Origin of the sequence: Rhizobium sp. L43, from assembly GCF_002531725.1 — a bacterium.
Lineage (GTDB): Bacteria > Pseudomonadota > Alphaproteobacteria > Rhizobiales > Rhizobiaceae > Rhizobium.
On the sequence record NZ_NWSQ01000002.1, the window covers coordinates 277085 to 463459 of the forward strand.

General features: G+C 61.8%; 170 protein-coding genes, 2 tRNA genes, 1 other RNA gene and 2 pseudogenes (1 of these 175 running past the window's edge). 96 read left to right on the forward strand and 79 right to left on the reverse strand.

Annotation, left to right across the window (positions count from 1 at the left end; genetic code table 11):
* The 8 genes from CO667_RS03920 to CO667_RS03955 form a co-directional block, all read left to right on the forward strand.
* Nucleotides 1-140, forward strand: the end of a protein-coding gene (locus CO667_RS03920) for an aminotransferase (protein ID WP_097617152.1). The gene continues 2788 nt to the left of window position 1, outside the view; the window shows 140 of its 2928 coding nt (coding positions 2789-2928); the start codon falls outside the window, past its left edge; it ends in the stop codon at nt 138-140.
* Between the two features lie 523 nt (nt 141-663).
* Nucleotides 664-858, forward strand: a complete 195-nt coding sequence (locus CO667_RS03925) for a hypothetical protein (RefSeq protein ID WP_008525170.1) — start codon at nt 664-666, stop codon at nt 856-858.
* 129 nt (nt 859-987) lie between these two features.
* The gene (locus CO667_RS03930) at nt 988-1983 is read left to right on the forward strand and encodes a P1 family peptidase (RefSeq protein WP_097617153.1); all 996 of its coding nucleotides are present in this window, start codon (nt 988-990) and stop codon (nt 1981-1983) included.
* Nucleotides 1984-2039: 56 nt separating this feature from the next.
* Complete coding sequence (locus CO667_RS03935; protein WP_097617154.1) at nt 2040-2960, forward strand: LysR family transcriptional regulator; 921 nt, start codon at nt 2040-2042, stop codon at nt 2958-2960.
* A 147-nt stretch (nt 2961-3107) separates the two neighbouring features.
* Nucleotides 3108-4628, forward strand: a complete 1521-nt coding sequence (locus tag CO667_RS03940) for an ABC transporter substrate-binding protein (protein ID WP_179874051.1) — start codon at nt 3108-3110, stop codon at nt 4626-4628.
* Nucleotides 4629-5021: 393 nt separating this feature from the next.
* Nucleotides 5022-5969, forward strand: a complete 948-nt coding sequence (locus CO667_RS03945; protein ID WP_097617156.1) for an ABC transporter permease — start codon at nt 5022-5024, stop codon at nt 5967-5969.
* A 3-nt stretch (nt 5970-5972) separates the two neighbouring features.
* Nucleotides 5973-6836 (forward strand): ABC transporter permease, encoded by an 864-nt coding sequence (locus tag CO667_RS03950; RefSeq protein WP_097617157.1) that lies wholly within the window; start codon nt 5973-5975, stop codon nt 6834-6836.
* A 30-nt stretch (nt 6837-6866) separates the two neighbouring features.
* A complete protein-coding gene (locus tag CO667_RS03955) occupies nt 6867-8291 on the forward strand; it encodes an amidase (RefSeq protein WP_097617158.1) in 1425 nt (474 codons plus the stop codon).
* 60 nt (nt 8292-8351) lie between these two features.
* Here CO667_RS03955 and CO667_RS03960 read toward each other — a convergent pair whose 3' ends face one another.
* The 3 genes from CO667_RS03960 to CO667_RS03970 form a co-directional block, all read right to left on the reverse strand.
* Nucleotides 8352-9212 carry an NlpC/P60 family protein gene (locus CO667_RS03960; RefSeq protein ID WP_097617159.1) on the reverse strand — a complete coding sequence of 287 codons (861 nt, stop codon included), beginning with the start codon at nt 9210-9212 and terminating at the stop codon, nt 8352-8354.
* A gap of 23 nt (nt 9213-9235) precedes the next feature.
* Complete coding sequence (locus CO667_RS03965; RefSeq protein ID WP_097612428.1) at nt 9236-9586, reverse strand: MarR family winged helix-turn-helix transcriptional regulator; 351 nt, start codon at nt 9584-9586, stop codon at nt 9236-9238.
* Between the two features lie 167 nt (nt 9587-9753).
* Nucleotides 9754-11145, reverse strand: coding sequence for a M17 family metallopeptidase (locus CO667_RS03970; protein WP_097617160.1), 1392 nt, complete (start codon nt 11143-11145; stop codon nt 9754-9756).
* Between the two features lie 144 nt (nt 11146-11289).
* On the opposite strand from CO667_RS03970, the gene CO667_RS03975 reads away from it, so the two are divergent.
* The gene (locus tag CO667_RS03975) at nt 11290-12126 is read left to right on the forward strand and encodes a tetratricopeptide repeat protein (protein WP_097617161.1); all 837 of its coding nucleotides are present in this window, start codon (nt 11290-11292) and stop codon (nt 12124-12126) included.
* 67 nt (nt 12127-12193) lie between these two features.
* On the opposite strand, the gene CO667_RS03980 is transcribed toward CO667_RS03975, so the two are convergent.
* The 10 genes from CO667_RS03980 to CO667_RS04025 all read right to left on the reverse strand — a co-directional run bounded on the left by CO667_RS03980 (nt 12194) and on the right by CO667_RS04025 (nt 21811).
* Nucleotides 12194-12826, reverse strand: coding sequence for a LysE family translocator (locus tag CO667_RS03980; RefSeq protein WP_097617162.1), 633 nt, complete (start codon nt 12824-12826; stop codon nt 12194-12196).
* A gap of 74 nt (nt 12827-12900) precedes the next feature.
* Nucleotides 12901-13887 (reverse strand): type II secretion system F family protein, encoded by a 987-nt coding sequence (locus CO667_RS03985; RefSeq protein ID WP_097617163.1) that lies wholly within the window; start codon nt 13885-13887, stop codon nt 12901-12903.
* A 15-nt stretch (nt 13888-13902) separates the two neighbouring features.
* Entirely contained in the window at nt 13903-14910 is a 1008-nt protein-coding gene (locus CO667_RS03990) for a type II secretion system F family protein (protein ID WP_097617164.1), read from the reverse strand.
* Nucleotides 14911-14915: 5 nt separating this feature from the next.
* Nucleotides 14916-16391 (reverse strand): CpaF family protein, encoded by a 1476-nt coding sequence (locus tag CO667_RS03995; protein ID WP_097617165.1) that lies wholly within the window; start codon nt 16389-16391, stop codon nt 14916-14918.
* Nucleotides 16392-16500: 109 nt separating this feature from the next.
* Entirely contained in the window at nt 16501-17778 is a 1278-nt protein-coding gene (locus CO667_RS04000) for a CpaE family protein (RefSeq protein ID WP_097617166.1), read from the reverse strand.
* Nucleotides 17779-17792: 14 nt separating this feature from the next.
* Entirely contained in the window at nt 17793-18551 is a 759-nt protein-coding gene (locus CO667_RS04005) for a CpaD family pilus assembly protein (protein ID WP_097617167.1), read from the reverse strand.
* Nucleotides 18548-20047, reverse strand: a complete 1500-nt coding sequence (locus CO667_RS04010; protein WP_097617168.1) for a type II and III secretion system protein family protein — start codon at nt 20045-20047, stop codon at nt 18548-18550. Before CO667_RS04010 ends, CO667_RS04005 begins: the two co-directional genes overlap by 4 nt.
* A gap of 12 nt (nt 20048-20059) precedes the next feature.
* Nucleotides 20060-20875, reverse strand: a complete 816-nt coding sequence (cpaB, locus tag CO667_RS04015) for a Flp pilus assembly protein CpaB (protein WP_097617169.1) — start codon at nt 20873-20875, stop codon at nt 20060-20062.
* 110 nt (nt 20876-20985) lie between these two features.
* Complete coding sequence (locus tag CO667_RS04020; protein WP_097617170.1) at nt 20986-21498, reverse strand: prepilin peptidase; 513 nt, start codon at nt 21496-21498, stop codon at nt 20986-20988.
* Nucleotides 21499-21622: 124 nt separating this feature from the next.
* A complete protein-coding gene (locus CO667_RS04025) occupies nt 21623-21811 on the reverse strand; it encodes a Flp family type IVb pilin (protein ID WP_097617171.1) in 189 nt (62 codons plus the stop codon).
* 378 nt (nt 21812-22189) lie between these two features.
* Between CO667_RS04025 and CO667_RS04030 the strand changes: the two genes are divergently transcribed.
* From CO667_RS04030 to CO667_RS04060, 7 genes are all read left to right on the forward strand, one after another.
* Nucleotides 22190-22600, forward strand: coding sequence for a pilus assembly protein N-terminal domain-containing protein (locus CO667_RS04030; protein ID WP_097617172.1), 411 nt, complete (start codon nt 22190-22192; stop codon nt 22598-22600).
* A 114-nt stretch (nt 22601-22714) separates the two neighbouring features.
* Entirely contained in the window at nt 22715-23350 is a 636-nt protein-coding gene (locus CO667_RS04035; RefSeq protein ID WP_097617173.1) for a TadE/TadG family type IV pilus assembly protein, read from the forward strand.
* A complete protein-coding gene (locus CO667_RS04040) occupies nt 23350-23931 on the forward strand; it encodes a TadE/TadG family type IV pilus assembly protein (protein WP_097617308.1) in 582 nt (193 codons plus the stop codon). The genes CO667_RS04035 and CO667_RS04040 overlap by 1 nt, the downstream gene beginning before the upstream one ends.
* Nucleotides 23932-24043: 112 nt before the next feature.
* Nucleotides 24044-25264 carry a phosphopentomutase gene (locus tag CO667_RS04045; RefSeq protein ID WP_097617174.1) on the forward strand — a complete coding sequence of 407 codons (1221 nt, stop codon included), beginning with the start codon at nt 24044-24046 and terminating at the stop codon, nt 25262-25264.
* Nucleotides 25261-26229, forward strand: a complete 969-nt coding sequence (locus CO667_RS04050; protein ID WP_097617175.1) for an adenosine deaminase — start codon at nt 25261-25263, stop codon at nt 26227-26229. The genes CO667_RS04045 and CO667_RS04050 overlap by 4 nt, the downstream gene beginning before the upstream one ends.
* 93 nt (nt 26230-26322) lie before the next feature.
* Complete coding sequence (upp, locus tag CO667_RS04055) at nt 26323-26952, forward strand: uracil phosphoribosyltransferase (RefSeq protein ID WP_012759721.1); 630 nt, start codon at nt 26323-26325, stop codon at nt 26950-26952.
* A gap of 163 nt (nt 26953-27115) precedes the next feature.
* Nucleotides 27116-27649 (forward strand): TIGR02281 family clan AA aspartic protease, encoded by a 534-nt coding sequence (locus CO667_RS04060; protein WP_097617309.1) that lies wholly within the window; start codon nt 27116-27118, stop codon nt 27647-27649.
* Between the two features lie 3 nt (nt 27650-27652).
* On the opposite strand, the gene deoA is transcribed toward CO667_RS04060, so the two are convergent.
* The 9 genes from deoA to CO667_RS04105 all read right to left on the reverse strand — a co-directional run bounded on the left by deoA (nt 27653) and on the right by CO667_RS04105 (nt 36374).
* A complete protein-coding gene (deoA, locus tag CO667_RS04065) occupies nt 27653-28960 on the reverse strand; it encodes a thymidine phosphorylase (RefSeq protein WP_097617176.1) in 1308 nt (435 codons plus the stop codon).
* Between the two features lies 1 nt (nt 28961).
* Nucleotides 28962-29738: a deoxyribose-phosphate aldolase gene (deoC, locus tag CO667_RS04070; RefSeq protein WP_097617177.1), complete on the reverse strand. Its 777-nt coding sequence runs from the start codon at nt 29736-29738 to the stop codon at nt 28962-28964.
* A 110-nt stretch (nt 29739-29848) separates the two neighbouring features.
* On the reverse strand, nt 29849-30649 hold the full coding sequence (locus tag CO667_RS04075) for a purine-nucleoside phosphorylase (protein ID WP_097617178.1): 801 nt from the start codon (nt 30647-30649) through the stop codon (nt 29849-29851).
* A complete protein-coding gene (locus tag CO667_RS04080) occupies nt 30646-31035 on the reverse strand; it encodes a cytidine deaminase (RefSeq protein ID WP_003571096.1) in 390 nt (129 codons plus the stop codon). The genes CO667_RS04075 and CO667_RS04080 overlap by 4 nt, the downstream gene beginning before the upstream one ends.
* Nucleotide 31036: 1 nt before the next feature.
* Entirely contained in the window at nt 31037-32008 is a 972-nt protein-coding gene (locus tag CO667_RS04085) for an ABC transporter permease (RefSeq protein WP_097617179.1), read from the reverse strand.
* A gap of 10 nt (nt 32009-32018) precedes the next feature.
* Complete coding sequence (locus CO667_RS04090; protein WP_097617180.1) at nt 32019-33122, reverse strand: ABC transporter permease; 1104 nt, start codon at nt 33120-33122, stop codon at nt 32019-32021.
* A 7-nt stretch (nt 33123-33129) separates the two neighbouring features.
* Nucleotides 33130-34641: an ABC transporter ATP-binding protein gene (locus CO667_RS04095; protein ID WP_097617310.1), complete on the reverse strand. Its 1512-nt coding sequence runs from the start codon at nt 34639-34641 to the stop codon at nt 33130-33132.
* Between the two features lie 88 nt (nt 34642-34729).
* Nucleotides 34730-35722, reverse strand: coding sequence for a BMP family ABC transporter substrate-binding protein (locus tag CO667_RS04100; protein ID WP_003571100.1), 993 nt, complete (start codon nt 35720-35722; stop codon nt 34730-34732).
* Nucleotides 35723-36056: 334 nt separating this feature from the next.
* Nucleotides 36057-36374, reverse strand: a complete 318-nt coding sequence (locus CO667_RS04105) for a hypothetical protein (RefSeq protein WP_097617311.1) — start codon at nt 36372-36374, stop codon at nt 36057-36059.
* A gap of 228 nt (nt 36375-36602) precedes the next feature.
* On the opposite strand from CO667_RS04105, the gene CO667_RS04110 reads away from it, so the two are divergent.
* From CO667_RS04110 to CO667_RS04120, 3 genes are all read left to right on the forward strand, one after another.
* Nucleotides 36603-36692: transfer RNA gene (locus CO667_RS04110), tRNA-Ser, on the forward strand.
* 256 nt (nt 36693-36948) lie between these two features.
* Complete coding sequence (locus tag CO667_RS04115) at nt 36949-37236, forward strand: DUF1778 domain-containing protein (RefSeq protein ID WP_097617181.1); 288 nt, start codon at nt 36949-36951, stop codon at nt 37234-37236.
* Nucleotides 37233-37733, forward strand: coding sequence for a GNAT family N-acetyltransferase (locus CO667_RS04120; protein WP_097617182.1), 501 nt, complete (start codon nt 37233-37235; stop codon nt 37731-37733). The genes CO667_RS04115 and CO667_RS04120 overlap by 4 nt, the downstream gene beginning before the upstream one ends.
* On the opposite strand, the pseudogene CO667_RS34670 reads toward CO667_RS04120, so the two are convergent.
* Nucleotides 37666-37857, reverse strand: a pseudogene (locus CO667_RS34670) (hypothetical protein); the annotation flags it as partial. The gene CO667_RS04120 and the pseudogene CO667_RS34670 overlap by 68 nt on opposite strands.
* Before the next feature lie 197 nt (nt 37858-38054).
* Here CO667_RS34670 and CO667_RS04125 point away from each other — a divergent pair.
* Nucleotides 38055-40493, forward strand: coding sequence for a DEAD/DEAH box helicase (locus tag CO667_RS04125; protein ID WP_245433058.1), 2439 nt, complete (start codon nt 38055-38057; stop codon nt 40491-40493).
* A 227-nt stretch (nt 40494-40720) separates the two neighbouring features.
* Here CO667_RS04125 and CO667_RS04130 read toward each other — a convergent pair whose 3' ends face one another.
* Entirely contained in the window at nt 40721-41470 is a 750-nt protein-coding gene (locus tag CO667_RS04130; RefSeq protein ID WP_097617184.1) for a hypothetical protein, read from the reverse strand.
* Between the two features lie 217 nt (nt 41471-41687).
* Between CO667_RS04130 and CO667_RS04135 the strand changes: the two genes are divergently transcribed.
* On the forward strand, nt 41688-41897 hold the full coding sequence (locus tag CO667_RS04135; RefSeq protein ID WP_097617185.1) for a KTSC domain-containing protein: 210 nt from the start codon (nt 41688-41690) through the stop codon (nt 41895-41897).
* A 431-nt stretch (nt 41898-42328) separates the two neighbouring features.
* Nucleotides 42329-42568 (forward strand): CrpP-related protein, encoded by a 240-nt coding sequence (locus tag CO667_RS04140; protein ID WP_097617186.1) that lies wholly within the window; start codon nt 42329-42331, stop codon nt 42566-42568.
* Here CO667_RS04140 and pncB read toward each other — a convergent pair.
* The 7 genes from pncB to CO667_RS04185 form a co-directional block, all read right to left on the reverse strand.
* Nucleotides 42550-43854, reverse strand: a complete 1305-nt coding sequence (gene pncB, locus CO667_RS04145; protein ID WP_097617187.1) for a nicotinate phosphoribosyltransferase — start codon at nt 43852-43854, stop codon at nt 42550-42552. The genes CO667_RS04140 and pncB overlap by 19 nt on opposite strands.
* A 199-nt stretch (nt 43855-44053) precedes the next feature.
* The gene (locus CO667_RS04150) at nt 44054-44419 is read right to left on the reverse strand and encodes a hypothetical protein (protein WP_179874052.1); all 366 of its coding nucleotides are present in this window, start codon (nt 44417-44419) and stop codon (nt 44054-44056) included.
* A 378-nt stretch (nt 44420-44797) separates the two neighbouring features.
* Entirely contained in the window at nt 44798-45757 is a 960-nt protein-coding gene (locus CO667_RS04165; protein WP_097617313.1) for a glyoxylate/hydroxypyruvate reductase A, read from the reverse strand.
* Between the two features lie 8 nt (nt 45758-45765).
* Nucleotides 45766-47403 (reverse strand): ABC transporter ATP-binding protein, encoded by a 1638-nt coding sequence (locus CO667_RS04170; protein ID WP_097617188.1) that lies wholly within the window; start codon nt 47401-47403, stop codon nt 45766-45768.
* Nucleotides 47400-48548 (reverse strand): ABC transporter permease, encoded by a 1149-nt coding sequence (locus CO667_RS04175; RefSeq protein ID WP_097617189.1) that lies wholly within the window; start codon nt 48546-48548, stop codon nt 47400-47402. Before CO667_RS04175 ends, CO667_RS04170 begins: the two co-directional genes overlap by 4 nt.
* The gene (locus CO667_RS04180; protein WP_097617190.1) at nt 48548-49636 is read right to left on the reverse strand and encodes a microcin C ABC transporter permease YejB; all 1089 of its coding nucleotides are present in this window, start codon (nt 49634-49636) and stop codon (nt 48548-48550) included. The genes CO667_RS04175 and CO667_RS04180 overlap by 1 nt, the downstream gene beginning before the upstream one ends.
* Nucleotides 49637-49786: 150 nt before the next feature.
* Nucleotides 49787-51619 (reverse strand): extracellular solute-binding protein, encoded by a 1833-nt coding sequence (locus CO667_RS04185; RefSeq protein WP_097617191.1) that lies wholly within the window; start codon nt 51617-51619, stop codon nt 49787-49789.
* Nucleotides 51620-51895: 276 nt separating this feature from the next.
* Here CO667_RS04185 and mepA point away from each other — a divergent pair, with 276 nt between their 5' ends.
* The 6 genes from mepA to CO667_RS04215 all read left to right on the forward strand — a co-directional run bounded on the left by mepA (nt 51896) and on the right by CO667_RS04215 (nt 57916).
* The gene (gene mepA, locus CO667_RS04190) at nt 51896-52972 is read left to right on the forward strand and encodes a penicillin-insensitive murein endopeptidase (protein ID WP_097617192.1); all 1077 of its coding nucleotides are present in this window, start codon (nt 51896-51898) and stop codon (nt 52970-52972) included.
* An 85-nt stretch (nt 52973-53057) separates the two neighbouring features.
* Entirely contained in the window at nt 53058-53438 is a 381-nt protein-coding gene (locus tag CO667_RS04195) for a methylglyoxal synthase (RefSeq protein ID WP_097617193.1), read from the forward strand.
* Between the two features lie 17 nt (nt 53439-53455).
* The gene (locus tag CO667_RS04200; RefSeq protein ID WP_097617194.1) at nt 53456-54481 is read left to right on the forward strand and encodes a glucokinase; all 1026 of its coding nucleotides are present in this window, start codon (nt 53456-53458) and stop codon (nt 54479-54481) included.
* Nucleotides 54482-54631: 150 nt separating this feature from the next.
* Nucleotides 54632-56419 (forward strand): ABC transporter ATP-binding protein, encoded by a 1788-nt coding sequence (locus tag CO667_RS04205; protein ID WP_097617195.1) that lies wholly within the window; start codon nt 54632-54634, stop codon nt 56417-56419.
* Between the two features lie 15 nt (nt 56420-56434).
* Complete coding sequence (gene dapB, locus CO667_RS04210) at nt 56435-57259, forward strand: 4-hydroxy-tetrahydrodipicolinate reductase (protein WP_097617196.1); 825 nt, start codon at nt 56435-56437, stop codon at nt 57257-57259.
* A 21-nt stretch (nt 57260-57280) separates the two neighbouring features.
* Nucleotides 57281-57916 carry a 2,3-bisphosphoglycerate-dependent phosphoglycerate mutase gene (locus CO667_RS04215; RefSeq protein ID WP_097617197.1) on the forward strand — a complete coding sequence of 212 codons (636 nt, stop codon included), beginning with the start codon at nt 57281-57283 and terminating at the stop codon, nt 57914-57916.
* Between the two features lie 53 nt (nt 57917-57969).
* Here CO667_RS04215 and phnF read toward each other — a convergent pair whose 3' ends face one another.
* On the reverse strand, nt 57970-58707 hold the full coding sequence (gene phnF, locus CO667_RS04220) for a phosphonate metabolism transcriptional regulator PhnF (RefSeq protein ID WP_097617198.1): 738 nt from the start codon (nt 58705-58707) through the stop codon (nt 57970-57972).
* Nucleotides 58708-58824: 117 nt separating this feature from the next.
* Here phnF and phnG point away from each other — a divergent pair, with 117 nt between their 5' ends.
* The 15 genes from phnG (at nt 58825) to CO667_RS04295 (ending at nt 71449) form a co-directional block, all read left to right on the forward strand.
* Nucleotides 58825-59301 carry a phosphonate C-P lyase system protein PhnG gene (gene phnG / locus CO667_RS04225; protein WP_097617199.1) on the forward strand — a complete coding sequence of 159 codons (477 nt, stop codon included), beginning with the start codon at nt 58825-58827 and terminating at the stop codon, nt 59299-59301.
* The gene (gene phnH, locus CO667_RS04230) at nt 59301-59909 is read left to right on the forward strand and encodes a phosphonate C-P lyase system protein PhnH (RefSeq protein ID WP_097617200.1); all 609 of its coding nucleotides are present in this window, start codon (nt 59301-59303) and stop codon (nt 59907-59909) included. Before phnG ends, phnH begins: the two co-directional genes overlap by 1 nt.
* A 4-nt stretch (nt 59910-59913) precedes the next feature.
* Nucleotides 59914-61020 (forward strand): carbon-phosphorus lyase complex subunit PhnI, encoded by a 1107-nt coding sequence (locus CO667_RS04235; RefSeq protein WP_097617201.1) that lies wholly within the window; start codon nt 59914-59916, stop codon nt 61018-61020.
* Nucleotides 61017-61892: an alpha-D-ribose 1-methylphosphonate 5-phosphate C-P-lyase PhnJ gene (locus tag CO667_RS04240; RefSeq protein ID WP_097617202.1), complete on the forward strand. Its 876-nt coding sequence runs from the start codon at nt 61017-61019 to the stop codon at nt 61890-61892. Before CO667_RS04235 ends, CO667_RS04240 begins: the two co-directional genes overlap by 4 nt.
* Entirely contained in the window at nt 61889-62665 is a 777-nt protein-coding gene (phnK, locus tag CO667_RS04245; RefSeq protein ID WP_097617203.1) for a phosphonate C-P lyase system protein PhnK, read from the forward strand. Before CO667_RS04240 ends, phnK begins: the two co-directional genes overlap by 4 nt.
* Nucleotides 62666-62690: 25 nt before the next feature.
* Nucleotides 62691-63398 carry a phosphonate C-P lyase system protein PhnL gene (gene phnL, locus CO667_RS04250; protein WP_097617204.1) on the forward strand — a complete coding sequence of 236 codons (708 nt, stop codon included), beginning with the start codon at nt 62691-62693 and terminating at the stop codon, nt 63396-63398.
* Nucleotides 63395-64012 carry a DapH/DapD/GlmU-related protein gene (locus CO667_RS04255; protein ID WP_097617205.1) on the forward strand — a complete coding sequence of 206 codons (618 nt, stop codon included), beginning with the start codon at nt 63395-63397 and terminating at the stop codon, nt 64010-64012. Before phnL ends, CO667_RS04255 begins: the two co-directional genes overlap by 4 nt.
* A 118-nt stretch (nt 64013-64130) precedes the next feature.
* Complete coding sequence (gene phnC / locus CO667_RS04260) at nt 64131-64976, forward strand: phosphonate ABC transporter ATP-binding protein (RefSeq protein WP_097617206.1); 846 nt, start codon at nt 64131-64133, stop codon at nt 64974-64976.
* Nucleotides 64977-65059: 83 nt separating this feature from the next.
* Complete coding sequence (gene phnD, locus CO667_RS04265) at nt 65060-65965, forward strand: phosphonate ABC transporter substrate-binding protein (protein ID WP_097617207.1); 906 nt, start codon at nt 65060-65062, stop codon at nt 65963-65965.
* A 67-nt stretch (nt 65966-66032) separates the two neighbouring features.
* A complete protein-coding gene (gene phnE / locus CO667_RS04270; RefSeq protein WP_097617208.1) occupies nt 66033-66992 on the forward strand; it encodes a phosphonate ABC transporter, permease protein PhnE in 960 nt (319 codons plus the stop codon).
* Between the two features lie 7 nt (nt 66993-66999).
* Complete coding sequence (gene phnE, locus CO667_RS04275) at nt 67000-68343, forward strand: phosphonate ABC transporter, permease protein PhnE (RefSeq protein ID WP_097617209.1); 1344 nt, start codon at nt 67000-67002, stop codon at nt 68341-68343.
* Between the two features lie 141 nt (nt 68344-68484).
* Nucleotides 68485-69180: a DUF1045 domain-containing protein gene (locus CO667_RS04280; RefSeq protein WP_097617210.1), complete on the forward strand. Its 696-nt coding sequence runs from the start codon at nt 68485-68487 to the stop codon at nt 69178-69180.
* Nucleotides 69181-69193: 13 nt separating this feature from the next.
* Nucleotides 69194-70333, forward strand: coding sequence for an alpha-D-ribose 1-methylphosphonate 5-triphosphate diphosphatase (locus tag CO667_RS04285; protein WP_097617211.1), 1140 nt, complete (start codon nt 69194-69196; stop codon nt 70331-70333).
* Nucleotides 70330-70926 carry a phosphonate metabolism protein/1,5-bisphosphokinase (PRPP-forming) PhnN gene (gene phnN, locus CO667_RS04290; protein ID WP_097617212.1) on the forward strand — a complete coding sequence of 199 codons (597 nt, stop codon included), beginning with the start codon at nt 70330-70332 and terminating at the stop codon, nt 70924-70926. The genes CO667_RS04285 and phnN overlap by 4 nt, the downstream gene beginning before the upstream one ends.
* A gap of 19 nt (nt 70927-70945) precedes the next feature.
* Nucleotides 70946-71449 carry a GrpB family protein gene (locus CO667_RS04295; protein WP_097617213.1) on the forward strand — a complete coding sequence of 168 codons (504 nt, stop codon included), beginning with the start codon at nt 70946-70948 and terminating at the stop codon, nt 71447-71449.
* A gap of 31 nt (nt 71450-71480) precedes the next feature.
* On the opposite strand, the gene CO667_RS04300 is transcribed toward CO667_RS04295, so the two are convergent.
* A complete protein-coding gene (locus CO667_RS04300; RefSeq protein ID WP_097617214.1) occupies nt 71481-73817 on the reverse strand; it encodes a DNA translocase FtsK in 2337 nt (778 codons plus the stop codon).
* A 171-nt stretch (nt 73818-73988) separates the two neighbouring features.
* Nucleotides 73989-76988 carry a DNA polymerase I gene (gene polA, locus CO667_RS04305; RefSeq protein WP_097617314.1) on the reverse strand — a complete coding sequence of 1000 codons (3000 nt, stop codon included), beginning with the start codon at nt 76986-76988 and terminating at the stop codon, nt 73989-73991.
* A gap of 544 nt (nt 76989-77532) precedes the next feature.
* Between polA and CO667_RS04315 the strand changes: the two genes are divergently transcribed.
* Nucleotides 77533-77949: a MarR family transcriptional regulator gene (locus CO667_RS04315; protein WP_097617215.1), complete on the forward strand. Its 417-nt coding sequence runs from the start codon at nt 77533-77535 to the stop codon at nt 77947-77949.
* A gap of 109 nt (nt 77950-78058) precedes the next feature.
* Here CO667_RS04315 and CO667_RS04320 read toward each other — a convergent pair whose 3' ends face one another.
* Complete coding sequence (locus tag CO667_RS04320; RefSeq protein WP_097617216.1) at nt 78059-80443, reverse strand: EAL domain-containing protein; 2385 nt, start codon at nt 80441-80443, stop codon at nt 78059-78061.
* 215 nt (nt 80444-80658) lie between these two features.
* Here CO667_RS04320 and CO667_RS04325 point away from each other — a divergent pair, with 215 nt between their 5' ends.
* From CO667_RS04325 to CO667_RS04355, 7 genes are all read left to right on the forward strand, one after another.
* Complete coding sequence (locus CO667_RS04325) at nt 80659-82047, forward strand: M20/M25/M40 family metallo-hydrolase (protein ID WP_097617217.1); 1389 nt, start codon at nt 80659-80661, stop codon at nt 82045-82047.
* A gap of 402 nt (nt 82048-82449) precedes the next feature.
* A complete protein-coding gene (locus CO667_RS04330; protein WP_097617218.1) occupies nt 82450-83127 on the forward strand; it encodes an SH3 domain-containing protein in 678 nt (225 codons plus the stop codon).
* A gap of 565 nt (nt 83128-83692) precedes the next feature.
* Nucleotides 83693-83914, forward strand: a complete 222-nt coding sequence (locus CO667_RS04335) for a hypothetical protein (protein WP_097617219.1) — start codon at nt 83693-83695, stop codon at nt 83912-83914.
* A 167-nt stretch (nt 83915-84081) separates the two neighbouring features.
* Nucleotides 84082-86421, forward strand: coding sequence for a transglycosylase domain-containing protein (locus CO667_RS04340; RefSeq protein WP_097617220.1), 2340 nt, complete (start codon nt 84082-84084; stop codon nt 86419-86421).
* A 384-nt stretch (nt 86422-86805) separates the two neighbouring features.
* Nucleotides 86806-88722: a molecular chaperone DnaK gene (dnaK, locus tag CO667_RS04345; protein WP_097617221.1), complete on the forward strand. Its 1917-nt coding sequence runs from the start codon at nt 86806-86808 to the stop codon at nt 88720-88722.
* Nucleotides 88723-88807: 85 nt separating this feature from the next.
* A complete protein-coding gene (dnaJ, locus tag CO667_RS04350; RefSeq protein WP_097617222.1) occupies nt 88808-89938 on the forward strand; it encodes a molecular chaperone DnaJ in 1131 nt (376 codons plus the stop codon).
* Between the two features lie 260 nt (nt 89939-90198).
* A complete protein-coding gene (locus CO667_RS04355; RefSeq protein WP_097617223.1) occupies nt 90199-90399 on the forward strand; it encodes a hypothetical protein in 201 nt (66 codons plus the stop codon).
* Between the two features lie 156 nt (nt 90400-90555).
* On the opposite strand, the gene CO667_RS04360 is transcribed toward CO667_RS04355, so the two are convergent.
* Nucleotides 90556-90915: a helix-turn-helix transcriptional regulator gene (locus tag CO667_RS04360; protein WP_097617224.1), complete on the reverse strand. Its 360-nt coding sequence runs from the start codon at nt 90913-90915 to the stop codon at nt 90556-90558.
* A gap of 420 nt (nt 90916-91335) precedes the next feature.
* Here CO667_RS04360 and recF point away from each other — a divergent pair, with 420 nt between their 5' ends.
* From recF to CO667_RS04375, 3 genes are read left to right on the forward strand one after another with little or no spacing between them, the layout of a single operon-like run.
* Complete coding sequence (gene recF, locus CO667_RS04365) at nt 91336-92460, forward strand: DNA replication/repair protein RecF (protein ID WP_097617225.1); 1125 nt, start codon at nt 91336-91338, stop codon at nt 92458-92460.
* On the forward strand, nt 92457-93281 hold the full coding sequence (locus CO667_RS04370; RefSeq protein ID WP_097617226.1) for a molybdopterin-synthase adenylyltransferase MoeB: 825 nt from the start codon (nt 92457-92459) through the stop codon (nt 93279-93281). Before recF ends, CO667_RS04370 begins: the two co-directional genes overlap by 4 nt.
* Entirely contained in the window at nt 93278-93766 is a 489-nt protein-coding gene (locus CO667_RS04375) for a GNAT family N-acetyltransferase (RefSeq protein ID WP_097617227.1), read from the forward strand. Before CO667_RS04370 ends, CO667_RS04375 begins: the two co-directional genes overlap by 4 nt.
* A gap of 15 nt (nt 93767-93781) precedes the next feature.
* On the opposite strand, the gene CO667_RS04380 is transcribed toward CO667_RS04375, so the two are convergent.
* Nucleotides 93782-94783 carry a D-glycerate dehydrogenase gene (locus tag CO667_RS04380; protein WP_097617228.1) on the reverse strand — a complete coding sequence of 334 codons (1002 nt, stop codon included), beginning with the start codon at nt 94781-94783 and terminating at the stop codon, nt 93782-93784.
* A gap of 187 nt (nt 94784-94970) precedes the next feature.
* Here CO667_RS04380 and CO667_RS04385 point away from each other — a divergent pair, with 187 nt between their 5' ends.
* On the forward strand, nt 94971-95510 hold the full coding sequence (locus CO667_RS04385) for an SH3 domain-containing protein (protein ID WP_097617229.1): 540 nt from the start codon (nt 94971-94973) through the stop codon (nt 95508-95510).
* Here the strand turns inward: CO667_RS04385 and CO667_RS04390 are convergent.
* From CO667_RS04390 to CO667_RS04405, 4 genes are all read right to left on the reverse strand, one after another.
* A complete protein-coding gene (locus tag CO667_RS04390; protein ID WP_097617315.1) occupies nt 95503-96495 on the reverse strand; it encodes an adenosine kinase in 993 nt (330 codons plus the stop codon). The genes CO667_RS04385 and CO667_RS04390 overlap by 8 nt on opposite strands.
* Before the next feature lie 517 nt (nt 96496-97012).
* Nucleotides 97013-97624: an ATP-dependent Clp protease proteolytic subunit gene (locus tag CO667_RS04395; protein ID WP_097617230.1), complete on the reverse strand. Its 612-nt coding sequence runs from the start codon at nt 97622-97624 to the stop codon at nt 97013-97015.
* 45 nt (nt 97625-97669) lie between these two features.
* The gene (locus CO667_RS04400) at nt 97670-98029 is read right to left on the reverse strand and encodes an SRPBCC domain-containing protein (protein WP_097617231.1); all 360 of its coding nucleotides are present in this window, start codon (nt 98027-98029) and stop codon (nt 97670-97672) included.
* Nucleotides 98026-98340: a metalloregulator ArsR/SmtB family transcription factor gene (locus CO667_RS04405; protein WP_007628095.1), complete on the reverse strand. Its 315-nt coding sequence runs from the start codon at nt 98338-98340 to the stop codon at nt 98026-98028. Before CO667_RS04405 ends, CO667_RS04400 begins: the two co-directional genes overlap by 4 nt.
* A 387-nt stretch (nt 98341-98727) precedes the next feature.
* Here CO667_RS04405 and CO667_RS04410 point away from each other — a divergent pair, with 387 nt between their 5' ends.
* The gene (locus CO667_RS04410; RefSeq protein WP_097617232.1) at nt 98728-99675 is read left to right on the forward strand and encodes an AEC family transporter; all 948 of its coding nucleotides are present in this window, start codon (nt 98728-98730) and stop codon (nt 99673-99675) included.
* Nucleotides 99676-99742: 67 nt separating this feature from the next.
* Here CO667_RS04410 and CO667_RS04415 read toward each other — a convergent pair whose 3' ends face one another.
* A complete protein-coding gene (locus CO667_RS04415; protein WP_097617233.1) occupies nt 99743-100309 on the reverse strand; it encodes a cytochrome c family protein in 567 nt (188 codons plus the stop codon).
* Between the two features lie 154 nt (nt 100310-100463).
* Here CO667_RS04415 and CO667_RS04420 point away from each other — a divergent pair, with 154 nt between their 5' ends.
* Together CO667_RS04420 and CO667_RS04425 are read left to right on the forward strand one after the other, a co-directional pair.
* Nucleotides 100464-101219, forward strand: coding sequence for a 3-deoxy-manno-octulosonate cytidylyltransferase (locus CO667_RS04420; RefSeq protein WP_097617234.1), 756 nt, complete (start codon nt 100464-100466; stop codon nt 101217-101219).
* 10 nt (nt 101220-101229) lie between these two features.
* Entirely contained in the window at nt 101230-102084 is an 855-nt protein-coding gene (locus CO667_RS04425) for a prephenate dehydratase (RefSeq protein ID WP_097617235.1), read from the forward strand.
* 21 nt (nt 102085-102105) lie between these two features.
* On the opposite strand, the gene CO667_RS04430 is transcribed toward CO667_RS04425, so the two are convergent.
* From CO667_RS04430 to CO667_RS04450, 5 genes are all read right to left on the reverse strand, one after another.
* Entirely contained in the window at nt 102106-102474 is a 369-nt protein-coding gene (locus CO667_RS04430) for a VOC family protein (protein ID WP_097617236.1), read from the reverse strand.
* A gap of 135 nt (nt 102475-102609) precedes the next feature.
* Nucleotides 102610-102870, reverse strand: coding sequence for a hypothetical protein (locus tag CO667_RS04435; protein ID WP_097617237.1), 261 nt, complete (start codon nt 102868-102870; stop codon nt 102610-102612).
* 70 nt (nt 102871-102940) lie between these two features.
* Nucleotides 102941-103636, reverse strand: a complete 696-nt coding sequence (locus tag CO667_RS04440; RefSeq protein ID WP_028755668.1) for a YafY family protein — start codon at nt 103634-103636, stop codon at nt 102941-102943.
* 4 nt (nt 103637-103640) lie between these two features.
* Entirely contained in the window at nt 103641-104600 is a 960-nt protein-coding gene (nudC, locus tag CO667_RS04445) for an NAD(+) diphosphatase (protein WP_097617238.1), read from the reverse strand.
* Nucleotides 104597-105007, reverse strand: a complete 411-nt coding sequence (locus CO667_RS04450; RefSeq protein ID WP_097617239.1) for an HIT family protein — start codon at nt 105005-105007, stop codon at nt 104597-104599. The genes nudC and CO667_RS04450 overlap by 4 nt, the downstream gene beginning before the upstream one ends.
* An 89-nt stretch (nt 105008-105096) precedes the next feature.
* Between CO667_RS04450 and ffs the strand changes: the two genes are divergently transcribed.
* The 3 genes from ffs to CO667_RS04465 all read left to right on the forward strand — a co-directional run bounded on the left by ffs (nt 105097) and on the right by CO667_RS04465 (nt 107460).
* Nucleotides 105097-105193: signal recognition particle sRNA small type (gene ffs, locus CO667_RS04455), an RNA gene on the forward strand.
* 45 nt (nt 105194-105238) lie between these two features.
* Nucleotides 105239-107113, forward strand: a complete 1875-nt coding sequence (locus CO667_RS04460; protein WP_097617240.1) for a DNA polymerase III subunit gamma/tau — start codon at nt 105239-105241, stop codon at nt 107111-107113.
* 23 nt (nt 107114-107136) lie between these two features.
* On the forward strand, nt 107137-107460 hold the full coding sequence (locus tag CO667_RS04465) for a YbaB/EbfC family nucleoid-associated protein (protein WP_004676719.1): 324 nt from the start codon (nt 107137-107139) through the stop codon (nt 107458-107460).
* A gap of 43 nt (nt 107461-107503) precedes the next feature.
* Here CO667_RS04465 and CO667_RS04470 read toward each other — a convergent pair whose 3' ends face one another.
* A complete protein-coding gene (locus CO667_RS04470) occupies nt 107504-108121 on the reverse strand; it encodes an MOSC domain-containing protein (RefSeq protein WP_179874053.1) in 618 nt (205 codons plus the stop codon).
* A gap of 57 nt (nt 108122-108178) precedes the next feature.
* Here CO667_RS04470 and recR point away from each other — a divergent pair, with 57 nt between their 5' ends.
* Both recR and CO667_RS04480 read left to right on the forward strand, forming a co-directional pair.
* Nucleotides 108179-108784 (forward strand): recombination mediator RecR, encoded by a 606-nt coding sequence (gene recR / locus CO667_RS04475; RefSeq protein ID WP_003589338.1) that lies wholly within the window; start codon nt 108179-108181, stop codon nt 108782-108784.
* A gap of 218 nt (nt 108785-109002) precedes the next feature.
* The gene (locus CO667_RS04480; RefSeq protein WP_097617316.1) at nt 109003-110274 is read left to right on the forward strand and encodes a lytic murein transglycosylase; all 1272 of its coding nucleotides are present in this window, start codon (nt 109003-109005) and stop codon (nt 110272-110274) included.
* Nucleotides 110275-110279: 5 nt separating this feature from the next.
* Here CO667_RS04480 and CO667_RS04485 read toward each other — a convergent pair whose 3' ends face one another.
* Together CO667_RS04485 and CO667_RS04490 are read right to left on the reverse strand one after the other, a co-directional pair.
* Nucleotides 110280-110735: a GNAT family N-acetyltransferase gene (locus CO667_RS04485; protein WP_097617242.1), complete on the reverse strand. Its 456-nt coding sequence runs from the start codon at nt 110733-110735 to the stop codon at nt 110280-110282.
* A 23-nt stretch (nt 110736-110758) separates the two neighbouring features.
* Complete coding sequence (locus tag CO667_RS04490; RefSeq protein WP_097617243.1) at nt 110759-112390, reverse strand: MFS transporter; 1632 nt, start codon at nt 112388-112390, stop codon at nt 110759-110761.
* Nucleotides 112391-112634: 244 nt separating this feature from the next.
* Between CO667_RS04490 and rimP the strand changes: the two genes are divergently transcribed.
* The 10 genes from rimP (at nt 112635) to CO667_RS04540 (ending at nt 124944) form a co-directional block, all read left to right on the forward strand.
* A complete protein-coding gene (gene rimP / locus CO667_RS04495; protein WP_097617244.1) occupies nt 112635-113240 on the forward strand; it encodes a ribosome maturation factor RimP in 606 nt (201 codons plus the stop codon).
* 59 nt (nt 113241-113299) lie between these two features.
* The gene (gene nusA / locus CO667_RS04500) at nt 113300-114907 is read left to right on the forward strand and encodes a transcription termination factor NusA (protein ID WP_097617245.1); all 1608 of its coding nucleotides are present in this window, start codon (nt 113300-113302) and stop codon (nt 114905-114907) included.
* Complete coding sequence (locus CO667_RS04505) at nt 114904-115599, forward strand: RNA-binding protein (RefSeq protein ID WP_179874055.1); 696 nt, start codon at nt 114904-114906, stop codon at nt 115597-115599. The genes nusA and CO667_RS04505 overlap by 4 nt, the downstream gene beginning before the upstream one ends.
* A gap of 102 nt (nt 115600-115701) precedes the next feature.
* Nucleotides 115702-118458, forward strand: a complete 2757-nt coding sequence (infB, locus tag CO667_RS04510) for a translation initiation factor IF-2 (RefSeq protein ID WP_097617246.1) — start codon at nt 115702-115704, stop codon at nt 118456-118458.
* Nucleotides 118459-118612: 154 nt separating this feature from the next.
* Nucleotides 118613-119017, forward strand: coding sequence for a 30S ribosome-binding factor RbfA (gene rbfA / locus CO667_RS04515; protein WP_012559487.1), 405 nt, complete (start codon nt 118613-118615; stop codon nt 119015-119017).
* Between the two features lie 13 nt (nt 119018-119030).
* A complete protein-coding gene (gene truB, locus CO667_RS04520) occupies nt 119031-119963 on the forward strand; it encodes a tRNA pseudouridine(55) synthase TruB (protein WP_097617247.1) in 933 nt (310 codons plus the stop codon).
* Nucleotides 119964-120065: 102 nt separating this feature from the next.
* A complete protein-coding gene (locus tag CO667_RS04525) occupies nt 120066-120917 on the forward strand; it encodes an alpha/beta hydrolase (protein ID WP_097617248.1) in 852 nt (283 codons plus the stop codon).
* Nucleotides 120918-121068: 151 nt separating this feature from the next.
* Nucleotides 121069-121338: a 30S ribosomal protein S15 gene (gene rpsO, locus CO667_RS04530; protein ID WP_003544317.1), complete on the forward strand. Its 270-nt coding sequence runs from the start codon at nt 121069-121071 to the stop codon at nt 121336-121338.
* 374 nt (nt 121339-121712) lie between these two features.
* A complete protein-coding gene (pnp, locus tag CO667_RS04535; RefSeq protein WP_097617249.1) occupies nt 121713-123851 on the forward strand; it encodes a polyribonucleotide nucleotidyltransferase in 2139 nt (712 codons plus the stop codon).
* Nucleotides 123852-123927: 76 nt separating this feature from the next.
* Complete coding sequence (locus CO667_RS04540) at nt 123928-124944, forward strand: class I SAM-dependent methyltransferase (protein WP_097617250.1); 1017 nt, start codon at nt 123928-123930, stop codon at nt 124942-124944.
* A gap of 100 nt (nt 124945-125044) precedes the next feature.
* Here CO667_RS04540 and fabI read toward each other — a convergent pair whose 3' ends face one another.
* Genes fabI through fabA form a run of 3 tightly spaced genes read right to left on the reverse strand, consistent with a single transcriptional unit; the run spans nt 125045 to nt 127648 of the window.
* Complete coding sequence (gene fabI / locus CO667_RS04545) at nt 125045-125851, reverse strand: enoyl-ACP reductase FabI (RefSeq protein ID WP_097617251.1); 807 nt, start codon at nt 125849-125851, stop codon at nt 125045-125047.
* 4 nt (nt 125852-125855) lie between these two features.
* On the reverse strand, nt 125856-127088 hold the full coding sequence (gene fabB / locus CO667_RS04550; RefSeq protein ID WP_097617252.1) for a beta-ketoacyl-ACP synthase I: 1233 nt from the start codon (nt 127086-127088) through the stop codon (nt 125856-125858).
* A gap of 44 nt (nt 127089-127132) precedes the next feature.
* On the reverse strand, nt 127133-127648 hold the full coding sequence (gene fabA / locus CO667_RS04555) for a 3-hydroxyacyl-[acyl-carrier-protein] dehydratase FabA (protein ID WP_097617253.1): 516 nt from the start codon (nt 127646-127648) through the stop codon (nt 127133-127135).
* 301 nt (nt 127649-127949) lie between these two features.
* On the opposite strand from fabA, the gene irrA reads away from it, so the two are divergent.
* Nucleotides 127950-128369, forward strand: a complete 420-nt coding sequence (gene irrA, locus CO667_RS04560; RefSeq protein ID WP_097617318.1) for an iron response transcriptional regulator IrrA — start codon at nt 127950-127952, stop codon at nt 128367-128369.
* Between the two features lie 24 nt (nt 128370-128393).
* Here irrA and CO667_RS04565 read toward each other — a convergent pair whose 3' ends face one another.
* Nucleotides 128394-129029: a trimeric intracellular cation channel family protein gene (locus tag CO667_RS04565; protein ID WP_097617254.1), complete on the reverse strand. Its 636-nt coding sequence runs from the start codon at nt 129027-129029 to the stop codon at nt 128394-128396.
* 172 nt (nt 129030-129201) lie between these two features.
* On the opposite strand from CO667_RS04565, the gene CO667_RS04570 reads away from it, so the two are divergent.
* Entirely contained in the window at nt 129202-129675 is a 474-nt protein-coding gene (locus CO667_RS04570) for a hypothetical protein (RefSeq protein WP_097617255.1), read from the forward strand.
* 61 nt (nt 129676-129736) lie between these two features.
* Here the strand turns inward: CO667_RS04570 and CO667_RS04575 are convergent, their stop codons facing one another.
* On the reverse strand, nt 129737-130525 hold the full coding sequence (locus tag CO667_RS04575; protein WP_097617256.1) for a YdcF family protein: 789 nt from the start codon (nt 130523-130525) through the stop codon (nt 129737-129739).
* A 68-nt stretch (nt 130526-130593) separates the two neighbouring features.
* A complete protein-coding gene (locus CO667_RS04580) occupies nt 130594-131316 on the reverse strand; it encodes a YoaK family protein (RefSeq protein ID WP_097617257.1) in 723 nt (240 codons plus the stop codon).
* Nucleotides 131317-131551: 235 nt separating this feature from the next.
* Here CO667_RS04580 and CO667_RS04585 point away from each other — a divergent pair, with 235 nt between their 5' ends.
* Nucleotides 131552-131788 carry a DUF2798 domain-containing protein gene (locus CO667_RS04585; protein WP_097617258.1) on the forward strand — a complete coding sequence of 79 codons (237 nt, stop codon included), beginning with the start codon at nt 131552-131554 and terminating at the stop codon, nt 131786-131788.
* A gap of 65 nt (nt 131789-131853) precedes the next feature.
* On the opposite strand, the gene CO667_RS04590 is transcribed toward CO667_RS04585, so the two are convergent.
* The 3 genes from CO667_RS04590 to CO667_RS04600 all read right to left on the reverse strand — a co-directional run bounded on the left by CO667_RS04590 (nt 131854) and on the right by CO667_RS04600 (nt 132864).
* Nucleotides 131854-132153 (reverse strand): GIY-YIG nuclease family protein, encoded by a 300-nt coding sequence (locus CO667_RS04590; RefSeq protein ID WP_097617259.1) that lies wholly within the window; start codon nt 132151-132153, stop codon nt 131854-131856.
* Between the two features lie 101 nt (nt 132154-132254).
* A tRNA-Ala gene (locus CO667_RS04595) sits at nt 132255-132330 on the reverse strand.
* Between the two features lie 150 nt (nt 132331-132480).
* On the reverse strand, nt 132481-132864 hold the full coding sequence (locus CO667_RS04600; RefSeq protein WP_003589408.1) for a TIGR02300 family protein: 384 nt from the start codon (nt 132862-132864) through the stop codon (nt 132481-132483).
* A 337-nt stretch (nt 132865-133201) separates the two neighbouring features.
* On the opposite strand from CO667_RS04600, the gene cmk reads away from it, so the two are divergent.
* Both cmk and rpsA read left to right on the forward strand, forming a co-directional pair.
* A complete protein-coding gene (gene cmk / locus CO667_RS04605) occupies nt 133202-133849 on the forward strand; it encodes a (d)CMP kinase (protein ID WP_097617319.1) in 648 nt (215 codons plus the stop codon).
* Between the two features lie 176 nt (nt 133850-134025).
* Nucleotides 134026-135729, forward strand: a complete 1704-nt coding sequence (rpsA, locus tag CO667_RS04610) for a 30S ribosomal protein S1 (RefSeq protein WP_003571265.1) — start codon at nt 134026-134028, stop codon at nt 135727-135729.
* A 77-nt stretch (nt 135730-135806) separates the two neighbouring features.
* On the opposite strand, the gene CO667_RS04615 is transcribed toward rpsA, so the two are convergent.
* From CO667_RS04615 to CO667_RS04625, 3 genes are all read right to left on the reverse strand, one after another.
* On the reverse strand, nt 135807-137360 hold the full coding sequence (locus CO667_RS04615) for a hypothetical protein (RefSeq protein WP_097617260.1): 1554 nt from the start codon (nt 137358-137360) through the stop codon (nt 135807-135809).
* Between the two features lie 216 nt (nt 137361-137576).
* A complete protein-coding gene (locus CO667_RS04620; RefSeq protein WP_097617261.1) occupies nt 137577-138203 on the reverse strand; it encodes a ribonuclease D in 627 nt (208 codons plus the stop codon).
* A gap of 185 nt (nt 138204-138388) precedes the next feature.
* Nucleotides 138389-139198, reverse strand: coding sequence for a MerR family transcriptional regulator (locus CO667_RS04625; protein WP_097617262.1), 810 nt, complete (start codon nt 139196-139198; stop codon nt 138389-138391).
* Nucleotides 139199-139362: 164 nt separating this feature from the next.
* Between CO667_RS04625 and CO667_RS04630 the strand changes: the two genes are divergently transcribed.
* Together CO667_RS04630 and CO667_RS04635 are read left to right on the forward strand one after the other, a co-directional pair.
* Complete coding sequence (locus tag CO667_RS04630) at nt 139363-140643, forward strand: 4-aminobutyrate--2-oxoglutarate transaminase (protein ID WP_097617263.1); 1281 nt, start codon at nt 139363-139365, stop codon at nt 140641-140643.
* A gap of 65 nt (nt 140644-140708) precedes the next feature.
* Entirely contained in the window at nt 140709-142190 is a 1482-nt protein-coding gene (locus CO667_RS04635) for an NAD-dependent succinate-semialdehyde dehydrogenase (RefSeq protein WP_097617264.1), read from the forward strand.
* 68 nt (nt 142191-142258) lie between these two features.
* Here CO667_RS04635 and CO667_RS04640 read toward each other — a convergent pair whose 3' ends face one another.
* Nucleotides 142259-142468 carry a SlyX family protein gene (locus tag CO667_RS04640; protein ID WP_077977694.1) on the reverse strand — a complete coding sequence of 70 codons (210 nt, stop codon included), beginning with the start codon at nt 142466-142468 and terminating at the stop codon, nt 142259-142261.
* A 180-nt stretch (nt 142469-142648) separates the two neighbouring features.
* Between CO667_RS04640 and uxaC the strand changes: the two genes are divergently transcribed.
* Both uxaC and CO667_RS04650 read left to right on the forward strand, forming a co-directional pair.
* Nucleotides 142649-144064, forward strand: coding sequence for a glucuronate isomerase (gene uxaC, locus CO667_RS04645; RefSeq protein ID WP_097617265.1), 1416 nt, complete (start codon nt 142649-142651; stop codon nt 144062-144064).
* A complete protein-coding gene (locus CO667_RS04650; RefSeq protein WP_097617266.1) occupies nt 144061-145518 on the forward strand; it encodes a mannitol dehydrogenase family protein in 1458 nt (485 codons plus the stop codon). The genes uxaC and CO667_RS04650 overlap by 4 nt, the downstream gene beginning before the upstream one ends.
* Before the next feature lie 257 nt (nt 145519-145775).
* On the opposite strand, the gene CO667_RS04660 is transcribed toward CO667_RS04650, so the two are convergent.
* From CO667_RS04660 to CO667_RS04690, 7 genes are all read right to left on the reverse strand, one after another.
* Nucleotides 145776-148226: an FAD-dependent oxidoreductase gene (locus CO667_RS04660; RefSeq protein WP_097617267.1), complete on the reverse strand. Its 2451-nt coding sequence runs from the start codon at nt 148224-148226 to the stop codon at nt 145776-145778.
* Nucleotides 148227-149102, reverse strand: coding sequence for a phosphotransferase (locus tag CO667_RS04665; RefSeq protein WP_097617268.1), 876 nt, complete (start codon nt 149100-149102; stop codon nt 148227-148229).
* A 64-nt stretch (nt 149103-149166) separates the two neighbouring features.
* Entirely contained in the window at nt 149167-150243 is a 1077-nt protein-coding gene (ugpC, locus tag CO667_RS04670) for a sn-glycerol-3-phosphate ABC transporter ATP-binding protein UgpC (protein WP_097617269.1), read from the reverse strand.
* Between the two features lie 25 nt (nt 150244-150268).
* A complete protein-coding gene (locus CO667_RS04675) occupies nt 150269-151342 on the reverse strand; it encodes a Gfo/Idh/MocA family oxidoreductase (protein ID WP_097617270.1) in 1074 nt (357 codons plus the stop codon).
* Nucleotides 151343-151365: 23 nt separating this feature from the next.
* Nucleotides 151366-152244: a carbohydrate ABC transporter permease gene (locus CO667_RS04680; RefSeq protein WP_179874058.1), complete on the reverse strand. Its 879-nt coding sequence runs from the start codon at nt 152242-152244 to the stop codon at nt 151366-151368.
* A gap of 1 nt (nt 152245) precedes the next feature.
* Entirely contained in the window at nt 152246-153205 is a 960-nt protein-coding gene (locus CO667_RS04685) for a sugar ABC transporter permease (RefSeq protein ID WP_179874056.1), read from the reverse strand.
* Nucleotides 153206-153211: 6 nt separating this feature from the next.
* Complete coding sequence (locus CO667_RS04690; protein ID WP_097617272.1) at nt 153212-154498, reverse strand: ABC transporter substrate-binding protein; 1287 nt, start codon at nt 154496-154498, stop codon at nt 153212-153214.
* Nucleotides 154499-154763: 265 nt separating this feature from the next.
* Between CO667_RS04690 and CO667_RS04695 the strand changes: the two genes are divergently transcribed.
* The 5 genes from CO667_RS04695 to CO667_RS04715 all read left to right on the forward strand — a co-directional run bounded on the left by CO667_RS04695 (nt 154764) and on the right by CO667_RS04715 (nt 160104).
* Complete coding sequence (locus tag CO667_RS04695) at nt 154764-155441, forward strand: TetR/AcrR family transcriptional regulator (protein ID WP_097617321.1); 678 nt, start codon at nt 154764-154766, stop codon at nt 155439-155441.
* A gap of 170 nt (nt 155442-155611) precedes the next feature.
* Nucleotides 155612-156760: a Gfo/Idh/MocA family oxidoreductase gene (locus tag CO667_RS04700; protein WP_097617273.1), complete on the forward strand. Its 1149-nt coding sequence runs from the start codon at nt 155612-155614 to the stop codon at nt 156758-156760.
* Nucleotides 156761-156763: 3 nt separating this feature from the next.
* On the forward strand, nt 156764-157927 hold the full coding sequence (locus CO667_RS04705; protein ID WP_097617274.1) for a dihydrodipicolinate synthase family protein: 1164 nt from the start codon (nt 156764-156766) through the stop codon (nt 157925-157927).
* Between the two features lie 30 nt (nt 157928-157957).
* Nucleotides 157958-158788 (forward strand): sugar phosphate isomerase/epimerase family protein, encoded by an 831-nt coding sequence (locus CO667_RS04710; RefSeq protein ID WP_097617275.1) that lies wholly within the window; start codon nt 157958-157960, stop codon nt 158786-158788.
* A gap of 38 nt (nt 158789-158826) precedes the next feature.
* Complete coding sequence (locus CO667_RS04715) at nt 158827-160104, forward strand: Gfo/Idh/MocA family oxidoreductase (protein ID WP_097617276.1); 1278 nt, start codon at nt 158827-158829, stop codon at nt 160102-160104.
* Nucleotides 160105-160141: 37 nt separating this feature from the next.
* Here the strand turns inward: CO667_RS04715 and CO667_RS04720 are convergent, their stop codons facing one another.
* From CO667_RS04720 to CO667_RS04730, 3 genes are read right to left on the reverse strand one after another with little or no spacing between them, the layout of a single operon-like run.
* Nucleotides 160142-161155 carry a hydroxyacid dehydrogenase gene (locus CO667_RS04720; RefSeq protein WP_097617277.1) on the reverse strand — a complete coding sequence of 338 codons (1014 nt, stop codon included), beginning with the start codon at nt 161153-161155 and terminating at the stop codon, nt 160142-160144.
* Entirely contained in the window at nt 161152-163008 is a 1857-nt protein-coding gene (locus CO667_RS04725) for a DUF2264 domain-containing protein (protein ID WP_097617322.1), read from the reverse strand. Before CO667_RS04725 ends, CO667_RS04720 begins: the two co-directional genes overlap by 4 nt.
* 5 nt (nt 163009-163013) lie before the next feature.
* On the reverse strand, nt 163014-164045 hold the full coding sequence (locus tag CO667_RS04730) for a LacI family DNA-binding transcriptional regulator (RefSeq protein ID WP_097617278.1): 1032 nt from the start codon (nt 164043-164045) through the stop codon (nt 163014-163016).
* 143 nt (nt 164046-164188) lie between these two features.
* On the opposite strand from CO667_RS04730, the gene CO667_RS04735 reads away from it, so the two are divergent.
* Nucleotides 164189-165475, forward strand: a complete 1287-nt coding sequence (locus tag CO667_RS04735) for an ABC transporter substrate-binding protein (protein ID WP_097617323.1) — start codon at nt 164189-164191, stop codon at nt 165473-165475.
* Between the two features lie 65 nt (nt 165476-165540).
* Here CO667_RS04735 and CO667_RS04740 read toward each other — a convergent pair whose 3' ends face one another.
* Genes CO667_RS04740 through CO667_RS04760 form a run of 5 tightly spaced genes read right to left on the reverse strand, consistent with a single transcriptional unit; the run spans nt 165541 to nt 170941 of the window.
* Complete coding sequence (locus tag CO667_RS04740; RefSeq protein WP_097617279.1) at nt 165541-166509, reverse strand: glycosyl hydrolase; 969 nt, start codon at nt 166507-166509, stop codon at nt 165541-165543.
* A 3-nt stretch (nt 166510-166512) separates the two neighbouring features.
* A complete protein-coding gene (locus CO667_RS04745; protein WP_097617280.1) occupies nt 166513-167034 on the reverse strand; it encodes a DUF995 domain-containing protein in 522 nt (173 codons plus the stop codon).
* Nucleotides 167035-167071: 37 nt separating this feature from the next.
* Nucleotides 167072-168937: a glycosyltransferase family 2 protein gene (locus CO667_RS04750; protein WP_097617281.1), complete on the reverse strand. Its 1866-nt coding sequence runs from the start codon at nt 168935-168937 to the stop codon at nt 167072-167074.
* Nucleotides 168934-169917: a UDP-glucose 4-epimerase GalE gene (gene galE, locus CO667_RS04755; RefSeq protein WP_097617282.1), complete on the reverse strand. Its 984-nt coding sequence runs from the start codon at nt 169915-169917 to the stop codon at nt 168934-168936. Before galE ends, CO667_RS04750 begins: the two co-directional genes overlap by 4 nt.
* Before the next feature lies 1 nt (nt 169918).
* The gene (locus CO667_RS04760) at nt 169919-170941 is read right to left on the reverse strand and encodes a UDP-glucuronic acid decarboxylase family protein (RefSeq protein WP_097617283.1); all 1023 of its coding nucleotides are present in this window, start codon (nt 170939-170941) and stop codon (nt 169919-169921) included.
* Nucleotides 170942-171328: 387 nt separating this feature from the next.
* Between CO667_RS04760 and CO667_RS04765 the strand changes: the two genes are divergently transcribed.
* Nucleotides 171329-171649 (forward strand): hypothetical protein, encoded by a 321-nt coding sequence (locus tag CO667_RS04765; RefSeq protein WP_097617284.1) that lies wholly within the window; start codon nt 171329-171331, stop codon nt 171647-171649.
* Nucleotides 171650-171763: 114 nt separating this feature from the next.
* On the opposite strand, the gene CO667_RS04770 is transcribed toward CO667_RS04765, so the two are convergent.
* A complete protein-coding gene (locus tag CO667_RS04770; RefSeq protein WP_097617285.1) occupies nt 171764-172546 on the reverse strand; it encodes a response regulator transcription factor in 783 nt (260 codons plus the stop codon).
* Between the two features lie 836 nt (nt 172547-173382).
* On the opposite strand from CO667_RS04770, the gene CO667_RS04780 reads away from it, so the two are divergent.
* The 7 genes and pseudogenes from CO667_RS04780 (at nt 173383) to CO667_RS04810 (ending at nt 186208) form a co-directional block, all read left to right on the forward strand.
* On the forward strand, nt 173383-174264 hold the full coding sequence (locus tag CO667_RS04780) for a fibrinogen-binding protein (RefSeq protein ID WP_097617286.1): 882 nt from the start codon (nt 173383-173385) through the stop codon (nt 174262-174264).
* Nucleotides 174265-174405: 141 nt separating this feature from the next.
* A complete protein-coding gene (locus tag CO667_RS04785) occupies nt 174406-176484 on the forward strand; it encodes a hypothetical protein (RefSeq protein ID WP_097617287.1) in 2079 nt (692 codons plus the stop codon).
* A 25-nt stretch (nt 176485-176509) separates the two neighbouring features.
* Complete coding sequence (locus tag CO667_RS04790; protein WP_097617288.1) at nt 176510-178828, forward strand: type I secretion system permease/ATPase; 2319 nt, start codon at nt 176510-176512, stop codon at nt 178826-178828.
* Between the two features lie 5 nt (nt 178829-178833).
* Nucleotides 178834-180183: an HlyD family type I secretion periplasmic adaptor subunit gene (locus CO667_RS04795; RefSeq protein WP_097617289.1), complete on the forward strand. Its 1350-nt coding sequence runs from the start codon at nt 178834-178836 to the stop codon at nt 180181-180183.
* Nucleotides 180184-180293: 110 nt separating this feature from the next.
* Entirely contained in the window at nt 180294-180785 is a 492-nt protein-coding gene (locus CO667_RS04800) for a hypothetical protein (RefSeq protein WP_097617290.1), read from the forward strand.
* Nucleotides 180786-181058: 273 nt separating this feature from the next.
* A complete protein-coding gene (locus CO667_RS04805; RefSeq protein WP_097617291.1) occupies nt 181059-182711 on the forward strand; it encodes a GNAT family N-acetyltransferase in 1653 nt (550 codons plus the stop codon).
* A gap of 133 nt (nt 182712-182844) precedes the next feature.
* A pseudogene (locus tag CO667_RS04810) lies at nt 182845-186208 on the forward strand (DEAD/DEAH box helicase).
* The last annotated feature ends 167 nt before the right edge of the window (nt 186209-186375 follow it).

A 186375-nucleotide genomic window follows, 5' to 3' on the forward strand; every position in this document is an offset into this window, starting at 1 on the left:
TTCTCGAACTCGGCGTGATCATGCAGCCGACCGGCGATCACCAAAACGTGCTGAAGATCAAACCGCCGCTCTGCCTCAGCATCGAAAGCGCCGATTTCTTCGCCGACATGCTGGAAAAGGTGCTTGATGAAGGCTGGTGACACAGGGCCTTCCTGAATTAACCAAATCGGTCATTTCGAGGCGTTTCGACTTTTAATGAAACCGGCCATTGCCTGAGACGGCGAGGCTTCCTATGTCTGCCGCGGTGATCGATGAAACTTTGATTCTGTCATGCGAATTTTACGAAGAGCTGATATGTTTCTTTCTGTAAGGTCGGGCTACGGCGGAATGAATTTTTTCGGATCGTCGATATTTTGACACGTTTCGGAATATGTTTCTGACAGGCTATCGGGTAATCTCTACCAAGTTAGTAGATTACCAAAGGCAGCCATCACCGGCCCCGGGCTCTTCCGGGACCATTCAAGCGCAACGCCAACGCAAGGAACGAGACATGATAGACTTCGATATTCTCGCCGATCTGCTTGGGCGACCTGTGCTTGGCAATGACCGTCCGGGCGCCCTCTCCCGCCCGAACTGTCGAATGTGACGTTCGTCCTCCTTTCAACGGTACCAGACAAGTCAATTCGCCATGGCTGCGCATGTCGCGCGGCAGGAGTTCTATTTATGAAGAAGCAAGTTATCGAATATGCAGGCGTTCCCGTCGGGATCGTCATTCCCGACGAAGACCGGCTGAAATTCATCGCCGTGAAATTCCATGTCCACGACCTCGACGAGCAGCGTTTCCGCTCGCCGGATGAGGTGCGGCTGGCCATCCACGACCTGATGACCCGCCGTCATCCGAAGCCGCTTCATGCCTGACGGCATGCGGCCGCGATCGGCATTCACGGCTTTCACCGATGTCCGACCGGTCCCGCCAAATGGGGCCGGTCTTGTTTTTTGAGGGCAATTGCAGTCCTATCGGCGGCCTTTCCGTATAAGGACGCGCCCTTGCCCGATCTTCTCAACCTCATCACCGATATTGAAGGTGTTTCCGTCGGCCATGCGGCCGACCTCGCGCTCGGTTCCGGCGTCACCGTCATCGTCTTCGACGAACCGGCCGTCGCCTCCGGCACGGTGCTCGGCGGGGCGCCGGGCGGGCGCGACACCGGCCTGCTCGACCCGTCGATGACCGTCAGCACCGTGGATGCCTTCGTGCTGTCCGGCGGCTCTGCCTTCGGACTCGATGCCGCCGGCGGTGTGCAGGCGGGCCTGCGCGAACTCGGCCGCGGCTTTGCCGTCGGGCCGGTGCGCATACCGATCGTGCCACAGGCGATCCTGATGGACCTGCTGAATGGCGGCGACAAGGATTGGGGCCTGCATTCGCCCTATCGTGACATGGGTTATCAAGCATTGAAAGCGGCCGCCAAGGGCGCATTCGCGCTCGGCACCATAGGCGCCGGCACCGGGGCGACGACAGCCACCTTCAAGGGCGGGCTAGGCTCGGCCAGTGCCGTCAGCAGCGCCGGGCATCGCGTCGCGGCTGTTGTCGCGGTCAATGCGCTGGGCTCGGCAACGATCGGCGACGGGCCGCATTTCTGGGCGGCACCTTTCGAGCAAGAGGGCGAATTCGGCGGGCTCGGCATGCCTGGTGTGGCCGACCACCGGATGCGGCTCAAGGGCATGAATACGCCTGCGACGACGATCGGCGCCGTCGTCACCGACGCGCAGTTGACCAAGGCCGAGGCGCACCGGCTTTCGCTGGCCGGCCATGACGGCTTTGCCCGGGCGCTGCTGCCGGCGCATCTGCCGCTCGACGGCGATACCGTCTTTGCCGCATCGACGGCGAAGCATCGAAGAGACGACATGGCGAGCCTGATGGAGCTTTGCCACCTCGCCACCATCGTCATGGCGCGGGCAATCGCCCGTGGCGTCCACGCGGCAACCGCTTTGCCGGTCGAGGGCGCGCAAATGGCCTGGCGCGACCGCTACCCGAACGCCGATTGATTGGATAGGGTCAAAACCCGGACAGATCGAATATGCCGAATGGCGGAGAGACGTAAATGCAGATCCGGGCGCTGATGTATTTCGACGAGCTGGTCAGGACCAATTCCATGCGCCAGGCGGCCGAGAACCTCAATGTCGCGCCGACGGCGATCAGCCGGCAGATCGAGAACCTCGAATATCATTTCGGGGCGCCGCTGGTCGAACGCAGCGCCCGCGGCGTCAAGCTGACGGCGGCCGGCGAGCTGCTCGCTGCCCGCGCCGGCCGGACGCTGCGCGAGCTCGATCACGTACAGCAGCTGATCGAAGACCTGAAGGGCCTGCAGCGCGGCCGTGTCAGCATCTATGCCAACGGCGCCACCGTCGCCAATCTCTTGGCGCCGGCGCTTGCCGAATTCAGCCTGAAATATCCGCAGCTGCGTTTCACCGTGACGATCACCAGCGCGCGGCAGGCGGTCGATGCCGTCAACAGCGCCGAGGCGGATATTGCGGTAACGCTGTTTGCGCCGGTCATATCAGGCACCAAGGTGCGGCTGCGCTCAGAGATCGCCTATGATCTCATCGTCACGCCGCAGCATCCGGCGGCCGCCCTTGCCGAGATCCCCATCCGGAAACTCGCCGACTACCCATTGGCACTGCCGGATCAATCCTTCGGTTTCCGTCAGGCCTTCGACGCGCTGTTCGAGAAAGAGGGGCTGAGCCTCGATCCGGTCTTCGTCACCAGTTCGCTCGAAATGCTGAAGGAACTCGTGCTCAGCGGCGCTGCGGCGACGCTGCTGCCGGCGCTGACAGTCCGCCGCGAGATCGAAGCGGGGCAGCTCCTTGCCATTCCGCTTGCCGGCAAGACCGGCATCCGCACCCACGTCGATCTCTGCGTCGCCCCCGACCGGCAGCTGTCCTTCGCCGCGACGAAACTGCTCGACTTCATCGAGAGGTTCATGCGCGAGCGCGCGCACCGCCGGGGCGAGACGAAAGACTGATGCCTCCGGCTTGCATTGCCCGCGAATTTGAGGTGTAGCTTTTTCGGCTACACTGGGCACACAAAATCGTCATTGTGTGTGCACCGGTATGGTGTCACTTTATCCGCAAAAGGCCTTCGTCATCGACGCGGCCAGACAGGGAACATGATGAACAAGCTTTCGTTTGCACCTTTCGTCCGGCGGCTTTCCCTCGGCGCCGCGCTTTCGGCCGGCCTGGTGATGACGGCGATGACACCGGCGGAAGCAGCGAAGACCACCCTCAATCTCGGCATGAGCGTCGAGCCGACCGGCCTCGATCCGACGATCGCAGCACCGGTCGCGATCGGCCAGGTGACCTGGCAGAATGTGTTCGAGGGGCTGGTGACGATCGACCAGGCCGGCAAGATCCAGCCGCAGCTGGCAAAAAGCTGGGAGATTTCGCCCGATGGCTTAACCTATACGTTCAAGCTGCAGACCGGTGTCAAATTCCATGACGGCGAGGCCTTCGATGCCGCGAGCGCCAAGTTTTCGCTCGACCGCGCCCGCGGCGCGGCTTCGGTCAATCCGCAGAAGCGGTTCTTCGCCTCGATCGCCTCGATCGATACACCCGATGCCGAAACGCTCGTGCTGCATCTCTCGGCGCCGACCGGCAGCCTGATCTACTGGCTCGGCTGGCCGGCCTCGGTGATGATCGCCCCGAAGTCGGCCGCCGACGACAAGACGACGCCAGTGGGCACCGGCCCCTTCAAATTCGCCGGCTGGGCGAAAGGCGACAAGGTCGAACTCGCCAGGAATGCCGATTACTGGAACAAGGATGCGGCTGCCAAGCTCGACAAGGTGACCTTCCGCTTCATCGCCGATCCGCAGGCGCAGGCGGCGGCACTCAAATCCGGCGACCTCGATGCCTTTCCGGAATTTGCCGCACCCGAGTTGATGAGTTCCTTCGACGGCGATGCGAGGCTCGTCACCCGGATCGGCAATACCGAGCTCAAGGTCGTTGCCGGCATGAACAATGCCAAGAAGCCGTTCGACGACAAACGCGTGCGCCAGGCGCTGATGATGGCGATCGACCGCAAGACGGTGATTGACGGCGCATGGTCCGGTCTCGGCACACCGATCGGCAGCCACTATACGCCGAACGATCCGGGTTATCAGGACATGACAGGCGTGCTGCCCTATGACGTCGAAAAGGCGAAGGCGCTGCTTACCGAGGCCGGCTATCCGAACGGCTTCACCTTCACGATCAAATCGCCGCAAATGGCCTATGCGCCGCGCAGCGCTGAGGTGATGCAGGCGATGTTTGCCGAGATCGGCGTGACGATGAATATCGAGCCGACGGAATTTCCGGCGAAATGGGTCCAGGACATCATGAAGGACCGCAACTTCGACATGACGATCGTCGCCCATGCCGAACCGCTCGACATCGACATCTATGCCCGCGATCCCTATTATTTCAATTATAAGAACCCCGCTTTCAACGCGCTGATGAAGAAGGTCCAAGAGACGACCGATCCCACCGCGCAGAATGCGATCTACGGCGAAGCGCAGAAGATCCTCGCCGAGGACGTGCCGGCGCTCTACCTCTTCGTCATGCCGAAACTCGGCGTCTGGGACAGGAAGCTGAAGGGCCTGTGGGAGAACGAGCCGATCCCATCGAATGTGCTGTCGGGAGTCTCCTGGGAAGAGTGAGCGGTAGGCCGGGGCGGGATGTGATGAGGTGATGGCCTTGGAGAGATCCGACATGTATTTGGCCGATATGGCACGCAGCCCTCTCCCTCCCTCACCAGGTCAGCTCAGTCCGGGCCGACATTATTTGGTTTTGTTGGCGTATGGCATTCCTGACGCAAGCGCCTGCGCCATGAATGGTTCCTCGCGCCACCCCCACACTCCGTCATGCTCGGCCTTGAGCCGAGCATCCACACCGCATCCAGCAACAGCAGTGGCATGGATCCCAGGCTCAAGGCCTGGGATGACGGAGAGTGGGGTTGGCGTTCTCGCCAAACTCGCCGCCGGCGCGTCGGGTGCTCCGCGTGAGGGCAAAGAGGGTGTGCCGCGTTCGGTTGCCGCGGTGCTCGACCCGATATGATCACCCTCCTCACCCGCCGCTTCGCCGGTCTCATCGTCACGCTTCTCATTGTCTCGCTGCTGATCTTCGCCGTCATGGATCTTCTGCCCGGCGACCCGGCCTCGATCATGCTCGGCACCTCGGCGACGCCGGAAACGCTGGCGGCGCTGCGCCACGATCTCGGGCTCGACCAACCGCTGCTGCTGCGTTACGGGCACTGGCTGACCGGCGTGTTCTCCGGCGATCTCGGCAATTCTCTGACCTACGGCGTCCCGGTGGCCGGTTTGATCGTCGAGCGGCTGGCGGTGACGCTGCCGCTGGCGCTGATGGCGATCGGGCTTTCGGTGGCGATTGCCTTGCCGCTCGGTGTGCTGGCCGCCTCGCGCCGCGGCGGTGTCTTCGATATCATCGCCACGCTGTTTTCGCAGATCAGCGTCGCCGTGCCCGCCTTCTGGGTGGCGCTGCTGTTGATCATCCTGTTTTCGACGATGCTCGGACTGATGCCGGCCGGCGGTTTTCCGGGCTGGAGCGCCGGTATTCTGCCGGCATTGCAGGCACTTCTTATGCCCGCCGTCGCACTGGCGATGCCGCAGGCGGGCGTGCTGACGCGGGTGGCGCGCTCAGCAGTGCTCGACACAATGCATGAGGATTTTGCCCGCACGGCCGTGGCCAAAGGGCTCTCTCGTAGTGCGGTGCTGTGGCGGCATATCGTGCCGAACGCGCTGATCCCGATCCTCACGATGATCGGGCTGCAATTCACTTTTCTTGTCGCCGGCGCGGTGCTGGTGGAAAACGTCTTCAGCCTGCCCGGCCTCGGGCGGCTTGCCGTTCAGGCGCTCGCGCAGCGCGACATCATCGTCATGCAGGATGTCGTGCTGTTCTTCGCAGGCCTGGTCATCGTGGTGAATTTTATCGTCGACCTCTCCTATCTCGTCATCGATCCTCGGATGAGAAAGGCGGCCTGAGCCATGGCACCGATCGTTTCCACCGCCATCGCCAACCGCCGCCGGGTCTTTAGACTTAGCCGGCGAATGAACCTGATCTGCGGGGCTGTCATCATCGGTCTGCTGGTTAGCGTGGCACTGCTGTCGCTCGTCTGGACGCCGCTGCCGCCGGCGAAAATGCAGATCATCCACAAACTGCAGCCACCGCTTGCCTTCGGCCTGCTCGGCACCGACCAGTTGGGCCGCGACGTGCTGTCGATGCTGATGGCCGGGTGCTGGAATTCGCTGTCGATCGCCATCACCGCGGTTGCGATCGGCGGGACGCTGGGTTCGATATCAGGCATTTCGGCGGCGGCGATCCGCGGCCCCTTCGAAGCGCTGCTGATGCGCATCTGCGACGTCATCTTCGCGCTTCCGCCGATCCTGTCGGCCATGGTGCTCGGCGCTTTTCTCGGGCCGGGACGGTTCACCGCAATCACCGCGATCGCCGTCTTCATGATCCCGGTCTTTGCCCGGGTGACGCTTGCGACCTCGCTGCAGGCCTGGAGCCGCGACTACGTGACGGCTGCCCGCGCGATCGGCAATACGCGCCTGACCATTTCGCTGCGCCACGTGCTGCCGAATATCGTCAGTCAGATCATCGTCCATGGCGCCATCCAGCTGGGGCTGGCGATCCTGACCGAAGCGGGTCTCAGCTTCCTCGGGCTCGGCATGGCGCCGCCGGCGCCCACCTGGGGCCGGATGCTTGCCGATGCGCAGACCTATCTGGCGCTTGCCCCCTGGCTGGCGATCCTGCCGGGCCTTGCCATCGCGCTCACCGTCTTCGGCTTCAACATGCTCGGCGACGGTTTGCGCGATCTGCTCGACCCGCGCGAGGCTAGCCGCTGATGTCCTCCCAAGACGAAAGCCCGAAAGACCATGACCGAAACCAACCTCACCATCCGCGAACTCAGGCAGCACTTCGCCGATAAAAGCCTCTCCCCTCTGGAATACTGGCTTTCCCTCGAAGACTATATCGCCGCCTGGGAGCCTTCGATTGCGGCGCTCTACCTCTATGACCCGGAAGCGGCGCGCGCGCAGGCGAAGGCTTCGACGGAGCGCTGGGCCAAGGGAAAAACACTCGGCGCCCTCGACGGCATCCCGGCGACGCTGAAGGAACTGATCGCCACGAAGGGCCAGCCGGTACCATCAGGCACGAAGGCGATGAGCCTGATCCCGGCGGATGCCGACGCGCCGGCCGCCGCCCGGCTGCGGGAAGATGGCGCGGTGATCTTCGCCAAGACCACTTGCCCGGATTACGGCATGCTGTCCTCCGGGCTGTCGAGCTTTCATCCTCTCAGCCGCAATCCCTGGGACATCACACAGAACCCCGGCGGATCGAGTGCCGGGGCTGCGGCAGCGGCGGCGGCCGGTTACGGGCCGCTGCATATCGGCACCGATATCGGCGGCTCGGTGCGTCTTCCCGCCGGCTGGACCGGCATCTTCGGCTTCAAGCCGAGCCATGGGCGCATTCCGGCCGACCCCTATTATATCGGGCGCTGCGTCGGGCCGATGGTACGCACGGTCGAGGATGCGGCCTTTTCGATGGCGACGCTGTCACGGCCGGACTGGCGCGACGGCACCAGCTTGCCGCCGAATGATTTCAACTGGATGGATCTCGACATCGACATGTCGGGCATGAGGATCGGTCTGATGCTCGATGCCGGTTGCGGGCTTGCCGTGGAGGACGAGATCAGGGTCGCGGTCGAATCGGCGGCGAAACATTTCGAGAGGGCCGGCGCAACAATCGTATCCGTCCAGCCGGTGCTGACACGCGCGATGCTGGATGGCCTCGACACTTTCTGGCGATGCCGGCTCTGGGGCGATATCGCCGAGCTCGACGACAGCAGGCGCGATACCATCCTGCCCTATATCGGGGATTGGGCGAAGGGCGGCGCCGACATCCCAGGCGTCGATGCGGTCAGGGGCTTCAACCAGACGATCGAGATGCGCAAGAGCTGCGGACGGCTGTTCACCGAGATCGACGCCCTGCTGTCGCCGACCAATCCGATCGTCTCCTATCCGGCCGAATGGGCATCGCCGACCAACGATCCGGCTCTGCCGTTCGAGCATATCGGCTTCACGGTGCCGTGGAACATGTCGGAGCAGCCGGCCGCCTCGATCAATTGCGGCTTCTCCCGATCGGGCATGCCCATCGGCCTGCAAATCGTCGGGCCGCGCTTCGACGACATGCGGGTTCTGAGACTATCGAAAGCCTTCGAGGACTGGACGGGCGGGGTGAGATCCTGGCCGCGGCCGGTTACGGCGCCGCGCGTCTTTTCAGACGCGCAAAGGACGCTGTAAGGCTTTAAATTGCTGCATAATTTTATCCTTAAATCGATTCCGATTTAAGGAATTATGCAGTCAGCTGATCATCGGGCGGCGATAGCCTGTGGGCTGCTCGTAGAGCCAACCGATGCGCTTGACGGCGGCCTCGAAATTCTCGCGCGCCACCGTCATGCTGTGGCCGTTGGCGTGCAGAATGGTTTCCGGATCTTCGAAGACGGCGACATGGCCCTTCCAGAACACCAGGTCGCCGCGGCGGATGTCGGAGCGGTCGATCGGCTCACCGAGGCCGGCTGCCTGCATGTCGGTATCGCGGGGCGCAGCTCTGCCGGTCATCAGCATCGCCAGCTGGACGAGACCGGAGCAATCGATGCCGAGGCCGGAACGTCCGCCCCAGAGATAGGGCGTCTCCAGAAAACGGCCTGCGATGTCGACGTAATCAGCGCCATCCAGCGCGCCGATCGGCTGGACGTGCCTGGCGAAGATCGCCGTGCCGTCCTCGAGCACGACATAGCGATTGCCGCGCGCTTCCGCCTCGCCGGCGACATGGACGCGGCTTCCCATCGACAGGATGGCCTGGTGGGGCTTGCGCAGTTCCGGTTCCGGATAGAGAAAACTGCGCTGAACGGTGACGATATGGGTCGGCGCCGGCCTGCCCTCCAAGAGCGCGTCTGTAGGGACATAACCGACATAACCGTCCGAGGCGGCCTTCACCCAGCACCAGCCGTCGGCGCGATCGAAAACCGTCACATCCTCGCCGAGAAGCAGTTCGGTATCGATGCCGCGGGCAAGCTCCGGTTCGGGGCGGAGCGCCACAACCGGAACGGCGACTCGCGCCGCCGCACCTTCGACGAAGCGCAAAGCCTCGACCTTGCCTTCGAGCCCCGCTTCCGCGAGATCGGGCCGATAGGCATGCAGGCGGCGGTCAAGCATCGTCATTGGCATTCCTTTCAGATCGCCCTTCAGATCGGTAGCCGGCGGCCTTGATCGCGGACGAGATCGCCGAGTTTTTCCAGGTAAAGCGCACCGTCGACGGTGCGCTTGATAAGCACGTTGCGCCGGTCGGCCTCGTCGCGCACCCGGTCGACCAGGCCCATCTCGCCCATCGTGTCCAAGGCCCGGGTGATGACCGGCTTGGTGACTTCAAGTGTCGCGGCAAGCCCGCGCACCGTATGCGGCGGCGGCACCAGATAAATATGCAGCAGGATCGCCATCTGGCGCAACGTCAAATCGCGGTCGTCGTGGCGGACCTGATCGAGCGCCACGCCATGCCAGAGCCCCAGCGCCTGCGAGGCGGTCAGTTCGATCGGCACGGCCCCTCCGGAAGATCGTTACGCTAGCGTTCCATTTTCCGGCAGTTGCCATGGACATGCAAGGGCCGCGGGGAACTGCCGTCCGGCAAGGTGAATAAAATTTTAACGATCGGCAGCGAGGCGCAGCGCGTGAACACGCAACGCCTCAACACCTTTTGCGCATGGCCTCAGCGCAGGCTCTCGCGGATATGATGGAAGAGCGCGCGGATCGCCTGCGCCTCGCCACCGCCCGGCGAATGCGGCCGTTCGGACTGGGCCCAGCCGTAAATGTCGAAATGCGCCCAGCTCTTCGTCTTGCTGACGAAACGCTTGAGGAAGAGGGCCGCGGTGATCGCCCCCGCCATGCCGCCGGCCGGCGCGTTGGTGAGGTCGGCGAACTTGGTGCGGATATCCTTTTCATAGCCGGAATAAAGCGGCAGGCGCCAGATCGGATCGTCGGTTTCCAGGCTCGCTTCGGTCAGGTCATGCGCCAGATTGCCGTCATCGGTGAAGAAAGGCGGCAGATCCGGACCCAACGCCACGCGGGCTGCACCGGTCAGCGTCGCCATGTCGATCAACAGCTCGGGTTCTTCCTCGTCGGCATAGGCCAGCGCATCGGCCAGGATCAGGCGGCCTTCGGCGTCGGTATTGTCGATCTGCACGGTCAGGCCCTTGCGGCTGCGGTAGATGTCGCCGGGGCGGAAGGCATTGGACGAGATGGCGTTTTCGACAACGGGGACGATGACGCGCAGATCGACCTTCAGCTTGGCGTCCATGATCATCAGGGCAAGCCCCATGACATTCGCCGCGCCGCCCATATCCTTCTTCATCAGCAGCATCGAGGCGGCAGGCTTGATGTCGAGGCCACCGGTATCGAAGCAGACGCCCTTGCCGACCAGCGTCACCTTGCGATGGCCCTTCTTGCCCCAGCGCAGTTCGAGAAGCCGCGGCGCATCGGCACTGGCGCGGCCGACGGTGTGGACCAGCGGAAAGTTCTGCGTGAGCAGGTCGTCGCCCGAGATAACCGACACCTCCGCCTTGTAATGTGCGGCAAGGCCACGGAAAACGGCCTCGAGCTGGTTCGGCCCCATGTCGTTCGTCGGCGTATTGATGAGGTCGCGGGCGAGAAAGACGCCGGCGAGCTGGCGCTTGATATCGGCGGCGTCGGCATCGCGGGGGATCATCAGCGTCGCCGCCGGCGATTTTTCCGATTTGTAACGGTCGAAACGGTAGCTGCCGAGCCCGAAGCCGAGGGCAAGGCGATTGGCCGTCAGCGGCGCCGTCTCGATGTGCCAGTCGCCGGCCGGCAGCGCACGGGCGAGCCTGCCGGTGATGTAAGGCTGCTCGGATGGATTGGTGCCAAGGCCGAAAAGCGCACCGCCGAGATGGCCTTCGGCCGTCGGGATCAACAGCAGCGACCCGCTTTCGGCCTTGTAGCCCGCCCTTTGCGCCCAATCGAGCGCGATCGGATCGATCGTGCCGGTCTCGATATGGGCAGGCGTGACGGCAAAGATCGGCAGCGTCGAACCGCCCTTCGTGTTGAAAGGGGTCGGTCTCTCGATGAATTGATAGGGGGCCATGATTGTCCTTCGGCGGTCGTAAGGAATCGTTCCTTAACGGTCTGTTAGGGTTAACAGACTATTGCTGGAGCGAAGATTGCGTCAAACCTTTCCCTGTTCCGCGTTCGAGGTCAGGCGCCGACTTTCTGAATCCAGGAACGCGCCATGCCTGCCTTGCTCACCACCACATTCACCCATCGTATCCTGCAGAGTGCCGCGGCATCGCTGATCGTGCTCGCACTTGCCGGTTGCTCGACGACCAAGGACCGGATGACGACAGGCTCGGTGCCGAAGCTCACCAAGCCGGTTGAAGAGATGGACGCGACCGAGCTGCGCGCGGCGACGGACCGGCTCGGCCAGGCCTATGAAAAGAACCCGCGCGATCCCGTCAACGGCGTCAACTATGCCAATCTGCTGCGCATGAACGGGCGCGACGCGCAGGCGCTCGCCGTCATGCAGCAGGTGGCGATCTCCAACCCCAGCGACCGCAACGTGCTGGCCGCCTACGGCAAGGCGCAGGCGGCGGCCGGCCAATTCCAGCAGGCGCTCGACACGATCGGCCGCGCCCAGACACCGGACCGTCCGGACTGGAAGCTGATCTCGGCCCAGGGTGCGATCCTCGACCAAATGGGCAAGGCAAGCGATGCCAGGCAGCGCTACCGCGACGCGCTCGACATCCAGCCGAACGAGCCCTCCATCCTTTCCAACCTCGGCATGTCCTATGTGCTGACCGGCGATCTGCGCACGGCCGAAACCTATCTGCGTTCCGCCGCCGGCCAACCCACCGCCGACAGCCGGGTCAGGCAGAATCTTGCCCTCGTCGTCGGTCTGCAGGGACGCTTTCCGGAGGCCGAGCAGATCGCGCGGCGCGAATTGTCGCCACAGCAGGCCGACGCCAATGTCGCCTATCTCAGAAGCATGCTCTCGCAGCAGAATTCCTGGCAGAAACTCGCCGCCAAGGACAAGACGCCGGGAGCGACGGACGGCAGCAATACCAACTGACCGAATGATCCGGATTGTGTCGTCAACAGTCCGCCTTCTTACCGGGCACTCACTTAACGAGCACTCACTAACGAGCGCTCAGGCCCGAAAGAATAAGACGCAGGCCAAGGCCGCCCATGACGGCACCGGCGGCCCGGTCTATCCAGCTCTTCGCTGCGAGATAGAGCCGCCGCGGGTGGCGGGCCGAAAAGGCGAACGCCACGATCGAATACCACCCGGCTTCCACCGCAAAGACGCCGAGCGGCAGCGCAATCATCAGATCAAGCGGTACCGTCCTTGGCAGAAGCGCGGCAAAGAGGCTGGCATAGACGATGATCGTCTTCGGGTTGCTGAGCTGGGTCAGCAGCGCGGTCGTGAAGCTGCGCATCGGCGCGCGGTGACTATGGACGGCGTCGGAAACCTCGAGCGGCTGCGCGGCACCTCTCCAGATGTTGACGGCGATGTAGATGAGATAGGCACCGCCTGCGACCTTCAGCAAGATATAGAGCCATTCGAACTGTGACAGCAGTGCCGTCAGACCGGCGAGCGCCAGCACGGCAAAAACCACACCGCCGGCGCCCATGCCGAGTGCGGCCGCAAGCCCGTCCAGCCGTGACCGCGAAATGGCAATTCTGGAGACGACGACGAAGCTCGGGCCGGGGCTCATGGCACCGACCGCCAGGGCTGCCATGATGCTGATGAAAACGCCTGCAGAAGACATTGAGGAACCCTCGTTTACGATCGAAGGCTACTGCATAATTGCTTAAATCGGAATCGATTTAACGACGGCAAGCCTCAGAACTTGTCGGCCACCTGGATGCCGGCCGGACCGAGAATGACGGCGATCAGCACCGGCAGGAAGAACAGGATCATCGGCACCGTCAGTTTCGGCGGCAGGGCGGCTGCCTTCTTTTCCGCTTCGTTCATGCGCTCGTCACGCCCTTCCTGAGCGAGAACGCGCAGCGCCTGGGCGACCGGCGTGCCGTAACGATCGGCCTGGATCAGCGCCTGGGTCACCGAGCGCACCAGCTCGATCTGGGTGCGGGTGGCAAGATTTTCGAGCGCGACGCGGCGGTCCGGCAGGAAGGAGAGCTCGGCCGTGGTCAGCACCATTTCTTCGGCCAGCGCCGGCGACTGCTCGCCGAGTTCTTCCGACACGCGACGCATCGCGGCCTCGATCGAGATGCCGGATTCGACGCAGATCAGCATCAGATCCAGCGCATCCGGCCAGGTGCGCTTGATCGAGTGTTGACGCTTGCCCATGCGGTTCGAGATATAGATGTTCGGCGCGTAAAAGCCGAGATAACCGATGCCGATGACGGCAAAGAGGCGGATGGGCGTGCCCCTTTCGGCGAGATTGCCGAGGCCGAAGACCCAGAAACCGGCGAGCGCCAGGAAGAGAAAAGGCAGCAGGAAACGCGCGACAAGGAAGGTATTCAGCGCATTCTCCGAGCGGAAACCGGCGGCACGCAGCTTGTTGACGGTATTCTCGTCGACGAGCGCCTTGCGCAGGTTGAAGCGCTCGACGATCTGGCGGACCGAGCGGTTGTTCTGGCTCCTGAGCGAGGCCTTGCCGCTGCCGGGTTCGGTGTTCATGCGGGCGCGTTCGCGAGCGCGGATCTGCTCGCGCTCGGTCGAAACGGCCTTCATACGCTTGTTGAGATCGCCACGCTCGAAGAAGGGAATGGCGATCGTGTAAAACGTGGCGAAGACGGCGATCGCGACGAAGAGGGCGATCAGCGTGCTCGGATTGGTCAGGGTTGCGGCAAGATCCTGCGACATGGTGCTTCCTTCCCGCTAGATGTCAAAATTGACCATGTTGCGCATGACGAAGATGCCGATCGACATCCAGATCGCCGAGACGCCCATGATGAAATGGCCGCGCGGATCGGTGAAAAGGATCATCATGTAGTTCGGTGAGGTGAGATAGACGAGGGTCGCGACGATGAAGGGCAGGGCGCCGATGATGACGGCCGACGCCTTGGCTTCCATCGAAAGCGCCGAAACCTTCGCTTTCATCTTCCTGCGCTCGCGCAGCACCTTGGAGAGGTTGCCGATCGCTTCCGACAAATTGCCGCCGGCCTGCGACTGGATGGCGATGACGATAGCGAAGAAATTGACTTCCTGAAGCGGCATATGGAGCGTCATTCGGGCGCAGGCGTCGGGAATGCTGAGCCCCACCTGCTGCGCCTCGATCACGCGCCGGAACTCGCTTTTGACAGGCTCGGTGCCTTCGGTTGCGATCAGACGGATCGCATCGTTGAGCGGCAGACCCGATTTGATCGAGCGGGTGATGACGTCGAGCGCATTGGGGAGCTCGTTGAGGAACTTGTTCTGGCGGCGCTTGATCAGGAAGCCGACGACCCAGCGCGGCAGGCCGAGACCGGCGACGACGGCGACACCGATCATCACCATCAGAGATGCACCGACGACGAAGGCCATGAGCAGCACGACGCAGGCGAAAACGGCGCTGAAGAGATAGAATTTCCCCACCGTGATCGTCAGGCCGGCCTGCACCAGCCGGGATTTCAGCGACAGGGTCTTCTTGGTCTTTTCGTGCTGGCGCTTTTCCAGGTCCTTCAGATTGTCCTGCACCGATTTGCGGCGCTTCGACAGTTCCTGCACCCGGTCGCGCGCAACCTTGACTTTGACCCGGTCGCTTTCGGCCGATTTGACGCGGTTGATGCGGCTTGCCGATTTCTTGTCGGCCTCGATCCGTGAAAACATCAAGGCATAGGCAACCGCCGCCGCGGAGATGGCGGCGAGGACGACGATTGCCAGCACTATCGGATCGAACCCGAACATCTCGCCTATTCCTTCGTTTTCGCTTCCATCGCGTCGAGGGCAGCGGCAAGACGTTTTTCCTCGTTGAAGTAACGGGCGCGATCCCAGAAATGCGGCTTGCCGACGCCGGTCGACATGTGCCGGCCGATCAGGCGACCGCCCGCATCCTCGCCTTCGATCTCGTAACGCATCAGGTCCTGGGTGATGATGACGTCGCCTTCCATCCCGATCACCTCGGTGATCTGGGTGATGCGGCGCGAACCGTCGCGAAGACGCGCCGCCTGGATGATCACGTCCACCGAGCTGGAGATGATCTCACGCACCGTCTTTGCCGGCAGGGTGAAACCGCCCATGGCGATCATCGATTCGATACGGCTCAGGCATTCACGCGGCGTATTGGCGTGGATTGTGCCCATCGAGCCGTCGTGACCGGTGTTCATCGCCTGCAGCAGGTCGAAAACCTCCGGTCCGCGCACTTCGCCGACGATGATGCGCTCGGGACGCATACGCAGGCAGTTCTTGACGAGATCGCGCATGGTGATCTCGCCCTCGCCTTCGATATTCGGCGGGCGTGTTTCCAAACGCACGACATGCGGCTGCTGCAGCTGCAGTTCGGCCGTATCCTCACAGGTGATGACGCGTTCATCCCTGTCGATATAGTTGGTGAGGCAGTTCAGCAGCGTCGTCTTGCCCGAGCCGGTGCCGCCCGAGATGACGACGTTGCAGCGCACGCGCCCGATGACCTGCAGCACGGTCGCGCCTTCCGGGGTGATCGCGCCGAAACGGACGAGCTGATCGAGCGTCAGCTTGTCCTTCTTGAATTTGCGGATGGTGAGTGCCGGCCCATCGATCGACAGCGGCGGCGCGATGACGTTGACGCGCGAACCGTCCGGCAGGCGGGCGTCGCAGATCGGGCTCGATTCGTCGACACGGCGGCCGACCTGGCTGACGATGCGCTGGCAGATCGACAGAAGCTGCGCATTGTCGCGGAAGCGAATCTCGGATTCGATCGTCTTGCCGCCGACTTCGATGAAAGTCTGGCCGGCGCCGTTGACCATGATGTCGGCGATATCGTCGCGCGCCAGCAACGGCTCCAGCGGACCGTAGCCGAGAACGTCGTTGCAGATATCCTCGAGCAGCTCTTCCTGCTCGGAGATCGACATCGCAAAGTTCTTGATGGTGATGATGTCGTTGACGATATCGCGGATTTCCTCGCGGGCGCTTTCGCCGTCGAGCTTGGAAAGCTGCGAGAGATCGATCGTATCGATCAGCGCGGAAAAGACCTGCGCCTTGGTGTCGTAATATTCATCGGTGCGAACAGGGCGCTTGCGCTGCGGCGTCTGCATCGGCGGCGGCGTCACCTGCTGGCGTTCGGAGTCGCGCGAAGGTTCGACCAGAATGGAGGGTGGCGAGGCCGCAGGGGCAGCGGCCGGAGCCGGCGGCGGGGGAGCAATCGCCCCTCCGGCCTTTCCGGAACCTTCATTTCCGCGTTTTCCAAACATGCCGCTTAATCCAATCTGCTCTATCTTTTTGTTTTCACGCTTCCGGCAAAAGCGTTTCACGCTTTGCCTGGCAAAACCGCTGCACAGTTTTGCTGGAATTGCTCATCGTCTACTTACGCTTCAGGAGGCCCAGCAGGCCGCCCTTCTTCGCCTTCTTGATCGCGACACGGCCGGTAACGATGTGCGATATCTGCGAAAAGGTTTCCGCCGTCGGCGACTTCGGGTCGACTTCCGAGATCATCCGGCCGCTATTGGCGGCGTTGCCGAAAAGATTGATGTCGAAGGGAATGATCGCGATCGGATCGATCTCCAGCGGCTCGCAGAAATCCGACGGTGAAATCTCCGGGCGTTTCGGCATGCCGACCTGATTGAGGATGAGATGCGGCGGCCTGTCGTTCGGCCGCATCTTGCGCAGCGCATCCAGCATGTTCTTGGCATTGCGCAGGTTGGCGAGGTCGGGAACCGCCGTGATGACCACTTCGTCGACGCTCGACAGCACCGAGCGCGTCCATTCGGACCATGCGTGCGGAACATCGAGCACGGTAACGGGCGCACTGCGCTGCAGGACATCGAGCACCGGCTGGAAAGCCTGGCCGTCGAAATCATAGGCGCGGTCGAGCAGCGAGGGGGCCGCAAGCAGGGAAAGATGCTCGGAGCATTTCGTCAGCAGGCGGTCGAGGAAGACCTCGTCGAGACGATCGGGCGCGAAGACCGCCTCGGCGATGCCCATGGCCGGATCCTGGTCGAAGTCGATATTCGCCGTGCCATAGGGCAGGTCGAGATCGGCCAGGATCGTCTCGGTGGAGAAGAGATTGGAAATACCGAAGGCGCAATTGTGCGCGATGGTCGAAGCGCCGGTGCCGCCCTTCGAGCCGATGAAGGCGATGCTGCGGCCGAGCGGCTCGGCTTCCGGATCGACGAAGATCGATGCCATCGACGCCAGGATATCGGGCATGGCGACGGGCTGGACCATATATTCGGAAATGCCGTTGCGGATGAGCTCGCGATACAGCCCGATATCGTTGTAGTAACCGATAATGACGACCTTGGTCGTCGGATCGCAGACCGCGGCGAGCGGCGCGAGTTCGCCGAGGAGGTTTGCGGCATTCGCCTTGGTCTCAAGGATGATGAGGTTCGGCGTCGGGGCGCCGGAAAACATATTGGCGGCAGCGGCGATGCCGCCGCTGGTGATGCGCATGCTGACCTTCGCCACGCGCCGATCGTTGGCGCAGCGTTCCATCACCTGCTGCAGGGTCTCGCTCTCGCAGAAGGCGTGGACGGAGATCCGCGGCAGCGGCCGCATGTTTTCCAGATCCGCCATGCGCACCGCCTCTTCGGCGTGGCGAAGCTCGCTGGGATTCTTGATTTCGTATTCGATCGCGCTCATCGTCCCGTTCCGCCTCAGAAGCTGCTGTCGCTGCCGGCGACGTCTTCGATCGTCGACGTCGTCGTCCGGTATTCCTGGATCGCATTGTTGCGCCGCTGCGCGTCGATCGGGGTCATGCCGCGGGGCGCCACCAGATCCTCCGGATTGGCGATCTGGGCGGCAAGGTTGTTCTGCGAGGCGCAGCCGAAATTATAGTAGTTCTGATTGGTGAAGTCGTTCGAGATGTCTTTCGGCCACTGACCGCATTGCGTCGTGATCGCGGTGGTGCCGGTAAAGCTCAACCGGATCGGCGCCGCATCGCCGGGGCCGATCGCGGCATAGGACGTGTTGACGATTTTCGAGCTTGCGATCCCTCTCGACGCCAGCTCGGCACGGACCTGATTGCGCAGCTGGTAGGCTGCCGCCGAATTGGGCGAACCTTGCGGCGACAGCACGTATACAGGACCCGAGGCGCGCGCGATGTAATTTGCGGCAAAACCGCGGATGAGGTCGCGCTGAGCGATGGTCAGGCGGCGATCGGTGGAGGCGACGGGTATATCCACCGTCTGCTCCGCTTCGGTCACGATGATCGGGTGGCGGGCGCGGTAGTCATCCGGAATACCGCCTGTCGTCAGCTGGTCGTGCGGGCCGGCGCATCCGGAAAGGAGCACCACCGAAACGCCGGCTGCGGCCATGAGCGCCTTCGAGATTCGGAGGCGGGGTGTCGTCGATTTCATATGGGCCATCGCCTGATCTCTGTTCTCGTCCATTGCTGCCGATCCTGCCCCGCTCATTTGTAGATGAACCCGATCGAGCCGTGGAACTGCGCATCGGCGACGGGCGCCTCGCGGCGGCCATAGACCTTGTTGACACGGTTGAGGAAGAAGGTTGCGCCGTCATTCTCGGGGCTGAAATTATCGTCCGGCCGGTTGAGCTGATTGCGTGCCACCGGACGCACCAGATAGGGGGTCGCGATGATGACGAGTTCAGTTTCCTGGCGCTCGAACCCCTTCTGGCGGAAGAGGGTGCCGAGCAGCGGGATCTTCGAAACGCCGGGTGTGCCTCCCATCGTCTGGGAAACGGTGTCGCGGATCAGGCCGGCCAGTGCGATCGAGCCACCCGAGGGCAGTTCTACCGAGGTCTCCGCCGAACGGCGCTGAAAAGTGGCGCCGTTGCTGCCGGCCACCGGTTCGGAGACATTGGTCTTGATCTCCAGGCTGATGCGTCCCGATGACAGCACCACCGGCTTGAAGGCGAGATTGATACCGAAGTTGAAAGGCACGACGGTGACGTTGCCGTTGCTGTCGGTCGTCGAAAAAAGCTGCTGACCGCCGGAATTGAAGGTCGCGGCCTGGCCCGATATCGCCGTCAACGTCGGCTCGGCGAGCGTCTTGACGACCTTGGCCTGTTCCAGCGCGTTGAGGTAGGTCGAAATGTCGTATTTGCCGATCGAGCTCTTGAAGAGCGCCGCCAGGCCGCCGCCGACCGTGGATGTGGCGCTGTCAGCACTGGGGCTGCCGAGTTGGGCGACCGTCATGCCGGAAGAATTGGAAACCAGATTGTCGAAGCCGAGCTGCTTTAACACCTCGCGGCGGACCTCAGCGATCGTCACCTTCAGGGTGACCTGGTCCTCACCCTCGATCTGCAGGAGGTTGACGACCTGCGAGGACTGGCGGCCTTCGGCAAAGAGCGCCACCGAGCTGTCGCCGCCGGTGCCGGACGCGGTCTCGGTTCTGGTCGTCGCCTCGCCGCCCTTCAGGAAGACCTGCGCCAGATCGGCGGCCTGTGTGGCATCCTGCGGGGTGCGCACGGTGCCGGTCAGCACGATGTTGTCGGAGACGATTTCGACGTTGATGCTGGAGTCGGGAATGAAGCGGCGGAGATTGACTTCGAGTCCGGAAACGTCGCGCTCGATTTCGATGTCGAGATTGACGATCTCCTGCCCGCCGGCACCGAAGACGAAGATGTTCGTCTGCCCCACCTTCTTGCCGAACAGGTAGATGCGCCGCGAGGTGCGGGTCACGGCATCGGCCATGGTCGGATCGGAGACGAGGATATCATGCGCATCCTCCGGCAGATCGACGACGACCGCCTTGTTCAGCCCGAGCTTCAGCCGGCGGTGGGCATCACGGCCGGTCTGTGAGATGCGGATTAGATTGTCGGAATCGGCGCGCGCCTCGCTTGACCCTAGAAGCGGTGCGAAAGAGGCCGGCACCATACCGGACACGCCGACTGCCAGCGAGAGGCAAGCTGTCAGGAGAAGCCCGGCGCGCCGCTTTGAATTGCCCATTTGCACGTCCTCTTACTCCGCCTTCGGCGCTGCGCCGGCATCCGTAACGATGGCGCCCGATTTGATGACCTGGATGATCGCACTGCCGTTATCGCCGCTCAGCAGATAGTCGGCGGCACTGGTATCCTGCTCCTGCGCATCGGCAACCGAGCGCAGCGCCAGGGACAGCCGGTCCGCCATCTGCTGGGCGACAGCGAGAACCTTCGTTTGATCGGGCGTGAGCTCGAGCGTCGCGGTCGTGCCGACCACCGACTTCGAGCCGTCGTCCTTTTCCTGGATCTGCTGGTCGATGGCGAGGACACGGACATTGCTCAGCACGGTTTCGGTGATGAGCTTATTGGCCTCGGTGCCCTTGCGGACCATGATGACGTCGACGCGGTCGTTTGGCAGGATGAAACCGCCGGCACCTGTCGCCACCGATATCTCGGTCGCGACGGCGCGCTTGCCGGCCGGCAAGAGCGAGGAAAGGATGCGGCTGTTGGAATCGGCGATCTTTTCCGGCCGGATCGGTTCGCCTTCGAAGATCGGCAGACGCACCACGGCGCCCTGCAGATCCTTGATCGCATCCGGCTTGTCGGTTTCGGTGATGAGGCCCGGGACGACGCCGCCCTGCGGCCAGGCCATCCAATGCACCGTCTTTTCGTCCAGTCTTTCGCCGACCGCCAGATTGCCGGCGGAGACGAGGACGTTGACGGTCGGCTCCTTCTCGATCACCGACTGAACCTGGGTGACGACACCGCCACTGCCTGCCATTTGCATCGCCAGCAGGCCGGCGAGGCCGGCTGCCGTCACGGCGACAGCTAGGATTATAAGGCGGGCCGGTTTCATCGATCATTCCTCAGGGCACGATATGTTCGCCCCGCAGAATGCTCAGCAATTGGTATAATTATGGTTAATGGAACGCTTAGATTTTAAGTTAACGGGCATTTAAAATGCCGTTATTTCAGGCTTTCCAGCGCGGCGAGGAACAGCGGCGAGGAAGGGAAGGCCATGAAGCCGCCGATGGCGATGGCGATACCGTAGGGGATTTTCTTGGCCAGCAGGACCGAGTTCGGCACCGGCAGACCGATGGCGAGGATGGTGTTCGATTGCGCTCTGACCAGCAGGATCAGCAAGGTGATCAGGCCGCCGATCATAGCAACGTCGGTCATCAGGAAAACAAGGGATTCGTTCAGGCCGAACCAGAGCGCGGTGGCACTCAACAGCTTGGCATCACCGCCGCCCATCACATTGAATGCAAAGAGAGCAAAGCAGGTGCTGAAGACGATGGCGGCGCCGGCAAGATGCATGCCGATCATTTCCAGTCCCAAGCCAGAGAACGGGGCGAGGACGAGGAAAGACGCGATCAGGATCACGGAAATGCGGTTCGGGATCGTCATGGTAAACAGATCCGAGAACGCCGCCATGGCGAGGCAGAGTGGCAGTATCAGGAAAACTGCAGCTGCGATCATGCGTATATCCGATCAAGACATGATGCGAAAAGGCTCACGGCTGTTCAGCCTGTGAGCCCGCTCGGATAGTTCGGCCGGAGAAAATCCGGCCGGCATATGCGAATGCCGTCAGGCAGCAGCGATCTTAGCCGCCGCTCGCGGTGACCGAGGTGTCCATCTTGTTGCTCAAGCCGGTAAACACGTTGCCGATCTTGCCGCCAAGGCTCGTTGCGCCGGTGATGAGCGCCACGGAAATGAGGGCGGCGATCAGGCCGTATTCGATTGCGGTCGCGCCGGATTCGTCCTTCAGAAAACGGCTAAAAAGCTTGGTCATGGTAACTCCTAACTCCAGTTGATGTTCAGCACGTCCGCCAACTGTTGCCGTTGATCGGATGACTGCAACCTAGCGAATGGCCGTTTCCATCGGCTTAAGGAAAAGAGTTAACGAGATCTGAACCGAACAATAGGCCCTTGTACAGTAAGTATTTTCTTACATGCTTGCTTCAATATTTAACGATATTCCTGATATAACCGCCGCATTCATCCGAAAATAGCACAAAACTCGTTTCCAACCGATGCGTGCGCTGCCCGAGGCCGTACCAAATCGGATCATCACGCCTCATTCCGGAACACGGTATCGTGCTTAAGGCTTCATTCACCATTTTTTTCCATTCTATGCGGATATTGCGCTGTGATCGTGAAAGAGGACCAAATGTCATCGAGCGGCAAAACCATTTTCTTTGCCGGCATGATCGCCGTTTTCGGTGTTTCGGGAATTTCCGCGGCCGCAGACGATGACATGCTGCGCGTCTATATGGATCACGCGCGCGTATTGAAGCTCGACCGCCCGGTCAGCAAGGTCATCGTCGGCAATGCCAAGGTCGCCGATGCGACCGTCGCCGACGCCAAGACCATCGTGCTGACCGGACGCAGCTTCGGCACCACCAATCTGGTGCTGCTCGATGCCGATGGCAATGCGATCCTCGATGAGCGCATCCTGGTGTCGATCGACGAGGGTAACACGGTGCGGGTCTACCGGCAGACCGAACGCTCCGTGCTGTCCTGCACGCCGAACTGCGAGCAGCATGCGCAGCAGGCGGCCACCGCTGCCGCCTCGCCCTGATTGGCTTGCCTCAGTTCTTCGGCCATTCGTTAAAATCGTCGTGTCAGACTGAAACGGAAAATCAACGAACGGACCCTAGTGTGACGGACAGAGAATGTCGCTCGGGTCCAGGCTATGACGGTAATTGATCAGAAGACGGATAAGGCGCACTCCCTAGAGCATTTCCGTTTTCTACGGTTTCGCGCTCTCGCCCGCTCGCGGGATGGTGCTGCGGCGATCGAATTCGCCTTGCTCGCCATTCCCTATTTCCTGGTGATTTTCGCAATCCTCGAAACCTTCGTCGCCTTTGCTGCCGAGGAACTCGTCTCTAACGCCGTCGATACGATGAGCCGCAAGATGCGAACCGGGCAAATTACCTATAATCTCGGCCGCACGACCGATATGAACCAGGCGCAATTCCGCCAGGCTTTCTGCGACGAGATCTCGATCCTGATCCGCTGCTCGGCGAGCGAAGTCGCCACGCCGAGCAAACTCTACCTGGATGTGCAGACCTTCAGCAGCTTTTCGGCCATTCCAACGACAATCCCCAAACTTTCCACCGACAGATATGCCGACATCAACACGGCAGCCTTCAAATATGCACCGGGCGGTGCCGGCACCGTCAACATGGTCCGCGCCTATTACCGCTGGGAAATCACCGCGGACCTGGTCCGGCCTTATATCACGACGATACGTCCCTCCGACGGCTCGATGCCGAGGCAGTATCTGATCGTCGCGACCGCGGCCTTCCAGAACGAGCAGTATCCATGATGGCCTTGCGCAACCCGTTCACCAGACTGGCATTGTCGGCGCGGCGGCTCATCCGAGACCGCAAGGGCGCCGGGGCGATCGAATTCGCGATCCTCTTTCCCGTGCTCGTCATGCTCTATATCGGCGCTTTCGAGATCACCGTCGGCCTCAGCGTCAGCAAGCGCGTAACACGCGCCGCAGGTTCGATCGCCGACCTCGTCACCCAGCAGCAATCCGTCACCAAGAGCGCGCTTGCGCAGATGCCCTCGGTGGCAACCGCGATCTTCGTGCCCTACAACGCGACGTCGCTGACATTGAAGATCACCGGCATTACCGTCGACGCCGGCGCCAATGCGAAGGTGCTGTGGTCCTGGGCACAGGACGGCACGGCGCCCTATGCCAAGAACACCGCCGTGTCCGACGTGCCGTCCGATATGAAGACGGCAAACAGCTTCCTGGTTCGCACCGAGCTCAGCATCCCCTATACGATGTTCCTGTTTGCGCCGAACTTCATGCCGGATGGCATGCGCACGATCACCATCAGCCGCAGTTACTTCTACCGCCAGCGGCAGGGCGACTCGATCCCCTGCGGCGACTGCTGACAGCCCTTTCCTCTCTCCCTCGAATTTGCCAAGCCGGCCGCAGCATTATATGCCTGAGCGCCAGCTGCTTCCGATGTCCCGGAGGCCGACGATCGACTCTTTCGGGTGTTAAATGGCGCGTGTCTTTCTTTTCGTTCTGGATTCTTTCGGCGTCGGCGGAGCGCCGGATGCGGCGGCCTACGGCGACGAGGGCGCCGATACGCTCGGCCATATCGCCGAGTTCTGCGCAGCCGGCGCCGCAGACCGCGCCGGATTGCGTGAGGGGCCGCTTTCCCTGCCCAACCTGTCGGAACTCGGGCTGATGCAGATCGCGCGATCGGCCTCCGGGCGGTTTCCGGCCGGCATGCCGGTTCCCGAGAAGGTCTACGGTATTTATGGCGCCGCCAGCGAAATCTCCCGCGGCAAGGATACGCCGTCAGGCCATTGGGAGATCGCGGGAACACCCGTCAGTTTCGATTGGGGTTATTTCCCGACAGAGGGTGACGCCTTTCCGCCGGAACTGCTGGAAGCGCTGTGCAAAGAGGCCGGCGTGCCCGGCATTCTCGGCAACTGCCATGCCTCGGGAACCGAGATCATCGCTCGGCTCGGCGAGGAGCATATCCGCACCGGCAAGCCGATCTGCTACACCTCATCGGATTCGGTCTTCCAGGTCGCGGCGCACGAAGTGCATTTCGGCCTCGATCGTCTGCTCGCCTTCTGCCGTTTGGCCCGAGGGATGCTCGATCGCTACAATATCGGCCGCGTCATCGCCCGGCCCTTCGTCGGTCAGTCCGCCTCTACCTTCCAGCGCACCGGAAACCGTCGCGACTTCTCCGTGCTGCCGCCGGAGCCGACGCTGCTCGACCGGCTTATCGAAAACGGCCGGCATGTGCATGCTGTGGGAAAGATCGGCGACATCTTCGCGCATCAGGGCATATCAAGGGTCATCAAAGCGAACGGCAACGAGGCGCTGATGGATGCGACGCTTTCCACCATCGACGAGGCTGCGGACGGCGATCTCGTCTTCACCAATTTCGTCGATTTCGACATGATGTACGGCCATCGCCGCGACGTGCCGGGATATGCCGCCGCACTCGAAGCCTTCGACGCACGCCTGGGCGAAGTCCACAAGAAACTGAAGCCGGGCGATCTCGTCGTGCTCACCGCCGACCACGGCTGCGACCCGACCTGGCGCGGCACGGACCATACGCGCGAGCGTGTGCCTGTCATCGCTTATGGCCCCGGCATCCGGTCGCGTTCCATCGGCGTGCGCCGCAGCTATGCCGATATCGGCGAAAGCGTCGCGCGCCATCTCGGCATTCCGGCCGGGTCGCATGGAAGGAGTTTTCTGTGACATCGCATCTGAAGAAGGTCGAACTGCACTGCCATCTGGAGGGTGCGGCACCTCCCGCTCTGACCGAGGCGCAGGCGCGCAAATACGGCGTCGACATCAGCGGTGAGCTTCGCGGCGGCGCCTATGTCTGGCGTGATTTCGCAAGCTTCCTCGAATGTTACGACAAGGTTTCCGAGGTCTACCGGACCGAGGAGGACTATGCGCTTCTGACCGAAACCTATCTCGACGAACTCGCCGGCATCAATACGATCTACAGCGAACTGATCGTTTCGCCCGACCACGGCAAACGCATCGGGCTCGGTGCCGACGCCTATATATCAGGCGTCTGCGAGGGCATCCGGCGGGCCAGGGAAAAGAGCGGCATCGAGGCCCGGCTGATCGTCACCGGCGAGCGGCACTTCGGTCCGGAGAGTGTGATCGGCGCCGCCGAATACGCGGCCAGGGCCGGCAATCCTCTGATAACAGGCTTCAACCTTGCCGGCGAGGAGCGTATGGGTCGCGTCGCCGACTATGCGCGCGCCTTCGATATCGCCCGCGATGCCGGCCTGGGGCTGACGATCCATGCCGGCGAGGTCTGCGGCGCCTTCAGCGTTACCGATGCGCTCGATGCCGTGCGTCCCTCGCGCATCGGCCATGGCGTGCGCGCCGTCGAGGATCGCGATCTGGTGAAGCGGCTTGCCGATCTCGGCACCGTGCTCGAGGTCTGCCCGGGCTCCAATATCGCGCTCGGGGTCTTTGCCGATTTCGCCTCCCATCCGCTGCGCCGGCTGAAGGAAGCGGGCGTCAGGGTGACGATCAGCTCGGACGATCCGCCTTTCTTTCATACCTCGCTGGAGCGGGAATACGAACTTGCCGCCGGGGCTTTCGGCTTCAGCGACGCCGAGATCGATGCCATGACGCGCACGGCGATCGAGGCGGCCTTCGTCGACGAAGAGACACGCAAGACCCTGCTTGCCCGGATTTAAGGGCGAGAGGCTGGGGAAGATTGGCCTCTACTCTTGCAGTCGGGCCGATTTCCGTGAAAGAAACATTCGATAGAAAGAATGAAAGGCTTCCCCATGGACGGCGTCACGGTCATCGATCACCCGCTGGTGCAGCACAAACTCACCATCATGCGGCGCAAGGAGACATCGACGGGAAGTTTCCGGCGGCTGCTGCGCGAAATCTCCACGCTTCTCTGTTACGAGGTGACCCGCGATCTCGAACTGACGATGGAAACGATCGAGACGCCGCTGCAGACGATGGAATCGCCGATCCTCGAGGGCAAGAAGCTGGTCTTCGCCTCGATCCTGCGCGCCGGCAACGGGCTGCTCGAAGGCATGCTCGATCTCGTGCCCTCCGCCCGCGTCTCCCATATCGGCGTCTACCGCGACCACGAGACGCTGCAGCCGGTCGAATATTACTTCAAGGCGCCGGAGGATGTGGCCGAGCGCCTGATCATCGTCGTCGACCCGATGCTGGCGACCGGCAATTCGTCGATCGCGGCGATCGACAAGCTCAAGGAACGCGGCGCTCACAATATCCGCTTCCTCTGCCTGCTCGCCGCCCCGGAAGGCATCCGCAACTTCCGCGCTGCCCATCCCGATGTTCCCGTTTTCACCGCATCGATCGACAGCCATCTCAATGAGAAGGGCTATATCGTGCCCGGCCTCGGCGATGCCGGCGACCGCATGTACGGCACCAAATAGCTTCAGCCTTCCTTTACCAAATCGAAAGAGTTTAAAAGGCCCGGATGCTTCGTTCCGGGCCTTTTTGTATGGATATTAGCAACTTATCAGGATTTGAGGTTTAGCAAGCTTGAAGCATGAGGCCCTGCATGAAGCCGGGTTTAACAGGAAGGATTTCTGTTTCATGCTCGTGCGTACCGTCATATTCGCCAGCATCGCCGCGGTGCTGGCCGCACAGGCGCCTTCCTTCTTCGGAAGCACCGGCCAGCAGCCCGCCGACGCTCTTTCCGCCAATTACGTATCGCCTGAAAGCAACAAGCCCGCCGCACCCGCGCCGGTTTCCGGCAGCAACGCGATCCGTCTACAGGCGGATGCGCAGGGCCACTATACCGGCAGCTTCAAGATCAACGGCAAAACGGTGCAAGGCCTGATCGATACCGGCGCCACCTATGTGGCGCTCAACGAGACGCTTGCCCGCCGGCTCGGCTACACGGCCAACCAGCTCGATTTCCGCTATGGCGTGAACACCGCTAACGGTCAGACGAAGGCGGCGCATGTGATGCTCGACCGGGTCGAGATCGGCGGTATCCGCGTGCGCGAGGTCGAAGCCTTCGTCCTCAAGGACGATGCGCTGACGACGACGCTTGTCGGCATGAGCTTCCTGCGGAAACTCGCCTCCTATTCCGTCGCCGACGGTTCGCTCAGCCTCAAGCAGTAGGTGTCAGATAAGGCCTGTAATCACCGGTGTCGGCTCCGGCCGGTCCTCAGTGATGTGGTAATGCCCGGCAAGGGCAGCCGCCGCCTTCTCCGCCGCTGCTTCGTCGGCGGCATGAACCAGCGCGATCGGGTCGCCCGCACTGACGCGCGTGCCAAGCGGCAGGAGTTCGGAGAAGCCGACGCGGTGGTCGATCCGGTCTTTGGGATGGCGCCTGCCGCCGCCGAGATCGATGACGCTGACGCCGATGCCGCGGGCATCGCAGGCGGCAAGCCAGCCGGACCGAGCGGCCGGGATAGATTTTTCCACTGGCGCTCTGGCCAGATATCGGTCGGGGTTTTCGATGAGGTCGGGCGGGCCGCCGAGCATGGAGACCATGCGCGCGAAGACTTCAGCCGCCCTCCCCGATGACAAGGCCTGACGCGCCATCCCGTCAGCTTCCTCAGACGAGGCGGCAATGGCTGATTTCACCAGCATTTCGGCGGCGAAGGCAAGAACGACGGTCGCAAGCCGTGTATCCGCCTTCCCACCCGCCAGGAAATCCAGACAGTTGCGCATTTCGACAGCGTTGCCGGCACTATCGGCGAGCGGCTGGTTCATGTCGGTGATCAGCGCCGAGGTCTTTACGCCTGCTCCATTGGCCACTTCGACCAGCGACCGTGCCAGGATCTCGGCCTGGGCGCGGTCGGCCATAAAGGCGCCGTTGCCGACCTTGACGTCGAGCACCAGCGTCTGAAGCCCGGCCGCGAGTTTCTTCGAGAGGATGGAAGCAGTGATGAGGGGAATGGAATCGACGGTGGCGGTCACATCCCGCACGGCATAAAGCCTGCCGTCGGCAGGCGCCAAGGTGCCGGTCTGGCCGATGATGGCGCATCCCGCCTCTTTTACGACCTTGTGGAACAGATCGGCATCCGGGGTAATCATATAGCCTGGAATGGATTCGAGCTTATCCAGCGTTCCGCCGGTATGGCCGAGGCCGCGCCCCGATATCATCGGCACGGCGAGGCCGCAGGCGGCAGCGATCGGCGCCAGCATCAGCGAAACATTGTCGCCGACGCCGCCTGTCGAATGTTTGTCGGCGATCGGGCGGTCGATGTCAGCCCATTGCAGCCGATCGCCGGAGTCGGCCATGGCAAGCGTCAAGGCGACGGTTTCCTGGCGCGACATGCCCTTGAACCAGACGGCCATGGCGAATGCGCCGATCTGGCCCTCCGACAATTGGCCGGCAGCGAGTGCCGCGATGAAAGAGTTGATATCGGCGGGGCCTAGTTCCTCCCCATCGCGTTTACGCCGGATGATCTCCTGCGGAATCATCTCAATAGCTCGACGCCGCAGCAGATGCCGGCTGCGCTCCGCCGAGAACCGCCAGGATATCGTCGAGCAGGCCGGAGGCGCCGAAACGGAAGGTCGACGGCATCGCCCAGTCAGGCGCCATGATGGTTTCGGCAAGGCTCAGATAAAGTGCGGCATCAGCCACCGAGCCGATGCCGCCGGCCGGCTTGAAGCCGACCTTGCGTCCACTTTCGCGAATGGCGCGGATCATGATGTCGGCGGCTTCGAGCGTGGCGTTGACGGCGACCTTGCCGGTGGAGGTCTTGATGAAATCCGCGCCTGCCTCGATGGCGAGTTCGGAGGCGCGGCGGATCAACGCCGCATCCTTCAACTCGCCGGTCTCGATGATGACCTTCAGCAGGACCGGGCCGGTGCATTCGGCGCGCACCGCCCTGACCATGTCGGTCACCGCCTTCTCATTGCCTGATATGAGCTTGCGGTAAGGGATGACCAGATCGATGTCGTCGGCGCCGTCGGCAATCGCCTCGCGCGTTTCGGCGGCAACATCGGCCACTTCCATATCGCCGGAGGGGAAGTTGACGACGGTGGCGATGCGCACGGCATGGCCGGTGCCGAGGATATTGCGGGCCTGAGCGACGAAGCGCGGCCAGATGCAGATCGCAGCGCTGTTGCCGTAGGGCGTCTGTGCACGGGCGCAGAGCGCCTCGATCTGCGCCTCGGTGCAATCATCCTTCAAATTGGTGAGGTCGAGAAGGGAAAGGGCGACAGCTGCCGTCTCCCGGATGGAATGGCTATTCATCTTCGTTTCCTCTGGAGCATGATGCCGAAAAGTGTGAGCGGTTTTCAGCATCATGCTCTAACTATATAATTTAGAACAGGATTCAGATTTTAGGCCGACCCGGCCTAAAATCATCCTGTTCCAGCCGCAATCATCTCTTTCAATATGGCGGCGAGACGGGCGCCGCCGATAGGCGCCATGTCCTTGGTTTCATCATGGCTGAGCTCATTGCCGGTCATGCCTGCGCCATAGTTGGTGATAACCGAGGCGGCGGCAACCCTCAGGCCCAGCATTCTTGCGATGATGACCTCGGGCACCGTCGACATGCCGACGGCATCGGCGCCAAGGATGCGCGCCATGCGGATTTCGGCCGGCGTTTCAAAGCTCGGACCGGAGAACCACATATAGACGCCCTGCGCCAGCTCGATCTTGAGCTTCGCCGCCGCCCTCTGCATCGCCGCGGCGAGGCCGGCATCATAGGCATTGGTCATACCAACGAAACGGTGGTCGCTTTCCTCGCCGATCAGCGGGTTCATGCCGGAATAGTTGATGTGATCGGCAATCCGCATCACCGAACCGGGCGGCAGGTCGTCGCGCAGCGATCCGGCCGAATTGGTCAGGATCAGCGCTTCGACGCCGAGCGCCTTCAACACCTCGATCGGCAGGCGCATGGCGTTGGCATCGCCCTTTTCGTAATAATGCACCCGGCCGGAGAGCATCGCCACGGGTTCGCCGCCGAGACGGCCGGCGACAACTTCGCCCGCATGGCCGGAAACGGCACTGACGGGAAAGCCCGGCAGATCCTTGTAGGGAACACGGACGGCGCCTTCCAGCTCTCCGACGAGCGAGCCGAGGCCGGAGCCGAGCACGATGCCGTGGCGCGGCTTGATGCCGCCGAGCAGTGCGGCGAGCAGGCTGACCGTCGCCTTCATCCGAGTTCCGTCTCGAAGCTGAAGGGAAGGAGCTCTTCCATCGTCATGGTCTTCTTTACGCCCGCCTCATCGCAGAGGTAGATCTTCGTGTCCTTGGAAGCGAATTCGGAGATCTTCTGGCGGCAGCCGCCGCAGGGCGGGCAGAGCGGCAGTTTCTCCGCAATGACGGCCATTTCGACGATCTTCCTGGCGCCGCCCATGATCATGGCGCTGATCGCCGTCGGCTCGGCGCACCATCCTTGCGGAAAGGAAAGGTTCTCGATGTTGGCGCCGGTATAGACCCTGCCGTCCTCGGCGCGGATCGCCGCGCCGACGGGGAATTTCGAATAGGGCGCATGGGCAAAGGCCATGGCGCCGCGTGCGGCCTCGAACAGATCGTGAGACATATCAACGCTCCTTCGTATAGGGCACGCCGCCGGCCTTCGGCGGGATCGCGACGCCGATGAAGCCGGCAAGCAGGATGCAGGTGAGGATATAGGGCAGCGCCTGGAAGACCTGAACCGGCACTTCGCCGATCAGCGGCACTTGCTTGCCCTGCATGAAGTTCGCCAGCGCATCGAGGAAGCCGAAGAGCAGGCAGGCAAACATCACAGGCACCGGCTTCCACTTGGCGAAGACGAGGGCGGCGAGCGCGATATAACCCTTGCCGGCCGACATGTCCTTGATGAAGGCAGCGGACTGGGCGATTGCCAGATAGGTACCGGCAAAGCCGCAGAGGATACCGGCGCACATGACGGCACGGTAGCGCAGCCAGGCGACCGAAATGCCGGCCGTATCGACCGCGCCCGGATTTTCGCCGACAGCGCGCAGCCTGAGGCCGAAGCGCGTGCGGTACAGAACCCACCAGGAGAAGGGCACGGCGAGGAAGGCGAGATAGGTGAGGATATTGTTGCCCGATATGACGTTGGCGTAGAGCGGGCCGACGATCGGTATGTCGCGGGCGACATCGGCGCCCGGCAGGATGATCGGTGCGAAGCGCGCATCCGCCGGCAGCTGCGGCGAGCGCCCGCCCTGGCCGAACCAGGCCTGACCGAGCACGATGGTGATGCCGGCGATGAAGAAATTGATCGCCACACCCGAGATGATCTGGTTGCCGCGATTGGTGATCGAGGCAAAGCCATGCACGAGGCTGAGCGCCACGGAGCAGACCACGCCGGCGCCAAGGCCTGCCCAGGCCGAGCCCGTGAGATAGGCCACACAGGCGGCGGCGAAGGCCGAGCCAAGCATCTTGCCTTCGAGACCGATATCGAAGATGCCGGCGCGTTCGGAAAACAGGCCGGCAAGTGCGGTGAAGATCAGCGGAATGGAGAGCCGGATCGTCGAGCTCAGAACGCTGATGAAAATTTCATAATATTCCATCGTCCGCTCCTCAGGCTCGCTTGAACTGCTGGTAGATGTGCACCATTGCCGGGCGGAACATATATTCAAGCGCGCCGGCAAACAGAATCACCAGCCCCTGAATGACGAGGATCATCTCGCGGGTGATGTTGGGCATTTCGAAGGAGATCCAGTCACCGCCCTGATAGAGGACGCCGAAAAGGATCGCAGCGAAGATAATGCCGAGCGGATGGTTTCGTCCCATCAGCGACACGGCGATGCCGACGAAGCCCGCGCCACCGACGAACTCCACCTGCAGACGGGCCGACGAGCCCATGACCGGATTGAGCGCCATCATGCCGGCGAGCGCGCCAGAGAGCAGCATGGCGATGATGATGGTGCGCGCATGGGGCGTGCCGGCATAGTCGGCGGCTGTCGGGCTCATGCCCAGCGTGCGCATATCAAAGCCGAGCTTGCTGCGCCACACCAGCACCCAGACGAACCAGGCGGCGAACAGCGCGATGATGAAGGAGACGTTGAACGGGGCAGCGCCCAGTTTGGCTCCGAACATCGTCATGACCCAGCCGAGCTTCGGAAGCTGTCCGCCTTCGAGGAAGGTGCGGGTTTCCGGCGCCATTTTGCCCGGCACGATCAGCACATGCACCAGCAGATAGACCATGAGGGCAGCTGCGATGTAATTGAACATGATCGTCGTGATGACGATATGGCTGCCGCGCTTGGCCTGCAGGAACGCAGGAATGAAGGCCCAGGCGGCACCGAACAGGCCGGCGCCGATAACGGCGATCGGCATCGTCACGTACCACGGCACGTAACGATCGAGCGCCAGCGCCACCAGCGCACAGCCAAGCCCGCCAATATAGGCCTGACCTTCCGAGCCGATGTTGAAGAGGCCGGCATGGATGGCGACGGCGACAGACAGGCCGGTGAAGATGAAACTGGTCGCGTAATAGAGCGTGAAGCCTATGCCTTCGCCGCTGCCGAAGGCGCCTTCGATCAGCAGCGAGAGGGCGGCAAGCGGGCTTTCGCCGATCAGCCAGACGACGAAGCCCGAGATCAGGAAAGCGACGACCAAGTTCAAAAGCGGGATCAGACCGTAATTGATCCAGTTTGGTAGCGGAACGGAAGCAGTGCTCATAAAGGCCTCACGCGGCAATGCCGGCCATCATCAGGCCGAGGGTCTGTTCACCGGCATCGGGCGTCTTCTCGCCGACGACGTGGCCGGCGAACATGACAAGGATACGGTCTGAAAGGGAGCGGATTTCATCGAGTTCCACGGAGACGAGCAGGATCGCCTTGCCGGCGTCGCGCATTTCGATGATCCGGCGGTGGATGAATTCGATGGCGCCGATATCGACGCCGCGGGTCGGCTGGCCGATGATCAGCATCTTCGGATCGCGTTCGATTTCGCGGGCGACAACGATCTTCTGCTGGTTGCCGCCGGAGAAATTCGCCGTTTTCAGCCGCGGGTTCGGCGGGCGGATGTCGTATTTTTCGATCTTCTCCATCGCATCCTTGCGGATCGCTTCAAGATCGAGCAACGGGCCGCGGCTGTAGCCCGGGCGGCGATGGTAGCCGAGCACCGAATTTTCATATTCCTCGAACTTCAGAACCAGCCCCATATGGTGGCGGTCCTCGGGAATATGGGCAAGGCCGAGTTCGCGCAGGCGGGCGGGATCTGCCTTGTCGATCGTCTGGCCGTCGAGAAGGATTTCGCCGGAGGCGGGCTTGCGGATGCCGGCAATCGCCTCCAGCAATTCGGACTGGCCGTTGCCGGCGACACCGGCAATGCCGACGATCTCGCCGGCGCGCACGTCGAAGGAGACATTGTCGACCATGGTGACGCCGCGATTGTCCTTGACGGTGAGATTGCGGACGGAGAGCACCGCGGCGCCCGGGTTGGCTTCACCCTTCTGCACGCGCAGCAGCACCCGGCGGCCGACCATTAGCTCGGCAAGCTCCTCCACCGTCGTTTCCGCCGTCTTGCGGGTCGCGACCATTTCGCCGCGGCGCATGACCGATACCGTGTCGGTGATCGCCATGATCTCGCGCAGCTTGTGGGTGATGAGGATGATCGTCTTGCCCTGGTCACGCAGCACCTTGAGGATGCGGAAAAGGTGATCGGCTTCAGCAGGCGTCAACACGCCTGTGGGCTCGTCGAGGATCAGGATCTCGGCGCCGCGATACATGGCTTTCAGAATTTCGACGCGCTGCTGCAGGCCGACCGGAAGCTCTTCGATCAGCGCGTCCGGATCGACCTCGAGGCCGTATTCCGTTTCCAGCCGCTTGAGTTCGGCACGGGCCGAGGCCACGCCTCTCGCCAGCAGCATGCCGCCTTCGGCGCCGAGCATGATGTTCTCGAGCACGGTGAAATTATCGACCAGCATGAAATGCTGGTGCACCATGCCGATGCCGGTGGCGATCGCCGCCTGGCTGTCACGGATGGTGACCGGATTGCCGTTGACGCGGATCTCGCCGCTGTCGGCATGGTAAAAACCATAGATGATCGACATCAGCGTCGATTTGCCGGCGCCGTTTTCGCCGATGATGCCGTGGATCGTCCCCTTGGCAACGGTAAGGTTGATGTCCTTGTTGGCATGGACGGCACCGAATTTCTTATCGATGCCGACAAGCTCGATAGCGGGCTTATCTGTCACGGCAGGCTCCAAATAAGAAAAGGGCGTATGGCGAAAATCCCCTCCGCCATACGCCCGATCTCAATCGTCGATTACATCAGGGCGCGGATCACTTCGGGCAAGCATTGTCCGAGGTGTAATCGTGAACCTTGATGGTTCCTGCGATGATGTCGGCCTTGGCCTTGTCGACGGCGGCCTGCATTTCCGGCGTGATCAGCGACTTGTTGTTGTCGTCGATCGCAGCACCGACACCATCTTCCTTGACGCCGAGCGCCTGGACGCCACCGGTGAACTTGTCGTTCTTGGTGTCGCTATAGGCGTTGTAGACGGCGAGGTCGACGCGCTTGACCATCGAGGTCAGGACCGAACCCGGATGCAGATGGTTCTGGTTGGAATCGACGCCGATCGACAGCTTCTTGTTGTCGGCGGCGGTCTGCAGAACGCCGAGGCCGGTGGCGCCGGCTGCCGCGTAAATGACGTCGGCGCCCTGGTCGATCTGGTTCTTGGTGAGTTCGCCGCCGCGAACCGGGTCATTCCAGGCTGCACCCGTGGTGCCGGTCATGTTCTGGAAAACTTCGACATCGGCCTTGGCAGCGCGCGCACCCTGCTCGTAACCGCATTCGAACTTGCGGATCAGCGGAATATCCATGCCGCCGACGAAGCCGACCTTACCGGTCTTGGATGCCATGCCGGCGAGAATGCCGACGAGGTAGGAGCCTTCTTCTTCCTTGTAGACCACCGAGCGGACGTTCGGCTTGTCGACGACGGAGTCGACGATGATGAACTTGGTATCCGGGAATTCGGCCGCGACCTTCTCGATCGCCGAAGTCCAGGCGAAGGATACGGCAACCACCGGATTGAAACCGCGGCTTGCGAAGTTGCGGATGGCCTGTTCGCCCTGTGTGTCGCCCGTCGGCTCGAAGTCGCGATAGGCGATGCCGGTCTCGGCCTTGAATTTTTCGGCGCCGTTATAGGCCGCTTCGTTGAAAGACTTATCGAACTTCCCGCCGGTGCCGTAAACCAGCGCCGGCTTGACATCGGCGGCAAGCGCCGTCGTCGACATGGCAGCCACGGCAAGGAGAGTGAGAAGGGATTTTTTCATTGTGCAGCCCTGTTGTTGCTATTCGTTAGGGGTCCTCCCGCAAGCCCTTTTCGGACATGTCTGCGGAACCACCGACCTCCCCCCGGAGGCCTGGCTGCGCGCATCCTTGCATGGCTCACGGAAAAATTCACCAGAAATTTTTCAGGCGGTAAAGATTTGCAGGGATTGCCGAAAATCCATTCCCCGGGGCTGATTTTTAGACATTTCCGCCGCCGGGATGCAAAATTTCCAGCCAATCCGACGGCCTGTCGGGCTTATGGAAACACCGGCGGCCGATCGGATCCCGGCCGGGCCGCGGCGGCAAAACCCGCTTCCCTATGCGATAAAGCGACCCCTATGCCGTGAAACGACCGGCCACCGGCGGCTTCTTATAGCCGATCATCCAGAGAAGCAGCGCGATCACCAGGAAAACCGCAAAGGCCGGCTGGAGCATCAGCCATTGGAAGATGAAGGTGTAGAAACGTGGATGGATATAATAGGAAAGGGAGGATTGCAGCGAGGTCAGGGTTGTCGGGCTGACATCCTGCCAGGCATCGGAGATCGGCGTCATCACCACGGCGGAGGCCGCAACCGATTGGATCGAATCGATGGTCCCGGCAATAACGGCCGCCGCAAGCGCGACAAGACTCGCCAGACGCAACAGGAAACGCATCAATTCCTCCGACGCTTCGATATGCCGGACAATCCCGGCCGGCCGCGCCATTCTCCACCCTGAGAATTACATAGTCATCGCTGAGGTGAAGCACAATGGACGGGCGGAGGCGAGTTTTATCGGAAGAAGTCAAAAAACTGTTAGATTTCGGTTGATCGACAAAAATTCATCGGTATATATCGCGCCGTTCCGACGATTTGCTCCTCTCCGGGCGCGAACGCCAAAAAAGGACAGGTGGCCGAGTGGTTTAAGGCGCACGCCTGGAACGCGTGTGTACGTGAAAGCGTACCGTGGGTTCGAATCCCACCCTGTCCGCCATGATGCATTTTCGCATCACATGTCTCCTCACGATCCGAAGTCGTTTGGCAAAGCCGTTTCGCATCGAAATGCGAACGTCAATTTCCGCATCCATGCGATCGATTGGGAGAAGCCGTTCCTCTCCGGCACTGGCCGGCGCAGCCTTGTGGGCATCCGTGCCATCTTATGCCGGGAACGAAGGCCGCAACGAACGACACCGTGGTTTATCCTTGCTTGTCCGGTATTTTACCGTACAATTAAACAAGGAGACAAAATTATGCCACAGCAAACTACCCGCACGACCCGACTGGAAGCGCGCATCAGTCCCGAAGCATTGGCAATCGTCAAGCGCGCCGCCGAGATGGAGGGCCGCAGCCTGAGCGATTTCGTCGTCTCGGCGGCACAGGATGCGGCGCGGCGAACGATCGAGGAAACCCAGCTTATCCGTCTGTCGATCGAAGGCCAGGCGCGTTTTGTCGATATGCTGCTCGACCCGCCGGAGCCGACCGATGCCCTGAAACGCGCCAGGGCGGCCCATGACGCCTTGATCTTGAAGGCGCGGTGACGGTGCAATTTACGATCGAAGCCTTGAACTCCGGTCATGACCGCAGGAATTTCGCCTGCGGTATTTTCGTGCTGGACCGGTATTTGAGGGAACAGGCGGGGCAGGATATCAAACGCCGCGCGGCGCTTTGCTACGTCGCCTGTCCGGAAGGTTCCGCCCGTATCGCCGGATATTATACAATTTCGGCCGGGGACGTGGCGTTGAAAGATATTCCAGACGACAAGGCCCGCCGCCTTCCGCCTTATCCGGTCATCCCCGTTGCCCGTGTCGGACGGCTGGCGATCGACAAGGACTTTCAAGGCCGAAGGCTCGGCGCAGCCCTGCTATGGGACGCGGCCAGTCGTGCCCTGCGTTCGGAATTGGGCGTTTTTGCGCTGGCCGTTGATGCGAAAGACGAACAAGCCGCCGCATTCTATCGCCATTTCGGATTCATCGCTTTCGAAGCGAAACCGTTGCAGCTTTTCCTTCCGCTGGCGACTGTGGCGAAATCGCTCTGACTTTCATCAGGCTGGTGCTGTAGCGGCGTTGGTCGCCGTTGCGACGAGAGGAGCTGCGATCGTCCAGCTTGATCGAGAGATATTTGCGCTGCGCCTCGCGGACGATTTTCTTCCAGGCCGCGCCGAACTCGACATTCTGTAGAGAGCGGGATTAATGCAACGTCGCTCAGCAGGGTTTGGTTTCCGCTGGTTTTTGGCGGGTTCTGCGGCGCTTAATTCCGGACGGCTTCAGGACATCGTGATGCATAGTCCGTCTTAAAATGGGTGTGTCTTTGGCCTATGCTGACCTGCACGAACATTTAGGCGAAAGCTGCAAAGTCGGTGGACAAGGATGATGCTCCGGGGGAAATCGCGCGCATTCGGCGACGATTAACCGATCTGAATGAAGAACGGATGGAGCTTGAGCGCGAGTTAGAAGCCCTTGAGCAACAGCTGATCTCCGATAGTTCCGCCGAAGTCCAGAGGCAGTCTTTTGCCGATGCCCCTGTTACCAGCAGTTCGCCGTCGGCGGACAAAATTGACCTGTTCCGGCGTCTGTTCGCTGGGCGTCCCGATGTCTTTCCGGTTCGATGGGAAAACAAAAAGGATGGACGCTCCGGGTATTCGCCGGCCTGTTCCAACGAGTGGACGAAAGGGATCTGCGGCAAGCCGAAAGTCAAATGTGGGGAATGCCTGCATCAGGCTTTCATCTCCCCTTCCGCAGACATTATCGAAAAGCATCTTCGCGGCGGCAACGCCCACTCGGGCGACTTTGTTGCCGGGGTGTATCCCTTGCTGCAGGACGAAACATGCTGGTTCCTCGCGGCTGACTTCGACAAGGAGAGCTGGGCGGATGACACCAGAGCATTGCTGGCCACCTGTCGTGTCAAAGGAATTCCGGCAGCCCTTGAACGGTCGAGATCGGGGAACGGCGGCCATGTCTGGATATTCTTCTCTGAGCCTGTTCCGGCCAGGATCGCCCGGCAACTCGGCGCGGCCCTGATCACCGAGACGATGGAGAACCGTCCCGAGATCGGCTTCACGTCTTATGATCGTTTCTTTCCCAATCAGGACACGATGCCGCTTGGCGGCTTCGGTAATCTGATCGCGCTCCCCTTACAAAGGAAAGCTCGCGAGAACGGCAACAGCGTTTTTGTCGACGACGACTTGCGACCCTACGATGACCAGTGGGCATACCTGTCGTCTTTGCCCAGGCTATCAGCGGACACAGTCTTCAGAATCGCCGACGAAGCTGAATTGTCGGGACGGGTCTTGGGCGTCCGGATGCCGGTCGATGACGAACATGCTGACGAGCCGTGGAAGATGTTGCCGTCACGCCGCAGCGAGACCCCGCGAATAGGCGCGACGATACCGCAAAGCATAAGCGTCGTGGTCGCGGATCAGATGTACATTGACAGGACGGCGCTTCCGCCGGCCCTGATAGCGCAGTTCGTGCGTCTGGCGGCATTCCAGAACCCGGAATTCTATCGCGCGCAGGCCATGCGCCTGCCGACATTCGGCAAGCCGCGAATCATCTCATGTGCCGAGCTTCATTCGCAGCATATCGCATTGCCGCGAGGTTGTTTCAACGAGGCAATTGAACTCATCAAGGACCACGGCGCGACCGCCAATTTGGAGGATCATCGCGAAAATGGAAGCGCTCTACCTGCCGACGTTTCGTGCCGAGGGGAATTGCGCCTGCCGCAATCGCGGGCCTTTGACGCTCTTGTCGCCCATGACAATGGTGTGCTCGCAGCGACGACAGCCTTTGGCAAGACCGTCGTCGCAGCCGCCCTCATTGCCCATAGGAATCGCAACGCGTTGATTCTCGTTCATCGCCGGGAACTCCTTACGCAATGGGTGGAGCGCCTGAGTTCCTTTCTGACCATTGACCCAAAACAGATCGGCATTATCGGGGGTGGAAAAAGAAGGCCGACGGGCGTTATCGATGTCGCGCTGATCCAGAGTTTGGTCCGCAATGGAGAGGTCGCCGATATCGTCGGCGATTACGGCCATCTGATTGTCGATGAATGTCACCATCTGTCCGCTGCAAGCTTTGAGCTTGTCGCTCGGCGATCCAAAGCCCGATACGTCGTTGGCTTGTCTGCGACCGTTGCCCGAAAGGACGGGCATCATCCCATCATCTTCATGCAATGCGGCCCCGTTCGCCATCGGGTGGATGCAAGAGTTCAAGCTGCCGAGCGCGGCATTCGTCATCGTGCCCGCGACCGTTCGACAAAGTTTGAGTTGCCGGCGTCTCTGGCCTCGATCGAACGACCGTCAATGCCCGCAATCTATGCGGCCCTTGCTCAGGACCACGGCCGAAATGGCCTTATATTCGACGACGTACTGAAAGCGCTTGAAGCTAAGCGTTCGCCCATCGTCCTCACAGAGCGGAAGGACCACCTCGATTATCTTCACGATAGATTCTCGCCTTTCGTGAAAAATCTCGTGGTGCTACGTGGCGGCATGTCGGCGAAAGACCGCAAGCAAGCCCAGACGGCATTGAATGTCCCTGACGATGTAGAACGCCTGATCCTTGCGACGGGCCGCTATATCGGTGAAGGATTCGACGATGCTCGGCTCGACACATTGTTCTTGACGATGCCGATCGCCTGGAAGGGGACTTTGGCGCAGTATGTCGGCCGTCTTCATCGCCAGCACGATGGCAAGAGAGACGTCCTGGTCGTTGATTATGTCGATAACGCTGTTCCCGTTCTGGCCCGGATGGCCGCGAAGCGGCGAGTGGGTTATCGCGCGCTGGGCTACGTGATCGAATAGAGGCGCCCGCCGGAAGCGGAGCGCCCTTGGCCTGATCAGCGGGACCAGGAGAGCTTGTGCTCGCCTTTGTCGCCCTGGACGAGGGAGACGCGGTGCGATCGAAGCCCCAGGAAAGAAACTATAAGGCTCCAACTTGCGGGACAGAACCCGAAACTTTTTCTAACGGGGCCGCCCGGCTGCTGAATTGCCTGCCAAGAACGATCCAACGTGATCACCGTTATGGATAGCTATCGGAATATTTCCGAGATCTCGTTTGTCGCTGAGACGGCACCCCCTCGGAGCCCGCCTTCGGAAATCTGGAATTTGCGAGCCAGAACAATCGAAACATAGCATATTCCAAATGTCGACGCGGATTGAGAAATCACCATCACCACCAAAGCGATCAGGTTTAGTTTTCCACCCTGAAAGACACTATCGGCTTCGTATGACATCGATGCCGCTGCCGTTATCAATATGAAGGCAGCAACGAAGGGAAGAACAAGACCGGCAAACAGGCGCAGAAAGGTCGGAACTAAACCATATCGTCCCCTGCTCAAAGCATCGGCAAGCCCGCTCTTCGAACCCGCAATTCCGGCAGTGGGCCAAGTTCCGACAAGGGCAAGGAGCAGCGGATAGACGATTGCAATCACCGCAAGGCATAGGAGCAGGAATACGTCCCTCGAAAAGGACGCGGCACCCAATGCGATGGGGAGGCCGACCCCGACTCCCATCACGGCGAGCATGATGAGCAGGTTTTTCCAGATGTAGCCACCGATGCCGCCCATGCCTCCGCTGTTGAGGCCTAATACTTTCCCGTCTCCATTTAATATTGCACTCTGAACGCAATATCCAAAATAGAGAACAATAAAATACCGCGTCGAACTACTGCCGCCTCGACCGCTGTAATCCTCAAAAGCGACGACCGCGCAACCGATTGCAACAAAAACACACGCAAAAGACAGATTACGTCTTATAAAGGAAATCGTTTCACCTAGCATTGCACCCCTGCCATCCCTCGCCTCTGGATCGAAGATATCGTCATTAAAAGATCACGCTGTCAAACGCCCGAGTCTATTCCACCAAGTTTGTGCAGGGAAGGCGAACCCGTAAGGTGACGACTCTCGCAAGATTCCTGATTTTTTACCATGCGGCTTCACCGTGTCTTTGCACGTTTGGGTTTAGGTTCTGCCAAACCAAAAAACAGAGGTAAAACAGATGGAAGAACTTTCGGTAAAGTCGAAGATCATCAAATCCGTCTATTTCAGCCAGGACGACGGGCGGCTCAGGATTTGTTTCAAGAATGGCGAGGAGCGTCTGTTTGCGGGCGTTCCCTCCTCGGAAGTCCATGCGATGACGGCAGCGCCGTCTCCCGGCCACTATTACCTCGACCGGATCAGAACCCGGTTTCGCAGACTGGCGGCCTGAAAAGCCGAGGGATGCAGCCGGCCGACGATGCAGGATGCACTGGATCGGAACAGGTCCGGTGGATATTAACCGGCCGTTAGCCATCGATGACATCTTGGTTGGATCGCACCGGCCGGAACGCGGCAACGTGTCGGCGCTGCCGGCTTGTTCAAGGTCGGCCAGCCGGGAGGCTTGGCGGCGGACCCCAGCCAGGAAGCCGAGCCTCCCCGTCACAAGGTGTTTGTGGAGCATGATGCCGAAACGCCCGAGCGGCTTTCAGGCGCCAGCAAGCTCCCTTGTCTGACCGACATGGGATGGTACCGGGGCCGGTCACCCCTGAATTAGCGCATTGGGGCTAATCCTGTGAAAAACCCGAATTATCGAATCCGGACTCGACAATGCTTTATTAGCATGCTTGCATAAAGCTATCGGATAGGACCCGGGGGGTGATAATGTTCGAGAATCTGCTGGAGATGCAGGAGCGTGGCGTGCGGGACCGCGCGCGCGGCCGCAGCCTGGACGACAATCCGATGTCGAAACCGGATGTCCTGCCGATTGCCGATTTCCAGGAATGGTACTCGATGTTCGACGCCTGGCGATTCGGCTGGTCGATCGAGGATGCGATGGCGGGACATGGCAATGCGCCACGGGAGGGCGGCGCCTCGTCGCGGACCTACACCAGAACGGTCTGATCGATCCTGTCTTCGGCGCCGAAGAATTTCAGATAGCGCTCGACCTCTGCCGGTTCGCCGGTCGCCTTCTGCGGATTGTCGGAGAGCTTCACCGCCGGGCGGCCGTTGGCGTCGCTGACCTTGCAGACGATGGAGATCGGGTTGAGGCCGGAAATTTCGGTCGGCGCGCAGCCGGAAAAATCGTTGGTCAGGTTGGTGCCCCAGCCGAAGCTCATGCGCACGCGGCCTTCGAAATGCCGGTAGGTATCGATGATGGCGTCGACATCGAGGCCGTCGGAGAAAATCAGCAGCTTCTGGCGCGGATCGCGACCCATCTTCTTCCACCAATCGATAATCTTTTCACCGCCTTCGATCGGCGGGGCACTGTCCGGACGGAAGCCGGTCCAGTCGGCGACCCATTCCGGCGCGTCGCGCAGGAAAGCAGCAGTACCGAAAGCATCCGGCAGGACGATCAGCAGGTTGCCGCCATAGAGCTTGTTCCAGTCGCGCAGGATCTTGTAGGGCGCATTGCGCAGCTGCTCGTCGGTTTGCGCAAGGGCGGCAGCCACCATCGGCAGCTCGTGGGCATTGGTGCCGACGGCTTCGAGATCGGAATCCATCGCCAGCAATACGTTGCTGGTGCCGGTAAAGGCCGGGCCGATGCCTTCCTTCAGCGCCTCGACGCACCAGCGCTGCCAGAGGAAACTGTGACGGCGGCGGGTGCCGAAATCGGAGATGCGCAAGCCCGGCAGTTCCTTCAGCCGTTCGACCTTCGACCACATCTTCGCCTTGGCGCGGGCATAGAGCACATCGAGGGTGAAGGGACCGAGCGCCTTCATCGCCGAGCGCGACCTGAGCTCGTTGACGATGGCAAGCGCCGGGATCTCCCACATGGTGGTTTCCTTCCACGGCCCGTGGAAATCCAGTACATATTGCCCGTCCTTCTTCGACAGCTCGTATTCGGGAAGCTGGAAGTTGGAAAGCCAGGCGAGGAATTCCGGCTCGAAGATCTGGGCGCGGCCGTAGAAGCTGTTACCCGCCAGCCAGATCATCTCCTTCTTGGAGAGTTTCAGCGTGCGGGCGTGATCGAGCTGTTCGCGCAATTCGCCTTCGTCGATCTCATCGGCGAGGCGCACGCGCTTGGTGCGGTTGATGAGGGTAAAGGACGCGTTCACGTCGGGATAGAGCTTCCAGATCATCTGCAGCATCAGCAGCTTGTAGAAGTCGGTATCGATCAGGCTGCGGACGATCGGATCGAGCTTCCAAGCGTGATTGTAGACGCGTCTTGCGATATCGGTCCTGGCCATGAGATTCCTGCCCCTGTCCACTCCGGTCAGGTGCTGCCAAGTTCCCGAGTGCTGCCAAGTGCGGGGCCGGCACACGAAACCGGCTCGTGCGCCTTCTTATCGAAAAATCGGCAGAGAAAGTCCAGACAAATCAATAAACATCCCGCCGCGGTACGGCGGCGGGATGCGGGAAATCATCTGCCGACGCTCATTCCGACGCTCATTGCGCCGGCGCGGCAGGTTGAGCCGGGGTTGCAGGCGTGACGCCGGAGGCGGCCGGGGCGGTATTCTCAGTCTCTGTGGGAACCGCAGTGCCGTTCTGGAGCGTTGGCGCAGGCGCCGCATCAGGCCGCTGCGACTGTAGCTGCTGGCCGGGCTGCTGTGGCGCCACCTCATTTGCTTCGCGCTTACCCCAGATCTCAACCGGTATCCAGACCACGAAAGCGAGCACCAGTGCGGCAAGCAGCACCAGCAGGACGCGATAACCCGTCCGCCCCTGCCTTGCCTTCACCGGCGGGATCTGCTCTTCGCGATGAAGCTTGCCGTCGGACTTTTCCCAGCGTGTTTCCGTCTGATGCGCCATCATCGTCTCCTTCCGCTGCCTTGACGGGCCGATCCGGCCCCAAAGAATTCCGCAGAAGAAACGGGTGGGTGTCGGGAAGGTTCCCCCGGGGTTTTGGAGCCTTTCCGGATTAGATTGCAGCATTCTGTTGGCTCAAACGGAGTCGGATGGTCGACCGGCCGGCGCGCGTCGTAGCCCAGCTCTACGGCCAAGCCGGCCGGTCGATCAGCCGGCCCGTTTCAGCCAACCCTCCCGCAGATTTGCCTGGCAAATCTGCAAGACTTAAAATCGCCGGACGCGCTAGTCGCTTCGCATGGCGAAGCGGTGCGGCCGGTGGGCCGGGCATCTTTGCGTCAGGGCAAAGATGCCCGGCAGAATGCTTCAATCTAACCCGGAAAGGCTCTAGTAGCCGACGGCGCGGTCGACCACGAATTGCAGCGGCTCGCCGCGCTCGAAACGGGCGATCTGCGCCTCGACATGACGGAATAGCGCGTTTTCTTCAGAGACTGCCGCGTCGTGCGGCGTGATGAAGACGTTCTCCAATTCCCACAACGGGTTGTCGGGACCAAGCGGCTCCACCTCGAAGACATCGAGGGAAGCACCGCCCAGCGTACCGCTGCGGATGGCGGAAACGATATCGGCCTCGACCTGGCTCTTGCCGCGGCCGGCATTGATGAAGACCGGCATTCCGAGCGCGCCGTTGCTGCGGAGCTTTTTGAATAGCCCGCTATCATAGAATCCCGTCGTCTCCGGCGTCAGCGGCAGCAGGCCGACGAGGATGTCGGTCTTGCCGAGGAAGCTGTCCAACCCGCCGGCATCGAAGGTTTCGACGCCGTCGATGTCTTTGCGGGTGCGCGACCAGCCGATGACGTTGAAACCCATTACCTTCAGCTTGGCGACCGCATCCAGCCCGAGAACACCGAGACCCATGACGCCGACCGTGACCTCCGCCGCTTCCGGCGCGGTCAGCTTGGCCCACTCACGCCGCCGCTGATGGCTGTCATGGGCATATTGCCCGCGCAGATGCAGCAGGCATTGCATGACCACCCATTCGCTCATGCGGGTCGTCAGGCTGCGGTCGACGAAACGCACGATCGGGATCTCGGGCAGGCCGTCCATGCCGATAATATGGTCGACGCCGGCGCCGCCCGAGAAAATCGCCTTGAGGTTCGGCGCCCGCGCGAAAAGGTCGGCGTCCGGCTTCCAGACAAGCGCGTATTCGAGACGGCTGAGATCACGCTTCCCGTTGGCGGGATCGGCGAGATTGACGCTGCCGCGATCGGCAAAGGCCGTCTTCAAAACGCGGGCGACGCCTTCGGGATTGAACTTGATATCGACGAGAACGGGAGGAGGTGTGGGCATGATCAACTTTACTGCTGCACGGCGGGCGTCGGCACCGCCTCGATGTTGAAGGCGGCGGCCATCAGCGCCCTGGTGTAATCGTCCTTCGGCGCACGGAAGATTTCCGCGGACGGTCCTTGTTCCACCACCTTGCCGAAACGCATGACGATGACGTCGTTGGCGAGCGCCTTCACCACCTTCAGGTCGTGGCTGATAAAGAGATAAGCGAGATCGTGCTTCTGCTGCAGATCGCGCAGCAGATCGACCACCTGGGCCTGCACGCTCATATCAAGCGCGGAGGTCGGCTCGTCGAGCATGACGAAGCGCGGCTTCAGCACCATGGCCCGGGCAATGGCGATGCGCTGGCGCTGGCCGCCGGAGAACTCGTGCGGATAACGCCAGCGGGTCATGGGATCGAGACCCACCTCCTCCAGCGCCCAGCAGACGCGCTGGTCGCGCTGTTCCGATGTCAGTGCGCGCTCATGCACCTTCAACCCTTCGGCGACGATATCGCCGACCGACATGCGCGGACTGAGCGATCCATAAGGATCCTGGAAGACCACCTGCAGCTGGTTGCGCAGCGGCCGCATCTCGCTGAACGAATAGCCGGCTATATCCTTGCCGACAAAGGCGATCCGCCCTTGCGAAGAGATCAGCCGGGTGAGCGCCAGGCCGAGCGTGGTCTTGCCGGAACCGGATTCGCCGACGACGCCGAGCGTCTGGCCGGCGCGCAGCGAAAGATCGATGCCGTCGACCGCCTTGACGTGATCGACGACTCGACGCATCAGCCCAGCCTTGATCGGGAACCAGACGCGAATGTCAGAACCTTCCATCACCACCGGCTTCGACGGATCGGCAAGCGGCGGCTCGCCGCGCGGTTCGGAGGCGAGGAGGTGGCGGGTGTATTCGTGCTTCGGGTTGGCGAAGACGTCCTCGACCGTTCCGGTTTCGACGATCCTGCCCTTGGTCATGACGCAGACGCGATCGGCGAATTTGCGCACGATGCCGAGATCATGGGTGATGAACAGCATCGACATGCCGTGTACGGCCTTCAACTGCCGCAGCAATTCGAGGATCTGCGCCTGCACGGTGACGTCGAGTGCGGTGGTCGGCTCGTCGGCGATCAGCAGTTCCGGCCGGTTGGCGAGCGCCATGGCGATCATGACGCGCTGGCGCTGGCCGCCGGAGAGTTCGTGCGGATAGGCCTTCAACCGCTTTCCCGGTTCGCGGATGCCGACCTGATTCAGCAATTCCAGCACACGCTGACGCGCCGGCTCACCGGTGAGGCCCTGGTGCAGGGCCAGGATCTCGGCGATCTGCTTCTCGATCGTATGAAGCGGATTGAGCGAGGTCATCGGCTCCTGGAAGATCATGGTGATGTCGTTGCCGCGCACCTCGCGCAACGCCCGCTCCGACGCCTTCAACAGGTCCTTGCCCTTGAACAGGATTTCGCCGGAGGGATGGCTTGCCGAGGGATAAGGCAGAAGCCGCAGGATCGAATTGGCTGAGACCGATTTGCCGGAGCCGGACTCGCCGACAAGCGCCACGACCTCGCCCTTGGCGATATCGAAGGAGATATGATCGACGGCCAGCGAGGTGGCGCCGCCCTGGTGAAAGGCCACCGAGAGATCGCGAACGGAGAGCAGCGTTTCTGTCATGTCACTCATTGAAACGTCTTCCTCGGATCGAAGGCATCACGCACGGCTTCGCCGATGAAGATCAGCAGCGACAGCATGATCGACATGGCGAAGAAGGCCGTCAGGCCCAGCCATGGCGCCTGCAGGTTGCTCTTGCCCTGGGCGATCATCTCGCCGAGCGAAGGGGAGCCCGGCGGCATGCCGAAGCCCAAGAAATCGAGCGAGGTCAGCGTGGTGATCGAGCCGGAGAGGATGAAGGGCAGGAAGGTGAGCGTCGCGACCATGGCATTCGGCAGCAGGTGGCGCCACATGATAGTGCGGTTGTTGACCCCGAGTGCGCGGGCGGCGCGGACATATTCGAAATTGCGGGCGCGCAGGAATTCGGCGCGCACGACGCCGACGAAGCCGACCCAGGAGAAGAGCAGCATGATGCCGAGCAGCACGAAGAAGCCGGGCGGCAGCAGTGCGGCGATGATCAGCAGGATGTAAAGCACCGGCATCGACGACCAGATCTCGATGAAGCGCTGCAACAGCAGATCGGTCCAGCCGCCGAAATAGCCCTGCACCGCGCCTGCCGTCACACCGATGATTGCCGAGCAGATGGTCAGCACCAGGCCGAAGAGCACGGATATGCGGAAACCGTAGATGACGCGGGCCAGCACGTCGCGCGCCTGGTCGTCGGTGCCGAGCCAGTTGAGATTGCCGAGGGTGCAATCCGGATCATTCACGCCTTGCGGATAACCGGCGCAGCGCTCCTCCTTCGACATCAGCCAGAAGGGGGCGGTGGGGGCCGAATGCGGAATGTTGGAATTGACCGAGCGGTAGGAATAGCGGATCGGCGGCCAGATCATCCAGCCATTGGCATTGATCTCGTCTGCTATCACCGAGGAACGGTAGTCGGTCTCGGCCAGGAAGCCGCCAAACTTATCCTCGGGATAGTCGACAAGGACAGGAAATAGGATCTCGCCCTTGTAGGAGGCGACGATCGGCCGGTCGTTGGCGAGAAACTCGGCAAACAGGCTGAGGACGAACAACAGCAGGAACAGCCACAGCGCCCAGTAACCGCGGCCGTTCGCCCGGAAATTCTGCCAGCGGCGGATGTTGGTCGGCGACAGCAGGCCCTTGCGGGGCGGCTTGACGGGTGTTGCGACAGCAGGATCTGCGGAGGCGTCCATCAGACATCCCTCCGCTCGAAATCGATGCGCGGATCGATCCAGGTGTAGATCAGGTCGGAAACCAGGCTGACGACGAGGCCGAGCAGCGAGAAGATGTAGAGCGTGGCGAAGACGATCGGATAATCCCGGTTGATGACCGAGAGATAGCCGAGACGACCGAGGCCATCCAGCGAGAAGATGTTTTCGATCAGCAGCGAGCCGGTGAAGAAAGCGGAAATGAAGGCGCCGGGAAAACCGGCGATGATGATCAGCATGGCGTTGCGGAAGACATGACCGTAGAGGACCTGCCGCTGGTTGAGGCCCTTGGCGCGGGCGGTGACGACATATTGCTTCTTGATCTCCTCGATGAAGGAGTTCTTGGTCAAAAGCGTCGTCGTCGCGAAGGCGGAGAGCGAAAGCGAGATCAGCGGCAAGGTGAGGTGCCAGAAATAGTCGAGCGGCTTCTGCCACCAGGCCAGCTGGTCGAAATTGTCCGAAACCAGGCCGCGCAGCGGAAACCAGTCGTAGAAGGAGCCGCCGGCGAAAAGCACGATCAGGAGAATGCCGAAGAGGAAGCTCGGGACGGCGTAGCCGACGACGATGACGCCCGACGTCCAGACATCGAAGGTCGATCCATCCTTGACCGCCTTGCGGATGCCGAGCGGGATGGAAATGGCATAGGAGAAGATCAGGATCCAGATGCCGAGCGAGATCGACACCGGCAGCTTCTCCTTGACGAGTTCGAGCACGGAGGTGTTGCGGAAGAAGCTCTCGCCGAAATCGAAGCGGATGTAATTCCACATCATCTCGCCAAAACGGGTCAGTGGCGGCTTGTCGAAGCCGAATTGCTTTTCGAGCTTGGCGATCAGTTCCGGATCGAGCCCCTGGGCACCGCGATATCTGGAGCCTTCGTCGCTGCTGCCGCCGCCGAGAAGATCACCACCGCCGGACAGGCGCTGGTCGGCACTGTCGGCCTGGCCGGTCAATTGGGCGATCACCTGCTCGACGGGGCCGCCGGGGGCGAACTGAATGACAGTGAAGGAAATCGCCATGATGCCGACGATGGTCGGGATCATCAAAAGCAGGCGGCGAAGGATATAAGCGCCCATCAGCCTTCAGCCTCCGGGAATGTTTTTCTCGTGTGCCCGCCGTCCAGTCCAATGCCGCTCAATCCGCCAGCCTTTCCTTGCCGGCGCTGCCGGCTTGTGGTGATTCGCTTGTGCCATTTGGAGCCGAGGGCTCCTCTATTGCAAGCCCGCTCATTTTGCCGAGGTGGACCACCATGCATCGGGGAAGCCAAGGCTGTAGGCCGGAAACTCGGCCGGATGCGTGACCGTGTTCCAGTAGGCGATGTTATAGGTATTACGGTAGAACAGCGGGATGACGTAGTGATTTGCTAGCAATACGCGGTCCATGGCTTTGATTGCTGCAACCTGTTCATCACGGTTCGGCGCGAAGATAATCATGCGAATGAGCTCATCGACGGCCGGGTTGGCAATGCCAGCGTAATTGCGAGAGCCCTGTTGATTGACAGAGCCGGATCCCCAATAGTCGGCTTGCTCGTTGCCCGGATTCATGGTCTCCGCCCAGACATTCCAGATCATATCATAGTCGAAGCTGCGTTCGCGGTTGACAGCTTGCGAGGCATCGACCGTCCGAACCCGCGCATCTATGCCGATTTTCTTGAGATTGCTGGCATAGGGCACCGCCCAGCGCTCCAACATCGGGCTCGACAACAGGATCTCGAAACTCATCGGCTGGCCGGTCTTGCTGTTGACCATGCGATTGCCCTTCAGCTCCCAGCCAGCGTCTTTCAGCAGCGCGATCGCCTTGCGGAGGTTGTCACGGCTCTTCTGCGGATCGCCGCCGACCGGATTGGTATAGGGTGTGGTGAAAATTTCTGCCGGCACCTTGTCCTTCATGCCCTGCAGAATTTCCAGTTCTCTCCCCTGCGGCAAGCCGGAAGAGGCAAGTTCCGTATTCCAGAAATAGCTGTCGATGCGTTTGTAGCTGTTGAAAGCAACGGTGCGGTTCAGTTCCTCGAAGTCGAACCCGTAGTTTAGGGCCTCGCGGACCCTGATATCCTTGAACAGGTCACGCCGCATGTTGGGCACGAGCGCTTGCAGGATGCCGGTGGAACGCAGCGGGTTGGCCACCTCCTCCTTCTTGACCCGTCCTTCCTTCACCGCGGGAAAATCATATCCCGTCGCCCAGCGGGCAGCGGTAGTTTCCTGCCAGTAGTCGCTACTGCCGGCGCGAAAGGCTTCGAACTCGACGTCCCGATCGCCGAAATAGGTGTAGATGACGTTGCGGAAATTGTTCTGGCCGACATTCACATTGAGGTCCTTGCCCCAATAGTCGTCACGCAGTTCATAACGGATTGTGGCGCCGGGCGAGAAGGAAGCGATCTTGTAAGGTCCGGACCCCATCACGGGCTCCAGCGTCGTCCTGGTAATGTCGCGCGGCTTGCCGTCCGGTCCCGGCGCTTCCCACCAATGTTTCGGGACGACCATCAACTGGCCGAGAATGTTCGGCAGTTCGCGATTGTTCTTCTCATCGAAGGTGAAGGTGACGTCGCGCTCGCCGGTCTTTTCCGCTTTGACGACATGCGTGTAATAGTTGCCGGCAAGCGGGTTCAATTCCTTGGTCTTGTCCAGACTGAAGATGACATCTTCAGGGGTTACCGGCTGACCATCGGCCCATTTCGCTTCCTTCCGCAGCCGAAAGGTCGCGCTCGATACGTCATCGGGAACGGAGAGCCCTTCGGCAAGCAGGCCGTAGGAGACGAGAAGTTCGTCATCTGCCGGCTTCAGCAACGTGTCGTAAACAAGCGACAGACCGACCGCTGTCTGGCCTTTCGCAAGCAGAGGATTGAAAGTGTCGAAGGCGCCGCTAGCGGAAAGACGGAGATCTCCACTTTTCGGGGCATCGGGATTGACGTAGTCGAAATGCGCAAAGCCCGGCTTGTACTTCATCTCGCTGACGACCGAGCTTCCGATCTGAAAAGGCTGATCCTGCGCCGTTGCCGTCAATGGCGCCAGAGCAGCAGCAAGCGATAGAACCAAACCGAACTTCGACCACAATCCCGCCATTCACGCTTTCCCTTTATAATTGACGGTTCGACAATACGAAAAATACGGGCGAAAAACAGGAGAGAGTTTGGTTTTTGCCGGGCTCGCGAAATTTTGAACCATCGGCTCGCTTGAAGGCGTCGCCTCTTCGAGCCGCCTTCGCAACATGCGGCGCAACTCTGCGGCGATCCGTCACCGCCGCCTCCGATCCCCACCGGCCAAAACATCGATTCACCAAATTCGCTTTTCACGATAGGTTCGACGCAAATCACTTCGGCAGCGGTTCAAGGGAATAGTATGGCTTTCGGCTTCGCTCAGGCTTTCAGGACATTCGGCAAACTGACGCTTGCCGGCGCAATCGGTGCAAGCCTTGCCGCCGGCGACGTCGGCGCTCAGCAGAAGACGCCGAGCCCCGGCAGTGCCAAGGGGCAGTTCGGCGCCGTCAGCCTGCCGACGCAGGGACCGGCGCAGCCGATCGGTTTTTACGCAAAGGGCTGTATGAAGGGCGCGGTGGCGCTGCCGACCGATGGGCCGACCTGGGAGGCGATGCGGCTTTCGCGCAATCGCCGCTGGGGCAATCCGGCGATGATCGCGCTGCTCGAACGTCTTTCTGAGGATGGGGCCAAATATGCCGGCTGGCCGGGCCTGCTCGTCGGCGACATCGCGCAGCCGCGTGGCGGGCCGATGTTGAACGGTCACGCCTCGCACCAGATCGGCCTCGACGCCGACGTCTGGTTCACGCCGATGCCGGCGCGCCGCATGACGGCGCAGGAGCGCGAGGATCTGCCCTTCACCTCGATGCTGCAGAAGGACAAGTTCCTGACCGTCGACCCCAAGGTGTGGACGCCATCGCGGGCGCGGCTGTTGATGCTGGCGGCAAGCTATCCCGAGGTGGAGCGTATCTTCGTCAATCCGGCGATCAAGAAGAAGATGTGCGATACTTGGACGGGCGACCGCACCAATCTCGGCAAGCTCCGGCCGGAATACGGCCATGACTCGCATTTCCACATCCGCATCAAATGCCCGGCCGGCGCGGCCGGATGCACACCGCAGCCCCCTGTTGCCGCCGGCGACGGCTGCGACAAGTCGCTCGCCTGGTGGTTCACGCCGGCGCCCTGGGCGCCGCCGAAACCGCCGAAGCCCGGCGCCAAGCCGCCGAAGCCGCCGCGCGAGATGATGGTCTCCGACCTGCCGAAGGCCTGCGCCGCCGTGCTCGATGCCGCTTCCGTAGCCTCGATGCAGGCCGCCACCTATGGCGGGCCTTCGGCCGCAAGCGCCCTCACCGCCGCTCCGGCAGCGGAGCCCGCTGCCGATGCCGACGGAGAACTGCCCGATGTCGGCCCGGTTCCGAACGACAAGCCGGCGATCCAATAAGGAGCACCGGCGCCTTGTCTTTCAAATCGCAAATTCTTGGTATAGAAGCGGTCAAATCGATTGAATTGCTTGGGCGGAGGGGTTGATGGCCGGCGGTAAATGCCTTGCATTGATTGCGCATGACCAGAAGAAGGACGACATGGCGGACTTCGCCCGCGCCAACCGGGACATTCTCTCCCGCTGGAAGATCGTCGCCACCGGCACGACCGGCGGGCGGGTGCTCGACGCCGCCCCTGATCTCGACGTCACGAGGCTGAAAAGCGGACCGCTCGGCGGCGACCAGCAGATCGGCGCGCTGATTTCGACCGGCGAGGTCGGCGCCCTGATCTTCTTCGTCGACCCCTTGACGCCGATGCCGCACGATGTTGACGTCAAGGCGCTGATGCGTCTGGCGATCGTCTACGATATTCCGATGGCGCTCAACCACGCGACCGCTATAAAACTTCTTCCCACACTCGAAGCCTGATCAGCACGGAACCGGCCATGCCAAAACCGAACAACAGCACCGCTCCGCTGCCTTTCCCGATCCTGATCGGCGATATCGGCGGCACCAATGCCCGCTTCTCCATCCTGACCGATGCCTATGCCGAGCCGAAGCAGTTTCCGAACGTGCGCACGGCTGACTTCGCCACGATCGACGAAGCGATCCAGCAAGGCGTGCTCGACAAAACGGCCGTGCAGCCGCGCTCGGCGATCCTTGCCGTCGCCGGTCCGATCAACGACGACGAGATCCCGCTGACCAATTGCGACTGGGTGGTGCGGCCAAAGACGATGATCGAGGGCCTCGGCATGGAGGACGTGCTCGTCGTCAACGATTTCGAGGCGCAGGCGCTGGCCGTCGCCGCCCTTTCGGATGAGAACCGCGAACGCATCGGCGACGCCACCGGCGACATGATCGCGTCCCGCGTCGTGCTCGGACCGGGCACCGGGCTCGGCGTCGGCGGGCTGGTGCATGCCCAGCACAGCTGGATCCCGGTTCCCGGCGAAGGCGGCCATATCGATCTCGGGCCGCGCAGCAAACGCGACTATGAGATCTTCCCGCATATCGAGACGATCGAAGGCCGTGTCTCGGCCGAGCAGATCCTTTGCGGGCGCGGCCTCGTCAATCTCTACAATGCCATCTGCATCGTCGACGGCATCCCGCCGACGATGAAGGATCCGGCCGACATCACCTCGCACGCGCTTGCCGGCAGCGACAAGGCGGCGGTCGAGACCGTCTCGCTGTTTGCCACCTATCTCGGCCGCGTGGCGGGCGACATGGCGATGGTGTTCATGGCGCGCGGCGGCGTTTATCTCTCCGGCGGCATCTCGCAGAAGATCCTCCCGGCGCTGAAGAAGCCGGAATTCCGCCTCGCCTTCGAGGACAAGGCGCCGCATACGGCCCTGCTTCGCACCATTCCGACCTATGTAGTGACCCATCCCTTGGCAGCGCTGGCCGGGCTTTCCTCCTATGCCCGCATGCCGGCCAATTTCGGTGTCTCGACGGAGGGTCGCCGCTGGCGGCGTTAGGCTCGGCGCGCACGGCAAATGGAGCGTCCCCGATGCGTCCTATCCGGACGCTTGGCCGCTCTAGCCAAACCCGTCCCAACTCTTTATAGACCCCGGCAAAAGTGCGCCTCGCCTTCGCGGGCGCTTGGTCCGAGACAGGAAACCTCATTTTTGGAAGCGGCGGAAAGCAGAACGCAGAGCGTCAGCAGCGATACCGTAACCGGCATCCTGAAGCGCATCATCGCTGAAAACGGCCGCGACCATCTCTGGGGCTATGTCTTTGCGATTGTCTGCCTCATCGTGGTGGCGCTTTCGACGGCGTTTACCGCCTGGATCATGCGGGCGATCATCGACGAGGCCTTCGCCAACCGCCGCGCCGACGTCGTCTGGATCATCTGTCTTTCGATCTTCATCGCCTTCGTGCTGCGTGGTTTTGCGAGCTACGGCCAGGCGGTGGCGCTTTCCAAGGTCGGCAACAATATCGTCGCGCGGTACCAGCGCCGGCTTTATTCGCATCTGATGACGCTTTCGGTCGGCTTCTTCAGCGAGGCGCGCTCTGCCCATATCGCCGCGCAGGTGAGTCAGAATGTCAGCGGCATCCGCGACGTGCTCAACCTGACGATCACTTCGACCGTGCGCGACCTCTTGACCTTCATCTCGCTGCTCGGCGTGATGATCCTCCAGGATCCGCTGCTCAGCCTTGCCGTGTTCATCATGGCGCCGCCGCTGCTTTATGCGCTGCGCTATGTTTCCAAGCGGCTGCGCTCGGCGACCCGCGAGGCGGTGCATTTGAACAGCCATGTGCTCGGCGCCATGCAGGAGACCATCCAGGGCATCGCCATCGTCAAAGCCTTCACGATGGAAGAGGAGCTGGAGCGCAAGGTCAACAAACTCATCACCGGCGCCGAAAACCGGGCGAACCGGATTGCCCGGCTTTCCGAACGCACGTCTCCGCTGACGGAAAGTTTCGCAGGCTTTGCCGTCGCCAGCGTGCTTGCCTATGCCGCCTACCGCTCGATCTACTACAATGTGCCGCCGGGCGCCTTCTTCTCCTTTGTGACCGCCTTGCTGCTGGCCTATGATCCGGCCCGCCGGCTTGCCCGCCTGCAGGTGCAGATGGAGCGTGCCGTCGTCAATGCGCGGATGATCTACGAACTGCTCGACATGGAACCGCGCCAGCGCGACCTGCCGGATGCAAAGCCGTTGGCGGTGACGCAGGCGAGGATCGAATTCCGCAATGTGTCCTTCGCTTACGGCAATGAGAGCGTGCTCAGCGGCGTGAGCTTCATCGCCGAGGGCGGGGCCACCACCGCGCTGGTGGGTCCCTCGGGCGCCGGCAAATCCACCGTCATCAGCCTCATTCCGCGCTTCTACGATCCGCGCGAAGGCGAAATCCTGATCGACGGGCAGGATATCGCCCACATCACCAAGAAGTCGCTGCGCCAGCAGCTCGCCTATGTCTCGCAGCAGCCCTATCTGTTCGAGGGCACGATCCGCGACAATATCCGCTACGGCCGGCCGGAAGCGACCGATGCCGAGGTGGAAGAGGCGGCCCGGCTTGCCTATGCGCATGACTTCATCTCGGCACAGCCGCAGGGTTACGAGACGGCCGTCGGCGAAAACGGCGTGACGCTTTCGGGCGGCCAGCGCCAGCGGCTGTCGATTGCGCGTGCCCTGGTGCGCAATGCGCCGATCCTGCTTCTCGACGAGGCGACCTCGGCCCTCGACACCGAATCCGAGGCGGCGGTGCAGAAGGCGCTGGACGAGGCGATGACCGGACGCACCGTCGTCGTCATCGCCCACCGGCTTTCGACCGTGGTGCGCGCCGACAAGATCGTCGTCATGCAGCAGGGCCGCGTCGTCGAACAAGGCAATCACGAGACGCTTGCGAAGGTCAGCGACGGTCTTTACGCTCGCCTCAACAATCTGCAGAGGCCTTCGGCCTCCGATTCACACTGAGCTGGTGAGACTGAGATGAGCGATGCTGCGATGAAACTGGTGGTGGTCGGCGCAGCAGGGCGCATGGGGCAGACGCTGATCCGGCTCATCCATTCGATCGACGGTGTGACGCTGCATGCCGCAGTCGAGCGCGCCGGCTCGCCCTTTATCGGCAAGGATGCCGGCGAGATCGCCGGTCTCGGCCCGACCGGCGTCATTATCGGCGACGATCCGCTCAACGCCTTTCTCGATGCCGAAGGCGTGCTCGACTTCACCTCGCCTGCCGCAACCGTGGAATTCTCAGGCCTCGCCGCGCAGGCGCGCATCGTACATGTGATCGGCACGACCGGCTGTTCGGCAGAGGACAACGCGAAGATCGCCGCCGCCGCCCGCCACGCCCGCGTCGTCAAGTCGGGCAATATGAGCCTCGGGGTCAATCTGCTCAGCGTGCTCGCCGAGCAGGCGGCACGTGCGCTCGAACCTGTTGACTGGGATATCGAGATCCTGGAAATGCACCACAAGCACAAGGTGGATGCGCCTTCCGGCACCGCCCTTCTGTTCGGCGAGGCGGCAGCAAAGGGGCGCGGCATCGATCTCGCCTCGAAATCGGTCAGGGTGCGCGACGGCCATACCGGCGCCCGCGAGGCGGGCACGATCGGCTTTGCCACGCTGCGCGGCGGTTCCGTCATTGGCGAGCATTCGGTGCTTTTTGCCGGAGAAGGCGAAATCGTCACGCTGTCGCATAGTGCGGCCGACCGCTCGATCTTTGCGCGCGGCGCCATCAAGGCGGCGCTTTGGGCGCGCGACAAGAAGCCGGGTCTCTATTCCATGCTCGACGTGCTCGGGCTTTCTTCCCAATAACGATACTACGGAGGCATATTCATGAGCGGTACCCTCGTCCTCGTTCGCCACGGCCAGAGTGACTGGAACCTGAAGAATCTCTTCACCGGCTGGAAGGATCCCGATCTGACCGAACTCGGAATTCAGGAAGCCAAGGCCGGGGGTGAGGCGCTGGCCGAATACGGGATCAAATTCGACGTCGCTTACACCTCGGCGCTGGTGCGCGCGCAGCACACCTTGAAACTCGTCCTCGACAAGGTCGGCCAGCCCGACCTCCAGACGATCCGCGACCAGGCGCTGAACGAACGCGACTATGGCGATCTCTCCGGCCTCAACAAGGACGATGCGCGCGCCAAATGGGGCGAGGAACAGGTGCATGTCTGGCGCCGTTCCTATGACGTACCGCCTCCGGGCGGCGAAAGCCTGCGCGACACCGGCGCCCGCGTCTGGCCCTATTACCTCACCGAAATCCTGCCGCGCGTGCTGCGCGGTGAGAAGGTGCTGGTTGCCGCACACGGCAATTCGCTGCGCTCGCTTGTCATGGTGCTCGACAAGCTGAGCAAAGAAGGCGTGCTCGCCCTCAACCTCGCGACCGGTGTGCCGATGGTCTACAAGCTGAAGGCGGATTCCACCGTCGCCTCCAAGGAAGTGCTCGGCGACATGTCTGGCGCACACTGAATTCGGTACGGCGTGCCACTGGAATCGGCTGGCACGCCTTCCAATTGTCGGCCTCAATTCTCGATCGTGAACTGCACCCGGTCGGCAGCAAAGCGGCTGATCGAATATTGCACCGGCACGCCGTCAAGATCGGTGTTCATCGCCTTGGTGATCAACAGGATCGCGCCTGGGGTGAGTTCGAGGTCGGCCATGTCGGCGGCACTCGCATGAGCGGCCGTCACCTCGGTGGTCGCTCTGATATAGTCCGACAGGCCGAGTTCGGCGAAAGCCTTGGTGATCGATTCATGCTTCCGGTAGGCTTGACCGATCCCGGCGAAGCGGATGGCGGGAAACCAGCTCGTCGCCTTTGAAACCGGCCGCCTGTCGGCATGGCGCAGGGTTTCCAGACGGATCACCTCTTCTCCCGGCTTCAGGCCCAGCCAGCGGGCGATCTCAGCACTCGCTTCCTCCTTCGCCTCATCGAGCAGAAGGCCGCGCATCTCACGCGCCTGATCGCCGATGCCGGCGCTGAAGCGCGTACGCTTTGTGATCGGGAAATTCAGCCGCTCCTTGCGCTCGATCAGCGTGCCGCGACCTTGTACCGCGCGCACGATTCCCTCCTGCGCCAGCGCCGCCAGAGCGCTGCGGACCGTATGCCGGTTGACGCCGAATTGCTGCGCCAGGATCGTTTCCGGCGGCACCATGCCGGTTTCGTCATAGATGCCGCTGCTGATCGCCTCGCGAATCCGGTCGGCGATCTGGCGCCAGAGCGCCACGCCGGTCTGCCTTTGCACCTGTTTCAATCCCGCCATTCGCCCTGTCCTGCCATTTCAAACCGGCGACGTCACACGCTTGTCACGACATCGATTTAAGCGTAGTTGTATCTTGTATGGTTGTCTATATCAATAGACATTTTAGAGGAAGCGGCGATGATCTCAGCGGACAGGAAAGACGCTGCGTCACAGACGGCATCCGGGCGCAAACGCGCCGCCGATCTGCTGGCGCGCGCGGAACGCAGCGAACTCCAGGCGGTCTGGGATGCGTTGCCGCAAAAGCCTGCGGCGCATCCGGTGCGCGGGCCGGAGACCGGGCTGGTGATGGTGCGTGGGCGCATCGGCGGCGGCGGCGCGCCCTTCAATCTTGGCGAAGTGACGGTGACACGGGCGACCGTCCGGCTTGATTCCGGCGCGGTCGGCCATGCCCAGGCGCTCGGCACCGACCGCGAGAAGGCCCGGCTTGCGGCGGTCTTCGACGCGCTCTGGCAGGAGGAGGCGACGAAGGATTTCGTCGAACAGGCGCTGCTTTTGCCGATCGCCGGGCGGATCGCCGATGCCGAACGCCGCAAGGCCGACGAAACGGCGGCGACCCGCGTCGATTTCTTCACCATGGTGCGGGGAGACAACTGATGGGCCTGAAGACAGAAGCGCTGACCGGCGGCTTTGCCGAACCGGTTTTCCACGCCCAGAGCGTCTTCAAGATGCTGATGGACGGCATGGCCCGCCCCGGCACGATCCAGACCGTTCAGCCCGATGCCGCGCCGCCGGCGCCGCTCGGCATCGCCGCCGGCGCGATCGCGCTGACGCTTTGCGACCACGACACATCAGTCTGGCTTTCCCAGGGACTGGCGAAATCGGCCGTCCCGGAGTGGCTCGGCTTCCACACCGGTGCGCCGTTGACCACCGAAAAGGCCGAGGCACGCTTTGCCTTCACCGAGGCCGGCACCGCCCTTTCCTCCTTCAGCCTGTTTGCATCGGGCACGCAGGAATATCCCGACCGCTCGACGACCGTCGTCATCGAGCTCACCGATCTCGAGGGCGGCCGCAGGCTGGCGCTGATGGGTCCGGGCATCCAGAGCGTGACGGAGATCGCCCCCGTCGGCCTGCCGGAAACTTTCCTCAGGCTCTGGACCGAGAACCGCGCGCTCTTTCCGCGCGGCATCGACATCGTGCTGACGGTGGGCAAACATTTCCTCTGCCTGCCGCGCACCACCAAGATCACAGCAACGGAGATCTGAGCTCATGTATGTTGCCGTCAAAGGGGGCGAGGCCGCCATCGCCAATGCCCACCGGCTGCTGGCCGACCGCCGCCGCGGCGACCGATCGCTGCCGGCAATCGGCATCGACCAGATCGTGGCGCAGCTGGCGCTCGCCGTCGACCGCGTCATGGCCGAGGCTTCGCTTTTCGACCGCACGCTCGCAGCGCTTGCCGTGCGCCAATCGCGCGGCGATATGATCGAAGCGATCTTCCTGCTGCGCGCCTATCGCACGACGCTGCCGCGTTTCGGCTACTCCAAGCCGCTCGACACGGCTGATATGACGATCGAGCGCCGCATCTCGGCGACCTACAAGGATCTGCCGGGCGGACAGCTTCTCGGGCCGACCTTCGACTATACCCACCGCCTGCTCGACCCCTCGCTGCTTCAGGACGAGGCGGTCGATGAGCCCGCGCTGCGCCCAGCTGAAACCGGCCGCGTCATGCGCGTCTCCGAGATCCTCGGCGAGGAGGGCCTGATCGAAGCCGACGGCGATATGCCGGAAGATCATGAGATCGGCGACCTGACCCGTGAGCCGATGGAATTCCCGATGACGCGGGATCTGCGCTTGCAGGCGCTCGCCCGCGGCGACGAGGGTTTCCTGCTGGCGCTCGGTTATTCCACCCAGCGCGGCTATGGCCGCAACCACCCCTTCACCGGCGAAATCCGCATCGGCGAGGTCGAGGTCGAATTCGACGTGCCGGAACTCGGCTTCGCCGTCTCGCTCGGCGCAATCCAGATCACCGAATGCCAGATGGTCAACCAGTTCAAGGGTTCGGCCAAGGCGCCGCCGCAGTTTACCCGCGGCTACGGCCTGGTATTCGGCCAGAGCGAGCGCAAGGCGATGGCAATGTCGCTGGTTGATCGCGCGCTTCGCGCCGAAGAGCTCGGCGAGGATATCACCGCGCCGGCCCAGGACGAGGAATTCGTCATCTCGCATTCCGACAACGTCCAGGCGACGGGCTTCGTCGAGCACCTGAAGCTTCCGCATTATGTGGACTTCCAGGCCGAACTCGATCTCGTCCGTCGCATGCGCCGCGAATTCGAAGCCGCCCGCAACGGTGGCGAAGACATGAAGGAAGCCGCCGAATGAGCGATCTGGCCAGCTACAACTTCGCCTATCTCGACGAACAGACCAAGCGGATGATCCGCCGCGCCATCCTGAAGGCGATCGCCATTCCGGGCTACCAGGTGCCTTTCGCCTCGCGCGAAATGCCGATGCCCTATGGCTGGGGCACCGGCGGGGTGCAGGTGACGGCCTCGATCATCGGACCGGATGACGTGCTCAAGGTCATCGACCAGGGCGCCGACGACACGACCAATGCCGTGTCCATCCGCGCCTTCTTCCAGAAGGTCGCCAATGTCGCGGTGACGACGCACACCAGCGAGGCGACGATCATCCAGACACGCCACCGCATCCCCGAGGAAAAGCTCGGTGCCGGCCAGGTGCTCGTCTATCAGGTGCCGATCCCGGAACCGCTGCGCTTCCTCGAACCGCGCGAGACCGAGACGCGCAAGATGCATGCGCTCGAGGAATACGGCCTCATGCATGTGAAGCTCTACGAGGATATCGCCCGAAACGGCCGCATCTCCACGACCTATGCCTATCCCGTCAAGGTGCATGGCCGCTACGTCATGGATCCCTCGCCGACACCGAAATTCGATAATCCGAAGATGCACAGGTCGGAAGCGCTGCAGCTTTTCGGCGCCGGCCGCGAAAAGCGCATCTATGCGGTGCCGCCCTATACCGATGTCGTCAGCCTGGACTTTGAAGACCATCCCTTCGAAATCCAGCGCTTCGGCAAACCCTGCGCCCTTTGCGGCGCAGAAGAGGTCTACCTCGATGAGGTCATTCTCGACGACAAGGGCGGGCGCATGTTCGTCTGCTCCGATACCGACCATTGCGAAGACCGCCGCGCACAGGAGCATGCCGGCGAAATGCTGGCCCGGGAGGCTGCAGAATGACCGACACACCGCTTCTCAAAGTCCATGACGTTTCGAAATTCTACGGCAACCGCATCGGCTGCCGGAACATCTCCTTCGAGCTCTGGCCCGGCGAAGTGCTGGCCATCGTCGGCGAGTCCGGCTCCGGCAAGACGACGCTGCTGAACTGCCTCTCCACCCGGCTGATGCCGACGACCGGCAGCGTCGAATACCACATGCGCGACGGCAGCTACCGCGATCTCTACCGCATGAACGAGGCCGAGCGGCGCTTCCTGATGCGCACTGACTGGGGTTTCGTGCACCAGAACCCGGCCGACGGCCTGCGCATGGCGGTCTCGGCCGGCGCCAATGTCGGTGAACGGCTGATGGCGATCGGCGACCGGCACTACGACAAGATCCGCGCCTCGGCGATCGACTGGCTCGAGCGCGTCGAGATCGATGCCGACCGCATCGACGACCAGCCGCGCACCTTTTCCGGCGGCATGCGCCAACGCCTGCAGATCGCCCGCAACCTCGTCACCGGCCCGCGCCTCGTCTTCATGGATGAACCCACAGGCGGCCTCGACGTCTCGGTGCAGGCGCGCCTGCTCGATCTCGTGCGCGGCCTCGTCAACGATCTCGGCCTCTCCGCCATCATCGTCACCCACGATCTCGCCGTCGCCCGCCTGCTCTCGCATCGGATGATGGTGATGAAGGACGGCTACGTCATCGAACACGGCCTCACCGACCGGGTGCTCGACGATCCCAGAGAACCTTATACGCAGTTGCTCGTCTCCTCGATCCTGCAGGTTTGAGGCCCGAAACAAGGAAGAAGACATCATGCCAACGCCCCTCGTCGTTTCCGAAGTCTCGAAGAGCTTCACCATGCATCTGCGCGACGGCATCAAACTGCCCGTCGTCTCCGATGTCGCCTTTTCGGTCGCAGCGGGCGAATGCGTCGTGCTCGGCGGCCCCTCGGGCATCGGCAAGAGCTCGCTGCTGAAGATGATCTACGGCAATTATGCCGTCGACACCGGCCAGATCCTTATCCGCCACGACGAGCGCATCGTCGATCTGGCCTCCGCTGATCCGCGCACCGTGCTCAACGTGCGGCGCCATACGCTCGGCTATGTCAGCCAGTTCCTGCGCACCGTGCCGCGCGTGGCGGCGATCGACGTGGTCGCCGAACCGCTGGTGGCGCGCGGCGAAGAAGCCGCCACGGCACGGGAAAAGGCGGGCGCCCTGCTGGCCCGGCTCAATCTGCCGGAAACACTCTGGCAGCTTCCGCCCGCCACCTTCTCCGGCGGCGAGCAGCAGCGCGTCAACATCGCCCGCGGCTTCATCACCGAGCACACGATCCTGCTTCTCGACGAACCAACAGCCTCGCTCGACGCGAAAAACCGCGCCGTCGTCGTCGGCATGATCGCGGAAAAGAAGCAGGCGGGTGTCGCCCTTCTCGGCATCTTCCACGACGAGGAGGTGCGCGAGGCGGTCGCCGACCGCATCCTCGACGTCCAGCAGTTCTCACCTGGAAAGATCGCCGCATGAGCCGCAAGCTGGGTGTCGAGCCCTATATTCACGAAACAGCCGCCGTCAGCGATTCCACCTTCGGGCGCTATACGGAGGTCTCCGAACGCTGCCGCATCAGCGAAGCCACCTTCGGCGATTATTCCTACATCATGCAGGACGGCTCGGTCTGGTGCGCGACGATCGGCAAGTTCGTCAATATCGCCGCCGCCGTGCGCATCAACGCCACCAACCATCCGACCTGGCGGGCGACGCTGCATCATTTCACCTATCGCGCCGCCGACTACTGGCCGGACGGCGACATGGAGGAGGACTTCTTCGCCTGGCGGCGCGCAAACCGGGTGACAATCGGCAACGACGTCTGGATCGGCCATGGGGCGACCATCCTGCCCGGCGTCAGCGTCGGCAACGGCGCGGTCATCGGGGCCGGCGCCGTCGTTTCGAAGGACGTCGCGCCCTATGCGATCGTCGGCGGTGTGCCGGCTAAATTGATCCGCGAGCGCTTTCCCAAAGAGGTCGGCGAGCGCATGGACAGGCTCGCCTGGTGGGACTGGGAACATGACCGTCTGCGCCTGGCGCTACAGGATTTCCGCAACCTGAGCGCGGAAGATTTTCTGTCGCGCTACGAGGGCTAGATACTGCCGCCACGGCGCCGGGATTTGTGACACGACTTACACAAATATGACATTGGAGGTTCATCAAGCGGGACTAATGCGATGCTGACAAAGGCCTGGATCGCAAGGGAAGAGCATGATGTTCGAGCTGAAGAATGTCACACGTCGGTTCGGAAAAAAGCTCGCCGTCGATGCCGTCACGCTCGACATTCCCCAGGGCCAGATGGTCGGCATCATCGGCCGCTCCGGCGCCGGCAAGTCGACGTTGCTGCGCATGATCAACCGCCTGCAGGAGCCGAGTTCCGGCTCCATTCATTTTTCCGGCATCGAGGTCTCCGGGCTTCGCGGCCGGGCGCTGCGCAACTGGCAGCGCGATTGCGCGATGATCTTCCAGCAGTTCAACCTGGTGCCGCGCCTCGATGTTCTCACCAATGTCATGCTCGGCCGCCTCAACCACCGTTCGACGCTGATGAGCCTGCTCAACATCTTCACCCGCGAGGAACGCGTGCATGCGATTGCGGCGCTGGAGCGCCTCGGCATCGAGCAGACGGCGCTGCAGGCAGCCGGCACGCTTTCCGGCGGCCAGCAGCAGCGCGTGGCGATCGCCCGCGCGCTGATGCAGAACCCGAAGATGGTGCTCGCCGACGAGCCGATCGCCTCGCTCGACCCGCTGAACGCCAAGATCGTCATGGATGCGCTGCGCGATATCAACGAACGCGAGGGCATCACCGTCATCACCAACCTCCACACGCTCGATACGGCCCGCAACTATTGTGAGCGCATCGTCGGCATGGCCGGCGGCCGCGTCGTCTTCGACGGCAAGCCCTCGGAGCTCACCGCCGAAGCGGTGAAGGCGATCTACGGGACGGATAAGGACGGCGCCGGCATCGACGAAACGATGACCTCGACCTCCATCAATATCGCTTCCGAGCGGGCAGACAATCAATCCGCCGGCATCCAACCGCTGGCGCTGGCCGGTCTTTAGAGACGGCCGCGATCGAGCGCCCGCGTCAAGGGCACACTTCTTCGTAACGGGAGACCGGAGACACCGGTCAATAGGAGAGACACATGTTGAAGAAAGCACTCTTTGCGGCAACGGCGCTCTTCGCGCTCGCCGGCGCCGGCCATGCTGCAGATCTCAAGGAATTCCGCATCGGCATCCTCGGCGGCGAAAACGAAACCGACCGCCTGCGCAATTATGCCTGCCTTGCCGACCACCTGAAGCAGGAATTCGGCTTCGAGAAGGTCTCGCTGTTCCCCGCCGCCGATTATGACGGCGTGATCCAGGGCCTGCTCGGCGGCACGCTCGACTTCGCCGAACTCGGCGCTTCCGGCTACGCAGCCGTCTACATCAAGGATCCGAAGGCTGTCACGCCGATCCTGACGACGCAGCAGAAAGACGGCTCGACGGGCTACTACTCGATCGGCCTCGCGCTGAAATCCTCCGGCATCAAGTCCATCAAGGACGCCAAGGGCAAGAAGCTCGGCTACGCCGACCCGGATTCCACCTCCGGCTACCTCGTTCCGCTGACGCAGATCCCGAAGGACACGGGCATGCCGAACGACAAGTTCTTCGCCTCGACCCAGTTCAACGGCGGCCACGAGAACAACCTGCTTGCCGCCTATGACGGCAAGGTCGATATCGCCGTCGACGATAGCTCCGGCCTCGGCGATTTCAAAGACGGCTACACCTCCGGCACCTTCCGCAAGGAAGTCGACAAGGGCGCCGTCGACCCGAACAAGCTGGTCGAAGTCTGGCGTTCGCCGCTGATTCCGAACGGCCCGCTCGTCGTTCGCAACGCTCTCGGCCAGGACTGGCAGACGAAGCTCGCAGCCTTCTTCACGGCACTGCCGGAGAAGGATCACAAGTGCTTCGCGGCTGTCGAAGGCGGCGACTACAAGGGCTACTCGCCCGTCAAGCACGACTTCTACAACGCCGTCGTTGAAGTCCGCAAAGCTGCCATCGGCGGCTGATCGGCATCGTGAATGCTTGGGCGGCCGGAAACGGTCGCCCTTTCTTTTGTAACCAGGCGAGGCGTTGATGACTGTTGCCGATACACAGCCGCACATGCAGAGCACGCAGGAGATCGGCACCGCCTGGGACCGGATGGTCGCCAAGCGCCGCTTCTACACCATCCTCGGCCTGATCATCCTCATTGCGGCTTTCGTCAATTCCGTCCGCTTCGCCGACGAGAGCAATGCCGGCCATTTCTTCGATCGCCTGCCGCATCTCTTCGACTTCCTGAGCTGGCTTATCCCCAAGGACTGGAACGACGTCTGGCGCGCGCTGTTCGACATAGCGAGCGTGAACGACAGAGGCGGCGAGGAATTCAATTTCGACAAGGGCCGCGTCTACGTCTGGGGCGCCTTCTACATTCCCGAATATTTCGAGCTGATGATCGTCACCATCAACGTGGCGCTGATCTCGACGATCATCGCCTTCATCTTTGCCGTTCCCTTGAGCTTCTTTGCCGCCCGCAACCTGACGAGTTCATGGCCGCTGCGCATCTTCACCAAGCGGCTGATGGAATTCCTGCGCGCCTTCCCCGAGATCGTCATCGCCGGTCTGTTTTCGGCGATCCTGTCGATCGGACCGGTCGCCGCCATCATTGCCATCACGCTGCATACGATCGGCGCGCTCGGTAAACTTTTCTATGAAGTGGCCGAGAATATCGACATGAAGCCCGATGAGGGCATGAAAGCCGTCGGCGCCAACTGGTGGGAGCGCGTGCGCTTCGCCGCCCTGCCGCAGGTGCTGCCGAATTTCACCTCCTACGCGCTGCTGCGCCTGGAGATCAACGTGCGCGCCTCGACCATCATCGGCGCTGTGGGCGGCGGCGGCATCGGCGAGGAACTGAAGCTTTCGATCTCGCGCGGCTTCGGCGCCAAGACGATGGCGCTCGTTCTGCTGCTGTTCGTGACGATCGTCGCCGTCGACCAGTTCTCCGCATGGCTGCGCCGCCGGCTGGTCGGCGATCATGCCTTCCTCCTGCAACATTGAGGCCGCCATGACGGTGATCGACGCCAACCGCATGCATGAGATAGAAACACGCTATCCGGAATATTTCCACCGGTCGTTCCGCCAGCGTTTCGGCGGGCTGATCATCGTCATCGCGACGCTGCTCTACAGTCTCTATGCCGTCTGGTTCTTCGACCTGCCCAAGCTTTTTGCCGAGGCCCATTGGGAGCGCGTCGGCATCTATCTCAGCCAATGGGTGAGCTACGACGTGCAGCCGGAATTCCGCATTGGGGATGACGGCTCGATCGACATCCGCTATCCGCGTTTCTCGCCGCTCGGCGACAATCCGCACCCGGACTGGCTCGTCAACAATCCCGACGGCAGTATCACCGTTTCGATCAGCGGCACCAGCCGCACCGTCACCGTCTCGAAGAGCGAGACGATCGTGACCGCGCATGGCGTCAGCGTCCCGGTCGAGCTTTCCGGCGGTGCGCCGAAAGTCGTCGGGCCGGTGCCCGGCTGGATGACGGTTTATGACGACAATGTGCTCGCCGATCTCGGCTTTGCCGGCAATGTCAGCATATCAGTCGACCGGGTGAAAATCCGCAAACGTTTCATCGGCTGGGCGAATTTCATCTTCGACACGCAATCGTCCTTCTTCGACAAGCCGGTTGGCGAGGCTATCAGCCTCATCGTCTCCGGTCCGCGCATCAAGCCCGACCAGTCCAACCTGTCGCTCGCCTTCGACGACATCTGGAACAACAGCGAATGGCAGCATGGCGACGTCTGGACCAAGCTTTTCCAGACGATCGTCATGGCGTTCCTCGGAACGCTGCTCGGCGCGCTTACCGCCTTCCCGCTCGCCTTCATGGCGGCGCGCAACATCACGCCGAACCGCTTCCTGAACCAGGTGCTGAAGCGCTTCTTCGATTTCCTGCGCTCGGTCGACATGCTGATCTGGGCGCTGTTCCTGACGCGTGCCTTCGGTCCCGGCCCGCTTGCCGGCAGCGGCGCGATCTTCCTCACCGAGATGGGCACACTCGGCAAGCTTTATTCCGAAGGGCTCGAAAACATCGACAACAAGCCACGCGAAGGCGTCAAATCGACCGGCGCTGAGACCGTGCTCGTCCATCGTTACGGCATTATGCCGCAGATCGTTCCCGTCATCGTCAGCCAGACGCTCTATCAATGGGAATCCAACGTGCGCGGCGCGACCATCATCGGGGCCGTCGGTGCGGGCGGCATCGGCCTCAAACTCTGGGAGGCCATGCGCACCAATGCCAACTGGGAAAACGTCGCTTACATGGTCATTCTGATCCTGATCGTCGTCTTCCTTTTCGACGCCGCCTCGAACGCGCTGCGCCATCGGCTGATGGGCACGAAAGCGCACTGATCCGCCGGTCAAAAGGCGATGGCGGCGCTGCCGTCATCATCATTCTGTCACGGAAATCTTTTAGCCGGGACCTGCTTGCGGTTCGCCGCCAAATCACTGCACATTGCGCTCCCCGTTTCGACGATCCCCAGGATAAAAGCCTTGCGCTACGCTCTCTATTTCTCGCCGCCGAAGGATGATCCCCTGACCGGCGCGGCCTCGCTCTGGCTCGGCCGCGATGCGTTCAGCGGTGAGACCTATACCGCGCCGGACCATGAGCGGCTCGGCCAGGCAGAGCAGTTCGAGCTGACCGCCGATCCGCGCCGCTACGGCTTTCATGCAACGATCAAGGCGCCGTTTTCGCTCGCCGCTTCGGTCACCGAGAAGGACCTCCTGACGGTTGTCGAGGAGTTTGCCGCGCGCACCCCCGCCTTCGAGATTCCCGAGTTGGTGCTCGGCCAGCTCGGCCGTTTTTTTGCCCTCGTTCCCTCTTCTCTTCATCAACCTCTTCAGGATTTCGCCGCGAAGGTGGTAAGGTCCTTCGAGCCGTTCCGCGCAGCGCTTTCTCCGGCCGATGTCGCGCGGCGCAACCCGGAGAAGCTCAGCGACAGCCAGCGCGCCAATCTGCAGCGCTGGGGTTATCCTTACGTCATGGAGGATTTCGGCTTCCACATGACGCTGAGCGGGCAAGTGCCCGAGACACGCGCCGAGGTGATGAAAGCGATTCTGACCGAGCGTTTTGCCGATTTCACCGGCCGGCCGCTTTCGATTTCCGGCCTTGCCGTCTTCGTCGAGGAGACGCGCGGCGCGCCGTTCAAAGTTCATTCCTGGCTGCCGCTTTCCGGCGCCAAAAGCTGAAAGACCTGACGAGATGAGCAAAGAGACCGTGTTTTCCAACGCCCGCATCGTTCTCGAGGATGACATCCTCGCAGGCTCGATTCTCATTCGCGACGGCAAGATCGCCGATATTTCCGAGGGGAGTTCGGTAGCCGGCGAAGATTTCGAAGGCGACTACATCATTCCCGGCCTCGTCGAGTTGCATACCGACCATCTCGAAGGCCATTACCAGCCGCGTCCCGGCATTCGCTGGAACAAGACCGCCGCAGTCCAGGCGCATGACGCCCAGATCGTCACATCGGGCATTACCACGGTGTTCGACTGCCTGCGCATGGGTGCGGACGAGGACGGCGGCTTCGAACATGGGGAAATGCGCGAGATGGCCGACGCGATCCAGTCGGCGGAGAAGGAAGGCCGACTGCGCGCCGAGCACCTGCTGCACCTGCGCTGCGAGGTCTCGGCCGACAATGTGCTCGAACATTTCGCCGATTTCGAAAATGACCACCATGTGCGGCTGGTCTCGCTGATGGATCATGCGCCCGGCCAGCGGCAGTTCCAGACGATGGATCAATATATCTTCTATTACCAGAAGAAGCGGGGGCTGAGCGACGAGGTCTTTGCCCGTTTCGTCGCCAAGCGCCAGGCGGAATCGGCGCGCAATTCGACGCCGCACCGCAACGCCATCGCCAAGGTCTGCGCCGAGCGCGGCATCACCGTGGCAAGCCATGACGATGCGACCCTCTCCCATGTCGACGAGGCGATCGACAACGGCGTGCGGCTTGCCGAATTCCCGACCAGCTTTGATGCCGCGCGGGCGTCGCACGAACACGGCATGAGCGTGCTGATGGGCGCACCGAACATCGTGCGCGGCAAATCCCACTCCGGCAACATCGCCGCCCGCGACCTTGCCGAGATGGGCGTGCTCGACGTGCTTTCCTCCGATTACGTACCGCTCAGCCTGCTGCATGCGCCGTTCATCCTCGCCGATGAAGTCGAGAGCATTACGCTGCCGAAGGCGATCGCCATGGTGACGTCGACGCCCGCCCGCACCGTCAGCCTCGACGATCGCGGCCGGATCGCCACCGGGCTGCGCGCCGATCTCGTCCGCGTTCACCGCTCGCATGGCGTGCCGGTGACACGCTCCGTCTGGCGCCAGGGACGCCGTGTCGCATGACCCCGCGCGAACCCCATGCCGCAGCCGGCGCCGAGCGCGGCGTCATGGTCGTCGTCGTCGGGCCGAGCGGCGCCGGCAAGGATACGCTGATGAACCTCGCGGCCAAGCGTTTTGCTGGCCGCGACACCGTGCACTTCGTCCGCCGCGTGATCACCCGTCACCGTGACGCCGGCGGCGAAGACCATCTTTCCGTCTCCCTCGAAGGGTTTGCCGCCATGGAGCAGTCGGGCTCCTTCGCCGTCTGGTGGGAAGCGCACGGTTTGAAATATGGCATTCCGGCCGAGGTCTCGGTGGCGCTGTCGCGCGGCCATGTCGTCGTCGCCAACGGCTCGCGCTCAGCGCTGCACCGCTTCCAGGCCGCCTTCCCGCGGCTGAAGGTCATCAACGTCACCGCCCGCCCCGAGGTGCTGGCCGGACGGCTGGAAGCGCGCGGCCGCGAAACGCATGAGGGTATCATGGCCCGCCTCGCCCGCGGGCCGCTGACGGTGCGTGGCGAATATGACGTGACGGAACTCGACAATAGCGGCTCGCTCGAAGAGGCCGAGCAGAAGATGATCGCGATCCTCGACGGGTTGCTGGCAGAGACGCACTGACCACGATCGAGAGGCAGGCATGCGCGCCGTCAAAGTGGTCGATTACGATCCGTCTTGGCCGCTGCTCTTTGCCGACATCCGCGCCGAGATCTCCACCCTGCTCGGCAACCTCGTGCTGTCCATCGATCACATCGGCAGCATGGCGGTACCCGGCCTGACCGCTAAGCCGAAGATCGACCTCGGCGTCGTCACGATCTCCGACGAGGTTCTGCCGACGGCGATCGATGCGGTGCGCGCTACAGATTTCGTCTTCCACGGCGATATTGGCGAGAAACGCTGGGCCTTCACCCGAGATCACGAAGGTTATGGATTCAGGCTCTATCTTTGCGGCCCCGACAACCATGCGCATCGGGAGCGCATCCTGTTCCGCGACTATCTCCGGGATCACCCGGAAAGAGCCCAGGCCTATGCCGACCTGAAACGCCGCCTGGCGGTGGAAGCAGGCGGCGATTGGGATTTCTACACCGGGGGAAAGACCGAGTTCGTCAGCGAGACGCTGCAGTTGGCAAGCTTGAGAACATGAAGCGGAGTGCGCAGCCGCACTCCGCGCCCGATTAATCGCCGTCGCCCCGCCCGGAAACGATCTCGCGCTTGCCGACGTGGTTGGCCGGGCCGACGAGGCCTTCCTTCTCCATGCGTTCCACCAGTGAGGCGGCCCGGTTGTAACCGATGCCGAGGCGGCGCTGGATGTAGGAAGTCGAGCACTTCTTGTCGCGCATGACGACCTTGACCGCCTGCTCATAGAGCTCGTTGCCATCCTCGGAGGCGATAGCGCCCTTGTCGAAGACGGCGCCGGCTTCTTCCTCTTCCGTCTCGTCCTCTTCATCGGCAGTGACGGTGTCGAGATATTCGGGGCGGCCCTGGGTTTTCAGATGGGCGACGACCTTTTCGACCTCCAAGTCCGAAACGAAGGGACCGTGGACGCGGGAAATCCGCCCGCCGCCCTGCATGTGCAGCATGTCGCCCTGGCCGAGCAGCTGCTCGGCGCCCTGTTCGCCGAGAATGGTGCGGCTGTCGATTTTCGAGGTCACCTGGAAGGAGATGCGGGTCGGGAAATTCGCCTTGATCGTGCCGGTGATGACGTCGACCGACGGGCGCTGGGTCGCCATGATCAGATGAATGCCGGCGGCACGCGCCATCTGCGCCAGACGCTGGATCGCACCTTCAATCTCCTTGCCGGCGACCATCATCAGGTCGGCCATCTCGTCGACGATGACGACGATATAGGGCATCGGCGCGAGATCCAGCTCCTGGCTTTCCTCGACCGGCGCACCGGTTCCCTTCTCGAAGCCGGTCTGGACCATGATGTGGATGGTCTCGCCCTTGTCGCGCGCCTGCGCCACGCGCTCGTTGTAACCGTCGATATTGCGCACGCCGAGGCGCGACATCTTGCGGTAACGCTCCTCCATCTCACGCACGGCCCATTTCAGCGCCATCACCGCCTTCTTCGGATCGGTGACGACGGGCGTTAGGAGATGCGGGATGCCGTCATAGACGGAAAGTTCGAGCATCTTCGGGTCGACCATGATCAGCCGGCACTGTTCCGGCGTCATACGATAGAGCAGCGACAGGATCATCGTGTTGATGGCGACCGATTTGCCCGAACCGGTGGTGCCGGCAACGAGCAGATGCGGCATCTTGGCAAGCTCGGCGATGACGGGCTCGCCGCCGATGGTCTTGCCGAGACCGAGCGCCAGCTTGTAGCTGCTCTTGTCGAAATCCTGGCTTTCGATCATCTCGCGGAAATAGACGGTTTCACGCGTGACATTCGGCAACTCGATGCCGATGACGTTGCGGCCTGGCACGACCGCGACGCGGGCCGAAAGCGCCGACATCGAGCGGGCGATATCGTCGGCAAGGCCGATGACGCGGGACGACTTCACGCCCGGGGCCGGCTCGAATTCATAGAGGGTGACGACGGGGCCTGGACGGACATGGATGATCTCGCCCTTGATGCCGAAATCTTCGAGCACGCTTTCCAGAAGCCCGGCATTCTGCTCCAGCGTCTCCTGCGACATGATCTCGCCGAGACGTTCTGGCGGCTCCTGCAACAGGGCGCGCGGTGGAAACTCATAGCCTGAAGCGTCGATCCTTTCGGGCCTCACTGCCAGGCGCGGCGACGGCAGAACCGCGGCGACCGGCGGCGTGCGCTGCGGCGGCGAGACCTGGGGAGCCGAGGCAATCTGGGGGGCTGGCGCGATCGGAGGCGCCTGTATTGCCTGAGGTGCCGGCACGACCGGTGCCTCGACAGCAATGCGCCTGGGTTTTTCCAGGGAAGGGCCGACCGGAGGACGTATGGCGACCTTTGCGGAGACCGCCGGCGGCGGAGCCGGGCGGGAGACGACGGGGGCGGGAGCCGGCCGGCCGGGGCGCCATTCCATGATGCGGAACAGCGACGTGATCGATTCGGGCGCGGTCTCAGCCTTCGGGAACGAGATCAGGGGCGGCGCGCGAACCGGCTCGGCCTCTTCGAAGGCCATGACTTCCCAGAAGGCGAAATCCGAAATGGAGGAAAGCTCGGCGGTGGCGCGGAAGGCCGGCGCGACGGCCTCGTCAGCCAAGGGGGGCGGCTGCAGTTCGACCATGGGTGCTGCGGAAATTTCTTCCGGCTCCGGCAGATAGATATCGAACGGCACGTCGACGGCGACCGGCTCTATCCGTATCGCCTGCTGTCCAATCTGCGAATCATCGCGAACAGGCTCATTCGGCCCGCGGCGCTTGCTGATCAGCGTTTCCGGCGTGCGGGTGAAACGGACATTCGGCGCGAGGGAAAAATTGCTCTGCCAGATCGGTGCTGCCGGCTTTTCTCCTGGATTCACCTCCGGAAGCTCCGTTTCAATCCCGCTGGAAAAGTCACCGGCGTCCGTCAAATTGGTTCTGGGAAAACGCATGCGTCCGCTACTCACTCATGCCTGACAAATTACGACCCTACCGGGATAGAAAAGGAAGGTTAATAAGTTCCTTCCCGCCGCATCGTTCCGATACGGGTCTCGGAGGTAATTTGCTGCCATTTCAACGATTTGCGCGAGGCAGAAAAATCTTTGCCCTTTTAAGGAACGCTGTTAGTGCGCCTCGTCCCAATTGCTGGCGGCGCGCGCATCGACCCTGAGCGGCACGCGCATTTCGAGCGCCGGCATGGTGGCGTTTTCCATGACCGAGACGATTGTTGGCATCGCCTTTTCGACATCCTCGTCCTCGACCTCGAAGATGAGTTCGTCATGCACCTGCAGCAGCATGCGGACGCGATCGGCAAGGCCGACGTCAACAAGCGCCGGCTCTATCTTGATCATCGCCCGGCGGATGACGTCGGCAGCCGAGCCCTGGATCGGCGCGTTGATCGCCGCACGCTCGTTAAAGGCGCGCACGGAGGGATTGGACGAGCGGATTTCGGGATAGTTGATGCGGCGACCGAAGATCGTCTCGACATAACCCTTGTCGCGCGCCATGGCCTTTCGGCTTTCCATATAGTCGCGGATGCCGGGGAAACGCTCGAAATACTTCTTGATGTAGTCGCCGGCTTCCGAACGCTCGATCGAAAGCTGATTGGCGAGGCCGAAGGCCGAGATGCCGTAGATGATGCCGAAATTGATCGCCTTGGCGCGGCGGCGCACCTCACCCGGCATGCCTTCCACCGGCACGCCGAAAATTTCCGACGCCGTCATGGCGTGGATGTCGACGCCATCTTCGAAAGCCTTGGTCAGCTGCGGGATCTCGGCGACATGGGCAAGCACGCGCAGTTCGATCTGGCTGTAGTCGGCGGAGATCAGCTTGTGGCCAGGCGTCGAGATGAAGGCGGTGCGGATCTTGCGGCCTTCTGCGGTGCGCACCGGAATGTTCTGCAGGTTCGGCTCGGAAGAGGACAGGCGCCCCGTGGTCGTCGATGCCAGCGAGTAGGAGGTGTGGACCCGCTTTGTCTCGGGGTGAACGTAACCCGGAAGCGCGTCGGTATAGGTGGATTTCAGCTTGGTGACCTGGCGCCAGTCGACGATCTTGCGCGGCAATTCGAAACCGGCGGCGGCCAGATCCTCGAGCACCTGAGCGGAGGTGGACCATTGGCCGGTCTTCGTCTTGCTGCCGCCGGCAAGGCCCATCTTGCCGAACAGGATATCGCCCAGCTGCTTCGGCGAGCCTATGTTGAAGCGCTCACCGGCCAGCACGTAGATCTCGTCCTCGAGCCTTGCTGCACCCTGGGCCAGTTCGCCGGAGAGGCGCGACAGGATCTGCCGGTCGACGGTGATGCCGCGCGCTTCCATGCGCGCCAGTACCGGCAATAGCGGCCGCTCCAGCCGTTCATAGACGCTGGTCAGCCCTGCCGCCGCCAGGCGGGGCTTCAGCACCAGCCAGAGGCGCAGTGTCACGTCGGCATCTTCGGCGGCATAGTGGGTGGCGCGGTCGATATCGACCAGATCGAAGGTGACGTTCGCCTTGCCGCTGCCCGCCACGTCCTTGTAGGGGATGGGCGTATGGCCGAGGAATTTTTCCGAGAGCGGGTCCATGCCGTGCGCGCCGGTGCCGGCGTCGAGCACGTAGGAGATCAGCATCGTGTCGTCGAAACTCCTCGTCTCGATGCCGTAGCGCTTCAACAGCAGGTAATCGTATTTCAGGTTCTGGGCGACCTTGAGAACCGATTCGTCCTCCAGCAATGCCTTCAGCCGCGGCAGGGCATCGCGCATGGGAATCTGGTTGTCGGCAAGGCCGCCGCCGAGCAGATCGCCGACGCCGTTCTTATGGACGAGCGGCACATAGGCGGCACGGATCTTCGTGCCGGTGGGATGGGCCGTATTGTCGGCGATCGCCAGCGAAAAGCCGACCAGTTCGGCCTGCATCGCATCCAGCGACGTGGTCTCGGTATCGAAAGCAACGAGGCCGGTAGCGCGCGCATCGGCGATCCAGCGGTCGAGCGTCGCCAGATCGCGGATCGTGACATAGGCCGAATGATCGAAGGGCAGCGTCGCGAAGGCCTCGGCCCGCGCCTTGGCAAGATCGGCGGGCGAAAAGGCGCCTTCGACGGCGGTCTTCGCCTTGGCACGCGGCGGCACCGGCACGGATTCGCCCGAGACGTCGGGGATGCCGCCGGCAACGGGCTCGGGTTCGGCCGCATCGAGATCCGGGCCGCGCGCCGTCTCACCCCATTCGATGCGGACGATCGCCGGTTCGATAGCGCCGGCATCGCAATCGCAGGCTTCGGCGACGCGGCGCGTCAGCGTGGTGAATTCCATCGTCTTCAGGAAGCCGATCAGCTTCGGGCCGTTCTGCGGTTCCAGCACCAGCGCGTCGAGATCGAGATCGAGTGGCACGTCGGTGCGCAGCCGCACGAGGTCGCGCGAGAGCCTGGCCATGTCGATATTGGCGAGGATCGTCTCGCGGCGCTTGACCTGCTTGATCTCGGTGGCGCGTTCGAGCAGCGTATCAAGATCGCCGTATTCCTCGAGAAGCTGGGCGGCGGTTTTCGGGCCGATGCCGGGAATGCCGGGAACATTGTCGACCGAATCGCCGGTCATTGCCTGCAGGTCGATCATCTTTTCCGGCGGCACGCCCCATTTCTCGACGACATCGGGAATGCCGATCTGCTTGTCCTTCATGCTGTCATACATATGGACATTGGGGCTGACGAGCTGCATCAGATCCTTGTCGGAGGAGACGATGGTGACATCGGCGCCAGTCGCTTCGGCCTGGCGGGCATAGGTGGCGATGATGTCGTCGGCCTCGAAGCCTTCGGTTTCGATGCAGGGCAGATTGAAGGCGCGGGTCGCCTCTCTTATGAGGCCGAATTGCGGGATGAGCTCTTCCGGCGGAGCGGAACGGTTCGCCTTATAGGCGTCGTAGAGATCCTTGCGAAACGTCTTGGCGGAATAATCGAAGATGACGGCGAGATGTGTCGGCGTCACGCCGACATCGGTGTTGCGCGCATCTCTCAACAATTTCCACAGCATGTTGCAGAAACCGGACACGGCGCCGATCGGCAGGCCGTCGGTCTTGCGGGTCAGCGGCGGCAATGCATGAAACGCCCGGAAGATGAATCCGGAACCATCGACTAGGAAGAGGTGATCGCCTTTTTTCATGCGTGCATGGATAGCGCGGGCATGGGACGAGGTCCATATGGAGTTCGGCATAAAATTCGGCGCGCGAAAAGGATTATGGCGTTCGGAGCGTCACACAGCGCCGCACGTCTTTTCGGCCGCGCAAAGGACGCTGAGCACTTGGCGTTGCTGCATAATTTTATCCTTCCATCGATTCCGATCTCAGGAATTGTGCGGCAGGGATTCCGGCTCACCAAACTGTTACCGATTTGTAACGATTGTCCTCCCTTGAAAAACCACATTCTGAGCCACAAATCGATGTCACCGGCGCTTGATTGCGTCGCGGGTCTGATTACCGGCTTGTCCCCCGCCGCATCAGGCTTGGACAAAGGCCTTATCCCCCTCTCCGGGCCTTTGTCCCCACTTTAAAGTCGCCATGGCCAACCTCCAGGCCATGGCGACTTTTGTTTTACCAGGCACTCGAAATTATCATCACGGCTCGCATGTTTAGGAGCATCGTATGCGATTTGCTGCATTGTCTCCGGCATGGTTTTGAGCCTAACTTGCAATCATGGGATTTAACCGCATGGATTCGGGAGCCTACCTTGCCAGCCAGCTGGCGAAGGGCTTTGCCCGCTCGCTGCACCAGCGCGCGGCCGGTCTCGGCTTTTCTCCGGGCCAGTTCCCCATTCTGCTGGAACTCTGGGCCGAGGACGGACTGACCCAGAAACAGCTTCTCGAGCGGGTCGATATCGAGCAGGCGACCATGGCCAATACGCTTTCGCGTATGGTCCGCGACGGGCTGATCGAACGCCGGCCGCATCCCTCCGACAAGCGGGCGCAACTGCTCTTCCTGACGCCGAAGGCCCGCGCCATGGAGGCCGAGGCGATCGAGACCGCGCGCGAGGCCGACCTTGCGCTGTTCAAAGGCTTCAGGGTTTTCGAGCGCGAGCTGACGCTCGAATATATCCGACGGCTTCTCGAAAACGCCAAGGCGCTCTGATTATTGCATAAGTCCTTAAATCGGAATCGATTTAAGGATAAAATTATGCAGCAATTCAACGTGTTACAGCGACCTTTGCGCGTCTGAAAAGACGCGCGGCGCTGTAAGATCACTCGCCGGCACGGAGTGCGTGTCGTAGTGAGGACATCCCGGTTTCGACCTTCGCGGTCAGAGCGTTTTCGTGGGCGGCAAGCTTGACGCTCGGCTCGACATCCGGCTTGCCGAGCAAATGGCCCTGCACTTGCGCGCAGCCTTCCTCGACGACGATCCGGCGCTGCATTTCGGTTTCCACGCCTTCCGTCACGACGGGCATGCCGAGGCTATGGCCAAGGCCGATGATGGCGCGCACGATCGAGCGCGCCGCCGCATCGTGTTCCAGCACGCCGGTGAAACTGCGATCGACCTTGATCTTGTCGAAAGGGAATGACCGCAGGTTGGAGAGCGAAGAGAAACCCGTGCCGAAATCATCCATGACGATGTGCACGCCGAGCTTGCGCAGCCGCAGCAGCGTCGTCATCACCCGGTCGCGATCGCGAATGAGGGCCGTCTCGGTGATCTCGAGCTCCAGCCGGTCGGGCGCAAGCCCGGTCTCGGTGAGGATCGCCTCGATCCGCTCACAGAGGTTCGGCAGCATGAATTGCACCGGCGAAAGATTGACGGCGATCATTAACGGCAGCGGCCAGCGCACGGCCTCCCTGCAGGCCTGCTGCAACACCCATTCGCCGAGCTGGACAATCGAACCGCTTTCCTCGGCAATTGGAATGAAGATATCGGGCTCGGTCAAGCCGTGGCCTGGCCGGTTCCAGCGCATCAAGGCCTCGTAACCGCCGATCTCGCCGCTCAGCGCATCGAGGATCGGCTGATAGTTGACATGGATCTGGTTGCGGGTGATCGCATGGCGCAGTTCGCTTTCGATCTGGCGGCGGTTGCGTGCGGCCTTGTCCATTTCCGCATCGAAGAAACAGACCTTGCCGCGCCCGTCATGCTTGACGCGGTAGAGCGCCGTATCGGCATTGTTGCAGAGTTCTTCGGCCGTAGCCCCATCGGCGGGATAGAGTGCAATGCCGACGCTGACGCCGACGGCGGTGGGATCGCGCGCCGTGTCCATCTCGGCCGCGAACTCGTCGAGGATCGCGGCGGCAAGCTTTTGCGCCGCCGCCGGCTGCTGGCCGGCGGGCTGGATGATGGCGAATTCGTCGCCGCCGAGGCGGGCGATCGTATCGCTTTCGTCGGCCACGCGGCGCAGGATCGAGGCGACCTTGCCGAGAATGCGGTCGCCTTCGGCATGACCGAAGATATCGTTGACGGCCTTGAAGCGATCGAGGTCGAGATAGAAGAGGGCAACCTCGCTGTTCTTGCGTTCGGCCATCTGCAGCGCCTGCCGGATGCGGGTATCGAACAGCGACCTGTTCGGCAGGTCGGTGAGCACATCGTGGTGGGCGAGATGCTCGATCATCTCCTCGGCCTGCCTACGCTCGGTGAGGTCGCGTATCGCCAGCACCTCGCAATTATGCCCCCGATAGACGATCCTGCTCGCCGTCACCTCGACGGCGATCTCCCTGCCGTTTCTGGTATTGAGCAGCGTCTCGCCGGGCCGGTTCTGCCCTGTGCCCTGAATAGCGCTCAAAACAGCCGATGGCGCCTTGCCGGCAAGATCGGCGAGCTTCCAGCCGGAAAGCCCCTGGAAGCGTTCATTGGCATCGATGATCCGGCCGGCGCGCAGGATCAACAGCCCTTCCTGCGAAGCATTCGCAAGCCCCCGCAGATCCGTCAGGTGGCTTTCGATAAAGACCACCGCGAGCGCAATCAGAATGAGCGCCGTCGCCGCCACCACGACGATCGCAGCAAGCAGGCTGGCGTCGAGCACCGTTGCCGGAACTTGCTTGCCGGGATCCGGCACGAGGGTGATGCTGGCCATCGAGATGAAGTGGAGAGCGCAGATCGCGAGAACGAAGGTGATTGACGAGGCGAGGAGCCGCTTCAGTCCCTTCAATCGGAAAAAGGCGTGAAAGGCAGCACTCGACAGCAGCGCGCCCGCAAGAACCGCGCTCAGCGTCATGACGGGGTCATAAACGATTAACGCCTGCGTTTCGATCGCCTGCATGCCGGTCAGGTGCATGGAGGCGATGCCGAACGCCATAAGCACGCCGCCGCGGATGTGCGAAAACCTGCCGCGGCTTTGCGAAGCGACGACGATCGCCGCCCACGAGACGACAACCGACAGCAGGAAGGAAAGCGCCGTCAGGCCGAGCTGGTAGCCGATCGGCATGCCGCCGTCATAGGCCAGCATCGCGATGAAATGCGTTGCCCATACGCCGGTGCCGAAAGCGAAAGCCGAGGCGCCGATCCAAAGCCTGCGCCGTCCGGCATCGCATTCCTGAGCGCGGGACAGCGGCAGCATCGCCGCCATCGCGCCGACCAGGCAGACCGCGGCCGCCACAAGCACCAATCGCCAATCGTGATCGTCCCTAATACATGCAATGACCGAAAACATCTGTCCCTCCCACAGCTGAATTCGGTCAGGTTATTTAGGTTATGCTAAATAACTGTAAATTGAATTAGAGTTCTCTTCTATATTATCCAGCAAATCTTCTGATATTTGATCTTTGCCCGGCCGGCCTTTGGCGCCGCCGATTTTTTGTTTTTCCGCCTCGCCTGCCTTTCTGGTTTGGTCTATCGTCCGGCCGAATTTCAAGAAAGGAGTCGAAAATGACCGATATCAATCAGGTGCTTGCGCGCGCGGACCAGAACCTTCCCTCGAGCCTCGACACGCTGTTCGAACTTCTGCGCATCCAGTCGATTTCCACCGATCCCGCCTACAAGGCCGAATGCCGAAAGGCTGCGGAATGGCTCGTCGCCTATCTTGAAGGGCTCGGCTTTACGGCCTCGGTGCGCGACACCCCCGGCCATCCGATGGTGGTCGCCCACCATGCCGGCGCTTCCGCCGATGCGCCGCACGTTCTCTTCTACGGCCATTACGACGTTCAGCCGGTCGATCCGATCGAGCTCTGGGACAACGATCCCTTCGAGCCGTCGATCAAGGATGTCGGCGAGGGCCGCAAGATCCTGACCGGACGCGGCACCTCCGACGATAAGGGCCAGCTGATGACCTTCGTGGAGGCTTGCCGCGCCTATAAGGAGATCAACGGCGCGCTTCCCTGCCGCGTCACCATTCTTTTCGAGGGCGAGGAGGAATCCGGCTCGCCATCCCTGAAGCCCTTCCTTGAAGCCAATGCTGCCGAGCTCAAGGCCGATTATGCGCTGGTCTGCGATACCGGCATGTGGGACCGCGACACGCCGGCGATCGCCGCAGCGCTGCGCGGCCTCGTCGGCGAGGAGGTGGTCGTCACCGCCGCCGACCGCGATCTGCATTCCGGTCTGTTCGGGGGGGCGGCGGCCAATCCGATCCATATTCTCGTCGAGGCTCTCGCCGGCCTGCATGACGAGACGGGCCGGATCACGCTTGACGGTTTCTATAACGGCGTCGAGGAAACGCCCGACAACATCAAGGCGTCCTGGGAGACGCTGGGGAAGACCGCCGAAAGCTTCCTCGGCGAAGTCGGCCTTTCCATTCCATCCGGCGAAAAGGGTCGCTCGGTGCTGGAACTGACCTGGGCGCGGCCGACCGCCGAGGTCAACGGTATCTCGGGCGGATATACCGGCGAAGGCTTCAAGACAGTCATCGCCGCCAAGGCCTCGGCCAAGGTTTCGTTCCGGCTTGTCGGCACGCAGGATCCGGCCGCCATTCGAGAGGCTTTCCGCGCCTATATCAGGTCGAAGATTCCCGCCGATTGCTCGGTCGAATTCCATGCGCATGGCGGCTCGCCGGCGATCCATCTCTCCTATGATTCACCTGTTCTGACCAAGGCGAAGACGGCGCTTTCCGACGAATGGCCGAAACCCGCCATCGTCATCGGCATGGGCGGATCGATCCCGATCGTCGGGGATTTCCAGAAGATGCTCGGCATGGAATCGCTGCTCGTCGGCTTCGGCCTCAGCGATGACCGCATCCACTCGCCGAACGAGAAATACGAGCTTGTCTCCTACCACAAGGGCATCCGCTCCTGGGTGCGGATTCTTCAGGCGCTCGCCGCCTGAGGCAAACGGCGCGTCCTCAGCCAAGACGCGCGATGCAAGCGCAACAACAAAAAGGCCGGTTCAAACCGGCCTTTCGTCGTCCGCTCGCCTCAGTGCCAGTTCATCCGTGGTCAAGGAGAAAGCGGTATGGCAGTGAGACTGGCCGTGAAAGGTTAACGGGCCGTTAACGACGGCGGCGTTCAAGTCCGACGTATTTGCGATTTCATGCGGCACATCGCATCACAAAATCCCCCTCGTTCAAGCTGCGTTCATCGCGGCCGAAGTATAAGCCATTGAAAGACAAGGAAAATGGTGACGCCCTAACAAATGCGGGCGATCGCTCTATGTTATCTTCCAGATGGCATACGCCAAGAAAAAGCAGCTAAGCGCTGCCGGAAAACACGCCAACGAGGAGTGAGAAGCGTGAAAAATCTCATTGTTAAAATCGCCGCAGCCGGCCTGTTTGTGCTGGCTCCGGCTATGGCGCAAGCTGCCGAGGGCTACTCGACAACGAACGTCAACATGCGTGCGGGTCCAAGCACCCGATACCCCGCTGTCGCCGTCGTGCCTGCCGGTTCTCCCGTCGAAATCCGTGGATGCCTTTCCAACGTCAACTGGTGCGACGTCGAATTCTATGGCGGCCGCGGCTGGGTTTCCGGCCAATATGTGCAGGTCGCCTACCAGCAACGCCGTGTCTATGTCGGTCCGCAATATTACCGCCCGCTCGGCATTCCGATGATCGGCTTCAGTGTCGGTAACTATTGGGACCGCAACTACCGCGACCGCGATTTCTATCGCGACCGCGACCGCTGGAGCCGCGGCCCCGACTATTACTACCGCAACCGGGATCGGGATCGCGACTATGGGGATCGCAACCGGGATCGCGACCGGGACTGGCGCGACGACAACCGAAGGGACGACCGCAGAGACGATAATCGCAGGTCGGACCGTCGTCGGGATAATGACACCAGAGGCAACACCAGGAGCTCGGATTTCCGTGACCTGCCGCAGTTCAGGGGCGGGAAAGCCGACACCTACAACCGCCCCGACCCCCGGGCTTCGCCCTTCGTCTGCCGCCCAGGCGACCCGTCCTGTGACTGAAATATAGGAGGCGGCAGCAATGCCGCCTCTCTTCTCAAGGCCGGCTGCAAGAAAAAGCCCGGCGCTCCCATGAGGGATGCACCGGGCCTGATGTCGATCGGCGCGTGTTGAGGGGAGACGGCCGATCATGCGCGGGACGTGAGGGGTTGTCCCGCTTGTTCTTAAACAATCGCGGAGCCTATTGGTTCCGCCGATCTGACAGAAGATATTCGGCGGAGTGCCGAAAGCAGCGCGCACATGTCTGCGCGGCGCCCGTAAATCACCTTCCGCCGGCTTTCCTCCATCCTGTCGGGCCGGCAGCCGCTTTATCCAATTTTGTCGAAGCGATCATTGATACCTGCCCGGATGCCGGGCCTGTCGCAGCGCGGGCGAGCGCAAGCCGGCGCGATGCATGCATATTTATGACCGTCGCAATGAATGGCATTTATGCCGGCAAGAGGTCCCAGAAATTTCGATGTGAGGCAATTTGATGTGAGGGCAGCGTGATGCCCTTGTCTTGCGGGATTCTTTGTTGCAATTTTGTGGCGTTGCGGATCGATCTCGATCCGCTCGAGGCTGGATCATAATGACGCAAGACTACCTGGCTTTCCCAAGGCTTTTCGGCGCTCGGGCAGCCGCCACAGATGTGACCGTTTGGCACAAACACAACCCGATCCTTCCTGTCCGCCTTACCGACGGAGCGAGCCTCAACCCTTCCGGCCAGATCTGGCGGCGCTTTCATCTGGGCGAGTGGGAGTATAAGCAGGACCCGGAAACGCTCGACGATTACGAGGCCCGCCAGTTCTGAAGGCCAATGCATGTGGCCGCTTTAGCGGCGCGATCTGCTTTGCTTTCCATTATTAATACCCCGTTAAATCGCCGCAATTACAGTTCAGTCGGATGATCACGTCGCCTAAGCGCGCCGTTGTGCGAAGCCAAGCTTCGCGATCGAACATGGGGTGTGACCGGTCGGCGATGGCAGGCAGAGGCAGATCAGGCGACAGAATCGAACCGTCTTTCAGCGGCCGCCCGGCACGCGACGATGATGAGTTTTCGCTCGATGCCGACGATCGCATCGCCGGAAGCCGATCCCAGCGCCGCGGCGGCTCAAAACCGCCGCAGCAGCGTGCCGCCCCGCGGAAGCGGCGCGAGCCGCGAGAGCGCGAAGGCGGCGTTTTCGGCTTCCTGCGCCGGGCGATCTACTGGTGCGTCGTACTGTTTATCTGGGCCGGCATCGGCGTTGCCGGGCTGGTGGTCTATTATGGCTCGCGCATGCCGAGCGCCAGCACCTGGGCGATCCCGGAACGGCCGCCGAACGTCAAGATTACCGCCGTCGACGGCAGTGTCATCGCCAATCGCGGCGCCACCGGCGGCGAGGCGCTGTCGCTCGAAAACATGTCGCCCTATATTCCGGAAGCCGTCATCGCCATCGAGGATCGGCGGTTCTATTCGCATTTCGGCGTCGATCCGCTCGGCCTCGGCCGGGCTGTCGTGACCAACTTCACGGCCGGCCACATGGTGCAGGGCGGCTCGACGCTGACGCAGCAGCTTGCCAAGAACCTGTTCCTCTCCCCTGAGAGGACGCTGGAACGCAAGGTGCAGGAGGTGCTGCTGTCGCTCTGGCTGGAGCAGAAATACACCAAGGACCAGATCCTTGCGATGTATCTCAACCGGGTGTTCTTCGGATCGAACGCCTATGGCGTCGAGGCGGCCTCACGCCGATACTTTAACAAATCGGCGCGAGACGTGAACCTCGGTGAGGCCGCGGTGCTGGCCGGCCTGCTCAAGGCGCCGTCGCGGCTTTCACCGGCGCGCGACCCGGAAGCGGCCAATGCGCGCGCCCAGCTCGTGCTTGCGGCCATGCGCGAGCAGGGCTTCATCACCGATTCCGAGGTCAAGACGGCGATGTCGCAGACCCCGGCCTCGGCCAAGAGCTATTGGTCAGGGGCCGGGCACTACGTCGCCGACATGGTGATGGACGAGCTGCCGGGCCTGATCGGCGAGGTCAAGGAAGACGTCATCGTCGATACCACAATCGACAAGTCGCTGGAAAAGAAGGCCGAGCAATCGCTGGTCGACGTGCTCGACAAGGAGGGCGGCAAGCTCGACGCCTCGCAGGCGGCCCTCGTCTCGATCGACGGCACCGGTGCGATCCGGGCGCTGGTCGGCGGCAGGGACTATGCGACGAGCCAGTTCAACCGCGCCGTCAAGGCCAAACGCCAGCCGGGTTCCTCGTTCAAGCCCTTCGTCTATGCCGCCGCCCTCGAAAAAGGGCTGACGCCCTTTTCGGTGTTCAACGACGCGCCGATCCGCATCGGCGACTGGACGCCCGAGAATTACGAGAAGAAATACAATGGCGAGGTGACGCTGGCGACGGCGCTCGCCAAATCGCTGAACACGGTGGCCGCCCAGCTGGTGATGTATGATGGGCCGGATCAGGTGATCAAGCTTGCCCACCGGCTCGGCATCGAAAGCGAGCTGCAGCCGAACGCCTCGATCGCGCTCGGCACCTCGGAAGTGTCGCTGATGGAACTCACCGCCTCCTATGCCGCCTTCATGAACGGCGGCTACAAGGCGACGCCGCACGTCATCCGAAGGGTGACGACCGCCGAGGGCAAGGTTCTCTACGAAAATACCTATGACAGCCCGCCGCGAGTACTCTCCGAGCAGATCGTCACGCAGATGGATGCGATGATGATGGGCGTCATCGACAACGGCACCGGCAAGAGCGCCAAGATCCCCGGCTGGCAGGCGGCCGGAAAGACAGGCACCACGCAGAATTCCCGCGACGCACTGTTCGTCGGCTTCACCAGCAACCTCACCACTGGGGTCTGGTTCGGCAACGACGACGGCAAGCCGATGAAGAAGGTGACCGGCGGCGGCCTGCCGGCCAAGGCCTGGAAGGAATTCATGATCGCCGCCCATAAGGGTCTTTCGCCGGCGCCGCTCTTCGGCAACGGTCAGCTGATCGCCGACCCCAACAATGGCCAGCCGATGGCGCAGGCGGTCCCTGGTGATGGACAAGCGGGTAATGGACAGGCGGGCAGCGGGCAACCGATGACGGCCGAAGCGCCGCCGTCGACGATCGGCGGTATCATTTCCGGCGTCTTCGGCGGCAACGACAATGCAAACCGCTATCCGCAGGCGCCTGCCCGGCAGCAGCCGGCAACCTCCGGCAACGGTCCTGTTCCACCGGCAGACATTGCCGAAGGCAGCGAGAGCATGGTTCCGCCGGGCGATCTCGGGTCGTCGCAGACGACCTCGTCCGTCCAGCCGCGGCGCACGACGCTGCTCGATCTGATTATGGGCCAGTGAGATCTTTGCTGCATGGCCGGCGCCAGCGCGATGCCGTGAAACGCGGTCGCCCGGATTTGATTGAGCGACGCCCTTTCGCCCTGGGTTTGGATGGATGTCGTTATCTTGGAACCGCGGCACGTTTCCGGGCGACATGCATGAGAAATCGGCTGCTTTCCGGCGATGAGGCGAGCTCTTTCCCGGTGACTGTAAAAATTGAATGCAACACATTCGTTTTGCTGGATTCCGAGCCATATCTCGCCTTGCAGTCCAGAAAACCGCTCCTTATATACGCCGCATCACCGCAATCACGATTGCGTAATCTTAAGTAGACCCATCCCGTAAGGGGCTGTCAGGGAAATGCCTTCTCGGGGTTCCGACAGCTTGCTTCAAGGAGAGAATGACATGGCAAAAGTAATTGGTATCGACCTTGGAACGACGAATTCCTGCGTCGCAGTCATGGACGGCAAGGACGCGAAGGTTATCGAGAATGCGGAAGGTGCGCGTACGACCCCTTCCATGGTGGCCTTTTCCGATGATGGCGAACGCCTCGTCGGCCAGCCGGCCAAGCGCCAGGCCGTCACCAACCCGACGAACACGCTCTTTGCGGTGAAGCGCCTGATCGGCCGCCGCTACGAAGATCCGACCGTCGAGAAGGACAAGCACCTCGTTCCCTTCACCATCGTCAAGGGCGACAATGGCGACGCCTGGGTCGAAGCCAATGGCAAGGGCTACTCGCCCGCACAGATTTCCGCGATGATCCTTCAGAAGATGAAGGAAACCGCCGAATCCTATCTCGGCGAAAAGGTCGAGAAGGCCGTCATCACCGTTCCCGCCTACTTCAACGACGCGCAGCGCCAGGCAACCAAGGATGCCGGCCGTATTGCTGGTCTTGAAGTGCTGCGCATCATCAACGAGCCGACCGCTGCCGCACTCGCCTATGGCCTCGACAAGAAGGAAGGCAAGACGATTGCCGTCTACGACCTTGGCGGCGGTACCTTCGATATCTCGATCCTCGAGATCGGCGACGGTGTTTTCGAAGTGAAGTCCACCAACGGCGATACTTTCCTCGGCGGTGAAGACTTCGACATGCGTCTCGTCGAATATCTCGTCGGCGAGTTCAAGCGGGACAACGGCATCGACCTGAAGAACGACAAGCTTGCCCTGCAGCGCCTCAAGGAAGCTGCGGAGAAGGCAAAGATCGAACTTTCGTCCTCGCAGCAGACCGAAATCAACCTGCCGTTCATCACCGCCGATGCCTCCGGCCCGAAGCATCTGACGCTGAAGCTGACCCGCGCCAAGCTCGAGAGCCTGGTCGACGATCTCGTTCAGCGCACGATCGCACCGTGCAAGGCAGCCCTCAAGGATGCCGGCGTCACCGCGGCCGAAATCGACGAGGTGGTTCTCGTCGGCGGCATGAGCCGCATGCCGAAGGTCCAGGAAGTCGTCAAGCAGCTGTTCGGCAAGGAGCCGCACAAGGGCGTCAACCCGGATGAAGTCGTCGCGCTCGGCGCCGCCATCCAGGCCGGCGTTCTGCAGGGCGACGTCAAGGACGTTCTGCTGCTCGACGTGACGCCGCTGTCGCTCGGCATCGAGACGCTCGGTGGCGTCTTCACCCGCCTGATCGAACGCAACACGACGATCCCGACGAAGAAGAGCCAGACCTTCTCGACCGCCGAAGACAACCAGCAGGCCGTCACCATCCGCGTTTCCCAGGGCGAGCGTGAAATGGCTGCCGACAACAAGCTGCTCGGCCAGTTCGACCTCGTCGGTCTGCCGCCGTCGCCGCGCGGCATGCCGCAGATCGAAGTCACCTTCGACATCGACGCCAACGGCATCGTGCAGGTTTCGGCCAAGGACAAGGGCACCGGCAAGGAACAGCAGATCCGCATCCAGGCTTCCGGCGGTCTTTCCGACGCCGACATCGAAAAGATGGTCAAGGATGCCGAAGCCCATGCCACCGAGGACAAGAAGCGCCGCGAAGCCGTCGAAGCCCGGAACCAGGCCGAGAGCCTGATCCATTCGACGGAAAAGTCGCTGAAGGATTACGGCGACAAGGTTTCCGAGGCCGACCGCACCGCGATCTCGGATGCGATCGCCGCGCTGAAGACCGCTTCGGAAGCGACCGAGCCGGATGCCGACGACATCAAGGCGAAGACCCAGACGCTGATGGAAGTGTCGATGAAGCTCGGCCAGGCGATCTATGAAGCGCAGCAGGCCGAAGGCGGCGCTGCCGGCGATGCCTCCGCGGAAGGCGGCGACAATGTCGTCGATGCCGACTACGAGGAAATCAAGGACGACGACCGCAAGAAGTCCGCGTAATCCGCGACGGCGTGGTTATGCTTCAACACCTGATCCGGCTGCTCACCATGGCAGCCGGAAATCCATTTCCGGGGTTTAATCCTTAATGGCAAAAGCGGACTTTTACGAAACTCTGGGTGTAGCCAAGTCGGCGGACGAGAAAGAGCTGAAAAGCGCCTTCCGCAAACTGGCAATGAAATACCATCCGGACAAGAACCCGGATGACAAGGACGCCGAACGCAAGTTCAAGGAAATCAACGAAGCCTACGAGATGCTCAAGGACCCGCAGAAGCGGGCGGCCTATGATCGCTACGGCCATGCGGCCTTCGAGCATGGCGGCATGGGCGGCGGCGGTGGCGGCGGATTTGCCGGCGGCGGTTTCTCCGACATCTTCGAGGATATTTTCGGCGAGATGATGGGTGGCGGACGCGCGCGCCAGCGCTCGTCGGGCGGCCGCGAGCGCGGCGCCGATCTTCGCTACAATATGGAAATTACGCTGGAAGAATCTTTCTCCGGCAAGACGGCGCAGATCCGCGTTCCGACATCGATTACCTGCGACGTCTGTTCGGGTTCCGGCGCCAAGCCTGGCACACAGCCGAAGAACTGCGGCACCTGCCAGGGAACGGGGCGCGTGCGCGCGGCGCAGGGCTTCTTCTCGATCGAGCGGACCTGCCCGACCTGCCACGGCCGCGGCCAGATCATTCCCGATCCCTGCCCGAAGTGCCACGGCCAGGGCCGGGTGACGGAAGAGCGTTCGCTGTCGGTCAATATTCCCGCCGGCATCGAGGATGGTACGCGCATCCGCCTGCAGGGCGAAGGCGAAGCCGGCGCCCGTGGCGGACCGGCGGGCGACCTCTATATCTTCCTGTCGGTCAAACCGCATGAATTCTACCAGCGCGACGGAGCCGATCTCTATTGCGCCGTGCCGATCTCGATGACGACGGCCGCTCTCGGCGGAACCTTCGACGTGGCGACGCTCGACGGCACCAAGTCGCGCGTCAGCGTGCCCGAGGGCACGCAGGCCGGCAAACAGTTCCGCCTGAAGAGCAAGGGCATGCCGGTGCTGCGTTCGGCGCAGACGGGCGACCTCTACATCCAGATCCAGATCGAGACTCCGCAAAAGCTCACCAAGCGCCAGCGCGAGCTGCTGCAGGAATTCGAGCAGCTTTCCTCCAAGGAGAACAATCCCGAATCGACGGGCTTCTTTGCCCGCATGAAGGAATTCTTCGAAGGCTGATGCGATCGATCGATCCATCTCAAAAGCCGGGGACGGAAACGTCTCCGGCTTTTTTGCTTTGCCGTGTTCTCCTGGCGCTTTTGCAATTGCCCCAATTTGCGACATTCGCCGTTCGCGCCGGGCAAATTGTCCCGGATCGGCACGGTGACGGGGCGGAACATGTCTTGCGTTAACGCAGCCATATGATGCCGCTTGCAAGTTTTCCAAATGAATTCAGTCTCTGCCGTCAGTCGGGAACAACAAAACCAAGGGTATCTGCCATGGCGCCAGCCTTTTCCTCTCAGTCCGAAGATGTCGACGTTCTCGCCGGCGCCCTCTACACATGGTGCGCCGAGCGCAACATCAAGCTTCGCAGCCAGCAGGGCCTTTCCATCGCCAGCATCGCGATCGACCTCTATCATGCCGGCCACCAGACGCAGGACGATCTGCTGATGGCGCTGCACGAATGCGAGATTCATTAAAGCGCGTCGCGATCTTTCAGATTCGCTCCTTGCGCTTAACTCTTTGTTTTAACGGATGCGTCCGGTCTTGTCTTGATGTCCCCCAATTGCCGCACGGCCGCAGGTGTCCGGATATCACCCGGACCCAGCTCATGCTCTGCGTAAGGCGCGGTGGAATCAGGCGGCGGTTTCGGCCGTTTCGCCAACCATGAGGGTGAGGATGGTCTTGACCGCTTCCTTGCCCGCTGTTGAGCTCAGTCTGTCGTAGCTCAGGGCAAGCGCATAGGCATCGGCGCTGAGTTCGACCCGGCTGCCGAATTGCGATACGCCCTCGAAAAGCGCAGAGATCTCGACATCGAGAAAAACCGCGATCTGATGCAGCTTGCTGGCGGAAACGCGGTTCGCGCCTTTTTCGTATTTCTGGATCTGCTGGAAAGTCAGTCCGAGTGCTTCGCCAAGCTCGAGCTGCGAAACACGGCGAAGGGCGCGAAACTGTCTTACGTTGCGACCGACGATAATATCAACCGGATCTGGCACTTCATCGCTCTCTAATACCTAAACAGTTCGTTTACCATATCGTTTTCATCGGATAACTCAACCCTGCAGTTGCAAAATTCAACCGACTTTTTTTGGGCCTTACGTTACGTCAGCGACCTCAGGGGAATGCGGCAAAAGCCCGAATATCCGGCGCTTGGAGATGTTGATCGTGACCGCCGACGATCTCGGCCCAGCGCTGTCGGGCCATCCGCTCACAGGTTGTATTTTTAGCCGATTGGAGCGTGGCTAGGCCGCCCTTTACATCGAGAGGGTGTCGGACGCCAGGACCTCGGTCACAGGATCCGCTGGAAATACCACCCCGGTCCGACACAGGAACACGATCCCCGGCAGTCAAGCTGCCAGCCTTGCTATCAACGCCGCTTAGGCTTAGCAGTCACGCATCACGATTCCGGACATTCGATGCCGCACAAGGTTTCTCTTTCCCGTCTGAAGCTGACAGACTTCCGTAACTATGCGTCGGCGGCCCTTGCCCTTGACGGCCGGCACGCCGTGCTGACGGGAGACAACGGTGCCGGCAAGACCAATCTCATGGAGGCCGTCTCGCTGCTTTCGCCCGGCCGCGGCCTGCGCCGCGCCGCCTATGGCGACATTACCCGGGTCGGCGCATCAGGCGGTTTTTCGATCTTCGCCGCCCTCGACGGCATGGAAGGCGACGTCGAGATCGGCACCGGCATCGAAAGGGGCGAGGAAACCACCGCCCGCAGGCTGCGGATCAACGGTACAACAGCCAAAACCGCGGACGAACTGACCGAGCATCTGCGTCTTCTCTGGCTGACGCCGGCGATGGACGGCCTGTTTACCGGCGCCTCCTCCGACCGGCGCCGCTTTCTCGACCGTCTGGTGCTGTCGCTCGATCCCGCCCACGGCCGCCGCGCCAGCGATTTCGAGCGCGCCATGCGCAGCCGCAACAAATTGCTGGATGAAGGCCGCTTCGACCCCTCCTGGCTGGCCGGCATTGAGGAACAGATGGCAAGCCTCGGCATCGCCATGGCGCTCGCCCGGCAGGAAATGCTCGGCCTGCTGAGCCGGCTGATCGAGGAGACCCGCGAGAACTCGCCCTTCCCTTCGGCATCGCTGCAGCTCTCGGGCTTCATGGACGGTCAATTTTCGCGCCCCTCGGTCGACCTCGAGGATGATTACGCGGCGATGCTGGCGGAGAGCCGCTACCGCGATGCCGGCGCAGGGCGTACGCTCGAAGGGCCGCACCGGGCCGACCTCATCGTGCACCACCGCGAAAAGGCGATGGAGGCGGAGCGCTGCTCCACCGGCGAGCAGAAAGCCCTGCTTGTCGGCCTGGTGCTTGCGCATGCGCGCCTCGTCGGCAACCTCACCGGCCACGCGCCGATCCTGTTGCTCGACGAGATCGCGGCCCACCTCGACGAGGGACGTCGGGCCGCGCTGTTCGACCTCATCGATGGGCTCGGCGGCCAGGCCTTCATGACCGGGACGGATCGCGTCATGTTTTCGGCGCTGGGTGACAGGGCGCAGTTCTTTACAGTTGCCGACGGAAGAGTGTTTGAATGACGGAAGCGGCTTTTCCCGGCCTCCAGCGCCATGATAACGTCGGCGCCATGGAACCGCTCAGCCCCGACGAAATCGCCCGCTATCACCGCCACATCCTGCTTCCCGAGATCGGTGGCGCCGGTCAGCAGAGGTTGAAAGCCGCCCGGGCGTTGGTGATCGGCGCCGGCGGCCTCGGTGCGCCGGTTCTGCAATATCTGGCCGCAGCCGGGATCGGCACGCTCGGTATCGTCGATGACGACCGGGTGTCGCTGTCGAACCTGCAGCGCCAGGTGATCCATGATTCCGGTACGATCGGCGAATTGAAAACCGAGAGTGCCGCCCTCGCCATCGCCCGGCTCAATCCGCATGTCCGGCTGATGCGCTTCGAGGAACGCTTTTCCCCGGAGACCGCCCGCCGGCAATTGTCCGGCTTCGATCTCCTGATCGACGGCTCCGACAATTTCGTCACGCGGTACGCTGCCGCCGATGCGGCGGAGGAAGCACGCATTCCGCTCGTCAGCGGCGCCGTCGGGCGCTTCGATGGCTCGCTGACGGTTCTCAAACCCTATGAGAGCGCCGAGGACGGAACACCCAACCCAAGATATCGCGACCTGTTTCCGGAAGCGCCGCCCGCGGGGCTCATTCCCGCCTGCGCCGAGGCCGGCATCATCGGCGCGCTCACCGGCGTCATCGGTACGATGATGGCGATGGAGGCGATCAAACTCGTTACCGGCACCGGCGAACCGCTGATCGGACGGCTGCTGCTCTACGACGCGCTTGCGGCCCGCTTCGACACGGTCCGCTACAAAAGGCGCCGCACGCGGGAGGGGCAGACCGGATGACGATCCTCCGCCTCGACCAGAGCTTCACGCGCTGGGACGAACTGCTCGCACTGATCCTCGCCGCCTTCGCCTCGATGGATGGCAGGATCGACCCGCCATCCTCGGCGCTCAAGCTGACGGCGGTATCACTGGCGGAAAAGGCCGAGGCCGAGATCGGCCATGTCGTCATCGACGGCGAAAAGCTGATCGGCTGCCTGTTTCTGCGGCCGGAGGCCGATTGTCTCTATGTCGGCAAGCTCGCCGTTCTGCCGGAGGTGCAGGGCAAGGGTCTCGGCAAGCGGCTGCTGGCGACCGCGGAGGAAACGGCCGCAGCGCTCGGCCTTCCCGCTTTACGGCTGGAAACGCGCATCGAACTCACCGATAATCACGCCGTGTTTGCCGCCTGGGGATTTTCCAGAACCGCCGAAAAGGCACATCCCGGCTTTGCCAGGACGACCTTCGTCGAGATGCGCAAGGTCCTTGCACCGCCGGTCCGCACCGCCTGAATCAGCGCACAGCCTTCAACGGCCCGGCAGCACCCGATTCGGCGGCCTGTGGCCGTCGATGAAGGTGCGGATATTGATGATCACCTTGTCGCCCATGTCGATGCGGCCTTCGATCGTCGCCGAACTCATATGCGGCAGCAGCACGACCTTGCCCTCATTGGCAAGCTTGACGAGCTTCGGGTTGACGGCGGGCTCGTTTTCGAAAACGTCTAGCCCGGCACCGGCAATCCGGCCCTCCCTCAGAGACTTGATCAGCGCAGCTTCATCGACCACGTCCCCGCGCGCGGTGTTGACGAGATAGGCCGTCGGCTGCAGCAGCGCCAGACGACGCGCCGAGATCAGGTGGAAAGTCGCCGGCGTCGACGGGCAATTGACTGAAACGATGTCGACGCGGGCGAGCATCTGGTCGAGGCTTTCCCAATAGGTCGCCTCCAGCTCGTCCTCGACGGCCGGATTGACGCGCTTGCGGTTGTGGTAGTGGATCGACAGGCCGAACGCCTTGGCGCGGCGGGCGACCGCCGTGCCGATGCGGCCCATGCCGACGATGCCGATGCGCTTGCCATGAATGCGCCGGCCGAGCATCCAGGTGGGAGACCAGCCGGCCCATTCGCCCGGCTTGTCGGTCAGCACCCGCGCACCTTCGCCAAGCCTTCTCGGAACCGCGAGAATGAGAGCCATCGTCATGTCGGCGGTGTCCTCGGTCAGCACGTTCGGCGTGTTGGTGACGGTGATTCCCTTGCGCGCCGCCGCCTCGACATCGATGTGGTCCGTACCGTTGGAGAAGCTCGCAATCAGCTTCATCTGCGGCCCCGCCTGGTCGATCAGCGCCGCGTCGATACGATCGGTGACGGTCGGCACCAGCACCTCGGCGGTCCTGACGGCGGCGACAAGCTCGGGAACCGAACGCGGCGCGTCGTCGATGTTCAGCTCGGCGTCGAAGAGTTCCCGCATGCGGGTTTCGACGGCATCCGGCAATTTGCGGGTGATGTAGACCTTCGGTTTTTTCTTCGCTGTCATGGCTGGCTGTGGTGCCTTGTTCAGAGGTCTTTAACCAAGAAAGGGGATAACTTTTCCATTCCGGGCATTTTCTACCAGACCCGCACGCGAAGACAAACAAAACTCGTGGTGCAGCCGGGGAATGTCAATGCCCGGACAGCGAGCAGGCTGGGTCTCGCCCGCGAATTCGAGCAAACGGAAGTTTTCCATGCGCAGCAAAGTCCTGAAGTCCTGCCTCGCCGTCGCGATCGCTCTGACCACATCCCTGGCCACCCTGGAACTTGCCCATGCGCAGGCGGCCAAGGGACCGAGCGGACTGCCTTTGCCGCGTTTCGTCACGCTGAAATCCAAACGCGTCAACCTGCGCATCGGCCCGGGAACGGATTACGCGGTTTCATGGATGTACCTGAAATCCGGCCTGCCGGTGGAGATCATCCAGGAATACGACAATTGGCGCCGCATCCGCGATGCCGACGGCACCGAAGGCTGGGTCAACCAGTCGCTGCTGTCAGGCCAGCGCGCGGCGATCGCCGCTCCGTGGATGAAGACCAAGGGCAAGGGTATCTTCGTCAATCTGCGCCGCGAGGCGCAGCCCTCCGCCTCGATCGTCGCCAAGCTGGAACCCGGCGTGATGGTGACGATCGGCGAATGCAACGGCGACTGGTGCCGCGCCGAAACCGACGGCGCCTCGGGCTGGGTGGCGCAGTCGGAAATCTGGGGCGCCTATCCCGGCGAAGCCTTCAAATAAGCCCGGCCTGTTTGGCGGCCTCGGAAAGCGAGGTCATCGGGCGCGGGCCGATCTGCTGGATGACGATGCCGGCGGCGAGGCAACCGAGCTTGCCGCAATCCTCGAGAGACCGTCCCTGCGTGTAGCCATAGAGGAAGCCGGAGGCGAAGAGATCGCCGGCCCCCGTCGTATCGACGACCTCCCTAATCTTGATCGCATCGACGTAATAACGCTCGCGGCCCTTCAGAATGACGGCGCCGTTCTCGCTCATGGTCACGGCGGCGATCTTGCAATCGGTGGCGATCCTGTTCAGCGCCTCCTCGAAATCGTCGGTTTCGTAGAGCGACAGTGCTTCCTGGCGATTGGCGAAGACGATATCGACCTTGCCGGAGCGCATCAGATCGAGGAATTCGCCGCGATAGCGGCCGACGCAGAAGCTGTCGGACAGCGTCATCGACATTTCGCGGCCGTTTTCATGGGCGATGCGGGCACACTCGAGGATCGCTTCCTTGGCGCGCGGCGGATCCCAGAGATAACCTTCGAAATAGGTGACCTTGGCGTCGGCCACGACGTCGGTCTCGACATCCTCGGGACCGAGCTCGACGCAGGCGCCGAGATAGGTGTTCATCGAACGCTCGCCATCCTCGGTGACGAAGATCATCGAGCGCGCCGTCGGCGGGAAGGTGCCCTTGGGCCGGGTCTGGTAGTGAACGCCCTGGGCACGGATATCGTGCGTGAAGATGTCGCCGAGCTGATCTGCGGCGACATTGCCGAAATAGGCAGCTTTGCCGCCGAGGTTGGCCACACCAGCCGCCGTGTTGCCGGCGCTGCCGCCGGAGGCTTCGAGCGCCGGCCCCATGCGCGAATACAAGAGTTCGGCGCGCTCGGCATCGATGAGGTTCATCGCTGCCTTGGTGATCTGGTTGTCAATGAGGAACTGGTCGTCGCAACGGGCAATGATATCCACGATTGCGTTGCCGACTGTCAGAACATCGAATCTTGTCATGAAAAGGGAGGTCCCGGATTTGTGATAGCCGGGGTTCGGTCTTAGCGAAATTTCCGCGGTTTGGAAGGATAAATGGGACGGCGCTTCCATTTCTTCGCAAAAGTGCCGCCTATTCGTCATGTCCCTGTCATTTTCGAAATCTAGAAATAGTCGCAAGAAGACCGGCATGAGCAGCTTTCAGTTGCAGTCGGGCATACGAGGGATGACCCTTCCATCTTTCCGGCGCGATGCTGACCACGGATGAACTGGCAGCTTCGCGATCCGGATATCCGGCAGGGCCGGAGCGGAAAAGCGGGCTATGCCCGCTTTTTTTGTTTTCGGATGGCGCTGCTGCCGAAGCGGCCGGCGACTGCTTTTTACGGAACTATGGGGCAAATGCCGCCAACCGATAACGATGCGGCGTTGGCAGCTTTGCGCCAGAAGCGGTCATTGTGGCTGCTGCGAAACTTCTTATTCTGTGACATCGCAGAAGTTGGAAAAACAACTGTAGCCTTAATGGGGATTTTTGCGGCAAGGCTTATAGGCTGCTCGCGTCCTCCCGAACCTTCAGAATACGGTCGATAAGACCCCATTCAAGCGCTTCCTCCGCCGTCATGAAGCGGTCGCGATCCATCCCGTGCTCAAAGTCTTCGTAGGAACGTCCGCAATGCTCTGCGTAGAGCCGCGTCATGCGTTGCTTGGTCTTTAAAATTTCCTCGGCATGAATCAGCATGTCGGAAGCCTGCCCTTGAAAGCCGCCGGAGGGCTGGTGAATGAGGATACTGGCATTGGGCAATGCGGCTCTTCCGCCGGGTTCGCCTGCCATCAGCAGGAACGATCCCATTGAACGGGCCGTCCCCATGCAAAGTGTATGAACCGGCGCACGGATGAAGCGCATGGTGTCGTACATGGCCAGGCCGCTGGTCACGACGCCGCCCGGCGAATTGATATAGAGGCTGATGGGCTTTTTCGGGTTTTCCGCTTCCAGAAACAGCAGTTGCGCACAGACGAGCGCCGAAACGGTGTCGTTGACCTCGCCATTGAGGAAGATAATCCGCTCGCGCAGAAGCCGGGAATAAATATCAAAGGATCGCTCCCCCCGGCTGGACTGTTCTATGACCATAGGCACGAGTTGCATCGCTTCGCGCATCGACGACCTCCAGACTTTCAGAATTTAAGGGGGAGGCTCGCCGTGTCAGGCGGCGAGCATGAGGGGCGGGCTGTTGCTGTTTGCCGGCGCTCTTGCCATTCCATCGAATCTTGCGTCCGTCAGTTCGTGGACGATCCGAAGGCAAGTGCCGCCAGTGGCATTCGGGGTGACCGTGAACGTCACGGTGCTTTCAAGGAAAGGCGGGTTATCGTCACGCAGCTTGTAGCGAACTTCCTGGCCGGGGGTGACGGTGATCGCATCGGGATCAGCCAATGCTTCCTTCGGCAGCCACCTTTCCCGAAGTTCGGGAATGGTGACAGCACGCCAGACCTTTTGCGGCGGATCGCCCAAGTCAAACTCCAACTCGACGCCGCTATCCCAATCCTTGGTCTTCCCTTCGTTCATTGATCCATGTCCTTCAGCAAGACTTTGAGTGCTGCGATACGCTCCGGCCAATAGGCGCGGTATTTTGCGAGCCACTGGGCGATGAGAGCCAACCCATCGGGATCGACTTCGTAATTCACGAAACGCCCCTGTCGCTCTTCCCTCACGAGCTTTGCACTGCGCAGAACCGCGAGGTGCTGCGACATCGCCGGCTGGCTAATCTCCATGCCCTCGCGCAAGGCACTAGCGTTCATGCTCCCTGCCGCCAGCTTCTCAAAGATCGCACGGCGGGTCGGGTCTGCCAAAGCTCGGAAGAAGTCATTCTCGATCATGCGAACACATAAGCACGTACTTATGCGATTCGCAAGCTATTTCGAGGCAGCTTTCTGTTGCTGCGGAAATCCTAAGTTCAACGACTGACCTCTCAGCATCAAAAAATGAGAGGAATTCCTCTCGCAAAACCCTTTTGTAAGCGACCGAGTTTTGCAATCGTCTGATGTCCGCATGGGGCCGAAAGCGGTCGGCGGTGGCATTTGCTACATGATTCCGCTTCTTTTATTCCAAGCAGTTTGCGGCTGCAGCGCCGCGCGGCTTTTCAGAAACGCAGGGAACGCTGCAGCGCTTTGAGGTGCTGCGTAATTTTCTCCCCAAATCGATTCCGATTTAGAGAATTATGCAGTAGAGGTTGAATACTCCCCCCGCGCAGAGCAACCTCCCTCATGTCAGCCATCATTCTCGACGTCCTTCCCATCTTCCTCCTGATTCTCATCGGCTGGGTGATCGTCCGCAGCGGCTTGATGACATCGAATGTCGGCGATGCGCTCGGCGAATTCGTCTTCAAGATCGCAGTGCCGCTGCTGCTTTTCCGCACCATCGCCGAGGCGGATTTTCATGGCGCCTCGCCCTTCCGGCTGTGGATCGTCTATTTCTCAGGCGTCGCCATCACCTGGACGGCCGGCCATCTCGCCGCCACGCGGCTCTTTAACCGCGACGAACGGATCGGCGTGCTGGCCGGGGTTTCCTCAGCCTTCGCCAACAATGTCTTCATCGGACTGCCGCTGGTCGAGCGCACCATCGGCGATGAGGGGCTGGTGGCGCTGTCGATCCTGCTTGCCGTGCACCTGCCGGTCATGATGGTCGCCGGCACGGTGTTGATGGAGCATGCCGAACGCAAGATCGCCGGCAAAAGCGACCGCAGCATGGTGTTCGTGCTGCGCCAGATCGCCATCAATCTCGTGCGCAACCCGCTGGTGATCGGGCTTGCGGCCGGCATGGCCGTGCATCTTTCCGGTCTCACCATGCCGACGGCGGTGGCATCGGTCGTCGGGCAGATTGCCGGCATTGCCGGTCCGGCGGCGCTGATCTCGCTCGGCATGGCGCTGGAGAAATACGGCGTCTCCGGTAATGTCGGCATCGCCAGCGTCACCTCGATATGCAAGCTGCTGCTGCTGCCCGGCTGCGTGTGGGCGGCGAGCCATCTCCTAGGCCTCAGCCCCGAATGGACGGCAGCGATCGTGCTGACCTCCTCGGTACCGACGGGCGTCAACGCCTGGCTGATCGCCAACCGCTTCGGCGTCGGCCACAGCCTCGCCGCCTCGACGATCACGGTGACGACGGCGCTCGGCGCCATCACGGTTTCGCTCTGGGCCTATTTCCTCGGCGCCTGAAAGGCTCTCCGGACAATAAAAAGCCCGGCTTGCGGCCGGGCTTTTGTAATGCGTTTGTGCTGGCGCGTTACTGCGTCGCGGTCTTCGGGTCCGGCAATGGCACCGGCGAATCGGCCAGCGTGTGCAGATAGAGGATCACGTTGGCGCGATCCTGATCCTTCGCCAGACCGGCGAAGCCCATGGCAGTGCCGGGAACATCCTTCTTCGGCGCCAACAAGAACTTGTTGAGGAATTCGAAGGTCCACTTCTCGCTGCTGCCCTTGGAGAAATCCTTCATGGCAGCGGAATAGGCGAAGCCCTCATGCGAGGCGATCGGGCGATCTACGACACCAAAGAGGTTTGGACCGACCTTGTTCGGTCCCCCTTTGGTGCCGTCATGACAGGCCTGACACTTCTTGAAGACCGTTTCACCGGCCTTGGCATCGGCAGAAGCGAGCAATTGCGCGATCGGAACGGCAACAGCGGCAGGCGCAGCCTCACCACCGGCGGCCGGCGCCTCTTCGGCAACGATCGCGAAACCTTCCTTTTCCGGCGCTTCGGAATGGAAGATCCCCTCGGACGCGATGGAGACCGACATCAGAACGAAAATCGTTCCGAGCAGCGCCCCCACGGCCGTATTGACGTATGAATTCATCTGCAATGCTCCCCTTGCAGCCGGCAGACCATAAACCGGACCATCTTGAAATCGCGCGGAACCTATGTCTTTTGGTTGATCGTTGCAACTGTCTAAATGGTCTTGTGCGTGAGACTTTTTGACACTTTTCAGCCCGGAATAGAAGGCCCGAACAATGAGTGATTCAAATTTAGACGGCGCGCTCGTGCTGATCCCGGCGCGCATGGCCTCAACCCGGCTTCCGGGCAAGCCGCTCGCCGATATTTGCGGTCTGCCGATGATCGTCCAGGTGGCGATGCGCGCCAGGGAGGCAGCCATCGGCCGCGTCGTCGTCGCCGTCGACGACACCAGAGTGTTCGATGCCGTTTCTGCCGCCGGCTTCGAAGTCGTCATGACCAGCAGCGATCATCAGTCGGGTTCCGATCGGATCTTCGAAGCGCTGACGAAAGTCGATCCGGACGGGAAGGCCAAATTCATCGTCAACGTCCAGGGCGATCTGCCGACGATCGAACCGGAAACCGTGCGGGCAGCGTTGCGCCCTCTGGAAAACGAGGCGGTCGATATCGGCACGCTGACGACCGCAATCGACAATGAAGCTGATAAAACCGCGCCGCACATCGTCAAGATTGTCGGCTCGCCCATTTCCGACACCCGTCTGCACGCGCTCTACTTCACGCGCGCGACAGCCCCTTACGGCGCGGGGCCGCTCTACCACCATATCGGCCTTTATGCCTATCGGCGCACAGCACTGGAACGCTTCGTCTCGCTCGGGCCTTCGACGCTCGAACGGCGCGAATCGCTGGAGCAGCTCAGAGCGCTGGAGGCCGGCATGCGCATCGACGCCGAGATCGTTGACACGGTTCCGCTCGGTGTCGATACTCGGGCCGACCTCGAAAAAGCGCGGCGCATCCTCTCCGCAAAGTCGAACTGACGGAACCATCATGAACATCAAGACCAACAGGATCGCCTTCCAGGGCGAATTCGGCGCCAATTCAGACATGGCCAGCCGCGACATGTTTCCGACCATGGAGCCGCTGCCCTGCCAGACCTTCGAGGATGCGTTCACGGCGGTCGACAACGGCGACGCCGATATCGCGATGATCCCGATCGAGAACACGATCGCCGGGCGCGTCGCCGACATCCACCATCTGCTGCCGGACTCGCGGCTGCACATCATCGGCGAATATTTCATGCCGATCCGCTTCCAGCTGATGGTGCTGCCGGGGGTGACCAAGGACGAGATCCGCACGGTTCACAGCCATATCCACGCGCTCGGCCAGTGCCGCAAGATCGTTCGCGCCAATGGCTGGAAGCCTGTCATCGCCGGCGATACGGCAGGCGCGGCAAAGCTGGTGAAGGAAACCGGCGACCGCTCGATGGCCGCCTTGGCGCCGCGTCTTGCCGCCGATCTCTACGGGCTCGAGATCATCGCCGAAAATGTCGAGGATACCGAAAACAACGTCACCCGCTTCGTGGTGCTTTCCCGCGACGAGGAATGGGCGCAGCGGAATTCGGCGGAAGAAAAGGTCGTCACCACCTTCGTCTTCAATGTCCGCAACATTCCGGCCGCGCTCTACAAGGCGCTCGGCGGGTTCGCAACCAACAACATCAACATGACGAAGCTGGAAAGCTATCAGCTCGGCGGAAAATTCGTGGCGACGCAGTTCTACGCCGATATCGAAGGCCATCCGAACGATCCGAACGTGCGCCGGGCTTTGGAGGAACTGCGGTTCTTCTCCGAGAAAGTCCGCATCCTCGGTGTCTACAAGGGGCATGCGATGCGAGGCCTGCTTTAAGCGGGCCTTTTCATTCAGCCATTATTTATCCGGCTCACAGACGCGAAGGCGATGACCATCGGGATCGAGCACGACGAAGGTCGGGCCGAAATCCAGCTCGGTCAGCTCCTGGGCGATCGGCAAGCCGCGCTGGCGCCAGTCCTCATAGTGGTTGGCAACAGCATTTTCTCCCGCGACCATGAAGGCCACCTCGCCGCGATTACCGATGGCCGACGGCTGCGGCTCGACCTTGCTGCGCCGCCAAAGGCCGAGCGTGAAGCCGCCATCGAGCGGGAAGGCGACGAAATTCGGCGCTTCCACGGCCGGCTCGCGGTTCAGGAGGTTGCGGTAGAAACCGGCGCTTTCGGCCGGGTCCTTGACGTACAGAATGATGAGATTGGGGCTGGTCATTTCGGTTCTCCCGTTGCTGTAAAATGGGGCCGCGAGAGATCGTCTGCTGCCAATTAATGGCAGCAGAACGTGGAGGGGCGTTGCGATCGCAACGCCCGGGTTCTCGTCGGACGGAATGTCGGTAAGGATGGGCGACTAAAGCGGGAAACGGTCCTCGCACAGCGGATCGCGCCCATCGATGAAGCCGAGATCGCGTTTGCGGCAATCCGGCAGTGCCTCAAGGTCGAGGCTGGTGCGGTTTCCACTGGAAAACCGGAAAATATTCATGACCAGACACAGCAGGCCGGAGCGCGCCGACTGGCGGACATCGGCAAACGTTTCGGCCGAAATGACATCGGCAAAGGACTCGGCGGTAAAACGGTCGTTGATCAGATGAATGGTTGGAGGCGTTACCATGATCAGTACTCCTTCCTGGTGGACTGACACGGATAATAACTCCGCCTGCTGACAGTTTCTGGCAGCAGTGTTAGTTCTCGACCGGCACGTCCTGCGTCTCGCGCCATTCCTTGAGCAGCACGGTGCGGCGGCGGGGATAGCGCACCTCATGCAGCGCCATGTCGATGATGCGGTCGGTGCGGAAATGGCGGAAATCCTGGCGCAGTTCGCACCAGGCCATGAGGACGCGAACATGCTCGAAATAACCGAGCGCGAAAGGCCAGACGCGGCGCCGCGAGATGCGGCCCTGCTCGTCGCCATAATGCAATTCGAGGATACGCTCGAGGCGGATCGCCTTGCGGATCGCCGAAACGTCAGCCTTGTCCTCGTCCCGGCGTTTGGGGCCGACAAAAAGGGCTGCCGAATCGATCATCTCCCGCATATCGGCCGGCAGCACGGCGGCAATCTTGGCCAGCGCATCGGCGCCGGCGCCGGCAAGCCGCGGCTCGGCGGCGCGCGCCACCCAGCGCGAACCGAGCACCAGCGCCTCCAGCTCTTCTTCGGAAAACATCATCGGCGGCAGCATGAAGCCCGGCTTCAGCACGTAGCCGATGCCGGCTTCGCCTTCGATCATCGCGCCCTGGGCCTGCAGGCTGGCAATATCGCGATAGAGCGTGCGCAGGCTGACGCCGGTCTCCTCGGCAAGCACCGTGCCGGTCACCGGCCGCCGGTAACGCCGAAGCGTCTGAAGCAGCGTCAGCAGCCGTTCCGAGCGGGCGACCGGCATGGCGTTACTGCTTCCACTCCACCCAGTCGCGCATCAGGCGGTGGGCGATCGCCCCTTTCGGCGGCGAGGCCTTGCCTGTCGCGCTCGGACGTTCCAGCATTTCGATGGTTTCCTCGCGGGTGAACCAGCGGCAATCCTCCAGTTCCGTCTCGTCGCGGGTAATTTCGGTGGATTTGGCTTCGGCGTAACAGCCGATCATCAGCGAATGCGGCATCGGCCAGGGCTGCGAGGCGTGATAGCGGATGCGGCCGGTGCGGATGCCGGATTCCTCCAGCGTTTCTCGGCGTACGGCATTCTCGATGGTCTCGCCGGGCTCAACGAAGCCGGCAAGGCAGGAATACATGCCCGGCGCAAAATGCGGGCTGCGGCCAAGCAGGCAGAGGTCGCGGCTCTCGTCGATCGTCAGCATGATGACGACAGGGTCGGTGCGGGGGAAGATCATGTGTTCGCAGGCGGCGCAGACACGTTTGTAGCCGCCGATATGGATCTCCATCGCCGAGCCGCAGCGGCCGCAGAAGCGGTTGTCGCCATTCCACCGGATGAGGCTTGCGGCCTGGGCGAATTCGCCGAGCAGCACCTCGTCGATCAGCATTTCGCGAAACAGCGTGCGACCGTCGGAAGGCTTGTATTGGCTGGTGAGATCGTCGACGCCGATGCCGACGGGAACGGCAAGGCGCGGCTCGCCGGATTTGCGGTAACCGAGAAGCACCGTCTCGTCCCAATCCGGCTGCAATTCCTTGAGCTCGTAACGGGCAAAGAGTGGATCGAGCACCTGGCCATCATGCTTCAGCACCAGCTTATCCCCGGCGAAGGCAAAGATATGGGTGCCGTCCTTGGCCAGCGCCTTTTCGACGGAGCGTTCGTCGCGATGCTCGGAATCGCGATTGAGGTCGTTGGCGGCAAAGGCCGTGAGATTGCTGGGTTCGGGATGCGGCACATCCGAATCGAAAAGCGAATGACTCATGATGAAAGGGCTTCCCGCAGCTTCGCTATGAATTCGTCTCTTTTTCCGTCTTCGTAGGGCTCCGCACGGCCGAAGCCCCAGACGGGACCCGGCCAGTTAGCATCGCCTTCGAAGCGGGCAATGATATGAACATGAAGCTGGCGGACGACATTGCCAAGAGCCCCGACATTGATTTTTGTCGCGCCGGTGATCTCCTTCAGCGCCTTAGCGACCAACTCCGTCTCGAAGGCAAGCAGCACCTGGTCGAGCGGCGTCAGCTCGAAGATTTCCGTGATCCCAGCCCGGCGCGGCACGAGAATGAGCCAGGGCCAGCGGGCATCCCTCGACAATCTCAGATCGCAGAGACCGGTGACCATGATGCTGACGCTGTCGTTTTCCAGCCGAGGGTCGAGCGCGAAACCTTTCAAAGGGCATTCTCCTCATGTTTTCCAACGACTAGCAGTTTTTTTGCATGTTGGCTTGCTTTTGATGACGATATTGCCGATATGTGCATCCGGGAGGTTGGTGGTGGACGAGCCACTCGCCAACCGGGTCAGGTCCGGAAGGAAGCAGCCCTAACGAGCCCGGCACGGGTCATCGTGCCAGCCTCCCACCTTCTCTCCACGAAGTGCCCGACGATCCGGGCGACAAGCAGGGCGATGAGCGACACCGAGCGACAATCAAAAGATGCCGCCTCGACGGGCACCGGATACCGGGTGCTGGCTCGCAAATACCGCCCCAAGGATTTCACGGACCTGATGGTCGGCCAGGAGCCGATGGTCCGCACCCTGACCAACGCCTTCGAGACCGGCCGCATCGCGCAGGCCTATATGCTGACCGGCGTGCGCGGCGTCGGCAAGACGACGACGGCGCGCATCCTGGCGCGGGCGCTGAATTACAAGACGGCTGAGATCGACAAGCCGACGATCGACCTGCGCATACCCGGCGAGCACTGCCAGGCGATCATGGAAGGCCGGCATGTCGACGTGATCGAGATGGACGCCGCCTCCCATACCGGCATCGACGATATAAGAGAGATCATCGAGCAGGTGCGCTACCGGCCGGTTTCGGCACGCTACAAGGTCTATATTATCGACGAAGTGCACATGCTGTCGACGCAGGCCTTCAACGGCCTGCTGAAGACGCTGGAAGAGCCGCCGGAGCATGTGAAGTTCATCTTCGCCACCACTGAAATCCGCAAGGTGCCGATCACCGTGCTGTCGCGCTGCCAGCGCTTCGACCTGCGCCGGATCAGCGCGTCGGATCTCGTCGGGCTGTTTTCGACGATCGCCGCCAAGGAAGGCATCGAGGCGGAGCCGGACGCACTGGCGATGATCGCGCGCGCCGCCGAAGGCTCGGCCCGCGACGGCCTGTCGCTGCTTGATCAGGCGATCGCCCATGGCGCCGGCGCCGTGCAGACGGAAGCCGTGCGCGGCATGCTCGGCCTTGCCGACCGCGCCCGGATCGTCGATCTCTTCCAGCACGTGATCAAGGGCGATGTCGCCGCCGCCCTCGGCGAATTCCAGAACCAGTACGAGGCCGGCGCCAATCCGGTGGTGGTGCTGACCGATCTTGCCGATTTCACCCATCTGGTGACCCGGCTGAAATATGTGCCGGATGCGGCAAATGATCCCTCGCTCAGCGAAGTCGAGCGCACCAAGGCGGCGGAATTCGCCAAGGGCGTTGCGGTGACGACGCTGTCGCGCATCTGGCAGATGCTGCTGAAAGGCATTCCGGAAACGGAGGGCTCGTCGCGCACAGCCGGTGCGGCCGAAATGGTGCTGATCCGGCTTGCGCATGCAGCGCATCTGCCGGCGCCCGAGGATGCGGCGCGGCGGCTTGCCGAATTTTCCGGCGATAATGGAGGCCAGCGGCCCTCCTCCCCGCCTTCCGGCAATGGCGGCGGCGGCACGCGAGTCCCCTATCAAAGCAGTGTCGCGGCACGGGCGCCTGAGATCGCGCCGAGCAAACCGCAGCCTTCGGCGCCGGTGGCGATGCTGCGCGCCGTGCCGAGCAGCCAGCCGGAGACGATGGCTGTCGGGCGGATAGAGGCGAAACCGGCGGAAGCACCGAAGCCGCTCGTTCGGGTCAATTCGGTCAGCGATATCGTCAACCTCGCCACCGAGAAGCGCGATGCGAAGCTGAAGGCGATGGTCCGTACCTTCGTGCGCCCCGTGCGGATCGAGCCCGGCCGGCTTGACGTCAGCCTCACCGAGGGCGCGCCGACGACGCTGCTCAACGAGCTTGCCGTCAAGCTGAAGGAATGGACCGGCATCCACTGGATCGTCAGCCTCAGCCGCGACGAGGGTCAGCCGACGCTTGTCGAAGCAGAAGCCAGAACCCGGGAACAGCATGTCATCGATGCCCGCCAGGACCCCGACGTCGCGGCGATCCTGGCACATTTTCCCGGCGCAAAAATCATCGACGTGCGCGTGCGGGCGCCCGAACCGGAAGAGGAAGGCGAGGTCAAACCGCCTGATGCCGCCGAATCCGAAGAAGGTGACATCCTGCCGGGCGACGACATAGAATTTTAAAAGTTTCAACAAGGAGCGAGACGATGCGCGACATCATGGGCATGATGGGCAAAGTCAAGGAAATGCAGGCCAAGATGGAGCAGATGCAGGCGGAGATCGCCGAGCTCACCGCCGAAGGCAAGGCGGGCGGCGGCCTCGTCACCGTCGTCATCTCAGGCAAGGGCGAGCTGAAGAGCCTGAAAATCGACCCGTCGCTGTTCAAGGAAGACGATGTCGAAATCCTCGAGGACCTGATCGTCGCTGCTCACAAGGATGCGAAGGACAAGGCCGAGGCGCTCGCCGCCGAAAAGACCAAGGCGCTAACCGCCGGCCTGCCGATCCCGCCGGGTTTCAAGCTGCCGTTCTGATCGACCCGTTAAACAAAGTACCACGCCGCGCATATGCCCGGCGTCAGGGCCCGGCTTCCAGCACAGCCCGCAGCTTATAGTGAATTGGAGCAGCGAGGTATCGCGCCCGATCCATCTCGGAAAGCCGCCGGCCGAAGGTTTCCATCAGCTCCGGCATCATCACCTTCTCTCCGGAAAAGGGCTGATGCTCCACCGGCATTCCGGCCTCGGCGACGCCGCCGCTGATAACGCGGCAGTAGAGGCCGGGGCGGGCGGCGGCGGTATAGCGCTTGACGAATTTCGGGTCGGCCATCCTGGCAGCGAAGGTGGCGCAGGGCATGCGGCACGACGTGACTTCGAGGATGAGATCGCCTGATACAAAGCGGTCGCCGACGGCGGCGTCGCGGTTGTCGAGACCTGAGATCACCATGTTTTCACCGAAGGTGCCGGGCTTGTATGGACTGCCAAATTCCGCGCTCCACCAGTCGAGCGTCAGCGATCCCTCGATATAAACCGCCTGATCGACACCGCCATGGTGTTTGCGGTTGCAGATGGCATCGCCGACCAGGCCTTCGGCATCGATCATCACCGCGCCGTTGACGGCATGTTTGAAGATGCCGGTCTTGTAGCTCTTGCCGGCCAGCCTTTCCGGATTGCCGGTGCAGAGCGCCAGGATTTTCATGGGATGGCCGATCCTTCCGCGATTCCGTTTTCGTTCCATATCAGTTAAGAACGGCGCATGGCAAAACGAGTCACCGGCCCCGAAATCGAAAAACTCATCCAGCTTCTGGCGAAGGTGCCGGGCCTCGGGCCGCGCTCGGCGCGCCGGGCGGCACTGCATCTGATCAAGAAGAAGGACCAGCTGCTCGGCCCGCTGTCGAATGCGATGGGCGAGGCCTATGACAAGGTGAAGATCTGCTCGCGCTGCGGCAATGTCGATACCGTCGACCCCTGTACCGTCTGCACCGACACGCAGCGCGATCAATCCATCATCATCGTCGTCGAGGACGTCTCGGATCTCTGGGCGCTGGAGCGGGCGGGCGCGATGAACGCCGCCTATCATGTGCTCGGCGGCACGCTGTCGCCGCTCGACGGGATCGGGCCCGACGATCTCAATATTCGCGGACTGATCGACCGGATCGGCGAAGGCGGCATCCGGGAACTGATCATTGCGGTCAATGCCACCGTTGAGGGTCAGACGACGGCGCATTACATTACCGACCAGCTGCAGGGGCTTGAGGTGAAGATCACCCGGCTGGCGCATGGCGTGCCTGTCGGCGGCGAGCTCGACTATCTCGACGAGGGCACGCTTGCGGCGGCCCTTCGGGCGCGGACGGTGATATGAGGGGGGTTCGTATGCGGCACCACACCCCCCTCTGCCCTGCCGGGCCCGGGGTCGAGCCACGGGTCTCGACCCGTCCTTCGGACCCCCACAAGGGGGGAGATTGGCTGGGAGCGTCCGCTCGTCCTGATCAAAAACCACAAATGGCCGAAACCGCCTGGCGCACGATCAAAATTTGGCGAAGCCGGCACGTCTTGCCGATCTCCCCCCTTGTGGGGGAGATGCCCGGCAGGGCAGAGGGGGGTGTTCCACGGCGGCTCCGGATATTCGCACTGGCTATAACCGCTGCTCTCCTCCCCCTCCCCTCCTACGCAGCCCCCTCGAAAGCCGATGTCGAAGCACAATTCGAAACCTGGGTGCAGCGCGACCTCTGGCCCGAGGCCAAGGCGAACGGGATTTCGGAGAAGACCTTTCAGGCCGCTTTCTCCGGTGTCACGCTGAACTGGAACCTGCCCGATCTCGCCCCGCCCGGCTTCCCGCCGCCGAAGGAGCAGAAGCAGACGCAGGCGGAATTTTCTTCGCCCGGTCCCTATTTCAACGAAGACCATCTGAAGAGGCTTGCCACAACGGGGCGCGGCTTTGCCGCGCAATACGGTTCGACGCTGAAGCGCATCGAGAAGACCTATGGCGTGCCGGGCTCGATCGTGCTTGCCATCTGGGGCCGGGAGACGGGCTTCGGCGCGGCGAAGATCCCGAATTCGGCGGTCGAGGTGCTGGCAACCAAGGCTTTCATGTCGACGCGCAAGGAGATGTTCCGTACCGAACTGGTGGCCGCATTGCATATCCTCGATGGCGGCGACGTCACACCTGCCGATTTCAAGGGTTCGTCGGCGGGCGCACTTGGCCAGCCACAATTCATGCCGACCAGCTATCTGAAATATGCCGTCGATTTCGACGGCGACGGCCATCGCAACATCTGGACCTCGGTGCCGGATACGCTCGCCTCGATCGCCAATTTCCTGGTCAAAAAAGGCTGGCAGCGCGACCGCGACTGGGGCTTCGAAGTGTCGATACCGGAAGCCGTCTCCTGTGCGCAGGAGGGACCCGATCTCGCAAAGCCGCTGTCGCACTGGGCCTCGCTCGGCATCGGCCGCATCTCCGGCAAGGGTTTCCCTTCAGGCGAGATGAAGGCCGAGGGCATGATGCTGGTGCCAGCCGGCCGCGATGGGCCCGAGTTCGTCGTCACGCCGAATTTCTACATCATCAAGGAATACAATAATTCCGATCTCTACGCCCTCTATATCGGCAATCTCGCCGACCGCATCGCCTCTAATGGCGGCGCCTTTGCGGGCCAATGGGGCGATGTCGGCAAGATGCTGCGCTCGGATGTCGCCGCCGTGCAGAAGGCGCTGGAACGGCAGGGTTACGATGTCGGCGGCTCCGACGGTCTGCCGGGTTACAAGACGCGGCGGTCGATCGGCCAGTGGCAGGCCAAGAACGGCATGAAGCCGACATGTTTTCCCGAGGCGACGATGAAGGGCAAGCTGAAGTAGCCGCTTCAGAGTGCGCGCTTCAGCCCTTCATGGCTGACGACGAAACCAAGCTTCTCATAGAAACGGACCGAGTCCGTCCGCGTCTTGTCCGTTGTCAGCTGCACGAGGCCGCAGCCGCGCGCGGCGCATTGGGCGATCGCCCATTCGATCAACGCCGAGCCGAGGCCTGCACCGCGAAGGTTGCTGGCGACACGCACGCTTTCGATCTGGCCGCGCCACATGCCCGTCCGCGACAGGCCGGGAAGAAAACTCAGCTGCAGACAGCCGACGACCCGATCGGAAGCGTCGGTTGCGACGGCCAGCAGCTGATTGGCGTCGGCCTCGATCGCGGCAAAGGCCGAGAGATAGCGCGGATCGACGGGGTCCGAAACGACCTCCCTGGCGCCGCCGAGATCGTCGTCGGCGAGCAGCCGGACGATGGCGGCAAGATCGGATCGGCGGGCGAGCCTGAAGCTATACATGTTTGACCTCTGCACGCCTGGTCTCAATGATGCAGATCGATCGGCGCCTTGTGGAAGACGTCGTTATCAGGCGGGATCGCCTGCCGCTCGATCATGCGGTGGACATGCGGCAGACCTTCGCCGCGATGAAGTGCGCGAATCCTGTCGATGTTTTCGGCATCGGCCTGCGTGCGCCGCTGATTGTGTCTTAGATATTCGACCCAGGTCGACGTATGGTAGGTTTCCGTCCACAGCCCGGGGTTTTCGAGATCGCGCATCAGCGCCCAGTTGCGGGCGCCGTCGCGGATGCGGATACGCCGGCGCTCGCCCATCAGCTCCATGAACTCGGCAAGGTCGTCATCTCCGATCTCGTAATCGACCTGGATGACGATCGGGCCGCTGCGCGGCGTGATGTCGAGGCTCAAGGCCGGCTCGGTAAAGCGGTTCAGCGGATCAAGGTTGAGCGAGGCGAAGGCCGGCATGGAAAAACGCAGGCCGATGGCGATGCCGAGCAGCATGACGACAGATGACATCAGCAGCGCGTCGGCGACGCCATAGCGATCGGCGGCAACGCCCCAGAGCCAGCTGCCGCCGGCGATGCCGCCGAAGGTGACGGTCTGGTAGAGCGACAGCGCCCGGCCGACCACCCAGCGCGGCGTCGACAGCTGGACGATAGTGTTGAACAGCGATAGTGCGGAGACCCAGCAGGCGCCGGAGACGAGCAGCCCGGCGGAGGTGAGGACGGCGCTTGGGCTGAAGGCGGCGATCACGGCGCTCAGCGCAAAGCCGGCAAAGGCCAGGCGGATGATCATCTCACTGGACAGCAGCTGACGGAGCCTGGCATTCATCACCGCGCCGCCGATCGCGCCGATGCCGAAGGCGCCGAGCATGAAACCATAGGTCAGCGGTCCGCCGCCGACGAGATCGAGGGCGACGATCGGCAGCAGCGCCAGAATCGAGCTGGCGCCAATGCCGAAGAGCAGTCCCCGGACGAGAACTTTTTCGAGATTGGGCGACATCGAGACATAACGCAGGCCGGCGAAGATGGCGCTGCCGAGCGCCTCCCGCGGCAGGGTCGAGACGGGCGTGCTCGGGCGCCAGCGCATCAGCGCATAGATCAGGGCGAAGTAACTCACCGTGTTGACCGCGAATGCTGCGGCGGCACCGGCTGCGGCGACGATGACGCCGCCGATCGCCGGGCCGACGCTGCGGGTGATGTTGAAGCCCATGCTGTTCAGGGTGACGGCGCCCGGCAGATCCGCGCGCGGCACCATGTCGCCGACCGAGGCCTGCCAGGAGGGATTGTTGAGCGCGGTGCCGCAGCCGATCAGGAAGGTGAAGAAGAGCAGCAGCCAGGGCGTAATCCAGCCGAGAAGGGCGGTGGCCGTTAGTAGCGCCGATACCGTCAGCATCATGCACTGTGCCGTCAGCATCACCCGGCGGCGGTCATAATTGTCCGCCAGCGCCCCCGATATCAGCGAAAACAGCATGATCGGCAGCGCCGTCGAGGTCTGCACCAGTGCCACCATGTCCTCCGAGGCGGTGATCGTCGTCATCATCCAGGCAGCACCCACCGCCTGGATCAGGCCGCCGAAATTCGAGGACAGGCTGGCGAACCAGATGGTGCGGTAGGTCTCGTGCCGCAACGGCGCCAAGGTCGAGGAAGTGTAGGCCACGATTTCTCCCGCTTTTGTTATTGCGCCGCCCCGGCAATATATGCGCAAGATCGGCACTGGTCATAGGTCTGTTCACGCGCGGCAAGCGAATTGACGGAATCGGTCGCGGACCTTGCAATTTCGGAAAAACCCGACTATATGGCTCTCAAATTCTTGATCGCTTGATGAAGAGTGGGCCGCAAGGACCCGCTCTTTTTTATTAGCGCGATCCCTAAGCAGCATGAAATTGCGAGGAGCGCACCGCTTGTCGGACATGACAAACGCAGACCACGAACTTGAGCCGCGGCTGATTACCGAAACCGGGCTCGACCAGCGTCTTGCCGATATCATCGAACCCGTCCTCGTCGGCCTGGGCTTTCGGCTTATTCGCGTCCGTATGCTGAACCAGAACGGCGCGACGATGCAGGTCATGGCCGAACGCAACGACGGCACGATGACGGTTCAGGACTGCGAAGAAGTCTCGATGGCGATTTCTCCCGTCCTCGATGTGGAAGATCCCGTCGATAAAGAGTATCATCTCGAAGTGTCTTCGCCCGGCATCGACCGTCCGATGGTGCGGAAATCCGATTTCGTCCGCTGGCAGGGCCACCTTGTGAAATGCGAGACGTCGATCTTGATCGACAATCGCAAGCGCTTCCGCGGCAAGATCGTCGAAGCAGGCGCAGATGGTTTCACGCTCGAGCGTGACCAGGTCGCTTACGGGGAAGAGCAGAAGGTCACCATTCCCTTCACGGCGCTTAGCGATGCGAAGCTCATTCTGACCGACGACCTGATCCGTGACGCGTTGCGCGCCGACAAGCTGGCGAAAGCCCAGGCCGCCAACCAGAACGAAGCGGACGACCAGGAATAACCGATCAACAGACCGCTTCAGGGACGGGAACCCTGGAGTAAAGACGGAGAAACAAGACAATGGCAGTCAGTGCGAACCGGCTCGAACTTCTGCAGATCGCAGATGCAGTGGCGCGCGAAAAGGTCATCGACCGCGAGATCGTGCTGGCCGCAATGGCCGACGCTATCCAGAAGGCGGCACGCTCCCGTTACGGCACCGAGTCCAACATCCGGGCCGATATCAATCCGAAGACCGGCGAAATCCGTCTGCAGCGCCTGCTCGAAGTCGTCGAGAAGGCCGAGGATTATTCGACGCAGATCCCGCTCGAGCTGGCCCGTGACCGTAACCCGGACGCCGCACTCGGCGATTTCATCGCCGATCCGCTGCCGCCGATGGATTTCGGCCGCATCGCCGCACAGTCCGCCAAGCAGGTGATCGTGCAGAAAGTGCGTGAAGCCGAGCGTGACCGCCAGTTCGACGAATTCAAGGATCGCACCGGCGAAATCGTCAACGGCACCGTCAAGCGCGTCGAATACGGCAACGTCATCGTCGATCTCGGCCGTGGCGAAGGCATCATCCGCCGCGACGAAATGATCCCGCGCGAAAACGTCCGCTATGGCGATCGCGTCCGTGCCTATGTTTATGACGTCCGTCGCGAGCAGCGCGGCCCGCAGATCTTCCTGTCGCGCACGCATCCGCAGTTCATGGTGAAGCTGTTCACCATGGAAGTGCCGGAAATTTACGATGGCATCATCCAGGTGAAGTCGGTTGCCCGAGATCCGGGCTCGCGCGCCAAGATCGCGGTGATCTCGAACGACAGTTCGATCGATCCGGTCGGCGCCTGCGTCGGTATGCGCGGTTCGCGCGTCCAGGCCGTCGTCGGCGAGCTCCAGGGCGAGAAGATCGACATCATTCCGTGGAGCCAGGATCCGGCGACCTTCGTCGTCAACGCCCTGCAGCCGGCCGAAGTCGCCAAGGTCGTTCTCGACGAGGATGCCGAGCGCATCGAAGTCGTCGTTCCCGACGAGCAGCTGTCGCTTGCGATCGGCCGCCGCGGCCAGAACGTCCGCTTGGCATCGCAGCTGACCGGCTGGGATATCGACATCATGACGGAGGCCGAGGAATCGGAGCGCCGTCAGAAGGAATTCAACGAGCGCACCAACCTGTTCATGGATTCGCTCGATGTCGACGAAATGGTCGGCCAGGTTCTGGCGTCCGAAGGCTTTGCCGCGGTCGAGGAACTGGCCTATGTCGATCTCGACGAAATCTCCTCGATCGACGGTTTCGACGAAGAGACGGCGCAGGAAATCCAGCAGCGTGCCCGCGAGTTCCTCGAGCGTCTCGAAGCCGAGATGGACGAGAAGCGCAAAGCGCTCGGCGTTCAGGACGAGCTGCGCGAAATCGACGGCATCACCGCCCAGATGATGGTGGCGCTCGGCGAAGACGGCATCAAGACGATCGAGGATTTTGCCGGCTGCGCCGCCGACGATCTCGTCGGCTGGACGGAACGCAAGAACGGCGAAACGAAGAAGTTCGAAGGCCTGTTCTCGAAGTTCGACGTTTCGCGCGTCGAGGCCGAGCAAATGATCGTCCAGGCCCGCCTTTCGGCCGGCTGGATTACCGAAGAGGATCTGGCGAAGGGGACCGAAGAAGAGGTCACCGAAGCTGAAGCCGAACAAGAAGCATGATGACCGCGCATGAGCCGGACGCTCTCCCTGATGAGGACGACGATCTTGCAGGTTATGACGTGAACGGACGCATGTGCATCGTGACGCGCGAAAGCGGATCGCCGGAAGAGCTGATCCGCTTCGTTGCCGCTCCCGATGGAACCATCGTCGCCGACCTGAAGCGCGAGCTTCCGGGACGCGGATGTTGGGTGAAGATCGACCGGTCGCTGGTCGACAGGGCCGTGGCGAAGAAACTCTTCGCCCGCGCGCTGAAAATGGATGTGAAGGCGGCGGACGATCTCGGCGCAAGCGTCGACCGGCTGCTCGCAGCGCAGTTGATGCAGATGATGAACATGGCGCGCAAAGCCGGCCAGTTCGTCAGCGGGTCCTCGAAAGTGGATGCCGCGGTCAGAAGCGGAGCAGCCCTTGCGGTGTTCCACGCGACCGATGCAGCGGACGACGGAGTCCGGAAAATCGACCAGGCCCGCAAGGCCTGGCACCTCGGAATGGAGACCGAGGAGGAGATACCTTCCTTCCGTCTCTTCTCGGAGAGCGAAATGGAAGGCCTGATGGGCCAGAATGCTTTTATCCATGCCGCAGTGCTTGCAGGGCAGGCGGGTGAAGGTGTAGTGAAGCGCGCAAAGATGCTCGAACAGTACCGTATTGGCGGTCAGTCCCGGGCAGCGGGCGGCGCTGGCCGGCAAAAACAATGAGGCGGTCACCGGCATCGGCCGGGCCTATTCTCATTGATCGACAGTATTTGAACGACAGGGTCTGATCTAGTCATCGCTCCCTGTCCGAAGGAACGGGAACGAATGACCGATAGTAACGACGACAAGACAATCAGCGTGACGGGCAAAAAGACGCTTACCCTGAAACCATCGGGGATGAGCCAGGGCACCGTTCGCCAGGATATGGGTCGAGGTCGCACCAAGGCGGTCGTCGTCGAGACCCGCAAGCGGCGCCCGATGCGCCCCGAAGACGAAAAGCCGATTACACCCGCCGCTCCGGTGGCCCCCGTCCGTGCTGCCGAACCGGCGCCCGCACCCGTGCAGGCACGCCCGCCGCAGCCGACGCCGGCACCGCGGGTTCAGCAGGGCAACAACAGCCAGACCAACCAGCGTCCGCAGCAGTCCCATCAGGCGCCGCGCCAGAACGATCGTCCGCGCCCGGTGGTGCTGAACCACCTGTCGCCGGAAGAGATGGACGCCCGCCGCCGCGCGCTTGCCGACGCCCAGGCGCGTGACGCCCAGGATGCGATCCGCCGCGCCGAGGAAGAAAAGCGCCGTGCCGCCGAAGAGGTTGTCCGCAAGGCAGCCGAAGCGGAAGAAGCTGCCCGCAGGGCCGCTGAAGAGGCGATCCGTCAGGCTGAGGCACCCGTCGCCGTTGCTGAACCGGCAGCCGCAGCACCGGCTCCGGCCGAAGCACGCTCCGACGCCCCGCGGCCGCAGCAACCCGCTTCGTCGGCACCTGCTGCCCGCCGGCCCGATGCGGCTGGAGCACCTGCTGCTGCCCGTCCGGCAGCCGCCGCTGCTGCCCCCGGCGCCGTTCGTGGCCGTCGCGACGAAAAGGAAGACGACGATCGTGGTGCTCCGCGCGGCGCTCCGGCCCGTGGCCGCGTCGTTCGCCCGGAACCCGCAAAGCCGGTGACGACGCGTCCGAAAACCGAAGAAGAGCGTCGTCGCGGCAAGCTGACGATCTCCACTGCCAACGTCGACGGCGACGACAATGCCCGCGGACGTTCGCTCTCGGCGATGCGCCGCCGGCAGGAGAAGTTCCGCCGCGGCCAGATGCAGGAAACCCGCGAGAAGATCTCCCGCGAGGTCGTTCTGCCTGAGACCATCACCATTCAGGAACTGTCGCAGCGCATGTCCGAACGCGCCGTCGACGTCATCAAGTACCTGATGAAGGAAGGCCAGATGATGAAGCCGGGCGACGTCATCGACGCCGACCTTGCCGAACTCATCGCCGGCGAATTCGGCCATACGGTCAGACGCGTGTCGGAGTCCGACGTCGAACTCGGCATCTTCAACGTGTCCGACGAGGATGGCGAACTGGTTTCGCGCCCGCCCGTCGTCACCATCATGGGCCATGTCGACCACGGCAAGACCTCGCTGCTCGACGCCATCCGCCATGCCAACGTGGTCTCCGGCGAAGCCGGTGGCATCACGCAGCATATCGGCGCCTATCAGGTGGAGCAGAACGGCCAGAAGATCACCTTCATCGACACCCCGGGCCATGCCGCCTTCACGGCGATGCGTGCCCGCGGTGCGCAGGCGACGGATATTGCGATCCTGGTCGTCGCAGCCGACGACAGCGTGATGCCGCAGACGATCGAATCGATCAACCATGCCAAGGCAGCCGGTGTTCCGATCATCGTTGCGATCAACAAGATCGACAAGCACGAGGCCGACCCGCAGAAGGTTCGCAACCAGCTGCTCCAGCACGAAGTCTTCGTGGAAACCATGGGCGGCGAAGTGCTTGACGTCGAGGTTTCGGCCAAAACAGGCAAGAACCTCGACAAACTGCTCGAAGCGATCCTGCTGCAGTCGGAAATTCTCGACCTCAAGGCCAATCCGAGCCGGACGGCCGAGGGCACTGTCATCGAAGCCCAGCTCGATCGTGGCCGCGGTTCGGTCGCGACCGTGCTTGTCCAGAAGGGCACGCTGCGTCCGGGCCAGATCATCGTCGCCGGCGACGTCTGGGGCCGCGTGCGCGCCCTCGTCACCGACAAGGGCGACCATGTGAAGGAAGCAGGTCCGGCGACCCCGGTCGAGGTTCTCGGCCTTTCCGGCACGCCGCAGGCGGGCGACAAGTTCGCCGTCGTCGAAAGCGAAAGCCGCGCCCGCGAAATCTCGGAATATCGTCAGCGTCTGGCCCGCGACAAGGCGGCTGCCCGCCAGTCTAGTCAGCGTGGTTCGCTGGAACAGATGATGATCCAGCACAAGAGCGCCGGCATCAAGGAGTTCCCGCTTGTCATCAAGGGTGACGTGCAGGGCTCGATCGAAGCGATTGCCGGCGCACTGGAAAAGCTCGGCACCGACGAGGTCCGTGCCCGCATCGTCCATTCGGGCGCCGGCGGCATCACCGAGTCGGATATCTCGCTCGCCGAAGCGTCGAACGCCGCCATCATCGGCTTCAACGTTCGTGCGAATACGCAGGCACGCCAGTTCGCCGAGCGCGAAGGCCTCGAAATCCGCTACTACAACATCATCTACGACCTCGTGGATGACGTGAAGGCAGCGATGTCCGGCCTCCTGTCTCCGGAACGGCGCGAGACCTTCATCGGCAATGCCGAGATCCTCGAGGTGTTCAACATCACCAAGGTCGGCAAGGTTGCAGGCTGCCGTGTCGTCGAAGGCAAGGTCGAACGCGGTGCGGGCGTCCGCCTCATCCGCAACGATGTCGTCGTTCACGAAGGCAAGCTCAAGACCCTCAAGCGCTTCAAGGACGAAGTGTCCGAAGTGCCGATGGGCCAGGAATGCGGCATGGCCTTCGAGAACTACGAAGACATGCGCGCCGGCGACGTCATCGAGTGCTTCCGCGTCGAGCATATCACGCGCACGCTCTAAACCGCTGCGCACGACATCAGCTTTCCAAAAGCCATTCGCCAGCCGGCGGATGGCTTTTGGGTACCTGCCGACTTGACCTTTTGGAACAAAAGAGTCATGGACGCTCTCCTTTGACGGGTTCGATTCCCAGCCGCATCGGCAAATAGAGATAACAATGACCAGAGCAACTTCTTCCGCGCCTTCGCAGCGCATGCTGCGCGTTGGCGAACAGGTTCGCGCCGCAATCACCCAGGTGCTGCAGCGGGGCGAAGTGCGCGACGACGTCATCGAAGCGACCGTGATCTCGATCTCGGAAGTGCGCATGTCGCCCGACCTCAAGATCGCCACCGCCTATGTGACGCCGCTCGGCGTTTCCGACCACAGCGTGGTCATCGAGGCGTTGAACCGTCATGCGCGGTATATCCGCGGCCGGCTCGGGCAGCAGCTTCGGCAGATGAAATACATGCCGGAGGTGCGCTTCCGCGACGACACCAGCTTCGACAATTACAAGAAGATCGACGAGCTGCTGCGTTCGCCCGAGGTGAGCCGCGACCTCGACGGCGATAATGACGAACAATAAACAGAAGAGACTGATGTCCAAACCACGCAAACCCAAGGGCCGGCCGATTTCCGGCTGGCTGATCCTCGACAAGCCGGTGGATTTCGGCTCGACGGAAGCCGTTTCCAAGATCAAGTGGCTCTACAAGGCTGAGAAGGCCGGTCATGCCGGCACGCTCGATCCGCTTGCTTCCGGCATGCTGCCGATCGCGCTCGGCGATGCGACGAAGACCGTTCCCTATGTGATGGACGGCCGCAAGATCTATGAATTTACGGTGAGCTGGGGCGAGCAGCGCGCCACCGACGATCTCGAGGGCGACGTGACCGAAAGCTCGGACAAGCGCCCCAGCGAACAGCAGATCCGCGATATCCTGCCTGGATATATCGGCACCATCAGCCAGGTGCCGCCGCAGTTTTCGGCCATCAAGATCTCGGGTGAACGCGCCTATGATCTGGCGCGCGAAGGCGAAGTCGTCGAAATCCCCTCGCGCGAGGTCGAGATCTTCCGGCTGACATTGCTTGCCTGCCCGGATGCCGATACCGCGCATTTCGAAGTGGAATGCGGCAAGGGCACCTATGTCAGGGCGCTGGCGCGCGATTTCGGCCGAGAGCTCGGCTGCTACGGCCATGTATCCGGGCTGCGGCGCACCTTCGTCGCCCCCTTTTCGGAAGAGGCCATGGTGCCGCTCGCAAACCTCGTGGCGCTGGAGGCGATCGAAGATATGGACGAGCGGCTGGCGGCCCTCGATGCGCTGCTGATCGACACCTGCGAGGCGCTGTCGTCCCTGCCCCATCTCGTCATCAACGACGATCAGGCGCACCGGCTGAAGATGGGCAACCCGATCCTTGTGCGTGGCCGCGATGCGCCGGTTGCCGAAAGCGAAGCCTATGCGACGGCTCGCGGCAGGCTGATTGCGATCGGCGAGATCGGCCAGGGCGAGTTTCGCCCCAAGCGGGTTTTCGGTTGAGCCTACAACGATAGCGGTTGTCAGCCGGCAGCGATGCGATATCTTCCCTATCGGGCCGCCATTGCGGCCCGAGGAGCCATGGCGGCCGATAGGGGGAAGAATATGCGCGTAACCGCGATCGCAACATTGACGTTCTTTTCGATGTTCCTGACTTTTACAGGCGCTCGATCGGCCGAGCGCTGGGCCGAACTTCCGGCCTTTCCCTCGATGCCGGTTGCCAAGACAAGCGGCATGGCCGATGTGAACGACATCAAGATGTATTACGCCGAATATGGTGAAGGCGAGCCGATCCTCTTCATTCACGGCGGACTCGGAAATGCCGAAGTCTGGGGTCATCAGGTCGCCGATTTTGCCAAGGACCACTTGGTCATCGTTGCCGATAGCCGCGGCCATGGACGTTCGACGCGCAGCCAGCAGCCCTTCGGCTACGACCTGATGACATCGGACTATGTGGCACTTCTCGACTTTCTGAAGATCGACAAGGTGACGCTTGTCGGATGGTCGGATGGCGGCATCATCGGCATCGACATGGCGATGAAACACCCGGAAAAATTGACCCGCGTCATTGCTCAGGCAGCCAACGTCACGACGGAGGGCGTCAAGGCCGACGTCCTGGACAACAAGACCTTCAACGACTACATCAACGTCGCCGGCGAGCAGTATCGGAAGCTTTCGCCGACGCCCAACGAATACGACGCCTTCGTCAAGCAGATCTCCGAAATGTGGGCGACCCAGCCGGCCTGGACGGCCGCCGATCTTGCCAAGATCTCGGTGCCGGTCACGCTTGCCATCGGCGATCATGATGAAGCCGTCAAGCTCGACCATACGGAAATGATGGCAAAGCAGATTCCGGGCGCCAAACTCGTCATCCTGAAAGATGTGAGCCATTTCGCCATGCTGCAGGATCCGGCAGCCTATGACGGGATGATCCGGGGCGCCATGGCGGGCCGTTGACGCCGGCAAGGACGACCCCTCTTTCCATCGATCCATATTTGGTTTATAGGCAGCGCCAGCATCGGGTCCGCCCGTTTGCATTCACGGCCAAAGCTGGACGGCATCCCGGCTTTTGGCGACCTTTATCTCCTCTCTTAGAAAGGATCACCCGATGTCGATCACTGCTGAGCGCAAGTCTGCGCTGATCAAGGAATACGCAACCGTTGAAGGCGATACCGGTTCTCCGGAAGTCCAGGTCGCGATCCTGACCGAACGCATCAACAACCTGACCGAACACTTCAAGGACCACAAGAAGGATAACCATTCCCGCCGTGGCCTGCTGACGATGGTTTCGAGCCGCCGCTCGCTTCTTGACTATCTCAAGAAGAAGGATGAAGGCCGCTATTCCAAGCTGATCACCAGCCTGGGTATCCGCCGCTAAGATTGTCCGGCGGGCGTTTTTCCAAGCGCCCGCCGGATCCTGTTTCGGGACACGGTTCCCGATGAAATGTTCCAGCCGCGCCCTATTTTCCAAGCGGTGGAAAGATCGGCGGACCCGGATGGGCCGGTTCTGCCAAACCAACCGTTGACCTGTCATGGGGCAGGATTGCCGGATGCTTTCGGCCAAGGCTTCTCAAGGCTTTGGCCCGGTTTCTCAGAAAACTGATGTTTTCGGGAAACTGAGGTCTCCACTGGGGACCTGGAATGAAAAGCCTCCCGTTGTCTTGCCCGTGATACGTCACATTGCCTGCGGTCGACTGTGCGCTGCGCCTTGATATCGGCGATGGCGCGTGCTCCCGCACTGAAGGACAAGTCATGTTTGATACACACACAGTCGAAATCGAGTGGGCCGGCCGCCCGCTGAAGCTCGAAACCGGCAAGATCGCCCGTCAGGCCGACGGCGCGGTTCTGGCCACCTACGGTGAAACCGTCGTTCTCGCCACCGTCGTCTCGGCCAAGGCGCCGAAGCCCGGCCAGGACTTCTTCCCGCTCACCGTCAACTACCAGGAAAAGACCTACGCAGCCGGCAAGATCCCCGGCGGCTATTTCAAGCGCGAAGGCCGCCCGAGCGAGAACGAGACCCTCGTTTCCCGCCTGATCGACCGCCCGATCCGCCCGCTCTTCCCGGAAGGCTACAAGAACGACACGCAGGTCGTCGTTACCGTCATCCAGCACGACCTTGAAAACAACCCCGATATCCTGTCGATGGTTGCCACCTCGGCGGCACTGACGCTCTCCGGCGTTCCCTTCATGGGCCCGGTCGGCGGTGCGCGCGTCGGCTACATCAACGGCGAATATGTTCTCAACCCGCATCTCGACGAGATGGAGGAATCGAGCCTCGACCTCGTCGTCGCCGGCACCTACGACGCCGTGCTGATGGTTGAATCCGAAGCCAAGGAACTCAACGAAGAGATCATGCTCGGCGCCGTGATGTTCGGCCACAAGGGCTTCCAGCCGGTTCTCGACGCGATCATCAAGCTCGCCGAAGTAGCCGCCAAGGAACCGCGCGACTTCCAGCCGGAAGACTATTCCGCTCTCGAAAACGAGATGCTCGGCCTTGCCGAGGGTGAGCTTCGGCAAGCCTACAAGATCACCCAGAAGGCCGACCGCTACGCCGCCGTCGACGCCGTCAAGGCGAAGGTGAAGGCACACTTCCTCCCCGAGGAAGGCGAAGCCAAGTACACCGCCGAGGAAGTCGGCGCGATCTTCAAGCATTTGCAGGCGAAAATCGTCCGCTGGAACATCCTCGACACCAAGAGCCGCATCGACGGCCGCGACCTCGAAACCGTTCGTCCGATCGTTTCGGAAGTCGGCCTTCTGCCGCGCACCCATGGTTCGGCGCTGTTTACCCGCGGTGAAACGCAGGCGATCGTGGTTGCCACGCTCGGCACCGGCGAAGACGAGCAATATGTCGACAGCCTGACGGGCATGTACAAGGAGCGCTTCCTGCTCCATTACAACTTCCCTCCCTACTCGGTTGGCGAAACCGGCCGCATGGGCTCCCCGGGCCGCCGCGAAATCGGCCACGGTAAGCTCGCATGGCGGGCGATCCGCCCGATGCTGCCGACGCCTGAGCAGTTCCCCTACACGCTGCGCGTCGTCTCCGAGATCACCGAGTCGAACGGTTCGTCCTCGATGGCGACCGTCTGCGGCACCTCGCTCGCTCTGATGGACGCCGGCGTTCCGCTGGCCAAGCCGGTTGCCGGTATCGCCATGGGTCTGATCCTGGAAGGCGATCGCTTCGCCGTCCTCTCCGACATTCTCGGTGACGAAGACCACCTCGGCGACATGGACTTCAAGGTCGCCGGTACCGCCGACGGCATCACCTCGCTGCAGATGGACATCAAGATCGCCGGCATCACCGAAGAGATCATGAAGGTCGCTCTCGGCCAGGCCCAGGGCGGTCGCGCCCACATTCTCGGCGAAATGGCCAAGGCCATCACCGAAAGCCGCGGCCAGCTCGGCGAATTCGCTCCGCGCATCGAAGTCATGAACATCCCGGTCGACAAGATCCGTGAAGTCATCGGCTCCGGCGGCAAGGTCATTCGCGAAATCGTCGAAAAGACCGGCGCGAAGATCAACATCGAGGACGACGGCACCGTCAAGATCGCCTCCTCCTCCGGCAAGGAGATCGAAGCGGCCCGCAAGTGGATCCACTCGATCGTTGCCGAGCCCGAGATCGGCCAGATCTACGAAGGCACTGTTGTCAAGACCGCCGACTTCGGCGCCTTCGTCAACTTCTTCGGCGCCCGCGACGGTCTCGTCCACATCTCGCAGCTTGCTTCCGAGCGTGTTGCCAAGACCCAGGACGTCGTCAAGGAAGGCGACAAGGTCTGGGTCAAGCTGCTCGGCTTCGATGAACGCGGCAAGGTTCGCCTGTCGATGAAGGTCGTCGACCAGGCCACCGGCCAGGAAATTGCGAACGAGAAGAAGAAGGAAGAAGCGGCCGAATAAGCCGCGTCTCCCAAATTTCATTCCGGGCGCGGGAATCTTCCGCGCCCTTTTTGTATCCGAAGACGAGACGAGATCCATGAGCCGCGAAACGCTGAAGACCCTGTTCCATCCCTTTGCCAGCGGCACAGTCCAGGCGCCCGGCGAGGGCGAGCGCGTGCTCTTCCTCGGCGCCGAGGCAGGCTTTGCGCTGCCGGAGGGTTTTGCCGCCTCGCTCAGTGCCGTCCAGGGCTTCCGGCCGCTCTACCGGCAGCTGCTGGCGCAGCGGATCGAAGCAAAGCCCGAGATCGACGGCGAGGACTACGATGCCGCCCTGGTGCTGTGCACCAAGCACAAGGGCGAGAACGAGGCCAATCTCGCCGCGGCAATCGCTCGCACGGAGGTCGGCGGCCTGATCGTCGTTGCCGGCGCCAAGGAAGATGGCATCCAACCGCTGCGCAAGCGCCTGGAAGGTTTCGGTCTGGCGATCGACCACATGCCGAAATATCACGGCGTCGCCTTCTGGTTCGGCCGCCCGGCCGATGCCGATGAGATCATCTCCAAGCTGGCAAAAGCGCCGGTGCGCGTCGACGGCCGTTTCAATGCCACCGCCGGCATGTTCTCGCATGATCGGATCGATGCCGGATCGGAACTGCTCGCCTCGCGCCTGCCGCAGGATTTTGCCGGCGATGTTGCGGACTTCGGCGCCGGATGGGGTTATCTCTCCGTCGAGCTGGCGCAGAAATCGCGTGGACTGACCCGCCTCGACCTCTACGAGGCCGATCACGCGGCTTTGGAGGCCGCCAGAGACAATCTGGCGGAAAATTGCCCGAACGCGCCTGCGCGCTTCTTCTGGCACGATCTGGCGGGCGAGCCGGTCAAGGACAAGTACGATCTTGTCATCATGAACCCGCCCTTCCATGAAGGGCACGCAGCCGAGCCGGCGCTCGGCCAGGCGATGATCAAGACCGCCGCATCCGCCCTGCGCGGCGGCGGCCGGCTGATGCTGGTTGCCAATCGCGGCCTGCCCTACGAGCCGGTTCTGGCGGCGAATTTCCGGGAAAGCGGCGAAACTTGCCGCAACGCCCGCTTCAAGGTTCTCTGGGCGAAGAAATAAGCTCTACGCGGCTTCGACCGATCCGGTCATTCTATCGATAGAACAAAAAGGCCGTGCGCAGCATCTGCGCACGGCCTTTGTTTTCAAGTCGGAGCAGCATTTACTCTACGTCCGCCCTGCGCAGCGTTTCCAGTGTCGGCATCGAGGTGACGTTGAAGCCGGCGTCGACGAAATGGATTTCGCCGGTGACACCGGCGGAGAGATCGGAGAGCAGGTAGAGCGCCGAGCTGCCGACCTGATCGATGGTCACGGTCTTGCGCAGCGGCGCATTGCGCTGGTTCCAGGAGAGGATCGCGCGCGCATCCGAGATGCCGGCGCCGGCGAGCGTGCGGATCGGGCCGGCCGAGATGGCGTTGACGCGGATGCCGCGCGGGCCGTAGTCGGCGGCGAGATAGCGCACCGAAGCCTCGAGCGCTGCCTTGGCGACGCCCATGACGTTGTAGTTCGGGATGACGCGGGTCGAACCGTTATAGGTCAAGGTCAGCATCGCACCGCCGTCTTCCATCAGCGGAGCGCAGCGCTTGGCGATCTCGGTGAAGGAGAAACAGGAAATGACCATGGTGCGGCTGAAATTCTCCCGCGTCGTATCGGCGTAGAGACCCTTCAGCTCGTTCTTGTCGGAAAAACCGATGGCGTGGACGATGAAATCGAGCTTGCCCCAACGCTCGCTGAGCGCGTCGACCAGGGCATCGACCGAGGCGACATCTTCGACATCGCAGGGCAGCACGAAATCCGAGTTGACCTCGGCAGCCAGCGGCTTGACGCGCTTGCCGAGCGCGTCGCCCTGATAGGTGAAGGCGAGTTCCGCACCCTGCGCGGCGAGCGCTTTTGAAATCCCCCAGGCGATCGAATGGTTGTTGGCGACGCCCATGATGAGGCCGCGCTTACCCTGCATGATTCCCGTCATTTTGTTATCCGTTATAACGCTGGAAGACCAGCGTGGCGTTGGTGCCGCCGAAGCCGAAGGAGTTGGAGAGGGCAATGTCGATCTTCGCATCGTCGATACGCTTGCGCACGATCGGCACGCCTTCGAATTCCGGATCGAGCTCGGCGATATGGGCGCTTTCGCCGATGAAGCCGTGCTGCATCATCAGCAGGGAATAGATCGATTCCTGCACGCCGGCCGCACCCAGCGAATGGCCGGTCAGCGATTTGGTCGACTGGATATGGGGGATTTTGGAGCCGAATACCTCGCGGATGGCGCCGATTTCCTTGCTGTCGCCGACCGGCGTCGACGTGCCGTGGGTATTGACGTAGTCGACGTCGCCTTTGACGGTGGCAAGCGCCTGGCGCATGCAGCGAATGGCGCCCTCGCCGGAGGGGGCGACCATGTCGTAACCGTCAGAGGTTGCGCCGTAGCCGACGATTTCGGCGTAGATCTTGGCGCCGCGGGCCTTGGCGTGCTCCAGTTCCTCGAGCACCAGCACCCCGGCACCGCCGGCGATGACGAAACCGTCGCGGTTGACGTCATAGGCGCGCGAGGCGGTATCGGGCGTATCGTTGTACTTGGAGGACATGGCGCCCATGGCGTCGAAGAGGTTGGACATCGTCCAGTCGAGATCCTCGTGGCCCCCGGCAAACATCACGTCCTGCTTGCCCCACTGGATCATCTCGGCGGCGTTGCCGATGCAATGCGCCGAGGTCGAGCAGGCCGACGAGATCGAATAGTTGACGCCGTGGATCTTGAACCAGGTGGCGAGTGTGGCCGATGCGGTCGAGGACATCGCCTTCGGCACGGCGAAGGGGCCGATGCGCTTCGGGCTGTTGTTCTTGACGGTGATCTCGGCCGCCTCGATCAGGGTGCGGGTCGACGGACCGCCGGAGCCCATGATGATGCCGGCGCGCTCATTCTGAGCGTAGTCCTTCTCTTCCAGGCCGGAATCGGAAAGTGCCTGCTTCATGGCCACATGGTTCCAGGCGCCGCCCTGCGACAGGAAGCGCATGGCGCGACGATCGACCAGTTCGGCCAGTTCCGCCGCGCCGAGCTTGGGGCTGCCCCAAACCTGGCACTTGAAGCCGTGCTCGGCGAAATCGCTGGAGAAGGAAATACCCGACTTTGCCTGCCGCAAGGATTCGGTGACTTCGGCGGCGTCGTTCCCGATCGAGGACACGACACCCAGACCCGTGACAACTACCCGTCTCATCTGATCAAACCTTTTTTGTTTCGTGAACCGCTTGAGATGCGGTTTCAGGTCGTCTTGTCTTTAGAGAGACCGACGCGAAGGTCGGCCGCCTGGTATATGGTCTCGCCGTCCGCCTTCAGCCAGCCGTCGGCCGTGCCGAGGACCAGACGGCCGCGCATGACACGCTTGAAGTCGATGCCATATTCGATCAGCTTCGTATGCGGCTTGACCATGCCCTTGAATTTCACTTCGCCGGTTGAAAGCGCCATGCCGCGGCCTTCTTCGCCGAGCCAGCCGAGGAAGAACCCGGTCAGCTGCCACATGCCGTCGAGGCCGAGGCAGCCCGGCATGATCGGATTGCCTTCGAAATGGCAGGGGAAATACCAGTCGTCGGGACGCACGTCGTATTCGGCCCTGAGATAACCCTTGTCGAAGGTCCCGCCCGTTTCGGAAATGTCGGTGATGCGGTGAACCATCAGCATGGGCGGCAGCGGAAGCTGCGCATTGCCGGGGCCGAACAACTCGCCATGGGCGCAGGCGATGAGTTCGTCGTACGAGAAGCTGGACTGTCTGGTCGTCATAAAGTTTCTTTTTCCCCCCGCGTGAAGCCGATGGATGTGAACGTGTAGTCCAAGTTCTTCAGAAAATGAAGCACGAGCAAGGCAGCTCCATTCATCGCCCCGGACCAGGCTTACGTCATTATTTGGTGGTCGAATACAGGAAGGCCAGGGCCGCGACCAGACCTATTTGCGCGAAAAGCCCGTTTTTGCCGCGTTTATCAGGCTCTTGTCCCCATTGAACTATTGAAAGGCTCCGGTGCAAAAGTTATACCGCTTGAAGAAACATGATTGCTTTATGCAGGAATAACCGGAGTTGGTCTTGATGACGGGTGCACTCCCGATCGCAATAGAGGTAAGGCTGCGCGGTGCAGGCCTGCGCCCCACCCGCCAGCGTGTCGCGCTCGGCGACCTCCTGTTTGCCAAGGGCGACCGGCATTTGACCGTCGAGGAACTGCATGAGGAGGCGGTTGCCGCCGGCGTGCCGGTTTCACTGGCAACCGTCTACAACACGCTGCACCAGTTTACCGAAGCCGGCCTCATCCGCGTTCTCGCCGTCGAGAGCGCCAGGACCTATTTCGACACCAATGTTTCCGACCATCACCATTTCTTCATCGAAGGTGAGAACGAGGTGCTCGACATTCCCGTCAGTAACCTGACGATCGGCAATCTGCCGGAGCCGCCCGACGGCATGGAGATCGCCCATGTCGACGTGGTGATCCGCCTGCGGGCAAAGCAGGGCTGACGCCACCGAGGACCACCCAGGTCTTCACATGACATCGTCGGGATGCCGGCCGGGCTTGTGCCTGTAAGTCGGGAAGGTCCAGCCGAACCACAGGGCGCCGCCGCGCACGGCAAAGGCTGCGACGACACCGCAGGCAGACGCCAGATAGAGCGGCATCCCCAGCGCATTGGCAAGCGTGAAGACGCCGGCGCCGATGAGGGCTGCGGTCACGTAGATTTCCGGCCGCAACAACACCGAAGGCTCGTTTGCCATCAGATCGCGCAATATGCCGCCGAAGGTCGCCGTCAGCGTGCCGGTGACGATCGCGATCGTCGGCGAGCCGGTGGCGGCGAGGCCCTTGGCCGCGCCGATCACGCAATAGGCGGCAAGGCCGATCGCATCCAGCCAGATCAGCAGGCGATAGCGCGATTCCAGCAGGTGGGCGGTGAAGAAGACGATGACACCCATGATGCAGCAGACGAGGATATAGGCGGGGTTCAACACCCAGAAGACCGGCACGCGGCCGAGCACGATATCGCGCACGGTGCCGCCGCCCGTTCCCGTCACCATGGCGAAAAACAGAAAACCGATCAGATCCAGCTGCTTGCGCGAGGCGGCAAGCGCGCCTGTCGCGGCAAACAGCGCAATGCCGACATAATCGAGATAGACGAGCAAGGACATGCGGCCCCCGGAACCGGCAAACAATGTCCGGACAGAAACACGGCGGCAAGGGCGGCGCAAGGCGGCGCGGCCATAAAGCTGAAGTCTTTGTTTAATGCATGTCGTTGTCCCAAAAGCGCTGCATACTTTTGGGCGACATGCATTGGGCGCCCTTATCCAAAAGAGGAAAGCCGTGAAAACGCTGCTGCTCGCCGTTCTGAATATCGTCCTGCTGCTTGTCATGTCGGTTGCCGCCTTCGGCCAGCAATCGCTGATTTCAGATCCGGAGATCTACGAGAAGAAACATTTCCAGGAGCAGTGCAAGACGGCCGAATTCGCCGACGGCTTCATCACCCGCCAGGACATCAACAATGACGGCCTGATCGATGCGGTGGTCAACGAGGGCCAGCTGACCTGCGACGGACAGAAGGGGCCGCAATGCAATGACGACGGCTGCACCTATAATTTCTATCTGCAGGTCGCCGAAGGCGGTTATTTCATGATCGCGACGGCGCAGATCTATGGCTACGACTTCGTCCAGCGCTTCGGCAATATGGTGCTGGCAATGAAGATGCATCCGCGTTTTTGCGACCGCACCGAAGGTGATCCCTGCATCGTCACGGCCCGCGTGCGCGGCACGAAATTCGTCACCATCTCGAAGAAATAACTCACCACGTATCCCGAGAGATTTCCGTGGATTCAAAGTGATAGAGCGCCTTTGCGCGTCTCTATTGCGGGTAAAGCTCCGAGGTGCGGCCGGCGAGATAGTAGCCGACCAGGCCGTACCATTCGCGGATCGCGGTCGCCATGTTCTGCGCATTGAGGTTCGGCTGGGTGAAATCGAACCCCGGCCTCACCTCGCCGTCGGTGCGATAATCGGTCGGCCACGGCACGATATCGATGCCGAGCTTGCGGAAGATGCCGACGGATCGCGGCATATGGAAACCCGAGGTGATCAGCAGGCAATGGGAGAGCCCCTGGCTTGCCAGGAATTCCTTGGTGTTGACGGCGTTTTCGAAGGTGGTGCGCGATTGCCTTTCCTCGATCAGGCGATCCTTGCCGACGCCGAAAAGCGGGAAGAAGCGCTCGGATGCCGCCGCATCGCCTTCATAGATGCCCGAGATGGAACCGTCGCCACCCGACACCAGAATGCGTGACTGCGGAAATTTCTGCGCGAGCCGCAGGGCTTCGACGAAGCGGTCGACCGCGGCGTTGAATTCTATGCCGTGACGCGCCGTATTCACCTCGTTTTCGAAGGCGCCGCCGAGCACGATCATGCATTGCAGGTTCTGCGGATCGGCGGCGGGCTTTGCGAAGCGCTGCTCGAGCTCCTGCATCAGCAGGTTGCCGGCCGTGGTGTAGAGCGTGACGAAGAGGATGAGGGCCGAACCCGCGGCGCCGAGGATACTTAAGGTCCGCCAGCGCAAAAGGCCGGCAAGCAGGGCAAGGAAGACGAGGAAAAATGCCAGCGACAGCGGCTGAGCAAAAATCCAGACAAGCTTCGAAATGACGAACAAGACCTACTCCTCGAGGATGGGCGGCGATCCTTCCTATCCGATTCGACGGTAACAGGAATGCGACGGTTCTATCTCGAGCGCTGGGCGGCCGATCGGTGCGGCGCGAGCTTCTGGTTGAAACGCCGCTGCAGCGGCCGGGGAATGAACATGGCGGCAAGCGCCAGCGCCATGGCGAAGAGGGAGACCAGCCACAGCGCAGATGCCCCGGTCAGTCGCGTCAGCACGGCGCCGGCGATGGCGCCGAGCACCATGCCGCCCCAGGGCACGATCTGGATCGTCCATTCGAGATGGCGGTCGCCGATGATCCAGCGGCCAATGCCGCGGCCGAAGCGCGACAGCGCACCTGTGACATAAGTCAGCCCGATCGGCAGGCCTTCAATATGTTCGACGGCGGCGTTTACCATGCCCATGGAGAAGACGATCATGGAGAACCGGACGAGCATCATACTCTCCACCGTCATCATCGAGGCGAGTGCCAGGACCAGGCCGACGCAGCCGAGCACCACGAAGATACGACGTTGCGAGATATGGGCGATGACGATGCCTGCCGCATTGCCGAGCACGAAGATGATGATGGCGGAGATCAGCACCGCCGCGTGATAAAGATTGCCCTCGCTCAAGGCGAGTGCGGCCCGCGTCGTATTCCCCGTCATGAAGGAAACGAAATCGCCGGTCAGCAACAGGCCGGTCGCATCGGTCATACCGGCAAGAAACGAGATCGAGCCGACCAGGGCAACCCCGGTCACGGTTCGCCGGGTGCGGATGAGATGGCGGCGTCTTGCTCTGGTCATGGGCTGATGGTCCTGAAGCCGAATCGCTGGGATTGCGGCAACAAGGATAATTCCTTTCGTTGAGGAATTGGCAAAGACGATCGGAAGGGATGGGCGGACTTGAACGGCAAGGCATTTTCGGCCATAGAGATGGCGTTGCTTCAGATCGAAGCTCCGTAAGCGTTTACGTCAATCAACGCGCAACACGCCGATCGGCGCTGCGCAATTGTCTGATCGGCATCTTACGGAGATCAAAATGCCCAAAGGCAAACTCCCCAAACGCTACAATACCATCGTCATGCCGCTCATCCTGTCGCTGCTGATGACATCTATCGTCTCGGCGATCAGCATCCTGAGAGCACAAGGCCTGACCGCGCCTGCCCTTGCGATGTGGCCGTCGGCATGGGCGCTCTCCTGGGCGATCGCCTTTCCCGTCCTGTTGTTGGTGCTGCCGGTGGTGAAGCGGGTCACGGCTGTTATCGTCGAGATGTGAGGAGCGCGAGGCGCCAAGCCGGCTGTGGGGGCGGCCTGCCGGAGTTGAGGTGTGGTGGTTAGAGCTTAGCCAAAATCAGAATCGGTCTTCCCATTGGCCGGGCGACCGGGATCCAGATTCGGCTGGACCAATCTCTTGCTGGCAAAAGCCCTGCCGGAATGTGATTTCAGGTATTTTTCGAATTCAAGGGCTTTGCGCTTGTCGGGAAAGGCGCAATACCAGAGCAAATTCCATGGTGCGAATTTGGCGGTGTGGGTGGATTTTCCGACATTGTGAGCCGCAAGGCGCTGTTTCAGATCCGCGGTAGACCCGGTATATTCCTGATCGGGAAAATCGATGCTGCGGAGAATATAGACATACCACATCAGCGCTTCAGCCCGTCGTCGCCCTTCGGGCTATGCCGGGCACTGCTTCGGCCTAACGGTTTCCCGCGGCTGCGCCACGCGAAGCCCGTAAGGGCGAAGCGTGGTGGAGCTAAGCGGGATCGAACCGCTGACCTCTTGCATGCCATGCAAGCGCTCTCCCAGCTGAGCTATAGCCCCATCAAGGTGGTCCGGTCTGGCCGGCCCTGGGATGTTCCTCAAGGCGTGTGCCCTTCGGAGTGGCGGCTTATTACTTCCGGTTTTCGGAGATAGCAAGCCTAAAAAATCCGGCCCGGAGAATTTTTTCCTCACCGGGCCGAAATGCAGTCGTCAGACTTCGTCTTCGTCGCCGGTCACGCCGATGATATCGCTCATGTCGTCGTCGTCATCGTCTTCGTCGGGTGTAAGGAAGGTATCGTCGTCGTCATCGCCTTCGATTTCGACATCGTCGTCGCCGATATCGGGGATGTCGTCGCCAGAGGCCGCGTCATCGGCATCTTCAAGCGAAACCAGTTCGACTTCGGTGTTTTCGGTATCGACTTCCGCGACCTCGTCTTCCTCGGCAACGTCGGCGATCGCCGAGGTTTCTTCGAAGAAGGACAGAGGGTAGGACTTGCCGGTATAAGGAGAGACGATCGGATCCCGGTTCAGATCATAAAACTTCTTGCCGGTTTCCGGATCGGTACGCTTGGTTCCAAGTTCCGCTTTCGCCACTATAAGCCTCGTGTGAATAGCCGAATATGAGATTCGGCAGATGCCGTTCAAGCCGGCGTTCCATCGGAATTTATAAGCCGGTCCCCTTAATCGCTGTGGCTTCCCATGTCAAAGCCAAACTTTGTCATCAGAGCGCCGGGTTTTTCCGGCAGCGGCGGATGACCACCCGGCGCGGATATGCTAACGAGCCGCAGCGGCCGCAGAAGCGGGCAAACATTGCCGTCGGAAAGGACGTCCTTGCGAAGGAAATGCTAGGCCTTTACAAGGGATTACACCACGCACGGCTGCGCCTGAGGCCTGCCGCCGCCCGCAAGTCCCCTGCCGCAGGATGGATGACATGACAACCAAGACCTTCACCATCGCCATCGACGGCCCGGCGGCGGCGGGCAAGGGTACGCTTTCGCGCCGGATCGCCGAGCGATATGGCTTTCATCATCTCGATACTGGCCTGACCTATCGCGCCACCGCCAAGGCGCTGCTCGATGCCGGCCTGTCGCTCGACGACGAGGCAGTGGCGGAAAAGATCGCCCGGGAGGTTGAACTCGCCGGACTGGATCGCGATATACTTTCGCAACACGAGATCGGCGAAGCGGCCTCGAAGATCGCCGTCATGCCGGCGGTGCGCCGGGCGCTGGTGGAAGCGCAGCGGCGGTTTTCGGGCAAGGCGCCGGGAACGGTGCTCGACGGGCGCGATATCGGCACCGTCGTCTGCCCGGATGCGCCGGTCAAATTCTATGTGACGGCGTCGCCTGAGGTGCGCGCCAGACGCCGTTTCGACGAGATCCTCGGCAAGGGGGCGACGGCGGATTTCGATGCGATTTTCGAGGACGTCAAGCGGCGCGACGAACGCGACATGGGACGAGCCGACAGCCCTTTGAAACCAGCTGATGATGCGCACTTGCTTGATACGTCGGAAATGAGTATAGAGGCCGCGTTTCAAGCTGCACAATCGATCATCGATGCGGTCTTGAGCCGAAATGCCTAAATTCAAGCGATTTTGCATGCTCTGAGCATGGATCGCTTCTTATACAGCAGCCTGAAATTCCGTCCAAGCGCCGGATTGCCTTCGTCAGAGAGGGCGGACTGGGTTCAGGCCCGTTCAACGCAAACCAACCGGCGCATACGTGTCCGCTTCCGTATTCAGGACACGCAGGAGATTTTATGTCAGTAGCTACTCCCTCCCGCGAGGATTTCGCGGCTCTTCTCGAAGAGTCCTTTGCCAAGAACGACCTGGCCGAAGGCTATGTCACCAAGGGCATCGTGACGGGCATCGAGAAGGACGTCGCCGTTGTCGACGTCGGCCTCAAGGTTGAAGGCCGCATCGCGCTCAAGGAATTCGGCGCGCGCGCCAAGGACGGCCAGCTCAAGGTTGGCGACGAAGTCGAAGTTTACGTCGAGCGTATTGAAAACGCGCTCGGTGAAGCCGTTCTGTCGCGCGAGAAGGCTCGCCGCGAAGAAAGCTGGGTCAAGCTCGAAGCCAAGTTCGAAGCTGGCGAGCGCGTCGAAGGCGTTATCTTCAACCAGGTCAAGGGTGGCTTCACTGTTGATCTCGACGGTGCGATCGCCTTCCTGCCGCGTTCTCAGGTCGATATCCGTCCGATCCGCGACGTCACGCCCCTCATGCACAACCCGCAGCCCTTCGAAATCCTCAAGATGGACAAGCGCCGCGGCAACATCGTGGTGTCTCGCCGTACGGTTCTGGAAGAGTCCCGTGCCGAGCAGCGTTCTGAAATCGTTCAGAACCTCGAAGAAGGCCAGGTTGTCGACGGCGTCGTCAAGAACATCACCGATTACGGTGCGTTCGTCGACCTCGGCGGCATCGACGGCCTGCTGCACGTCACCGACATGGCATGGCGCCGTGTGAACCATCCGTCGGAAATCCTGAACATCGGCCAGCAGGTCAAGGTTCAGATCATCCGCATCAACCAGGAAACTCACCGTATCTCGCTCGGCATGAAGCAGCTCGAGAGCGATCCGTGGGATGGCATCCAGGCCAAGTATCCGGAAGGCAAGAAGATCTCCGGTACCGTCACCAACATCACCGACTACGGTGCATTCGTCGAGCTGGAGCCCGGCATCGAAGGCCTGATCCACATCTCGGAAATGTCCTGGACCAAGAAGAACGTTCACCCCGGCAAGATCCTGTCCACGAGCCAGGAAGTCGAAGTCGTCGTTCTCGAAGTCGATCCGTCCAAGCGCCGCATCTCGCTCGGCCTCAAGCAGACGCTGGAAAATCCGTGGGCAGCATTCGCCCGCAGCCATCCGGCCGGCACTGAAGTCGAAGGCGAAGTCAAGAACAAGACCGAATTCGGCCTGTTCATCGGCCTCGACGGCGATGTCGACGGCATGGTGCACCTCTCCGACCTCGACTGGAACCGTCCGGGCGAACAGGTCATCGAGGAGTTCAACAAGGGTGACGTCGTCAAGGCCGTCGTTCTCGACGTCGATGTCGAGAAGGAACGCATCTCGCTCGGCATCAAGCAGCTCGGCAAGGATGCAGTCGGCGATGCTGCTGCTTCGGGCGACCTGCGCAAGAATGCAGTCGTTTCCTGCGAAGTGATCGCGGTCAACGACGGCGGCGTCGAAGTGAAGCTCGTCAACCACGAGGACATCACCTCCTTCATCCGCCGTGCCGACCTCGCCCGCGACCGCGACGAGCAGCGTCCTGAGCGCTTCTCGGTCGGTCAGGTGTTCGACGCCCGCGTCACCAACTTCTCCAAGAAGGACCGCAAGATCATGCTGTCCATCAAGGCTCTGGAGATTGCGGAAGAGAAGGAAGCCGTTGCCCAGTTCGGTTCGTCCGACTCGGGTGCTTCGCTCGGCGACATCCTGGGCGCAGCGCTGAAGAACCGCGGCGGCGAATAAGCCTCGCATCCGCCTATGAATTGAAGAACCCGCCGGATCGCTCCGGCGGTTTCTTCATTTTCAGGCGATCTACAGTGCTATTCCCACCCGACCATCCGCTGATACAGCGCATAGACAGGATCGGCAGCCGCGCCCGGCTGATGCGGCGTCGGCTCGGCATCGATCATCCTCGGCGTCCGGCGTTCGGGTGCCGCATTGGCTGCCTCGGCACCGGGCGTCGTATCCTCGCCGCCGGACTGGGCCTGCTGCTCGTCTTCCTGGTGCTCGTCGTGGGCCGCGCCGCCATGATGATGCTGGTGGCTCGTTTCGCCTGCCGTCTCGTTCGGCGGCGTATCCTTGGCGAACTGATAGGGCAGCTGGGTATAGGCAAGGCCGTCCGGCATGCGTGCCGCGAGCGGCACATAGGCAGCCTCGACCGTCTCTTGCATCGGCATTATTTGCGGCTCTGCGGCAATCTCCTTCGGTTGCCGGGCAGCCGGAGCTGCGATCTCGCCGTCCATCGGCGACAGGCGGGGCGCTGCCGACTGGCGAGCATCCGGCACGACGACTTCCGCCGGCTGCCGGGTCAAGGTCTCGGTCGCGTCGCTGATGACGGCTTCATCGAGGATCGTATCGATCTCCACTGCCGCTTCGACTGCGACATCCTCCAGCACGGTTTCGATGTCCTGCTCGCGGATGATGGTGGCGATCATCTCGGAGGCCTCTTCGGTCATCGAGGCGACAATGCCTGTCCAGTTCCTCGGAATGACAGGATCGCCCTTTTCCGACATCGCCCGCGGCTGGACGGCAGGCGGCTCCGCCGTCTCCCCGATGTCGTCGGCTGCGGCTGTCTCCGTCGACAGAGCCTGCCTCGCCTCGATCTCCTGCGGCGCGGATTTTTCCGAAATGACCTCTCTTGCCGTTACCGAAGCGGACTGAGGCCGATTTTCAAGCTGTGGCGTGGGATCGCCAGTTTCCGCGGCTTCTGTGATGACCGCGTCCTCGGCGGTCGCAAGCTCTGCAGCCTCGACCGGCGGATCGGCCGGCACGGGTGGTGCCTTTTCTGCCGATGGGCGCATGACGGCAGGCAGGCTGTCCTCATGCAGCTGAATCTCGGGGCGGGCTTCGGCGCGCATCGGCGAAGCGTCGTTCTGGCCATAGGAGCGCACGACGGCGCGGGCGGCGAGATCGCGATCCTTGTAGCGGACGATTTCCAGATAGGCGACGATCCGGGCGGCTTGCGGGCCTGTCGGGTTCTTCAGGGCTTCGGCGATTATCCTGAGCGGCAGGCTATGGCCTTCTCCGGTGAGCTGGCGCTCGACCTCGTCGATCCTGGCGGCCGGCAGCCCGCGGATGGCGTCGGCGAGCCGGGACGCAAAAGCAAGATTGGTCTCGTCCTCGCCGCGATCCAGCGAGATCGAGCGGCCTGCCGCGTCGATGACATCGAACAGGGCCTCGACCATGCGCTCGCGTGCAGCCAGGAGCAGAATATTGAGCTTGCCGGCAATGGCGGAGTTCAGATCGGTGGCTTCGACGGCGTTGACGGGCGCAGGCGCGATCACCGAACGGCCGAGACCGCCGGCAACGATCGCCGCGGTCTGGCCTTGGGACGAAAAGCTTGCATTGGACGCTGCACGAACAGGATTCAACATGGCATGCTCCTTTCGCAAAGGACTGTGAAAGCAGGCTCCACAAAAGGACCGCGCTCATCCGGCCCCTTGCATTCCAGCAGATCCTCCTGTCCGCATGACGCAATTCCCGCGTCATCGAATGCATAAAAATTAACGGGAATTTTAGAAAAGATGCGTTAATGAATCGCTAACGCCCACGGGCAACCCTGCCCCCGCTGCTCTCAGCAGGCAATTTAATCAGCTATGGGCGAAAATATCGGCCTCTTCCCAGCCGAGCAGGTCGAGCTTGGCGCGGGTCGGCAGGAATGCGAAACAGGCCGTCGCATGGTCGAACCGGCCGTCGCGGATCAGGCGCGCCGTCAGCTTGTCGCGCAAGGCATGGAGGTAAAGCACATCGGAGGCGGCATATTCGAGCTGGGCCGGAGACAGCGTCTCGGCGGCCCAGTCTGAGGACTGCTGCGCCTTGGAGATATCGACGTCGAGCATCTCCTTGAGATTGTCCTTGAGACCGTGGCGATCGGTATAGGTCCGGCAAAGGCGCGAGGCGATCTTGGTGCAGAAGACCGGGGTGGTGGTGACGCCGAAAGTATGGAAGAGCACGGCAATATCGAAGCGGCCGTAGTGAAAGATCTTCTGATGGGTCGGATCTTCGAGCAGCGCGACCAGATTGGGGGCCTCTTTCTGGGCGGCTGCAATGCGGATGACGTCGGCGGTGCCGTCACCCGGTGAAAGCTGGACGACGCAGAGACGGTCCCGCCGCGGCACCAGCCCGAGGGTTTCGGTGTCGATGGCAATCGCGCCGGTGTAACGGGCGGCATCGGCCGCGGAAATATCGCCTTCGTGGTAACGTATGGTGGCGGCCATGAGACTGTCTTTCCTTCGGATATTTTCCACTCGCGCTATAGCGCAAAGGCGCAAAAAGCGAAACCGCTTTCCTCTCGCTAGAGCGCCGTGCGTCCTCTCGGACGCACAAAGGACGCTCTACCTCTTTTAATCTCCGCATCGTGCTTTCCGAAAATCGATTCCGATTTTCGGGCCGATGCGGTGGCTCAGAAGGTCGGTGGCGTGTTGATCCAGAGAAGCACGGTTTCGCCGTCGTGGCGGTTGCGCCAGGAATGATAGCGGCGGCTTTCGAAATACAGTGAATCGCCCGGGCCGAGATCGAAGAACTGATCGCTGTCGAGCACCAGTTCGAGCCGGCCGGAGAGAACATGCATGAATTCCTCGCCCTCGTGGCGATAGGCGCCCTCGCTGGCGGCGCCCGGCGCCAGCACGAAACGATGGCAATCCATCATCCTGCGGCCTTCGGCGAGAAGCTGCACCGTGACACCCGGCGTCGTTTCCGGCCAGGTGCGCCATTCGCCGGTGCGGATCATTGCCGGCACCTCGCCGCTTTCCTCGCCGGAGAGGCGGGAGACGGTGGTGCCGTAATATTCGGCAAGGTCGTGCAGCGTCTTGAAGCTGACGCCCTGCGAGGTACGCTCCAGCGTCGAGAGCGTCGAAGCGGTGATGCCGATATCGCCGGCCACCTGATCAAGCGTCTTGCCGCTCGCATGGCGCAGGCTGCGCAGCTTGCGGCCGAGGCCGGTGCCCTGGCCTGCCTCGGCGCCATCGGCCGAAGGCTCCTCGCTCTCCAACGCCTCGCGGATAGCCGCGGGATTGAGACCGCGCTCGACCCGATACCAGGAGATGCGCTTCAACCGCGCCACATCATCGGCGCTGTATTGCCGATGACCGGTTTGCGAACGGCCGGGATCGAGCAGACCCTGGCTTTCCCAGAGCCGCAGCGTCGAGGCCGAAACGCCCGCCAGCCGTGCAGCCTCGGCCACCTTGTAGCGTACCGGCCCGTTCTCGTTCATCCCATATCCCCGATTCCAATCGCCCGCGAGCATTCATCAAAATGCGTGATGTTTGAAGCAAAAATGCCGCTTGTTTTCTTGCAGGAAAAATGTAGGAGTTTTCTACATGTCTTGCAGAACTTATGCAAGATAGTTCTCAAGCTTTTCAAAACAGGAGCGCATCGATGACCGCGACCAGCCTTACGGACCGGAAGAACGCAGCTATTTCCCGCGGCGTCGGCATGACGACCCAGATCTATGCGGATCGCGCAGAAAATGCCGAGATCTGGGATAAGGAAGGCCGCCGCTACATCGATTTCGCCGCCGGCATCGCCGTTCTCAACACCGGCCACCGCCATCCCCGGGTGATCGCGGCCGTCAAGGAGCAGCTCGATCACTTCACCCATACCTGCCATCAGGTGGTGCCCTATGAAAATTACGTGCATCTTGCCGAACGGCTGAACGCGCTGGTCCCCGGCGACTTCGAGAAGAAGACGATCTTCGTCACCACGGGCGCCGAAGCGGTCGAGAACGCCGTCAAGATCGCGCGGGCGGCAACCGGCCGCTCGGCCGTCATCGCCTTCGGCGGCGGTTTTCACGGCCGCACCTTCATGGGCATGGCGCTGACCGGTAAGGTCGTGCCCTACAAGGTCGGTTTCGGCGCGATGCCCGGCGATGTGTTCCACATTCCCTTCCCGGTCGAGCTGCACGGCGTCACCGCCGACCAGTCGCTCCAGGCGCTGAAGAAACTCTTCGCCGCCGATGTCGATCCGCAGCGGGTCGCGGCCATCATCATCGAGCCGGTGCAGGGCGAAGGCGGCTTTTATCCGGCACCCGCCGCCTTCATGAAAGCGCTGCGCGAACTCTGCGACCAGCACGGCATCCTGCTGATCGCCGATGAGGTGCAGACCGGTTTTGCCCGCACCGGCAAGATGTTCGCGATGGATCACCACGAGGTGGCGGCCGACCTGACGACGATGGCAAAGAGCCTTGCCGGCGGCTTTCCGCTGGCCGCCGTCACCGGCCGCGCCGAAATCATGGATGCGCCGGGACCGGGCGGGCTCGGCGGCACCTATGGCGGCAATCCGATCGGGATCGCTGCCGCTCATGCCGTGCTCGACGTCATTGCGGACGAGGACCTCTGCAACCGCGCCAACCAGCTCGGCGGGCGGCTGAAGCAGCGGCTGGAATCGCTGCGCGAGACGGTGCCGGAGATCGTCGACATCCGCGGGCCGGGCTTCATGAACGCCGTCGAATTCAACGACCGGACGAGCGGATTGCCGAGTGCCGAATTCGCCAACCGGGTGCGGCTGATCGCGCTCGACAAGGGCCTGATCCTGCTCACCTGCGGCGTCCACGGCAACGTCATCCGCTTCCTGGCACCGATCACCATCCAGGACGAGGTCCTCGGCGAGGCGCTCGACATTCTGGAAGCCTCGATGCTGGAGGCGAGCGCCGGCAAGTGATCGCACCGGAACCGCATTCAATAGCTGCCGGCAACCGGCAGTCTCATTCCCAATGAGGACATGACATGACTTTCACCACCGCCCTGACCAGACACGTTCCTTTCTCTTCTCCCCTGCTGCGCGACGCCGGCTATATCAACGGCGTCTGGACCTCAGGCGATGCCGAAAAGACCTTCGACGTGCTCAACCCGGCAACCGGCGAGCTGCTTGGCTCCCTGCCCGATATGGGCGCTGGCGAGACGCGGGCGGCGATCGATGCGGCCCATGCCGCCCAGCCGGCCTGGGCCGCCCGGCCGGCCAAGGAGCGCAGCGTCACCTTACGCAAATGGTTCGACCTGATGGTCGCCAATGCCGACGAGCTCGCCGCGATCCTGACCGCCGAAATGGGCAAGCCGTTCCCGGAAGCGCGCGGCGAAATCCTTTATGCCGCCGCCTATATCGAATGGTATGCGGAAGAGGCCAAGCGCATTTACGGCGAGACGATCCCGGCGCCATCCCAGGACAAGCGCATGATCGTTATCAAGCAGCCGGTCGGCGTCGTCGGCACGATCACGCCGTGGAATTTCCCGGCGGCGATGATCGCCCGCAAGGTCGCGCCGGCGCTTGCCGTCGGCTGCACCGTCGTGTCCAAACCCGCCGAACAGACGCCGCTGACGGCGATCGCCCTTGCCGTGCTCGCCGAACAGGCCGGTATTCCCCCGGGCGTCTTCAACGTCATCGTCGGCACCGACGGCCCGGCGATCGGCCGCGAGCTCTGCGGCAATGAAAAGGTCCGCAAGATCAGCTTCACCGGCTCGACGGAGGTCGGCCGCATCCTGATGCGGCAATGCGCCGACCAGATCAAGAAGGTGAGCCTGGAGCTCGGCGGCAACGCGCCGTTCATCGTCTTCGACGATGCCGATCTCGACGCCGCCGTCGAAGGCGCGATCGCCTCCAAATACCGCAATGCCGGCCAGACCTGCGTCTGCGCCAACCGCCTCTACGTCCAGTCGAACGTCTATGACGCCTTCGCCGCCAAGCTTGCCGCCAAGGTCGCTGCGATGTCGGTCGGCGACGGCTTCAAGGCGGGTGTCGAGATCGGGCCGCTGATCGACGAGCAGGGCCTTGCCAAGGTGGAAGACCATGTCAGCGACGCGCTTGCCAAGGGCGCCAAGGTGCTGACCGGCGGCAAGCGCATCGACGGCGCCGGCACCTTCTTCACCCCGACGGTGCTCACCGGCGTCGTGCGCGGCATGAAGGTGGCGCGCGAGGAGACCTTCGGGCCGGTGGCGCCGCTCTTCCGCTTCGAAACGGTCGAGGATGTCGTCGCCCAGGCCAACGACACCGAATTCGGCCTCGCCGCCTATTTCTATGCCGGCGACCTGAAGAAGGTCTGGCGGGTGGCGGAGGCGCTTGAGTACGGCATGATCGGCATCAACACCGGTCTGATGTCGTCCGAGACGGCGCCATTCGGCGGCATCAAGCAATCCGGCCTCGGCCGCGAGGGCTCGCGCCACGGCGCCGACGACTATCTGGAAATGAAATATCTCTGCATCGGCGGCGTCTGATCCGCCATCCGTCATCCACCATGCACCGGGCACCGGGCACCGGGCACGCGGCATTCAGCCGCGTGCCGTCAATAATGCGGCGGGCGGGTGATCGCGGGCGCGTCCAGCGACTGCTCCTCCAGCGACAGAAAACGTTCGGTCAGCCGGTCGAGCTTGGTGCGCATCTGCTCCACCGTCTTCCATTGCTCGGCAAGCTGATCGGAAAGCTCTTCGATCGTCTTTGCCTGATGGGCCAGCATTTCCTCCAGCCGGGTGATGCGGTTCGTCTCGTCGGACATCGATCCTCCTTTGCCGAAACCGGCAGAACAGATGGTTCCCCCAAAGCGGAAATAGGTCATCTCGTCAATGCTTTCGATGGCGGGGACGGCCGTGTGCAAAACTGAACCGTTTGGTTACTAAAAGACCTTGCCGCGCCTGATGTTGTGGAGTAGGGCCTTATCCATCAGGGAGGAATACTGATGGATGTAGGAAACGGCTTTCTTCATCCGGACCGGCTCTTTCCGGCCGATCCGGCAACACGGACCATCGCGCGCGACCTCTACGAGACAGTGCGCAATCTTCCGATCGTCAGCCCGCACGGGCACACCGAACCCTCCTGGTTCGCCGATGACAAGCCCTTCGAAGACGCGGCCTCGCTGCTGGTCATTCCCGATCACTACCTCTTCCGGATGCTGCACAGCGTCGGCGTCACATTGGACGAGCTCGGCGTGCCCAGGCTCGACGGCAAGCCGGTGGCCGAGGGGCGGGCGATCTGGCGGAGCTTTGCCGCGCATTACCATCTCTTCCGCGGGACGCCGTCGAGCCTCTGGGTCGATCATGCGATGTCGGCGGTGCTCGGCTGCACCGAGCCGCTGACGCCAGACAATGCCGATGCGCTCTACGACCATATCAACGCTCAGCTTGCCCGTCCCGAATTCCGCCCGCGGGCGCTGCATCAGCGATTCGGCATCGAAACGATCGCGACGACCGAGGGCGCGCTCGATCCGCTGGTCCATCACCAGAAGATGGCGGCCGACGGCTGGATCGGCAAGGTGCGCACCACCTACCGGCCGGATAGTGTCACCGATCCGGACGCCGTCGGCTTCCGCGACAATCTCGTCAAGTTCGGGGAGATCACCGGCGCCGACGTCACGCGCTGGGACGGCTTGATCGAGGCGCATCGGCGCCGGCGCGCCTTCTTCCGCCAGTTCGGCGCCACCGCGACCGATCACGGCGTGCCCACCGCCTTCACCGCAGATCTGCCGCTTGCAGAAAAACAGGCGCTGCTCGACAGGGCGCTGAAGGGACCGCTTTCGGCTGCCGACGCGGAGCTTTTCCGCGGCCAGATGATGACCGAGATGGCCGGGCTTTCGGCCGAAGACGGCATGGTGATGCAAATTCACGCCGGCTCACGACGCAATACCGACAGCGGGCTGTTTGCGACGCGCGGCCCCAATATGGGCGCCGATATCCCGACCCGCACCGATTGGGTCGGCGGCCTGAATGCGCTGCTTTCCAAGTACGGCCATGCGCCGGGGCTCAAGGTGCTGCTCTTCACCCTCGACGAGACGACCTATGCGCGCGAGATGGCGCCGATGGTCGGCCATTGGCCCTGCCTGATGATCGGCCCGCCCTGGTGGTTCCACGACAGCCCGCTCGGCATTCGCCGCTATCTCGACCAGGTGGTGGAAACGGCGGGCTTCGCCAATATGGCGGGCTTCAACGACGATACGCGGGCGCTGCTTTCGATCCCGGCGCGCCATGACGTTTGGCGCCGCGAAGTCTGCCGCTTCCTGGCGCAGCTCGCCGCCGAGCACCGGATTTCCAAGAAGGACGCCGAGATCGTCGCGCGCGAACTCTCCTATGACAATGCGAAGAAGGCCTACAAGCTGTGAGCGATAGACTACAAAACCTGACCGGCCTTGCGCCGACGGCGAAGCTTCCCGCCTATGACAGGAATGCGCTGAAGGCCGGCATCCTGCATCTCGGCCCGGGCGCTTTCTTCCGCGCCCATTTCGCACCCTTCACGGACGGCGCGCTCGCGGCCGCGGGCGGCGACTGGGGCATCGAAGTGGCAAGCCTGCGCACGCCCGATGTCGCCGACAATCTCTCCGCCCAGAACGGCCTCTATACGACGCTGATCCGCGATACCTCAGGCACGACGGCCGAGGTGGTCGGCTCGATCCTGAAGGCGCATGTGGCGCCGCGCGATCCGGCCGGCCTGCTGGCGCGGCTCGAAGACCCCGATATCCGCATCGTCAGCATGACGGTGACGGAAAAGGCCTATGGTTTCGATCCCGCAACCGGTGGCCTCGACCTGAAACACCCCGATATCGTCGCCGACCTTGCCAACCGGCATGCGCCGCGCGGCGTCATCGGTTATCTCGTCGAAGGCCTTGCCCGCCGCCGGCAGAAGGGTATCGCGCCGTTTACGCCGCTCAGCTGCGACAACCTGCCGAGCAACGGCGCCGTGCTGAAGCGCCTGGTGCTGGAATTCACCTCCCGTATAGATCCCGACCTGCATCGCTGGATCGAGGCGAATGTCCCCTTCCCGTCGACGATGGTCGACCGCATCACACCGGCCAGCACCGAAGCGACCTATGCCGATGCCGAGCGGCTGACGGGGCGCACGGATATGGCGGCGATCGAGACCGAGCCCTTTACGCAATGGGTCATCGAAGACCATTTCGCCAATGGCCGGCCGGCCTGGGAAAAGGTGCGCGGCGCGCTGATGGTCGAGGAGGTCTCGGCCTATGAGAAGATGAAGCTGCGAATGCTGAACGGCGCGCATTCGCTGCTCGCCTATCTCGGTTATATCGGCGGCTATGAATTCATCCGCGACGTGATGAACGATGCGGGCCTGGCGGCCCTTGCCTACCGCCACATGCATGCGGCCGCCAGAACGCTCGACGCTGTGCCCGGCATCGATCTCGATGCCTACGCCAAAGAATTGATAGCACGCTTTGCAAACAAGGCGATCGCCCATCGCACCTATCAGATCGCCATGGACGGCACGCAGAAACTGCCGCAGCGGCTGCTGGAGCCGGCATGCGAGGCGCTGGCGCATGGCGACCGGGCCGAGACCTATGCGATCGCCGTTGCGGCGTGGATGCGCTATGCGCTCGGCGAGCACGGCAACGGCGAACGCTTCGAGCTGCGCGACCCCCGCGCCGGCGAAATCGCCGCCCTCATCGCCGATGTTCCCCGCACCGGCCCGGCGATTTCGGCGGCGCTCTTCACCCTTCCCGGCCTTTTCCCGACGGCTTTGACGGGACATCGGGCGTGGACGCAGGATGTGTCGGACAAGCTGGAGATCCTGATCCAGGACGATCGGCTGCCGTTGTTTTGAGGCTTGGGGCCTTTCCGAGCTAGACTCTGCTTCGGCTGGGAGTGATGAGGCGAGGGTGTGCCGTGGTCGCCCCCTCTCCTCCGTCATCCCTGTGCTCGTCACAGGGATCCAGTGCGCCCAAGTCCTTGGGCGCGGAGAGCTCTATTTAGGTCGTAAGGGAGTCACTCACCGCGCAGAGGCGCGGTGGCTGGATTCCTGTGACGGGCACAGGAATGAGGGAGTTCGGGGTCGCTCTCTCTTTTCAGCCATACCGGAATTCAGGCCTTCACCCGCGCCATATCGGGATCGTAGAGCGGCGACAGCGATACCTTGCAGGGGATGCGTTCCCGCGCGACGTCAAGCTCATAGGTGCCGGAGAGGACGAAATCCTCGGTCACGCCGTCGGCATTGCGGACGTAGCCGTAGCCGATCGGCTTGCCCAGCGTATAACCGAAGCCGCCGCTCGACAGCCAGCCGACGCGCTTGCCGTCGCGATAGATCGTTTCGCGGCCGAGCAGCACCGCATCGGCATCCTCCGGAATGAAGCAGGCGAGGCGCTTCTTCACGCCGCCCGAAAGCTGCCGTTCGATCGCTTCGCGGCCACGGAAAGGAATGTTCTTGCGCATCTTCACCGCCCAGCCGAGGCCGGCTTCGACAGGCGTATGGTCGGGACCGATATCCGATCCCCAGGCGCGATAGCCCTTTTCCAGGCGGCAGCTCTCGATGGCGCGGTAGCCGGCATTGACGAGGCCGAGCTCGCCGCCTGATGCCATCAGCACGTCATAGACCGTGGTGGCATATTCGATCGGAATATGCAGCTCGTAACCAAGCTCGCCGACATAGGTGATACGCAGCGCCCGCACCGGGCAACCCGATATGCCGATGGTTCTGACCTGGCCGAAGGGGAAGGCCGCATTCGAGACGTCGCTGCCCGTCACCTTTTCCAGCACGGCGCGCGCATTCGGTCCCATCAGCGACAGCACGGAATAGGCGGATGTGACATCGACCAATTCGGCATGCATCTCCGCCGGTATATTGCGGGCGATCCAGTCGAAGTCATGGGTGGCGAAACCGGTGCCGGTGACGATGTAATATTCGTTCTCGGCGATCCGGGCGACCGTCACGTCGCATTCGATGCCGCCCTTGTCGTTCAGCATCTGCGTGTAGATGAGCGAGCCCACCGGCCTGGCGACATCGTTGGAAGCGATCCAGGAAAGGGCCGCCTCGGCATCCCTGCCCTTCAGCACGAATTTGGCAAAGGAGGTCTGGTCGAAGATGACGGCCGCCTCGCGCACCGCCTTGTGCTCGCGGCCAACGGCGTCGAACCAGTTCTGTCTGGTGTAGCTGTAGACATCCCTAGGCTCCTCGTTGGCGAAGAGATCGGCAAACCAGTTCGGCCGCTCCCAGCCGAGCTTCTCGCCGAAGCAGGCGCCTTGCGCCTTCAGCCGGTCATAGAGCGGCGACTTACGGCAGGGGCGGCCGCTCGAATGCTCCTCGAAGGGCCAGGCCATGGTGTAATGTTTGCCATAGGCTTCGAGCGTGCGGGTGCGCACCCAGTCGGTATCGAAATGCGGACGGCCGAAACGGCGGATATCCACCGGCCAGAGATCATAGGGCGGTTCGCCCTTCGTCACCCATTCGGCAAGCGCCATGCCGCCGCCGCCGGCAGAGGCGATGCCGAAGGCGTTGAAACCAGCGCCGACGAAGAAATTCTTTAGCTCTGGCGCCTCGCCGAGAATGAAGTTGCCATCGGGCGTGAAACTTTCCGGGCCGTTCAGCAACTGCTTGACGCCGACATTTTCCAGCGCCGGGACGCGGCCCAGCGCCTGTTCCATGATCTGCTCGAAATGGTCGAAATTGCTGTCCAGCAGTGTGTAATGGAAACCCTCGGGGATGCCGTCTTTCGCCCAGGGAATCGGGTTCGGCTCATAGCCGCCCATGACGATGCCGCCGACCTCCTCCTTGTAATAGGTCAGGCGATCGGGATCGCGCAGCGTCGGCAGGTTGGAGGGCACGCCGAAGGATTCGGTGATGATGTATTGATGTTCGACCGAGACCAGCGGCACGTTGACACCGAAGCGGGCGGCAAAGGCACGCGTCCATTGGCCGGCGCAGACGACAACGCGCTCGCATTCGATGCGGCCCTCGGCGGTGATGACGGCGCGGATCCGCCCCTTGTCGATTTCAAGGTCGAGAACTTCGGTATCCTCGAAGATCGAGACACCCGACATACGGGCGCCCTTCGCTAACGCCTGGGTAATGTCGGAGGGATTGGCCTGGCCGTCTGTCGGAAGGAAGGCGGCGCCGACGAGATCGTCCACCGTCATCAGCGGCCAGAGATCGAAGGCCTCCTGCGGCGTCAGCAACTGCATTTCGAGGCCGAAGGACTGGGCGGTGGTCGCCTGGCGGCGGACCTCGGTCCAGCGCTCCTCGTTGCAGGCCAGGCGCAGGCCGCCATTCATTTTCCAGCCGGTGCCGAGGCCGGTTTCCTCTTCCAGCCGTTTGTAGAGATCGACGGAATAACCGAGCAGCTGGGTGATGTTGGCGCTGGTGCGCAGCTGGCCGACCAGGCCAGCGGCATGGAAGGTGGTGCCCGAGGTGAGCTTCTTACGTTCGAGCAGCACGGTATCGGTCCAGCCGAGCTTGCCGAGATGATAGGCTGTCGAGCAGCCGATGATGCCGCCGCCGATGACCACGGCTTTCGCCGTCTTCGGTAATTGTCTCGTCATTTATCGATCCTGTTCAAAGGCCTGATAGGCGCGTTCGAAGCGCCCGAGATTTTCGGCCGTATAGGCGGAATAGTCGAAATCGATGGTGGAATGGATTTCTGAAATCATGCTCCAGAGCGTTTCGCGCAGCAGCGAGGCGCATTTCATCGCGGTATAGCGGCGGCGGAGATCATCGGTCAGCGGCCGGTCGAAATAGCTCTCCAGCATCATTTGCTCAGCCGCTTGCGAGAATTCGTTGTTGGAGGCCAATCCGCCGAGATCGAAAAGCGGCGTGTTGAAGCCGGCATAATCCCAGTCGATCAGCCAGAGCCGCTTGCCGTCATCGAGAAAGTTGGCGGCGAGCAGATCGTTGTGACCGAAGGCGATCTCGAAAGGCCCTGCCGCTTCTTCCAGCGTTTCCGCCCTGGTCATCAGCGCCGGCAGCAGCGGCAGATAGGCGCTGTCCGACTCCTTCAGACTGGCGGCGTAATCGCGGATGACGTGGAAGACCCAGAAGATCATCGCCTGACCGCGAAAATGCCGGGCGATGTCACGGTGGCAGGCACGCACCAGCGGCACGACCCGGGCCAGCATATCCGGCGTCCTGATATCCTCCGGCGAAAGCGCCCTCGCCTCGATATAGTCGAGCACCAGCACGCCCGGCGAATGGTGGATGACGGCAGGCGATATGCCTGCTGTATGGGCGGCATAACTTGCGGCAAGCTCGTTCTGCCTGTTGATGTGATGGATCGGGATATCGGTGCCGAGTCTCACCACGCAGCGCGCGACGGCATCGCTGACCAGATAGTTCCGATTGGTGATGCCGCCTGCTATCGGCGAAATGTCGATCGGGCCCTGCCAGATGCCGAGCGCATGAATCCTATCCTCAGGCGTCATGCTTATTCCCCTTCAGCCCCTTCCGAAAGGATGAGGCAGAGGAGGATCTGATGTCAAGCAGCGCTTAGATCGTCTTGCCCGAGGCATCGAAGACGTGGCAGCGGACCGGATCGAAGAAAGTCGTGACGTTGGTGCCACGCTCGACCTTCTGCTGGCCGTCAAGCGCGATGGTCAGGAGCTGGCCATCCGGCGTCGTGGTGTAAAGCATAGTGGCGCCGCCGAGATTTTCGACGAGGTCGACATTGACGGTCGAAAGCGTGATGGCGCCGCCGGCCAGTGAAAGATGCTCGGGGCGGATGCCGAAGGTGACCTCCTGGCCGGCTTCGCCGTTCAGCCGGCGCGGCAGGTGAACGGAATTGCCGCAGACATGGATGCTGGTTTCGGCCTCGCCGACCTGCTCGATGCGCGCCTTCAGGAAATTCATCTTCGGGCTGCCGATGAAGCCGGCGACGAAGCGGTTGGCCGGATTGTTGTAGAGATCCAGCGGCGCGCCGACCTGCTCGATGCGGCCGGAGTTCAACACCACGATCTTGTCTGCCATCGTCATGGCCTCGACCTGGTCGTGGGTGACGTAGATCATGGTGTTGCCGAGCTGCCGGTGCAGGCGGGAGATCTCGACGCGCATCTGCACGCGCAGTTCGGCATCGAGGTTGGACAGCGGCTCGTCGAACAGGAAGATGCGCGGCTCGCGCACGATGGCCCGGCCGATCGCGACACGCTGGCGCTGGCCGCCGGAGAGCGCCTTCGGCTTGCGCTCCAGCAGCTTCTCGATCTGCAGGATCTCGGCGGCGCGTTTGACCTTGGGCTGGATCTCGGCCTTCTTGTAACCCGCCGTCTCCAGGCCGAAGGCGAGGTTCTTGTAGACCGACATATGCGGATAGAGCGCATAGGACTGGAACACCATGGCGATGCCGCGCTTGGCCGGCGCCACCTCGTTCATGCGCTCGCTGTCGAGCAGCAGCGCGCCGCCCGAAATCTCCTCGAGGCCGGCGATCATGCGCAGAAGGGTCGATTTTCCGCAGCCGGAGGGACCGACGAAAACGACGAATTCGCCGGGATCGATCGTCAGGTCGATGCCATGGATCACATCCATCGCGCCGTAGCGCTTCTCGACCTTCTGAAGAACGACACTGGTTGCCATCTTCTCAAAACCCTCTCTTTTGCGGTTACTTCGTTCTTGCGCGCCAATCGGCGTATTTCGGACTGTCGGGACCGACCGGCAGCGGCACTTCGGCACCGCTGTCGGAAGACTGGTAGATGGCGGTCACCAGTTCCAGCGCGCGGCGGGCATCCACCGTCGTCACCGGCAGCGGCCCATGGCCGCTGAGGAAGGCGTGGAACTGGCCCATCTGGGTGGTGAAACGCGGCGCGACCGGCTGCCAGTCGGCAATCACCCGGTCGATCTTCTGCCGCACGTCGTCATTGGCAGCGATGATCTTCCAGGGATCCTTGCCGGGTGTGTAGGGCTCGTGGCTGCTTTCGAAAGTGACATTCTCGAAGTGCAGCCTCAGCCGGCTCAATTGTTCCTGCGAACCAAGCGTGCAGGACAGCGAGACAAAGGCGCCGTTTTCCATCAGCAGGCTGGCGGAGGCGCAATCCTCGACCTCGATATCGTTGACGCGGGTGGCGACACGGCCGAAGACCCTTGCCGCCGGGCCCATCAGATGCATCATCATGTCATGCAGATGCAGCGCATGGGTGACGAGCACACCGCCGAGTTCCGTCGCCCATTTGCCGCGCCAGGGCACGGCGTAATATTCCGGCTTGCGCAGCCAGAAGGTTTCGACCGAGGCCGTATAGGCTTTGCCGGCAATGCCGGCATCGATGATCCGTTTGGCCTTCTGGATACCGTCGCCGTAGCGATATTGGAAAATCGGCATCAGTACGCCCGGGGCCGCTTTTTCCGCTTCCATGATCGTATCGACGCCGGCAAGCGAGCCGGTCAGCGGTTTTTCGCAAACCACATGTTTGCCGGCGGCGAGCGCCGCGACCACCTGTTCGAGATGGATGCCGGGCGGGGTGCAGATATCGATGATGTCGATCGTCTCGTCAGCCAGCAGTTCCGCAAAGGAGGTGGTGCGGCGTTCGATGCCGAACTCGGCGCCGACCGCAGCCAGGCGCTGCTCGTTCAGGTCGCAGATCGCCACGACCTTGAACTTGTCGGAATGCGGCAGATAACCCTCGACGATATGCGAGCGGCCGATGCCGCAGCCGACGATGCCGACCGTCTTCACGCTCATGTCACTCTCTCCCATTGCCGCCGTCAACGCTTCATGCCCGTCGTGGCGATGCCCTCGATCAACAGGCGCTGGAAGAACAGGAAGAAGAAGAACACCGGCACGAGCGTCAGGGTCGACATGGCGAACAGGCCGCCCCAATCCGATGCGCTGGTGGAGTCGACGAAGGTGCGCAGGCCGAGCTGGATCGTATAGGTGTTCATGTCGTTCAGGTAGATCAGCGGACCGAAGAAATCGTCCCAAGTCCAGATGAAGGAGAAGATCGCGGCCGTCGCCAGCACCGGCAGCGACAGCGGCAGCATGATCTTCCAGTAGATGCGCCAGGCGCTGCAGCCATCCATCATCGCCGCCTCGTCGAGTTCGCGCGGGATACCGCGGAAGAATTGCACCATGAGGAAGATGAAGAAGGCGTCACTTGCCAGGAACTTCGGCACGACAAGCGGCAGGATGGTGTTCACCCAGCCGAGATCGAGGAAGAGCACATATTGCGGGATCAGCGTCACGTGGTAGGGGATCATCAACGTGCCGAGCATGATCGCGAACCAGAAGTTCCGGCCGGCAAAGCGCAGCCGCGCAAAGGCGTAGGCCGTCAGCGAACAGGCGATCACATTGCCCGTCACCACCAGCAGCGAGATGACGAGCGAATTCCAGAAGAACCGGCCGAAGCTGATATCGAGGCCATTCCAACCGCGCGCATAGGAGGAGACATCGATCGACGACGGGATCAGCGAGGTCGACGAAAAGATCTCGTTTTCCGGCCTGACCGATGCCGAAACCATCCACAACAGCGGATAGAGCATGAGAAGCGAAGCGGCGATCAGCAGGGCGTGGATGACGAGCGACGCCGGCAGGCTGCGTTTGGTGATATCGGATGGCGGCCTCGCCGCAGTGACGGAAGCGGTCATCTCAGTCATCGTAGTGCACCCAATAACGCGAGGTCAGGAAGGAGAAGGCAGTGAAGATCGCAATGATCACCACCAGGATCCAGGCGAGCGCCGAAGCATAGCCCATGCGGAAATTGCCGAAGGCTTCCTGATAGAGGTAGAGCGTGTAAAAGAGCGTCGAGTTGATCGGACCGCCCGTGCCGCCCGATATGATGAAGGCGGGCGTGAAGGCCTTGAAGGCCTCGATCGTCTGGACGACGGCGTTAAAGAAAATCACCGGCGTCAGAAGCGGAAGGGTGATCTTGTAGAATTGCCGGAATTTCGAGGCGCCGTCGAGGCTGGCGGCCTCATACATATCCTGCGGAATCTGGCGCAGGCCGGCCAGGAAAATAATCATCGGCGAGCCGAACTGCCAGACGGACAGCGCCACCAGCGTGTAAATCGAATAGCTCGGATGCGAGATCCAGCTCGGACCTTCGATGCCGAAATGCGAGAGCGCGGCATTGACGAGGCCATCGCTGGCGAAAAGCTGCCGCCAGAGCACGGCGATCGCCACGCTGCCGCCCAGCAACGAGGGGAGATAAAAGATGGCGCGATAGATCGGCAGCCCACGCAGGCCGCGATTCAAAGCCATGGCGACCAGCAAGGCGAAGGTCAGTTTGAACGGCACCGAGAAGACCACGTAGGTCAGGGTGACGTGCATGGCGGCCGAGAATTTCGGATCCGCCGTGGCGATGCGCACGTAATTCGCGGTCCCCACCCACCTCGGCGACTGCAGCATGTCGAAGTCGGTGAAGGAGAGATAGAGCGAAATCAGGGCCGGCCCGAGCGTCAGCCCGAAAAAGCCGACGAGCCATGGCAGAAGGAAGAGATAGCCGGGAGCATTGGCATTCCAGAGACGCCGGAAGCGCCCTTCGGCCACGGCCCCCTGATATCTTTCCACGGATATGGCCCCTGCGGGCGTGCGCATCGCATTGCTCATACGGGATCAGCCTCGTGCGAGAATTCGCGTGATTTCGTCGACAAGCTGCTTGCCGCCATCGGAGGGAGACAGCTGTCCGAAGGCCACTTGCTCGGCGATGTTGCGCAGAATAAGCGTGCCTTCGCCTGCGCCGGTCGGCGGCGGGGGCGGCAGCGGGCCGGCGAGATCACCGAGGCCGGCGACATAGTCGAGCGGAACCTTGCCGATTTCGTCGAGTTTGGTGGCGACGACATCACGCATTGCCTTCGATTCCGGAATGCCGCGCTCGACGTCGAGGATCACCGCGGCATCCGGATTCTTGACGAAGAAGTTGACGTAGTCGACCGCCTGATCCATCACCTTCGACTGCGCCGAGACGGAGAAGAACATCGATGGCTTGCGGTAATGGCCGCCCTTCGAGTCCGGCGTGATGCGCATGTAGTTGGTCAGGGCCAGCCTGTCCTTGACCATGGCCTGGTAGCCGACGAACTGGTTGCTGTGTGCATAATCGCAGGCAGCCTTACCAAGCGTAAGCGGGCTGGTATCGATCGTGTCTTTATACAGAGCCTGGATATCAGGTGTGACGCAAGCTCCGGCTGCGCGGAACTTAGCCCACATATCGAACCATTCAGAGGCTTCTTCAGGACCGAAAGCGATCTTCGAGTCCGCCGTATAGAGCGCCTTGCCGCGTTGGCGGAGGTAGTTTTCAAGAGCCGGTTCGACACCGCTGCCGTCGGCAAAGCCGAAGTAGCCCTTGCGCTTACCGGCCTTGGTCATCTCGGCGCCGATCTTGCCGAATTCTTCCCAGGTCGTCTTCTGCGTCGGCATATCGATGCCGGCTTCCTTGAAGGCGGCGGCGTTCAACACGGTTGCGGCCGAGTTGGCGCCGAGACTGACACCATAGAGATGGCCATCGACCTTGCCGCCTTCGATCTGCGCAGGATCGAAATCCTCGAGCTGCAGCTTCGACGGCATGTAGGATTCCAGCGGAGCGAGGGCGCCGCGCCGAGCATATTCGACGATATAGCGGTAGTCCATCTGGATGATGTCGGGAGCGTTGCGGCCGGCGACCTGGGTCGCAAGTCGTGGCCAGTAATCGGCCCATCCGAGAAACTCGCCGGTGATGGCAGTGCCGGCATTCTTCGCCTTGTAGAGTTCCGACACCTTGTTGGTGCGGTCGGCGCGCGGCTGCGAACCCCACCACAGGAGACGCAGGCGCGTTTCCTGTGCCATGGCGCTGCTTCCGAGGGCCGCGAGCGACAGAAGCGTGGCGCCTCCCGCAACGAAATTACGTCTGCTTACACGTAGAGTCATTTTTTCCTCCTCCAAAGGGAAGCGCCTCCACACGCTTCCGACCAGTTACCCTTGCATAAATAACTAATTGGTTACAAGCTACGAGCAAAGCGGCAAGCGTGTCAAGCGGTGTCGGCCAGAGCAGGGTGCCGAAAAGTGCGAGCGGCTTTCGAACGGCATCATGCTCTCACTATTCACACTGGAACAGGACCGCGCTTCTGAATTCGGTTTTTACAATTTCGCACTGAAGGCTTATGAGCGCAACAAGCGAGAGGGAGGTGGAGAGATGAACGACAGCGGCGAGCATGGGGAGAAAAAAAGATCTCGGCGCCCATCTCAGGAACGGACGGCCCAGCGCGATCCGGAGCGGACACGCGCCGCAATCCTTGAAGCGGCCACCCGGGAATTCGCCGAAAACGGCATGGGCGGGGCCCGCGTCGACGCCATCGCCGAGCGTGCCGGCACCAACAAGCGCATGCTCTACCATTATTTCGGCGACAAGGAGCAGCTCTATCTCCGCGTGCTCGAAGAAGCCTATGTCGGCATCCGCACCGCCGAGCGCGCGCTCCACATCGGCGACCGCAGCCCGGAGGAGGGCATCGGGGAACTCGCGCTCTTCACCTGGCGCTATTTTCTCCAGCACCCGGAATTCCTCAGCCTGCTCGGCACGGAAAACCTGCATCGGGCCCGGTGGCTGCGCCAATCCGTGCGGCTCAAGGAGCTGCATTCGCATCTGATCGGCGAGCTGACCGATGTGCTCGAGCAGGGAAAGAAGCAGGGCGTCTTCATCGAGACCGCCGATCCCCTGCATGTCTACCTGACGATCGCCTCGCTCGGTTATTTCTACCTTTCCAACCAGTACACGCTTTCGACGATCTTCGGCCGCGACCTGATCGAGCCGACCCATCTCAATGCCTGGGAAAAGCATATCGTCCACGTCACGCTGACCTCGATCAAGCGCTAGATGTGAGCCTTCTGCAGCCTGACCCGGAAAGGCTCTGATCCTGAAAGTCGGATTCGACTCTTGACAGCGGCGCCGCTCTTCTGCCATCAAGTAACTGTTTAGTTACCGGCTTGGGAGGGCCGGGCCAGGACGCCCGCTCCCCGCCGCAAAGATTCCAGGGAGGAAAAAAAATGGCACGCTTGGGGATCATCTTGCACGGCGTTACCGGCCGCATGGGTTACAATCAGCACCTGGTGCGTTCGATCCTCGCCTTCCGCGACCAGGGCGGCATCACGCTGCAATCGGGCGAAAAACTCGAGATCGACCCGATCATCGTCGGCCGCAACGGCGCCAAGATGGAAGAGCTGGCGAAGAAGCACGGCATCAAGCGCTGGTCGACCGATCTGAATGCCGCGCTCGCCAATCCCGACGACACGATCTTCTTCGACGCCGGCACGACGCTGATGCGCGCCGAGCTGCTGTCCAAGGCGCTCGATGCCGGCAAACATGTCTATTGCGAAAAGCCGATCTCCGACGACCTGCAGGTGGCGATCGATCTCGCCCGCAAGGCGCGGCGCTCCGGGCTCAAGCACGGCGTCGTGCAGGACAAGCTCTTCCTGCCCGGCCTGCGCAAGCTGGCGCTGCTCAAGGATTCCGGGTTCTTCGGCAAGATCCTCTCGGTGCGCGGCGAATTCGGCTACTGGGTTTTCGAAGGTGATTGGGGCGTGCCCGCCCAGCGCCCCTCCTGGAATTACCGCAAGGGCGACGGCGGCGGCATCATCCTCGATATGCTCTGCCACTGGCGCTACGTGCTCGACAATCTGTTCGGTGAAGTCAAAGCCGTTTCCTGCCTCGGCGCCACGCATATTCCGCGCCGCATCGACGAGCAGGGCAAGCCTTATGATTGCGACACCGATGACGCGGCCTATGCGACCTTCGAGCTCGACGGCGGCGCGATCGCGCAGATCAACTCCTCCTGGGCTGTGCGCGTGCGCCGTGACGACCTCGTGACCTTCCAGGTCGACGGCACGCATGGTTCGGCCGTCGCCGGCCTGACGAAATGCTGGAGCCAGCACCGCGTCAACACGCCGAAGCCGGTCTGGAACCCCGACCAGCCGCAGACGATCGACTTCTACAAGACCTGGGACGAGGTTCCGGACACGCAGGCCTTCGACAACGGTTTCAAGGCGCAGTGGGAAATGTTCATTCGCCATGTCGTCGAAGATGCGCCCTGGCCCTATGGGCTGGAAGCCGGCGCCAAGGGCGTACAGCTGGCCGAACTCGGGCTGAAATCCTGGGCCGAACGCCGCTGGCTCGATGTTCCGGCACTGGAGTTCTGAGCCGTGACGACGATCAATCTCCCCCTCGACGGCAAGATCGTCCCCTATACGCTGACCGGCACGCCGATCGAGCTGAAGAAGCGCGACGCCAAAAGCTTCCCGCGCATCGCCTTTGCCGCCGCCCATGTGGTCGCCGATCCGCTCGCCGACAACGATCCCTGGCTGACGCCGGCGATCGACTGGGAGCGCACACTTGCCTTCCGCCACCGGCTCTGGGATCTCGGCCTCGGCGTCGCCGAAGCGATGGATACGGCTCAGCGCGGCATGGGCCTCGGCTGGCCGGAAGCGCGCGACCTGATCCGCCGGGCGCTCAGCGAAGCGGCCGGCCGCAAGGATGCGCTGATCGCCTGCGGCGCCGGCACCGATCATCTGACACCGGGACCCGACGTCACGATCGATACGATCCTCAGGGCCTATGAGGAGCAGATCGAAACGGTGGAGGCGGCCGGCGGCCGCATCATCCTGATGGCCAGCCGGGCGCTTGCCGTCGCGGCAAAAGGGCCGGACGATTATGTCAGGGTCTATGACCGCATCCTTCGCCAGGTCAGGGAACCTGTCATCATCCACTGGCTGGGCGAAATGTTCGATCCGGCGCTTGAGGGATATTGGGGCAATGGCGATCACCTGAAAGCCATGGACACCTGCCTTGAGGTGATCGAAGCCAATGCCTCCAAGGTCGACGGCATCAAGATCTCGCTGCTTTCCAAGGAGAAGGAAGTGACCATGCGCCGGCAACTGCCGAAGAGCGTGCGCATGTATACCGGCGACGACTTCAACTATGCCGAACTGATCGCCGGCGACGAACAGGGTCATTCGGACGCCCTGCTCGGCATTTTCGATGCGATCGCCCCGGCAGCGTCCGCAGCACTCGACGCGCTCGGCCGCAAGAGCAATCACGAATTCTTCGACCTGCTCGAGCCGACCGTGCCGCTGTCGCGCCACATCTTCAAGGCGCCGACCCGCTTCTACAAGACAGGCGTCGTCTTCCTCGCCTATCTCAACGGCCTGCAGGATCATTTCACCATGGTCGGCGGCCAGCAGAGCACCCGCTCATTGACGCATCTGGCCGAACTCTTCCGCCTGGCCGACAAGGCGCGAGTGCTGGCCGATCCGGAACTTGCAGCGGCGCGCATGCGCCAAGTGCTTGCCGTCCACGGCGTTCACTGATCGCCAGCATGGCAATAGGAGGAGAATGACATGCAGGTCGAAGGGCTTTCGATCAATCTGGCGACGATCCGCGAGCAATGCGGCTTTGCCGAGGCCGTCGATATCTGCCTGAAACACGGCATCACCGCGATCGCGCCTTGGCGCGACCAGGTCGCCAAGGTCGGTCTCGACGAGGCGGTGCGAATCGTCAAATCGAACGGCATCAAGCTGACCGGACTTTGCCGCGGCGGCTTCTTTCCGGCGGCGAACGATGCCGACTGGCAGAAAAACCTCGACGACAACAGGCGTGCGATCGATGAGGCGGCAGCCTTCGCAGCCGATTGCCTGGTGCTCGTCGTCGGCGGCCTGCCGAGCAGCTCGAAGGATATTGTCGCGGCACGGCAGATGGTGTTCGACGGCATTGCCGCCGTGCTGCCGCATGCGCAGGCAGCCGGCGTCAAGCTCGCCATCGAGCCGCTGCATCCGATGTATGCCGCCGACCGGGCCTGCGTGAACACACTCGGCCAGGCGCTCGACATGTGCGAGCCGCTCGGCGAGGATGTCGGCGTTGCGATCGACGTCTACCATGTCTGGTGGGATCCCGACCTTGCCAACCAGATCGCCCGCGCCGGACGGATGAAACGCATCTTTGCCCACCACATCTGCGACTGGCTGGTGCCGACCAAGGACATGCTGCTCGACCGCGGCATGATGGGCGATGGCGTCATCGACCTCAAAGGCATAAGACGGATGATCGAGGCTGCCGGCTTCTTCGGCGCACAGGAGGTGGAGATCTTTTCGGCCGAGACCTGGTGGAAACGCCCGGCCGACGAGGTGATCGCCACCTGCGTCGAGCGGTTCCGGAGCTGCTGCCAGATCTGATTTCAATACTTTTCATCACGCATGCAGGAGAATTATCGATGGAGAAACGCCGTTTCGCCCTGATCGGCACGGGAAACCGCGGCACCACCATGTGGGGCAAGGATCTGCTTGCCGGCTGGCGCGAACATGTCGACCTCACAGCCATCGTCGAGAAGAATTCGCTTCGCGGCGAGCGCGCCCGCAACATGATCGGCAGCAATGCGCCGCTCTATGACAATATCGATTCCATGCTGGCCGAGCAGAAGCCGGATCTGGCCATCGTCTGCACGCCCGACCATACGCATGACGATATCATCGTGCGGGCGCTGGAGTCCGGCATCGACGTCATCACCGAAAAGCCGATGACCACCTCGATCGAGAAAATTCGCCGGATTCTTGATGCCGAAAAGCGCACCGGCCGCCGGGTCGACGTCTCCTTCAACTACCGCTATGCGCCGACGGCGGCCAAGATCAAGGAATTGCTGAATGCCGGCGAGATCGGCCGGGTGACCTCGGTCGATTTTCACTGGTATCTCAACACCAAGCACGGCGCCGATTACTTCCGCCGCTGGCATGCCTATACCGAAAATTCTGGCAGCCTGTTCGTCCACAAGGCCACCCACCATTTCGACCTGCTGAACTGGTATCTCGACAGCGATCCCGAGTCCGTCGCCGCGTTTGCCGACCTGCAGAACTACGGCCGCAAGGGCCCATTCCGCGGCCCCCGCTGCAAGCTCTGTCCGCACACGGGGGAATGCGACTACTATCTCGATCTCGAAGCCGATCCCTTCCTCGATCAGCTCTACGAGGATCCCTCTGAGATCGACGGCTACTTCCGCGACGGCTGCGTCTTCCGCGAGGATATCGACATTCCCGATACGATGGTGGTCAGCCTCCGCTACCGCAACAATGTCCACGTCTCCTATTCGCTGAATACCTTCCAACCGATCGAAGGCCATCACCTCGCCTTCAACGGCACCAAGGGGCGCATCGAGCTTCGCCAGTACGAGGCTCAGCCCTGGGAAGAGCCGAAACAGGACACGATCCAGCTGATCCGCAATTTCCCGAACGGCGGGCAAGCGGTGGAGCGCATCGTCGTTCCGCATTTCACCGGCGGCCATTACGGCGGCGACGACCGGATGCGCAACATGATCTTCAAGCCCGATATGGAAGACAGGCTCGCTCAGCGCGCCGGCACGCGCGCGGGCGCCATGTCCGTGCTCTGCGGCATTGCCGCGCTGACGAGCTCGCGCACCGGTAAAGTCGTCGATATCGCCGACCTGATGCCCGAGCTTGCCAATGACGGTTCGCCCAATTCGCTGAGGACACCACGCTGAGGCAGGCCACATGAACCCCGCGGGCGAGGAATAAACGTCAGGCGATGTTTTCCAGATTCTCTCGGCGGATCTGGTAGAGCAGCGGCCGGCCGCTCATAAAACGCTCGACCTCGTCCACCGCCATCTCGCCGAGGCGCCCGCGTTCCAGCCCGATGGCGCCGGCGATATGCGGCGTCAGGAAGACGTTGGGCAGATCGTAGAATGCGGAACCCGCGTCTGGAATCTCGGGATCGGTCACGTCGATGACTGCCTCGATGCGGCCGGTCTTCAGCTCCGAAAGCAGGGCGGCCTCATCAATGAGGATGCCGCGCGCGGTGTTGATGAGCGTTGCCCCGTCCTTCATCAGCGCCAGTCTCCGCGCATCGATCATATGCTGCGTCGACGGCAGCGACGGCGCGTGCAGGGAAATGATATCGGCTCGCCGCATCAATGCGTCGAGATCGACCTTTTCCGCTCCCAATCCGGCTGCCTCGGCGGCATCGAGCATGGGATCGAACAGCAGCAGCCTGTAGTCGAAGGGTTTCAAGAGCTCGATCACGCGCCTGCCGATGCGCGAGGCGCCGACGATGCCGAGAGTGCGGCCATAATTCCCGATCGCCTGGCGCTGCATCGGATAGGTCCGATCGCGGTTGCGGTCGGCGACGTAGAGATCGCGGAAACGAAAGGCGCGTTTGCCGGCGAAGAGGATCGCGGCGAGCGTGAATTCGGCAACCGGCACGGCATTGGCCTCGGCCGAATGGCTGACCGTTATGATGCCGGTTTCGAAGATGGCTTCGTCGATGATGCCCTTCACCGTGCCCGCCGCATGGACGATGAGGCGAAGCTGCGGTGCGGCCGCGGGAATCTCGGGCCCGACATAGGGCGCCCCCCAGCCGGTGATCAGGATTTCGGCTTCGGAGAGTAGGCGTCTTGCCCGCGCGTCGTCCAAGCGCTGCAGCGGCTCGGGGTCCAGCAGGCGGCCGATGGTGTCGAGCCGCCGTAGGACCGCATCGGGCAGGACATGTTCCGTGCGCGACGGCTCCATGGCAAGGACGATTGCCGGACGACTCATGGCATCTGTCCGGGCGCTTCGATGGCGCTGACGGTGACACCCTTTTCCCGCACCAGGGCCTCCAGCGCCGCGATATCAGGCGCTTTCGGCGGCCGCGTCCACACAGACGAGACGGCGGCGGGATCGTCGAGCGCCAGCACCGCCGTCAGCAGAATGGTCTCGCCGGCCGGAATCTGACCACGCAGCTGCGGCACGATGGTCTTGGCGACGATCACATTGGTGTTGGGCTGCGCCTTCTGCGCCAGCCCGGCGCGTTTGACCGATGAGCCGAGGTCAAGAATGCCGGTAAAATCGGCTTCGCCGATCGCATAGGCGGCGCCCTCCGAAGCCGACAGCGTGTCCTGCTCGAAGTCGCGGCGGCCGATGGCAAAGCCGCCTTCGGCAATGCGCAGCGGCCGACCCGTCCTGATCCGGTGGAGGCGGATATGCCAGGGGGCGGCGGGCACCAGCCAGGTTTCGACGCCGACATCGGGGAAGGGCGACCATTTCGAATACAGCACATCGCCCGCAAGCCTGGCCTGCTCATTGGTTTCACGCACACGGTAGTGCAGGCCGTCATCGCTGAAGGCCAGCATCGAATCGAAGGAGGCGAGGCCAAAGGCGCGTTCGTCGGATTCGACGCTGAAGCCGTAGCGGGTGGAATAAGCGAATTTCGCATATTTTTCGGTGCCGAAACGCATCTGCAGGTTTTCCTGGCCTGATGACAGCGCCACGACATCGCCGCCCGCCCGCATGATCACCATGCCGGGATGACGCTGGGAAACGACATCAGAGCTCTGCTCCGGCACCTTTTCGCTCGCCGTCCAGAATGGATGATCCTCGGCGATCGCGAGCGGCAGGAAAGCCTTGAGTGCCCAGTAGGGCGAGCCGGCGGAATTGTAGCTCTCCGACATCAGCAGGTTCGGATAGCCGAAACCGATCGACAGCACGCCGTCGCGATCGGCAATCGGCTTGTCCTTCCACCAGCGCAGATGCTGCAGGCAGAGATGTTTGATCTCGCCCCAGGGCAGAGCCTCGAGATCGGCAAAAGCCAGCGCCGACCAGAAACCGGCGCAGGCGAAACGATAGGTCAGACTGCGGCCGAAGGGGATTGTCGCTCCGTCGGCGGCAAACCAGTGGCGGAAATCCCGGGCGAAGAGGACCGCGCGCTCGCGGTAGCGTTTCGCGTAGTCATCGTCGACGAGCTTCGAATAGATCAGCCCATAGAAATGCATGGCGAAGGGAATGTAGTGGTCGATGCGGCGCACGTTGCCGTCGCGATACCAGCCGTCGCCGATATAGAAGCCTTCGAGTTCCTGCAGATATTGCCGCGTCAGGCTGCGGTCGAAATCGACGCCGAGGCGATCAAGCGCGATGTCGACGAAAATCCGGAAGAATTTCCAGTTGTTGTCGGCATAGTCGAACTGCCTGGCATGTTTGAGATAGGCGACGACATTGCCGCGGGCGCGCGGATCAAGCGGTTCCCAGATCTTTTCCGGCACCAGCGCCAGGGCAAAACCGAGGGCGGCAAGCTCGACCATCCGCTGGTCGCGGCCATTGACCGTTCCCCAATATTCGGGATGGGCGGGATCGGTGCCGTTGGCAAGACCTTCGGCAAAACGATGCCAGTGGGCGAAGTCGCCGCCCCCGGCGCCAAGCGGCGCCAATCCCCAGAGCGGGCGGGCGAAGCCTTCGAGATCGGCCGCCGCCCGGTCGAAATGGGCGGCAGCGCCGCTCAGCCTGACGCGGGCATTGCCTTTCGAGAAACAGGCAAGCAGCGGATCGAAGAGATCAAGCAGGGCGCGGCGCATATCGGCGCGGGTTTTAAGCGGATTGCCTGCGAGCGGATTGGCGCTGGCGGGATCATAGGTCATCGGCATCACTCACGGGTTTCAGCATTCGGAACGGTCCCTCCCGGAACGGGAACGACGGCCTGGCAGATGTGGCGCGCCGGCACCGTCCTGTTGCGGAAACGGGACAGCATCAGCGAAACGGCCTCGCGCCCGAGGGCGGCGCGGTCGACGCGCATGGTGGAAAGCTGCGGATTGGTCATCAGCGCACAGGGCAGATCGTCGAAGCCGACGATGGCAAAATCCTCCGGCACACGCAGACCGGCTTCGGTGACGGCTTCGAGCACGCCGACGGCAATGAAATCATTCATGCAGAAGGCAGCGGTAAAGCCGGCATTCTCGGCAAGGATCGCGGCCGTGCGTTCATGGGCCTCGTGACTGGCGCCGCCCTGCAGCGCCAAGGGCACGAAACGACCCTCGGCGCCGGGGACGGCGGCGATGGCCGCCTCGAAACCGCGGATGCGCTCCCGGATCGTATGGCGGTGCGAGCCGCTCAAATGCAGAATGCGGCGATGGCCGGCCCGCATCAAGCGCGTGGTCGCTTCATAGGCGCCGAAGAAATTAGCCGGCGAAACGCCGTCGAATTGCATCTTGGGATCGGTGCCGTTGACAAGAACGGTCGGCGTCATACTGCCCTGCAGCCAGTTGCGCAGCATCTCGTTCGGATCGATGCCGACGAGAAAGAGACCGTCAGCCGCTGCGGCCTGCATATAGTCGCGAATGGCGTCCGGGGTGGTGCGATCCTCGCGGACCATCCGGATTTCGAAGGGCATGCCGGCTTCGGCGGCTCCGGCACGCAGGCCGTCGACGATCGCTTCATAGAAGACGCTGAGACCGCCGGTGACACCGTCGCTGGCAATCAGCGCCAGTGCTCCGGCCACGGTTTCCGAAGCCGGTTTGACCGGATAGCCGTGCTCGGCCGCCACCTTCAAGATCTGACGGCGCACGGTTTCGCTGATACCAGGTTCGTTGGCGAGCACGCGCGACACCGTGGAGACGGAGACGCCGGCCAATGTGGCGATATCCGCCTGACGCGGCCGCCTGATTTTCTGATCGTTCATGGGCAAACCTTATGCAAATTACGCAAATTTGCAAGATGAACGTTATTTGTTGCAATAATTATTTTTTTGCGTACTCTTCTCGTCGAAATGCCTGCCACCGCCATTGGAGGATGGCAGCAGGCAATGGGGACAAGGAGGATATCATGCAGGTCAATCGCCGTTCATTCCTGATGGGCTCCGCGGGTGCCGCCGCCGGCCTCGCCTTCGGTGCGGGAGGCGCCTTTCCGGCCTTTGCCGAGGACGCTTCGCTGCGCGCCATGTGGTGGGGGTCCAACGACCGCGCCAAGCGCACGCTCGACGTCGCCAAGCTCTATCAATCGAAAACGCCTGGCGTCACGATCGTCGGTGAATCGCTTTCGGGCGACGGCTACTGGACGAAACTCGCAACGCAGATGGCCGGCCGGTCGGTCGCCGACGTCTTCCAGCTCGAGCCGGGAACGATCTCCGACTATTCCAAGCGCGGCGCCTGCCTGCCGCTCGATGAATTCGTCCCTTCGACGCTGAAGGTCGACAGCTTCGGCGCCGATATGCTGAAGCTGACCACCGTCGACGGCAAGCTCTATGGTGTCGGCCTCGGCCTCAACTCCTTCTCGATGTTCTTCGACACGGTCGAATTCGAAAAGGCAGGCATTCCGCTGCCGACGGCCGACCTCACCTGGGATGAGTATGCCAAGCTCGCCGTCGAACTCGCCAAGTCCTCGGGCAAGGGCGGCGGGCCCTATGCGGCGCGTTACGCCTATGTGTTCGATGCCTGGCTGCGCCAGCGCGGCAAAAGCCTCTTTTCCAAGGAAAGCGTCGGGTTCGGTTTCACGGCCGACGATGCCAGGGAATGGTTCGACTACTGGGAAAAGCTGCGCAAGGCCGGCGGCACCGTTGCTGCCGACGTGCAGACGCTCGATCAGAACACGATCGACACCAATTGCCTCGGTCTCGGAAAGTCGGTGATCGGCATGGCCTATTCCAACCAGATGATCGGCTATCAGCTGATCATCAAGAACAAACTCGGCATCACCATGCTGCCGCGCGAAAAGAAGGGCGGCCCCTCCGGCCACTACTATCGTCCGGCGCTGATCTGGAGCGTCGGTGCCACGACCAAGAACGGCGAAGCGGCCGCGAAATTCATCGACTTCTTCGTCAACGACGTCGAGGCCGGCAAGATTCTCGGCGTCGAACGCGGCGTGCCGATGTCGCCGACGGTGCGTGAAGCCATCCTGCCGCAGCTCAACCCGACGGAGCAGGAAACGGTCAAATACGTCAATCTTCTCAAGGATCAGGTCGGCGAATATCCGCCGCCGGTGCCGATGGGCGCAACCCAGTTCGACCAGCGTGTGCTGCGGCCGATCTGCGACGAACTCGCCTTCGAACGGGTTTCGCCGGCCGATGCGGCGACCCGGCTCATCGAAGAGGGTAAGGCGACGATCAAGGGATGATCGATCGCCTGACATGAGAGGAGAGGTTCGCAAAACCCCGGCGGGCCTCTCTCGTTTTCAGGCGATCAATTGCCCACGCTCTTGACCACGCGCCAGTCCGGCCGGCCGAGATCGAAGGGCCAGGCGTGCACGTCCCGGTCGTTGAAATAGACCACCTCCTGAAGGTTCGGAAAAGCGCTCTGCTTCAAGGTGGCAGTTTCGATCCACGGCCTGATATAGGCGTCACCGCCTTCATAACCGAGCTCCGCCACCCAGATGGGCTTTCCGTAGCCGGCGACGAGATCATAGCCCTGCTTCAATGCTTCCGAGAACGTCCGGTGCTCATTGCGGGCAAGCTCGTCGTAGCGCTGCAGGCCGAAGACCGAGAGCCCGACGAGATCGACATAATCGTCACCGGGATAATAGTCCTGCAAGCCCGGCTCGCCCTTCGGCGACCACATGAGTTCGGTGCCGGGCGCCTCCTGGCGGACGATATCCATCATCCGCCTATAGGCGGCGATATAGTCCTGCGGGCTCCAGCCGGACCAGGAAAACCGCCCCGACTTGTCCTCCATCTCCTGTCCCCAGCGGACGATCACCGGGCTTTTCAGCTGGGATATCATCTGCGCGATCGCACGCATATTGACATCGTAATCGCCGCGCAGGACCTTTGCGCGAAGCGCGGCCGAGGTCAGCCGCCAATCGACGTCCCAAGACCAGGGCTCCACCGTTATCAGCAGGTTGCGGCCCCTTGCCAGCGCGTAGGCATCGGCCACGCGTAGCGTCTCGAGGTCGACGTCCTCCCAGGGCAGGAACAGGGCTTCGGTCGCGACATTCGCCTGCGCGCCGAAATCGCCGTGCGGATCGTAGGCTCCGAACTTGATACCGTCGGCATGAAGGACGGGGCGCTTGTCGATGATCGCCCGCACGCTTGCCGCCGGGTTCGGGGCAATGCCGGCATATTGCACCTCGCTTCGGCCCGGCAGATCCGCGGCACACAATAGCAGCAGCGCGATCGCGGCGGTCGAGAGTTTGTTTTTCATCAGCCTGTTCATGGCTCACCCTCCTTTTCGGGCTACTTCCTGATTGAGCAGGATCTGCTTCAGGTCATGCGCCTTGGCGCTGACCGTATCCATGGGAACAAGCTTGCGAAACTCGTCATCCCCTCGTACCGATGCATGGCGGAAGACATACCAGTTGCCGTCCGGCTGGCGCCGCTGATAGATCGTATTGCCGATCTTGCGATGGCCGAAACAGGTGCTGGCGCGGGCGGCACCCTCGGCATTGGTCCAGGTGGCGCGCATGCAGAGCTGGCCGAGATCGTCGACCACCCATCGGCCTTCGGCGAAGGACTGCTTGCCCTTGTTGTCGGTCCAGGCGACGAAGCGCCGGCCCTCATCGAAGAAACGACCGCCGCCGGTGTCCCATGTCCAGGTCTTGTCACCGTAGATCCGATAGAGCTCATAGGCGCTGAGCGGCGTCGGCGCGTCCTTCCCCGCCGCCTCGGCACCCAGCGCTGCCACCGGCAGACACAGGCCGAGAGCAAGGGCTGCCCCATATAGTCTCGATCCGATACTCATTACATCCTCCTACTCGACGCTTGCCGGTTCCGCCGGCTCAGACACCCTGTTGATCCTGTGCCGTGTTTGCGAAGCCATTCCATCTGATGCGGAACTTCACCGTCCTGGTCTTGCCGCCGAGGCCGGCACCGGCGACGGCAAACTGCGATTGGCTGAAACTGATGATGGTCTGGCCGTGGGAAAGGGCTTCGAGGCTGCGCAGACCATGGCTGCCGGCCTGCATGCCGCCGGTGACGCAGATCACCAATCCCGTTGCCGTCGCCAGCCAGAGCCCGCGTGATTGCGGCAGCAGCGGCAGACCGTTTTCGATCGCATGGCGCATGACGATCAGCACCGTCAGCGACAGATAGATCGACAGGTTCATCGCGGCGAAAATATAAAAGCCCTGGGCCGATGCGGCCTCGTTGGGGATCGCCATCGCGGCGGCGCAAAGCCAGGCCAGCCCGATATAGGGCGCGACGACGCGCAGCGGCAAAGACTGCTGCTGCTGCCTTCCCTTCGGCGTGATGCGAAAGTCGACGAAGGAACCGGAGATGTGATCGCGAACGGCCGCCAGGCTGCCGGCCAGCGACCATGGCCAGCGCAGGAAGATGAAGGCGAGCCCCTCCCAACCGAACAGTTTCGCATTGTGGGGCCTGAAGGTTCTCGTCGCCCGCCAGAAGAAGGCAAACAGTGTCAGCACGATCGATATCGGCGCGAAATGCAGCAGGAAATCCGGATAGGTGACGTCGACGAAGACATGGCCCGTCAGCAAGGCGGCAACCGGCAGCAGGAACATCACCGCCATGAAGGCGGAAAACAGCGGATACCACAGCTGCGAGAACACGAATTGCAATCTCAGCCGCAAAGGCAGATGCATGACATAGCGGCGGGAATGTTGCAGCAGAATGGTGACGAGGCTACGCGACCACTGGAATTCCTGGACGACGAGATCGGCGAAATTCGCTGGGCCGTCGCCATGGGCGATGGCATCGACGGCATGCACGCCGCGCCAGCCGCCGGCATTCATCATCAGCGTCGTCGAATGGTCTTCGGCAAGTTCCGGGCCGAGGCCGCCGATCTCACGAAGCGCCGATGTGCGAACCGCATAATGCGAGCCGATGCAAAGCGGCGCCCAGCCATTGTTGTATCCGGTCTGCAGCGAACCGTGCAGGCTCGCCTCGGCATAGAGCCTGCCGCGTGCCGCCCAGCTTGCCGCTGCATTCGCATCGCAGATGCTGGGCGCTGAGACATAACCGATGCCGGGATCGGCAAAAGGACGCAGGATCTCGCGGAGATAGGTGGGCGTCGGCACATGATCGGCATCGAACTGGGCGACGAAATCGTAGCGCGCATAGCCGAAATGATCGTAGAAATAGGCGAGATTGCCTTCCTTGCACCGCGTCCGGCGCGGCCAGGTGGTGCGATGATATTCCGCTACCCCCTTTCGGGTGGAGATCAGCACGCCGTGCTCGGCGCACCAGCGTCTGGTTTCCTCCGAAGGATCCTCGTCGGCAAGCCACACATCGAAATCGACGCCGATCTGGTCGAGCATCGCCTGCAGCGTGGCGCGGACGACGGCAAAGGGTTCGGACGGCGCCTTGGTGACCACCATCGCCACCCGCCCTTCCGGCAAGCGTGCGCCCGGGCTGACTGTCCTCGCATCGAGAAAGATCAGGATGAAATAGGCCGGAACGAGCGTGATCCAGCCAAGCACGAGGCTGATGAGCACGAAGGCGGCCCAGGAAATAATATGGGCGGACTGGCACCACCAGATCCAGAAATAGCCGAGTGCGGCCAGCCAGCAGAGGATGCCGAAGCCGTAAACGGCGCGGTTCCGGCCGGCGAAGACAGGATCGAATGCCTCCGCGCCGGCGGCTTTCGCCGCTCTTAGGCCGTGGCCGGCTTGCGAAACATTGCTCACGCCCTCACCCCCAGTCCGAAGGTTGGGCCGGCGGTGCGGATGATCGTATCGATATCCGAGAGAGAGGGCGAAAAGCCGAGTTCGGCCTTTGCTCTTGCCGTGTTGGCAAAGAGGATCGGCGGATCACCGGCGCGGCGGGCGCGATAACGCACGGGGACCTCACGGCCGGTGGCGCGATGGATGGCGTCGAGAATCTCCCGCACCGAGGTGCCCCGGCCGGAGCCGAGATTGACGCTCAGCGAACCGCCGTCCGCCATCAGATGATTGACCGCGGCAAGATGCGCCTGCGCGAGATCGCTGACATGAATATAGTCGCGCACACAGGTTCCGTCCTCGGTCGCATAGTCGGTGCCGAAGACATCGAGCCATTCCAGCCTGCCGGCGGCAGCGAGAAGGGCGCGAGGGATGAGATGGGTCTCGGGTTGGTGGCGCTCGGCAAGCTCACCCTCCGGATCGGCGCCGGCCGCGTTGAAATAACGCAGCGCGGCGAAGCGGATGCCATAGGCGGCGGCAAAATCCTCGAGCGCCATCTCGAAGATCAGCTTGGTGCGCCCATAGGGGTTGACCGGCAGCTGCGGGCTTTCCTCGCGTATCGGCAGGGAGGCGGGAACGCCATAGGTGGCGCAGCTGCTCGAAAAGACGATCCGGTCGATATCCTGGTCGAGGCAGGCCTCGAGCAGTGTGAGGCTGCCGACGACGTTGTTCCGGTAATATTTCCTCGGCATCTCGACGGATTCGGCGACATAGGCATTGGCGCCACAATGGATGACGCAATCGGGCGAAAACTCTGCGAGCGTCCGGCGCAGCGTGGCGGCGTCGGCAAGCTCGGCCCGAATAAGCGGTCCCCAGCGGACGCTGTCGGCATGTCCTGTCGAGAGATTGTCGTAGGCAACCGGGACCATGCCGGCGCGCGCCAGCGTTTTGCAGATATGACTGCCTATGAAACCGGCGCCGCCGGTGACCAGAATGTAGCGGGGCATCTCATACGACCTCCGCCTTCTCTGTGCCGGCGAGCACGCCGTCGAAATAGTCGACGGTGCGGGCCAGGCCGGTTTCGAGCCCGATGCGGGGCTGCCAGCCGAGCTCGGCCATGGCCCGGGAAATATCCGGCCGCCGCTGGCGGGGGTCGTCGACGACCCGAGGCAGGTGGACGATCCGGGAACGGGAATTCGTCAGGTCCCGGACGATTTCCGCCAGGCGGCGAACGGTGAACTCGGCCGGGTTGCCGAGGTTGATCGGGCCGTTGCAGGTGCTGCCGGCGGCCGAGAACCGCAGGAAACCTTCAACGAGATCGTCGACATAGCAGAAAGAGCGGGTCTGCTCACCATCGCCATAGATCGTCAGATCAGCATTGCGCAGGGCCTGCACGATGAAATTGGAGACCACCCGCCCATCGTCCGGGCGCATGCGCGGACCGTAGGTGTTGAAGATGCGGCCGACCTTGATGTCAATGCCGTACGTCCTGTGATAGTCGAAAAACAGGGTTTCGGCGCTGCGCTTGCCTTCATCGTAACAGCCGCGCGGTCCGATCGGGTTGACATTGCCGCAATAGGATTCGTGTTGCGGGCTCTGGTTCGGGTCGCCATAGACCTCCGATGTCGACGACTGGACGACGACCGCCCCGGTCTTTCGCGCGCAATCCAGCGTATTGACGGCGCCGAGCACATTGGTCAGGAGCGTGCCGACCGGGTCGCGCTGATAATCGGGCGGAGAGGCGGGCGAGGCGAAGTTGAAGATGAGTGACGCCTCGATATCAAAGGGCCGGCGGACATCGTGCTCGACGATGTGGAAGCGGGTGTTCGAGGCGAGGTGTTCGACATTGACGCGGCGGCCGGTCGAAAAATTATCGAGACATATGACTTTATGGCCGCGCTGCAGGAGTCTTTCGCAGAGATGCGAACCGAGGAAGCCGGCCCCGCCGTTTACCAGGACGGTGCGCGGCTCCTGGGGCACCGGCATGCCTGATATTTGAGAATAGCCTTCGCTGGGAACGAAACTACGCATGACAAACTCCTTCCCATGTTTTTAGTCTTTTGATTTGTTTATGCACTGCATGTCTTACTTATATTGCCGATATCCGTATTCTGGCTTTCTCTTCATGAATAACTTTTGAGTTATTCTTCGGATAACAGAATTATTAATTAAATGATAAGACGATAACAGCCGAGGTCAACTTCAAAATTTCCAATTATCCAAAATAACTACGCATCTATTCTTCCAATTAATAGATGATTAATCATTTTCTATCGCTTTTGCACTTGCAACGAGTATCCCGACAGAACTCAAGCTTCACTCAATGAAGCTGGCGTAGAAGTCATGGGGAAGGTTGGCCGCGCTGAACTGCGCGACCGGGCTTGCATCCGGAAACGCCATATGCCAGGGGTTTTGGCCATGTTGAAAAAACAAGATGCGGCACAGCCGAAGGGCTGGCGTCTATTTTATTTTGTGATCTTCGCCGGGGGAACGACGCTTCTTGCGATCGGACCGACGGCGTGCACGCTCGTCAACGACGACATAGCCGCCGTCGCCAAAAAGAACGTCGTCGTGGCCGAGGCGCCGCGTGTTTCGAAAGCCTATGCCTATCCGGCAAATCGGCCCCAACGCGCGACTGCGGCAACGGTTCGCGTCGCCTATCACGGCTCGGCGCCTTACATCTGTTCACCAAGCGGCTTCGGACAGAAGTCGCGCTGCTTTGCGCGCCCCTCGATCTGAAGCAACAGGACCACTGCATAATTCCTTCAATCGGAATCGGTCCGCAAAATCATGCAGCTATTCAAAGGGCTACAACGTGCTTCGCGCGCCTGAAAAGAGGCGCGGCACTGTCGATCAATTGCGCCACCGGCCGGACATGTCGTCGTCGCCGGCCGGATGCTCGTTGAAGAAACGGGATGCCGCCTCCGTGCGGTTTCGCACGTTCATCTTCTTGTAGATGTTGCGAACATGAACCTTCACGGTGTTTTCGGAAAGATGCAGCTTGTCGGCGATGATCTTGTTTTGCGTGCCCTTGCAGATGAGGTCCAGGATCTGAACCTCCCGGGTGGTCAAAGCGGAGATGCTGTCGCGTCTCAGCTTCAGCGCATTGGTGCGGGCAGCATCGACCGACTTCGTCTGATAGAGCGAGGGCTCCAGCTGGGTGTTCTTGTTGGTCAGGCGATTGAGAAGCGCTGACGGAAAATGTTCGCCGCCCTTCATCAGCAGATCCACCGCGGCCATGAAGACATCGAGCCGCAGGTTGAGCGGCAGGACGCCATCGATGATCCTTGCCTCGACCAGCCGGCTGACATAGGGCTCGAGCATGTCGATCGCTTCGACGACCAGTCCGACAGAGGTTTCCGGGTGGTTTTCGCGGGCAGCCTGCAGCGCCTCATGAAGTTCCGGCGCAGGTATATGATAGAATAAGACGAGCTTCATATCGCCGGTGTCCTTTTCCAACATCGGCTTTGTGCTCGTTATGCTCGACACTTCACAGTTCGGAAATTTCTTTGCCAGTGCTTCTACCATGCATTCGGAAAACAGATCCGCCTTGGCGACCACCAGTATAGTATTTCCTGACGAACCCAACTTTCCTCCCTGGTCGGTATTCTCCATTCCTGAGCCTGTCATGAACATATACGCCTCCCCTAGCGTTACACTTTACTCAAACGTGGAGCGATGGCGGGTATTAAATAGTATGAAATGCCGGCCCCTGATGTCACCGCTTTATTTTTTAGACATTTCTTAATTATGTTAATACGGATTGAGAAGGAAGGAAATGGCCCAAAGTGATTAGTTTTAGTGGGCAAAAAACGATAATATACCAAGCTTTGGTTGTATTTTTACTGTGATTGATACTTGAAGGTTATATTTGCTCTCACTATAGATCAGCGATGCATGTAATATTTCAGTACAGATTGTTATATTTTCGGCATGCATGAAGTGTCGGATATGAGACACGCGATCGTCGAACCATGCCGCTCAACCCAGCGGCGAATGCCGAAGGTTCTGACTTCTCGCGGCACAGCGACACCCCCATCGAAGACCGCTCAACCCAGCGCCGACAGGGGCTAGCCGGACGTGGCAGATCCGCCTTAGCCCGAATTGATAGCTATCGGATCCGCAATTTTTCCAGCAATCTGTGATCGTCTCCCAAGTGGCGACGTGGAAAGGCCATGTATCGGTGTGCGTTTTTGATACACGGCCTCCATATAGGGCAACTCAACGAAAAGAATGCCTGAATACTCCTTATCCGTTCCAGGATGAAGAGCTGGATTTGTGCGGCCTTGTACTGAGTACGTACGTTCCCAATACCATCGATTTGATCCAACAAATCGCGATCAAGCTGCAGATGACTGGTATTGAATACATCTGCCGATGTTAACCGCATCGGAGCGAGCGCGAGCAAAATCCCATTTGAGATGAGAGGGATTTCGAAAAGCTGCTCCGGTTTTTTTTCTGGAGAGACTGCAATGTCTGACGCGTATAAGCCCGACCCGAAATCCCCGGGCGGCGAAATCGAAATTACGAAGGTCGGAGCGCTTGCCGACGGTTTTGCCAACAGCGCTGTCAATTCCACTGAAGTCGACGACGGTTCGACCGGTTATGTCGGCGTCGCCAATGGCGATAATCGCGACAATACCGACAACAGCGTCGACGTAGACGTCAAGACCGACATCGATGTATCTGCCAATAACGGCGACAACCGCGACAATGACTACGACTGGAGCTATGACAGCAAGTCGTACAGCGACAACGACATCGACATCAAGACGATCACGGACACCGATACTAAGACCATCACAGACACCGATACCAAAACAATTTCCGACAGCAACAATACGTCAGACAGTTTCAACAAGACGGACACCGATTTCGCCGTCATCGAGGACGTCAAGGACTTCGGCAATCTCGGCGTTGCCGGCCACGACCTCACCTTCAACCTCGGCGACGATTTCTCCTTCACACTCGACGTCGACAGCATCCTCAACAATTCGCTGAGTGGGGCAGGCAACGACAGCGGCTTCAGCGCCGTCCAGGCGAACCATCTGGCTGACCAGGATAGCGCCTGGAATATCAAGATGGAGAACGAAGGCGCCCAGAACCACCTGAATGCCAATGGCGGCACCGCCGACAGCGCAGAAGGCATGGAGATGGACGGCAGGGGCTGGGATCTCAAGGCCGGCGACGACGCCACAGGATCGAGCGCGGCCGATGCATCGGCAATCGTTGCCAATTCCGGCTTCCACCTCGAACTCGTTCAGGGCGCGAACCTCCTCAGCAACACAGTCGACTCCAGCGTCATCGGCGGCAATTCTCATATCTCCGACGTCGGCGAGGATACCGGCACCTGACACTGACCTCCAACGACCAAGACGAACTGCACCGGCCTCAGCCGGTGCAGTTTGACTGCTTGAAAACGGTTTGACGACCACACGGCTCCCGGCGGGAACCCCTTCAAGGCCGATCGTCATTTCGAATGGGAGGGCCGAACCATGCATATCGAGAAGATTTCGGAAATCATTGCGCACTTCATCGGTCTGTTCGAGATGACCACGGAAGAGATGAGGGCGCGCACCAAATATGCCGAAGGCGCAGGACCGGACGAAGACGGGCCGGCTCTGCCGGATCAGGACGCTTTTACCGCGGGCTTCTCATCCAATCTCCTGCTCAAGGACTACGATCCCGGCATCACCTACAAAAGCGGCAGTTACGATATCGAATATGGTCCGGCGCACCATTTGGGCCGCATCTTCGAAGAGAGCCTCGAGAAGCTGGCGGCGATTGCCGCAAAGGACATACCGTTACCGCATTTCGGTGAGGCGACTGATATCGTGTTGTCGGGTGAGCCGGAACTGAATGTCTTTGCCGGGCCTGGTTCGGCGATCAGCCACGTCCTCCAGGTCAACGTCCTTTACGACGACGACTATCTCGACATGACAGACGGCATCCATGCTCCCAGGGACACGGCTTTCGTCATTGAGCGGCTGGCGGAGTTCAGCACCAAGGCCGAAGTCTTCACGCCGTTTTCGGACCTCCACCGAACCGATACCTATGACGGCGCGCTGAAGATCGCCCAGGATCTCGAAAACTATATCCAGAATGCCCGGAATACTGAGGACAGCGGGGATACCGAAAATACCGAGAATACCGAGGACAGTGGAACAGCCTTGCTCAGCGCCGACGCCACGCATAGTTTCATCCGCGTCGATCCCGAGGTCAACAGCGTCTACGTCAACGGCAAGGTCGAGGCCGAGATACCCGTTCTCGATGACTTCCTGCCCGATCGCGGTCTCGCCAAGATCCCGGAGGAACCCGACGACAGCAATTCATCCGTCAATTCATCCGTCGAGCAGACCGACCCTAGCGGCAGCAGCCTCGATGTGACGGCCGGCGCGAACGTCGTCGTCAACGTCGCCTCGGTGATCAATACCGGCGTCATCGCCTCGGTCACCGCCATCATGGGCGACTACCACCAGATCGACGCGGTTTCTCAATCCTTTGTCTACAGCGACAACGACGAGATCGACTCGGCGCTGCGCTCATCGGGCCATTCGGCCGAGGAGGCGGGAACGGTCGCCAAGAATATCGCCATCTTCCAACAAAGCACCTTCGAAGCATCGAACTATGCCGAAACCGATGCTGCCGATCCGACGTTCCCGACCAGCTGGCGCGTCAGTGTCATCGACGGCAATGTCTGCTTCGTACAGTGGGTCGAGCAGTATCATTTCGTCAGCGACAACGACACGATGACGGTGACCACCTCGGGATCCGAAACCACGGTTCTGACGGGCGGCAATACCGCCATCAACCTCTCCTCCTTTTTCGGGATGGGCATGCAGTATGATCTGGTGATCATCGGCGGCAATGTGCTCGACATCAACAGCATCACACAGATCTCGCTGCTCTACGACAATGATTGGGTGCGGGCGGAAGACGGTGCCGATCCCGGCGCCGACATACAGACCGGCAACAACCTGATCTGGAATTTCGCCTCGATCCACAATGTCGGGACAGGTAGCCCGTTCGAGGCGATGCCGGACTATATGGTCGAAACCCAGAAAGCGATCGAAGATCGCGATCCCAATATGCCGGAAGGGCTGTCGTTCGATGTGAACTTCCAAGGCTATGCCGGCCTCAACGTGCTCTACATCACCGGCAATCTCTACGACATGACGATCATAAAACAGGTCAGCATCCTCGGCGATTCCGATGATGTGACCCAGGCTGCGTCGACGCTCCTCGAGAACAATCCCGGCGCAACGGTGACGATCGACACCGGCAGCAATGCGGTCGTCAATATCGCCGAAATCATCGACTATGACAGTTTTGGCCAGACCACCTATCTGGCGGGCCAGCTCTACTCGGACGCCATCCTCATTCAGGGCGGCCTGGTGGAGCACGATACGACACAGCCGCAACCGGCCGACGACAGGCTCGCCAACGAAGTCATCGCCTTCCTCGATGACGACGATCCGTCGGGCGGCGATTCCGCCGATGGTGTGATCAATGCAGGACATGACCTTTCATGGTCGTCGCATCCCGTCGACGTCATGCAAGCCATGACCGCTTGACCTTAGATATTCCAAGAGAATCACGATGAACCAGATGTCGAAACAAGTCTTTGCCGCAGGCAGCGCCCTCGATTTGAGGTCGGGCAGCATACCTTCCGCTGCTCCCTCGGAAGCGGCGACGGCCGCGCTGTGCATCTCGACAATCGACGAAGCGGTCGAGAACCTTCGCCGGCTCAGCGGCGCCACCCCTTCATCTCCATCTGCCGATCGCAGCAAGCAGACGGCCCAGATCGCAGCAAGCGCAGCTGCCGGTACGGCGCGTGCAGCTATAGTGCAGGCGCCCCTCCCGCAAATGACGGTCGTGCCGGAAGCCTCAAATGCAGAAGCAGCGCCTCCCGCCGCGGTGGCGCAGAGCCCGGCTGCAGCAAGAGCGGCGGAAGCACCCGTGCAGCCGCCGATCGAAGCGCGGGCGGCGCCCGAATTGCCGCCTGAGCTGCCGAAAGAAAAGACCGAGCTCAAATCGAGCCCGACGATGCCCTTCGGCAAGACCATCGAAGGCGAGCGTGGTCCGATCAGCGAAACCGACCGGCGGCTGCGCACCGGCGGCGGCGGAAACGGCAAGGATTCCGATCCCGGGGGCGGCGGGGGCGGGGGCGGGGGAAGCGGCGGCGGATTTCACAAGCGCAGCGAGCCTGTGAATTTCGCCGCCAGCCTCTCGCGCGGCATGGCGGCGGTCCGCCGCAATATGATTGTCGTCATGATGTTCACGATCGCCATCAACGTGCTGCTGCTGGCGATCCCGCTCTATCTCTTCCAGATATCCGACCGCGTGCTGACCAGCCGCTCCATCGATACGCTCGTCATGCTCTCGATCGCCGTGCTCGGCGCCGTGCTGCTGCAGGCCTTCATGGATACCATCAGGCGCTTCATCCTGATGCGCACCGCGGTGGAGCTCGAGGTACAGCTCGGCGCGCCGATCCTCAGCGCCGCGGCGCGGGCCTCGCTGCATGGCAGCGGCAAGGATTATCAGACGCTGCAGGATCTGCAGCTGCTGCGCGGCTTCCTGACCTCGGGCACGCTGATTGCGTTTCTTGACGCGCCGCTGATGCCGTTCTTCGTGGTCGTCGTCTATTTCGTGCATCCGCATCTCGGCATCATCATCATGACCTGCTGCGCGGTGCTGTTCATCATCGCTTATCTGAACCAGAAATTTACCGCCCGACAATTTGCCGAATCCAACGGCTATCTCAGCCGGGCGAACTTCCATCTCGATTCCATGTCGCGCAATTCGCAGATCATCAACGCGATGGCGATGATCCCCGAGGCCGTGAAGATGTGGGGCCGGGAAACGGCGGGCTCGCTGAAATCGCAAGTCGAAGCACAGGACCGCAACATCATTTTCTCCGGCATCTCGAAGGCCTGCCGGATGATCACCCAGATCACCCTGCTCGGCTGGGGCGCGCATCTGTCGCTCTCCGGCGAGCTGACCGGCGGCATGGTGATTGCGTCCTCGATCATCTCGGGACGCGCGCTGGCGCCGATCGAAGGCGCTATCGAAGGCTGGCACCAGTTCAACCGGTCGGCATCCGCCTATGGCAGGATCAAGAGCCTGCTGTTGAACTCGCCGTTGAACTTCCCGCGCCTGCGCCTCCCCAATCCGGAAGGCCGGCTCGATGTCGAGCGCATTCTGTTCGTGCCGCCGCCGCAGAAGAAGGTCATTCTCAACGGCATCTCCTTCTCGCTCAAGAAGGGGGAATCGCTGGCGGTCATCGGCAATTCCGGCTCCGGCAAGACGACGCTCGGCAAGATGCTCGTCGGCTCGATCGTCCCGACATCGGGAAATGTGCGCCTCGACCTGATGGATCTGCGCAACTGGGACCAGCGCCAGTTCGGCGAAAGCATCGGCTATCTGCCGCAGGACGTGCAGCTCTTCCCCGGAACGATCAAGGCGAATATCTGCCGCATGCGCGACGACATCGAAGATCACCAGATCTACGAGGCCGCGGTGCTGGCCGACGTACACGAGCTCATCGCCAGCTTCCCGCAGGGTTACGAAACGGTCGTGGCGGCCGACGGCGCTCCGCTTTCGGGCGGCCAGAAGCAGCGCATCGCGCTGGCCCGCGCCTTCTTCGGCAATCCCAAATTCGTCGTTCTCGACGAGCCGAATTCGAACCTCGACACACAGGGCGAGGCAGCACTTGCCAGGGCGCTGATCCACGCCAAGAAACAAGGCATCACCACCGTCACCATCACCCAGCGCCCGGCCCTTCTCCAATGCGTCGACAAGATCCTCGTCCTCAAAGAAGGCACGGTCGCCATGTTCGGGGAGCGGATCGAGGTGCTGCAGGCGCTTTCCAAGAGCAACGGCAATGGTGGTCAACAAGCACCGCGTATTCAGGGGTGAAGGAGATGGGACGGAAAAAGCAGGAGACATCAGGTCCGGCACAGCTCGAATGGTACAGCGACGTTCCGCGCTCGATCCGCATGCACAGCATCGTCGGCCTGACGGTTCTCTTCACCTCGTTCGGAGGGTTCGGCTTCTGGGCCGCAACGGCGCCGCTTGCCTCGGCCGTCATCGCCCAGGGAAGTTTCGTTGCGACCGGCAACAACAAGATCGTCCAGCATCTGGAGGGCGGCATCATCAAGGAGATGCGCGTCAGCGAAGGCGATACTGTGAGGGAAGGCGACATCCTGCTGACCCTCGATCCCACCACCTCCCGCTCGAATGAGCGGATGCTGCAGCTTCGGCGCCTGCGCCTGGAGGCCGTTGTCGCAAGGCTGCGCGCCGAAGCACAGGGTCTGCGGGAATTCCAGCTTCCCGCCATCGTGATGAAAGAGGCAAGCGACCCGGACATCGGCGCGATCATCCAGAGCCAGAACGTCGTCTTCCACAGCAAGCAGATTAAGCTCGAAGAGCAGCTCAATCTGATCGAGAAGAACATCCAATCGCTGGAATTCCGTTTCGCCGGTTATACCGGCCAAAAGGAATCCTTCGAAAGGCAGCTGTCGCTGCTGACCGAGGAACGCGATTCCAAGGCCCGGCTGGTCAAGGTCGGCTATATGCGCAAGACGGATCTGTTGGCAATCGAGCGGGCGATCGCCGATGCAATGGGCGACATTGCGCGCCTGAACGGTGAGATCAACGAGAGCGAGGCAGAGATCGCCAAATTCCGCCAGGAAGCCGTCATCGCCGTCAACTCCAACAAGCAGGCGGCACTCGATGCGCTTGAGACCGCCGAATCCGATCTGGACAGCGTGCGCGAACAGATGCACGAGGCTGCAGGCGTGCTTGAACGCACCACCATCCGTTCGCCGGTGTCGGGAACGGTCGTACGCTCCTATTTTCATACTGCCGGCGGGGTGATCACAACCGGCAAGCCGATCATGGAAATCCTGCCGGCGCATGTGCCGCTGATCCTGGAAGCGCAGGTGCTGCGCACCTCGATCGATCAGCTGCGCGAAGGGGAAATGGCATCGATCCGGCTGACGGCGCTCAACCGGCGCACGACGCCGGTTCTGCAGGGCAAGGTCTTCTACGTCTCCGCCGATTCGATCGAGGAGAATGCGGGGCTCTCGGTCAAGGATGTCTATATCGTGCGCGTCGAAATACCGGATTCCGAGATTGCGCGGGTGCATAATTTCCATCCCGTTCCCGGCATGCCGGCCGAAGTGCTGATCCAGACGTCGGAACGCACCTTCTTCGAATATATAAGCAAACCAATCACCGACAGCATGTCCCGGGCTTTCAAGGAACGCTGACCGCGGGCGGTCCGCTCAATATCAGCGCTTGGCCGTTGTTCTGATATGGTATCGGCATGTATCATCCCTTTCGGGATGGATCGTCCCCTTCGGGGAAGAAAGGGTCTGGCATGGCGGCGATGTCCGATGTCCTGCTGCGGGTCGGCCGCTTGAATTATGTCTGGACGAACACCGAAAGCCTGCTGATCTATATCATCGCCCATCTTCTCCGGGTCGAAAAAGAGGCGGCGATCGTCGTCTTCCTGACGCTCAACACGACGCGCGCCCGCATCGATCTCATTGAACGGCTTGCCAAGCTCGCTTCGACCCCGCCTTCCGACCGGAAGGCGATCCTTTCCGCCATGTCGCGGCTGAAAAAGGAATCCAGGATCCGCAACAAATACAATCACTGCATCTATTCCTTCGACGAGAAGGGAGAGATCTCGAGCACGCAGCTGATGCGGCTGGTCGAGGACGATAAGGAGATCCGCTACGGCAAGATCGAGCAGATGGATGCACGCGAGATCGATCTTCTGGAGAAGTCGATCGCCGAAATCGTCGCCATCAGCCAGACGCTCTGGGCCTTCATCCATGCGAGCCCGCAGATCTCCGGTGGGCTTTGATCTAATCCGTATGGAGGGCGCGCTGCCATACCCGCCGCACACTTTCGGGTGATAGGAATGGACGCGCGGTGCCGATGCGACACCTTGTGCGCTATGTCTTTGAAAAGATGCTTTATCTTAACCAAAAACCGATTCCGATTTTGGGTTATTTGCCGGCTCAAGACTAATCCTATTTAAGCCCTGCAAATCATCCGGACGGTTTATTTGAAGATCGGTGTTTGCCATTAGAATGAAAGGCTCCCGAGTGACGTATGGGGTATTGGGGGGGCGGCCATGCGCATAGATATCATCGACACCATTGCCGGGTTCGAGGCGGTCCGCGACAACTGGGATCAGGTCTTCATGGAGGATCCCGATGCGCAGCATTTCCTCTCCTGGATCTGGCTGAAGAACTATCTCTCCCGCCGGCGCCGCTGGTTCATCCTCGCCCTTCGCGAACGCGATCCCGACGCGCCCTATGTTGCTTTTTTTCCCCTGCGCCTCATCACGCATCTGAACGAGAAGACCGGGCTCTTCTACGACGAGATCATGATGGCCGGGAATTTTGCGGCCGATTATACCGGCTTCATCGTCAGGCCGGATTACGAGCATCACGCCATTGCCGGCTTTGCTTCGTTTATCAAACATCAGAACTGGACCGACCTGAAGCTCGAATATTTCAGCGGCCCTGCCGGGCGGCGCGAGAAGATGATCGAGGCGCTGCGGCGCCCGGAGGTGATGTTTCGCGACAGCGCGCCGAAGAACAGCGAGAACATCGACAATACGGTCTGCCCCATCGTCCCCCTGCCGGCGAGCTTCGACGACTATCTCGAACAGCGGATGAGCAGCCAGACGCGCCAGAAGCTCCGCCGGTTCCTGCGCAAGGTCGAAGGCGACGATATCTTCCGGATCACCACGGCGACGCCCGAGACCATCCATCGAGACCTGGACATCCTCTTCAATCTCTGGCGAACCAAATGGAGTGCTATCAAAGGCGCGGAGCGGACCGAGCGGCTGATCATCACCACGCGCGAAATGCTGATGGACTGCTTCAACAGCGGCAATCTCGACGTGCCGGTCTTATGGCATGGCGACCAGCCGCTCGGCGCGCTGGCCAACATCGTCGATCGGCAGAAGAAGGCGATCCTCTTTTACATCACCGGCCGCGACGAGACCTGGAAGACGCCGTCTCCCGGTCTCATCCTGCATGGTTACTGCATCCGGCGGGCGATCGAGGACGGCTTCAAGACCTATGACTTCCTGCGCGGAAACGAGCCCTATAAATATATGTTCGGGGTGGAGGAAAGGCGGATCAGCTGCACCCTGTTCCGCACCCGCAGCGGCCAGAACCTGCATGGCGTGCTCAACCCGCGCAGCATTCGTTTCGTCTACGAACAGGCGCTCGACATGTACCGGAACGGCGCCCGTGGGAAAGCGGAGATTGCCTTCAACCAGGTCCTGCAATCTGCCCCCGGCCATACCGGCGCGGAATTCGGGCTCGCCAATCTGCTGTTCGACCGAGGCAAGCTGACGGAGGCACTGGCTGCCTACAAGGCTCTCACCGAACGAGCGCCCGATCCGACACCGATAGAGATGCGGCTTGGCGACACACAGCTTGCCCTGCATCAATACGACCAGGCCGCCGAGACTTTCCGCCGGGTCGTCGAGACCGGGCCACATCTCATCCAGGCGCATTACAAGCGAGGCATCGCCCTTGCTGCCGGCAAACGGCTGGCCGAAGCGGAGACGGTCTTTGCTGCGATCCAGGGCGTGCATTCGGACGATCCGGCCGCACTCGACTATGTCGCCAAGGCGAGTGCCGCGCTCGAACGAATCCGTTTGAGTGCGGAGCCTGCACCTCGTAAGGTGGACGTCGTGGCGGAGAGTATCGCCCGCTGGAGCCGGGGGCGGCAGCTCAGCGAGCGACGCCGGCCGCGTCTGCATTGACGCGGTTTTGCCATGGTGCGGAAATGCAGTGCGGCGGTTCCAGGCCGCGCGGTCGCCATGGTCTTTGATTTTGAGCTGAGATCGTTGTTAAAACAAGCACGAGCCTATTTTTGCAACTCCTCAGTGAGAACTCATGCAGACCGATGCAGATGGCGCCGAAAGAGAACGGCTTCTCGCCATTCTCGATTTCTGGCACAAAATCGAGTTCTTCATTCCTTACGATCTCTCCAGCCGTGTTGTCGCGGCTGCCGGCCGAACTGTGTTCTGGCTGCATGCCAAGACACTCGAGGATGACGGCGCGGCACTCAGCCGCCCGGCGATCCCCGAGGAGAAGCAGATCACGGGTTTTACCCTGTTCCTCGGCGTTTTCAGCAAATCGGAAATTGCCGACATCCGCAGGCATTTCGACAGCGTTGCCGGCGATATATCAGAATATGAGGATGCCGAACGCGGCGACCTCGACGGCGATACCTGCTTTGCCAGCCTGCAGCTCTCCCCCTTGGGGCAGCCGATGTTCGAAACGTTTTCCGTTTCGACGCTGCCATGGGCTCTGGGGCGGGTGCGCAAATCCGGCCTCTCCTCGCTCAGCCACGAGGCATTTGCCGGCAGCAAGCAGCAACTGTCGGAACTGCTTCAAAATTTTCGGGCGCAGCGGCAGCTGAGATCTTCATCTTCCGAGGACACGGACGATCAACCGATCGATGCCGGCGAAATCCTGACGCTGCATGAATTGCTCTGCGATTGGGCCGGCTTTGCCTCGCGTCAGGAAAAGCCCATCGCCGCCGTCGAAATACGCTACCGAGACAGGGCGGAAAAACCGGAAGTCCTCTCCCTGCCGCCACCGCAGGAGAACAATGCGCCCGATGCCGACGACGAGGAGGACGAGAGTGCAAACATCGAAGAAGAGATCGGTATCCTGAACAGCTTCTTCATCGAGGACATCGAGCAGGCGATAATGGGGGTCAAACGCGGCGATATCCCCAAGCCGCTCAGGCAATATCTCACGCCGCTCGCGCAGGAGAAGCGGATCGACCTCTACTCCGAGGACGGACGCCGGGCGATCGTTCGGGCCTTGCATCCAGGCAATCTCAACCGCGGACGTTGGCTCAGCGAACCTCACCACGCGATGAGCCTCATGCAGCAGTTTGCAATCAATACGGCGATCGGCGACCTTTCGGAAACAGGACTATCCTCGGTCAACGGCCCGCCGGGGACGGGAAAGACGACCCTGCTTCGCGACATGTTCGCTGATAATATCGTTCGGCGCGCCCGGGTGCTCTCCTCCTTGAAGACGGCGCGCGATGCCTTTGGCGGTTCGGCGCGCCGCGTCGCTTTCGCCGACCGGAGCACGAGCTCCATATCGGCGCTGATTCCGGCGCTTGCCGGTTTCGAAATGGTCGTCGCCTCCTCCAACAATGCCGCCGTGGAGAATATCTCGCGTGACCTTCCCAAGCGGAGCGCGATCGCGAACACGTGTTCATTCCAATATCTGCAGACGGTCGCGAACAAGATCGCTTGCCAGAAGGACAATGGTGCCACCATCAAGCTCTCCGACGGCGACCGCCCATGGGGGCTGGTCGCCTGTGCGCTCGGCAATTCCCGGAACCGCCGGGCCTTCAAGGAACGTTTCGCCTTCATGGAAATCACCGACCGGCCGAAGCCCGGCTGGTCCGGCCCTGATAAGCCGCAGACCATTTGGGAATGGCTGAAAAGCTATGATGGACCGACCTTTGCCGAAGCCTCGGCGGCTTTTCATGCCGCCGACGGCGCGGTTCGCGACAAGATCGGCCAATGTGCACGCTATGCCGATCTCCATGACGAAATCGCCCAGGTTTCGCAGGATGCCTTCTGCCGCGAGGCGGTTGAAGGGGTCAGGGCAGCCGAAAGCGAATTTCGGCAAGCGCAGGACAGATGCAACATGGTCCAAGCCGAAATACTTCGTATCAGGGAAGGCTTGTCGCATCTGAAGGAGGAGGAGCAGCTGCTCGACCGCAGCGCTCCTGCGTGGTGGGAAAGAGTGTTGCCCAACGCTCCTGCCCGGCAGCATCGGCAAGATGTCGGCGCCAATGCACGCGGGCAGCTGGAATTGCGCAAGGCACTGGCGGAATGCGAGCGCCGTCTTGCAAAAACGCATGGACCTGCGCGGACACCAGCGGGCCGAACGGGCGCTCAGATCGCAACGGGAAATCTGGTCCCGGAGGAGAGAAGAATTCGATCGTCTCGGGACGATTCTCGATCATCCCACCCTCCCCGGGCGTCTCGCCGATCTCGAGACCGATCAGTTCCAGATTGACGGTCTGTGGCACAAAGACGAACTGGCAGATCTGCGTTCGGCATTGCTGGCAACGGCATTGACGCTGCATGAAGCGTGGCTGGCGGATGTCGGCAAGAAGGGCGGAGGTTTTGGCGGAAACATCGTCGCCATCAACAAACTGCTTTCCAACAACGGTCCCGCCGACAGCCGGCACATTGCCTTGATCTGGCAGAGCCTTTTCATGATCGTTCCGATCGTGTCGACGACCTTTGCCTCCTTTGCCCGGCAGTTCCGCGGTCTCGAAGCCGGATCGATCGGCTGGGTCTTCATCGATGAAGCCGGTCAGGCGGTGCCGCAAGCGGCCGTCGGCGCCCTGTTGCGTGCGCGCCGCGTCATGGTGATCGGCGATCCCCAGCAGATCGAACCGGTCTTCACGCTGCCCAGCGCGCTGATCACCGCCACCTCGGCGCTCTCGCCCCACACGGCGACAGGACAATATTCGCCGAACAGAGTGTCGGTGCAGATGCTGGCCGATGCCGCCAACCGCTATGGAACGACCGTTCAGGGCGAGGAGGCGGACGGGCTCTGGATCGGCAGCCCCCTCAGGGTACATCGTCGCTGCATCGACCCGATGTTCAGCCTTGCCAATCAGATCGCCTATCAAAACAAAATGGTCTTCGGGCTGGAAGAGCGCCGGCCGGCCGGTGACGCTCCACCGTTTTATGGCGACAGTACCTGGATCGACGTCAGGGGAAGGGTGTCAGGCAAACAAGCCGTTCCGGAACAAACGGGTTTCATCGTCGGTCTCCTGACTGCCACTTATCGCCGGGACGGCGCATTGCCGGATCTCTATATCATTTCGCCGTTCAAAGAGATCAAGAATGGTCTGAGGCAGGCTCTGGTCCATGCAGCATGGGGCGATTGGAACGGAAATACGCGTTCGACTCCACCGAAACTGTCGAAATGGCTGCAGGAACGGATCGGCACGGTGCATACTTTCCAGGGCAAGGAGGAAGACATCGTTTTCATGGTGCTCGGCGCCGATACCGACCATCGCGGAGCGGCGAGCTGGGCCGCCTCGAAGCCAAACCTCTTGAACGTCGCCCTCACCCGCGCCAAGCGGCGGTTCTATATTGTCGGCGATCGCAGCCTCTGGGAAGGCCTGCCTTACTTCCGGGAGACGGCCGGCGCCTTGGATACAATGCAAGCAGCAGACTTCCTGGCCCGGAACGGATTGAGCTGAAGGATCGGATCTGCGCGCTGAAGCCTTGGCTTCATTCCTTCAGGAATCAAAAAAGCCCGCACGAGGCGGGCTTTTTGAGATAATGAAGGAATTTGGTTTCGTTGGCAGGATTTGTGGTTTTCTGTCCCGGCGCGTCGGCTTCGCCTTCTTGCGCGCCCCTGAAGAGG

What these genes read in the sequence shown, in the direction of transcription:
- CO667_RS04440 (WP_028755668.1), bottom strand. Translation starts at nt 103,636, where the DNA reads ATGCCGGTCGCCCGCTCGGAACGGCTGCTGACGCTGCTTCAGACGCTT.
- CO667_RS04405 (WP_007628095.1), bottom strand. Translation starts at nt 98,340, where the DNA reads ATGATCGAGAATGACTTCTTCCGAGCTTTGGCAGACCCGACCCGCCGT.
- CO667_RS04740 (WP_097617279.1), bottom strand. Translation starts at nt 166,509, where the DNA reads ATGAACAGGCTGATGAAAAACAAACTCTCGACCGCCGCGATCGCGCTG.
- CO667_RS04685 (WP_179874056.1), bottom strand. Translation starts at nt 153,205, where the DNA reads ATGAGCAATGCGATGCGCACGCCCGCAGGGGCCATATCCGTGGAAAGA.
- CO667_RS04165 (WP_097617313.1), bottom strand. Translation starts at nt 45,757, where the DNA reads ATGCCCACACCTCCTCCCGTTCTCGTCGATATCAAGTTCAATCCCGAA.
- CO667_RS04005 (WP_097617167.1), bottom strand. Translation starts at nt 18,551, where the DNA reads ATGAGCGGGGCAGGATCGGCAGCAATGGACGAGAACAGAGATCAGGCG.
- CO667_RS04590 (WP_097617259.1), bottom strand. Translation starts at nt 132,153, where the DNA reads ATGTGGTATGTCTATATTCTCCGCAGCATCGATTTTCCCGATCAGGAA.
- phnH (WP_097617200.1), top strand. Translation starts at nt 59,301, where the DNA reads ATGGGCCTGAAGACAGAAGCGCTGACCGGCGGCTTTGCCGAACCGGTT.
- phnG (WP_097617199.1), top strand. Translation starts at nt 58,825, where the DNA reads ATGATCTCAGCGGACAGGAAAGACGCTGCGTCACAGACGGCATCCGGG.
- CO667_RS04030 (WP_097617172.1), top strand. Translation starts at nt 22,190, where the DNA reads ATGTCATCGAGCGGCAAAACCATTTTCTTTGCCGGCATGATCGCCGTT.
- fabA (WP_097617253.1), bottom strand. Translation starts at nt 127,648, where the DNA reads ATGACGACCAGACAGTCCAGCTTCTCGTACGACGAACTCATCGCCTGC.
- CO667_RS04765 (WP_097617284.1), top strand. Translation starts at nt 171,329, where the DNA reads ATGTTGAAAAAACAAGATGCGGCACAGCCGAAGGGCTGGCGTCTATTT.
- CO667_RS04800 (WP_097617290.1), top strand. Translation starts at nt 180,294, where the DNA reads ATGGCGGCGATGTCCGATGTCCTGCTGCGGGTCGGCCGCTTGAATTAT.
- CO667_RS04215 (WP_097617197.1), top strand. Translation starts at nt 57,281, where the DNA reads ATGAGCGGTACCCTCGTCCTCGTTCGCCACGGCCAGAGTGACTGGAAC.
- CO667_RS04085 (WP_097617179.1), bottom strand. Translation starts at nt 32,008, where the DNA reads ATGGAATATTATGAAATTTTCATCAGCGTTCTGAGCTCGACGATCCGG.
- CO667_RS04320 (WP_097617216.1), bottom strand. Translation starts at nt 80,443, where the DNA reads ATGTTTTCGGTCATTGCATGTATTAGGGACGATCACGATTGGCGATTG.
- CO667_RS04700 (WP_097617273.1), top strand. Translation starts at nt 155,612, where the DNA reads ATGGCACGCTTGGGGATCATCTTGCACGGCGTTACCGGCCGCATGGGT.
- CO667_RS04195 (WP_097617193.1), top strand. Translation starts at nt 53,058, where the DNA reads ATGGCCGGCGGTAAATGCCTTGCATTGATTGCGCATGACCAGAAGAAG.
- CO667_RS04185 (WP_097617191.1), bottom strand. Translation starts at nt 51,619, where the DNA reads ATGGCGGGATTGTGGTCGAAGTTCGGTTTGGTTCTATCGCTTGCTGCT.
- CO667_RS04805 (WP_097617291.1), top strand. Translation starts at nt 181,059, where the DNA reads ATGCGCATAGATATCATCGACACCATTGCCGGGTTCGAGGCGGTCCGC.
- polA (WP_097617314.1), bottom strand. Translation starts at nt 76,988, where the DNA reads ATGAAAAAAGGCGATCACCTCTTCCTAGTCGATGGTTCCGGATTCATC.
- CO667_RS04785 (WP_097617287.1), top strand. Translation starts at nt 174,406, where the DNA reads ATGCATATCGAGAAGATTTCGGAAATCATTGCGCACTTCATCGGTCTG.
- CO667_RS04235 (WP_097617201.1), top strand. Translation starts at nt 59,914, where the DNA reads ATGTATGTTGCCGTCAAAGGGGGCGAGGCCGCCATCGCCAATGCCCAC.
- CO667_RS04060 (WP_097617309.1), top strand. Translation starts at nt 27,116, where the DNA reads ATGCTCGTGCGTACCGTCATATTCGCCAGCATCGCCGCGGTGCTGGCC.
- ugpC (WP_097617269.1), bottom strand. Translation starts at nt 150,243, where the DNA reads ATGGCAACCAGTGTCGTTCTTCAGAAGGTCGAGAAGCGCTACGGCGCG.
- CO667_RS04370 (WP_097617226.1), top strand. Translation starts at nt 92,457, where the DNA reads ATGACGGAAGCGGCTTTTCCCGGCCTCCAGCGCCATGATAACGTCGGC.
- CO667_RS04240 (WP_097617202.1), top strand. Translation starts at nt 61,017, where the DNA reads ATGAGCGATCTGGCCAGCTACAACTTCGCCTATCTCGACGAACAGACC.
- CO667_RS03925 (WP_008525170.1), top strand. Translation starts at nt 664, where the DNA reads ATGAAGAAGCAAGTTATCGAATATGCAGGCGTTCCCGTCGGGATCGTC.
- CO667_RS04720 (WP_097617277.1), bottom strand. Translation starts at nt 161,155, where the DNA reads ATGAGTCGTCCGGCAATCGTCCTTGCCATGGAGCCGTCGCGCACGGAA.
- CO667_RS04710 (WP_097617275.1), top strand. Translation starts at nt 157,958, where the DNA reads ATGCAGGTCGAAGGGCTTTCGATCAATCTGGCGACGATCCGCGAGCAA.
- CO667_RS04585 (WP_097617258.1), top strand. Translation starts at nt 131,552, where the DNA reads ATGCCCAAAGGCAAACTCCCCAAACGCTACAATACCATCGTCATGCCG.
- CO667_RS04020 (WP_097617170.1), bottom strand. Translation starts at nt 21,498, where the DNA reads ATGATCGCAGCTGCAGTTTTCCTGATACTGCCACTCTGCCTCGCCATG.
- CO667_RS04425 (WP_097617235.1), top strand. Translation starts at nt 101,230, where the DNA reads ATGAACATCAAGACCAACAGGATCGCCTTCCAGGGCGAATTCGGCGCC.
- upp (WP_012759721.1), top strand. Translation starts at nt 26,323, where the DNA reads ATGGACGGCGTCACGGTCATCGATCACCCGCTGGTGCAGCACAAACTC.
- deoA (WP_097617176.1), bottom strand. Translation starts at nt 28,960, where the DNA reads ATGATTCCGCAGGAGATCATCCGGCGTAAACGCGATGGGGAGGAACTA.
- CO667_RS04385 (WP_097617229.1), top strand. Translation starts at nt 94,971, where the DNA reads ATGCGCAGCAAAGTCCTGAAGTCCTGCCTCGCCGTCGCGATCGCTCTG.
- cmk (WP_097617319.1), top strand. Translation starts at nt 133,202, where the DNA reads ATGACAACCAAGACCTTCACCATCGCCATCGACGGCCCGGCGGCGGCG.
- CO667_RS03955 (WP_097617158.1), top strand. Translation starts at nt 6,867, where the DNA reads ATGACCGAAACCAACCTCACCATCCGCGAACTCAGGCAGCACTTCGCC.
- phnE (WP_097617209.1), top strand. Translation starts at nt 67,000, where the DNA reads ATGACGGTGATCGACGCCAACCGCATGCATGAGATAGAAACACGCTAT.
- CO667_RS04140 (WP_097617186.1), top strand. Translation starts at nt 42,329, where the DNA reads ATGTTCGAGAATCTGCTGGAGATGCAGGAGCGTGGCGTGCGGGACCGC.
- CO667_RS04470 (WP_179874053.1), bottom strand. Translation starts at nt 108,121, where the DNA reads ATGAAAATCCTGGCGCTCTGCACCGGCAATCCGGAAAGGCTGGCCGGC.
- infB (WP_097617246.1), top strand. Translation starts at nt 115,702, where the DNA reads ATGACCGATAGTAACGACGACAAGACAATCAGCGTGACGGGCAAAAAG.
- CO667_RS04255 (WP_097617205.1), top strand. Translation starts at nt 63,395, where the DNA reads ATGAGCCGCAAGCTGGGTGTCGAGCCCTATATTCACGAAACAGCCGCC.
- CO667_RS03950 (WP_097617157.1), top strand. Translation starts at nt 5,973, where the DNA reads ATGGCACCGATCGTTTCCACCGCCATCGCCAACCGCCGCCGGGTCTTT.
- CO667_RS04340 (WP_097617220.1), top strand. Translation starts at nt 84,082, where the DNA reads ATGGCAGGCAGAGGCAGATCAGGCGACAGAATCGAACCGTCTTTCAGC.
- CO667_RS04505 (WP_179874055.1), top strand. Translation starts at nt 114,904, where the DNA reads ATGATGACCGCGCATGAGCCGGACGCTCTCCCTGATGAGGACGACGAT.
- CO667_RS04640 (WP_077977694.1), bottom strand. Translation starts at nt 142,468, where the DNA reads ATGTCCGACGAGACGAACCGCATCACCCGGCTGGAGGAAATGCTGGCC.
- CO667_RS04695 (WP_097617321.1), top strand. Translation starts at nt 154,764, where the DNA reads ATGAACGACAGCGGCGAGCATGGGGAGAAAAAAAGATCTCGGCGCCCA.
- CO667_RS04400 (WP_097617231.1), bottom strand. Translation starts at nt 98,029, where the DNA reads ATGAACGAAGGGAAGACCAAGGATTGGGATAGCGGCGTCGAGTTGGAG.
- CO667_RS04090 (WP_097617180.1), bottom strand. Translation starts at nt 33,122, where the DNA reads ATGAGCACTGCTTCCGTTCCGCTACCAAACTGGATCAATTACGGTCTG.
- CO667_RS04745 (WP_097617280.1), bottom strand. Translation starts at nt 167,034, where the DNA reads ATGAGTATCGGATCGAGACTATATGGGGCAGCCCTTGCTCTCGGCCTG.
- recF (WP_097617225.1), top strand. Translation starts at nt 91,336, where the DNA reads ATGCCGCACAAGGTTTCTCTTTCCCGTCTGAAGCTGACAGACTTCCGT.
- CO667_RS04660 (WP_097617267.1), bottom strand. Translation starts at nt 148,226, where the DNA reads ATGACGAGACAATTACCGAAGACGGCGAAAGCCGTGGTCATCGGCGGC.
- CO667_RS04010 (WP_097617168.1), bottom strand. Translation starts at nt 20,047, where the DNA reads ATGGGCAATTCAAAGCGGCGCGCCGGGCTTCTCCTGACAGCTTGCCTC.
- CO667_RS04565 (WP_097617254.1), bottom strand. Translation starts at nt 129,029, where the DNA reads ATGTCCTTGCTCGTCTATCTCGATTATGTCGGCATTGCGCTGTTTGCC.
- phnK (WP_097617203.1), top strand. Translation starts at nt 61,889, where the DNA reads ATGACCGACACACCGCTTCTCAAAGTCCATGACGTTTCGAAATTCTAC.
- CO667_RS04380 (WP_097617228.1), bottom strand. Translation starts at nt 94,783, where the DNA reads ATGACAGCGAAGAAAAAACCGAAGGTCTACATCACCCGCAAATTGCCG.
- CO667_RS04105 (WP_097617311.1), bottom strand. Translation starts at nt 36,374, where the DNA reads ATGCGTTTCCTGTTGCGTCTGGCGAGTCTTGTCGCGCTTGCGGCGGCC.
- phnL (WP_097617204.1), top strand. Translation starts at nt 62,691, where the DNA reads ATGCCAACGCCCCTCGTCGTTTCCGAAGTCTCGAAGAGCTTCACCATG.
- CO667_RS03995 (WP_097617165.1), bottom strand. Translation starts at nt 16,391, where the DNA reads ATGTTTGGAAAACGCGGAAATGAAGGTTCCGGAAAGGCCGGAGGGGCG.
- phnD (WP_097617207.1), top strand. Translation starts at nt 65,060, where the DNA reads ATGTTGAAGAAAGCACTCTTTGCGGCAACGGCGCTCTTCGCGCTCGCC.
- CO667_RS04420 (WP_097617234.1), top strand. Translation starts at nt 100,464, where the DNA reads ATGAGTGATTCAAATTTAGACGGCGCGCTCGTGCTGATCCCGGCGCGC.
- CO667_RS04040 (WP_097617308.1), top strand. Translation starts at nt 23,350, where the DNA reads ATGGCCTTGCGCAACCCGTTCACCAGACTGGCATTGTCGGCGCGGCGG.
- phnC (WP_097617206.1), top strand. Translation starts at nt 64,131, where the DNA reads ATGTTCGAGCTGAAGAATGTCACACGTCGGTTCGGAAAAAAGCTCGCC.
- CO667_RS04760 (WP_097617283.1), bottom strand. Translation starts at nt 170,941, where the DNA reads ATGCGTAGTTTCGTTCCCAGCGAAGGCTATTCTCAAATATCAGGCATG.
- CO667_RS04715 (WP_097617276.1), top strand. Translation starts at nt 158,827, where the DNA reads ATGGAGAAACGCCGTTTCGCCCTGATCGGCACGGGAAACCGCGGCACC.
- CO667_RS04315 (WP_097617215.1), top strand. Translation starts at nt 77,533, where the DNA reads ATGGATTCGGGAGCCTACCTTGCCAGCCAGCTGGCGAAGGGCTTTGCC.
- CO667_RS03985 (WP_097617163.1), bottom strand. Translation starts at nt 13,887, where the DNA reads ATGTCGCAGGATCTTGCCGCAACCCTGACCAATCCGAGCACGCTGATC.
- pncB (WP_097617187.1), bottom strand. Translation starts at nt 43,854, where the DNA reads ATGGCCAGGACCGATATCGCAAGACGCGTCTACAATCACGCTTGGAAG.
- CO667_RS04525 (WP_097617248.1), top strand. Translation starts at nt 120,066, where the DNA reads ATGCGCGTAACCGCGATCGCAACATTGACGTTCTTTTCGATGTTCCTG.
- CO667_RS04795 (WP_097617289.1), top strand. Translation starts at nt 178,834, where the DNA reads ATGGGACGGAAAAAGCAGGAGACATCAGGTCCGGCACAGCTCGAATGG.
- dnaJ (WP_097617222.1), top strand. Translation starts at nt 88,808, where the DNA reads ATGGCAAAAGCGGACTTTTACGAAACTCTGGGTGTAGCCAAGTCGGCG.
- CO667_RS03975 (WP_097617161.1), top strand. Translation starts at nt 11,290, where the DNA reads ATGCCTGCCTTGCTCACCACCACATTCACCCATCGTATCCTGCAGAGT.
- CO667_RS04690 (WP_097617272.1), bottom strand. Translation starts at nt 154,498, where the DNA reads ATGACTCTACGTGTAAGCAGACGTAATTTCGTTGCGGGAGGCGCCACG.
- CO667_RS04675 (WP_097617270.1), bottom strand. Translation starts at nt 151,342, where the DNA reads ATGAGCGTGAAGACGGTCGGCATCGTCGGCTGCGGCATCGGCCGCTCG.
- CO667_RS04175 (WP_097617189.1), bottom strand. Translation starts at nt 48,548, where the DNA reads ATGGACGCCTCCGCAGATCCTGCTGTCGCAACACCCGTCAAGCCGCCC.
- galE (WP_097617282.1), bottom strand. Translation starts at nt 169,917, where the DNA reads ATGCCCCGCTACATTCTGGTCACCGGCGGCGCCGGTTTCATAGGCAGT.
- CO667_RS04620 (WP_097617261.1), bottom strand. Translation starts at nt 138,203, where the DNA reads ATGGCCGCCACCATACGTTACCACGAAGGCGATATTTCCGCGGCCGAT.
- CO667_RS04355 (WP_097617223.1), top strand. Translation starts at nt 90,199, where the DNA reads ATGGCGCCAGCCTTTTCCTCTCAGTCCGAAGATGTCGACGTTCTCGCC.
- CO667_RS04725 (WP_097617322.1), bottom strand. Translation starts at nt 163,008, where the DNA reads ATGACCTATGATCCCGCCAGCGCCAATCCGCTCGCAGGCAATCCGCTT.
- nudC (WP_097617238.1), bottom strand. Translation starts at nt 104,600, where the DNA reads ATGAGTCATTCGCTTTTCGATTCGGATGTGCCGCATCCCGAACCCAGC.
- CO667_RS04180 (WP_097617190.1), bottom strand. Translation starts at nt 49,636, where the DNA reads ATGGGCGCTTATATCCTTCGCCGCCTGCTTTTGATGATCCCGACCATC.
- CO667_RS04375 (WP_097617227.1), top strand. Translation starts at nt 93,278, where the DNA reads ATGACGATCCTCCGCCTCGACCAGAGCTTCACGCGCTGGGACGAACTG.
- CO667_RS03980 (WP_097617162.1), bottom strand. Translation starts at nt 12,826, where the DNA reads ATGTCTTCTGCAGGCGTTTTCATCAGCATCATGGCAGCCCTGGCGGTC.
- CO667_RS03960 (WP_097617159.1), bottom strand. Translation starts at nt 9,212, where the DNA reads ATGACGATGCTTGACCGCCGCCTGCATGCCTATCGGCCCGATCTCGCG.
- CO667_RS04680 (WP_179874058.1), bottom strand. Translation starts at nt 152,244, where the DNA reads ATGACCGCTTCCGTCACTGCGGCGAGGCCGCCATCCGATATCACCAAA.
- dapB (WP_097617196.1), top strand. Translation starts at nt 56,435, where the DNA reads ATGAGCGATGCTGCGATGAAACTGGTGGTGGTCGGCGCAGCAGGGCGC.
- CO667_RS03940 (WP_179874051.1), top strand. Translation starts at nt 3,108, where the DNA reads ATGAACAAGCTTTCGTTTGCACCTTTCGTCCGGCGGCTTTCCCTCGGC.
- deoC (WP_097617177.1), bottom strand. Translation starts at nt 29,738, where the DNA reads ATGAATAGCCATTCCATCCGGGAGACGGCAGCTGTCGCCCTTTCCCTT.
- CO667_RS04635 (WP_097617264.1), top strand. Translation starts at nt 140,709, where the DNA reads ATGACTTTCACCACCGCCCTGACCAGACACGTTCCTTTCTCTTCTCCC.
- fabB (WP_097617252.1), bottom strand. Translation starts at nt 127,088, where the DNA reads ATGAGACGGGTAGTTGTCACGGGTCTGGGTGTCGTGTCCTCGATCGGG.
- rpsO (WP_003544317.1), top strand. Translation starts at nt 121,069, where the DNA reads ATGTCGATCACTGCTGAGCGCAAGTCTGCGCTGATCAAGGAATACGCA.
- CO667_RS04735 (WP_097617323.1), top strand. Translation starts at nt 164,189, where the DNA reads ATGCAGGTCAATCGCCGTTCATTCCTGATGGGCTCCGCGGGTGCCGCC.
- CO667_RS04130 (WP_097617184.1), bottom strand. Translation starts at nt 41,470, where the DNA reads ATGCTAGGTGAAACGATTTCCTTTATAAGACGTAATCTGTCTTTTGCG.
- mepA (WP_097617192.1), top strand. Translation starts at nt 51,896, where the DNA reads ATGGCTTTCGGCTTCGCTCAGGCTTTCAGGACATTCGGCAAACTGACG.
- CO667_RS04665 (WP_097617268.1), bottom strand. Translation starts at nt 149,102, where the DNA reads ATGACGCCTGAGGATAGGATTCATGCGCTCGGCATCTGGCAGGGCCCG.
- CO667_RS04730 (WP_097617278.1), bottom strand. Translation starts at nt 164,045, where the DNA reads ATGAACGATCAGAAAATCAGGCGGCCGCGTCAGGCGGATATCGCCACA.
- CO667_RS04000 (WP_097617166.1), bottom strand. Translation starts at nt 17,778, where the DNA reads ATGAGCGCGATCGAATACGAAATCAAGAATCCCAGCGAGCTTCGCCAC.
- irrA (WP_097617318.1), top strand. Translation starts at nt 127,950, where the DNA reads ATGACGGGTGCACTCCCGATCGCAATAGAGGTAAGGCTGCGCGGTGCA.
- rbfA (WP_012559487.1), top strand. Translation starts at nt 118,613, where the DNA reads ATGACCAGAGCAACTTCTTCCGCGCCTTCGCAGCGCATGCTGCGCGTT.
- CO667_RS04410 (WP_097617232.1), top strand. Translation starts at nt 98,728, where the DNA reads ATGTCAGCCATCATTCTCGACGTCCTTCCCATCTTCCTCCTGATTCTC.
- phnN (WP_097617212.1), top strand. Translation starts at nt 70,330, where the DNA reads ATGACCCCGCGCGAACCCCATGCCGCAGCCGGCGCCGAGCGCGGCGTC.
- dnaK (WP_097617221.1), top strand. Translation starts at nt 86,806, where the DNA reads ATGGCAAAAGTAATTGGTATCGACCTTGGAACGACGAATTCCTGCGTC.
- CO667_RS04170 (WP_097617188.1), bottom strand. Translation starts at nt 47,403, where the DNA reads ATGAGTGACATGACAGAAACGCTGCTCTCCGTTCGCGATCTCTCGGTG.
- uxaC (WP_097617265.1), top strand. Translation starts at nt 142,649, where the DNA reads ATGGATGTAGGAAACGGCTTTCTTCATCCGGACCGGCTCTTTCCGGCC.
- CO667_RS04075 (WP_097617178.1), bottom strand. Translation starts at nt 30,649, where the DNA reads ATGAAGGCGACGGTCAGCCTGCTCGCCGCACTGCTCGGCGGCATCAAG.
- CO667_RS04285 (WP_097617211.1), top strand. Translation starts at nt 69,194, where the DNA reads ATGAGCAAAGAGACCGTGTTTTCCAACGCCCGCATCGTTCTCGAGGAT.
- CO667_RS04080 (WP_003571096.1), bottom strand. Translation starts at nt 31,035, where the DNA reads ATGTCTCACGATCTGTTCGAGGCCGCACGCGGCGCCATGGCCTTTGCC.
- CO667_RS04540 (WP_097617250.1), top strand. Translation starts at nt 123,928, where the DNA reads ATGAGCCGCGAAACGCTGAAGACCCTGTTCCATCCCTTTGCCAGCGGC.
- CO667_RS04625 (WP_097617262.1), bottom strand. Translation starts at nt 139,198, where the DNA reads ATGAACGAGAACGGGCCGGTACGCTACAAGGTGGCCGAGGCTGCACGG.
- CO667_RS04390 (WP_097617315.1), bottom strand. Translation starts at nt 96,495, where the DNA reads ATGACAAGATTCGATGTTCTGACAGTCGGCAACGCAATCGTGGATATC.
- fabI (WP_097617251.1), bottom strand. Translation starts at nt 125,851, where the DNA reads ATGACGGGAATCATGCAGGGTAAGCGCGGCCTCATCATGGGCGTCGCC.
- CO667_RS04790 (WP_097617288.1), top strand. Translation starts at nt 176,510, where the DNA reads ATGAACCAGATGTCGAAACAAGTCTTTGCCGCAGGCAGCGCCCTCGAT.
- CO667_RS04150 (WP_179874052.1), bottom strand. Translation starts at nt 44,419, where the DNA reads ATGATGGCGCATCAGACGGAAACACGCTGGGAAAAGTCCGACGGCAAG.
- CO667_RS04435 (WP_097617237.1), bottom strand. Translation starts at nt 102,870, where the DNA reads ATGGTAACGCCTCCAACCATTCATCTGATCAACGACCGTTTTACCGCC.
- recR (WP_003589338.1), top strand. Translation starts at nt 108,179, where the DNA reads ATGGCAAAACGAGTCACCGGCCCCGAAATCGAAAAACTCATCCAGCTT.
- CO667_RS04480 (WP_097617316.1), top strand. Translation starts at nt 109,003, where the DNA reads ATGCCCGGCAGGGCAGAGGGGGGTGTTCCACGGCGGCTCCGGATATTC.
- CO667_RS03945 (WP_097617156.1), top strand. Translation starts at nt 5,022, where the DNA reads ATGATCACCCTCCTCACCCGCCGCTTCGCCGGTCTCATCGTCACGCTT.
- CO667_RS04035 (WP_097617173.1), top strand. Translation starts at nt 22,715, where the DNA reads ATGACGGTAATTGATCAGAAGACGGATAAGGCGCACTCCCTAGAGCAT.
- CO667_RS04045 (WP_097617174.1), top strand. Translation starts at nt 24,044, where the DNA reads ATGGCGCGTGTCTTTCTTTTCGTTCTGGATTCTTTCGGCGTCGGCGGA.
- CO667_RS04415 (WP_097617233.1), bottom strand. Translation starts at nt 100,309, where the DNA reads ATGAATTCATACGTCAATACGGCCGTGGGGGCGCTGCTCGGAACGATT.
- phnF (WP_097617198.1), bottom strand. Translation starts at nt 58,707, where the DNA reads ATGGCGGGATTGAAACAGGTGCAAAGGCAGACCGGCGTGGCGCTCTGG.
- CO667_RS04395 (WP_097617230.1), bottom strand. Translation starts at nt 97,624, where the DNA reads ATGCGCGAAGCGATGCAACTCGTGCCTATGGTCATAGAACAGTCCAGC.
- CO667_RS04325 (WP_097617217.1), top strand. Translation starts at nt 80,659, where the DNA reads ATGACCGATATCAATCAGGTGCTTGCGCGCGCGGACCAGAACCTTCCC.
- CO667_RS04335 (WP_097617219.1), top strand. Translation starts at nt 83,693, where the DNA reads ATGACGCAAGACTACCTGGCTTTCCCAAGGCTTTTCGGCGCTCGGGCA.
- CO667_RS04770 (WP_097617285.1), bottom strand. Translation starts at nt 172,546, where the DNA reads ATGTTCATGACAGGCTCAGGAATGGAGAATACCGACCAGGGAGGAAAG.
- CO667_RS04630 (WP_097617263.1), top strand. Translation starts at nt 139,363, where the DNA reads ATGACCGCGACCAGCCTTACGGACCGGAAGAACGCAGCTATTTCCCGC.
- CO667_RS03970 (WP_097617160.1), bottom strand. Translation starts at nt 11,145, where the DNA reads ATGGCCCCCTATCAATTCATCGAGAGACCGACCCCTTTCAACACGAAG.
- nusA (WP_097617245.1), top strand. Translation starts at nt 113,300, where the DNA reads ATGGCAGTCAGTGCGAACCGGCTCGAACTTCTGCAGATCGCAGATGCA.
- CO667_RS03990 (WP_097617164.1), bottom strand. Translation starts at nt 14,910, where the DNA reads ATGTTCGGGTTCGATCCGATAGTGCTGGCAATCGTCGTCCTCGCCGCC.
- CO667_RS04025 (WP_097617171.1), bottom strand. Translation starts at nt 21,811, where the DNA reads ATGACCAAGCTTTTTAGCCGTTTTCTGAAGGACGAATCCGGCGCGACC.
- CO667_RS04100 (WP_003571100.1), bottom strand. Translation starts at nt 35,722, where the DNA reads ATGAAAAAATCCCTTCTCACTCTCCTTGCCGTGGCTGCCATGTCGACG.
- CO667_RS04115 (WP_097617181.1), top strand. Translation starts at nt 36,949, where the DNA reads ATGCCACAGCAAACTACCCGCACGACCCGACTGGAAGCGCGCATCAGT.
- pnp (WP_097617249.1), top strand. Translation starts at nt 121,713, where the DNA reads ATGTTTGATACACACACAGTCGAAATCGAGTGGGCCGGCCGCCCGCTG.
- CO667_RS04460 (WP_097617240.1), top strand. Translation starts at nt 105,239, where the DNA reads ATGAGCGACACCGAGCGACAATCAAAAGATGCCGCCTCGACGGGCACC.
- rpsA (WP_003571265.1), top strand. Translation starts at nt 134,026, where the DNA reads ATGTCAGTAGCTACTCCCTCCCGCGAGGATTTCGCGGCTCTTCTCGAA.
- CO667_RS04430 (WP_097617236.1), bottom strand. Translation starts at nt 102,474, where the DNA reads ATGACCAGCCCCAATCTCATCATTCTGTACGTCAAGGACCCGGCCGAA.
- CO667_RS04135 (WP_097617185.1), top strand. Translation starts at nt 41,688, where the DNA reads ATGGAAGAACTTTCGGTAAAGTCGAAGATCATCAAATCCGTCTATTTC.
- truB (WP_097617247.1), top strand. Translation starts at nt 119,031, where the DNA reads ATGTCCAAACCACGCAAACCCAAGGGCCGGCCGATTTCCGGCTGGCTG.
- CO667_RS04615 (WP_097617260.1), bottom strand. Translation starts at nt 137,360, where the DNA reads ATGTTGAATCCTGTTCGTGCAGCGTCCAATGCAAGCTTTTCGTCCCAA.
- CO667_RS03935 (WP_097617154.1), top strand. Translation starts at nt 2,040, where the DNA reads ATGCAGATCCGGGCGCTGATGTATTTCGACGAGCTGGTCAGGACCAAT.
- CO667_RS04295 (WP_097617213.1), top strand. Translation starts at nt 70,946, where the DNA reads ATGCGCGCCGTCAAAGTGGTCGATTACGATCCGTCTTGGCCGCTGCTC.
- CO667_RS04300 (WP_097617214.1), bottom strand. Translation starts at nt 73,817, where the DNA reads ATGCGTTTTCCCAGAACCAATTTGACGGACGCCGGTGACTTTTCCAGC.
- cpaB (WP_097617169.1), bottom strand. Translation starts at nt 20,875, where the DNA reads ATGAAACCGGCCCGCCTTATAATCCTAGCTGTCGCCGTGACGGCAGCC.
- CO667_RS04465 (WP_004676719.1), top strand. Translation starts at nt 107,137, where the DNA reads ATGCGCGACATCATGGGCATGATGGGCAAAGTCAAGGAAATGCAGGCC.
- CO667_RS04580 (WP_097617257.1), bottom strand. Translation starts at nt 131,316, where the DNA reads ATGACCAGAGCAAGACGCCGCCATCTCATCCGCACCCGGCGAACCGTG.
- CO667_RS04780 (WP_097617286.1), top strand. Translation starts at nt 173,383, where the DNA reads ATGTCTGACGCGTATAAGCCCGACCCGAAATCCCCGGGCGGCGAAATC.
- phnE (WP_097617208.1), top strand. Translation starts at nt 66,033, where the DNA reads ATGACTGTTGCCGATACACAGCCGCACATGCAGAGCACGCAGGAGATC.
- CO667_RS04485 (WP_097617242.1), bottom strand. Translation starts at nt 110,735, where the DNA reads ATGTATAGCTTCAGGCTCGCCCGCCGATCCGATCTTGCCGCCATCGTC.
- CO667_RS04200 (WP_097617194.1), top strand. Translation starts at nt 53,456, where the DNA reads ATGCCAAAACCGAACAACAGCACCGCTCCGCTGCCTTTCCCGATCCTG.